The sequence below is a fragment of the Sphingomonas sp. Leaf208 genome (assembly GCF_001421415.1).
Taxonomy (GTDB): Bacteria; Pseudomonadota; Alphaproteobacteria; order Sphingomonadales; family Sphingomonadaceae; genus Sphingomonas.
Genome location: NZ_LMKH01000034.1, coordinates 336,177 through 498,466 on the forward strand (window position 1 = coordinate 336,177; position 162,290 = coordinate 498,466).

At 64.5% G+C, this 162,290-nt stretch carries 140 protein-coding genes, 4 tRNA genes and 1 pseudogene; 84 read left to right on the top strand and 61 right to left on the bottom strand.

What is annotated here, in order from left to right; all coding sequences use genetic code 11:
• Window positions 1-68 precede the first annotated feature (68 nt).
• Complete coding sequence (locus ASE69_RS14340; RefSeq protein ID WP_056488358.1) at window positions 69-383, bottom strand: YdeI/OmpD-associated family protein; 315 nt, start codon at window positions 381-383, stop codon at window positions 69-71.
• 155 nt (window positions 384-538) lie between these two features.
• Complete coding sequence (locus tag ASE69_RS14345) at window positions 539-2,038, bottom strand: M23 family metallopeptidase (RefSeq protein ID WP_056487910.1); 1,500 nt, start codon at window positions 2,036-2,038, stop codon at window positions 539-541.
• Window positions 2,039-2,492: 454 nt separating this feature from the next.
• Here ASE69_RS14345 and ASE69_RS14350 point away from each other — a divergent pair, with 454 nt between their 5' ends.
• The 6 genes from ASE69_RS14350 to ASE69_RS14375 all read left to right on the top strand — a co-directional run bounded on the left by ASE69_RS14350 (window position 2,493) and on the right by ASE69_RS14375 (window position 8,287).
• Entirely contained in the window at window positions 2,493-4,985 is a 2,493-nt protein-coding gene (locus ASE69_RS14350) for a helicase-related protein (RefSeq protein ID WP_056487913.1), read from the top strand.
• Window positions 4,978-5,286: an RNA-binding S4 domain-containing protein gene (locus ASE69_RS14355; RefSeq protein ID WP_056487918.1), complete on the top strand. Its 309-nt coding sequence runs from the start codon at window positions 4,978-4,980 to the stop codon at window positions 5,284-5,286. The genes ASE69_RS14350 and ASE69_RS14355 overlap by 8 nt, the downstream gene beginning before the upstream one ends.
• A 252-nt stretch (window positions 5,287-5,538) precedes the next feature.
• Window positions 5,539-5,880 (top strand): ferredoxin FdxA, encoded by a 342-nt coding sequence (fdxA, locus tag ASE69_RS14360; RefSeq protein ID WP_031393648.1) that lies wholly within the window; start codon window positions 5,539-5,541, stop codon window positions 5,878-5,880.
• A 202-nt stretch (window positions 5,881-6,082) separates the two neighbouring features.
• On the top strand, window positions 6,083-6,616 hold the full coding sequence (locus tag ASE69_RS14365) for a CarD family transcriptional regulator (RefSeq protein ID WP_056487921.1): 534 nt from the start codon (window positions 6,083-6,085) through the stop codon (window positions 6,614-6,616).
• 170 nt (window positions 6,617-6,786) lie between these two features.
• Window positions 6,787-7,518, top strand: a complete 732-nt coding sequence (locus tag ASE69_RS14370; protein ID WP_056487923.1) for a head GIN domain-containing protein — start codon at window positions 6,787-6,789, stop codon at window positions 7,516-7,518.
• Between the two features lie 49 nt (window positions 7,519-7,567).
• Window positions 7,568-8,287, top strand: coding sequence for a GIN domain-containing protein (locus ASE69_RS14375; RefSeq protein ID WP_056487926.1), 720 nt, complete (start codon window positions 7,568-7,570; stop codon window positions 8,285-8,287).
• Between the two features lie 263 nt (window positions 8,288-8,550).
• Here ASE69_RS14375 and ASE69_RS14380 read toward each other — a convergent pair whose 3' ends face one another.
• Together ASE69_RS14380 and mgtE are read right to left on the bottom strand one after the other, a co-directional pair.
• Window positions 8,551-8,955, bottom strand: coding sequence for a DUF1489 family protein (locus tag ASE69_RS14380; RefSeq protein ID WP_056487928.1), 405 nt, complete (start codon window positions 8,953-8,955; stop codon window positions 8,551-8,553).
• Window positions 8,956-8,986: 31 nt separating this feature from the next.
• Entirely contained in the window at window positions 8,987-10,396 is a 1,410-nt protein-coding gene (gene mgtE / locus ASE69_RS14385) for a magnesium transporter (protein WP_056487931.1), read from the bottom strand.
• Between the two features lie 108 nt (window positions 10,397-10,504).
• Here mgtE and ASE69_RS14390 point away from each other — a divergent pair, with 108 nt between their 5' ends.
• Window positions 10,505-10,963: a peptidylprolyl isomerase gene (locus tag ASE69_RS14390; protein WP_056487934.1), complete on the top strand. Its 459-nt coding sequence runs from the start codon at window positions 10,505-10,507 to the stop codon at window positions 10,961-10,963.
• Between the two features lie 121 nt (window positions 10,964-11,084).
• On the opposite strand, the gene ASE69_RS14395 is transcribed toward ASE69_RS14390, so the two are convergent.
• On the bottom strand, window positions 11,085-11,969 hold the full coding sequence (locus tag ASE69_RS14395; RefSeq protein ID WP_056487937.1) for a LysR substrate-binding domain-containing protein: 885 nt from the start codon (window positions 11,967-11,969) through the stop codon (window positions 11,085-11,087).
• Between the two features lie 265 nt (window positions 11,970-12,234).
• On the opposite strand from ASE69_RS14395, the gene ASE69_RS14400 reads away from it, so the two are divergent.
• From ASE69_RS14400 to ASE69_RS14410, 3 genes are all read left to right on the top strand, one after another.
• Window positions 12,235-14,508 (top strand): CDC48 family AAA ATPase, encoded by a 2,274-nt coding sequence (locus ASE69_RS14400; protein ID WP_056487941.1) that lies wholly within the window; start codon window positions 12,235-12,237, stop codon window positions 14,506-14,508.
• Between the two features lie 127 nt (window positions 14,509-14,635).
• Window positions 14,636-15,100: a DUF1348 family protein gene (locus ASE69_RS14405; RefSeq protein ID WP_056487944.1), complete on the top strand. Its 465-nt coding sequence runs from the start codon at window positions 14,636-14,638 to the stop codon at window positions 15,098-15,100.
• A 35-nt stretch (window positions 15,101-15,135) separates the two neighbouring features.
• Window positions 15,136-15,690 carry a TetR/AcrR family transcriptional regulator gene (locus ASE69_RS14410; protein ID WP_235518799.1) on the top strand — a complete coding sequence of 185 codons (555 nt, stop codon included), beginning with the start codon at window positions 15,136-15,138 and terminating at the stop codon, window positions 15,688-15,690.
• A gap of 15 nt (window positions 15,691-15,705) precedes the next feature.
• Here the strand turns inward: ASE69_RS14410 and ASE69_RS14415 are convergent, their stop codons facing one another.
• On the bottom strand, window positions 15,706-17,016 hold the full coding sequence (locus ASE69_RS14415; protein ID WP_056487950.1) for an MFS transporter: 1,311 nt from the start codon (window positions 17,014-17,016) through the stop codon (window positions 15,706-15,708).
• Window positions 17,013-17,336, bottom strand: coding sequence for an antibiotic biosynthesis monooxygenase family protein (locus ASE69_RS14420; protein ID WP_056487953.1), 324 nt, complete (start codon window positions 17,334-17,336; stop codon window positions 17,013-17,015). The genes ASE69_RS14415 and ASE69_RS14420 overlap by 4 nt, the downstream gene beginning before the upstream one ends.
• Window positions 17,337-17,517: 181 nt before the next feature.
• Here ASE69_RS14420 and ASE69_RS14425 point away from each other — a divergent pair, with 181 nt between their 5' ends.
• Window positions 17,518-18,132, top strand: a complete 615-nt coding sequence (locus ASE69_RS14425) for a class I SAM-dependent methyltransferase (RefSeq protein ID WP_056487956.1) — start codon at window positions 17,518-17,520, stop codon at window positions 18,130-18,132.
• A gap of 276 nt (window positions 18,133-18,408) precedes the next feature.
• On the opposite strand, the gene ASE69_RS14430 is transcribed toward ASE69_RS14425, so the two are convergent.
• Window positions 18,409-19,569 (bottom strand): phospholipase D-like domain-containing protein, encoded by a 1,161-nt coding sequence (locus ASE69_RS14430; RefSeq protein WP_056487959.1) that lies wholly within the window; start codon window positions 19,567-19,569, stop codon window positions 18,409-18,411.
• A 118-nt stretch (window positions 19,570-19,687) separates the two neighbouring features.
• On the opposite strand from ASE69_RS14430, the gene rpoZ reads away from it, so the two are divergent.
• Window positions 19,688-20,032 carry a DNA-directed RNA polymerase subunit omega gene (gene rpoZ / locus ASE69_RS14435; RefSeq protein WP_055882033.1) on the top strand — a complete coding sequence of 115 codons (345 nt, stop codon included), beginning with the start codon at window positions 19,688-19,690 and terminating at the stop codon, window positions 20,030-20,032.
• A 411-nt stretch (window positions 20,033-20,443) separates the two neighbouring features.
• Here rpoZ and ASE69_RS14440 read toward each other — a convergent pair whose 3' ends face one another.
• Window positions 20,444-21,115 carry an RlmE family RNA methyltransferase gene (locus ASE69_RS14440; protein WP_056487962.1) on the bottom strand — a complete coding sequence of 224 codons (672 nt, stop codon included), beginning with the start codon at window positions 21,113-21,115 and terminating at the stop codon, window positions 20,444-20,446.
• A complete protein-coding gene (locus ASE69_RS14445) occupies window positions 21,112-22,155 on the bottom strand; it encodes a Ppx/GppA phosphatase family protein (protein WP_056487964.1) in 1,044 nt (347 codons plus the stop codon). Before ASE69_RS14445 ends, ASE69_RS14440 begins: the two co-directional genes overlap by 4 nt.
• Before the next feature lie 185 nt (window positions 22,156-22,340).
• Here ASE69_RS14445 and ASE69_RS14450 point away from each other — a divergent pair.
• Window positions 22,341-22,414 (top strand) — tRNA-Gln (locus tag ASE69_RS14450).
• A 368-nt stretch (window positions 22,415-22,782) separates the two neighbouring features.
• Here the strand turns inward: ASE69_RS14450 and ASE69_RS14455 are convergent.
• From ASE69_RS14455 to ASE69_RS14470, 3 genes are all read right to left on the bottom strand, one after another.
• Window positions 22,783-23,094, bottom strand: a complete 312-nt coding sequence (locus ASE69_RS14455; RefSeq protein ID WP_056487967.1) for a hypothetical protein — start codon at window positions 23,092-23,094, stop codon at window positions 22,783-22,785.
• Complete coding sequence (locus ASE69_RS14460) at window positions 23,091-23,669, bottom strand: hypothetical protein (protein WP_156362341.1); 579 nt, start codon at window positions 23,667-23,669, stop codon at window positions 23,091-23,093. Before ASE69_RS14460 ends, ASE69_RS14455 begins: the two co-directional genes overlap by 4 nt.
• A gap of 633 nt (window positions 23,670-24,302) precedes the next feature.
• Window positions 24,303-24,389, bottom strand: a tRNA-Leu gene (locus ASE69_RS14470).
• A 112-nt stretch (window positions 24,390-24,501) separates the two neighbouring features.
• Between ASE69_RS14470 and ASE69_RS14475 the strand changes: the two genes are divergently transcribed.
• From ASE69_RS14475 to ASE69_RS14510, 8 genes are all read left to right on the top strand, one after another.
• Window positions 24,502-25,455 carry a complex I NDUFA9 subunit family protein gene (locus ASE69_RS14475; protein ID WP_056487977.1) on the top strand — a complete coding sequence of 318 codons (954 nt, stop codon included), beginning with the start codon at window positions 24,502-24,504 and terminating at the stop codon, window positions 25,453-25,455.
• Window positions 25,456-25,513: 58 nt separating this feature from the next.
• Window positions 25,514-26,323 carry an undecaprenyl-diphosphate phosphatase gene (locus ASE69_RS14480; RefSeq protein ID WP_056487979.1) on the top strand — a complete coding sequence of 270 codons (810 nt, stop codon included), beginning with the start codon at window positions 25,514-25,516 and terminating at the stop codon, window positions 26,321-26,323.
• Window positions 26,324-26,474: 151 nt separating this feature from the next.
• Window positions 26,475-27,917: an NAD(P)-dependent oxidoreductase gene (locus ASE69_RS14485; protein ID WP_056487984.1), complete on the top strand. Its 1,443-nt coding sequence runs from the start codon at window positions 26,475-26,477 to the stop codon at window positions 27,915-27,917.
• Window positions 27,914-28,210: a nucleotidyltransferase domain-containing protein gene (locus ASE69_RS14490; protein WP_056487989.1), complete on the top strand. Its 297-nt coding sequence runs from the start codon at window positions 27,914-27,916 to the stop codon at window positions 28,208-28,210. Before ASE69_RS14485 ends, ASE69_RS14490 begins: the two co-directional genes overlap by 4 nt.
• Window positions 28,207-28,680 carry a hypothetical protein gene (locus ASE69_RS14495; protein WP_056487992.1) on the top strand — a complete coding sequence of 158 codons (474 nt, stop codon included), beginning with the start codon at window positions 28,207-28,209 and terminating at the stop codon, window positions 28,678-28,680. The genes ASE69_RS14490 and ASE69_RS14495 overlap by 4 nt, the downstream gene beginning before the upstream one ends.
• Window positions 28,677-33,185, top strand: a complete 4,509-nt coding sequence (gltB, locus tag ASE69_RS14500; protein ID WP_156362342.1) for a glutamate synthase large subunit — start codon at window positions 28,677-28,679, stop codon at window positions 33,183-33,185. The genes ASE69_RS14495 and gltB overlap by 4 nt, the downstream gene beginning before the upstream one ends.
• A gap of 280 nt (window positions 33,186-33,465) precedes the next feature.
• The gene (locus ASE69_RS14505) at window positions 33,466-34,140 is read left to right on the top strand and encodes a glutathione S-transferase family protein (protein WP_056054264.1); all 675 of its coding nucleotides are present in this window, start codon (window positions 33,466-33,468) and stop codon (window positions 34,138-34,140) included.
• On the top strand, window positions 34,127-34,474 hold the full coding sequence (locus ASE69_RS14510) for a tRNA-binding protein (protein ID WP_056487999.1): 348 nt from the start codon (window positions 34,127-34,129) through the stop codon (window positions 34,472-34,474). Before ASE69_RS14505 ends, ASE69_RS14510 begins: the two co-directional genes overlap by 14 nt.
• A 148-nt stretch (window positions 34,475-34,622) precedes the next feature.
• On the opposite strand, the gene ASE69_RS14515 is transcribed toward ASE69_RS14510, so the two are convergent.
• Complete coding sequence (locus ASE69_RS14515; protein ID WP_056488002.1) at window positions 34,623-35,297, bottom strand: OmpA family protein; 675 nt, start codon at window positions 35,295-35,297, stop codon at window positions 34,623-34,625.
• 195 nt (window positions 35,298-35,492) lie between these two features.
• Here ASE69_RS14515 and ASE69_RS14520 point away from each other — a divergent pair, with 195 nt between their 5' ends.
• Window positions 35,493-36,794, top strand: a complete 1,302-nt coding sequence (locus ASE69_RS14520) for a hemolysin family protein (protein WP_056488005.1) — start codon at window positions 35,493-35,495, stop codon at window positions 36,792-36,794.
• A 416-nt stretch (window positions 36,795-37,210) separates the two neighbouring features.
• Here ASE69_RS14520 and ASE69_RS14525 read toward each other — a convergent pair whose 3' ends face one another.
• The 3 genes from ASE69_RS14525 to purD all read right to left on the bottom strand — a co-directional run bounded on the left by ASE69_RS14525 (window position 37,211) and on the right by purD (window position 40,701).
• Window positions 37,211-38,314 carry a VacJ family lipoprotein gene (locus ASE69_RS14525; RefSeq protein ID WP_235518802.1) on the bottom strand — a complete coding sequence of 368 codons (1,104 nt, stop codon included), beginning with the start codon at window positions 38,312-38,314 and terminating at the stop codon, window positions 37,211-37,213.
• A 158-nt stretch (window positions 38,315-38,472) separates the two neighbouring features.
• Complete coding sequence (locus tag ASE69_RS14530; RefSeq protein WP_056488011.1) at window positions 38,473-39,240, bottom strand: hypothetical protein; 768 nt, start codon at window positions 39,238-39,240, stop codon at window positions 38,473-38,475.
• Between the two features lie 198 nt (window positions 39,241-39,438).
• A complete protein-coding gene (gene purD, locus ASE69_RS14535) occupies window positions 39,439-40,701 on the bottom strand; it encodes a phosphoribosylamine--glycine ligase (protein ID WP_056488014.1) in 1,263 nt (420 codons plus the stop codon).
• Between purD and xseA the strand changes: the two genes are divergently transcribed.
• Genes xseA through ASE69_RS14550 form a run of 3 tightly spaced genes read left to right on the top strand, consistent with a single transcriptional unit; the run spans window position 40,700 to window position 43,176 of the window.
• Window positions 40,700-42,124: an exodeoxyribonuclease VII large subunit gene (gene xseA, locus ASE69_RS14540; RefSeq protein ID WP_056488017.1), complete on the top strand. Its 1,425-nt coding sequence runs from the start codon at window positions 40,700-40,702 to the stop codon at window positions 42,122-42,124. The two genes, purD and xseA, sit on opposite strands and share 2 nt — an antisense overlap.
• Window positions 42,125-42,136: 12 nt before the next feature.
• Window positions 42,137-42,337, top strand: coding sequence for a DUF2093 domain-containing protein (locus tag ASE69_RS14545; protein ID WP_055881745.1), 201 nt, complete (start codon window positions 42,137-42,139; stop codon window positions 42,335-42,337).
• Window positions 42,334-43,176 carry a M23 family metallopeptidase gene (locus ASE69_RS14550; RefSeq protein ID WP_056488020.1) on the top strand — a complete coding sequence of 281 codons (843 nt, stop codon included), beginning with the start codon at window positions 42,334-42,336 and terminating at the stop codon, window positions 43,174-43,176. The genes ASE69_RS14545 and ASE69_RS14550 overlap by 4 nt, the downstream gene beginning before the upstream one ends.
• A gap of 11 nt (window positions 43,177-43,187) precedes the next feature.
• On the opposite strand, the gene ASE69_RS14555 is transcribed toward ASE69_RS14550, so the two are convergent.
• The gene (locus tag ASE69_RS14555) at window positions 43,188-43,709 is read right to left on the bottom strand and encodes a hypothetical protein (RefSeq protein ID WP_235518804.1); all 522 of its coding nucleotides are present in this window, start codon (window positions 43,707-43,709) and stop codon (window positions 43,188-43,190) included.
• Between the two features lie 275 nt (window positions 43,710-43,984).
• On the opposite strand from ASE69_RS14555, the gene ASE69_RS14560 reads away from it, so the two are divergent.
• Entirely contained in the window at window positions 43,985-47,080 is a 3,096-nt protein-coding gene (locus ASE69_RS14560) for a TonB-dependent receptor domain-containing protein (protein WP_056488023.1), read from the top strand.
• A gap of 75 nt (window positions 47,081-47,155) precedes the next feature.
• Here ASE69_RS14560 and clpB read toward each other — a convergent pair whose 3' ends face one another.
• On the bottom strand, window positions 47,156-49,735 hold the full coding sequence (gene clpB / locus ASE69_RS14565; protein WP_056488026.1) for an ATP-dependent chaperone ClpB: 2,580 nt from the start codon (window positions 49,733-49,735) through the stop codon (window positions 47,156-47,158).
• A 181-nt stretch (window positions 49,736-49,916) separates the two neighbouring features.
• On the opposite strand from clpB, the gene ASE69_RS14570 reads away from it, so the two are divergent.
• Window positions 49,917-50,330 carry an acyl-CoA thioesterase gene (locus ASE69_RS14570; protein WP_082453153.1) on the top strand — a complete coding sequence of 138 codons (414 nt, stop codon included), beginning with the start codon at window positions 49,917-49,919 and terminating at the stop codon, window positions 50,328-50,330.
• 21 nt (window positions 50,331-50,351) lie between these two features.
• Here ASE69_RS14570 and ASE69_RS21525 read toward each other — a convergent pair whose 3' ends face one another.
• The gene (locus ASE69_RS21525) at window positions 50,352-50,510 is read right to left on the bottom strand and encodes a DUF1674 domain-containing protein (protein ID WP_082453132.1); all 159 of its coding nucleotides are present in this window, start codon (window positions 50,508-50,510) and stop codon (window positions 50,352-50,354) included.
• A 104-nt stretch (window positions 50,511-50,614) separates the two neighbouring features.
• Between ASE69_RS21525 and ASE69_RS14575 the strand changes: the two genes are divergently transcribed.
• The 6 genes from ASE69_RS14575 to ASE69_RS14600 all read left to right on the top strand — a co-directional run bounded on the left by ASE69_RS14575 (window position 50,615) and on the right by ASE69_RS14600 (window position 58,273).
• Complete coding sequence (locus ASE69_RS14575; protein ID WP_056488028.1) at window positions 50,615-51,892, top strand: RsmB/NOP family class I SAM-dependent RNA methyltransferase; 1,278 nt, start codon at window positions 50,615-50,617, stop codon at window positions 51,890-51,892.
• 163 nt (window positions 51,893-52,055) lie between these two features.
• Entirely contained in the window at window positions 52,056-52,712 is a 657-nt protein-coding gene (gene rpe / locus ASE69_RS14580; protein ID WP_056488031.1) for a ribulose-phosphate 3-epimerase, read from the top strand.
• Window positions 52,709-54,445, top strand: a complete 1,737-nt coding sequence (locus tag ASE69_RS14585; RefSeq protein ID WP_056488035.1) for a heparinase II/III domain-containing protein — start codon at window positions 52,709-52,711, stop codon at window positions 54,443-54,445. The genes rpe and ASE69_RS14585 overlap by 4 nt, the downstream gene beginning before the upstream one ends.
• Window positions 54,446-54,676: 231 nt before the next feature.
• Window positions 54,677-56,239 carry a bifunctional phosphoribosylaminoimidazolecarboxamide formyltransferase/IMP cyclohydrolase gene (purH, locus tag ASE69_RS14590; protein WP_056488038.1) on the top strand — a complete coding sequence of 521 codons (1,563 nt, stop codon included), beginning with the start codon at window positions 54,677-54,679 and terminating at the stop codon, window positions 56,237-56,239.
• Window positions 56,240-56,558: 319 nt separating this feature from the next.
• Window positions 56,559-56,897, top strand: coding sequence for a P-II family nitrogen regulator (locus ASE69_RS14595; RefSeq protein WP_056053652.1), 339 nt, complete (start codon window positions 56,559-56,561; stop codon window positions 56,895-56,897).
• Window positions 56,898-56,908: 11 nt separating this feature from the next.
• Window positions 56,909-58,273, top strand: a complete 1,365-nt coding sequence (locus ASE69_RS14600; RefSeq protein ID WP_056488039.1) for an ammonium transporter — start codon at window positions 56,909-56,911, stop codon at window positions 58,271-58,273.
• Window positions 58,274-58,399: 126 nt separating this feature from the next.
• Here the strand turns inward: ASE69_RS14600 and ASE69_RS14605 are convergent, their stop codons facing one another.
• A complete protein-coding gene (locus ASE69_RS14605) occupies window positions 58,400-59,794 on the bottom strand; it encodes a helix-turn-helix domain-containing protein (protein WP_056488042.1) in 1,395 nt (464 codons plus the stop codon).
• 100 nt (window positions 59,795-59,894) lie between these two features.
• On the opposite strand from ASE69_RS14605, the gene ASE69_RS14610 reads away from it, so the two are divergent.
• The 11 genes from ASE69_RS14610 (at window position 59,895) to ASE69_RS14660 (ending at window position 72,484) form a co-directional block, all read left to right on the top strand.
• Complete coding sequence (locus tag ASE69_RS14610; RefSeq protein ID WP_056488045.1) at window positions 59,895-61,421, top strand: acyl-CoA carboxylase subunit beta; 1,527 nt, start codon at window positions 59,895-59,897, stop codon at window positions 61,419-61,421.
• A 59-nt stretch (window positions 61,422-61,480) separates the two neighbouring features.
• Window positions 61,481-61,765: a hypothetical protein gene (locus ASE69_RS14615; RefSeq protein ID WP_056488047.1), complete on the top strand. Its 285-nt coding sequence runs from the start codon at window positions 61,481-61,483 to the stop codon at window positions 61,763-61,765.
• On the top strand, window positions 61,762-61,977 hold the full coding sequence (locus tag ASE69_RS14620; RefSeq protein ID WP_056063944.1) for a hypothetical protein: 216 nt from the start codon (window positions 61,762-61,764) through the stop codon (window positions 61,975-61,977). Before ASE69_RS14615 ends, ASE69_RS14620 begins: the two co-directional genes overlap by 4 nt.
• Window positions 61,974-62,492: a hypothetical protein gene (locus tag ASE69_RS14625; protein ID WP_056488052.1), complete on the top strand. Its 519-nt coding sequence runs from the start codon at window positions 61,974-61,976 to the stop codon at window positions 62,490-62,492. The genes ASE69_RS14620 and ASE69_RS14625 overlap by 4 nt, the downstream gene beginning before the upstream one ends.
• On the top strand, window positions 62,489-62,914 hold the full coding sequence (mce, locus tag ASE69_RS14630; RefSeq protein WP_056488055.1) for a methylmalonyl-CoA epimerase: 426 nt from the start codon (window positions 62,489-62,491) through the stop codon (window positions 62,912-62,914). The genes ASE69_RS14625 and mce overlap by 4 nt, the downstream gene beginning before the upstream one ends.
• 10 nt (window positions 62,915-62,924) lie before the next feature.
• Window positions 62,925-63,710, top strand: a complete 786-nt coding sequence (locus ASE69_RS14635; protein ID WP_056488058.1) for an enoyl-CoA hydratase-related protein — start codon at window positions 62,925-62,927, stop codon at window positions 63,708-63,710.
• Window positions 63,711-63,860: 150 nt separating this feature from the next.
• Complete coding sequence (gene scpA, locus ASE69_RS14640; RefSeq protein ID WP_056488060.1) at window positions 63,861-66,011, top strand: methylmalonyl-CoA mutase; 2,151 nt, start codon at window positions 63,861-63,863, stop codon at window positions 66,009-66,011.
• Between the two features lie 57 nt (window positions 66,012-66,068).
• Window positions 66,069-67,091 carry a biotin synthase BioB gene (bioB, locus tag ASE69_RS14645; RefSeq protein ID WP_056488063.1) on the top strand — a complete coding sequence of 341 codons (1,023 nt, stop codon included), beginning with the start codon at window positions 66,069-66,071 and terminating at the stop codon, window positions 67,089-67,091.
• Window positions 67,082-67,444, top strand: a complete 363-nt coding sequence (locus tag ASE69_RS14650; protein ID WP_056488066.1) for a lysozyme inhibitor LprI family protein — start codon at window positions 67,082-67,084, stop codon at window positions 67,442-67,444. The genes bioB and ASE69_RS14650 overlap by 10 nt, the downstream gene beginning before the upstream one ends.
• A gap of 52 nt (window positions 67,445-67,496) precedes the next feature.
• Window positions 67,497-69,581: an acetyl/propionyl/methylcrotonyl-CoA carboxylase subunit alpha gene (locus ASE69_RS14655; RefSeq protein ID WP_056488068.1), complete on the top strand. Its 2,085-nt coding sequence runs from the start codon at window positions 67,497-67,499 to the stop codon at window positions 69,579-69,581.
• Between the two features lie 509 nt (window positions 69,582-70,090).
• Complete coding sequence (locus tag ASE69_RS14660) at window positions 70,091-72,484, top strand: DUF3772 domain-containing protein (RefSeq protein WP_056488071.1); 2,394 nt, start codon at window positions 70,091-70,093, stop codon at window positions 72,482-72,484.
• Here ASE69_RS14660 and ASE69_RS14665 read toward each other — a convergent pair.
• A complete protein-coding gene (locus ASE69_RS14665; RefSeq protein ID WP_056488074.1) occupies window positions 72,469-73,509 on the bottom strand; it encodes a spore coat protein U domain-containing protein in 1,041 nt (346 codons plus the stop codon). The two genes, ASE69_RS14660 and ASE69_RS14665, sit on opposite strands and share 16 nt — an antisense overlap.
• A gap of 176 nt (window positions 73,510-73,685) precedes the next feature.
• On the opposite strand from ASE69_RS14665, the gene ASE69_RS14670 reads away from it, so the two are divergent.
• Window positions 73,686-74,993 (top strand): sugar porter family MFS transporter, encoded by a 1,308-nt coding sequence (locus tag ASE69_RS14670; protein WP_056488076.1) that lies wholly within the window; start codon window positions 73,686-73,688, stop codon window positions 74,991-74,993.
• A gap of 125 nt (window positions 74,994-75,118) precedes the next feature.
• A complete protein-coding gene (locus ASE69_RS14675) occupies window positions 75,119-77,716 on the top strand; it encodes a TonB-dependent receptor (protein ID WP_235518827.1) in 2,598 nt (865 codons plus the stop codon).
• Between the two features lie 9 nt (window positions 77,717-77,725).
• Here ASE69_RS14675 and ASE69_RS14680 read toward each other — a convergent pair whose 3' ends face one another.
• A complete protein-coding gene (locus tag ASE69_RS14680; RefSeq protein WP_056488082.1) occupies window positions 77,726-79,825 on the bottom strand; it encodes a TonB-dependent siderophore receptor in 2,100 nt (699 codons plus the stop codon).
• Window positions 79,826-79,903: 78 nt separating this feature from the next.
• Between ASE69_RS14680 and ASE69_RS14685 the strand changes: the two genes are divergently transcribed.
• From ASE69_RS14685 to ASE69_RS14710, 6 genes are all read left to right on the top strand, one after another.
• Entirely contained in the window at window positions 79,904-81,124 is a 1,221-nt protein-coding gene (locus ASE69_RS14685; RefSeq protein ID WP_056488085.1) for a DUF1624 domain-containing protein, read from the top strand.
• A 119-nt stretch (window positions 81,125-81,243) separates the two neighbouring features.
• Window positions 81,244-84,075 (top strand): M16 family metallopeptidase, encoded by a 2,832-nt coding sequence (locus ASE69_RS14690; RefSeq protein ID WP_056488095.1) that lies wholly within the window; start codon window positions 81,244-81,246, stop codon window positions 84,073-84,075.
• A 47-nt stretch (window positions 84,076-84,122) separates the two neighbouring features.
• Entirely contained in the window at window positions 84,123-84,422 is a 300-nt protein-coding gene (locus ASE69_RS14695) for a hypothetical protein (RefSeq protein ID WP_056063904.1), read from the top strand.
• Between the two features lie 238 nt (window positions 84,423-84,660).
• Window positions 84,661-86,574 (top strand): CocE/NonD family hydrolase, encoded by a 1,914-nt coding sequence (locus ASE69_RS14700; protein WP_056488098.1) that lies wholly within the window; start codon window positions 84,661-84,663, stop codon window positions 86,572-86,574.
• A 138-nt stretch (window positions 86,575-86,712) separates the two neighbouring features.
• Window positions 86,713-89,223, top strand: a complete 2,511-nt coding sequence (locus tag ASE69_RS14705) for a DegT/DnrJ/EryC1/StrS family aminotransferase (protein ID WP_056488101.1) — start codon at window positions 86,713-86,715, stop codon at window positions 89,221-89,223.
• A 29-nt stretch (window positions 89,224-89,252) separates the two neighbouring features.
• Window positions 89,253-90,341, top strand: coding sequence for a glycosyltransferase family 2 protein (locus ASE69_RS14710; RefSeq protein WP_235518807.1), 1,089 nt, complete (start codon window positions 89,253-89,255; stop codon window positions 90,339-90,341).
• Between the two features lie 19 nt (window positions 90,342-90,360).
• Here the strand turns inward: ASE69_RS14710 and ASE69_RS14715 are convergent, their stop codons facing one another.
• Window positions 90,361-91,065, bottom strand: coding sequence for a murein L,D-transpeptidase catalytic domain family protein (locus tag ASE69_RS14715; RefSeq protein WP_056063892.1), 705 nt, complete (start codon window positions 91,063-91,065; stop codon window positions 90,361-90,363).
• 213 nt (window positions 91,066-91,278) lie between these two features.
• On the opposite strand from ASE69_RS14715, the gene ASE69_RS14720 reads away from it, so the two are divergent.
• Window positions 91,279-91,884: a L,D-transpeptidase family protein gene (locus ASE69_RS14720; protein ID WP_056488371.1), complete on the top strand. Its 606-nt coding sequence runs from the start codon at window positions 91,279-91,281 to the stop codon at window positions 91,882-91,884.
• 183 nt (window positions 91,885-92,067) lie between these two features.
• Here ASE69_RS14720 and ASE69_RS14725 read toward each other — a convergent pair whose 3' ends face one another.
• On the bottom strand, window positions 92,068-92,682 hold the full coding sequence (locus tag ASE69_RS14725; RefSeq protein ID WP_156362354.1) for an HAD family hydrolase: 615 nt from the start codon (window positions 92,680-92,682) through the stop codon (window positions 92,068-92,070).
• A 4-nt stretch (window positions 92,683-92,686) separates the two neighbouring features.
• Window positions 92,687-92,812 (bottom strand): type B 50S ribosomal protein L36, encoded by a 126-nt coding sequence (ykgO, locus tag ASE69_RS14730; RefSeq protein WP_003046794.1) that lies wholly within the window; start codon window positions 92,810-92,812, stop codon window positions 92,687-92,689.
• A gap of 157 nt (window positions 92,813-92,969) precedes the next feature.
• On the opposite strand from ykgO, the gene ASE69_RS14735 reads away from it, so the two are divergent.
• The 5 genes from ASE69_RS14735 to ASE69_RS14755 all read left to right on the top strand — a co-directional run bounded on the left by ASE69_RS14735 (window position 92,970) and on the right by ASE69_RS14755 (window position 97,294).
• The gene (locus ASE69_RS14735; protein ID WP_056488108.1) at window positions 92,970-93,596 is read left to right on the top strand and encodes a DUF4136 domain-containing protein; all 627 of its coding nucleotides are present in this window, start codon (window positions 92,970-92,972) and stop codon (window positions 93,594-93,596) included.
• Window positions 93,593-94,729 carry a M14-type cytosolic carboxypeptidase gene (locus ASE69_RS14740; RefSeq protein ID WP_235518810.1) on the top strand — a complete coding sequence of 379 codons (1,137 nt, stop codon included), beginning with the start codon at window positions 93,593-93,595 and terminating at the stop codon, window positions 94,727-94,729. The genes ASE69_RS14735 and ASE69_RS14740 overlap by 4 nt, the downstream gene beginning before the upstream one ends.
• A 123-nt stretch (window positions 94,730-94,852) precedes the next feature.
• Window positions 94,853-95,539, top strand: coding sequence for a 2,3-diphosphoglycerate-dependent phosphoglycerate mutase (gene gpmA / locus ASE69_RS14745; RefSeq protein ID WP_056488112.1), 687 nt, complete (start codon window positions 94,853-94,855; stop codon window positions 95,537-95,539).
• 220 nt (window positions 95,540-95,759) lie between these two features.
• Window positions 95,760-96,215, top strand: a complete 456-nt coding sequence (purE, locus tag ASE69_RS14750) for a 5-(carboxyamino)imidazole ribonucleotide mutase (protein ID WP_056488378.1) — start codon at window positions 95,760-95,762, stop codon at window positions 96,213-96,215.
• Between the two features lie 11 nt (window positions 96,216-96,226).
• A complete protein-coding gene (locus ASE69_RS14755) occupies window positions 96,227-97,294 on the top strand; it encodes a 5-(carboxyamino)imidazole ribonucleotide synthase (RefSeq protein WP_056488115.1) in 1,068 nt (355 codons plus the stop codon).
• 371 nt (window positions 97,295-97,665) lie between these two features.
• Here ASE69_RS14755 and ASE69_RS14760 read toward each other — a convergent pair.
• The 12 genes from ASE69_RS14760 to hisG form a co-directional block, all read right to left on the bottom strand.
• Window positions 97,666-97,741 (bottom strand) — tRNA-Phe (locus ASE69_RS14760).
• Window positions 97,742-97,794: 53 nt separating this feature from the next.
• Complete coding sequence (locus tag ASE69_RS14765) at window positions 97,795-97,980, bottom strand: DNA gyrase inhibitor YacG (RefSeq protein ID WP_056488116.1); 186 nt, start codon at window positions 97,978-97,980, stop codon at window positions 97,795-97,797.
• The gene (locus tag ASE69_RS14770; RefSeq protein WP_056488118.1) at window positions 97,977-98,936 is read right to left on the bottom strand and encodes a ribonuclease; all 960 of its coding nucleotides are present in this window, start codon (window positions 98,934-98,936) and stop codon (window positions 97,977-97,979) included. Before ASE69_RS14770 ends, ASE69_RS14765 begins: the two co-directional genes overlap by 4 nt.
• Window positions 98,929-99,495 (bottom strand): Maf family protein, encoded by a 567-nt coding sequence (locus tag ASE69_RS14775; RefSeq protein WP_056488120.1) that lies wholly within the window; start codon window positions 99,493-99,495, stop codon window positions 98,929-98,931. The genes ASE69_RS14770 and ASE69_RS14775 overlap by 8 nt, the downstream gene beginning before the upstream one ends.
• Before the next feature lie 48 nt (window positions 99,496-99,543).
• Window positions 99,544-99,762 carry a translation initiation factor IF-1 gene (gene infA / locus ASE69_RS14780; RefSeq protein ID WP_031441079.1) on the bottom strand — a complete coding sequence of 73 codons (219 nt, stop codon included), beginning with the start codon at window positions 99,760-99,762 and terminating at the stop codon, window positions 99,544-99,546.
• A gap of 169 nt (window positions 99,763-99,931) precedes the next feature.
• On the bottom strand, window positions 99,932-101,416 hold the full coding sequence (locus tag ASE69_RS14785) for a site-specific DNA-methyltransferase (RefSeq protein WP_056488123.1): 1,485 nt from the start codon (window positions 101,414-101,416) through the stop codon (window positions 99,932-99,934).
• A gap of 102 nt (window positions 101,417-101,518) precedes the next feature.
• Window positions 101,519-103,474 carry an alpha/beta hydrolase family protein gene (locus tag ASE69_RS14790; protein ID WP_056488126.1) on the bottom strand — a complete coding sequence of 652 codons (1,956 nt, stop codon included), beginning with the start codon at window positions 103,472-103,474 and terminating at the stop codon, window positions 101,519-101,521.
• Between the two features lie 243 nt (window positions 103,475-103,717).
• The gene (locus ASE69_RS14795; protein WP_056488129.1) at window positions 103,718-105,874 is read right to left on the bottom strand and encodes a sodium-translocating pyrophosphatase; all 2,157 of its coding nucleotides are present in this window, start codon (window positions 105,872-105,874) and stop codon (window positions 103,718-103,720) included.
• A gap of 90 nt (window positions 105,875-105,964) precedes the next feature.
• Window positions 105,965-106,858 (bottom strand): thiamine-phosphate kinase, encoded by an 894-nt coding sequence (gene thiL / locus ASE69_RS14800; RefSeq protein ID WP_056488132.1) that lies wholly within the window; start codon window positions 106,856-106,858, stop codon window positions 105,965-105,967.
• 114 nt (window positions 106,859-106,972) lie between these two features.
• Window positions 106,973-107,428, bottom strand: coding sequence for a transcription antitermination factor NusB (gene nusB, locus ASE69_RS14805; protein WP_056488135.1), 456 nt, complete (start codon window positions 107,426-107,428; stop codon window positions 106,973-106,975).
• 203 nt (window positions 107,429-107,631) lie between these two features.
• Window positions 107,632-108,927 carry a histidinol dehydrogenase gene (hisD, locus tag ASE69_RS14810; protein ID WP_056488380.1) on the bottom strand — a complete coding sequence of 432 codons (1,296 nt, stop codon included), beginning with the start codon at window positions 108,925-108,927 and terminating at the stop codon, window positions 107,632-107,634.
• Window positions 108,928-108,971: 44 nt separating this feature from the next.
• Window positions 108,972-109,640 carry an ATP phosphoribosyltransferase gene (hisG, locus tag ASE69_RS14815; protein ID WP_235518812.1) on the bottom strand — a complete coding sequence of 223 codons (669 nt, stop codon included), beginning with the start codon at window positions 109,638-109,640 and terminating at the stop codon, window positions 108,972-108,974.
• Window positions 109,641-109,686: 46 nt separating this feature from the next.
• Between hisG and ASE69_RS14820 the strand changes: the two genes are divergently transcribed.
• Window positions 109,687-110,787 carry a DUF2332 domain-containing protein gene (locus ASE69_RS14820; protein ID WP_056488139.1) on the top strand — a complete coding sequence of 367 codons (1,101 nt, stop codon included), beginning with the start codon at window positions 109,687-109,689 and terminating at the stop codon, window positions 110,785-110,787.
• 61 nt (window positions 110,788-110,848) lie between these two features.
• On the opposite strand, the gene ASE69_RS14825 is transcribed toward ASE69_RS14820, so the two are convergent.
• The 6 genes from ASE69_RS14825 to ASE69_RS14850 all read right to left on the bottom strand — a co-directional run bounded on the left by ASE69_RS14825 (window position 110,849) and on the right by ASE69_RS14850 (window position 115,121).
• Window positions 110,849-111,328: an RcnB family protein gene (locus ASE69_RS14825; protein WP_056488141.1), complete on the bottom strand. Its 480-nt coding sequence runs from the start codon at window positions 111,326-111,328 to the stop codon at window positions 110,849-110,851.
• 277 nt (window positions 111,329-111,605) lie between these two features.
• Entirely contained in the window at window positions 111,606-112,478 is an 873-nt protein-coding gene (locus ASE69_RS14830) for an alpha/beta fold hydrolase (protein WP_056488143.1), read from the bottom strand.
• Between the two features lie 156 nt (window positions 112,479-112,634).
• On the bottom strand, window positions 112,635-113,534 hold the full coding sequence (locus ASE69_RS14835; protein WP_056488146.1) for a pirin family protein: 900 nt from the start codon (window positions 113,532-113,534) through the stop codon (window positions 112,635-112,637).
• 4 nt (window positions 113,535-113,538) lie between these two features.
• Window positions 113,539-113,988, bottom strand: coding sequence for an NUDIX hydrolase (locus tag ASE69_RS14840; protein ID WP_056488149.1), 450 nt, complete (start codon window positions 113,986-113,988; stop codon window positions 113,539-113,541).
• A 138-nt stretch (window positions 113,989-114,126) separates the two neighbouring features.
• The gene (locus ASE69_RS14845) at window positions 114,127-114,834 is read right to left on the bottom strand and encodes a glutathione S-transferase (RefSeq protein ID WP_056488153.1); all 708 of its coding nucleotides are present in this window, start codon (window positions 114,832-114,834) and stop codon (window positions 114,127-114,129) included.
• Window positions 114,834-115,121, bottom strand: a complete 288-nt coding sequence (locus ASE69_RS14850) for a BolA family protein (RefSeq protein ID WP_056488155.1) — start codon at window positions 115,119-115,121, stop codon at window positions 114,834-114,836. The genes ASE69_RS14845 and ASE69_RS14850 overlap by 1 nt, the downstream gene beginning before the upstream one ends.
• Before the next feature lie 123 nt (window positions 115,122-115,244).
• Here ASE69_RS14850 and ASE69_RS14855 point away from each other — a divergent pair, with 123 nt between their 5' ends.
• The 7 genes from ASE69_RS14855 (at window position 115,245) to ASE69_RS14885 (ending at window position 123,679) form a co-directional block, all read left to right on the top strand.
• On the top strand, window positions 115,245-115,769 hold the full coding sequence (locus ASE69_RS14855; RefSeq protein WP_082453155.1) for a J domain-containing protein: 525 nt from the start codon (window positions 115,245-115,247) through the stop codon (window positions 115,767-115,769).
• A gap of 178 nt (window positions 115,770-115,947) precedes the next feature.
• Window positions 115,948-116,952 carry a cobaltochelatase subunit CobS gene (cobS, locus tag ASE69_RS14860; RefSeq protein ID WP_056052421.1) on the top strand — a complete coding sequence of 335 codons (1,005 nt, stop codon included), beginning with the start codon at window positions 115,948-115,950 and terminating at the stop codon, window positions 116,950-116,952.
• 4 nt (window positions 116,953-116,956) lie between these two features.
• On the top strand, window positions 116,957-118,780 hold the full coding sequence (gene cobT, locus ASE69_RS14865) for a cobaltochelatase subunit CobT (RefSeq protein ID WP_056488161.1): 1,824 nt from the start codon (window positions 116,957-116,959) through the stop codon (window positions 118,778-118,780).
• A gap of 7 nt (window positions 118,781-118,787) precedes the next feature.
• Window positions 118,788-119,045 (top strand): ribbon-helix-helix domain-containing protein, encoded by a 258-nt coding sequence (locus tag ASE69_RS14870; RefSeq protein ID WP_235518814.1) that lies wholly within the window; start codon window positions 118,788-118,790, stop codon window positions 119,043-119,045.
• Between the two features lie 71 nt (window positions 119,046-119,116).
• Window positions 119,117-121,630: a TonB-dependent receptor gene (locus tag ASE69_RS14875; protein ID WP_056488164.1), complete on the top strand. Its 2,514-nt coding sequence runs from the start codon at window positions 119,117-119,119 to the stop codon at window positions 121,628-121,630.
• Window positions 121,631-121,688: 58 nt separating this feature from the next.
• Window positions 121,689-122,372, top strand: coding sequence for a Fe2+-dependent dioxygenase (locus tag ASE69_RS14880; RefSeq protein WP_056488167.1), 684 nt, complete (start codon window positions 121,689-121,691; stop codon window positions 122,370-122,372).
• 191 nt (window positions 122,373-122,563) lie between these two features.
• Window positions 122,564-123,679 carry a PepSY-associated TM helix domain-containing protein gene (locus tag ASE69_RS14885; protein WP_056488169.1) on the top strand — a complete coding sequence of 372 codons (1,116 nt, stop codon included), beginning with the start codon at window positions 122,564-122,566 and terminating at the stop codon, window positions 123,677-123,679.
• 163 nt (window positions 123,680-123,842) lie between these two features.
• On the opposite strand, the gene ASE69_RS14890 is transcribed toward ASE69_RS14885, so the two are convergent.
• Together ASE69_RS14890 and ASE69_RS14895 are read right to left on the bottom strand one after the other, a co-directional pair.
• Window positions 123,843-128,459, bottom strand: a complete 4,617-nt coding sequence (locus ASE69_RS14890; protein ID WP_056488172.1) for an NAD-glutamate dehydrogenase — start codon at window positions 128,457-128,459, stop codon at window positions 123,843-123,845.
• Window positions 128,460-128,535: 76 nt separating this feature from the next.
• Window positions 128,536-129,702, bottom strand: a complete 1,167-nt coding sequence (locus ASE69_RS14895) for a hypothetical protein (protein WP_056488175.1) — start codon at window positions 129,700-129,702, stop codon at window positions 128,536-128,538.
• Between the two features lie 134 nt (window positions 129,703-129,836).
• On the opposite strand from ASE69_RS14895, the gene ASE69_RS14900 reads away from it, so the two are divergent.
• A tRNA-Thr gene (locus ASE69_RS14900) sits at window positions 129,837-129,912 on the top strand.
• Between the two features lie 544 nt (window positions 129,913-130,456).
• On the opposite strand, the gene drt3b is transcribed toward ASE69_RS14900, so the two are convergent.
• From drt3b to ASE69_RS14920, 6 genes are all read right to left on the bottom strand, one after another.
• Window positions 130,457-132,466, bottom strand: coding sequence for an antiviral reverse transcriptase Drt3b (gene drt3b / locus ASE69_RS14905; RefSeq protein WP_082453137.1), 2,010 nt, complete (start codon window positions 132,464-132,466; stop codon window positions 130,457-130,459).
• Window positions 132,423-133,658, bottom strand: a complete 1,236-nt coding sequence (gene drt3a / locus ASE69_RS21530; RefSeq protein WP_082453138.1) for an antiviral reverse transcriptase Drt3a — start codon at window positions 133,656-133,658, stop codon at window positions 132,423-132,425. The genes drt3b and drt3a overlap by 44 nt, the downstream gene beginning before the upstream one ends.
• Before the next feature lie 260 nt (window positions 133,659-133,918).
• Window positions 133,919-134,116 (bottom strand): helix-turn-helix domain-containing protein, encoded by a 198-nt coding sequence (locus ASE69_RS14910; RefSeq protein ID WP_056488181.1) that lies wholly within the window; start codon window positions 134,114-134,116, stop codon window positions 133,919-133,921.
• A 63-nt stretch (window positions 134,117-134,179) separates the two neighbouring features.
• On the bottom strand, window positions 134,180-134,962 hold the full coding sequence (locus tag ASE69_RS23505; protein ID WP_414883189.1) for a toll/interleukin-1 receptor domain-containing protein: 783 nt from the start codon (window positions 134,960-134,962) through the stop codon (window positions 134,180-134,182).
• 26 nt (window positions 134,963-134,988) lie between these two features.
• Window positions 134,989-135,231 (bottom strand): hypothetical protein, encoded by a 243-nt coding sequence (locus tag ASE69_RS14915; protein ID WP_056488184.1) that lies wholly within the window; start codon window positions 135,229-135,231, stop codon window positions 134,989-134,991.
• Between the two features lie 10 nt (window positions 135,232-135,241).
• Complete coding sequence (locus tag ASE69_RS14920) at window positions 135,242-135,472, bottom strand: helix-turn-helix domain-containing protein (RefSeq protein WP_056488187.1); 231 nt, start codon at window positions 135,470-135,472, stop codon at window positions 135,242-135,244.
• 109 nt (window positions 135,473-135,581) lie between these two features.
• Here ASE69_RS14920 and ASE69_RS14925 point away from each other — a divergent pair, with 109 nt between their 5' ends.
• The 13 genes and pseudogenes from ASE69_RS14925 (at window position 135,582) to ASE69_RS14975 (ending at window position 145,253) form a co-directional block, all read left to right on the top strand.
• Window positions 135,582-135,956 (top strand): DUF4177 domain-containing protein, encoded by a 375-nt coding sequence (locus ASE69_RS14925; protein ID WP_056488384.1) that lies wholly within the window; start codon window positions 135,582-135,584, stop codon window positions 135,954-135,956.
• Between the two features lie 11 nt (window positions 135,957-135,967).
• Window positions 135,968-136,426, top strand: a complete 459-nt coding sequence (locus tag ASE69_RS14930; RefSeq protein WP_056488190.1) for a hypothetical protein — start codon at window positions 135,968-135,970, stop codon at window positions 136,424-136,426.
• A 235-nt stretch (window positions 136,427-136,661) separates the two neighbouring features.
• Complete coding sequence (locus ASE69_RS14935) at window positions 136,662-137,075, top strand: hypothetical protein (RefSeq protein WP_056488192.1); 414 nt, start codon at window positions 136,662-136,664, stop codon at window positions 137,073-137,075.
• A gap of 18 nt (window positions 137,076-137,093) precedes the next feature.
• On the top strand, window positions 137,094-137,537 hold the full coding sequence (locus tag ASE69_RS14940) for a hypothetical protein (RefSeq protein WP_156362344.1): 444 nt from the start codon (window positions 137,094-137,096) through the stop codon (window positions 137,535-137,537).
• 23 nt (window positions 137,538-137,560) lie between these two features.
• Window positions 137,561-137,863: a hypothetical protein gene (locus ASE69_RS14945; protein ID WP_056488196.1), complete on the top strand. Its 303-nt coding sequence runs from the start codon at window positions 137,561-137,563 to the stop codon at window positions 137,861-137,863.
• A 105-nt stretch (window positions 137,864-137,968) separates the two neighbouring features.
• On the top strand, window positions 137,969-138,565 hold the full coding sequence (locus ASE69_RS14950; RefSeq protein WP_056488200.1) for a hypothetical protein: 597 nt from the start codon (window positions 137,969-137,971) through the stop codon (window positions 138,563-138,565).
• A 304-nt stretch (window positions 138,566-138,869) separates the two neighbouring features.
• Complete coding sequence (locus ASE69_RS14955; protein WP_156362345.1) at window positions 138,870-141,491, top strand: hypothetical protein; 2,622 nt, start codon at window positions 138,870-138,872, stop codon at window positions 141,489-141,491.
• Window positions 141,492-141,879: 388 nt separating this feature from the next.
• Window positions 141,880-142,152, top strand: a pseudogene (locus tag ASE69_RS23510) (Arm DNA-binding domain-containing protein); the annotation flags it as partial.
• Window positions 142,153-142,320: 168 nt separating this feature from the next.
• A complete protein-coding gene (locus ASE69_RS23035; protein ID WP_056488205.1) occupies window positions 142,321-143,040 on the top strand; it encodes a tyrosine-type recombinase/integrase in 720 nt (239 codons plus the stop codon).
• 77 nt (window positions 143,041-143,117) lie between these two features.
• Window positions 143,118-143,435: a hypothetical protein gene (locus tag ASE69_RS14965; protein WP_156362346.1), complete on the top strand. Its 318-nt coding sequence runs from the start codon at window positions 143,118-143,120 to the stop codon at window positions 143,433-143,435.
• A gap of 113 nt (window positions 143,436-143,548) precedes the next feature.
• Window positions 143,549-143,761, top strand: coding sequence for a hypothetical protein (locus tag ASE69_RS14970; protein WP_056488210.1), 213 nt, complete (start codon window positions 143,549-143,551; stop codon window positions 143,759-143,761).
• Between the two features lie 37 nt (window positions 143,762-143,798).
• Window positions 143,799-143,957, top strand: a complete 159-nt coding sequence (locus ASE69_RS23515; protein WP_414883206.1) for a DUF6771 family protein — start codon at window positions 143,799-143,801, stop codon at window positions 143,955-143,957.
• 855 nt (window positions 143,958-144,812) lie between these two features.
• Window positions 144,813-145,253, top strand: coding sequence for a DUF3617 domain-containing protein (locus ASE69_RS14975; RefSeq protein WP_082453140.1), 441 nt, complete (start codon window positions 144,813-144,815; stop codon window positions 145,251-145,253).
• Between the two features lie 265 nt (window positions 145,254-145,518).
• Here the strand turns inward: ASE69_RS14975 and ASE69_RS22160 are convergent, their stop codons facing one another.
• From ASE69_RS22160 to ASE69_RS22165, 3 genes are all read right to left on the bottom strand, one after another.
• On the bottom strand, window positions 145,519-145,668 hold the full coding sequence (locus tag ASE69_RS22160) for a hypothetical protein (protein WP_156362347.1): 150 nt from the start codon (window positions 145,666-145,668) through the stop codon (window positions 145,519-145,521).
• A 142-nt stretch (window positions 145,669-145,810) separates the two neighbouring features.
• The gene (locus ASE69_RS14980; RefSeq protein WP_056488213.1) at window positions 145,811-146,215 is read right to left on the bottom strand and encodes a hypothetical protein; all 405 of its coding nucleotides are present in this window, start codon (window positions 146,213-146,215) and stop codon (window positions 145,811-145,813) included.
• Between the two features lie 1,813 nt (window positions 146,216-148,028).
• Window positions 148,029-148,172 carry a hypothetical protein gene (locus tag ASE69_RS22165; RefSeq protein ID WP_156362348.1) on the bottom strand — a complete coding sequence of 48 codons (144 nt, stop codon included), beginning with the start codon at window positions 148,170-148,172 and terminating at the stop codon, window positions 148,029-148,031.
• Window positions 148,173-148,379: 207 nt separating this feature from the next.
• On the opposite strand from ASE69_RS22165, the gene ASE69_RS14985 reads away from it, so the two are divergent.
• On the top strand, window positions 148,380-148,586 hold the full coding sequence (locus tag ASE69_RS14985) for a DUF6894 family protein (RefSeq protein WP_056488216.1): 207 nt from the start codon (window positions 148,380-148,382) through the stop codon (window positions 148,584-148,586).
• Between the two features lie 1,052 nt (window positions 148,587-149,638).
• Here ASE69_RS14985 and ASE69_RS14995 read toward each other — a convergent pair.
• Window positions 149,639-150,238 carry a hypothetical protein gene (locus ASE69_RS14995; protein ID WP_056488222.1) on the bottom strand — a complete coding sequence of 200 codons (600 nt, stop codon included), beginning with the start codon at window positions 150,236-150,238 and terminating at the stop codon, window positions 149,639-149,641.
• Between the two features lie 229 nt (window positions 150,239-150,467).
• Between ASE69_RS14995 and ASE69_RS15000 the strand changes: the two genes are divergently transcribed.
• Together ASE69_RS15000 and ASE69_RS15005 are read left to right on the top strand one after the other, a co-directional pair.
• Window positions 150,468-150,737 carry a hypothetical protein gene (locus tag ASE69_RS15000; RefSeq protein ID WP_056488224.1) on the top strand — a complete coding sequence of 90 codons (270 nt, stop codon included), beginning with the start codon at window positions 150,468-150,470 and terminating at the stop codon, window positions 150,735-150,737.
• Window positions 150,738-150,965: 228 nt separating this feature from the next.
• Complete coding sequence (locus ASE69_RS15005) at window positions 150,966-151,151, top strand: hypothetical protein (protein WP_056488226.1); 186 nt, start codon at window positions 150,966-150,968, stop codon at window positions 151,149-151,151.
• Window positions 151,152-152,657: 1,506 nt separating this feature from the next.
• On the opposite strand, the gene ASE69_RS15015 is transcribed toward ASE69_RS15005, so the two are convergent.
• From ASE69_RS15015 to ASE69_RS23280, 5 genes are all read right to left on the bottom strand, one after another.
• Window positions 152,658-152,981 carry a Rap1a/Tai family immunity protein gene (locus ASE69_RS15015; protein WP_056488231.1) on the bottom strand — a complete coding sequence of 108 codons (324 nt, stop codon included), beginning with the start codon at window positions 152,979-152,981 and terminating at the stop codon, window positions 152,658-152,660.
• Window positions 152,982-153,069: 88 nt separating this feature from the next.
• On the bottom strand, window positions 153,070-153,858 hold the full coding sequence (locus ASE69_RS15020) for a hypothetical protein (RefSeq protein WP_235518817.1): 789 nt from the start codon (window positions 153,856-153,858) through the stop codon (window positions 153,070-153,072).
• A gap of 21 nt (window positions 153,859-153,879) precedes the next feature.
• Window positions 153,880-154,518 (bottom strand): hypothetical protein, encoded by a 639-nt coding sequence (locus tag ASE69_RS23270; RefSeq protein ID WP_321163581.1) that lies wholly within the window; start codon window positions 154,516-154,518, stop codon window positions 153,880-153,882.
• Window positions 154,519-154,690: 172 nt separating this feature from the next.
• Window positions 154,691-155,116, bottom strand: a complete 426-nt coding sequence (locus tag ASE69_RS23275) for an SOS response-associated peptidase family protein (RefSeq protein WP_321163582.1) — start codon at window positions 155,114-155,116, stop codon at window positions 154,691-154,693.
• 6 nt (window positions 155,117-155,122) lie between these two features.
• Window positions 155,123-155,350 carry a hypothetical protein gene (locus tag ASE69_RS23280; protein ID WP_321163583.1) on the bottom strand — a complete coding sequence of 76 codons (228 nt, stop codon included), beginning with the start codon at window positions 155,348-155,350 and terminating at the stop codon, window positions 155,123-155,125.
• A 1,370-nt stretch (window positions 155,351-156,720) separates the two neighbouring features.
• Here ASE69_RS23280 and ASE69_RS15040 point away from each other — a divergent pair.
• On the top strand, window positions 156,721-161,763 hold the full coding sequence (locus tag ASE69_RS15040; protein WP_082453142.1) for a Calx-beta domain-containing protein: 5,043 nt from the start codon (window positions 156,721-156,723) through the stop codon (window positions 161,761-161,763).
• The last annotated feature ends 527 nt before the right edge of the window (window positions 161,764-162,290 follow it).

The following is a 162,290-nucleotide window of genomic DNA, read 5'->3' on the forward strand; positions in this document are numbered from 1 at the left end:
GGGATCGACAAGCATAACCCGTCACTAGCTGTATTCCGGTAAAAGAGGGGATCTGATCGTGCACGTCATCACATGCCGGTCTTTGTTTTTCGGTCGATCAGGACGGCCTGCTGCCATCGGCTCGGGGCCTTGTCGGTACGGTGAATGCAGCCCGCCCAGCAACAGGGGCGCTTCTTGCCCTCGAACAACTCCTGACCCGTACGCTCTATGCGGCGCTGTCGCGTTTTCGGCTGTTTTGCGTCCTCTATCCAGCAGATGAACTCGTTCCGGCCGAGCGGGGTCAGCGTCTGCCACAGTGCAAAGAGGCTTGGATCGGAGCAGATCGCCGACTGGAGATCGTCGCTGGCGGTATGGACAGTGCCGTGAAGAAAAGAGTTCGCCACGAGTCCTCCAAGCACTATCGGCTAATGTAATGGGCCATTCGCACGAAGAATAGCCGTTCCTCACGTTGTTGACGAGCGCACGGCTCGTAATGAGCAACCAACATAAAACTCCGTCGATGCCGCCGTCGCGCACCGCGTCGACGTTCATCGGATGGTTAGGCGCCGACCCGTATTGCCAGCAGCTGAGCAACCCTTGCCTTGAACGCGCGCAGTTTCTCCCCCGACAACTGCGCCACGCTCGCAAACGAGACCGATCGCGGGTTGATGGCCGCGCCGTTCTTCCACACTTCCCAGTGCAGATGGGGGCCGGTCGACATGCCGGTCGATCCGACATAGCCGATCACCTGGCCCTGCCGGACGCGGGTGCCCGACGATACCGCGATCCGGCTCATATGGCCGTAGCCGCTCGCCATCCCGCCGCCGTGCACCAGTTTGACGAAATTGCCATAGCCGCCGGTCCGCCCCGCGAATGCTACGACGCCGTCGGTCATCGCGTGGATCGGCGATCCGTACGGTGCGCCGATGTCGAGGCCCTTGTGCATGCGCGTGAAGCCCAGCAGAGGGTGGAACCGCATGCCGTAGTTCGACGTGATCCGGCCGGTGACCGGCATGCCAGAAACGGCGCGGCGTTCGGTCTGGCCGTTCGCATCGAACCAACCGCCGCGACTCGACTCCCCGTTTAGACTGGCGTCGACATCGACGTTCATCGCGTCCGGCGCGAACCGCACGAGCTGCACCTTGCGTCGGCCCTGATCGATCCCGGCGAACAGTAGCTCGCCCATCCGGGTCTCGCCGGTTGCGGCACGCTCGCGCTCGACGATCACGTCGAAGCTATCCGCGGAGGTCACGTCGCGGCCGATCGAAAGTCGCGTCGAGATCGCCTTGATGAACGACTCCACGGCCTTTCCGGGAACACCGGCGGCGCGCGCGGATCGGTACAGGCTGGAGCCGACCAGGCCCTGGATCCGCAGCGGGGTCGAGTCGACCGCGATCGGCTTGCGGTTCACGGTCAGCCCGCGCGCACCACGCGTGAGCGACAGCGCCAGATCGAACCGCGCGCGGAAATCGAGCTGCTCCAGCGGCCGCGCGACGGTGCGATCCGGCCGCCGCCCGAGCGTCAGCGCGATCCGCGTGCCCGCCGGAATGGCCTTCGGATCGACCGACTGCGCGACCAGCGCCGCCGCGGCCTCGGCATCGTTTCGGCCGACGCCGGCGCGCATCAGCGCCCGGTCGAACGCATCGCCCTGGCCGAGCGTCGCCGACAGTTCGAGCGTCGGACGCTCGGGCGCATTGGCGAGTGGGGCAACGAGATCGTTCACCGCCATCCGCCGCCCGGTGGTCGCGCCCTGAGCGAGTGGCGCGATTCCCTGCGCGCGCGTTTCCTCCCACTCGGCACCAGCGAGCGGCGCCGGTACCGTACCGATCAGCGGCTTGAACCCCGGCGCCAGCATCACCGTGGCAGCGCACAGCGCGGTACAGGTCGCGAGCCCGCGCCACCAGTCGCGACTGCCGATTCGTGCGCCGAGATCGGGCACCCAGTCGATCCGCGAGGGGGCAGTCTTCGGCGCGATATCCGGTTGCCGATCGAGCGCACGACCAAACACGCGTGCCCCGCCGCCCGCCAGTTCCAGCGCCTGATCCTTCTGCAAATACACGCGTGCCCGCCCCGAAATCGTCCAAATTTTTCGTGCGCCGTTTCATCCTCGGCGCGAGCGTGGGGTTGTGGCGAGGACATGCTAAAGTCAAATTAACCGGGGTGATTGTGGGCCTTGGCGGCGGCGGGGCGTGCTCGGGTCGGGGCGGACGAGATTTGGGGTACGATACCCTGACTTTTGACTGTCCGGTTTGAAGACCGTCCAAACCTTTCTACCACCCCGGCGAAGGCCGGGGCCCAGTTGGGGAACAGGATTAACATAGGGCCGCGCCTCGTCACCTTGGCCTGCCCAACTGGGGCCCGGCCTTCGCCGGGGTGGTGTTGGATATAAGTGAACGCGTCCTCTCCGCTCGCTGGTTCAGCAATCGAGCGCACCCGGCAATTCACCCCGCCAACACCGCGCAATTCCACCCAGGTCATTGCGCCGGCCCACTTTACCCCCGATGTTGCCCGCCATGAGCGACGAAGTCTCCGCTGGCGTGACCGCGGTTCTTGGCCCGACCAACACGGGCAAGACGCACCTCGCGATCGAGCGGATGTGCGCGCATTCGAGCGGCATGATCGGTTTCCCGCTGCGTCTGCTCGCGCGCGAGGTCTACGACCGCGTCGTGGCCATCAAGGGTGCCAACCGCGTGGCGTTGGTCACCGGCGAAGAGAAGATAGTCCCGCCGGACGCGCGCTGGTTCCTCTGCACCGCCGAATCGATGCCCGACCGCGACGTCGCTTTCGTGGGAATCGACGAAGCGCAACTCGGTGCCGATCCTGAGCGCGGCCACGTCTTCACCGACCGGCTGCTGCGTACGCGGGGACGCGAGGAGACGATGATCCTCGGCTCCGAGGCGTTGCGGCCGATGATCAAGAAGCTCGTCCCCGGCGCGGAGATCGTCAACCGGCCGCGCTTCTCGACGCTGACTTATGCGGGCGCGAAGAAGATCAGCCGGTTGCCCAAGCGCTCGGCGATCGTCGCGTTCTCGGCGGAGGAAGTGTACGCGGTCGCCGAAATGCTGCGGCGTCTGCGCGGTGGTGCGGCGGTGGTGATGGGGGCACTCAGCCCCCGCACCCGCAACGCGCAGGTCGCGATGTTCCAGGCGGGCGAGGTTGATTACTTGGTCGCGACCGACGCGATCGGCATGGGGCTCAACATGGACGTCGCGCATGTCGCGTTCGCCAGCCTCAACAAGTTCGACGGCAAGCGCCAGCGTCGCCTGACGGTGGCGGAGATGGCGCAGATCGCCGGGCGTGCGGGGCGGCACCAGCGCGATGGCACGTTCGGGGCGTTGTCCGACGACGGTCCCGGCGCGTTCCTGCCCGAGGAAGTGCTGGCGATCGAGGAGCACCGGTTTCCGCGGCTTGAAAACCTCTATTGGCGGCAGGGCGATCCTGATTTTTCCAGCATTGACGCACTGGTGGCGAGCCTCGAAGCGCGCCCGCCCGCTGGCGTTTTGCGCGCCGCGCCGCAAGCCCTCGACCTCGGCGTCTTGAAGCGGCTGGCCGAGGAGGGCTGGGTGCGCGAACGGGCGCGGCATCCGGCAATGGTCGCGCGGTTGTGGGCGGCGTGTGGCTTGCCTGATTTCCGCAAAGTCGGGCTCGACCCGCATGCGCGGTTCGTGTCACGGGTGTTCGGACATCTGAGCGAGGGGCGGGGGCATATCCCACACCAGTGGTTCGCGGACGAGATCGCGCGCCTCGATACGGTGGCGGGCGACGTGCCGGTGATCGCCGGGCGGATCGCGGCGACGCGGATTTGGGCCTATATCGCGCAACGCGCCGACTGGCTGGCGGAGCCGACGCTGTGGGCCGCGCGTACCGCCGCACTCGAAGAACGTCTGTCGGATGCGTTGCATGCCAGCCTGACGCAGCGGTTCGTCGACAAGCGCACGACCGCGCTGATGCGCCAGATCGGCGCGGATGCGGGCGCGTTGCCGGTGGTGATCGGGCCCGAGGGCGAGGTGATGGTCGAGGATCATCCGATCGGCCGCCTCGACGGGTTTCGCTTTACCGTGGCGGCGGACGCGCGGGCGAGCGACAAGCGGCTGTTGCTCGCGGCGGCTGAAAAGCGTCTTACCGGCGAGCGGTCGCGGCGCGGGCAGTCGCTGGTCGATGCGCCCGACGCCGACATCGCGCTCGACGACGCGGCGCAGATCATCTGGGCGGGTCACCCGGTCGCCAAGCTTGGCGCGGGGCCGTCGTTCGCGCGGCCGAAGCTGATCCTCGATCGGTCGCTCGATTGTCTCGACAAGCCCGCGCGCGATCGGATCGAGGCACGGCTGTCGCTGTGGCTTGCTGGTATGCTGAAGCGGCGGATCGCCGTGCTGGTTCACCTCGCCGAATTGAGCCGTGATCCGAACGCCACGCCGGCGTTGCGCGCAGTGGCCAGCGCGATTGAGGGGGCCGGCGGGATCCTGCCGCGGTTGCCGATGCGACTAGCACTCGACGCGATCGATTCCGACGAGCGCAAGCGGTTGCGCAAGGTCGGCATTACGGTCGGTGCACTCGACCTCTTCGATGCGCGGTTGCTGAAGCCCGAGTCGGCGCGCTGGCGGCGGATTCTCGCGGCGGCTCGCGGGACGACGATCGCCGCCCCGCGAGATGGGGCGACCGTGCTGGCGCGCGGCAGCGAGGGTGCGGTTCTGGAGGCAGGGTTCCGCCCCCTCGGGCTCCAGGCGGTCCGGATCGACCTGATCGAGCGGATCGCGCGGGCCGCGCACGATTCGCGGCAGGGTCGCACGCCGTTCGCGCCCGATCCTGCTCTGGCGACTTCGATCGGCGTCGATGCCGCGTCGCTGGAGCGGTTGATGACTGAACTCGGGTTCAAGGCGCTGGCGGGGGACACGCCGCGCTGGGTCTGGCGCGGTCGTCCACCGGCTCGTGCCGTGACGCCAGCCCCGATAGATCCGTCGCGGCAGAACGCCTTTGCCGGGCTGGCCGCACTGGTCCGCCATGGTTGAAGGCGCGATGCGGATCGATCGGTTCCTCTGGTTCGTGCGGCTTGCGAAGACGCGCAGCGCCGCGCAGGCGATCGCCGAGAAGGGGCATCTCCGCATCGACGGCCGCCCGATCGATCGCGCACATTGCCCGGTGCGGATCGGCAACGTCCTCACTTTCGCCGCCAACGACGAGGTCCGGGTGATCCGTGTCGAAGCGCTCCCCTCGCGCCGCGGCCCCGCCCCCGAAGCTCAGGCGTGCTATCAGGACCTGATCGCTGGGAGGACGCCCGTCGGCACGATCCGCGATCCTGCTTCGGAATAAATTCGATCCTCCCCCGCAAGGGGGAGGTGGCGCCGAAGGTGACGGAGGGGGAGGATACGCAACCGAGGTTTTTCCTTTCCTCCCCCTCCGTCTGGCAAGTGCCAGCCACCTCCCCCTGGCGGGGGAGGATACGAGAGCGACAAAGCCTGATAACGTCTCGCAGAAGGCTTGCTATGATTGACGCGAGGGGCAGGCGCGCATAGTCGCTGGCGCGTTCGTCGCCGGAAAGGAATCCGGCCCAGGAGTTCTGCAATGACCTACGTCGTCACCGATGCCTGCATCCGCTGCAAGTACATGGACTGCGTGGAAGTGTGCCCGGTCGACTGCTTCTACGAAGGCGAGAACATGCTGGTGATCAATCCCAGCGAGTGCATCGATTGCGGCGTGTGCGAGCCCGAATGCCCCGCCGAAGCGATCCTGCCCGACACGGAAAGCGGGCTGGAGCAGTGGCTCGAGCTGAACACGACCTTCTCGGCGCAATGGCCCAACGTCACGCGCAACGACAACCAGACGCCGCCGGACGCCGACGCGATGAAGGGCGTCGAGGGCAAGTTCGACAAGTATTTCTCGCCCGAACCCGGCGCAGGCGACTGATAAGAGGCGGCGAACTCCGAAAAGGGCAAGCCGCCTGCCACGTTCGGCTGGTAATTTTGTTGCAAAGCTGCTAGATGGGTCCGCGACGGGCGCGATGATTCACGTCATCCGCTTGACGTACAGACCTATCCCTCCCCCGATGCAGCAACGACGAGTCCTTCGTCGAGGCGTCGCGGCGAGGCCTGATCCGGAAAGGCCCCAAATGGCTGCCAAGGCACTGTCCTTCGATGTCGGTGATTTCGTCGTTTATCCCAAGCACGGGGTCGGCCGTGTGATCGAGCTCCAGCGCTCGGAAATCGCCGGCACGACACTGGAACTCTACGTCCTCCGGTTCGAGAAGGAGCGCATGACGCTCCGCGTGCCGACCAACAAGGCCGAAAGCGTCGGCATGCGCAAGCTGTCGTCGGACAAGACGATGCGCGAGGCGATGGACACGCTCAAGGGCAAGCCCAAGGTCAAGCGCACCATGTGGTCGCGCCGCGCGCAGGAATATGAGGCGAAGATCAACTCGGGCGACCTCGTGTCGATCGCCGAAGTGGTCCGCGATCTGTTCCGTGCCGACGACCAGCCCGAGCAGAGCTATTCCGAGCGCCAGATCTTCGAAGGCGCGACCAGCCGTCTTGCTCGTGAACTGGCCGCGATGGAAGAGCTCGACGAGCCCAAGGCGCAGGAGAAGATCCTCGACATCCTCCGCGCCGCGGCCGCGATCTACAACAAGGACAAGGTGCCGGCATAACGCTTGGTTCTTTGACGAGACGAAAGGGCGGTCCTGCGGGGCCGCCCTTTTTCGTTCTGCTGCTTCCTTCCTCAAGGTGAATGGCGGTGCAGCGAGCCCGCGCCAGACAAGTTGCCCATTGCGCTGTCCTGCGTTGAGTGTATTGTTCGAATAACACACAGGAGGATGCGATGAACTTTCTTGCGCTCGGACTGATCATTCCTCTCGCGGCCTGCTCGTTCAGCTGGAACGGCGACAATGAGGGCTCAGGGGCTGCGGCGGCTGGTTCGGGGACCACCCGGACCTTCCAGGTTGCCGGTTTCAACGGCATCGACCTTCGGGGCTCGGACGACGTCGACGTCCGCGTCGGTAACGGCTTTTCGGTTCGCGCCGAGGGACCGAGCGAACAACTCGATCGCCTGCGCATCGAGCGCGACGGCGATACGCTCAACATCGGGCGCAAGAACGGCGCAAGCTTGGGCTGGAGCAAGGGCGCGAAGGTGAAGGTGTACGTCACCCTGCCACGGCTCACCGACGCGAGCGTTTCGGGATCGGGCAACATGGCCGTGGACCGTGTCGAGGGCGGCGGGTTCGAAGGCGGAATCGCCGGATCGGGCAATCTCGATATCGCCGCGATCAAGGTCGACGTGGCGAAATTCTCGATCGGCGGATCGGGCACGGCGCGCGCGAGTGGTACGGCGCGCGATCTTAAGGTGGACATCGCAGGCTCGGGCGATGTCGACGGCACCCGGTTTGAGGCGCAATCGGCGACGGTCGAGATCGCCGGTTCGGGAAGCGTGCGCGCGGTGGTGAACGGCGCTGCCAAGGTCGCCATGTTGGGCTCGGGTGACGTCGATCTCGGGCCGAAATCCCGCTGTACGATCTCGAAGATGGGCTCGGGGCGTGTCCGCTGCGGGCGGTAAGCCGCCGCCGGACTTGCGCGAGGGCACATAACCGGCGACTTTCGCGGGCATGAGATATGTGCTCGCCGCGTCGCTGCTCCTGTCCTCGCCGGCATTCGCCCAGTCTTCCGCGACGAGCCGGACGGTCTCGGTCGGCAGCTTCGATCGGGTGCGGGTCGAGGGGCCGTTCGAGGTCCGCGTCACGATCGGCTCGCCACGCGCGACCATCACCGGCCCGCGCGGAGCCGACGACGTGACGGTGCGCGTGGACGGCACCACATTGTCGGTACGCAAGGGGACCGACGGCTGGGGAGAGCAGCCGCGGAGTGGCGGGGCGGGGCCGACCGTCGTGACGCTCTCGACACCCGAGCTGACCTCGGCCAGCGTCGCGGCCGGCGGGCGGCTGACGATTGCGAAGATGCGCGGCATGCGCGTCGACGTGACGGTCAGCGGTAACGGGAGCTTGGCCCTCGCGGCGGCCGATACCGATCAGCTGAACGCGACGCTGATCGGCACCGGTCAAATGACGCTCGCCGGCCGCGCGGCGCGCGCGCGCCTCGTGACGAGCGGGCCGGGCGCGATCGACGCATCGGGGCTGGCGGTTAACGACCTGACCGTCCACCTCGACGGCGTCGGCGAGACGAAGGCGGCGGCGCGCTACACGGCGCAGGTGACGAACAGCGGGCTGGGAACGGTCACGATCACCGGCAACGCGAAATGCCGCGTCGATGCAGCGGCCGGTGGGCCGGTGGTGTGTGGGAAGCCGGCGGCGGGAGTCTCTGCTCCGTAGAAGGGGATGGTGTGCTGCTGCCCTATCCACAGCGACCTCTCCCGGGCGACATCCGCATCTGGATCGAGCCAGTCACTCTATCCGTATCGGCCCTCATACCTTCCGAACATGAATCGTCATTCCTGCGGAGGCGGGAACGCATACTGGCTGACCTCACACTGAGATCGCTATCCTTTGAGAATATGGATCCCCGCCTGCGCGGGGATGACGGTGGAGTTTATCGTCGGGTGGGATGAACCTCGACGAGATCTGGCCTCCACCCCTTAAATGAGCGCCAGCTCCGCCAGTTTCGTCATCAATGCCGGCGGCATCACGTCCAGCCCGGTCGCATCGCCACCCAGGTCGAGCGGCGCATCCGCCCCTTCCAGATACCGCCACCCCTGATGCGCGCGCTTTGGCTGCGCCTGCACCAGCACCAGCTTGGGATCGATGTGGATCGCGACGCGCCCCTCCTCCGCCTCACCGAACCCGAGGATCGGCGAGCGGGCGATCAGCTGGTGCTTCAGGATCCAGAACATCGAACCCTGACCAGCGACCTCCTCATGCCGCTTGGGCAGGTAGCGCGTGGTGAGAAACACCGGCCCTTCCTCGCCGCGCAGTCGGAGCCGCTCGGCGAGGTGGTCGACGCTTTCCGCGCCGAACGCGACTTTGGTGAGGTGGAGCGGCATAGCGTTGGAAATGGGCGTTAATACCGGACGATCAACCGTGCAGACCCCACAAAGACGCAAGCCCGAGGAACGAGAAGAACCCCATCGTGTCGGTCATCGTCGTAACGAACACCGCCGACGATACCGCAGGGTCGATCCGGAACTTGTCGAGCGTCACCGGCACCAGCACGCCGCTTAAGCCCGCGACGATGTTGTTGGTCAGCATCGCCGCCGCGATCACGATCGACAGATTCTGGTTGTGGAAGATCAGATACGTCCCGAGTCCGATCAGCGCGCCCAGCATGACGCCATTCGCCGCCGCGATGCGGAACTCGCGGCCGATCATCCGCGCGGTGTTCGAACTCGTCAGCTGGTTGGTCGCCAGTGCGCGGACCACCACGGCGAGCGTCTGCGTGCCGGCATTGCCGCCCATTCCCGACACGATCGGCATCAGCACCGCGAGCAGCGCGAAGCTCGCGATCGTCCCCTGGAACAGCCCCACGACCGACGACGCGACCATCGCGGTGCCGAGATTGACCACCAGCCACGTGAACCGCGTCCGCACCGTCAGCCGGATCGGCTCGTTGATGTCGCCGTCGCCTGCACCCGCGAGACGCAGCGTATCCTCGCCCGCTTCTTCCGAAATGATGTGAACGATATCATCGACCGTGATCATCCCGACCAGTCGGCCGCCATGATCCACGACTGCCGCCGAGATGAGCGCGTATTTCTGGAAGCGCAGCGCGACCTCCTCCTGGTCCATGTCGACCGGGATCAGCGTCTGCTCGCGCTTCATCACGTCGGCGATCGCGATCCCGCGCGGCGTGCGCAGCATCCATGACAGCTGGCACGTGCCGATCGGCTTGTGCGCCGGATCGACGACGAAGATTTCCCAGAAATCGGTCGTCAGCTCCTCATGGCCGCGCAGATAATCGATCGCGTCGCCGACGGTCCAGTGCTCGGGGACAGCGATCAGCTCGCGCTGCATCAGTCGGCCGGCGGACTCCTCGGCGTAGCTCAGTGCCTCCTCGATCGCCGCGCGATCATCGGGATCGAGCGCGCGCAGCACCGCGCGCTGCTCGTCCTCGTCCATGTCCTCGATGATCGCGACGGCATCGTCGGTATCGAGTTCGGAGGCGAGATCGGCGACCTGGTGCGGCTCGAGCGCATCGATCAGGTCCTCGCGGACGTAATCGTTCATCTCGGCGAACACGTCGCCGTCGAGCAGATCGGTGACCGCACGCGCCAGCGCCGCGCGATCCTGTTGCGGGGTCAGCTCGAACAGATCGGCGATGTCGGCCGGATGCAACGGCTCGACCAGCGTACGCGCCGCCTCGTCGTCGCCGTCCTCGACCGCATCGAGCACGGCCCGCACAAATTCGGGACGCAGATGGTCGTCGCGGTCGAGCTGGTTTTCGGGCTGGGTGTCGGTTTCGACGTCGGGAAGCTCGAGTTCGCTCATGGCTGCCTCCCTTAAAAGATGCGCGGTTGGGCCCTAACGCGGCCGGCGCGCATTTGCCAGTCGGAGTGCGGCTCCCTATCTGCCGCGCATCAATTCAGGAGAACATGAATGGCTGACACCCCCGAAACGCTCACGCTGACCCTCGACGGCGGCGACGTCACGATCAAGCTGCGTCCCGATCTGGCGCCCAAGCACGTCGAGCGGATCGTCGAGCTGGCGAACGAAGGCTTCTACGACGGCGTCCCCTTCCACCGTGTGATCCCGGGCTTCATGGCGCAGGGCGGCGACGGCGGTCGCGGCGACGGCACCGGCGGGTCGAGCAAGCCCAACCTCAAGGCGGAATTCTCGGCCGAGCCGCACGTCCGCGGCGTCTGCTCGATGGCGCGCACCAACCAGCCCGACACGGCGAACTCGCAGTTCTTCATCGTGTTCGACGACGCACGCTTCCTCGACAAGCAGTACACCGTCTGGGGCGAAGTCACCGACGGCATGGACCTGATCGACGCGCTCCCGAAGGGCGAGCCGCCGAAGACGCCGGGTAAGATCGTCAAGGCACGCGCGGCGTAAGCCGAATTCCCCTCCCGCTGGCGGGAGGGGCTAGGGGAGGGCGCGACGTACGTACCGGCGTCCGGTCAGTGAGGCACGCCCCTCCCCCCGACCCCTCCCGCAAGCGGGAGGGGAGTAGCGGTTAGACCTCCGCCACCGTCCGTATTAGCCAGTCATGGAACAGCTTGACCGGCTTGGTCTGCAACGCCCGCGGGCGGCAGACGAACCAGTAGCTGTACGGGCTCTCCACCTCGATATCGAACAGCCGCACCAGTCGCGGATCGTTTGCATCCTCGAAGTGGCTCGCATGCATGAACGCGACGCCGAGCCCTTGCGCGGCAGCCTCCAGCATCAGCGCCCCCGAATCGAAATGATCGATCGCCAGCGGCTCGATATCGTCGAGCCCCGCCGCCGTCCGCCATGCCGTAAACGTATCCGTCATGTCGCGGTGGACCAGCGCCGTCAGCGTCGACAGCTGTTCGGGTCGCGTGACCGGGTCCGCGCGCTCCAGCAGGCTCCGCGCGCCAATCACATAGACCGAGTTCCGATCGAGTCGCCGCGCGTAGAACGCCGGGTCGATCTCGCGCGACAGCGCGATTACCGCGTCGAGCCCATCGCCGAGCCGCGACACCAGATGCGCCGCGGTATCGATATCGAGATGCAGTTCGGGATGCGACGTCCGTAGCTCGCCCAACCGAGGGAACAGCTTCTGCGACGCATAGAGCGGCAGGATTCCGAGACGCAGCCGCAACACTTCGGTCGTGCTGGTCAGCGATTCGACCGCGTCCGACAGCGAGTCGAGCACCGGTGCGATCTGCGCGAGCAGCCGTTCGCCATCCGCATTCAGCACCATCGCCTGATGCCGCCGCGCGAACAGCGGCTTGGCGATGAACCGCTCAAGGCTTTGCACACGCCGGCTGAGCGCAGGTGCGGACAGTGCCAGATCCTCGGCGGCGGCCTTGATCGACCCCAGCCGAGCGACCTGCACGAACGCCTCGATAGCGCCCAATGGCGGCAGCCTGCGCATGATTCCTCTTTCGACTCGACGAGTGTGACAATGACCGCTGGACGCATTCATGCAAGCGATTGCAGTTAGCGCAATCGTAGCTGATCCCTTCGCACTTGCAACACGAACCGTCTCGACGCAAAAAGACCTCGCCTTTCAGGCATCCTCTCCTAAAAACTTTCATGGGCTGGCCTTCATTGGCCGGCCCTTTTTTTGTGTTTTCAACCCCTGACAAGGCTGGAACCGGCCCCCTATCTCGGACGCTACGAGATCGAATGGAGTCGACATGGCCGATAGCGAAATCCCCACGCGCAAAATTCAGGTCGCCAACGCGCGTCCCGAAGACAGTGGCCGCGGCCTGGCGCACCTGCCGCGCGCGCTGATGGCGACGCTCGGCATCGGCGAAGGCGACGTCATCGAGATTCTCGGTAAGCAGAACACACCAGCGCGCGCCGTCGGTCCGTATCCGGAGGACGAGGGTCTCGACATTCTCCGCCTCGATGGCCTCCAGCGCGCCAATGCCGGCGTCGGCTCGGGCGATTACGTCGAGGTGCGCAAGGCCGAATCGAAACCGGCGACCCGCGTCGTCTTCGCGCCGGCGCAGCAGAACCTTCGCCTCCAGGGTTCGACCAACGCGCTCAAGCGCACGTTCCTCGGCAGGCCGATCTGCCAGGGCGATATCGTCGCGACCGCGGGGCATCAGCGCGTCGGCAACATGCCGCCGGGCGTCCAGCAGTTCATGAACGCGCCGGCCTACGCGTTGCGGGAGATCCGCCTCGCGGTGATCGCCGCCAGCCCCAAGGGCGTGGTACACATCGACGAGAATACCGAGATCGAACTCCGCTCCGAGTATGAAGAGCCGCAGGCCGCTCGCCGCGCCGACGTCACCTACGACGATATCGGCGGCATGGCGCAGACGATCGACCAGTTGCGCGAGATGGTCGAACTGCCGCTCCGCTATCCCGAACTCTTCCAGCGTTTGGGTGTCGATCCACCCAAGGGCGTCTTGCTTCATGGCCCTCCCGGTACCGGCAAGACCCGCCTCGCGCGCGCTGTCGCGAATGAATCCGACGCACAGTTCTTCCTGATCAACGGTCCGGAAATCATGGGTTCGGCGTACGGCGAGTCCGAGTCGCGCCTACGCGAAGTGTTCGAGGAAGCCGCGAAGGCAGCGCCTTCGATCGTCTTCATCGACGAGATCGATTCGATCGCGCCGAAGCGTGGCCAGGTGTCGGGCGAGGCGGAAAAGCGTCTCGTCGCGCAGTTGCTGACGCTGATGGACGGCATCGAATCACGTGCGAACCTCGTCGTGATCGCCGCCACCAACCGTCCCGAGGCGATCGACGAAGCACTCCGTCGTCCGGGCAGGTTCGATCGCGAGATCGTCGTCGGCGTGCCGGACGAGCGCGGCCGTCGCGAGATCCTCGGCATCCACACGCGCGGCATGCCGCTCGGCGACCGCGTCGACCTCGACGAGCTGTCGCGCACCACCTACGGCTTCGTGGGTGCCGATCTCGCCGCGCTGACCCGCGAGGCGGCGATCGAGGCGGTCCGCCGGATCATGCCGAAGCTCAACCTCGAGGAGCGGACGATCCCGCCCGAGGTGCTCGACGAATTGTCGGTCACGCGCGAGGATTTTCTGGGGGCGCTCAAGCGCGTCCAGCCCTCGGCCATGCGCGAAGTGATGGTGCAGGCGCCGACCGTGCGGTGGGCCGATGTCGGCGGTCTCGACGACGCGCAGATGCGGCTGAAGGAGGGCGTCGAGCTCCCGCTCAAGAACCCAGACGCGTTCCGCCGTCTCGGTATCCGCCCGGCCAAGGGCTTCCTGCTCTACGGCCCCCCCGGCACCGGCAAGACGTTGCTCGCAAAGGCGGTCGCGCGCGAGGCGGAGGCGAACTTCATCGCCACCAAATCGTCCGACCTGCTGAGCAAATGGTACGGCGAAAGCGAACAGCAGATCGCCCGCCTGTTCCAGCGCGCACGCCAGGTCGCGCCGTGCGTGATCTTCATCGATGAGCTCGATTCACTGGTGCCCGCACGGGGCAGCGGTGCTGGCGAGCCGCAGGTGACCGAGCGTGTCGTCAACACGATTCTCGCGGAGATGGACGGGCTTGAGGAGCTACAATCGGTCGTCGTGATCGGCGCGACCAACCGGCCCAACCTGATCGATCCGGCATTGCTGCGTCCCGGTCGGTTCGACGAACTCGTCTATGTCGGTGTCCCCGACAAGGCCGGCCGTCGCCGCATCCTCGGCATCCAGACCGAGAAGATGCCGCTGGCGTCGGACGTCGATCTCGATCGCCTCGCGGACCGCACCGACCGTTTCACCGGCGCGGATTTGGAGGACGTTGTCCGCCGCGCTGGCCTGGTGGCGTTGCGGAGGTCGATCGATTCGACCGAAGTCACGATGGCCGATTTTGATGGCGCGCTGAAGGAGTCGCGCGCCAGCGTGACGCCAGAGACGGAACGCGAGTACGAACAGATGGCCGCCCGCCTGAAGCAGGACGCGACGGCCATTCAGCCCCTGGGCTTCGCGTTCCCCAGCAAGGCGGAAGACTGATCCTCGCTCCCCACCCGGTTCCCGCCGGGTGGGGAGATAGGCGTATCGAGCTTGCCACCGGGATCATTGTTGCACGCGGCATGGCCATGTTGTACCATTCGGTACAAGTTGATCGATAGGTGCCGCCATGTCCCGACCGCCACTGCCTCCGTTCACGTACGAGACCGCCGCGCACAAGGCGCGCATGGCGGAGGACGCGTGGAACAGTTGCGATCCAGACAAGGTGTCGCTTGCTTACACGCCCGACAGCATCTGGCGGAACCGCGCTGAGTTCCTGACCGGCCGCGACGCGATCGTCGTCTTCCTGACGCGCAAATGGGCAGCGGAACTCGACTATCGCCTTATCAAGGAAGTCTGGGCGCATGACGGCAACAGGATCGCGGTGCGGTTCGCCTATGAATGGCGCAACGACGCCGGCGACTGGTTCCGATCCTATGGCAACGAGAATTGGGAGTTCGACGACGCCGGCCTGATGGCGCGCCGCATCGCCTCGATCAACGACTGCGCGATCGCGGACGGCGACCGCAAGTTCCATTGGCCGCTCGGCCGTCGCCCCGATGACCATCCCTCGCTGAGCGATCTCGGCCTCTGACCGCGAAGCGCGTCCTGACCGATCGTGCCGACGCCTTGCCGGCACTGGCCGAGGCGTTTCGTGAACACGGCTTCGAGGGGGCCAGCCTGGCGACGCTCTCGAAGGCGACAGGACTCGGCAAGGGCAGCCTCTACAACTTCTTTCCCGGCGGGAAGGCGGAGATGATGGACGCCGTCCTCACCGAGATAGACGATTGGTTCGCTACGATGATCTTCGTGCCGCTGGAGCAGGCAAGCGATCCGGCCTCGGCGATCACCGCCATGATCGAGGACGTAACGACGTATTTCCAGTCCGGGGGCAGGGTCTGCCTCGTCGGCTGGCTCGGTCTGGGCGCCTCGGGCGACGTTTTTGCGGTCCGGATCAGCGGGTATTTTTCCCGCTGGATATCGGCCTTGGCGCGCTGCCTCGAAGCGAGCGCTCTTCCATCATCGCTGGCCGTGCGCCTCGCGGAAGACACGGTTGCCGGGATCCAGGGCGCGATCGTCCTGGCGCGCGCGTTGGGTGACGAGACCGCATTCGTGCGGATCGTCCGTCGGCTGGAAGGGATTTTGCTCGACGCGGTGGCATGTCATGGCAGGTCCGATGCGTAATCGGCCTGATCAAGCCTAAACGTCGTTCGCATCACGCAGCGAAACCCAAGCATAGCCGATCATCACCACGCAGGCCGCGCCCGCGACCAGATAGGGCAGCGAGTGCTGCGCTTCGTACAGTCCGACGCCTATCGATGGCCCCAGCACGAAGCTCGCGCCGTTGATCGACGTCACTTTCCCCGCGACCGAGCCTTGTGCGCTTGCACCGACCGCCAGCGAAGAGCCCGCCGTGAACCCCGGTCGCGTGAAGCCGAAGCCAAGGCTTGCCAGCGCGTAGGCAGTCGCGATCGTGTAAAGCGACGTCGCGATCCCGGTCAGCGCGGTGCCGGCCGCCGCCAGCACCAGGCCGGTCAGCACGAGTTGCCGCGGGGTCATGTTCAAGCGCGGGATGATGCCCCATTGCGCAAGCAGTGCGGCGCCTGCGCCCATCATCAGGACTATGCCGGTCGGCTCCAGTGCGAGTGCGGGCGCCAAGTGGAGGCGGTCGATCACGAGGAAGCCGATCGCCTGGCCCGTCATCGCCTGCGCGTGGCCCATCACCAGCCCGGCGATCATCCAGGCCCGGATCCGGGGATCGGTGTAGCCGACATGTTCGACATGCGATCCTGTCGCGGCGGCGACCGAGGCGCCGGTCGGCGCACCGCCGATCGAGGGGTAGGCCGAACTCGCGCCGTGCGTCTCGTGCGGGGCGACGATCTTGTCGTCGGGCAGCATCTGCCGCACCGTGATCCACACCGCCACGCCGAACACGGCGAAGAGGAACGCGGGGCCCGCCAGCCCGATCTCGACTCCGCCGATCGAGCCGAGGATCAGGTACGGCGCGATCGCCGGCCCCAATATCGTGCCGAGCCCGAACGCCGAGGCGAGCAATGTCAGCGCCTTTGTCCGCTCTTCCCGCGTTGTCTCGCCGGCGACGAGTGCCTGTACGGCCGGCGGTGCGGCCGCGCCGAACGTGCCGTAGATGAGCCGGCCGCCGATGAAGCACAGGAACGCGGTCGTGCCGCCGATCCAGGCGTTGATCCCGGCGAGCAGGAACACGCCGCACAAGGTCAGCGACACGCTGAACCCGCCGACGCCGAGCAGGATCATCGCGCGCCGGCCGTGCTTTTCCGACCGGTTCGCCCAGAACGGCGCGGCGATCACCCACAGCAACGCCGACACCGAGAACGCCGCCGCGACCGCGCTGTCGGCCACCCCGAGCGAACGCCCGAGTGCCGGCAGGACCGATTGCAGTGCTGTATTCCCCGCGGCGATCGTCAGCATCACGAGGAACATCAGCGCGAAGCGGCGGTCGATCTTCGGGCCGTCCGTCGATGCACCGGTCATGCTCGTGTCCACTGATAGGCGCGCTCGATCCGCGCGACTTTGACCGAATAGCTGTCGTACCAGAGCGCTCGCCCGCGCTCGCGAATCGCAGTGTGCTCGGGATGGTGGCGCCACGCGATCGCCGCGGCGTCGTCCGCCGAATAGCTGACCGTGATACCCATGCCGCCCGCCTCGCGCGCGCTGTCGACGCCGCGATAGCCAGGCTGAGTTGCGGCTAGCGCGTCCATGGCCACGGCGGCCTCGCCATAGCCGGCGGCGTCCGCGTCGTTACGGATCGACACGAAAATAACCGCAATCTGTCCTGCCCGATCGTCGTTCATGATCCGTGCTTAAGCGATGCCGTACGCTTGGCAAAGTTGCGAGAACCACTTGGCGCAGCACGACTTCCGCTTCGGTTCGTCGCCCGATGCAACCTGCGGCCCTTGAAACGCGTTCGGAATTCGTGCGACGGGAGGGCCAAAGCCTCGCCAGCGTGCGGGACCCCTGACCGTAAGGAACGCGATGCCCAGTTCGACCACCGCCACCCGGCGTGCACGCAGCCGACCAGCCGGCGTGCCGTCCCCGTGGCAGATGTTCTTTTCAGGGTTCCTGAAACACCCGGTGATGGTCGGGTCGATCGTGCCATCGTCGGACAAGCTGATCCGCAAGATGCTCGGTCCGGTGGACTGGGCGAACTGCAAGCTGTTCGTCGAATATGGCCCGGGCGTCGGCACGTTCTGCCGCCCGATCCTCGACCGGATGGCGTCCGACGCCAAGCTGGTGGTGATCGATACGAACCCCGAATTCATCCAGTATCTGCGCCACACGATCACCGACCCACGCTTCTTCGCGGTGCTGGGGTCGGCCGACGAGGTCGAGACGATCGTCGCCGACCACGGCGTCGAAAAGGCGGACTACGTGTTGTCGGGTCTGCCATTCTCGACGCTGCCCCCCGGCGTCGGCCCCGCGATCGCGACCGCGACGCATTCGGTGTTGCGGACCGGCGGTGCGTTTCTGGTCTATCAGTTCTCGCCCAAGGTGAAGGACTTCCTGACGCCGCATTTCGAGTCGATCGACCATGACATGGAGTGGTGGAATGTCCCGCCGGCGCAGTTGTACTGGGCGTGGAAGGACTGACGCAGGCGCGGCAGCGTCCGCACCGATGCGCAAAGCGTAGCTTCAGACCTGGCCGGCGGGTCGGCTAAGATAGCCGAACCCGTCGGACCGCGGCTTTGCCGTCGACGCTGGTGTTACTCCGAGTCAGGTAAACGGAAACCTCGTTCAAATCCTCTCCGTCATCCTGACGGAAGTCAGGACCCAGAGCCAATCAGGATGGCATTCTCGACCCTGGGTCCTGACTTTCGTCAGGATGACGGGAGAGAGTAGAGTAGATGCCCCTCGGCCCCCGACCCCCTATTCGTCGATCCCGAAGTTCAGCCCACGCGACAGGCTCGGGTCCACAACCGCCACGACGAAATACGCCCCGAGCTGTTTGATACGCTGCATCCAACCGGTGTTCGCCTGGTATAATTCTTTGGTCACCTCGACCGACCTTGCCACTTCACCATCGATATACCCGCGGACATGCGCAGCGAACGCCACATCCTCGATCCGCAGCATGAGTTCAAGGTTGATGAACAGGCTGCGCATGTCGAAGTTCGCCGAGCCGATATGGACGGCGTCGTCGATCACGTAGAGCTTCGTGTGCAGCTTGGTCGGCTGGTATTCGAACAGCCGCACGCCCTTGCGCAATAGTCCCGCATAGGTGAAGCGTGCGGCGGCGATCGTCGCGTTATTGTCGGATTTGCTCGCGGTGACGACCCGGACCTCGGCCTGCCGCCGCCCGGCCTTATCGAGCCGACGCAGCAGTGCGGGACTAGGCGTGAAATACCCGGCGATGATGTCGATCCGCCGCCCGCGTCGCATGTCGTCGCGCACCGCGCGAGCCCAGGGCGACAGCTTCCGCGTCGGTCCACCGATCAGCCACCGAGTTGCGCCCTTTGTCTCGCTCCAATGAGATAGCGCAGCGTTCAGATGACGCAGCTTGCCCTTGGGCTCATGGATCCAATCCTTCAGCGCATCGAAATAGCCGGCCAGCCGCCCCGCCGCCGGACCCTCGACGAGCAAGCCCAAATCGCGCCAAGCCTGTTCCGCGGCGGTGCCGAAATAATCGTCCTCGATGTTGAAGCCGCCGATGATGATCCGCGTTTCGTCGGCAAGCGCGAGCTTTTGGTGGTTGCGGAGCAGATAGCGGCGGCCGAACCGTGCGGAGAACCGGCATACCGACACGTTGGCGGCTTCGAGCGGCTCGAAGAAGGCGTGTGGCGCATCGTCGCTACCGAACCCGTCGACGATCAGCGCGACCTCGACCCCGCGCTTGGCGGCGGCGATGAGCGCGGCGTTGACGCGCTTTCCGGACTCGTCGTCGGCGTAGATGTAATAGAGGATGCGCAGGGTTCGCTCGGCGCCGTCGATCAGCGCGAGCACCGCGTCGAGGCGGCGGGGGCCGGTATCGAGCAGCGTCATCTGGTTGCCGTCGACGCTGAAAGTCGGCTGGTCTGCTGGATCTTCCATGGGCAGCCTGATGGACATGGCGGGCATCGGAGGCAAGCCAAGGCGCATTTCTTGACTTTGCAGGCCATCCCCCGTAGGCGACGCATTCTCATTCTATCGTTGTTACGAAGGAAGCCGCATGGCGCGCGTTACCGTCGAGGATTGTGTCGACAAGATCCCCAACCGGTTCGACCTGGTGTTGTTCGCGGCCCAGCGTGCGCGCCAGATCTCGGGGGGCGCCGAACTGACGCTCGACCGCGACCGCGACAAGAACCCGGTCGTCGCGCTGCGCGAGATCGCCGACGAGAACGTCAAGCCGGCGCATCTCAAGGAACAGGTCATCCAGGGCCTGCAGAAGGTTCGCGTCGACGATGACGACGAGGTCGATGCCGTCGGCAGCCTGGCTGCTTCGGCCGAAGCGCTGCGGCTTACCGCTGCTGCGCCGCCACGGAACCAGAATCTCGGGGCGGATTACGAGGGTTGAGGCAGCAGGATTAGCGAAAGCTAATCCGCGGCTTGGCCGAAACCCCGGCCGGCGGGCATAGCCCGGCCGACGACGCGGCTTTGCCGCAGCGTGAAATAGAAAAGCCCGCAGACCCAAGAGGTCCGCGGGCTTTTTCTATATTCCCTCTCCCTAAGGGAGAGGGAAGGGGCCCGCGGCACTTGCCGTGGGAAGGGTGAGGGCACGTGCTTCAGGCAGATCGCCGACCCACGCCCTCTCCTTGTTCTCCCGCGAAGGCGGGAGCCCAGTCTGGATCCCCGCCTTCGCGGGGAAACAAGCGTACTAACGTCGCGCTGAGTACCACCTTAAGACAGGGCGCCACGGCAAAGCCGCGTCGTCAGTCGTTGCTGCGCAACGCTGGCCGGGGTCGGTCCGCGACGCGGATTAGCCACGCTAATCCGCTGACCGACCCTTAAACCCCTGCGCCACCACGAACCACTCCACCGACCCCTTACGGCTAGCCGGCGGCTTGGCATGCTTCACCGTCTTGAAGTTCCGCTTCATCTCCGCAACCAGCTCGGAGTCTGCACCACCTGCGAACACCTTCGACACGAACGTCCCACCCGGCTCCAGCACTTCGCAGGCAAAGTGCAGCGCGGTCTCGACCAGCGCCATCGTCCGCAACGCATCGGTCTGCGGATGCCCGACCGTATTCGCCGCCATGTCCGACAACACCAGGTCCGGCGCGCCACCCAAGGCCTCGATCAACTTGCCAGGCGCGGCATCGTCAAGAAAATCCATCTCGAAGATCGTCACGCCCTCGATCGGATCGACCGGTAGCAGGTCGATGCCGACGACCGTCGCCTTGGGTATTCGCCGGCGGATCACCTGCGCCCAGCCACCCGGCGCGAGGCCGAGATCGACGACGCGCTTCGACCCGCGGATCAGCTCGAACCGCTCGTCGAGCTCGATCAGCTTGTAGGCCGCCCGGCTGCGATAGCCGTCCGCCTTCGCGCGCTTCACATACGGATCGTTCAGCTGCCGCTCGAGCCAGCGCGTCGACTGCGCGGTCCGCTTCCGCGCGGTAAGCACGCGGACATGACCGCCGGAACCACCGCGGCTCATGCCACCGCTCCCGTGGCTTTGCCGGGCTTGGGCGAACCCATCAGTCCGCGCAGGATACCCTCGCGAATGCCGCGGTCGGCGATGCCGAGCCGTTCGGCGGGCCACAAATCCATGATCGTCTCCAGAATGGCACAGCCCGCGACCACCAGGTCGGCGCGCTCGTTGCCGATGCACGGCAGCTTGGCGCGCTCCGTGATCGACATATGGGAAAGGTCGGCGCTGATCTTGCGCATCGCCGAGGCGGGCACGATCAGCCCATCGACAACCGAGCGGTCGTAATGGCTGAGCCCGAGATGCACGCTGCCGAGCGTCGTCACCGTGCCACTGGTGCCGAGCAAACGCGGCCGCTCGATATGCCGGGGTAGGCGGGCTGCAAACCCCGCGAAACTGTCCGCAACGACCTGACGCATCTTCGCATACGCGGCACGACGGCCGCCTTCGCCCTCACCGCCACCGGCATGCTCGGTCAGCGACACCACGCCCCACGGCGCCGAATGCCAGTCGAGCACGGTCGGGATCGGCGTCGAGGTATCGACCAGCACGAGCTCGGTCGAGCCGCCGCCGATATCGAACACGAGCGCGGGATCCTCCCCCGGCTCGATCAGCGCATGGCAGCCGAGCACCGCCAGCCGCGCCTCTTCCTCGGCGGAAATGATGTCGAGATGGATGCCCGTCTCGGCGAGCGCGCGCGCGATGAACGCAGGCCCGTTCGACGCCTGCCGACATGCCTCCGTCGCGACCGATCGCGCCAACGTGACGTTGCGCCGCTGAAGCTTGTCCGAACACACGCGCAAGGCCGCGATCGTCCGCTCGATCGCCGCGTCGCTCAGCTTGCCGGTCGAGGCCAGGCCCTCGCCAAGCCGGACGATTCGCGAGAACGCATCGATCACCGCAAACCCGCCAGCCTGCGGCCGCGCGATCAGCAATCTGCAATTGTTAGTGCCGAGATCCAGCGCGGCAAACGCCTGCGCATCGGCCCACCGCCCACGAGAGGGCCGGGTCGCCGCCGGACGGGCAGGACCATCCTGCCGGAACGGCATTCGGGCGGAAACATCCCCCATCGCCGTAAAACTCGCTATCTATGTCTGCCGCCGCGGGAAAATACCCGCTCGGTGCTTGGAGACGAATGTAGCGCGGCGGCGCGATTACGCAAGCGAAGTGGCGGAACGGCATCATCTTGGCGTTGACAGCTTCGGCGGCCCCCCGTAGAGCCCGCCCTCGCTGATGCCCCGTCGTCTAATGGTAAGACTGCGGTTTCTGATACCGCCTATTGAGGTTCGAATCCTCACGGGGCATCCAGCGCTTCCCGCCTGAGCGGTCGAGGCCATTCCAAAACAAACGACGAGTTCAACGAGCACCTTGGCGCTTGATGATCCCTGCATGCGTCGACCGGCTGCTCGGTCGGGTAAGCGCCGTTTTGCACTCGGTCGAGTAAGGCGACACGGAAGCCGCTTGCCCGAATTCGCCTCGGGACATGAATCCGCCGGTCACGATGCAAGACGCAGTCGCCATGCTCCACGCCGCCTTGGCGCTAAGAATTTTTCCACTGACGCCAAAGCTAGGCGCTAAGATTGGTTGAAACGCTCTAAGCCAGCGTCACCGATAAGGCGGTATCGACTGTTCGACGTCGTTACTTTTACAGGCTTGGGGCGCTGATATCCTCGCGTTCATTCCCTTGCGTCGCGCAGCGCTTCCAACTGAACCAGTCTCACCGGATCGTCGGCTGCGAGCGCCTCTTCGAGATAAAAGTTGTGCGCTATATCCCGCACCACCCGCTGCGCCTCGCCGCTATATTCCTCGGCAATTGCGGCGAAGGCGTCGATCAGTTCGCGTAAAAAATCTTTATCTAAATTTTCGAGCTGGTCCGCTAGCGCTTCCATCATCGTGACGGCCGTATCCAGGTTTAGCTCCTCTTCCTCGGTCAGCTCAAGAAAAACGACATAGTCCGCAATGATGTGTGCGATCTGGGTAACTATCATGGTTTGACGACCCTTACCTTGATGTTGGTGACGTTCATCCTCTTTAGGAGCTTAAGTGCCTTAATCTTCTGCACAGGAGTAGGAACTTCCCATACTCCAATAAGGCGATGTTGTGCCAAGACTTCCGATTGTCGCAAAATCTGGGACCGTGCACGTGGTGCGGTGACTATTTTCCATTTCCGGTCGATCACGTAATCGCCCTGGATTCCGTCGAACTTTACGGGTCGCTTTGAGCTGTCCGGCATCGTTCGTATCAACGTCGGCGCTTGACCGGGGCGCGAGCCAACCGCAGTATCGTTATACGTTTTCCAAGGTTTGTCGGACGTGACAGTCTCCTTCACCCAGCCAATCTGTGGCGGATCGTAGATCGTGCGGGGCCTCGCCATGCGCAGGCTGCGCATCGCCGAAACCTTGGAGAGCACCGCCCCAGGTGCGACCGCCAGCGCAATGTTTCCAGCGACTGATCCCGTGGCGCGACCGATCTCGCGGGCCGAGGCGTTGTCGACCGCGGCTGCCGCGCGCGTAAGCTGGACACGAGCTGGCGTATCTTCGGCAGCGATCGCAGTGTCGATCAAGCCCGCTATCCCGCGGCCGGCGTTGCGAACGGTGGTGACCGGATTTGTCGTCAGCGCAGCACGCACGCCAGTCACCGTTCCCGCGCTGACATCGTAAAGCCCCTGACCGACTCCACCGACGAATTCGGCAACAGGGCTCGACTGACTACTTGGCGGCGTTACCGGAGCGCGCGCGGGCGGTATTCCGACCGACCCGTGCTCTAATGATCTCTAGCCAACTCCCGCTAGCGGTCTCGCCTCCGGCACTTTGGCTTTCGGGTGCGCCGCAGTCCGCGACCCGATTCTTGGAGCGCGACCGACATGGGAGGACGTGCGACCGTTCCCGGCGTAAGTCGTATCGCCGTTGCTCGATCCATCATGGCGTCCCGCGCCTGCGAAGGTAAACTGGCCGTCCGCCAAATCATGCCATGGATTATATTTGAGTTCGAGACCGTCAGGACCCAGCGCCGATGGCACCTTGCCCGTCCGCAACCACCGCGAGAACGCGTTCCGCTCGCTACTGCCTGATGCCTGGACCATACCATCCCCCGCTGTCTTTGCGGTGAGAACATCTGAGCAACATTGTCCTACAAGTCAAGCGCGGCACACAGTGGTGCGCAGCTTGATCGTCTATAAGGCGCGATGCTTATAGTGTGGTGCCCGGAAGAGGACTCGAACCTCCACGACCTTGCGATCGCCAGCACCTGAAGCTGGTGCGTCTACCAATTCCGCCATCCGGGCACGGGGTAGGAGGGCGCCTCTAGGGGAGGGTCGCGATGCTTGTCAACACGCCTCTTGCTGGGGCAAGGGGTTATTCGTGATTGGCAGGCAAAACAAAGTGGACGGACGCGCGATGAACGACAAACTGGTGACGCTGATCGGGGGCGGCGGTTTCGTCGGCCGCTATGTCGCACAGGCGCTGCTGGCGACGGGCGCTCGCGTCCGCATCGCACAGCGCGATCCGCGGCAGGCGTTCTTCCTAAAGCCGCTCGGCGGACTCGGCCAGACGCAGTTCGTCGGTGCCGACGTCACCAAGCCCGAGACGATCGCGCATGCGGTGCATGGCTCGGATGTCGTGGTGAACCTGGTCGGCGTGCTGGCGGGCGATTTCCAGCGCGTCCAGGCGCTGGGCGCGCAGACCGTCGCGCAGGCGGCGGCTAAGGCCGGCGTCGGCGCGCTGGTGCACGTCTCGGCGATCGGCGCGGATCCGGAGTCTGCGTCGGCGTACGGCAAGTCGAAGGGGCAGGGCGAGGCGGCCGTACTCGAGGCGTTCCCCAACGCGACGATCCTGCGGCCCTCGATCGTGTTTGGCCAGGAAGACCAGTTCGTGAACCGCTTTGCCGGCATGATCGCCAAGGCGCCGGTGGTTCCGGTGCTGCGCGCAGGCGCCAAGTTCCAACCCGTGTTCGTCGGCAACGTGGCGGACGCCGTGGTCGCAGCGGCCTCCGATCCCGAGACGTTCGGCGGCAAGACCTTCGAGCTCGGCGGGCCCGACATCATCACGATGAGCAATCTCATCCGCTGGATCGCCAAGACGATCGGTCGCAACCCTTCGATCGTCGAGTTGCCGGACTTTGCCGGGGCGCTGATCGCCAAGGGCGGCTTCCTGCCGGGTGCGCCAATCACCAGGGACCAGTGGACGATGCTGCAAAGCGACAATATCGTCACCGGCACCGATGGCCTCGCGGCGTTCGGGATCGAGGCGACGCCGCTGTCGACGGTCGCGCCGGGCTGGCTGGTACGCTTTCGCAAGGCTGGACGGTTCGGCCGTCGCGCCGAGACGCATGCGGAAGTTCATGTCGCCTGATCCTGCGCGTGCTACCTACCCTTGAGACTGCCCTGACCTACCGCGCCGGAGCTCCCGCTTGACCGAACTTCTCACCGTCATCCTCCTCGGCATCGTCGAGGGGATCACCGAATTCCTGCCCGTCTCCTCGACCGGGCATCTGATCCTCGCGACGCGGTTGCTCGGCTATGACGCGGGGCGCTGGGAGGTGTTCAACGTCGTCATCCAGCTCGGCGCGATCCTGGCGATCGTGGTGCTGTACTGGCGGACGTTCTGGGCAGTCGGCATGGGGCTGTTGAAGCGTGAGCCGAAATCCTGGCTGTTCCTGCGCAACCTGGTGGTCGCGTTTATCCCGGCGGCGGTGATCGGTCTCGCGTTGCACAAGCATATCGAGGCGCTGCTCGGGAACGCGGAGGTCGTCGCGATCGCGCTGATCGTCGGCGGCTTCGCGATCCTCGCGGTCGAGCGGTTCGCGCCGCGCAGCGACATCAGCGGCGTGGCGGACATCCCGCTGAAGACGGTAATTGGTATCGGTTTCCTTCAGTGCCTCGCGATGGTCCCCGGCGTCAGCCGCTCTGGTGCGACGATTCTCGGTGCGTTGGCGCTGGGCGTCGAGCGGCGCACTGCGGCCGAGTTCAGCTTCTTTCTTGCCATCCCGACGATGTTAGGGGCAAGCGCGCTCGAACTGCTGAAGAACCGCGATGCGATCGCGAGCGGCGGCGGTGTGGGGCTTGGTGCGATCGCGATCGGCGCTGCGGTGTCGTTCATCGTCGCGCTGCTGGTCGTGAAGTGGTTCGTCGGCATCGTCACCAAGCACGGGTTCGTGCCTTTTGCCTGGTACCGGGTAGCTGCCGGCTCGGCCGCACTGGTCTGGCTGCTTAGCAAGTAGGCCCACTTCGGCATCAATAAGGCTTGTTGAGAGTTGTTCTTACACAATTTACCTGATTTGACGAATTAATACGTCAGCTATCCTGGCATAATGGGCGATTTTACGGTGACAAGCCTCCGACGGCGCAATAACGCGGCTGTCGGAGGCATGTATGGCGAACGATTCGATGCTAAAGTTTGTCGGGCGGGAGCAATCCTATCCGGCAAAGCGCACCGCGGATGAGCGGCAGGAGGATTTCCGCGAGATCGCGCAGCGATACGCGGTTCAACCCGCCGAGGAGCAGGCCGGGCGCTGCTCGCAGTGCGGCGTGCCCTATTGTTCGGTCCACTGCCCGCTGCACAACCACATTCCCGACTGGCTCAGGCTGACCGCGGAAGGTCGGTTGCGCGAGGCGTATGAACTCAGCAACGCGACCTCGACCATGCCCGAGATCTGCGGCCGGATCTGCCCACAGGACCGGCTCTGCGAAGGCAATTGCGTCATCGAATTCACCGGGCACGGCGCGGTCACGATCGGCTCGGTCGAGAAGTTCATCACCGATACCGCCTGGGAAAATGGCTGGGTCGAGCCGCTGGTTCCCGGCAAGTCGCGCGGCCAGTCGGTTGGCGTGATCGGTGCCGGCCCGGCGGGCCTGACCGCGGCGGAATATCTGCGCGGGCACGGCTATGACGTCCACGTCTACGACCGCTACGATCGCGCGGGCGGGTTGCTCACCTACGGCATCCCCGGCTTCAAGCTCGAAAAGCCGATCGTCATGCGCCGGGTCGAGCGGCTCAAGGCCGCCGGCATCGTCTTCCACGAAGGCTTCGCGGTCGGCGACGATGCGAGCCTCGACGATCTCCGCCAGCGCCACGACGCGATCCTGATCGCGACCGGCGTCTACAAGGCGCGCGCGATGGACCTGCCCGGCGGCGGATCGAACGGCGTGGTCGCCGCGCTCGATTTCCTCGTCGCGTCGAACCGCAAGGGCTTCGGCGACGCCGTCCCCGCGTTCGACGACGGCAGCCTCAATGCCGAGGGCAAGGACGTCGTCGTGATCGGCGGCGGCGACACCGCGATGGACTGCGTCCGCACCGCGATCCGCCAGGGCGCCAAGTCGGTGAAGTGCCTCTACCGCCGCGATCGCGCCAACATGCCCGGCTCGCAGCGCGAAGTCGCCAACGCCGAGGAGGAAGGCGTCGAGTTCGTCTGGCTCTCCGGCCCGCAGAGCTTCGATGGCGGTGACACCGTGTCGAGCGTCAAAGTCCGGAAAATGCGCCTTGGTGCGCCTGATGCGAGCGGCCGCCGCGCACCCGAACCCGATCCCGCCGGCGACTATTCGGTGAACGCGGATCTCGTCATCAAGGCGCTCGGCTTCGACGCCGAGGACCTGCCGACGCTGTTCGCAACGCCGGAACTGGGCGTGAGCCGCTGGGGCACCGTGCTCGTCGACGGCAAGACGCTGATGACCTCGCTCGACGGCGTGTTCGCGGCAGGCGACATCGTCCGCGGCGCAAGCCTCGTCGTCTGGGCAATCCGCGATGGCCGCGATGTGGCGGCAACGATGCACAAGTGGCTGAAGACCAAGGCAGCCAACGCAAAGGTAGCGGCGTGAGGTTGAACCCCGAAGAGGTCGCGGCGATCAAGGAGGCCGCTGTGGAGACGTTCGGCGAAACCGCGGTCGTGCGCCTTTTCGGCAGCCGAGTCGACGACAGCGAGCGCGGCGGCGACATCGATCTCCACATCGAGGTCGATGACGTTGCAGACGAAGGGCGTGCCCGCGGGAAATTCGAGGACAGGCTGTTTCAACGGATCGACCCCCAAAAGGTCGATGTAGTGCTCACCATCCGTGGCGGTACGCCGCGTGGGTTCGAGCGCATCGCCTATCGCGATGGGATCGTGCTGTGACGGAACCCGAAGAGGACATCCTCGAAATGATCTGCGACCGGGTGCGGTCGCTTACCATCGCTCTCGACGAGGACATGCGGTTGCTCGGTACCGTACCGGCCGATCTGACGGCGTTCGGGGCGATGACGGAACACGGCCGCGTCGGATCGCGCGCGCTGCTGAAAACGGTCGAGCAGTTGGAAGACCAGTTGATGCGGCTGTTCCGTACCATTCTCCAAGCACGCGCCGTGGATACGAAGGACCTGTACGCCCGCGACGTTGCCAACCGGATGGAGTCGCTGCGGATCATCGATAGCGCCGACGGCTGGATGACGGTCGTCAAGCTGCGCAATCGTCTGGTCCACGACTATCCGCTGACCAGCGAAGCACGGTTCGCCAAGCTGGTCGAGGCGGTCCAGGCCACCGACATTCTCCGTGCCGCTACCCAGCGCGCGCTCACCTACGTCGACAAGAAGGAATGGTTGGCATGACCAACGAAACCGAACGCGCCCGTCTCGCTGCTGAAGGCATGTACCGCCCCGAATTCGAGGGCGACGCGTGCGGCGTGGGTCTAGTCGCCGCCACCGATGGCCGCGCGTCGCGGCGTGTCGTGCAGTCGGCGGTCGATGCGCTGAAAGCGGTGTGGCACCGTGGTGCGGTCGATGCGGACGGCAAGACCGGTGACGGCGCAGGCCTGCACATCGACCTGCCGCTGCGGTTCTTCGACGATGCGGTCGCAGCCTCGGGCCACAAGGTCCGCCCGAACCGTCTCGCGGTCGGCATGATCTTCCTCCCGCGCACCGATCTCGGCGCGCAGGAGGATTGCCGGACGATCGTCGAGAGCGCGATCATCGAGGCGGGCTACACCATCTACGGTTGGCGGCAGGTGCCGGTCGACGTGTCGGTGATCGGCCAGAAGGCGCAGGCGACGCGCCCCGAGATCGAGCAGATCATGATCGCCGGGCCATTACCCGAGGAGCAGGACGCCGCCGAGTTCGAAAAGACACTGTATCTCGTCCGTCGCCGCATCGAGAAGCGCGTGATCGCGGCGCAGATCCAGGGCTTCTACATCTGCTCGCTGTCGTGCCGCTCGATCATCTACAAGGGGCTGTTCCTCGCCGAATCGCTCTCCGTCTTCTACCCGGACCTGTGCGATCAGCGGTTCGAATCGCGCGTCGCGATCTTCCATCAGCGTTATTCGACCAACACCTTCCCGCAATGGTGGCTGGCGCAACCGTTCCGCTGCCTCGCGCACAACGGCGAGATCAACACGATCCGCGGCAACAAGAACTGGATGTTGTCACACGAGATCCGGATGGCGAGCCTCGCGTTCGGCGACAATTCGGAGGACATCAAGCCGGTGATCCCCGCCGGCGCATCCGACACCGCTGCATTGGACGCGGTGTTCGAGGCGATCTGCCGCTCGGGCCGCGACGCGCCGACCGCCAAGCTGATGCTTGTGCCCGAAGCCGCCAGCCCGGACATGCCGCCCGAGCATACCGCGATGTACCAGTATCTCGCGAGCGTGATGGAGCCGTGGGACGGCCCCGCCGCGCTGGCGATGACCGATGGCCGCTGGGCAGTCGCGGGCATGGACCGCAACGCGCTGCGGCCGCTGCGCTATACGCTGACCTCGGACGGCCTGCTGATCGTCGGCTCCGAGAGCGGCATGGTCGTCGTCCCCGAATCGACGATCGTCGCCAAGGGCCGGCTTGGGCCGGGCGAGATGATCGCGGTCGACCTCGACGAAGGTCGCCTGCTCCAGGATCGCGAAGTGAAGGATCGCATCTCGGGTGAGGCGGACTACGCCGCGATGATCGGCGAATTCCACACGCTCGCCGACCTGCCCTCGGTCGAGGACGCGATCGTCCGCTACGACCGCGCCGAACTAGCCCGTCGCCAGGTCGCCGCCGGCCAGACGATGGAGGACATGGAGCTGATCCTGTCGCCGATGGTCGAATCCGCGAAGGAAGCGATCGGATCGATGGGCGACGACACGCCGCTCGCGGTGATCTCGGACAAGCCGCGCCTCATCAGCCAGTTCTTCCGTCAGAACTTCAGCCAGGTCACCAACCCGCCGATCGATCCGTTGCGCGAGCGCCACGTGATGTCGCTCAAGACGCGGTTCGGTAATCTCGCCAACATCCTCGACGTCCGGGATCAGCGCGAGCGTGTGCTCGTGCTCGATTCGCCGGTGCTGACGGGCGAGCATTGGTCGCGATTGAAGGCGCATTTCGGCAACGCGGTCGCCGAGATCGACTGCACGTTCGAGGTCGGCGGTGGCCCGGAGAAGCTGCGCGCCGCGATCCAGCGCATCCGCAACGAGGCCGAACAGGCCGTACGCCAGGGCAAGAGCGAACTCTTCCTCACCGATGAAGCGATCGGCGAAGACCGTGTCGGCATCGCCGGTGTGCTCGCGGTGGCGGCGGTGCACACACATCTCGTCCGTCGCGGGCTGCGGTCCTACGCGTCGATCAACGTACGCACCTCCGAATGCCTCGACACGCATTATTACGCCGTCCTGATCGGCGTTGGCGCGACCACCGTGAACGCCTATCTCGCCGAAGCCGCCATTGCGGACCGGCAATCGCGCGGCCTGTTCGGCGATCTCGACCTCGCCGAATGCCTCCGCCGCCACCGCGTCGCGGTGGAGGAGGGGCTGCTCAAGATCATGTCGAAGATGGGTATCGCGGTCATCTCGTCCTACCGCGGCGGCTATAATTTCGAGGCGGTCGGCCTGTCACGCAGCTTGGTGAACGACCTGTTCCCCGGCATGCCCGCCAAGATCAGCGGCGAGGGCTATGCCTCGCTTCACGTCAACGCGACCGACCGGCATGAGGCGGCGTTCGATCCGGCGGTCGCGACGCTGCCGATCGGTGGCTTCTATCGCCAGCGGCATACCGGCGAGACGCACGCCTATTCCGCGCAGTTGATGCACCTGCTCCAGACCGCGGTCGCGACCGACAGCTATACGAGCTATCTGCAATTCTCGCGCGGCGTGTCCGACCTGCCGCCGGTGTATCTGCGCGATCTGCTCCAGTTCAACTTCCCCGCGGAGGGCGTCGCGGTCGACCAGGTCGAGGCGATCACCGAGATACGCAAGCGCTTCGTCACCCCCGGCATGTCGCTCGGCGCGCTGAGCCCCGAGGCGCACGAGACGCTGGCGATCGCGATGAACCGGATCGGCGCCAAGGCCGTGTCGGGCGAGGGCGGCGAGGACAAGTCGCGCTTCGTGCCGTACGCGAACGGCGACAATGCCAACTCGTCGATCAAGCAGGTCGCGAGCGGCCGGTTCGGCGTGACGGCGGAATATCTGAACGCGTGCGAGGAGATCGAGGTCAAGGTCGCGCAGGGCGCCAAGCCTGGCGAAGGCGGCCAGCTGCCCGGCTTCAAGGTCACCGAGTTCATCGCCAAGTTGCGCCATGCAACGCCCGGCGTGACGCTGATCTCGCCGCCGCCGCACCACGACATCTATTCGATCGAGGATCTCGCCCAGCTCATCTACGATTTGAAGCAGATCAATCCGCGCGCCCGGGTGTGCGTGAAGCTCGTCTCGTCGGCGGGCATCGGCACGGTCGCGGCGGGCGTGGCGAAGGCGCATGCCGACGTGATCCTGATCGCCGGCCATGTCGGCGGGACGGGCGCGTCGCCGCAGACTTCGATCAAATATGCCGGCACGCCGTGGGAAATGGGCCTGTCGGAGGTCAACCAGGTGCTGACGCTCAACGGCCTGCGCGGTCGCGTGCGGTTGCGCACCGATGGCGGGCTGAAGACCGGGCGCGACATTGTCATCGCGGCGATCCTCGGCGCGGAAGAGTTCGGGATCGGCACGCTGTCGCTGGTGGCGATGGGCTGCATCATGGTGCGGCAATGCCATTCGAACACGTGCCCGGTCGGCATCTGCACGCAGAACGACGCGCTCCGGCAGAAGTTCGTCGGCACGCCCGAGAAGGTGATCAACCTGATGACCTTCATCGCCGAGGAAGTCCGCGACATCCTAGCGCGGCTCGGCGTGAAGAGCCTGGACGACGTGATCGGCCGCACCGAGTTCCTGCGGCAGGTCAGCCGCGGGGCGGAGCATCTCGACGATCTCGATCTGAACCCGATCCTGGCGAAGGTCGATGCCGACGATTCGCAGCGCCGGTTCAGCCTGTCGACGTTCCGCAACGAAGTCCCCGACAGCCTCGACGCGCAGATCATCAAGGATGCGGCGGCGGTGTTCTCGCGCGGCGAGAAGATGCAGCTGACCTATTCGGTGCGCAACACGCACCGCGCGGTGGGGACGCGGCTGTCGAGCGAGATCACGCGGAAGTTCGGGATGTCGACGCTGGCGGATAACCACGTCACTATCCGTTTGCGCGGCTCGGCCGGCCAGTCGCTCGGCGCGTTCCTGTGCAAGGGCATCACCTTGGAAGTGTTCGGCGATTCGAACGACTATGTCGGCAAGGGGCTCTCGGGCGGCACGATCATCGTGCGGCCGGCGGTGAGTTCGCCTTTGGCGTCGCAGGAGAACACGATCATCGGCAACACCGTGCTTTACGGCGCGACCTCGGGCTGGCTGTTCGCGGCAGGGCAGGCGGGCGAGCGTTTCGCAGTCCGCAACTCGGGCGCGATCGTGGTCGTCGAGGGCTGCGGCGCGAACGGGTGCGAGTACATGACCAACGGCATCGCCGTGGTGCTCGGTGCGGTCGGCGCGAACTTCGGTGCGGGGATGACCGGGGGGATGGCGTTCGTCTACGATCCCGATGGCGTATTCGCGAAGCGCGCCAACCCGGAGAACATCACCTGGGACCGCGTGAAGTCGCTCCACTGGGCGGACGTGTTGCTCGACCTCGTTCGCGATCATGCAGACCACACCGACAGCAAATGGTCGAAGGGCCTACTGGAAGATTGGGACCGGGTTGCTCCGCATTTCTGGCAGATCGTGCCGAAGGAAATGCTGACGCGCTTGTCGCACCCATTGGACGACAGCGCGGAACTGGTTGCGGCGGAATAAGCCCAAGCCCTCACACCACCCCGGCGAAGGCCGGGGCCCAGTTGGGGGAGGTCCCTAACGAAGGACGGCGCTTCGTTACCGCGACCTTTCCAACTGGGCCCCGGCCTCCGCCGGGGTGGTACCTCCTGATGAAGTTACCGACTGCCCTCTTGTTCTCCCGCGAAGGCGGGAGCCCAGTCTGGATCCCCGCCTTCGCGGGGAAACACTCTTTGAGCGCAGCGTGCGTTAAACCCAACCCGCGCTAGTGACACAGCCGCCCCCCACCGCCTAAACGGATGGCATGTGGCAGCTTTATCAATTCCCCCTGTGTCCCTTCTCGCGAAAGGTGCGTCTGCTGCTGGGCGAGAAGGGGGTCGGCTACGAACTGGTGCGCGAATCGCCCTGGGATCGCCGCGACGAGTTCATGGACATGAACCCCGCCGGCCAGACACCGGTGATGGTCGATGCGTCGCGCGGTGTCGCACCGCTGATCGATTCGATGGCGATCTGCGAATTCTTCGAGGAAACCGTCGAGAAGGCGGCGATGATCAACGGCACCGCGACCAACCGCGCCGAAATCCGCCGGCTGGTCACGTGGTTCGACACGCATTTCTACCGCGACGTCACCGGACCGCTGCTTCACGAACGCATGGTCAAGCGCCTCGCCCACCGTACCGCACCTGATGCCAAGGGGCTCCGTGAAGCGATGAAGGCCGCGGTCGGGCACCTCGATTATATGGATTACCTGCTCGATCACCGGAACTGGCTCGGCGGCGCGACGATGAGCCTAGCCGATCTTGCGGCTGCCGCGCAGATCTCGGTCACCGATTATCTCGGCGGGATCGACTGGAAGGGCCACGACCAGACCGCACGCTGGTATCGCGGCTTCAAGAGCCGCCCGAGCTTCCGCCCGCTGCTATCCGAACGGATGGAGCTGATCTCACCCCCGGCGCACTACGACAATGTCGATTTCTGATCAGATCACGTTCCCGGACTTCGAGAAGGTCGACATCCACGTCGGCACGATCGTCGAGGCCGAACCCTTCCCCGAAGCGCGCAAGCCCGCGATCAAGCTGCGGATCGATTTTGGTGCGGAGATCGGCGTGAAGCGCTCGTCCGCGCAGATCACTGAGCATTATACGCCGGAGACTCTGATTGGCCGCCAGGTCGCCGCGGTCATCAACTTTCCGCCACGTCAGATCGGCCCGATGATGTCCGAGGTCCTGACGCTCGGATTCCCCGATGCGGACGGGAAGGTCGTGCTGATCTCGCCGACCGGACCAATTCCAAACGGCGGGCGACTGTTCTGAACAATAATCCTCCCCCGCCAGGGGGAGGTGGCTGGCGCTTGCTAGTCGGAGGGGGAGGAACGCGAAACGGCTGTTCCGTGTCCTCCCCCTCCGTCACCTTCGGCGACACCTCCCCCTGGCGGGGGAGGATCAGCAGCACCCCCGCCGCTTACTGGCGCAGGTCGTTCTGCGTGATCGGCACGATCTTCACCTCGACGCGACGGTTCGCAGCGCGCCCGGCATCGGTGTCATTCGACGCGATCGGCTGCGTTTCGCCGTAGCCGCGCGTACCGATGCGCGCAGTCTGCACGCCGTGGCCCGCCAGATAATCCGCGACCGACCGCGCACGACGCTCCGACAGCGTCTGGTTATAGGCGTCGCTGCCGGTCGAATCGGTATGCCCGTACACGTCGATATAGGTCTGGTTGTACTGCGACAGCGTATCCGCGACCTGGTCGAGCGTCCGCTGGAACTGCGGCTGCACGTTGGCGCTGTCATACGCGAAGGTGATGCCCGACGGGATGTTCAGCACGAGATCGTCGCCCTGGCGGATCACCTGCACGTCGGTGCCGGCAGTGCGCGCGCGCAAGTCGCGCTCCTGCTTGTCCATGTACGCGCCGATGCCCGCACCCGCGAGACCACCGATGCCCGCGCCGAGCAGCTTCTCGGTCCGGTCATGTCGTCCACCGACCACGTCGCCGAACAGATAGCCGCCCAGCGCGCCGCCGATACCGCCGAGAGCGGTCTTCGAGATCGTCTGGCGACCCGTCTCGGGATCGGTCGTGCAGCCGCTGGTGGCGATCAGTGCGGCGATCGCAGCACCTGCGAACATCTTGGTTTTCATAGATAATCTCCCTGGGACGTGATGGATGACGGCATTTCGCCCGATACCGCCGATAACCCGGTGTCACGACGATTGTTCCGCCTGCGCACTGAACCGAGCCTGACCATCTTCGCGGCGTAATGTCGAGTATACGCCACCCTGCGCGCAAGGACGGTTGTGCGACGGACCGTTGTCCTGCAAAGAGCGCGTGAGCCAATGGCACCGCTTCCCCCCTTCCCCTGGATCGACGTCGCGATCATCCTCGCGCTCGTCGCGTTGAACGGTGTGTTCGCGATGAGCGAACTCGCGATCGTCTCCGCACGCAAAGCGCGGCTCGAGGCAATGGCGCGCTCGGGCAAGAAGGGCGCGCGCGCCGCCCTCGTGCTCGCCGCCGACCCCGGCAAGTTCCTGTCGACCGTCCAGATCGGCATCACGCTGATCGGCATCCTCGCGGGTGCCTATTCGGGCTCCAGCCTCGGCATGCCGACCGCCGCGCGGTTGCAGGCATGGGGCCTGTCCGCCTCGACCGCGGAGACCGCCGGGTTCGCGATCGTCATCGGCTTGACCACCTACGCGTCGCTGATCATCGGCGAGCTCGTCCCCAAGCAGTTCGCGCTGCGTGCGCCCGAGGCGATCGCCTCGTTCATGGCGCCGGTCATGCGCTGGCTCGCGATCGGCACCGCGCCGATCGTCTGGGTGCTCGATTCGACCAGCGCACTCATATTCCGCGCGCTTCGCTTGAACCGCGAATCGGAAGAGCACGTCACCGCTGAAGAACTCCACATGATCGTCGCCGAGGCGTCAAAGTCGGGCATCATCGAGGAGCATGAGCGCTCGATCATCTCGGGCGTCGTCCGCCTTGCGGATCGCCCGGTGCGCGAAGTGATGACGCCGCGGACCGAGATCGACTGGCTCGACTGCGACTGGGGCCCCGACGAGATCCGCGAGACGCTGCTCGCGTCGCAGCATACCCGCCTGCCGGTCGGCGAAGGCTCGATCGACGCGGTAAAGGGCGTCGTCCAGGCGCGCGATATCGCCGCGGCACTGTTCCGCGGCGAGCCGATCGACCTGCGCGCACTGATGCGGAAAGCGCCCGTCGTGATCGACCAGATCGACGCGATGGACGCGTTGCTGGCGCTCCGTGAGGCCGAGGTGCCGATGGCGCTGATCCACGACGAATACGGCCATTTCGAAGGCATCGTGACGCCAGCCGATCTGCTCGCGGCGATCGCCGGCGAGTTCAAGTCGGACTCGGATCCGGACGATGCGCCTTCTGTGGTGGTGCGCGACGACGGGTCGTTGCTGGTGGCGGGGACGATGGCGGCGGACTCGCTCGCCGACCGCCTTGGCATCGACCTGCCCGAGGACCGCGACTACGCGACCGTCGCGGGGCTCGCGCTGTCGGTGTTCCGCCATCTGCCGGGCGAGGGCGAGAGCTTCGTCGAGCAGGGCTGGAAGTTCGAGATCGTCGACCTCGACGGCCGGCGGATCGACAAGCTGCTGGTGAGCGAAGTCTGAGGGATTGGCTTGGCGCGCGTAAGGTCGAACACAGCGTCTCCGTTCTGCACCACCCCGGCGAAGGCCGGGGCCCAGTTGGCAAGTTCGCAGTGACGAAGCGCTACCTCCGGTTTGCAACGTTCCCCAACTGGGCCCCGGCCTCCGCCGGGGTGGTGATTGGGTAGGGTGGGTAGTCGCTCTTCACTCAGGTACTCGTGCCACACGCGCGAAGACGCGCTGATCCCCACAATCCGTTCGTCCTGAGTAGCCGCTGAGCTTGTCGAAGCGGCGTATCGAAGGACAGGTTGGCGCGCGGAACTCATGCTTCGATACGAGCCCTCGATACGCTCCTGACGGAGCTACTCGGTCTCTACTCAGCACGAACGGAAAGGGCAGGGGGAGGGAAGAAGAGACGAGCCCGTTCGGCTCCGCCTCTTTTACTGACCGGTTTCGGCAGCGGGCTTCGCATCAACCGCCGGCGTCGCGACCACCGGAGCCTCCATCGGCACCTCCGAAACCGGCTTGGCCCCAGGCTCCAGATCGCTCGGCACGAACGGCACCACGCTCGGCGGCGGCCCCGACATCCCCGCCGGATCACCTTCGACGCGCCCGTGGAGGTGGTCGATCTCCGCCTGCCGCCGGTTGAGATAGAACGACCGCGTCGCCGCATACGGATCCGGCGAGTTGTCGTGCAGGTCCTTCAGCGTCTGGTCGAACTCCGACCGGTGATCGAGTGCACCCAGGATACCCGCGGGGATGGCGTACGCCGTGCTGGTGAACGGCTTGCCGAAGGCGACCGGCAGGATCAGGCGATCGACCGCACCGCCCAGCAGATCGCGGATCGTGGTCGGTCCGACCAGCGGCAGGAACAGGAACGGGCCGTTCTTGACGCCGTAATAGCCGAGCGTGTTGGCGAACCCGTTCGACCGCCGCGGTAGGTGGAACGGCTTCTTTTTGGCCATGTCGAGCACGCCGGCCACGCCGATCGTCGTGTTGATCGCGAACCGTCCGACCGTCTCCGCTGCCTTGCCCGGCTTGAACTGGAGCAGGAAGTTCAGGAAGACGATCGGCTCGCGCAGATTGTAGAGGAAATTGTGGATGCCGCGTCGAATGGGGCTCGGCACGGTCTTCTTGTAGGTCCGCGCGACCGGGCCGATCACCGCGTCGTCTACCTTCTGCGTCACCGCGAACGACTCGGCGTTGACCGCGCGCAGCGGATCGCCCGCAGTTTCCTTGCGGCCGGTGACGATGATGTCGTTCGGCGTCCGCTGGGCGGGCGGGGTTCCCAATGGAGCGGGGCCGACCGGCGGAATGTCCTGCGTCGGCAGCCCCTGGGCGAAAATCTCGATCGCTGGAAGCGACGCGGCGAGCGCTAGCGGCGAAACCGCCATCGCCGCGACGGGTTGGAAGTCACCCGCGAACGGCGACACTACCGCGCCCGGCAGCGCCACGCTCGCACCGACGTCCGGCAACGCTATCGGCGCGGCCGTCACGTGAACGGGGGCAGCCGTCAACAGCATTGCGCTCATCGTTACCAGCATGTGCACTCATCGCCCTGTTATCGGCCGCTCTCCTACATCGAGATGCGACGCGCCTGACATGCCCGTCAGCGCGCGTGCAGCATAGAGCCAATCGTCATCCGCGCGTGCGGATCGAGGTTAACCGATCGTGCGGCTATCCTATCCTGCTAGCGCGTAGCTCAGAGCTTGCCGAACACCGCCTCGAAGCCGGCCTTGTCCCCGGCAGCGAGCAACCGCGCCTGCTCGATCCAGCGATCGCGACCCATCCGACCAGTGAAATTGCCAAGCTGCGCGTCGATGCGCTGCGCCTCGCTCTCCGACAGCGCCGCCATCTCGCCGACCGTCGACACGCCCAGCGTGCCAAGCTGCGCAGCGACCTTCGGGCCAAGCCCCTTCAACTGCGTGACGGGACCATCGGCATAGGACGGCGCGGGCGCAGACGGTTCGACCGGCGCCATCGCCTCGGCCGCCGGGCTCGCCTCCATCGGCGATGCGGCGGCGATCGGTTCGTCGTTCAACCGGTCGGAAGTGCTCGCGCTATCGACCTGGGGAGCGAGCGGTACGACCGCCGGTGGGGACGCGATCGGGTTTGGCGTGTGTTCGACCGGCGCCGAGACGGGCTTCGGTTCGGGTGTTGGAGCAGGTGCCACCGGGGCAGGTGCGGGCGTAACGGTCCGCGTTTGCGACTGGGACTGCTCACTACGGCGGTTTTCGTCGTTACGTTCTTCCGCGATAGGCTCAGGGGTAACACCGGCCTCCTTGGCGTGTGCGATCACGTCGCGCGTCGCCTTCGTGCGGCTGCGTTTCGCCCTGATACCCCAGATCAGCCCGATCAGGACCAGGATCGCGACGACGGCGATGATCATGAAGTGGATCGCCGTCAGCGTGGCGATGCCATCGGGCAACAGGCTCAGACCGGAGGTGGAGGTCGCGGAAGTTTCGTTCATTCCCATACCGTAGCGATGCGCGCGAAAGGCGGCGAGACCTAATTGGCAGGGCGGTCACCTCCGATCCTCCCCCGCCAGGGGGAGGTGGCACCGAAGGTGACGGAGGGGGAGGACACGGAACCGAGGTTATCCCTTGCCTCCCCCTCCGTCTGGCAAGCGCCAGCCACCTCACCCTGGCGGGGGAGGATCAGGCGCGCATCACCCGCGCGCGATTTCCCGCCAGCCGATGTCGCTGCGGTAGAAGCCCTCCGCGAAGTCGATCGCCTCGACCGCGCGATACGCGTTCGCCTGCGCCATTGCGACGGTGTCGCCGGTCGCCGTCACCGCAAGAACGCGCCCGCCGGACGCGACCAACCCACCGTCCTCAAGCCGCGTGCCTGCGTGGAACACAGTGCCGCCAGCAGCCCGCGCGGAGTCCAGTCCGACGATCGATCCGCCGGATTTGGGCGTCCCCGGATAGCCCTCCGCCGCCATAACCACTGTCAGCGCGGTTTCGTCGCTGAACTGCGCCGCAGGCATCTCGCCGAGCCGCCCCTCTGCGGTCGCCAGCATCGTCGCCAGCAGGTCACCCTGGAACCGCATCATCAGCACCTGCGTCTCGGGATCGCCGAACCGCGCGTTGTACTCGATGAGCTTGGGCCCCTGCGGCGTCAGCATCAGTCCCGCATATAGCACGCCACTGAAGGGCATGCCCTCCGCCGCCATCGCCGCCACGGTCGGCGCCACGATCTCGTCGATCGCGCGCTTTTCCAGCGCGGGCGTCAGGACGAGGGCAGGGCTGTACGCGCCCATCCCGCCGGTGTTCGGGCCGGTATCGCCTTCGCCGACGCGCTTGTGATCCTGCGCGGAGCCGAACGGCATCAGCGACACGCCGTCGGTCAGCACGAAGAGGCTCGCCTCCTCGCCTTCGAGGAACTCCTCGATCACCGCCTCGGCTTCCCCGTCGGCGAACAGCGCGTCGAGCGCGGCATCGGCTTCGGCAGCGCTGAACGCGATGACCACGCCCTTGCCCGCGGCGAGCCCGTCCGCCTTGATGACGACCGGCAGCGAGAAGGTGCGGGCGAGCGCGATATCCGCCTCTTCGCGGCTCTTCACGCGGACATAGCCCGCGGTCGGGATGCCGGCGCGAAGGCACAGATCCTTGGTGAAGCCCTTCGACCCCTCCAGCTGCGCCGCCGCCTTCGAAGGCCCGAACACGGGGACGTCCGCTGCGCGCAGCGAGTCCGCCAGCCCGTCGACCAGCGGCGCCTCGGGGCCGATCACGACCAGCCCGACCTCATGCTCGCGGACGAACGCCACCACCGCGCTATGATCCGTCGCATCGAGCGGCACGAGCGTCGCAACGCGCGCGATCCCGGGGTTGCCCGGCGCGGCATACAGCGTATCGAGGCCGCGAGATTGCACCAGCTTCCACGCGAGCGCATGTTCGCGACCCCCCGAGCCCAGCAGCAGGACGTTCATGCCCGATCCCTTTTCCGATGAATTGTCCAGCGACATGGGCCGGCTGGTAGCCGAGCCGGTCGCCGGCGACAACGCACTCGCCATGTCGGTCGGCGAACTCGCGTTCAAGCTGAAGCGGATGGTCGAGGGCGAATTCGGCCATGTACGGCTGCGCGGCGAGATATCGGGCTGGAAGCGCGTCGCCTCCGGGCATTGCTACATGTCGTTGAAAGACGACCAGGCGGTGATCGACGGCGTCATCTGGAAGGGCAATGCGTCGAGCCTCGCCTTCGTGCCGCAGGACGGCATCGAGGTGATCGCCACCGGCAAGCTCACCACCTATCCCGGCCGCTCGAAATACCAGATCGTGATCGAGCGGATGGAGCTGGCGGGCGCCGGCGCGCTGATGGCGCTGCTCGAGAAGCTGAAGGCGAAGCTGGCGGGCGAGGGGCTGTTCGACGGCACGCGGAAGAAGCGCCTGCCGTTCATGCCGAAGGTGATCGGCGTCGTCACCTCGGGCACCGGCGCAGTGATCCGCGACATTCTCCACCGCCTCGAGGATCGCTGCCCGACTCACGTCATCGTCTGGCCGGTGAAGGTGCAGGGCGAAGGGTCCGCCGCCGAGATCGCCGCCGCGGTGCGCGGGTTCGACGCGATCGTCCCCGGCGGCCCGGTGCCGCGCCCCGACCTGGTGATCGTCGCGCGCGGCGGTGGCTCGGTCGAGGATTTGTGGTCGTTCAACGAGGAAGTCGTCGTTCGCGCGGTCGCCGCCTGCACGATCCCGATCATCTCCGCCGTCGGCCACGAGACAGACACAACCCTGTGCGACTTCGCCGCCGACCTGCGCGCACCGACGCCGACCGCCGCGGCCGAGATTGCGGTGCCGGTGCTCGCCGACCTGCGCCTGACGATCGACAGCCACCGCAACCGGACCGAACGCTGCGCCCGCCGCCATGTCGAGCGCGGTCGCGAACGCCTCGATGCATTGGCACGGTTGTTGCCGAAGCGCGACCAGTTGCTCGGGCCACAGCGCCAGCGCGCGGACGATTTCGGCCAGCGGCTGGATCGCGGGCTGGAGCGGCGGCTGACCCTCGCGCGCGGCAGTCTCGATCGTTCGGGCGCCGCGCTCCGACCTGCCACTTTGGAGCGCAAACTCGAAGCCAAGCGCGCGCAGCTCGACGCGACGTGGCGGCTCGTCCAGTCGCTCAACCCCGACGCGATCCTCGACCGCGGCTATGCCCGCGTCACCACCCGCCCCGGCGGCGAGACGCTCGCCTCGGCCACGTCGGCGCGCGAGGCGGGGACGCTGACGCTCCACTTCCGCGACGGCGTCGTGGATGCGGTAACGGACACCGGCCTTGAGCGCCCCGCCGCCAAAACCTATGCTGCCCCCAAGGCGAAGGCCGCGCCCGATCCGGCGCCGCGCCAGCCGACCCTGCTGTAGAGAAGACCCGCCATGCTGATGTCCAACTCCGACCGTGCCGCGCGCCTGCACTATATGGCCAACGGTTTCCGCGTGCTCAGCCCCGGCGACCACGTCGCCTGCGCCGCCACCGGCCACCGCATCGCGCTCGAAGACCTGCGCTACTGGAGCGTCGCGCGCCAGGAAGCCTATGCCACCGCCGCCGCCGCCAGCGAAGCGATGGCCCCACGATGATCCGCGCGGCGGTGCTCGTCCTGCTGGCTGCATCCGGTGCCGCCGCCCAGCAAGCACCGCCCTCGAATACCGCGCTCCAGTCCACATTCCGCTGGACCGGCACGCTCAGCCAGGGCGGGCTGATCCTCGGCGCCGCCCCTGCCGGTACGCGCACGCTCAAGCTCAACGGCAAGCCGATCGCGCTATCCCCCGACGGCCGTTTCGTCGTCGGCTTCGACCGCGATGCAGCGCCGCAAGCATCGCTCGTCGCAACACTCGCCGACGGTCGAAGTGTTACGCAAAGCCTCACGATCGCACCGCGCGCATGGCGGATCGAGCGCCTCGACACGCTCCCCAAATTCCCCGCGCCCGACCCGGTCTTCGCCAAACTGCGTCCGCCCGAGCTAGCCCAGATCGTCGCCGCTCGCGCGCGCACCAGCGACGCGCAAGGCTGGCGCCAGGCGTTCGCATGGCCCGCCACCGGTCGCATCTCCGGCCTGTTCGGCGCGCAACGCATCTACAAGGGCGACCCCGGTAGCTATCATTCAGGCACCGACATCGCCAAGCCAACCGGCACGGTCGTCACCGCCCCCGCCGACGGCGTGGTGATCCTCGCGGCGGACCACCCCTTCACGCTCGAGGGAAACCTCCTGATGCTCGACCACGGCATGGGCCTCAACAGCGCGTTCCTCCATCTGTCGCGGATCGACGTGAAGCTCGGTGACCACGTGACGAAAGGCCAGCCAATCGGCGTGTCCGGCATGACCGGCCGCGCCACCGGTCCCCATCTCCACTGGGCATTGCGCTGGAACGACGCCAAGCTCGACCCGATGCTGGTGGCGGGCGTGATGCGACCGTAGGTGACGAGCGCTCAGTTCAGTCGTTTCGCCTTCACACCCGGCTGGCCGCCGACGCTTAGCTTGAAACTCCCTAAGGCACCGCGCTTGATGACGACTTTATCGTTTGCCCGTGGACGCCGCGCGATCGTGTAATCATCCGTCTGGATCCATCGCGCGCCATCGGCCAGTTGGAAACTCCATCGGCCGGCGCCATCCACCGACGCACCGGTGAGAGTCGTCTCGATCTGCGGCAGGTCGTTGCCGTTGCCGAACAAGCCGGTATCGGGCAGCGTTATCCCAAACAGATTTCGGCGCGTTTCGCGAACTTGTTGCTGGTCGATGACGACGACCGCTTGATCGGCTTCCGCGGTATCCAGCGCCGCCACCGAGTGATCGAAGCAGGCCAGCCGCGCCAATGGTTTGGTCACGGTGCGGCATTGCGTGACGGCAACCAGCAGCGGGGACCGCTCCGCCTTGCGCGGCTTGGACGCCGCGGCCGCAGGATACTGCGCCATGATCAACGAGGTTGAAATTGCCAGAATCGTGATCCGCATGAGCGTCCTACCTCGTTAGCGAGAAGCGTCGGAATAGGCAGCGCCGGCCAGAGCGGCAAGTCCATCACGTGCAGCATGCCGTTACGGCATCGTCCCGAAATTGTGGCCATTGGGTAACATAACTGTCGTAATGCGACGAGTAGCGGCGATCCCGTAATTTTCTTTTGGACAAGGCACCTCTGACTTGCGAGATCGTCGTCAGCTGCGGTCGGGCGACCGCACAATAGATCGTATCGGCCGGAAACGTTCGCCGATATAAAAGGGATAGACCAACCATGCGAAACCATATGTTTCGGGACTGCCTGCTCGCATCGACGATGATCGCGGGTGCTGCGATTGCATTGCCCGCCTACGCGCAGACTACCCCGGCACCCGCGCCGCAGGGCGCGACGAGTGACGACGCTGCAGCATCGACCACGCCGGCGCTGTCCAACACGCCGAGCCAGGACCCAGCTGCTGCCGGTACGGCTGGCAGCGGTGACATCGTCGTCACCGGGTCGCGTATTTCGAATCCGAACCTGACGTCGGCCAGCCCGATCACCGTCGTTAACGCAGCCGAGATCAAGCTGCGCGGTTCCAGCCGCATCGAGGACGTGCTGAACAGCCTGCCGCAGGCTTTCGCGTCGCAGAGCTCGTCGGTCTCGAATGGTTCGAACGGCACTGCCACGGCCAACCTGCGCAACCTTGGCGATCAGCGCACGCTGGTGCTGGTGAATGGTCGCCGCCTGATGCCGGGCGATCCCGTCTCGACCAGCTCGGCCGCGGATCTTAACGTGATCCCGGCGTCGCTGATCAAGCGCGTCGACGTGCTGACCGGTGGTGCCTCCTCGGTCTATGGTTCGGACGCTGTCGGCGGCGTGGTCAACTTCGTCCTCGATGATCAGTATGAAGGCGTCAGCCTAGATACGACGGGCGGAATCTATAATCACAACAACCGCAGCAAGCGCTTCCAGGCGCTGTCGGCCGCCAAGGGTTTTCCCGCCCCGAGTGGTCAGGCCTTCGACGGTACGCAATTTGACATCAACCTGAAAGTCGGCGCCGGTACCAGCGACGGCCGCGGCCATGTCGTCGGCTATATGGGGTATCGTAAGATCGGCGCGATCTTGCAGGGTGACCGCGATTATAGCTCGTGCGGGCTGAACGTGCCTGCTGCCGGCAATGAATATGTTTGCGGCGGATCAGGCACTGGCTTCCCCGCCAATTTCACGCTTCAGGCGCGTGATGGCCTGCCGCGCAACCTGACGCTGGACAGCGCTGGTAACTTAATATCCGGTCAGTCGCTCTACAACGCCAATCCGCTGAATTATTATCAGCGTCCGGACAAGCGTTACACCGCCGGCTTCCTTGCCAACTACGAAGTTAGCAGCGCCTTCAAGCCGTATGCCGAATTCATGTTCATGGACGATCGCACCGTGGCGCAGATCGCGCCATCGGGCGACTTCAGCAACACGACCACGCTCAACTGCAACAACCCGTTGCTGTCCGCGGCCCAGGTCGCTTCCTTCTGCCGTGCGACGAACCTGCTGACCGACGCCGGCACAGTGGCAGGGACTACGGGTGTACCGGCGGCGGTATTCCTGAATCCTGACGGCAGCACCTACAATCGCGCTGCCGTCAACATTGGGCGTCGCAACGTCGAAGGTGGCGGACGTCAGGCCGATCTGCGCCACACTTCGTATCGCATCCTGGCCGGTGCGCGGGGCGATATCGGTAAGGGTGTCTCGTATGACTTCTATGGTCAGTTCGGCAGCACCATCTTCAACGAGGTATATCGCAACGAGTTCTCGATCACCAAGACGACCCGCGCGCTCGACGTGATCGCGGGCCCCGGCGGTGTTCCCACCTGCCGGTCGGTCGTTGACGGCTCGGACCCGACGTGCGTTCCGCTCAACATCTTCGGTGCGGCTCGGATCACGCCGGAAGCCCTCGCCTATGTGCAGCAGAGCGGCTTCCAACAGGGCCAGACCAAGGAGAAGATCGTCAGCGGCTCGCTGACCTTCAAGGGCAGCGAATACGGTGTGCAGTCGCCGTTCGCCTCCGAGGGCATCGCGCTGAACGTCGGTGCCGAATATCGCGAAGAGTCGCTGTCGCTCGAGGTGGATCAGGCGTTCCAGACGGGCGATCTCGCCGGCCAGGGCGGCCCTACCCTGCCGATCAGCGGCGGCTACAACGTGAAGGAGGCCTTTGCCGAACTCCAGGTTCCGCTCGTCAGCGATCGCCCATTCTTCCAAGAGCTGACGGTCAACGGTGGTTTCCGCTACTCGGACTACAGCACCGCCGGTTCGGTCACCTCATACAAGGGCGAACTGGTCTGGGCGCCGGTCCGCGACATCCGCTTCCGTGGCGGGTACAACCGCGCGGTGCGTGCGCCTAACGTGCAGGAGCTGTTCGTTGGCCAGTCGGTGCAGATCGACGGCGCTACCGATCCCTGCGCGGGTCCTGCCGTCGGCGGCCTCGTCAACGGCAACACCGCGGCGCAATGTGCCCTCACCGGCGTCACCGCAGCCCAGTTTGGCGGCATCGATGTCAACAGTTCCGATCAGTATAACGGCCTGATCGGCGGCAACCCGAACCTGAAGCCCGAGAAGGCCGACACGTTCACGGCCGGCGTGATCATCCAGCCAACGTTCCTCCCGGGCTTCACCGCATCGGTGGACGCGTTCCGGATCAAGGTGAAGGACATCATCGGTGTCATCGGTGCCGATACCATCATCAACCAGTGTCTTCAGACTGGCGACGCCGCGCTGTGCGGTGCGATCAATCGCGATGCTAACGGGTCGCTCTACCAGACCACCCGCGGCTTTATCGTCGATACCAACGTCAACGCCGGTTCGTTGACGACCCAGGGCATCGATGCGTCGCTCGGCTACACACTGCGGACGACCAATATCGGTACCTTCGCGCTCGCCGCTAACGGTACGTACACCGACAAGTTCGAGTCGGATAAGGCTGGCGCCAAGTTCGATTGCGCGGGTTATTTCGGTGCGCAGTGCGGGTATCCGCAGTCCAAGTGGCGCCACAGTGTGCGTCTGACCTATACCGCGCCGAGCGGCGTGGGCCTCTCCGGCAACTGGCGCTATCTCTCGAAGACGAAGTTCGAGAATACCAGCAGCAATGCCGATCTTGCGAACAGCTTCTTCCCGCTGGATGCGAGCATCAAGGCGCAGAGCTATTTCGACCTGGCTGCCACAGTGCGGGTTGAGGATAAGTTCACCTTCCGGGCCGGCGCGAACAACGTGTTCGACAAGTCGCCTCCGATCCTCAGCTCGACGGCAACGCCGATCGGCTCGTTCGGTAACGGCAACACCTATCCTGGCATCTTCGAAGGCGCGGGTCGCTATCTGTTCGTTGGTCTGACCATCGATATGTAATCGATCCTTCGGGACCGAAATTGGGGCGGCAGATCATCGATCTGCCGCCCCTTTTTTTGTTCGAAGATGAGCGCGTCAGGCGACTTGCAGCACCAGCTTCCCATCGCCTTCGTCGACCTTCACGGTCGAGCCGTCCTTCACCTCGCCGCGCAGGATCATGTCGGCGAGCGGGTCCTGCAGATAGCGCTGGACCGCGCGCTTCAACGGTCGTGCGCCGTAGACCGGATCATACCCCACACGGCCGAGCCACGCCCTCGCGGCATCGGTCAGGTCGAGGATGATCTTGCGGTCGGCGAGCAGCTTGTCGACGCGCGATACCTGAATGTCGACGATCGGCGCCATGTGCGACTGGCCGAGGCGGTGGAACAGGATCACCTCGTCGAGCCGGTTGAGGAACTCCGGGCGGAAGTGCGATCGGACGATCTCCATCACCTGCGGCTCGACCGACGACACGTCGTCGCCCTCCGCCATGTTGGCCAGATACTGGCTGCCGAGGTTCGACGTCAGGATGATCAGCGTGTTGCTGAAATCCACCGTGCGCCCCTGGCCATCGGTGAGCCGCCCGTCGTCGAGCACCTGCAACAGCACGTTGAACACGTCGCCATGCGCCTTCTCGACCTCGTCGAACAGGATCACCTGGTACGGCCGCCTGCGCACCGCCTCGGTCAGCACGCCGCCCTCCTCGTATCCGACATAGCCCGGAGGCGCGCCGATCAGCCGAGCGACCGCGTGCTTCTCCATGAACTCGCTCATGTCGATGCGGACCATCGCGCTCGGATCGTCGAACAGGAACTCCGCCAGCGCCTTGGTCAGCTCGGTCTTGCCGACGCCGGTCGGTCCGAGGAACAGGAACGAGCCCAAAGGCCGGTTAGGATCCTGCAACCCCGCGCGCGCGCGGCGGACCGCGGTGGAAACCGCCTTCACCGCATGCGCCTGGCCGATCACGCGCTTGCCGATCGTCGCTTCCATCGCCAGCAGCTTGTCGCGTTCGCCCTGGAGCATCCGCTCGACCGGGATGCCGGTCCAGCGGCTGACGACGCCGGCGATGTCGTCCGCGGTGACCTCCTCGCGAAGCATCGCGCCCTTGGTCGCCCCTGCCGCCTCGTCGAGCTGGCGCTGCAACCCCGGAATCGTGCCGTAGGAAAGCTCGCCCGCCTTGGCGAGATCGCCCGACCGCTGCGCCTGCTCCAGCTCAAGCCGCGCGGCATCGAGCTGTTCCTTGACCCGCGCCTCGGCGTTGATCTTGTCCTTCTCGCCCTTCCAGCGCGTCGTCAGTTCGGCGGATTGCTCCTCCAGATTGACGAGTTCGCCTTCCAGCGTGTCGAGCCGGTCGACCGACGCGTCGTCGGTCTCGCGCTTCAACGCCTCGCGTTCGATCTTGAGCTGGATGATCCGCCGGTCGAGATTTTCGATCGCCTCGGGCTTCGACTCGACCTCCATGCGGATTCGCGACGCGGCCTCGTCCATCAGGTCGATCGCCTTGTCAGGGAGGAAGCGGTCGGTGATGTAGCGGTTCGACAGCGTCGACGCGGCGACGATCGCGCCATCGGTGATCCGTACGCCGTGATGCAGCTCGTACTTCTCATTCAGCCCGCGCAGGATCGAGATCGTGTCCTCGACGGTCGGTTCGCCGACCATCACCGGCTGGAACCGCCGCTGCAACGCCGGGTCCTTCTCGACGTACTTGCGGTATTCATCGAGCGTGGTCGCGCCGACGCAGTGGAGTTCACCACGCGCGAGGGCGGGTTTCAGCAGGTTGCCCGCGTCCATCGCGCCCTCGGATTTGCCCGCGCCGATCAGCTGGTGCATCTCGTCGATGAACAGGATGATGTCGCCCTCGGCGGCCTTCACCTCGTCGAGCACGCCCTTGAGCCGCTCCTCGAACTCGCCGCGATATTTCGCGCCCGCGATCAGCGAGCCCAGATCGAGCGACATCAGCCGCCGATCCTTAAGCGTATCGGGCACGTCGCCATTGGCGATGCGCAGCGCCAGTCCTTCGGCGATCGCGGTCTTGCCGACGCCGGGTTCGCCGATCAGTGCGGGGTTGTTCTTGGTCCGGCGCGCGAGGATCTGGATCGTGCGACGAATCTCCTCATCGCGGCCGATCACCGGGTCCAGCTTGCCGTCGCGCGCCGCCTGGGTAAGGTCGCGCGCGAACTTCTTCAGCGCGTCGTAGCGATCCTCGGCGCCCGCGGTGTCGGCGGTGCGGCCCTGGCGTATCCCGTTGATCGCGGTGTTCAGCCCCTCGGGCGTTACGCCGCCGGCCTTCAGCGCCTTGCCAGCTGCGGTGTTGAGCGACAGCGCGAGCGCGACCAGCAGCCGCTCGACGGTGACGAAGCTGTCGCCCGCCTTGCTCGCGATCTGCTTGGCCTGATCGAGCACACGCACCGCATCGTTGTCGATCCCCGGCGTGGTCTGCGCGCCCGACCCCGACACGACCGGGATCTTCGCGAGCGCCAGATCGGTTTCCGACGTCGCGCGCTTGGCATCGCCGCCCGCCGCCGCGATCAGCCCGGCGGCCATGCCCTGCTCGTCTTCCAGCAGCGCCTTCAACAGATGCTCGGGCGCGATCCGCTGGTGGTTCATGCGGATCGCGACGGTCTGCGCGGATTGCAGGAAGCCCTTCGCGCGGTCGGTGAATTTGTCGATGTTCATGACGAATTCCTGTGGGAGTGTTTCGGTGTTGGCCGAAAGATGGTGTTGTATTTGGGCAACACAAGAGGCGGGCGCAGGGTGGATGCTAGGGCCCGCGCGAGGCATCCGGAATAGCGTTTATTGTCGGTATCGAAGCGCCGCCGTCATCGCTATGTTCAGGTTCGCATGCTATATGCAGCGCGTGTCCACAGCGCTCCCCCATACCTACGCCATCGGCATCGAGCCGGCCGACATCGACTTCATGGGTCACGTCAACAACGCGAACTATCTGAAGTGGGTACAGGCTGCGGTGATCGACCATTGGCAGGGCCTCGCGCCCGCCGAGGCGGTGGCGGGGCACCTCTGGGTCGCGCTAAAGCACGAGATCACGTACCGCAAGCCGGCGTTCCTCGACGACGACGTCATCGCGACGGTGCTGCTCGAGAAGGTCCAGGGTGCGCGCGCGTTCTACGAGACGATCATCAAGCGCGGCGAAGACGTGCTCGCCGAGGTGAAGTCGAGCTGGTGCTGCCTCGATGCCGAGACGCTGCGCCCGTCGCGGCTGGCGAACAGCGTCGTCGAGCATTTCTTCCCGAAGACCGACCTTAAAGACTGACGTCTCTCGGCCGATCGACTCTCAGAAATCGATCGCCATGCCCTTCAGCTCCCAATCTCCGTACCGCGTAGGATCGCGCGGCTCGGGGTCTTTGTCCGGCACGATCGTCTCGGGTTTCGGGACCGGCGTATTCTTCGCAAGATATTCTGGTGGCTTCAGATGATCGGGGCGCTGGCCCATCGCGGCTCTCCGGATTGCGTGTTGGCGTCGTAACCGCCACATGGGCCCTGTCGCGCCGCTTTGCCACAGCCGCCGTGCGGCAAACCGAACGCGAAGGACCTTATATGCCCGACTATACCCACGCCCCTGAGCCGCTCGGCGTCCCCACCCGCCGCGCCGCGCTCCGCCTGCTCGACGCCGTCCTGCGTCGCGGCGAGTCGCTCGAATCCGCATTGCCGGCAGCAACCCGCGCGATCCACGGCCCCGATCGCGGCCTCGCGCATGCGATCGCCGCCGAGACGTTGCGCCGCCTCCCCGATCTCGACGCGATGATCGATTCGGTCACCAAGACCAACCTGCCCGACGATGCGAAGGCGCGGATGGCGCTGCGGATTGCGCTGGTCCAGGTGCTGATCCTCGGCACCCCCTCGCATGCCGCGATCTCGACCGTGCTGCCGCTGGTCGACGGTGGCCCGCGCAAGCTCGTCCACGGCGTGTTCGGCACGCTGTTCCGTGCCAACATGCTGCTCCCCGAGGTGCCGACGCTCCCGGCGCCGGTCGAACTGCGCTGGGAAGCCGCCTGGGGCGAGGAGATGGTCGACGCCGCCGGCCGCGCGATCGCGCAGGTGCCGCCGCTCGACCTGACGATCGCCGACCCGTCCGAGACCGAAGGCTGGCGTGAGAAGCTTGGCGGCGAGAGTTTCATGCCCGGTCACCTGCGTTTGGGCGACCATGATTCGGTGCCCGACATGGCCGGCTTCGGCGACGGCGCGTGGTGGGTGCAGGACATCGCCGCCTCGCTCCCCGCGCGGTTGCTCGGTAAAGGGGAGGGCCATGTTCTCGATCTCTGCGCGGCGCCCGGCGGCAAGACGCTGCAGCTCGCGAGCGCCGGCTGGACCGTCACCTCGGTCGACAATTCGCAGAGCCGGATCAAGCGCCTCCGCGAGAACCTCTACCGCACGCATCTGAAGGCCGAGGTCGTCAACGCCGACATCCTCGAATGGGCACCGGCCGAGCCCGCCGACGCGATCCTGATCGACGCGCCGTGCAGCGCGACGGGTATCTTCCGCCGCCACCCCGACGTCCTCCACCGCGTCCGCCCCTCGATCATCGCCGAGACCGCGGCGTTGCAGGCACGGATTTTCGCCAGGGCGGCGGACTGGGTGAAGCCCGGCGGCACTTTGGTCTACGCGACCTGCTCGCTCGAACCGTCGGAAGGCGAAGCGCAGCTCGACGCGTTCCTCGCCGCGCGCAGCGACTATACGATCGCCCCGGTAGACCAATCCGAACTTCCCGCTGGCATCACGCCCACGGAAGCGGGCACGATCCGCACCCTCCCGGGCATGCTCGCCGACCAAGGCGGCTGCGACGGCTTCTTCATCACCCGATTGAAGCGCAGCTAACTCTTCCCCCCTCCCTGAAAGGGAGGGGCCGGGGGTGGGTAGGCCTGTTCGAGCCCCAACGGTTCGACCCCGCGGAACCCAACCCACCCCCAACCCCTCCCTTCCAGGGAGGGGCGAAAACCAAGGCCTTCGCACCAACCGAATCCCGCGCTAGGACAAAATCATGCAACCCGTCCGCATCGCCCCCTCGATCCTCTCCGCCGACTTCGCCAAACTCGGCGAGGAAGTCCGCGCCATCGACGCGGCCGGCGCCGACTGGATCCACATCGACGTGATGGACGGTCATTTCGTCCCCAACATCTCGTTCGGCCCCGCGGTCATGAAGTCGGTCCGCGGCGTCACCACCAAGCCGTTCGACGTCCACCTGATGATCTCGCCCGTCGACGCGTATCTCGACGCGTTCGCGGAGGCCGGCGCCGACTGTATCACCGTGCACTACGAGGCCGGCCCGCACATCCACCGCTCGCTCCAGCACATCAAGAGCCTCGGCAAGCGCGCCGGCGTCGTGATCTGCCCCGGTACCCCCGCCAAGATGCTCGACTACCTCATGGACATGGTCGATCTCGTCCTGGTGATGAGCGTCAACCCCGGCTTCGGCGGCCAGAGCTTCATCCCCAGCCAGCTCAAGAAGATCACTGCGATCCGCACGATGATCGAAAAGAGCGGCCGCGCGATCGATCTCGAAGTCGATGGCGGCGTCGACGCGGAGTGGGCGAAACGCTGTATCGAGGCAGGCGCCGACGCGCTGGTCGCCGGCACCTCGGTCTTCCGCGGCGGGCCGTCGCAATACGCCGCCAACATCGCCGCGTTGCGGGGGTGAACGAGCCGCGTGATCTTTTAACCGATCCCGCCCCCGACGGGATCGACGAAGGCCGCCGCCTGATCCGTCTCGGCGGCGACAAGGGGTTGTCGCTCGCCGACCGGCTGGCGGAGCGCTTCCACCGCCTGACGTGGCGCACCCCGCTCCACACGCTGCGTCTCAAGGGCCGCTACCCGCTGAAGCTGATCGCGGTCCCCGAAGACCCCATTCTCGGCGATATTGCGCGCGGCACGCTCTTGCTCGAAGGCGTCCTCTCGTTCCGCGGCGAAGCGCGCGACATCGAGACGCTCGATCTTGCGAAGCCGCTCCCCAAACCCTTCGCCGAATACCTCCACAGTTTCGCGTGGCTACGCGACCTGTCGACCGTCGCAACCCGCGCGCGCGGCGCCCCGATCGCCGAATACCTCATGGGCCTCTGGCTGACCGCGCACGCCGACACGCAAGGCGGGATCGCGTGGCGCCCGGACATGTGGGGCCGCCGCATCCTCGCCTGGACCGCGCACGCGCCGCTGATCCTGTCCTCCTCCGACCAGATATATCGCTCGAAGGTGCTCAACGCGCTCGCCAAGGGCGCACTCCACCTCGATCGCACCGCCGACAAGGCCCCCGCCGGCGCCCCCCGCATCGCCGCCTGGTGCGGAGTCGTTGCGGCGGGCCTGCTGATCCCCGGCGGCGAACCGCGCCAGGCGTTCGGCGAGGCCGGCCTGCTCCGCGCGCTCGGCACCGGCCTGTTCGACGACGGCGGCTCGGTCTCGCGCAGCCCGGCAATGCTGCTCGATTCGATCCAGCTGCTCACGCTGCTCCAGGAAAGCTACGCTGCGCGCAGCGCCGAACTCCCCGAGACGGTCGCGGTCACGCTCACCCGGATGGTCGCGGCGCTGCTCGGTGTCGCCCACGCCGATCGCGGCCTGTCGAGCTGGCAGGGTGGCGGCCCGGCCAGCGAAACGCAGGTCGCCGCTGTCATCGAAGCCAGCGGCGTCCGCACCCGCCCGCTCCGCCAAGCGCGCGACTGGGGCTATCAGCGCCTCGCCGCCGGCACCGCAGTCCTGATCGTCGACGCAGCCCCGCCGCCGATCGCCCGCCTCGTCGAAGGCGGCTGCGCCTCGACGCTCGCGTTCGAATTCTCCGATGGCCCGGCACGCATTGTGGTCAACTGCGGCGGCGCCCGTGCGGGCATCGCCCAACTCCCGCCCGCGATGGTCGAAGGCCTGCGCTCGACTGCCGCGCATTCCACGCTGACGATCGCCGACAGCAACTCGACCGCTATCCTCGCCGACGGTACGCTCGGCCGCGGCGTTGGCGAAGTCGAGCTCAGCCGGCAGGAATCGGATGCCGCCAGCCGGATCGAGGCGAGCCACGACGGCTATGTCCGCCGCTGGGGGTTCCTCCACCGCCGCCAGCTGATGCTCACCGGCGACGGCCGCGAACTCCGCGGTGAGGACGCGCTGTTGCCGCAGGGTCGCAAGCGCCGGGCCGGGTTGTCGCTGTTCGCGATCCGCTTCCATTTGGGGGAGGGCGTGCAGGTCTCTCCCACCGCGGACGGCCTGGGCGCGATCCTCCGCCTCCCCGGCGGTGCGCTCTGGCAATTCCGCTGCCGCGGTGGCGCACTGGTGGTCGAGGACAGCGTCTGGATCGACGCTGACGGCCGCCCGGTCCCGACGCAGCAGCTGATGATCACCGGTGAAGCTGCGGCCGGCGGCGCGAGTGTGAGTTGGGCACTGAAGAAGGCCTGACAGCCAAACCATCGAGATTAACGCGCCACCCCGGCGAAGGCCGGGGCCCAATTGGGAAACGTCGCTAACCGGGGACGGCACTCCGTTATTGTCACCTTTCCACTTGGACCCGGCCTTCGCCGGGGAGGAACTACCTTTGTTGAGCGGCTGGACAGAGCAGAGGAGCCCTGTTCCCGGGCGGCAACCGACGCTAAGGCACCGCCGCACGGCGAACCCCGACGAAAGACCCTCATGACCAGCATCCCGATCAAGCGCGCGCTCCTGTCCGTCTCCGACAAGACCGGGATCGTCGATCTCGGCAAGGCGCTCGCGAGCCACGGCGTAGAACTCGTCTCGACCGGCGGCACCGCGACGGCCCTCCGCGCCGCCGGCCTGGAAGTCCGCGACGTGAGCGAACTCACCGGCTTCCCCGAAATGATGGACGGCCGCGTCAAGACGCTCCACCCGATGGTCCACGGCGGGCTCCTCGCGGTGCGCGACGACGCCGGCCACGCCGCCTCGATGGCCGAGCACCAGATCGGCGCGATCGACCTCGTCATCGTCAACCTCTACCCGTTCGAGGCCACCGTCGCGAAGGGCGCGGACCGCGACACCGTGATTGAGAACATCGACATCGGCGGCCCCAGCATGGTGCGCTCGGCGGCCAAGAACCACGCCTATGTCGCGATCGTCACCGACCCCGCCGACTATGCGCTCGTCTCGGGCGGCACCACCACGCTGGACGATCGCAAGAAACTCGCTGCCAAGGCGTTCGCCACCACCGCCGCCTATGATTCGGCGATTGCGACGTGGTTCGGCACGGTAGATCAGGCCGAGGAATTCCCCGCCACGCTGCCGATCACGCTGAAGCGCGGCGACACGCTCCGCTACGGCGAGAACCCGCACCAGTCCGCCGCCTTCTACACCGCGACCGGTTCAGTCCAAGGCATCGGCCAGGCCCGCCAGCTCCAGGGCAAGGCGCTCAGCTACAACAACCTCAACGACGCCGACGCAGCGCTCGAACTGATCGCCGAATTCCGCGACGCCGCCCCCTCCGTGGTGATCGTCAAGCATGCCAACCCCTGCGGCGTCGCCACCGGCGCCACGCTCGCCGAAGCCTATGCCGCGGCGTTCGCCTGCGACACGGTCTCCGCGTTTGGCGGCATCATCGCCGTCAACCGTCGCCTCGACGCCGAGACCGCGCGCCAGATAACCGGCGTCTTCACCGAAGTCGTTGTCGCCCCCGATGCCGACGAGGAGGCGATCGCGCTGTTCGCGGCCAAGAAGAACCTCCGCCTGCTGCTCACCGGCGACCTCCCCAATCCCGCACGTACGGGCCTCACCGCAAAGTCGATCGCCGGCGGCTGGCTCGTCCAGGGTCGCGACAACGGCACGCCGGGTGAGTTGAAGGTCGTCACCAAGCGCCAGCCGACCAAGCAGGAACTCCTCGATTGCCGCTTCGCCTGGACCGTCGCCAAGCACACCAAGTCCAACGCGATCGTCTACGCCAAGGACGGCAGCACCGCCGGGATCGGCGCGGGCCAGATGAACCGCCTCGAATCCGCGCGCATCGCCGCGTGGAAGGCGAAGGACGCCGCGGAGAAGGCCGGCTGGTCCACCCCGCGCACGATCGGCTCGGCGGTCGCGTCGGATGCGTTCTTCCCGTTCGCCGACGGTCTGCTCGCGGCTGTGGAAGCTGGCGCGACGGCGGTGATCCAGCCCGGCGGTTCGATCCGCGACGCCGACGTCATCGCCGCAGCGGACGAGGCCGGCCTGGCGATGGTCTTCACCGGCATGCGCCACTTCCGGCATTGAGTTGGGTATGGGGCCGGCGGGGGTAAGCAAACCCCGTCGCCTCACCCACTCCGTCACCCACCCACTCCGTCATGCCGGGCTCGTTCCGGCATCCACGGTTCCGCAAACTAAACGCTCGTGAGTACGCGGCGTGGTGGATGCCGGAACAGGCCCGGCATGACGGGGAAATAGGTGCCCGTTTTTCGAGCACCTGCACCGCACTGCACAAGTTTTAACCCCAAAACCCCCGCTGCCCGCCCTTCGAGCACTCCTGACCCCTCCACACCGCAACTGGCACGCACATTGCGAGGCACCTCCCGTAACAAGGGGAAGGGGCGCGATGAAACTCGTCATTGCCATCATCAAGCCGTTCAAGCTCGACGAGGTGCGCGAAGCGCTCACCACGATCGGCGTGGCGGGCATGACGGTCACCGAGGTCAAGGGGTTCGGCCGTCAAAAGGGCCAGACCGAGATCTATCGGGGGGCCGAGTACAGCACCAACATGGTGCCGAAGATCAAGATCGAGGTGGTCTGCGCCGCCAGCCTGTCCGACCGCGTGGTCGAGGCGATCCAGGCATCGGCCAACACCGGCGCGATCGGCGACGGTAAGATCTTCGTGCTCGACGTCGGCCAGGCGGTACGCATCCGCACCGGTGAAACCGACGATTCAGCGCTCTGAGGGGGGACGAGATGAAGCATGATTTGAAGAAGGCCGCCGTCGCGGCTCTAGGGTTCGGCGCGACGATGATCGCCGCCGCACCCGCCTGGGCACAGGCCGCAGCCGCACCGGTGGTCGCGCCCGTCGTTGCTACCGTGAACAAGGGCGACACTGCCTGGATGATGACCTCGACGGTCCTCGTCCTAATGATGATCCTGCCCGGTCTCGCGCTGTTCTACGGCGGCCTCACGCGGTCGAAGAACATGCTGTCGACCATGACTCAGATCGGTGCCGTCGCGGCGCTCGCGATGCTGATCTGGGTGATGTGGGGCTACACGCTGGCGTTCGGTCCCGACGTGACCAACCCGCTGCTCAGCAACTTCATCGGCAGCTTCGACAAGGCGTTCCTGAAGGGCGTTACGCCGGCTTCGCAGGCGGCGACCTTCACGGCTGGCGTCGAGATCCCCGAATATGTCTTCATCTGTTTCCAGATGACCTTCGCCGCGATCACCATTGCGCTGGTCCTGGGGTCGGTCGTCGAGCGCATGAAGTTCTCGGCGGTGATGGTGTTCGGCCTGGTCTGGCTTACCATCGTCTACTTCCCGATCGCACACATGGTGTGGGCATCGAGCGGCTATTTCTTCAAGGCAGGCGCGCTCGATTTCGCCGGCGGCACCGTGGTCCACATCAACGCCGGCGTCTCGGCACTGGTCGCAGCCCTGATCCTCGGCAAGCGTATCGGCTATCCGAAGGAGCCGATGGCGCCGCACTCGCTGGTCATGACCGGCATCGGTACTGGGCTGCTCTGGGTCGGCTGGTTCGGCTTCAACGCCGGCTCGGCACTCGAGGCGAACGGCTCTGCCGCCCTTGCGATGCTCAACACCTTCGTCGCCACCGCGTCGGCTGCGCTGTTCTGGATGCTTGCCGAGAAGCTCTCGGGTCACAAGGGTTCCGCACTCGGCTTCTGCTCGGGCATCGTCGCCGGCCTCGTCGCCGTCACGCCGGCCGCGGGCAACTCCGGCCCGTTCGGCGCCATCGTCCTCGGCGCGATCGCCTCGCTCGTCTGCTTCATGGCAGTGTCGAAGCTCAAGCCGATGCTCGGCTACGACGACTCGCTCGACGCCTTCGGGATCCACGGCATCGGCGGCATGATCGGCGCGATCGGCACTGCAGTGGTCTACGCGCCGTCGCTCGGCGGGCCGGGTGCTGCGGACTATGCGATGGGCGCCAAGCTCTTCGTGCAGCTCCAGGCGGTGATCGTCACGATCATCTGGGCCACGATCGGCACCACGATCGCGATCTACGTCGCCAAGGCCGTCACCGGTCTGCGGGTCTCGCCGGAAGTCGAGCACGAGGGTCTCGACATCGGCGAACACGGCGAGCGCGCTTACAACTAATCGGTAGCGGGCCACACGAGCTCGCACCCACGACGTTCCTCCTGCGGACAACCTTAGCCCGGTGTGGAAACACACCGGGCCTTTTTTATGTCGATCGAAGTGGTACTTCGATCGAGTTTGGAGGGGCTAAACCACTTCGTACGGCACGGCGCCGCGGCGGTCCGGATCGACCCGGATCTCGCTGGCGGCCGGCGGAAACGCGCGCTGGTCGCAGTCGGTGCGCAGGCAGATACGGCATGACGACCCGATCGGCGTGGCGATGCCTCCGGTCCCCAGCGCATCGGCATAGATGAACTCCGACGCGTTCGCCTCCTCGCACCCCAGCGCCACCGCATAGCGCCGCGCCGGTCGCGTGTACGTCTCGGACGGTTTCACCAGCCCCTTCGCCATCGAGACGTAGCGGATGCCGTCGGTCGTCTCGATCAACTGCGTGAGAATCCGGTCCGGGATCGCTACCGCCTCATGCACGATCCACAACGGGCACGCCCCCCCGAACCGCGCGAACTGCAGCCGCGTGGCGGAGTGCCGTTTGGTGATGTTCCCCGCCATGTCGACGCGGCAGAAGAAGAACGGGATGCCCAGCGCGCCCGGTCGCTGCAACGTCGAGAGCCGGTGACACGTCTGCTCAAAACTCGTCCCGAAAATCCGCCGCAGCCGGTCGATATCGTGGCGGACGCTCCGTGCCTCCGTCCGAAAGCGCGTGTACGGCATGACGATAGCCCCCGCCGCATAGTTGGTCAGCCCCGCGGTCAGTAGCGCGCGCGCTATCTCCGAAGCCATCTCCGACGCGGCGACGATCCCGCCGATGACGTCGCCGAACTCGTGCCGCGCGACTTGGTGCGCGAGCGAGAAGAGGGTCGTTTCGCCCGGCTGCGATCCGTCGAGCCGCAGCGTCGCGCCGTCATAGTCGCGAAGCGGTGCGGCGAGCGCTCCCGAGATCGCAACCGACACACCGCGCGCCGCGAGCCGAGCCTCCAGCGCCGCGATCCGGTCCGCGCCCAGCGTCTCGCCGATCTCCTCCGCCCGCCGGTCGAGCGCATCGACATAATTGCCTGCTGCATGAAACCAGTCGCGCACATCCTCCCACGGCAGCAGCCCCGGCGCGCCCGATCCCGCCACGATCCGATCGTCGAGCGCGCGCAACTGCTCCTGCGCGCGGCGATACGCGTCGTGCATCGCAACCAGACGCTGCGCCAGCAACGGCTGATGCTTCACCGCACGCCGCACCGCGGTCTCGTCGAGCGCTGGCGCCTCGACGCTCGTGTCCGACACCGCCTCCAGCGTCGCGATCAGCAGCGCGGTATCGTCCGCCGCGTCGATGCTGCCCCAGTCAGCGGGAAACTCGCGCGCGAGCGTGATCAGCACGCCTTCCGTCACCGGCCGGTCGCCATTCTCGATCTGCGAGAGATAGCTGACGGACAATCCGATCCGCACGGCCATCGCCGCCTGGCTGATTCCAAGAGCGCGGCGCAGGTCGCGCAGGCGGTGTCCGACGAAGAGGCGACGAGCGGGCAAAGTCATATCCCCGCCTAGTTTGCAAACATGCCTCCGACAAGTTTGCAACATTGCATTTGCGCATCGCATCCCGCTCTGTGAAGGCAGTCAGCAGGACGGAGAGACGATGTCATCCACGATCGAAGAGCTTGAACGCCGCCGCGAAGCCGCCAGAGTCGGCGGGGGCCTCAAGCGGATCGCAGCGCAGCACGCCAAGGGTAAGCTCACCGCAAGGGAGCGCCTTGACGTGCTGTTGGACGAGGGATCGTTCGAGGAGCTCGACATGTACGTCGAGCACAATTGCGTCGATTTCGGCATGCAGGACCAGGTGATCCCCGGCGACGGCGTGGTCACAGGCTCGGGCACGATCAACGGCCGCCTCGTCTTCGTCTTCAGCCAGGATTTCACCGTGTTCGGCGGGTCGCTCAGCGAACGTCACGCGCAGAAGATCTGCAAGGTGATGGACAGCGCGATGAAGGTCGGCGCACCGATCATCGGCCTCAACGACAGCGGCGGCGCGCGCATCCAGGAGGGCGTCGCCTCGCTCGGTGGCTATGCCGAGGTATTTCAGCGCAACGCGCTCGCGTCGGGTGTCGTGCCGCAGCTTTCGCTGATCATGGGCCCATGCGCAGGCGGTGCGGTCTACTCCCCCGCGATGACCGACTTCATCTTCATGGTGAAAGATTCGAGCTACATGTTCGTCACCGGCCCCGACGTGGTCAAGACGGTGACCAACGAGGTCGTGACGCAGGAGGCGCTCGGCGGCGCGGTGACGCACACGACCAAGACGTCGGTCGCCGACAATGCGTTCGAGAACGACATCGAAGCGCTGCTTGCGGCACGCGATTTCTTCGACTTCCTGCCGTCGTCCAATCGTGAAGGCGTGCCAGAACGCCCGACCGCGGACGAATGGGACCGGATCGAGGAGAGCCTCGACACGCTGATCCCGGCGTCGGCGAACCAGCCCTACGACATGCACGAGCTGATCCGGAAGACCGTCGACGAAGGCGATTTCTTCGAGACGCAGCCGGCGCACGCGGCCAACATCATCACCGGCTTCGGCCGGATCGAGGGCCGCACGGTCGGCTTCGTCGCGAACCAGCCGATGGTGCTCGCCGGCGTGCTCGACATCAACAGCTCGAAGAAGGCGGCGCGGTTCGTGCGCTTCTGCGATGCGTTCGAGATCCCGATCGTCACCTTCGTCGACGTTCCCGGCTTCCTGCCCGGCACCGCGCAGGAGCATAACGGCATCATCAAGCACGGCGCGAAGCTGCTGTTCGCCTATGCCGAAGCGACCGTGCCCAAGATCACCGTCATCACGCGCAAAGCGTATGGCGGCGCGTACGACGTGATGGCGTCGAAGCACCTGCGCGGCGACCTCAACTATGCATGGCCGACCGCCGAGATCGCGGTGATGGGAGCCAAGGGCGCGGTCGAGATCATCTTCCGCGGCAAGACGCCCGAAGAGATCGCCGAGCGTACCGCGGAATACGAGGCGCGGTTCGCCAACCCGTTCGTCGCCGCGTCGAAGGGCTTCATCGACGAAGTGATCCAGCCCCACTCGACCCGCCGCCGCATCGCGCTCGGCCTACGGAAGCTCCGCGGCAAGGCGCTGGAGAATCCGTGGAAGAAGCATGACAACATCCCGCTGTGACCCAGCGGCTTGTTGCATGATGATAAGCACATTATCATGTCATGCGAAGGAGTCGTGACATGCAGACCGAACGCGTGACGTTTCTGACTACCCCCGACCACAAGGCCGCGCTCGATGCGTTCGCGGCGAACAGCGGCATGTCCGTCGGCCGCGTCGTGCGTGAGGCGACAACGCGGTACATTGCCGCACCGGCGTCGCACGACGAGGAGGCGGCGTTGGCGTTTCTCGCACCGGAGATCGAGGCCGCTGTCGACGACATGAAGGTGTCCATCCAGTCGATGCGTAAGAATATCGCGCGCACCTGCGCTGTGGTCGATGCGGTGCTGGCGGGCGAAAGACCGTGAGTGCGGGCGAAAAGGCATTCGGCGTTTTCAAGACGATCCTGACGCTGAAAGACCAGCTGGATGGCCTCGATCGGGACGTCGCTCAGCTTGGCGGGCGGCTCGCGGGTCTTGCCGGCGCGCATGGCGACCTGCGCGATCGGGTTTCTCGCTTGGAAGGGGTGATCGAGGGCGCTGCAATGGCGGCGGCCCAGCAGCGGAGGATCGAGCAATGATTGCGTTTCTGCTGCTTCAAGCCGCGGCCGTGCCGACTACTGCGGCTACGCCTGCGCCAAATTGGAAGCTCGCCGATCGTACCAATTCGGCAGGCGTGCGCAGCATCTCCACGTCGGTCACCGGCAATGATGGTCTTTCACGGTTCGTCGTGAAGTGCGATGTCGCGGCCGAGCCGATCGTCTCGATCCAGTTCATCCAGCCGCAGCCGCTCGGGCAGGGACCGGACAAGCCTGTCGCGGTGCGCTTCGATGGCGGTCCTGCATTCACCTATAATTGGCAGTTTCCGGGAACCGGCACCTACGTCACCGATCCCGAGGCGATCACCAGGCTGACCACGTTCCTGGTGAAGTCGAAGACGGTACGCGTCGAAACCACCAACGGCGCGAACTTCGCGGTGCAGGCGAACTTCGTCGCGCCCATCAGCGATGCAATGATCCGGCAGGTGCTCGGTGTGTGTGGTTACACGCTCGGTGTCGTTCCCACGCCGCCGCCGCCGCCGAAGGATACGCAATGACATTGGGCCGCCTCAACCATGTCGGGGTAGCGACGCCGTCGATCGCGAAGTCGGTCGAGACGTATCGCCTGCTGCTCGGCGCGACCGCGATCGGCGAGCCGTTCGACCTACCTACGCAGGGCGTGAAGGTGTGCTTCATCGATGCGCCGAACACGCAGATCGAGTTGATCGAGCCGTATGACGACGCGTCGCCGATTGCGGGGTTCCTGCGCAAGAACCCGGCGGGCGGGCAGCATCATGTCTGTTTCGAGGTGGCCGATATCTACGCGGCGGTCGCCGAGCTGAAGGCGAAGGGCGCGACCGTGCTGGGCGAGCCGCGGATCGGTGCGCATGGCACGCCGATCGTGTTCGTGCACCCGAAGGACTTCGGCGGCATGCTGGTCGAGTTGATGGAGACGCCGGGCGATACCGGCGCGCACTAGGAGAGATCTGATGGCCGCGTCCGAGCATATCCTGAGCGAACGGCGCGGCGACGTGCTGGTGCTGACGCTCAACCGCCCCGACCGGCTGAACGCTGCGCCGCCGGCGATGTTCGAGGAATTGCGCGCGGCGTTGGGCGACTTGAACAGTGCGCGCGCTGTTCTGATTGCGGGTGCGGGACGCGCGTTCTGCTCGGGCGCGGATGTCGGCGGCGGGGCGCTTGGTTCGGACAATCCAGGCGAGGCGACGTTCGCGGCACTGACCGGCAGCTACAATCCGACGATGACGGCGCTCGCCGACCTGTCGGTGCCGGTGGTCAGCGCGGTGCGTGGTCCTGCGGCAGGGATCGGCTGCAGCCTCGCGCTCGCCGCCGATTTCTGTGTCGCGAGCGAGACCGCGTATTTCCTCCAGGCGTTCGTCAATATCGGACTGGTGCCGGACGGCGGCGCGTCGTGGATGCTGCCCCGTCTGATCGGCAAGGCGCGCGCGACGGAAATGATGATGCTTGGCGAGCGGGTGCCCGCGGCGAAGGCGCTCGACTGGGGGATGGTGCACAAGGTCGTGGCCGACGACGCGCTCGATGCGGAGGCATTCGCGCTGGCGGAGCGGCTGGCGGCGATGCCGACGGCGGCGCTGGGGTTGATGCGGCGGGCGATTACCAATGCGTACGAGACGGATTACGCGACCGCGATGCAGGCCGAGGCGGCGAACCAGCGCGATGCGCGCGGGTCTGCGGACTCGATGGAAGGCGGCCGGGCTTTCCTCGAAAAGCGCAAACCGGTGTTCACGGGGAAATGACCTCCGCCTCCAACACCACCCAGGCGTTTCTAACCACCACCCCGGCGGAGGCCGGGGCCCAGTTGGGCAACGGTCGATTGGCTGGTGTTGCGCTGCGTTACCTCGACCTTTCCAACTGGGCCCCGGCATCCGCCGGGGTGGTGCAAACTCATGACTGATACGCCCGAATCCAACCCAACCCTCGCCGACTGGCAGGCCGCCGCTGCCAGGGAAGTAAAAGGCGCCGACCTCACCTGGCCGACCCCCGAAGGCATCGACGTCAAGCCGCTCTACACCGCGGACGACGTCACTACCGACCCCGGCCTCCCCGGTTTCGCCCCCTTCACCCGCGGCGTCCGCGCGTCGATGTACGCCGGCCGCCCCTGGACGATCCGCCAGTACGCTGGCTTCTCCACCGCCGAAGCCTCGAACGCGTTCTACCGCCGCAACCTCGCCGCCGGCCAGAAAGGCCTGTCGGTAGCGTTCGATCTCGCCACGCACCGCGGCTATGACAGCGACCATCCCCGCGTTACCGGCGACGTCGGCAAGGCAGGCGTCGCGATCGATTCGGTCGAGGACATGAAGATCCTCTTCGACGGCATCCCGCTCGACAAGATGTCGGTCAGCATGACGATGAACGGCGCGGTGATCCCGATCCTCGCCTTCTTCATCGTCGCCGGCGAGGAGCAAGGCGTCGACCGCAAACTCCTCGACGGGACCATCCAGAACGACATCCTCAAGGAGTTCATGGTCCGCAACACCTACATCTACCCGCCCGAGCCGAGCATGCGGATCATCTCGGACATCTTCGGCTACACCAGCCGCGAGATGCCCAAGTTCAACAGCATCTCGATCAGCGGCTATCACATGCAGGAAGCCGGGGCGACGCAGCTTCACGAGCTCGCCTTCACGATCGCCGACGGCATGGAATACGTGAAATACGGCGTCGCGTCCGGGCTCGACATCGACAAGTTCGCCGGGCGCCTGTCGTTCTTCTTCGCGATTGGCATGAACTTCTTCATGGAGATCGCCAAGCTCCGCGCCGCCCGCGTCCTCTGGCACCGCGCGATGACGCAGCTCGGCGCGCAGGACGAGCGCTCGAAGATGCTGCGCACGCATTGCCAGACCAGCGGCGTCTCGCTCACCGAGCAGGACCCGTACAACAACGTCATGCGCACGACGATCGAGGCGATGGCGGCGATGCTGGGGGGCACGCAGTCGCTCCACACCAACGCGCTCGACGAGGCGATCGCGCTGCCGACCGACTTCTCGGCCCGCATCGCGCGCAACACGCAGATCGTGATCCAGGAAGAGACGGGGATGACCAAGGTCGTCGATCCGCTCGGCGGCAGCTATTACATCGAGAGCCTGACGCAGTCGCTGGTCGACGGGGCGTGGAGCCTGATCGAGCGAATCCAGTCCGAAGGCGGCATGGCGAAGGCAGTCGCGGCGGGCTGGCCCAAGGCGATGATCGAGGAAGCTGCGGCTGGGCGGCAGGCGCGCGTCGATCGCGGCGAGGACGTCATCGTCGGCGTCAACAAGTACAAGCTCGCCGAACAGGACGCGATCGAGATCCTCGACGTGGACAATGTCGCGGTGAGGGCGGGTCAGATCGAACGCATCAACCGCGTGAAGGCAACGCGCGACGAAGCAGCGTGCCGCGCCGCGCTCGATGCTTTGCGGGAAGGCGCGAAAGGCTCCGATAACCTCCTCGCCTTAGCCGTTGACTGCGCCCGCGCGCGCGCCACGCTCGGCGAAATCTCCTCGGCGATGGAGGACGTGTTCGGCCGCTACGGCACGCAGCCGACCCCCGTCTCCGGCATCTACGGCGGCGCCTACGAGGACGACGCCCGCTGGACCCGCCTAACCGACGGCGTCGAGGCGACAGAGCGCCGCATGGGTCGCAAACCCCGCATGCTCGTCGCCAAGATGGGCCAGGACGGCCACGACCGCGGCGCCAACCTCGTCTCGTCGATGTTCGGCGACCTGGGCTTCGAGATCGTCCCCGGCCCGCTGTTCCAGACCCCCGCCGAAGCCGCCGCGCTCGCACTGGAGAAGGACGTCGACATCGTCGGTGCCTCGAGCCTCGCCGCCGGCCACAAGACGCTGATACCCGAGCTCATCGGCTATCTCCGCGAAGCGGGCCGCGCGGATATCAAGGTGATCGCGGGTGGCGTTATCCCCGCACAGGACTATCAGGCGCTGCGCGATGCCGGGGTCCAGGCGATTTTCGGACCCGGCACCAACCTGATCCAGGCCGCCGAGGACGTGTTGAAACTCCTCGGCCACAACATGGCCCCGCAAGAGGAAGCCGCCGAATGACGACCGAAACTCTAGATCTTCTCCCCTCCCGCCTGCGGGAGGGGTCGGGGGAGGGCAGTGCCGCAAACACTGCCGCCGCCGCTTCTGGACAGCCCCTCCCCCGACCCCTCGGAAATCGCCGCGCTGTTCGACCTCCCGTTCGACGAACTCATGTTCCGCGCGCAGACCGTCCACCGCGCACACCACGCGGTCGGCGAGGTCCAGCTCTGCACGCTGCTGTCGATCAAGACCGGCGGCTGCCCCGAGGATTGCGGCTATTGCTCGCAGTCCGCGTCGTCCGACTCCGGCCTGAAGGCGGAAAAGCTGATGGACGTCGACGCAGTCCTCGCCGACGCCGCACAGGCCAAGGCCGCTGGCTCGCAGCGTTTCTGCATGGGCGCCGCATGGCGCAACCCGAAGCCGCGCGACATGCCGAAGGTCGTCGCGATGGTCGAGGGCGTCCGCGCGATGGGGCTCGAGACGTGCATGACGCTCGGCATGCTCGACGCGGACCAGGCCAAGCAGCTCGCCGACGCAGGCCTCGATTACTACAACCACAACATCGACACTTCGCCCGAGAATTACGGCAACGTCATCACCACGCGCACCTTCGGCGATCGGCTGGAGACGCTGGCGAACGTCCGTGACGCGGGGATCTCGGTCTGCTGCGGCGGGATCGTCGGGATGGGCGAGACGCGCAGCGACCGCGTCGGCTTCGTCCACGCACTAGCGACCTTGCCGCGCCACCCCGAGAGCGTCCCCGTCAACGCGCTGGTCCCGGTCAAGGGCACACCGCTCGGCGACATGCTCGCGGGCACGCCGATGGCGCAGATCGACGACATCGAGTTCGTCCGGACGGTCGCGGTCGCGCGGATCACGATGCCGCTGAGCATGGTGCGCCTGTCGGCCGGGCGCGAGAGCATGTCCGAGGCGACCCAGGCGCTGTGCTTCATGGCCGGCGCGAACTCGATCTTCACCGGCGACAAGCTGCTCACCACCGGCAACGCGGGCGACAGCGCCGACGCGACGCTGCTGGCGAAGCTGGGCATGAAACCGATGGTCGGTGCGGAGCCGATGCGGGAGGCCAAGACATGCTGCTGATCGCATTGCTGATGACCGCGGCTGCTCCGATGCAGTCGCAGGCGACGATGAACGCGTCCGCCGGTACGAGCTATGCTCGGGCGGATGCGGCAATGACTGCGCCGCGGAAGCGGACCTACGCCTATATGAAGGGCCGCGACGCGCAGGATGGGTCGCGTGGCGGCGGGGTCGGCTATGCCGCGGCGCTGCTGGAGAGCCAGCGGGCGTGGCTCAAGTTCCGCGATACGCAGTGCGTGATCGAAGGTGGGCAATATGCCGGTGGTTCGGCACAGGGCATGACGATTGCCGGGTGTAGGACCGACCTGACGCAGGCCCGCACGAAGCAGCTCAAGACGATGATTTGGTACCAATAACCAGTCCGCACCCGGACCGCGTCCGGCAAGACGGCACAGATTAGGGCGAGTGATGTTCAAGAAAATCCTGGTCGCCAATCGGGGCGAGATCGCGTGTCGGGTCATGCGGACCGCCAAGGCGATGGGCATCAAGACCGTCGCGGTCTATTCGGACGCCGATGCGCGCGCGCCGCATGTGCTGATGGCTGACGAGTCCGTCCGGCTCGGGCCGGCACCCGCCGCGGAGAGCTATCTCAAGGCCGAGCTCATCCTGCTCGCGGCCAAGGAGACCGGCGCGGACTGCATCCACCCCGGCTACGGCTTCCTCTCCGAACGCGAGAGTTTTGCGCTGGCTTGCGCCGAGGCCGGGATCGCGTTCGTCGGCCCGCCCCCCAACGCGATAGCCGCGATGGGCGACAAGATCGAATCGAAGAAGCTCGCCAAGGCCGCGGGCGTCAACGTCGTGCCGGGCTATCTCGGCGAGATCGACAGCACCGACCACGCGGTCGAGATCGCCGGCGGCATCGGCTATCCGGTGATGATGAAGGCGTCGGCCGGCGGCGGCGGCAAGGGCATGCGGCTGGCGTACAGCGAACAGGACGTCCGCGAGGGCTTCGAGGCGACCAAGCGCGAGGGGCTGGCCAGCTTCGGCGACGACCGCGTGTTCATCGAGAAGTTCATCGAAAGCCCGCGTCACATCGAGATCCAGCTGATCGGCGATCAGCACGGCAACATCGTCTATCTCAACGAACGCGAATGCTCGATCCAGCGGCGGCACCAGAAGGTCGTCGAGGAGGCGCCTTCGCCGTTCGTCACGCCGAAGATGCGCAAGGCGATGGGCGAGCAGGCGGTCGCGCTGGCACAGGCGGTCGGCTATTATTCGGCCGGGACGGTCGAGCTGATCGTGTCGGGCGCGGATACGACGGGGGAGGGGTTCTACTTCCTCGAGATGAACACCCGGCTTCAGGTCGAGCATCCGGTGACGGAAGAGATCACGGGACTGGACCTGGTCGAACTGATGATCCGGGTGGCTGCGGGGGAACCGCTTGGGTTTACGCAGGACGAGGTGAAGCTCAACGGCTGGTCGATCGAGAACCGGGTGTATGCCGAGGACCCGTATCGCGGGTTCCTGCCGTCGATCGGTCGCTTGGTGCGGTATAATCCGCCTCTCCCGTTCGCCCTGAGCGAAGTCGAAGGGTATGCCCCAAGCGAGGGTGCTTCGACTTCGCTCAGCACGAACGGGGAAGGAGACGCAGCCTCCGCGGAACCCCGCGTCCGCGTCGACGACGGCGTCCGCGAGGGCGGCGAGGTCAGCATGTTCTACGACCCGATGATCGCCAAGCTCATCACCTGGGCCCCCACCCGCGACGGCGCAATCGCCGCGCAGATCGCCGCGCTCGATGCGTTCGAGCTGGAGGGGCCGGGCAACAACATCGATTTCCTCTCGGCGATCATGCAGCACCCGCGCTTCCAGTCGGGCGCACTAACCACGGGCTTCATCGCCGAGGAATATCCAGAAGGCTTTCACGGCGCCCCCGCCGACGCCGAACTGCTGAAGACGCTCGCCGCCGTCGCAGCCTTCGCGGCCACCGCCGAAGCCGATCGCGCCCGCCGCATCGATGGCCAACTCGGCAAGCGCCTCCGTCCGCCCGCCGACTGGGTGGTGTCCATCGACAAGATCGACCACGCGGTGACGGTCTCGACCGACGGCATCATGGTCGACGGCGAAGAGCTCGACCTGTCGCTCGAATACACGCCCGGCGATCGCATGGTGGTCGCCGACGGTCACGGGACAGATGGCGACGAACACCTCACGATCCGCATCGCCAAGGCCCGCGCCGGCTTCAAGCTTACCGCGCGAGGGGCGAGCCACGTCGCCCGCGTGCTGCCCGCCCGCGTCGCGCCGTACACCGCGCACCTGATCGAGAAGGTGGCGCCGGATCTGTCGAAGTTCCTCATCTGCCCAATGCCGGGTCTGCTGGTGCGGCTCGACGTCGCGGCGGGCGACAGAGTCGAGGCGGGGCAGGCGCTCGCCGTGGTCGAGGCGATGAAGATGGAGAACATCCTCCGCGCCGAGAAGACGGGGACGGTGAAGTCGGTCGCGGCGAAGACGGGGGATAGCTTGGCGGTGGATCAGGTGATCCTCGAGCTCGACTGAGTTCGCGTCCAGGCCGATCCCAACTGCGGGCATACCCCGTCATGACGGACTCGTTCCGGCATCCACCGTTCCGCACATCCGAGAGACTTGAGTGTGCGGGACGGTGGGCCTCGGCCTCCGCCGGGTTGACGGAGGCGCGCACCTGGTCCTCGTCGGAATTATGGGAAGCGGACCGCACTTCTGTTTCCCCGCGAAGGCGGGGACCCAGTCTGGGCTCCCGCCTTCGCGGGAGAACAAGGAAGCGGGGTGGCGATCGTGTTTTCGACATCGCATCCCGACGGGAACGCCACCCCGGCGGAGGCCGGGGCCCAGTTGGGAGCGACTTGTGGTCGAGGCCGACGCTCCGTTACTGCGACCTTCCAACTGGGCCCCGGCCTTCGCCGGGGTAGCGCATGTAGCGGCAGAGGCACCACTCACAGCAACGCTTACGAAACCAGCGATTGCGTCCCGACCCGGTCCGACCCCACGCCCCCTCCCGTTTCCGACCTCATCGCTGTAAAGCACCCCGGATGACCCTCCTCCGTTACCTCGCCGCGCTCCTCCTTCTAGCCACCGCGCTCCCCGCGATCGCGCAGGACGAGCCCAAGGTCGCGACCGTCGCAGCGAGCCTCACCCAAGCCTCCGCCGAACTCCAGGCGATCGACGACGCGACCCCCGCCGCGCGTGACGACAAGGCGCGCCAAGCTCTCCGCACCCGCGCGCAAACCGTGCAGACCACCGCCGCCGACGCAGTCCGCACGCTCACCCCCGAGATGGCCCTCGTCCAGGCGCGTGTCGCGGAACTTGGTGCCGCCACCCCAGGCGTCGTCGAAGCGCCCGAGATCCGCCAGCAACGCAAGCTCCTCGCGCAGAGCCAGTCGGCGATCGACTCGGCGATCAAGCGCGCGCGCCTCATCGGGATCGAGGCCAAGCAGCAGATCGACGACATCGGCGCGGCCGAGGCGGAGGAACTCGGCCAGCAACTGTCCGAAAACACCGGCTCGCCGCTGTCGCCGACCTTGTGGGCCGCGATCGTCGATCACCTGCCGCGCGACACTGCGCGCATGATGCGGTTCGCCAATGTCGAGATCCGCCAGTTCGGCGCACGGTTCGACATGCGTGCCGGCACCGGCTTGCTGATCGGCATCCTAACCGCGCTGGTCCTGATCGTGCCGCTACGACGCTGGCTGCACGGCGTCGGCCGGCGCTATGCGACCAACCACGCGCCTGGCGGTCGCCTGCGACGCTCGGCCTATGCGCTGTGGCTGGTCGTGATCGGCACCGCGCTGCCTGGGCTTGCCGCATGGGCGATCGTCGCGTCGCTGCGCTGGGCCGGGCTTGTCTCCCCCGCCTGGAGCCGGTTCGGCGCGCTCTTCGTCGGGATCACATGGTTCTGCGCGTTCGTGTCGTCGCTCGGCGGCGCGCTGCTGTTGCGCGGCCAGTCGACCTGGCGCCTGTTGCCGATCGGCGACCCGGCCGCGCAGGCACTCCGCCCGTACACCTGGATGGCCGCCGGACTGATCTTCTTCGGCCAGTTGCTGATCGCGACCAACATGCTGATCGGGATAAGCGCGCCCGCATCGAGCGCGGCCAATGCGGTCGTCGCATTGCTCCACATCGTCCTGCTCGGCGCGATCCTGGTAACGCTCGGCCGTCTCCGCGCCGCCGCGCTGCCCGATCCGACCAAGCCTGCGCGCAACACGCTGCTCGCGATCGTCGCGACATTGGTCTGGCTGGTGCTGCTCGTCACGCTGATCGCCGGGTTGATCGGCTATGTGAACTTCGCGCTGAAGGTCGCGACGTGGCTGCTGTGGGGTGCGATCGTCGGCGCCTCGCTGTACCTGATGATGACCTTCACCGACGATGCGTGCCGGACGCTGCTGTCGAGCGGCAACCGTCTCGGCCGCTCGGCGAACAGCGGGTTCGGGGTCGACAACAAGACCGTCGACCAGATCGGCGTGCTGCTGTCGGCGGTGCTGCGGCTGTTGCTGATCCTGCTCGCGGTCGGCGCGGTGATGGCGCCGTTCGGGGCGGGCGTCGGCTCGGCGTTCGAGCTGTTCGGGACAGTCGCGAACGGCGTGACGATCGGCCAGGTCACGATCTCGCCGGGCGCGGTGCTGCGCTCGATCGCGGTGCTGTTCGTCGCGCTGGCGATCATGCGCGGACTCCAGCATTGGCTGGTGAACAGCTATCTGCCGACCACCGCGATGGATGCCGGCGCGCAGAATTCGGTGATGATGGTCGCGCGTTATGCCGGGATCATCGCCGCGGTGCTGTGGGCGCTCGGCGCGCTCGGGATCGGCATGGAGAAGCTGGCCGTGGTGCTCGGCGCGCTGTCGGTCGGGATCGGTTTCGGCCTGCAGGCGATCACGCAGAACTTCGTCTCGGGGCTGATCCTGCTCGCCGAGCGCCCGGTCAAGATCGGCGACCTCGTCCGGATCGGCAACATGGAGGGCGACGTGAAACGCATCAACGTGCGCTCGACCGAGATCCAGGTCGCCGACCGCTCGACGCTGATCGTCCCGAATTCGGAGCTGATCACCAAGACGATCCAGAACATGACGCTGGCAGCACCCATCGGCCGGATCCAGCTGCAATTCTCGGTGCCGCTCGAGGAGGATCTGGATGCGGTGCGGACGATGCTGTTCGCGGCATTCGCGGAGAAGCACGAGGTGCTCGACGATCCCGAGCCCAAGGTGTTCATCGATTCGATCGACGCCGGCCGCGCCAAGTTCAACTGCTTCGCGTACGTGGCGAGCCCGCGCGACGCCTATCCGATGCGCAGCGAACTGCTGTTCACGCTGCTGCGCCAGTTCCGCGAGGCGGGCATCGAGGTCGGCTCGACCGCGACCAAGATGGAGATCGTCGGTGGCATGCCGACTCCGCCCGTCTCCGAGCAGACCCCTGATCAGAATAGAGCGTAAGGCAAGGACACGGTGAATTTCGATCCAGCCGCCATGGTTCCGCGCGGGCGGATCCGCACGGTGGTGACCGATCGGGGTGCCGTCGTCGGGTCATAGGTCCAGCTGCCGCCGTTGTTCGACGAGAAGTCCACATCGTCCGTGGTGCTCGCCGGGCTGGCATAGGTGACCGCCAGCGAAGATGCGGGCGTGCCTTCCGCCGTCATGACATACGCAGTCGAAGCGGTCCCGTCGCCATCGAGCGCGATCTGTAGCCGGGCGGGCGTAGGCAATGTGAACGCCAGCGTGTTGCCGTCCAGCGCGAACGGATTGGGGTTCTCGATCTGCATCGCCATGCGCAGTTTCGCGCCGGGAATGGCCTTCGGGTTGTTGGTCGTCGCCGAGGCTTCCCATGTCGCGCGTTGCGTGATCGTGACGATGGCGTCGCGCGCCACCGTGATCGTCACGTCGACCGACGCGATCTTGTTGCCGACATCGTTGTCGCCTAACGCGCAGATGCCTGCAACGGCGACACCGTCACAGAATCTCCATGCCCAGCGAACCTGGAAATTGCCCTTGTAGATTCCCGCAGGCGGTGCCGTCGCACTGATCGGCTTGATATAGATCGGCACCGAAGCCTTGCTGGTGCTCAGCAACGACAGCGTCGAGCCCTCGATATACGACTGGCTGGTGTTCGCGACGAACGGCGTGGTGCCGTCCTGGCTCGCGGATAGCGAATAGGTGATCGATCCGCCCGTAGTGGCGGTCAGCGTCAGCGGGGCCGTCGTCAGGAGCGTCGCGCGCAGGTAATCGGCGCCGAGCAACGTCAGGATGCTGACGTTCGTGCATTTGAACGATCCCGTGGTCGCGATGAAGCCCGCCGTCGGCACCGCGGTCGGTGACAGGGTGCCCATATTGGCGGTCGACGGCGTCACGATATCGCACGCAAACGCCGGGGCCGCGGCGACCCCGAGACACAGCAACACCGCGGCGACCAGTCGCTTTACGCCGCGCGCCGACGCCGTTGCCAGACCATGTTCGATACCCACCGCATCCCTCGCACCCGTTTCGATGCTTCAGAGCTATCCCCACATTCGTTAATGCGTTTTGAAGAACCGGAAACGGGTGTTTTCGCGCATCGAAATGGCTTGCGTCGGTCTTGCGAAGGCGCGTAAAACGTTCACAACGCGGTGATGACGATCCTCCTTCCGCGATACCGCGCCTTGTGAGCGCACAGCCCCGCACGATCCTGATCGCGAGCGTCGCTACCGCCGCGCTCGCCGGTCTGTTGTTCGGTTTCGACACCGCGGTGATAGCCGGCGTCACTGGCGCGCTGAAGGCGAAGTTCGCGCTCAGCGAGGCGTGGCTCGGCTTCACCGTCTCGTCGGCACTCTGGGGTACGCTGCTCGGCGCGCTGTTCGTGGGCACGCTCGGCGATCGCTACGGCAGCCGCAACGTGCTGCGTATCCTCGCCTTTCTCTACGTCCTCACCGCGCTTGGCTGCGCGCTGGCGTGGAACTGGCACAGCTTCATCGGCTTCCGCTTCATCAACGGCATCGCGATCGGCGGCTCGTCGGTGCTCGCGCCCGCCTATATCGCCGAACTCGCACCGCCTGCCCAGCGCGGGAAAATGGTCGGCGGGTTCCAGTTCGCCGTCATCCTCGGCATCCTGCTCGCCTATGTCTCGAACGCGGTCATCGGTTCGCTCGATCTCGGCGATGTCGAGTGGCGGTGGAAGCTCGGGATCGTCGCGGCACCGTCGCTGGTGTTCTTCGCGCTGCTGTTCCGTATCCCGAACTCGCCGCGCTGGCTGCTAGCCAAGGGGCGCGATGCAGAAGCGAAGGACGTGCTGGCGCTGGTCGGCATGAGCCCCGACATCGCCCGGCAAGAGCTCGATACGCCGAAGGGCGATGCCAAGCTCTCTTGGACGCGCCATCGCAAGCCGATCACGCTCGCCTTCCTGGTCGCGATGTTCAACCAGTTCAGCGGCATCAACGCGTTCCTCTATTACCTCAACGACATCTTCAAGGCGTCCGGCGGCAGCCTCTCGCCCGATCTCCAGGCGGTGATGATCGGGGTCGCCAACATGGTCTTCACGCTGCTCGGCATGCTGCTGATCGACCGGGTCGGCCGCCGCACGCTGCTGTTGTGGGGCTCGGCCGGCATGACCGCGGCGCTGACCGTCGGCGGACTCGCGTTGCTTGGCGTGCTGCCCAACTGCCTGCTGCTGCCGTCGCTGATCGTCTTCATCATGTTCTTCGCGCCGGGTTCGGGCGCGGTGATCTGGGTCTATATCTCCGAGGTCTTCCCGCAGAACGTCGGTGCGCGCGGATCGAGCATCGGCTCGTCGAGCCATTGGGGCTGGAACGCGGTGATCGCGCAGGTCTTCCCCGTCGCCGCGGCATGGTCGGCAGGCGCCCCGTTCCTGTTCTTCGCGGCGATGATGGCCGTCCAGTTCGTCACCGTGTTCCTCTACTTCCCCGAGACCAAGGGCGTGCCGCTGGAGGAGATGGAAGCGCATATGTCGCGATAACCCGCGCATGTGACGAAAGCGCCGCCGAACCGGCACAATCCTGCGACAATTGCCGCCTAATCGGCATGCTCGATCATCGGGGTGGAACGGGTATGCGCAGTTTGGGTCTGGTTCTGGCAGTGAGCATGCCTGCAATGGTGGCCGCGCAACAGGCACCGTCGCGCCCCGCCGCCGCACCCGCCGCGCAAGCGCCCGAGCAGGACGAGGGCGCCGAATCCGAGGAGATCGTTGTCACCGGTTCGCGCAAACTCCCCGGCGCGGTGATCGGCGACATCCCACCCGACCAGACGCTGGGCCAAGCCGAAATCCGGTCCTACGGCGTCAGCACGGTCTCCGACCTGCTGAACGAACTCAGTCCGCAGACCACCAGCGGTCGTGGCAGTGGCGGCGCGCCCGTCGTGCTGCTCAACGGCCGCCGCATCTCCAGCTTCAGCGAGATCCGCGACATCCCGACCGAGGCGATCCAGCGCGTCGAGATCCTGCCCGAGGAGGTCGCGCTCAAATACGGCTATCGCGCCGATCAGAAGGTCGTGAACTTCGTCCTGCGCCGCCGCTTCCGCGCGGTGACCGCGGAGGCCGCCGACACGCAGGCGACCGAGGGTGGGGGCAATACCCCCAAGGGCTCGCTCGACATGCTCAACATCGCGCGCGATCGCCGGCTCAACCTGCACGTCGAATACACGTCGAGCGAGCCGCTGACCGAATCGCAGCGCGACATCCTCCAGCCTCAGCGCACCGCGAACAGCGGGCTCGGCGCGGATGGCAATGTCGTCGACCAGCGGCCGTTCCGCACGCTCCAGTCCGCGACCAGCACCTTCACCGCGAACAGCGTCTATGCACGCAACATCTTCGGCAACATCGGCGCGACGATCAACGGCCGCCTGGAGTCGACCGACAGCCGCAGCCTCAACGGCCTGCCCGTCGTCGCGCTGACGCCGCTCGGCAGCACCACGTTCGTCAATCGCGCGATCGAAGACGACGGCGTCCTGCCGCTGACCCAGCGGACATCGTCGATCGCCGCGCATCTCGGCACTACGCTGAACGGCGATATCGGGACGTGGCGCTGGAACGTGACGGGCAATTACGACCGCAGCGACACGCAGACCTTCACCGAGACCGGCCTCGATGCGAGTACCTTCAACGCCCGCATCCGCGCCGGAGATCCGACCGCCAACCCGTTCGGCCGCCTGAGCGCGAGCGACTTCGGTGCACTGCCAGGCAACCGCGCCTATGCGACACAGAGCACCGGCGAACTCGATGCGGTCGCTAACGGCACTCTGTTCTCGCTACCTGCGGGGGCAGTCTCGACGACGATCAAGCTCGGTGCCGAAACCGCCGATTTCAAAAGTCGCTCGTACCGCACCGTCAATCTCCTGGGGGTCGATACGCAGGGACGGGTGTCGCGCGACACGGTCAATGGCCAGGTCAATGTCGACGTGCCGCTGACGAGCCGGTCGAAGGACGTGCTGCCGTTCCTCGGCACGCTGTCGGCGAACTTCAATCTTGCCGAGGATCATCTGTCGGACTTCGGCACGCTGCAGACGCTCGGCTACGGTGCGAACTGGTCGCCGATCGAAGGCGTGCGCGTGATCGCCTCGGTGACCGACACCGACGAGGCGCCGACCGCGCAGCAGCTTGGCAACCCGTCGATCACCACGCCCAACGTCCGCGTGTTCGACTATGTGCGCGGCGAAACCGCGACCGTCACGACGATCAGCGGCGGCAATCCCGGGCTGGTCGCGGACAACAACCACGTCAAGAAAATCGGGCTGACCCTGAAGCCCTGGTCCGCCAAGGACCTCTCGATCACCGCCAACTATGTCGAGAGCCGGGTCGACAACCCGATCGCGGCGTTCCCGGCAGCGACCGCGGCGATCGAGGCGGCGTTCCCCGATCGCTTCCAGCGCGACGCGGGTGGCGCTTTGCTGCAGGTCGATCGCCGGCCGATCAATTTCGCGCGCAGCGACCGCTCCGAACTGCGCTGGGGGATCAACTTCTCCGCGCCGCTCAAGTCGAAGATTCAGCGTGAGCTCGAGGCCTATCGTGCGGGCACCGGTCCCAACCCGTTCGAAGGCCTGCAACCGCCCGGCGGCCGTCGTCCCGGTGGTGCAGGCGGCGATGGACCGCGCGGTGAGGGTGCGCGTGCCGGTGGTGGTCCAGGCGCAGGTGGCCCCGGCGGCGGCGGCGGCGGCGGCGGCGGCGGACGTGGCTTCGGCGGACGCGGCGGGCAGGCCGGTGGCCGCATCCAGTTCGCGGTTTACCACACCTGGCACTTCACCGATCGCGTCCTCGTCGCAGACGGCGGCCCGAGTCTGAACCTGCTGAACGGCGACGCGATCGGCAACAGCGGCGGGCAGGCGCGTCATGAGCTGGAGGCGCAGGCGGGGTACACCAACAACGGCCTCGGCGCGCGCATCTCCGCCAACTACGCGACCGGCACGCGCGTCAACGGCGGCACGATCGCCGCCCCCGAGACGCTCAACTTCGGCGGCCTCGCCACCGCCAACGCGCGGCTGTTCGCCGATCTCGGCCAGCGGCTGGAGTGGGTGAAGGCGCACCCATGGCTGCGCGGCATGCGCGTCAGCCTGTCGGTCGACAACGTCTTCAACACCCGCCAGCGCGTCACCGACGCGACCGGCACGGTCCCCAACACCTACCAACCCGACTATCTCGACCCGCTCGGCCGCACCGTCCGGCTGAGCATCCGCAAACTGTTCTTCTAGAGCCGCGGATCACTGGCTCAGGCGGACCGACAGCCGGACCGTCCGCGGCGCCCCCGGGAAGATCCACACCGGGCTGTACGAACTCTGCGCGAACCGAGCGTCGAACAGATTGTCGGCCTCGGCGCGCACCGACAGGCGCCGCGAGACCGCGTATTCGACCGCCGCCTTGGCCTTCACATAGTCCGGCAGGACGAGCCCGCTGGTGTCGATTGCTCCCGCGCGCTTGCCTATGTAGCTGGCGCCAGCGCTGATCGATGGCCCGCGGCCCTCATCGTCGAGGAAGCGCCCGATCGCGAACAGCGTCGCGGCATGTTCGGGCACGTTGAGGACGCGGTCGGTCGCGAAGATGCTGTCGTCGGTCCGCGCGCGCGTCCAGGCATAGTTCGCGACGACCTGCCAGCGCTTCGCGAGGCGCACCGAGGCGTCGAACTCGATCCCCTTGCTCGACAGCTTGCCGACCGGCGCGAGGAAGTTCGGATCGACCGGATCGTTGGTCAGGATGTCGCGCTTGGCGATATCGAAATACGTCACGGCGACGTCGACGCCCGGCAATGCGGCCGTGCCGCCGATCTCGTATCCCTTGCCGCGTTCGGGTGAGAAGCCCTGATTGTCACGCCCCGTACCCGAGTTGAGCAGGAAGCTTTCGCCCCAGTTCGCATGGACCGCAAAGACGTCGCTCAGCGCGTATCGGCCACCCAGCCGGAAGTTCACCGGCTCGTCGACCGTGCGCCCGACCACGCCGGTACGGTTGTTGCGGATCTGCTGGCGATACGCGTCGAAGCGGACGCCACCGGTCAGCGTGAACCGATCCGTCACGTCCCACATGTCCTGCGCATACAGCGTGGCCGACCGCCGCGTTTCATCATTGTCCGTGAACGGCGCCAGCGGCAGCGCCTGCCCGCCGTACACCGGCGCGAACACGTCGATCGCATACGGGTTGGCCGCAGTCGGGTTCCGCCGCAACAGCCCCTCGTGATAGTCGAGCGTATAGCCCTTCACGCCGACGCTGGCGCGGTGCGCGCCGAACCGTCCGGTCAGTTCCAGCCGCGCGGACAGATCATCGACGGTATAGTCGCGCGCGCGCCGCTGTCGCCATAGCGTCTGGCCGCCGACGAGCCGCGACTGGTCGGACGAGAACCCGCGGAGCGATCCCGTCCGCCAGGCCACGCCACCGTTGAGCGAGATACGGTCGTCGAGCCGCGCCTCGCCGGTCAGCTGATGACGCTGGTTGCGAAACCGCGTCGTGCCGTCGCGGGGCTCCCCATAGAAGCGCGACCGCGGCAACGCGTTGGCGTCGCCGCCGATCGCCGGGATGCCGCGATCGAACGGCGCATCGAACCGCGTGATCTCGCCGACATAGGTCAGCCGAAGGCCATCGCGCGGCGCCCAGGTCAGCGAGGGTGCGACGACGCGGCGGCGCAACGGCACGAAATCGCGCCAGCCATCGCTGTCCTCGGTGGCGACGACGATCCGTGCGGCGATCGTGTCGGACAGCGGACTGGTCGCATCGATCTCGACCCGGCGCGTGTCGAACGAGCCATGGGTGAACGTCGCGGTCGCGCTGGGCGTGAAGCGCGGCGTCTTGCTGACGATGTTGACGCGGCCGCCCGGATCGATGTCGCCGAACAGCGCGCCGGCCGGGCCCTTCAACACCTCGATCCGCTCGGTCGTTGCCGGATCGCGCGGCGGCGCGAGGCCCCGATTGGCGAGGAACCCGTCGACATAATATTCGGCGCCGCCGTCGGGTGTGCCGAGGAACCCGCGGATCGCGAAATTGTCGAGAAAGCCGCCGCGGTTGTTCTGGTTGCTGACGCCGCTGACGAGCTCCAGCGCGTCGCCGAGCCGGTACGTCCCCGCCGCGGTGAGCAGGTCGCGCTCGAGCGAGCGGCTGGATTGCGACATGCGTTCGGTGGCGAGGTCCGACGACAAGGTCCGATCCGCCCGCGTGTTGCGCGTGCCGAGAACGACGATCGTCTCGGCCTCGCCATCGACCCGTCGTTCCTCGCGCTCCGGCTCGCGGTCGGTGTCGTCCTGCGCCTCGGCAGTAATGGGGCAGGCAAGCAGCAAAAAAATGCTCGCGAAGGCGATCGATCGTGGACGCGTCGACAAAAAATGTTGCCTTCTCTGTGATGATGTATCATCGCGATTGGCGGAGGTGCTTCGATCTTGTCAACCGTTTTCAGTCCAATGCCCAACGTCGCCGGAACGCCGGCCGCGGCGTCCGATACCCATGTGCAAGCTCCGACGGGCGCGCAGGCCAAGCGGTCGCGGATCGTCTCGGTCGATGCGCTGCGCGGGTTCGTCATGCTGCTGATGCTCGTCGATCACACCCGCGAACTCTTTTATTACCACATGCAGGTGAGCGACCCGATGGCGTTGCCCGCGACGCCGCCGTCCCTGTTCTTCACGCGGCTCACGGCGCATCTTTGCGCGCCCGTCTTCGTGCTGCTGACCGGGCTCGCGGCATCGTTGTACGCGGACTCACGTAACGGAGATACTGGGGGCGGTAGGGCAGCGGCGTCGTCGTTCCTGTTGAAGCGCGGGCTGTTCCTCGTCGCGCTCGAAGTGACGGTGGTCAATTTCGCCTGGTCGTTCGATCCCACCCCCGCGATCGTCTATCTCCAGGTGATCTGGGTGATCGGGCTGGCGATGATCGCCCTGGCGGCGCTGGTCCATCTTCCGCGCATCGCCGTGCTCGTCCTCGGGCTGGCGATCGTGCTGGGCCACAATCTGCTCGATCCGATCACCTTCACGCCCGACCAGCCAGGGTATGTCGCCTGGAGCATGCTGCACGACCGCGGGTTCATCGACCTGCCGTTCGGCGCGCGGGCGCGGACATCCTATCCGTTGCTGCCCTGGATCGGCGTGATCGCGCTCGGCTGGTCGATCGGGCCGTGGTTCGCGCGGCAAGTCGACCGCGATGTTCGTCGTCGCCGCCTGATGGTGACCGGCGCGGCGGCGCTCGCGTTGTTCGCGGTGCTGCGCGCGATCAACGGCTACGGCGAACCGCTGCTGTGGCAGGTTGGCACGACGCCGCTCGCGACGATCATGAGCGTTCTCAACCTCACCAAATATCCGCCGTCCGCGGACTTCATCCTGCTCACGCTCGGCATCGGCATGCTGCTTCTGGCGGCGTTCGAGCGCACATCGGCGCGGTTGAACCGCGTGCTAGTGGTGTTCGGATCGGCGCCGTTGTTCTTCTACATCCTGCACCTCTTCCTGCTCTACGGCGTGAACAGCCTGACCGGCGCGGTGACGGGCGACGCAATCAAGGGGCTGGTCAGCGTTCCGAACGTCGCCTCGATCTGGCTCGTTGCCGCCGCCGCCGCCGTGCCGTGCTGGTTCGCGTGCCGGTGGTTCGGACGGTTCAAACGGACCCATACCGGCTGGTGGTGGCGATACCTGTGAGACGTCCCGGCGTACCAGCGCGGATCGCCTCGAAACTCGACGTATCTATCTGTTGCCCGACGACAAAGCGTGGCTATGCTGCGACGATATCATTCTGAAACACGGGGTAATGTTCGCATATGGCTTTGAAAATGACCGCGCTTGCCGGCGTCGCCGCAATTGCTCTCGTCTCGCCCGCATTCGGTCAGGGCCAGCGCACAGCAACTCCCGCGGCAAAGCCTGCGCCGGTCGCGGACCTCGTGAAGTCGGTCGATATCCCCTACCAGCAGTTCACGCTGAAGAACGGCCTGCGCGTCGTCGTGCACACCGATCGCAAGGCGCCCGTCGTGGCGGTGTCGGTCTGGTATAACGTCGGATCGAAGTTCGAGCCCAAGGGCAAGACCGGCTTCGCGCATCTGTTCGAGCATCTGATGTTCAACGGTTCCGAGAACGCACCCGGTGATTTCTTCGAACCGCTGAAACAGGTCGGCGCGACCGACTTCAACGGCACCACCTATTTCGATCGTACCAATTACTTCGAGACGGTGCCGACCGCGGCACTCGATCGCGCGCTGTTCCTCGAATCCGACCGCATGGGCTATCTCACCGGCGCGATCACGCAGGGTGTGCTCGACGAGCAGCGCGGCGTCGTCCAGAACGAGAAGCGCCAGGGCGACAACCAGCCCTACGGCCTGACCCAGTACAAGATCACCGAGGGGCTGTTCCCCGCGGATCACCCCTACGGCCACACCACGATCGGCTCGATGGCGGATCTCGATGCCGCTTCGCTGCAGACGGTGAAGGACTGGTTCAAGGATCATTACGGCCCGAACAACGCGGTGCTCGTGCTCGCCGGCGACGTCGATACGGCGACCGCCAAGCGGCTCGCGGAGAAGTATTTCGGCGGCATCCCGAAGGGCCCCGAGAGCATCGTCCCGCCCGCGCCGATCCCGACCCTGCCTGCCCCTGTCAGCGAGACGATCAAGGACCGCGTCGCCGCCGTCATGGTCAGCCGCAACTGGGTGGTGCCGGGCCTGAACGACAAGGACGGCACGGCGCTGGACGTCGCGGCGGGCGTGCTCGGCGGCCTCGCCAGCAGCCGGTTCGATACCGCTCTGGTCAAGAAGGAGAAGCTCGTCGTCAGCATCTCCGCCTATAATCGCAGCTTCAGCCAGCTCGGCATGTTCGGCATCCGCGCGATCGTCCGACAGGGCGTCGACCCCGCGCTCGTATCGAAGCGCATCGACGAGATCATGGCGGACTTCATCAGAAACGGGCCGACCGCCGACGAGGTCGGCCGCGTCGCGACGACGACCGCGGCCAGCACGATGGAGGGGTTGGAGTCCGTCGGTGGCTTTGGCGGCAAGGCGGTGACGCTGGCCGAGGGCGCGCTGTATTCGAACGATCCGGGTTTTTACAAGAAACAGCTCCTGCAACTCGCGGCCGAAACGCCCGCGAGCGTGAAAGCCGCTGCAGCCAAGTGGCTGTCGCGCCCGGCCTATTCGCTGACCGTCGTGCCTGGACCGCGCGACGCCTATGCCAACGCGGTCGTGCCGCCCAAGGTCGACGTGCCACCTGCCGCAGACGTGCCGTTCAAGGGCACGCGCGGGCCACTGCCCGGCGTCGGCACCGTCGCTGGTCTCAGCTTCCTGGCGGTCCAGCGTACCCGTCTCGCGAACGGTATCGAGCTGGTCTACGCGCAGCGCACCGCCGTTCCTGTTACGCAGGCGGTGCTCAGCTTCGATGCGGGCGTCGCGGCCGACGTCCCCGGCAAGCTCGGCACGCAGCAGCTGACGCTGTCGATGATGGACGAGGGCACGCCGACGCGTGATTCGGTCGCGCTGGCAGAGGCCAAGGAGCGGCTGGGGGCGGAGATCGGCACGGGTGCGTCGAACGACCGGACCTTCCTGTCGTTGCAGGTGCCGAGCGCCAATCTCGCCCCCGCGGTCGACCTGTTCGCCGACATCGCGCAGAACCCCGCGTTCGCCGATGCCGAGGTCGCGCGCGTCAAGAACCAGCAGCTCGCACAGATCGCGCAGGAACTGACCAGCCCGCAGGGGCTGGCGACGCGCGTGCTGCCGCCGCTGCTCGGGCCGAACTCGCCCTATGCCAAGGCGCAGGGCAGTGGTGATCCGAAGGCGGTGGCGGCGCTGACCCGTGCCGATCTGGTCGCGTTCCAGCAGGCATGGCTACGGCCGGACAAGGCGAAAATCTTCGTCGTCAGCGATCGTCCGCTCGCCGAAGTGAAGGCGGCGCTCGATGCGCGCTTCGGGACGTGGCGGCCGACCGGGGCGGCGGGCGTGAAGGCGTTCCCGGCGACCGTCACGCCGTCCGCGCCGAAGATCGTGCTGATCGACCGGCCGGACAGCCCGCAGTCGCTGATCATCGCGGGCGTGCCGACCGGGCTCAAGGGCACGCAGGACCTCCTGCCGATCGCGACCGCGAACGATGCGCTCGGTGGTAGCTTCCTCGGCCGCGTCAACATGGACCTGCGCGAGAGCAAGCACTGGTCCTACGGCGTCTCGGGTCGCTTCCAGCAGTCGGAGAATGCCGCGCCGTACATCCTGTCGGCACCGGTGCAGGCGGACCAGACCGGCCCGTCGATCGCCGCGCTGCGCAGCGACATCGGCGCGTTCCTCGGCAAGGAGCCGATGACGCAGGCGGAGTTCGATCGGGCGATCAACGGCGCGATCCGCTCGCTGTCGGGTAATTTCGAGACATCGGACGCGGTGCTGGGCGCGATGCAGCAGAACGACCTGCTCAAGCGTCCCGACAATTACTACGCGACGATCACGCAGCGATACCAGGGCCTTAACCTGCCGCAACTCAACACCGCGATCCAGCAGGCGCTCGACCCGAAGAAGACGATCTGGGTCGTGGTCGGCGATGCAAAGACCGTGCGCCCGCAGCTTGACAGCATCGGCCTCCCGGTCGAGGTCATCCCAGCGGCGTCGGTTGCCGGCGCCAAGTAGGTTCAAGAGCCCGGGCGTTGCCGGGCGGTGATTCAGGAGAGAGAGCAATGGCAAACGTCGATGGCAGCTGGGATTGCGTGGTCAAGTCGCCGCTGGGCGACCAGAAGATGACGCTGACCGTGAACAGCGCCGGCAACACCTTCACCGGTGCGGTGTCGGGCGCGATGGGCGGCATGGACGTCACCGGTGACGTCGATGGCGACACGATCACCTGGAAGCAGAGCATGACCGTGCCGATGCCGATGACGCTCGACTGCAAGGCGACCGTCGAGGACGACGTCCTAAAGGGCAGCGTCGCGGCCGGCGCCTTCGGCAGCTTCCCGCTCACCGGCACGCGGACGGCCTGACGGTATAGTTGAAGACCAACGAGCGTGACCCTATGCCCCCTCTAACTCCGTCATCCCAGCGAAAGCTGGGATCTCGTGGAGAGGCCACCGGCATCCGCCAAGCGGAAGACCGCAGCGTTCGCTGGGGTGACGGTCTGCCGCATACGACGGTCTGAGCTACCTTATGAGAGGGGCTCGTCTTTCCACGACGGAAAGGCGGGCCTTTTCTTTTTCAGTCCGGGAGGGAAGGAAGAAGAAAATGAAATCGACGACCCGTTTGTTTTCGGCATGCGCGATCGCCGCGTTGGTTACCGCGACAACCACCCCCGCGACCGCGCAGAACTACGACGAACGCCCCGCCAAGATGGCGCCGCGCGACGTCGGCTACGACTATGTGCGCAAGGTCGTTGAGATCCCAATGCGCGACGGGGTCAAGCTCCACACGGTCATCATCGTGCCGAAGGGCGCGAAGGACGCGGGCATCCTGATGACGCGCACGCCCTACGACGCCGACGGCCAGACCAAGGTCGACAGCGGCACCTATGCCGGCATCCTCGAGCATGGCGACGGCGCGGGCGACGTGATCGCCGCGGCGGGCTATATCCGCGTGATCCAGGACGTCCGCGGCATGCACGCGTCGGAGGGCATCTACATGATGAGCCCCGCGCGCGCCGGGACTGCGCAGAACCCGACCAAGACGGACGATTCGACCGACACCTACGACACGATCGATTGGCTGGTGAAGCACGTCCCCGAATCGAACGGACGCGTCGGGATCAGCGGGATCAGCTATGACGGCTTCCTGCCGCTGATGGCGCTGATCAATCCGCATCCGGCGCTGAAGGTCTCGGTGCCGATGAACCCGATGGTCGATGGCTGGCGCGGCGACGACTGGTTCCACAACGGCGCCTTCCGCGAGGGCATGATGCCCTACGTCCTCGGCCAGGAGGCGACCAAGGATGCCGGCACGCCGTGGATCACCGACACCGCCGACGATTACGACTATTACCTCAAGGGCGGCTCGGCGGGCGCGATCGGCAAGGCGCAGGGGCTTGAGCAGCTCGGCTTCTGGCGCAAGATCACGCAGCACCCCGCCTATGATTCGTTCTGGTCGACACAGGCGATGGACACCGTCCTGGCCAGCCAGCCACTCAAGGTGCCGACATTGATCGTCGGCGGGCTATGGGATCAGGAGGACATCTACGGCGCGCCCGCGGTCTATCGCGCGCTGGAGCCCAAGGACACGGCCAACGACATGGTCTATCTGTCGATGGGCCCCTGGTATCACGGCCAGGAGGTGCGCGACGGCAGCGCACTCGGCGCGATCAAATGGGATGCCGACACCGCCAAATGGTGGCGCTGGCACGTCCTCGCACCGTTCCTCGCGCATTACCTGAAGAGCGACCAACCGGCGATGGACGTCGCGCCGGTGACGATGTTCCAGTCGGGGCGCAACGAGTGGCAGCGGCTCGACAAATGGCCGACCGCGCAGACCGCGGGCACGCCGCTGTACCTCAAGCCCGGCGGTGCGCTCGGCTTCCAGGCCGCAGGCGGCGCGGCGGCTACGGCGGACTATATCTCCGACCCGGCAACACCCGTCAGCTACCGCGTGCGCCCGACCGTCCCGACCTATGCGACCGGATCGACGTGGAAACAGTGGCTGGTCGACGACCAGCGCGCCGTTTCCGGCCGTCCCGACGTGCTGACCTTCACCACCGACGCGCTCACCACGCCGACCACGATCGCGGGCGTGCCGGAGGTGAACCTGACCGCCTCGACCACCGGCACCGACAGCGACTGGGTGGTGAAGCTCATCGACGTGTATCCGGACGTCTATCCCGGCGACAAGGCGATGGCGGGCTATCAACTATCGGTGGCGATGGACATCTTCCGCGGCCGCTATCGTGAGAGCCTGGCCGTGGCCAAGCCGATCGCGGCGAACGTGCCCTTGAAATACAAGTTCGCGCTGCCGACCACCAACCACGTCTTCCTGCCCGGGCACAAGATCATGGTGCAGGTCCAGTCGAGCTGGTTCCCGCTCTACGATCGCAATCCGCAGACCTTCGTCCCGAACATCTTCTTCGCGCAACCCAAGGATTACGTGAAGGCGACGCAGAAGGTGACGGTCGCCGGACCCGACGAAAGTTACATCAGCCTTCCGCTAATACGTTGATTAGTCTTGCATCATCCCGGACACGTGCCGGGATGATGTAAGGAAAACATCGCCCTGCATCCGTCGTAATGTGGCAGCGTAACTGGTTCTTAGGAGGCCGTGGATCATAGGTCTGCGGCACAACAGACCGGATCGCCGATGAAACGCCTCCCCCTGATCGCGCCGAACCCGCCGCGGCTGAGCGAGCACCTAGATGCATTGCGCCGCGTCGAGGCGTCGGGCGTGTTCAGCAACAACGGCCCCGAGGTTCGCGCGTTCGAGGCCGGCGTCACCGATAAGCTCTTCGGCGGCCACGGTGCCAGCCTTGCGGTCGGCAATGCCACGCTCGGGCTGATGCTCGCGATCCGCCATGCGTCGGGCATGCGGACCGGCGGGCTGAATCCCAAGCAGGGCACGCTCGCGCTGATGCCCGCGCTCACCTTCGCCGCGACCGCGCAGGCGGCGGCATGGGCGGGGCTGACGCCGTTGGTATGCGACATCGACGCAAACGACTGGGGGGCGTGCGCGCTCGAGGAAGAACGGCTGCTCCAGCGCCACGGCGAGCGGATCGGCGTGGTCGTGCCGTACGCAACGTTCGGCAACGCAATCGATCTCGACCGGTACGTCCATTTCCAGCGGCGCTATGGCGTCGGCATCGTGATCGATGCGGCCTCCTCGCTCGGCACGCTAGACGATTCGGGGCTCGGCTTCGGCGCACGCGCGCCGTTCGCGGTGGTCCATTCGATGCACGCGACGAAGACGTTCGCGGTCGGCGAGGGCGGCTTGATCCACAGCGGCGACGTCGACCTGATCGCGACGCTGCGCTCGATGGGAAATTTCGGGTTCGAGGGCAGCCGCAACGCGACGCTGCCTGGGATCAACGCCAAGCTGCCTGAAATCACCGCGATCATGGCGCAGACCAAGCTGGCCGAGATCGATGGAATCGCCGACCACCGCGCCGTGCTCGAGGAAACCTACCGCGCCACGCTGCCCGACTTCCAGTTCCAGGCGGTATTGGGCCAGCGTCGCTCGATGCAGTTCATGCCGGTGCTGCTCCCCGAGCACATCGCACACCACCGCGACGCGATCGTCGAGGCGATCGAGGCTGACGGCGTCGGCTGCGGTCGCTATTTCAGCCCGCACCTCGGCGAACAGCCCTGGTTCCAGGCGACCGCGATGATCGAGCCGACTCCGGTCGCCGACAGGATCGCCGGGCGGATGCTGTCGCTGCCGATCACCGATGCGATGTCGGTCGCAGACGCGCGACGTGCCGCGGAAACGCTCGCGAACGCCTGCGCCGCGATCGTCCGGCCGCTCGACCGGCGTGCGTCGGTGCGAGGGGCGGGCGGCAAGATCGCCTCGGTGATCGTGATCGGCGGCGGCCCCGCGGGGACGGCGATGCTGACCTCGGCGACCAAGCGCGGCCTGCTCCCCGATCTCGCCGCGTCCGGGCTGATGGTGATCGAGCGCGGCAACGCGATCGGTGGCGGGCGGCTCGGCCGCTATGCGATCACGTCGGATTCGACCGCGCAGACCTTCCTGACCGCGGTCCGCGACAACGTGCATCCCGAACTCGCCCGGCTGGTCGATCATCCCGCCGGACGTGCGGTCGCGGCGCACGAGGGCGCGCTGGGCGTGCCGCTGACCGAGGTCGGGCCGCTGCTACGCGCGACCGGCGACCGGTTGACCGATATCGTCCGCGCCAATAGCGGCGTCGTGCTGACCGGGCATGAGGCACTAGGTGCGAAACGCGTCGGCGAGGGCCTGTGGAGCGTCCAGGTCCGCCGCCTCGCCGACGGCCATGTCTTCGAGCAACTCGCGCGCAACATCGTCGTCGCGACGGGCGGTCACCAGCCGCTCGACCGGCTTGCCACGCAGCGGGTCGCGGGCGCCGGCCTGATGGAGTTGGCGAGCGGACGCCTGCTCCAGTCCGACGACGTGCTGACGACTGGCGGGTTCGAGAAGGTCGCCGATATCCTGACCGGCAAGCGCGCGCCGAAGATCGCGGTGATCGGCGGTTCGACCAGCGCGCTGACCACGATCGCGCTGCTGCTGAAGAGCCAGCCGCCGCTGCCGCTCGGGGCAGGGGCGATCACGTTGCTGCACCGCAAGCCGCTCCGCCCCTTCTATCATTCGGTCGAGGCCGCGCACGCCGAGGGCTTCACCGATTTCGGCCCCGACGACATCTGCCCGGTGTCGGGGTTCGTCTACCGCCTCGCCGGTTTCCGCCTCGAAGCGCGCGACCTCGTGCTGCGGATGCTCGGTATCGACGGTCGCGTGCCCGATCCCCGCGTGGCGCTGCACCGGATCACGGGCGACGACGATGCGGTCACACGGGCGGCGATCGCCGAAGCGGATCTCGTCATCGCGGCGCTGGGCTATCGACCGATCGCGATGCCGATCGCCGACCGCGACGGCGCGCAGATGCCGCTGGCCGCGCATGACGGAAAGCCGATGGTCGACCGCCACTGCCGGATCGTCGACGATCAGCGCACGCCGATCCCCGGCCTGTACGGGCTAGGCCTGGCCGCCGGCTTCGTGCCCTGGGGTGCTCTCGGTGGCGAATCCAGTTTCTCCGGACAGGCCAATGGCTTATGGCTCTGGCAGAACGACGTGGGGTTGATGATAATCGATCAGGTGATGGCATCGAAGGCACTGGCAGCAGCGTGACGTCGGACGACCGAACGGCTGATCCCGTCGTGAGCCCCGCCGTTAGCCCCGTCGTCAGCGTGGTCATGGCCGCGTATAATGGCGCCGGGTTGATCGAGGAAACGCTCGCCAGCCTGCAAGCGCAGACCTTCACCGATTTCGAGGTGATCGTCGTCGACGACTGCTCGACCGACGACACGCGCGAGGTGGTGCGCGCTTGGCCAGATCCCCGCGTCCGACTGGTCCAGATGGCGAAGAACGGCGGCCCGGTGCTCGCGCGCAACCGCGGGTTTGCGGAAGCACGCGGCCGCTACATCGCCGCGCTCGACCATGACGATATCTGCCGCCCCGATCGCTTCGAGCGGCAAGTGGCGTATCTCGACACGCATCCAAACACCGTCTTGCTGGGCACCGCCGCCGAACTGCTGACCGCCGGCGTGGTCGGTCCGTCCAGCTATGCGCCGACCACCACGCCCGCGCTGGTCGCGTGGCTGACCTGCATCGAGAACCCGCTGGTCTGGTCGTCGACGATGATGCGGACGGAGGTGGCACGACAGCTTGACCCGGTGACCCGGCCGGAGCTCCTGTATGCCGAGGATTTCGACCTGTATCAGCGGATCCAGCATTTCGGCGCGATCGCGCGGCTGGACGAGGCGCTGGTGCTGTACCGCGTCCACCCCGGCGGCGTCTCGAAGCGGTTCGTCGATACGATGGAGGCCGCCTCGGTCCGCGTCCTGACCGAACGCTACGCCCGGCTGTTCGACGATCGCGCGGAGCGGATCGCGCGCCTGATCATGCTGCACAACATGGCCAAGCGCCCGGTGCCCGATCGCGCCGCGCTGGCCACGCTGGGCAGTGCACTGAGCGTGATCCAGGCGGACTTCCTGGCGACGCACGACTGCTCGGCACACGACATCCGCCTGATCCGCTGGGAGACCGCGCGACGCTGGGGCGATATCGGCCGGGCAGGGCTGCGTGCCGGGACGGTCAGCCTGCAGGACGTGCTGGCGGTGCGCCCCGATCATCTCGGGCTCGGCTATGCCGGCGTCGAAGCGCTGTTATGGTCGGGGCTCATCGGCGGCGTACGTCGCGCCCGCCGGAGGATGCAGCAGAGCCGCATGGCCCAGACCGCGGAGTAGCGCGGTCCGGGCCGGTATTTCAGACCTTGGCGGCGTAGATCATCCGACCGGCCCCGAGCCGTGCGAACACCTGGTCCAGATCGCGCTCGCCGACGGCGAAGCACCCCTGGCTGCGACCGAGCATGCCGTGGCTCTCGATCATGTCCTTGTTCGCGTACCATGCCGAATGCACCACGATCGCACGATCGAGCGCATTGTCGTTGGTCGGATCCAGCCCGATCAGGCGCTGCGAGCGGCCATGCTTGCCGACGTAATAGTCGTCGGTGACGAACGCGCCCTCGGACGAGGCATTCGAGCCGAAGCGGTTCGAGAAGCGCTCCAGATACCCGGTATGCGCCGGATCCGAGCCGCTGCCGTGCGCGACCAGCAACGACGTGCTGCGCCCGCTGGCGAGATCGATGAAGTGGAAGCGCGGCTTGCCCGACGGTGCCGCGAAATCGGCGATCGCGATCCGGTCATGATGCTGGATGCGGCTGCCATGACGGCTCAGCGACGCCATTGCCTGACGCAGCAGGTCAGGACGGACCACCTTCGGCGACGTCAGTGCGACCGTCGTGCGCGGTAGCGGTGGCTGCGTCATCGGCTTCAAATCACGTGCGGTCAGCGGACGTCCGAGACGCGTCGTCGCCGACACTGCCCCCGGCACCACTAAAGCCCCCGCCAATACCAAACCATTCTTCAGAAGCGCGCGTCGTTCGCGCACAAGACCTTGCTCGTCGTGCATCGATTTTCCCGAAATTGCCCCGTTTCTTGGAGACCCGTATAGCCGATTTTCCGTGAATATTCTGCAACCATTTCCACCGGTTGTGGGTCCGTTCCCTCGAACTACCCCGGCTTGGGGTCGGTTCGTCGACTCAATCCTCCGACGGCACGTTTCCGAGAATCGCGCGTTGGGCGAAAATATCGGGATTCGAGGACGGACGCGACGATGGGCAAGATGGCGAACGGGATAGCGCGGTCTTTCATGGCAATGGGGCTGACCTTTGCGATCCTCGCGGGCGCAAATCCCGCGCAGGCAGCATCGGCTGCCGCCATCGCCGCGATGCCGATCGAACAGGCCGCGACCGAACTTTCGCCCAACCAGTTCGTCTGGAAGGACAATGGCTCCAGCGAGCCCATCAGCATCGTCGTCAGCCTGATGGAGCAGCGCGCGTTCGTCTATCGCGGGTCGACGATGATCGCGGCGACGACGATCTCCAGCGGCAAGGATGGCAAGGATACGCCGGTCGGCACCTATCCAATCCTGCAGAAGAACGCGGTCCACAAGTCGAGCCTGTACGACGATGCGTCGATGCCGTTCATGCAGCGGCTGACCTGGGACGGCATCGCGATCCACGCAGGCCGCAACCCGGGTTTCCCCGCCTCGCACGGCTGCATCCGCGTCCCGCTCGGTTTCGCGAAGCAATTGTTCGGGGTGACGACGCTGGGGACGACCGTGACGGTGACGGACGATTTCGAGGGCGGCGTGATGCCGGAGGCGCCGGTCGCGGATCAGGAGACGGCGGTGGCGAACCTGCGCCAGTCGATCTCGCTGGAGCAGTGAATTTGTCAGGCAGCCATCTCGGTTGATCGGCTACCCCACCGTCATCCCCGCGGAGGCGGGGACCCATAACCTCAAACGGTCGCGATCATGCCGCCAGGTTTGCCAGTATGGGTTCCCGCCTGCGCGGGAATGACGATTAAATGTTTGATGGGAATAAATGCCGAACACGTCTGCGGGTAACGGCTAAGCCGCGATGGGGAGCCCGAGCTCAACCAATCGCGCGCGAAAATCCGCCGCATCGGTAAACAGCACCGATTCGATCCCCAAAGCCTTCGCGCCCGCCACGTTCGCCGCATTGTCGTCCACGAACACAGCCTCCTCCGCCGCCAACCCGAATCGCTTCAGCGCCAGCCGATAGATCGCCGCATCCGGCTTCACCATCTTCTCCTCGCCCGATACGACCACGTCGCGGAACCGATCGAACAGATGGGCTTCACGCGCGCGAAAGGGTGGCCAGAACTCGTGGCTGAAGTTCGTGATCGCGAACAGCGGTACGCCGGCTGCGTCCAGCTCCTCGACGATCTCCTGCATCCCGGCGATTCGCGCACCGATGCTCTCGTTGAATCGCTGGCCCCAGGCGGCGATCAGATCGGCATGTTGCGGATGCAACGCGGCAAGCTCCGCCGAGGTGTCGGCGAAGTCGCGGCCAGCGTCGTGCTGGAAATGCCAGTCGATCGTCACGACGTCGCGCAGGAACGCGTCGAGCGCCCGATCGTCGTCGATCAGGCGCTCGTACAGGATCCGGGGATCCCAGTCGTAAAGAACACGACCGACGTCGAAAATGACGGCGGTAATCAGGGCTTTAGCCCTGGCGTGCCTTAAAGCGACGGTTGGTCTTGTTGATGACGTAGGTACGGCCACGACGACGGATCACGCGGTTATCGCGGTGACGATCCTTGAGCGACTTCAGGGAATTGCGGATCTTCATGATCGATTCGCTTCTTTTCAAATCTAGGTGTGCGGAAAGACGGGATCGCCTAATGGCGGGGTGTGTCCAAGTCAAGCAACGGACACGCTCCTACCATCCGGGAACCCACTCGGCTGGTCGGAGCGTTACTATAGCGCAACATTCTAAGGAAGTCCCGATGGCGGTTCGTTCGATCCTGGTCCTGGCGCTGGCAAGCGCATCCCTCACCGCGTGTGCGACCGGCCCGTCGCTGCCGCCGACCGAAGTGCTGCGCTATCATCTCGGCGAGCCGATCGACCGCGGCACCATCGCCGTCCAGCCGCTGACCGCCGGTGGCCCGGCCAGCATCGAGTTCAAGACCTATGCCGCCGCCGTGCAGGGTCAGTTGCTCCAGGCCGGCTACAGCGTCCCCGCACCCGGCGCCAAGCCATTGCTGGTCGCCACCGTAGGCTTCACCCGCACCACGCAGGCAGGGCCACCCAAGCAGTCGCCGATCAGCATCGGCATCGGTGGCGGCGGCTTCAGCGGTGGCGGTGGTCGTCGTGGTGGCGGTGGTGGCGTCGGGCTCGGCGGCGGGGTCGGCTTCCCGATCGGTGGCGGCGGCAGCACCGCGATCCTCGTCTCCGAGCTGTCGGTGACGATCAAGCGCACCGCCGACCAGTCGCCCGTCTGGGAAGGCCGCGCACAGTCGTTCGCCGACGCGCGCAAGGCCGACGCGACGACCGATATCCAGGCCGGGAAGCTCGCCCGCGCGCTGTTCATGGGGTTCCCCGGCGAGTCCGGTCGCACTATCCAGGTGAAATGAACGCGCAAACCATGAGCCCCGTCACCGTCAACGCAGTCTTCGATGGCGGCAACATCCGTGTTGTCGCCGTCGAGGGAGACCGAATCGACCTGAAGATCGTCACCGATTTCCAGTCCGATTTCTTCCAGTGGTTCTATTTCCGCGTGGCGGGGGCGGCGGGACGTACGCTGACCTACCGCATCCTCAACGCGGGCAAGTCGGCCTATCCGTTCGGCTGGCCGGGCTACAAGACGCGCGCCAGCACCGATCGGCAGGCGTGGCGGATGATCGAGACGCGCTATGACAATGGCGTGCTCGAATTCGACTTCACCGCCGATACCGATCTTGCCTGGTTCGCCTATTTCGCGCCGTACACGATGGAAATGCACGAGGCTCTGGTGGCGCGCACCGCGCTGTTGCCGGGCGTCGCGCACCGCGAACTTGGCCGGTCGCTCGACGGGCAGGCGATCGATTGCTTCACGATCGGCTCGGGGCCGAAACAGGTCTGGATCTACGGTCGCCAGCATCCCGGCGAATCGATGACCGAATGGTGGATGGAAGGCGCGCTCGAGCGGCTGACCGATTCGGCCGATCCGATCACTGCCGCGCTGTTGGCGAAGGCGACCTTCAACGTCGTCCCCAACATGAACCCGGACGGCACGCGCCGGGGTCATCTGCGCACCAATGCCGTCGGGGTGAACCTCAACCGCGAATGGCACACGCCGACGCCGGAGAAGAGCCCCGAGGTCCTGTGCGTGCGCAACGCGATGGACCTGACCGGCGTCGACGTCGCGATGGACATCCACGGCGACGAGGCGATCCCCGCGAACTTCATCGCCGGATTCGAAGGCATCCCGTCCTGGACCGATGCGCACGGCGAGAAATTCTACGAATACGGCCGTCGGCTCGCGGCGCACACGCCCGATTTCCAGACCGAGAAGGGCTATCCCAAGTCCGCACCGGGCTCGGCCAACCTGTCGATGTCGACCAACCAGCTCGCCGAGCGCTTCGGCGCGGTGTCGATGACGCTGGAGATGCCGTTCAAGGATCACGACGCCAACGCCGATCCCGAATTCGGCTGGTCGCCCGAGCGGTCGAAACAGCTCGCGCATGCGATGCTCGAGACGCTCGCCGGCATGATCGAAGAAATCTGACCTGATAACAACGGCTTGGCACGGTTCAGAGGCTTGGGTCCAAGCGCTGCGAACCGTGCGTTGGTCTAACCTTATCCTAACCTTTGAACCCTTCCGTTCAGTCCCGCCATCCCAGGAGCCCGAATGCCGACCCTAGTCCTGATCCGCCACGGCCAGTCCACCTGGAACCTCGAGAACCGCTTCACCGGCTGGTGGGACGTCGACATGACCGCCAAGGGTGAGGCCGAGGCCAAGGCCGCCGGCGAGCTGATGGCCGCCAAGGGCCTCGACTTCGACCAGACCTTCGTCAGCCTCCAGACCCGTGCGATCAAGACGCTCAACATCGCGCTGGAGGCGATGGGCCGGCTCTGGCTCCCGGTCGAGAAGGACTGGCGCCTCAACGAGCGTCACTATGGCGGCCTAACCGGCCTCGACAAGGCCGAGACCGCGGCCAAGCACGGCGACGCGCAGGTCCATATCTGGCGCCGCAGCTTCGACGTCCCGCCGCCCGTGCTCGACGACGGCAGCGAGTTCGACCTGTCGAAAGACCGGCGTTACGACGGCATCGCGATCCCCAGGACCGAGAGCCTCAAGGACACCATCGCCCGCGTCCTCCCCTACTGGGACGAGCGCATCGCCCCCGCGCTCAAGGACGGCCAGCGCATCCTGATCTCCGCCCACGGCAACTCGCTCCGCGCGCTGGTGAAGCACCTGTCGAACATCCCCGACGACGAGATCACCAGCCTCGAGATCCCGACCGGCCAACCGATCGTCTACGAACTCGACGCCGAGCTGACCGCCACCGACCGCTACTACCTCAGCGAGCGCTGACGCCACCGGCCCTTACTGCTCCCCTCCCTGGAAGGGAGGGCCGGGGGTGGGTCGGCCGCTTGGTGACCACGACGTCCGAAAACCGGCCGACCCACCCCCAACCCCTCCCTTCCAGGGAGGGGAGCAGCATACCCACCAAAACATTGCCCAATCCCCCCCACGTCGCTAGGCACGGCGCTCCTTGAATCAGGGGGCGATCGTGGCTCTAGTCGGCATCATCATGGGCAGCACCTCCGATTGGGAGACGATGCGCCACGCCGCCGAGACGCTCGACGCGCTCGACGTCGCCTACGAGACCAAGGTCGTCTCCGCGCACCGCACCCCGCAACGCCTGTACGACTACGCGACGACCGCCGCCGATCGCGGCCTCAAGGTAGTGATCGCGGGCGCGGGCGGCGCGGCGCACCTCCCCGGCATGGCCGCGTCGATGACGCATCTCCCGGTGCTCGGCGTCCCCGTCGAATCGAAGGCGCTGAAGGGCATGGATAGCCTGCTCTCCATCGTCCAGATGCCCGGCGGCATCCCGGTCGGCACGCTGGCGATCGGCAAGCCCGGTGCGATCAACGCCGGCCTTCTGGCGGCCGCGATCCTCGCAACGTCCGACGATGCACTCGCCGAGCGCCTCAAAGCCTGGCGCGCCGCACAGACCGACGCCGTCGTCACCGACCCCGCCTGAAAGACGCTGACATGACGCCGCTTCCCCCCGGATCGACCATCGGCATCCTCGGCGGAGGCCAGCTCGGCCGCATGCTCGCGACTGCCGCGGCCCAGCTCGGCTATCACACGCACGTCCTCGCGCCCGACCAGGAGAGCGTCGCCGCGCAGTCCGCCTCGACCATGACGCGCGCTGACTATCACAACCGCATCGTCCTCGCCGACTTCGCCGACGCCTGCGACGTCATCACCTACGAGTTCGAGAACATCGCGGTCGAGCCCGTCGAATGGCTCGCAGACCGCGTTCCCGTCCACCCGAGCCCCCGCGCGCTCCGCGTCGCACAGGAGCGGATTGGCGAAAAACGCTTCGTGGAAAGCGTCGGCGGCTGTCCTGCACCGTGGGCCGCGGTCGACAGCCTCGAAAGCCTGCAGGCGGGCCTGGAGACGATCGGCACCCCCGCCATCCTCAAGACCGCCCGCTTCGGCTATGACGGCAAGGGACAGGTCAAGATCGACACGCCCGAAGGCGCGCAAGCCGCCTGGGACACGATCGGCGGTCCCGCAGTGGTCGAAGCCTTCGTGCCGTTCGACCACGAGTTCTCGATCCTGATCGCACGCGGCCTCGATGGCAACATCGCGCGCTACGACCCACCGCTCAACGTCCACCGCGACGCTATCCTCCGCCACTCGGCCGTCCCTGCACCCGCCGCCGTGCTCGTCCAGGCCGACGAAGCCGCCGCGCTGGCCGAACGGATCGCCGCGGAACTCGAATATGTCGGCGTGCTGGCGTGCGAGTTCTTCGTTGGCGCCGATGGTCCGGTGTTCAACGAGATGGCCCCCCGCGTGCATAACTCCGGCCACTGGACAATCGAAGGTGCCGAATGTTCGCAATTCGAAAACCACATCCGCGCGATCTGCGGCCTGCCGCTTGGCGCGACGACGCTGACCGGGCGTAAGGCGACGATGGAGAACCTGATCGGCGACGACGCGGATCGCTGGGCGGAGCTGCTGGCTGAACCAGGCGCCCACCTACACCTGTACGGCAAGGGCAGCGCGCGGCCGGGGCGTAAGATGGGCCACGTCACGCGGATCGTCCGCTAACCCCGCGTCCGTCATGCCGGGCTCGTTCCGGCATCCACCGCTCCGCATTATCGAGAGAATAGGGTTTGCGGACCCGTGGACCCCGGAACACGTCCGGGGTGACGGAGCGTGAATTTCGCTCCCCCCGTTCGTCCTGAGTAGCCGTCGAGTAGTCGCCGCAGGTGACGTATCGAGATGGCGTATCGAAGGACAGGTTGGCGCGCAGAACCCATGCTTCGATACGAGCCCTCGATACGCTCCTTTCGGAGCTACTCGGTCTCTACTCAGCACGAACGGGAGAGGGGAAACTTTGACCGTCGGCAGCGGGTTAAGCGCGCCGGTTCGGCTAGGCTGATCTAGGTACACTCAGCGCGATCGGTATAAGAAGAAAATGGTGCCCGGAGACGGGGTCGAACCGCCGACACTGCGATTTTCAGTCGCATGCTCTACCAACTGAGCTATCCGGGCACGTCCGGTCTGGGACCGGAGAAGCGTCCGACCTTGCGATCGGAAGGGCGCGTTTAGTCGGGGTCTTCGGCGCTGTCCAGCCCCGTTTGCGCAATTGATCGGCCGGGAATGCGATAGCCTTCGCCGAGCCACTGCAGCAGGTCGCGGTCGCGGTGGCGGCTTGAGCAGAACGGCTTGTAGTCGGCGACCGCAGGCTGGTCGCAGATCGGGCATTTGACGGTGGGGGCGGCGGGCGTCATCGGGCACTCTCCAGTTCGTGGACGACGCCCGTACGGCGCGTGAGTTCCGCGAGCCAATCGGCGTGGGCCATGAGGCGTGCATGGACGGCTGCGGGCAGGGTGTGACGGCGTGAGGCAGTCGGCGGCGTGCGTTCGAGCGTGCGGAGCGCCGCGCGGGTCTCCGTACCGACCGGATCGACGCGAAGGAGTTCGGGGATCGACGCGCGGGGTCTTGGCCGGACGATCTGGAGGAAGCCAAACCCGTTCATCGCTGTGCGCTCGAACGGTTGCGGCAGGGACTCGTCGATCGCGGCGGCGACCGCGTTGCGCTGCGCCTTGCCGACGATCGTCGGGAAATCGATCCCGATCGAGCCGCCGATTCCGTGCCGTCGAATCGCCCGCGCCACGGCATGTGCGGCGGCGATCGCGAGCGTATCCAGCGGCGGCGCGCCGTCGACGTCGAACAGCGTCATCGCCGGCGTCGGCGACAGGCGGAGCGCGCCGAGCGGGAACACGATCTCGCCACTCACAGCCTCGTCGAGCAGTTCGGACCAGCCCGCTGCCTCCAGCGCGTCGGGCTCGTGCGCACGCAGGCTACGGACGGGCAGCCCCGTCGCCATCAGTCGCTCGTACAGCGTCGGAGCGGGGCAGGGCAGCAGGTCGCTGGGGACGGCCTTGGCGAGCTTGGCGCGACCAGTTTCGGGGAGGGCTTCGCGGACGATCTCGACGGTAAGGCTGGCGCCCTGTGTGATGCCTGGGGGTAGGTGATTGATCAGTGCCTCGCAGCCGTCGAGCACGACGCGGCCACGACGGCCCGGCAGCAGTTCGACGAGCCGCGCGCGGGCGATGAGGCCGACTTTCAGTCCCTCAGCGTCAAGTTCGATCGCGGCTTCGACAATCTGGTCATCGTCCACCAGCGCGGCGCGCGCCTCGCCGATACCGGCTTCGTAGAGCCATGCAGGCCCCGTATCAGGCAAGCGCGACGCCCGCGGTCTTCAACAGCGCGCGTGTTTCGAACAGGGGCAGGCCGACGACGCCCGAATGGCTGCCCGATAGGAAGCGGACGAACGCCTCGGCGCGGCCCTGGATCGCGTAGCCGCCGGCCTTGCCGAGGCCTTCGCCGCACGCGAGATACTCGTCGATCTCGGCAGGCGAGAGCGGCTTGAACGCGACGATCGTGTCGGCGATCCGTGTCCGCACCTTGCCGGTCGCGTCGATCACGCAGACCGCGGACAAGCAGTGATGACGCCGACCCGACAGCTTGCCGAGCAGGTCGCGCTGGATTTCGATCGTGTCGGCGGGCGGCAGGATGCGGCTGCCCAGCGCGATCGTAGTGTCGCCGGCGAGCACGATCTCACCCTCGGCACGCGCAACGGCGCTGGCCTTCTCGACCGCGAGACGCAACGCATAGGCGCGCGGCGGTTCAGCCTTGCGCGGGTTCTCGTCGATATCGGGGGATTCCACGCGCGACGGCACGACGCCGAGCCGTGCGAGCAGATCGCGGCGGCGGGGCGAGGAAGAGGCCAGGACCAGCATTGGTGCCTCGATGCTTGGGCTACACGCCGTACGAACGGCGCGTGGCGCTTATTTGAAGCGGTAGGTGATGCGACCCTTGGTCAGATCGTACGGCGTGAGTTCGCACAGCACCTCGTCGCCGACCAGCACGCGGATGCGGTTCTTGCGCATCTTGCCGGCGGTGTGACCGAGAATCTCGTGGTCGTTTTCGAGCTGAACCCGGAACATCGCGTTGGGGAGGAGTTCCACCACGCGGCCGCGCATCTCGAGCAGTTCTTCCTTGGCCAAATATAATCTCTGAATTGGGGGAATTTCGGGACGAGCGCCCTTACCGCAAGTTCGCGAAAAAGGAAAGCACGGCCGAAGGCGGACACGGACGTTATGCCCGCACCCGCTTGCGTGTTCCGTATATCGGCCTTCGGCAGCCATTGAACAAGAGCGACAGACTGGGGCGCTATTACAACAGGTTGGGCTGGAGCGCGGTGGCCTCGCGCGCGGCACGCCGGAACGCAGCGCGGTCGACGTTGGGAATGCGCGGGCGCTTGCCTTGGAACAGATCGGCAAGCGTCAGGATCTGGAGCTTCGGAAACGCCTCGTCGACGCCCGCGCGGTAGATGCCGACCGCGGCCGCGCGGCGCTCCATCTCGCGTGTCGGCTTGGCATTCATGATCAGGATGCCGATCGGTGCCTTCTCGCGTGCGATCGTCGCGGCGAGCGTTTCGACCATCGCAGTGTCGGGATTGAGCCCGCCCTTCACCGACACGATCGCGCGGTGCGTCACCATCTTGCCCGACGCCTGATCATGATCGTTGAAGTAGATCAGCCCGTCGATCCCGCCATCCGCGCCCTTCTTCCTGCCGCCGTACGGCAGCGCGTCGACCATCGAGACGGCCCACCACTGGAACTGATATTTGTCGCGCAGCGCGAGATCATAGGCGGAGGCGAGATCCTTGGGTGTGCCCTCGACGGTGAAGGTGACGCCGGGAAACGCGTCCTTCATGCGCTTCTCGATCAGCGAGATGGCGAGATGCGTGACGTCGATCCCGATCCATTGTCGCTTGAGCTTTTCCGCTGCGTGGACCGCGGTGCCGCAGCCGCAAAACGGGTCGAGCACGACGTCGCCTTCGTTCGACGACGCGGCGATGATCCGCTCCAGCAACGCGGACGGTTTCTGCGTCGGATACCCCAGACGCTCCTTCGACGACGCGTTGATGATCGGAATGTCCCACCAGTCGCCCAGCCTGACCCCGTCCGCGAGATAGATACGATAGGGTTCGGCGTCCTTGCGCTTCTGCCAGCGGAACCAGCGGCCGTCGCCGTCCTGGCGATAGTGCGAGTCCTTCTTGCCGGAGGCCTCGCCATACGGAATGCGGATGTCGTTGAAGCGCCGCTGGTCGGTCTTGCCGTAGAACAGCAATGTGTCGTGGAGCCGCTGGAACCGGTTGCTAGCCGCGGTGTAGCGCCGGTAGCACCAGACGATCTCGTTCGCGATCTGGCGCTTGCCGAAGATCGCGTCGAGCAGGAGCTTCAGGTAATGGCTCGCGGTCGGATCGCAGTGGAGATACAGACTGCCGGTCGGCTTCAGCACGCGGTGCAGCTCCAGCAGCCGCACTGCCATCATCGCCAAATAGGCCATCATGTCGTTGTCGCCGAGGAAGCCGCGCATCGCGTTCAGTAGGTCGAACGCCTTGGTGCTACCGCTCCGCGCGACCTGGTCGAAGGCGTCCTCGGCGGTCTCGTTCCATTGCCAGGTGTCCTCGAACGCCTCGATCTGCGCGTTGGAGGACTTGCCGTCGGGCTCCTTGAACAGGATGCCGTAATTGGCGTTCGAATTGAACGGCGGGTCGAGATAGATCAGGTCGACACTCTCGTCGGCGATCTCCTTGCGAAGGACGGCGAGGTTGTCGCCGTAGAAGAGGTGATTCTCGGGACGGTTGCGCATTCGGTGATGATGCGGAGACAAAACTGCGTTCGTCCAAACAAGATGCATCCACAGTTGTCGTATATACTCCGTTATGGAGTTTTGGCGGGCAGTATCCGTGCGTTATGCTGGATTGTACTTCGTCAGGAATGCACCCATTGCCTTCAGAAACTCGAGTCTGTCCTCGCCGCGCGTGAAATGATGATCGCCGAGCGGTTGCTCGATATACTCGAACGACTTGCCCGCCTCCTTGAGTGCCGCTGCCATCATCCGCGATTGCTTCACGGGAACGCGCTTGTCCTCCTTGCCGTGCAGCATCAGGATCGGGATCGAAAAGGTCTGCGCACCGAAACGCGGCGAGACGCTGCGATAATCGGGCGCCTGCTTCTTTAGCCAGTCGCCGCGAGTCTTTCCATACAGGAACTTGCCGTCATAGCGCTGCATCGCCTGCAGATCGGACACGCCTGCATAGGAGATCGCGCACCGATAGAGCGCCGCGTCGCCGGTGCCGTTCCGCTGCGCCGCGCGCATCGCCGTATAGCCACCATAGGATGCCCCCGCCATGCACACACGCTTCGGATCGGCGATGCCCTTCTTTGCAAGATCGACAATCGCATCATCGAGATCGTCCTGCATCTTCAGGCCCCATTGCCCCTCGCCGAGCTTGGCGAAACTGGTGCCATACCCCGATGATCCGCGATAATTGGGCTGGATGACGGCGTAGCCGGTTTCTGCCAGATACTGCGTCCACCAATCCCAATCCTCCGAATCGCGCGCGAACGGGCCACCGTGCGGCAACACGATTAACGGCAGGTTCTTGGGACTGTGCCCGCGGGGGAGGGTCAGCAGCGCCTCGATCTCGACGCCGTCGCGCGCCTTGTACCGGATCGTCGACACCGGCGACAACGTCCGCGCTTTCAAATCGTTGTTTTGCCAGGAATAGCGCTGCATCGATCCGTTCGCGGGGTCGTAGAAATACAGCGCCCCCGCCTGCGACGGCGAGCCGACCTGCACTAGGAACTTCGACCGGGTGCGATCCCACGAGACGATACGCGCGCGTCGCTCGCCGACCGCCTTGTCGACCGCGTCCTGGATTTCCTTCAGCTTGGGGTTCAGCCAGACAATATGGCCGAAGCGATCGGTGACGGTGATGCCGTCGATGTCGTCGCCGGTCGCGTTGTCGATCACGCCATCGACGTCGTAGCTATCCGCACCGTACAGCTTCTTGCCCAGCTTCAGGTCGGGCAGCGACACTTCGAACACCTCGTCCCGACCGCCGGAATCGTCCGTCGCGATGGCCGTGCCGTCGGCGCGAAACGTCACCGGGATGACGATATCCTGCTTGCCGCGGGCCGATGCGATGACCTTGAACGGATCGCGATTGGCGCTGCGATACAGAAGCGAACTCTTGCGGGTGTCGTCGTCGTAGCGATAGCCCATCCGGACGACGCCCGCACCATCGGCATACCAGTCGAAGACGTTCGTCTGGCTGCCGGCAACGGTCTTGGTCTTGCCGGTCGACAGATCTACCTCGGCAACCGCGGGATACCATTGGCTTTCGCTTTCGATCCCGGTCTGGCGCGACAGCAGGACACGCGGCGTGCCGTCGCGCGCCGCCCACAGGATCTCGTCCGCGCGGACGCCCGAATTCTTCCAGTCGATCCGGTTGATCTTGGTCATGTCGGCTTTGACGCCCAGCGTGCGCGTGACGTAGATTTCCTCGCCGTACAGCATGTCCTGCGATCCGATGCCGACCGCGAGCCAGTCGTCACCGACCCAGCGCCACCAATTGATGTCGACCGTCGCCCCGACCTTGATCGCGGCAAGCTTGCCACCGGGAAACAGCGGCGCGACGACCAGCACCTGGACGCCGTCGATCGCCATCTTCGCGGCGATACGCCTGCCGTCGGGCGAGAGCTTCGGATTGGCGATGCCGGGCAGTTTGGCAAAGGTTTCGACCGGCACTCGGTCCGAGAGCGTGGCGTTCGCCTTCGGCGCGGGGGCGGGCAGTGGCGCAGTCTGCGCGACCGCGATCGTCGGTATCATTGCACCGGCCAGCAGGCTCATACGCCACGTCATTATCAGTCCCCCCCGGCCATTCCCCAACGACCGTTTGCGCAGAGTATCGCGTTCGGTAGCCGGCACAAGAGGAGGCTGCAGCAGATCAGTGCAACGCCGAGGTCGATGGGACTGAGCGAGAATTGCGCACGCGGCGCACTGCCTTGTTATCGCGCGGGAATGGATGGCAAACATTGAAGCACCGGGCAGGGAATGGATCGCAGAGCGGCCAGCGTGACTGGCCGATCGGCGATCCTGTTCAGCTCACCCCACTCCGCCGCCGGCGAGAGCCGCGAGCAACAGCAGTGCGACGATGTTGGTGATCTTGATCATTGGGTTCACCGCGGGGCCGGCAGTATCCTTGTACGGATCGCCGACGGTGTCGCCTGTGATGGCAGCCTTATGCGCTTCGGACCCCTTGCCGCCGTGGTGGCCGTCCTCGATGTACTTCTTGGCGTTGTCCCACGCGCCGCCGCCGCTCGTCATCGAGATCGCGACGAACAGCCCGGAGACGATCACGCCCAGCAGCATCGCGCCGAGCGAGGCGAAGCCGGCGGCCTGGCCCGCGACTGCTGTGATGATGAAATACACGGCGAGCGGCGACAGCACCGGCAGCAGCGAAGGGACGATCATCTCGCGGATTGCCGCCTTGGTGACGAGATCAACCGTCCGTGCGTAGTCGGGGCGGCTGGTGCCGAGCATGATGCCGGGGTTGTTGCGGAACTGCTCGCGGACTTCCTCGACGACCGCACCGGCCGCGCGACCGACCGCTGTCATGCCGAATGCGCCAAACAGGTACGGGAGCAGTGCACCAAGCAGCAGTCCGACGATGACGTACGGGTTGGACAGGCTGAAATCGACCGTGACATCGGGGAAGTACGTGGCGAGATCGGTGGTGTACGCGCCGAACAGCACGAGCGCGGCGAGCCCGGCCGAGCCGATCGCATACCCCTTGGTGACCGCCTTGGTGGTGTTGCCGACCGCGTCGAGCGCATCGGTCCTCTGCCGGACGTCGTCGGGCAGCCCGGCCATCTCGGCGATCCCGCCGGCGTTGTCGGTGACAGGGCCATAGGCGTCGAGCGCGACGACCATGCCGGCCTGTGCAAGCATCGCGGTGGCGGCAAACGCGATGCCGATGATCCCCGCCAACTGGTACGCGACGATCACCGCGACGACGATCACCAGCGTCGGCAGCGCGGTGGATTCGAGGCTGATCGCCAACCCCTGGATGACGTTGGTGCCGTGGCCGGTCTCGGATGCCTTGGCGATCGACTGGACCGGGCGGTGATTGGTGCCGGTGTAATATTCGGTGATCCACACGATCAGCCCGGTCACGACGAGCCCGATCATCATCGACCAGAACAGGTCCATGCCGGTGAAGCTCTGCGTCAGCGAAGGTGCCGCCTGCGTGGTGAGATCGTCGGTCGCGGGATCAAGGAAGCCGGCGCCCCCAATCACGCGGTGGAGGTCGCCGAGCACATATTGCGTTGCTAGATAGATGGCGGGAATCGACAGGATCGTCGAGGTGAAGAACCCCTTGTACAGCGCCCCCATGATGCTGCCGCTGCCGAGCCGCACCATGTACGTACCGATGATCGAGGTGACGATGCACACGCCGCCGACGAGCAACGGGAGCGTCATCAGCCGCATCAGCTCGGCGCCGCTCGCCTGGATCAGCAGCGCGATCGAGATCATCGTGACGCCCAGCGTGACGACGTAGGTCTCGAACAGATCGGCGGCCATGCCCGCGCAGTCGCCGACATTGTCGCCGACGTTATCAGCGATGACTGCGGGGTTGCGGGGGTCGTCCTCCGGGATGCCCGCCTCGACCTTGCCGACGAGGTCCGCGCCAACGTCCGCCGCCTTGGTGAAGATGCCGCCGCCCAATCGCGCGAAGATCGAGATCAGCGACGCGCCGAACGCGAGTGTGGTCAATGCCTCGACGATGATCCGGTCGTTGGGCGCGTGGCCCGCGGGGCCGGTGAGGTACCAGAAGAACGCGCTGATCGCGAGCAGGCCGAGCCCCGCCACTAGCATGCCGGTCACCGCGCCCGAACGGAACGCCATCGTCAGCCCGGCCTGCAACGACGTCCGCGCGGCCTCGGCAGTGCGGACGTTGGCGCGGACCGAGATGTTCATGCCGACATAGCCCGCGACGCCCGACAGCACCGCGCCGATGACGAAGCCGATCGTCGAGATATAGCCTAGCGTGACCAGCAGGATCGCCGCGACGATGACGCCGACGATTCCGATCGTGGTGTATTGGCGGCCGAGATAGGCCTTGGCGCCTTCCTGTATGGCGGCAGCGATGTCTTGCATCTTTGCGTTGCCGGGGGAGGCCGCGAGCACCTGTCGACTGGTGACGAAACCATATAGGACGGCGATGACGCCGCAGATCATGGCCAAATAGACGGTCGTCATACGGCGCTATCCCTCTTGTCAGGTCCTCTCCGGTCCCGGCTTTGCCGAGTCCCGTGTAAGGAACTTATCAGTGCAGGGGCATTGCGCAAGTTATCCTCGGGGTGTGTGTTCGAAGCCTAGACTTGGCGGGAGGGGGACGGGTTTGCCGCAGTCGTGAAGCGTAAGCCCCGAGCCGGTCGAGAACCCGCCGATCTGCGTGGCGTCGGTGACGAAATCTTGCGGTGCAGCAAAAAGGAGTTGGTAGTCGTCTCCCGCGGTGGCCGCGGCAAGCCGGTCGCCGGAGAACGCGTGATAGGCGTCGGACAGGGGGATGCGGGCGAGATCGATGCTGACGGCGAGGTTGCTGGCTGACGCCATGCGGGACGCGTCGATGAGCAGCCCGTCGGAGACGTCCATCATTGCATGGACGTGCGGGGCGAGGATGCGGCCGTCGGCGAGCCGTGGCTGCGGGCGCCGGTACGCAGCGAGCAACTCGGCTGGGCCTTGCTTTCCGAGTGCGATCGCGAGACCCGCGCCTGCGTCGCCGATCGTGCCCGTGACGTAAAGCGCGTCGCCGTTGCGTGCGCCATTGCGGGCAGGGGCGGCGGCATCGCTGCCGAACGCGGTAACGGTCAGGACGCGGAGGGTGTTCGGGGGGAGCGTCACGGTATCGCCGCCGATAATGCGCGTGTCGAAGGCCGTCAGGACTTCCGAGAGCCCTTCGAGAAACGCGTGGTCCCACGCATCGTCGCCAAGCGGGTAGTTGAGAAGGATGCCTTCAGGCTTCGCACCCTTCGCCGCGAGATCGGAGAGGTTGGTCGCGACCAGCTTCCACGCGACGTCCTGCGCGGGGTCGGTTGGGAGGAAGTGCACGCCTTCGACCATCGTGTCCGTAGTGACGACGAGCGGACCTGCGTCAAGCAACGCGGTATCGTCGTCGAGACCACGCGCCGCTGCGTGCAGCGGGAGCCGGCGGAGAGCGGCAATAAACTCGGCTTCGGTCACTATCTGCTCCCTCTCCCCTCCGGGGAGAGGGCTGGGTGAGGGGCTGTTCCAGGCGCTGCAATGCTAGGTAGCCCCTCACCCCGACCCTCTCCCCGGAGGGGGAGGGGGAGTCCGTCAGGCCCGCACTTCCTTCGCAATGCCATCAAGCAACCCGTTCACGAACCCCGATTCCCGTTTGTCGTAGAACGCATGCGCCACATCGACATATTCGCTGATCACCGCGGCCACCGGCACATCCTTGCGCGCCAGCAATTCATACGTACCGACTCGGATGATCGCCTTCATCGGCTTGTCGAGCCGCGCGAGCGTCCAGCCCTTGGCCAGCTTGCCCTCGATAAGCACGTCGATCTCGCCGGCGCGCGCGTTCGCGCCGGTCACCAGGTCGTCGAAGAAGTCGACATCGGCCTCGGCATATTCGACGTCTTCGATCGTCGCGCCGAGCCGGTGCTGGTGGAATTCGTTGAGCAGGACGGGCATCGCGGTGCCCTCCATCTCGTGCTGGTACGTGGCCTGGACGGCGGCGAGGCGAGCGGCGGCACGCGCCTTGGTGCGGGGGGCGGTTCGAGTCATAAGCGGTTGCCTGTAGGCGCGGGGGGCGTGTGTGTCAGCCCTTTGCGTTTCGGGCGTGGAGTCGAAGAAAATTGGTTCACGCGGAGACGCGGAGCTGTCGACCTTGCCGCGCAGCGGCCCTGCAATAACCGGCCAAGGAGGAGATCGAAGCGGCTGCGCCGCCCGCAACACCTCCGCGTCTCCGCGCCTCCGCGTGAACCAATCTAGCTGTTGAGCCGCAACCGCAGCGCCACCGATTTTGCGTGAGCCGGCAGTCCCTCGGCATTGGCCAGCGCGACCGTGGCAGGTCCGAGTTCGCGCAAGGCAGCTTCGTCCAGAGCCAGGAAACTGGTGCGCTTCATGAAGTCGAGCACCGACAGTCCGCTGGCAAACCGCGCACGGCGGCCGGTCGGGAGGACGTGGTTCGGCCCAGCAACGTAATCGCCGATCGCTTCCGGCGTGTAGCGGCCGAGGAACACCGAGCCGGCGTGGCGGACGCGGTCGAAGAACGCCTGCGGGTCGGGGATTGCCAGCTGGAGATGCTCGGCAGCGAGACGGTCGACCAGCGGGATCGCATCGGCGAGCGTGTCGACGACGACGATTGCGCCGTTGGTGTCCCACGCAACGCGCGCGACGGCTTCGGTGGCAAGCTCGCGTAGCTGGCGGTCGACGGCTTCGGCCACCTTGTCGGCGAACGCCGCGTCGTCGGTGAACAGAATCGATTGCGTGGTGACGTCGTGCTCGGCCTGGCTGAGCAGGTCGGCCGCGGTCCATTCGGGGTCGTTGAGCGCGTCCGCCACGACGACGATCTCGCTCGGGCCTGCGACCATGTCGATGCCGACGACGCCGTAAACCTGGCGCTTGGCCTCGGCGACCCAGGCATTGCCGGGGCCGGTGATGACGTCGACCGGCTCGATCCGGCCTGCGCCGTACGCGAGCGCTGCGACAGCCTGCGCGCCACCGACGCGCCAGACTTCATCGACGCCCGCGAGATGTGCGGCGGCAAGGACGAGCGGGTTGATCTGACCGTCCGGAGTCGGCGTGACCATCGCGAGGCGGCCGACACCAGCAACCTTGGCGGGGATTGCGTTCATCAACAGCGACGAAGGATAGGCGGCACGGCCACCGGGGACGTAGATGCCAGCGGCGTCAACGGGGAGCCAGCGCGCGCCGAGCCTCACGCCTGCCGAGTCGACCGAGTCGCTGTCGAGCGGGCGCTGTTTCTCGTGATACGCGCGAATGCGAGTGGCGGCGAGCTCGAGCGCGGTGCGCAAGTCTGGATCGAGCGCCTCGAACGCGGCCTTGCAGTCGGCGGCGTCGATCTGCCAGCCCGTGGATTCGAGGTCGTGACGGTCGTGCTTCTGCGTGAGGTCGCGGAGCGCGGTCTCACCGTCGCGGCGGACGGCCGCGATGATTGCGGCGACGTCCTGCGTGACGCCCGCGTCGGACTCGCGGCGGTCTTCGACGAGCGCGGTGAAGCGCGTCGCGAAGTCCGCATCCGAAGTGTTGAGGCGGATCACTTGCCCCCCCTCCCGCATACGGGAAGTGGAGCAGAAGAGCGCGGTCATGCTGCGATCTCCTGCGCTTCGACGGCGCGGCGGAAAGCCTCGACCAACGGCACGACCCGCGCGCGCGTCTTCATCGCGGCGCGGTTGACCACGAGACGGCTGGTGACCTCCATGATCGTCTCGACCTCGACCAGACCGTTTTCCAGCAGCGTGCGGCCGGACGAAACCAGGTCGACGATCCGCGGTGCGAGCCCCAGCGTCGGCGCCAACTCCATGGCACCGTTGAGCTTCACGCACTCCGCCTGCACGCCGCGTGCCGCGAAATGCGCAGCCGTCACATGCGGGTATTTGGTCGCGACGCGGACGTGGCTCCAGCCGCGCGGATCATCCTGCGCCGCCATCTCGGCGGGTTCGGCGACCGACAGCCGGCAATGGCCGATGCCGAGGTCGACCGGCGCGTACAGTTCCGAATAGCCGAACTCGGCGATCACGTCCGACCCGACGATCCCCAACTGAGCCGCCCCGTGCGCGACGAACGTGGCGACGTCGAACGCGCGTACCCGGATCAGCGAGATCGCCGGGTCGTTGGTCGCAAAGCGCAACGCACGCGAATTCTCGTCCGAGAACGAAGCTTCGGGATGCACCCCCGCGCGCGCGAGTAACGGCAGGGCCTCGGCGAGGATGCGTCCCTTGGGGACGGCGATAATGATCTGAGAATCTGGCACGTGCCGGGCTTTACGGGGGGGGCTTGGCGGGTGCAACAACCTGCGCATGGCAAATGAACCGGCTAACCGTGCGGCGTTCGACATCCAGGCGGGCTATTGCATCGCGATGGACGCGCCCATCACGGCTCGCGTCTGCACCGCGCTGGCGGACGCGCTCGATCGAGACAGCGAGACGGGGCGGCGGGTGCTGGACTGGTCGGGCGAGCCGGTCGCGGATGCGCTGGCGTTGCGGTTGGTCGGCGGGCTGCATGCGCTCCACCGCGCGGGTGTCGATCCGGCGCTTTCTGCCGAATTTTCCGGCGCAGAGACCGACCCATCGTGTGTGTCGGCGACGTTGAAGGCAACGCTCGTCGCACAGGATGCGGCGTTGCTGCCGTGGCTCGACGGACCGCCGCAGACCAACGAGGCTGCGCGGTCCGCCGGAATGATGACCGGCATATTGCATCTGGCCGAGCGGTACGGGCCGCGGTTTGAGGTGCTGGAGATCGGATCGAGCGCGGGACTCAATTTGCTGATCGATCGCTATCGGTTCGACCTTGGCGGTGTGAATGTCGGGCCATCGGCGTCGCCTGTGACTATCCACCCCGAATGGCGGGGCGCGCCTCCGCCAGGCGCTCCGGTCGAGATCGAGTCGACACGCGGCGTCGATATCCAGCCGGTGGACGTCGCCGATCCGGTCGCGGCGGCGCGGCTCGAGGCGTATGTCTGGGTCGATGCGGTCGAGCGACAGGCACGGCTTGCGACGGCGATCGCTATGGTGCGCGAGGGCGGCGTCGATCTGGTCGAAGGCGATGCGGCGGACTGGGTTGAGGCGCAATTGGCCGAGCCGCAGCCCAAGGGCGTGACGCGCGTGCTGATGCATTCGGTGGTGTGGCAATATCTGCCGCCGGCGTCTCGCGAACGGATCCGGGTGGCGATGGATACGGCGGGGGCTCGGGCGACGGCAGAGCGGCGGCTCGGCTGGGTGATGATGGAGCCGAACCGCGATCTGCACCGGCATGAAGTCCGCGTGCGCGGCTGGCCGGGCGAGCGGGCGATGGAACTGGTCGCGCTGACGCATGCGCACGGCGCCTGGGTCGAGGGGCTCTCGGCGCCGTACGAGACGCGAGACTACGTCATGCGACGTGGCGCCTACGAGAAGAACTAAGGCGTCGGATACGCGAGCGGCCCGGGATCGCTCCCGGGCCGCCCAAACTTGGTAGAAGGTCTTAGTAGAAGAAGCCGTTGTTGACCTGTGCGACGCGGCCGTTGCGCGTGTCGACCAGGACGACGTCGCGGCCGTAGCGGACCCAGCGCTGATACCCGTAAGCGGGGCGCGACAGGCGATAGGTCTGGTAGTCGTTCACCCAGTAGTTGCGGCCATAATATTCCGGCGCGAACCGGTATCCGACGCTGACAGGGCGATAGCGATAACCGCGCGGACCGGCATAGGCCGGACGGCGGTAGAGGTTGCCGTGCGTACGACGATAGTCGCGCCAATCTTCGCGAGCCTCGCGGCGGTCTTCGCGCAGCTCCTGGCGGGCTTCGCGGACATCGCCGCGGTCGCCGTAGCGGCGTGCACGATCAAGCTCGCGACGGCTCTCGCGGATTTCGCGCTGGTCGCGACGGACTTCGCCATAGCTCTGCGCGGTCGCGAAGGTGGGGACGAGGGTGGCGGCGGCTACGGCCGCAAGGATCATCTTACGCATGATTGCTCTCCTGTATCGACGCCGGATCAACGGCATGAGGAGGGTTTTGCTCCAGCGCCGCTGAACGATCACAGAATGCGCTGGTCAGGTTTCAGACAGGTGGCGAAGGCACGGTCGAATACGGATCAGCGGCAATGTCTTGATCCTCCCCCGCCAGGGGGAGGTGGCTGGCGCTTGCCAGACGGAGGGGGCGGTTAGGGCAACCTCTGTTCCGCGTCCTCCCCCTCCGACGCCCTCGGCGCCACCTCCCCCTTGCGGGGGAGGATTGGAAGAGTGCTCAGACACCCCAGCGGCGCATCGCGGCGATCACAGCGTCGGGCTTCTGCCACGGCACGAAATGCCCCGCATCGATCTTTTCGATCGTCAGGTCGGGCACGTAATCGGCTAGGTCGAGCTGGCTCGGGAGCAGCGCGCTGTCCTGCATTCCCCAGATCACCAGCACCGGCATCCTGGTCGGCGGGAACGGTGCGTCGAGGAACGCGGGACGGGGCGGGGTCTCGTCCATTTCGGGGACGACGATAGCGCTCGCGCGGTACCAGTTGAGCATGCCGGTAATCGCGGCGGGCTGGCTCCATTCGTCAAGATAGGCGGCCTTGTCCTTGGCCATCGCGGCAAGGTCGGCGTGCTTCGAGAAACTCGTGTCGAAGAAGGTTTCGAGGCCGATCGACTCGATATGCTTTTCGAGATCGGGGTTGCGGAAGGCGCGGATATATTGGCTGGCGGCGCGCTGTTCGAGGTCGTCGAACATGGTCCGCTGGAAGACGAGCGGGTGGGGGGCGTTGATGATGACTAGCTTCGCGACGCGCTCGGGGTGGCGCAGCGCCGCCATCCACGCGACCGCGCCGCCCCAGTCGTGGCCGACCAGCGTGAAGCGGTCGATCTTCAGGTGGTCGGCGAGCGCGATCAGGTCGGCGACGATCTTGTCGGGGGTGTAGCTGTCGACGCCCTCGGGTTTCGACGAACGTGCGAAGCCGCGCTGGTCGGGGGCGATGACGTAGTGATCGCGGGCGAGGTCCGGGGCGATGGCGCGCCAGGTGCGGTGCGATTCGGGGAAGCCGTGGAGGAGGATGATTGGCGGGTTCGCCGGGTCTCCGCTGATCGCGACGTCCAGGTCGACTCCGGTGGATAATGGGATGCGTTGTAGTGTCATCGTTCCCCTCCCGCWRGCGGGAGGGGAGCAGAAGGTGTGTTCTCCCCTCCCGTTTACGGGAGGGGTTGGGGTGGGCTCCCGGCCAATTTCAAACGGATCGCTCGTTGATGGCGCGTGCCCACCCCCTACCCCCTCCCGCTTGCGGGAGGGGAGGAGTTACGGATAGCTGACCGTTTTCGGGATCGCGGGGATTTCTATCCATTCCTTTTCGTCGCCGGGTACTTTCGGGAAGTTGCCCGCGTTCCAGTCGCGTTTCGCCTGTTCGATGCGGTCGCGGCTGGAGCTGACGAAGTTCCACCAGACGTGGCGCGGGGTCGTGAACGCATCGCCGCCGCAGAGCATCGCGCGGCCGCCGTGCGCGGACCGCAGCGTTGCCGCGATACCGGGGCGGAGGACGTACAGTACTTGCGGTTCGAGGGGCACGCCTTCCAGCGTCGCCTCGCCCATCGCGAGGTAGATCGCGCGCTCCTCGGCGGCCGCGTCGATCGGCACGCTCGCGCCGGGATCGAGCGCGATATCGGCGTAGATCGTGCCCGAATAGGTCGTCGTCGGCGCGGTCTGGCCCCACAGGCTCCCCATGATGATCCGCGAGCGTGCGCCGTGCGCCTCGATCGTCGGCAGTTGCGCCTTGGTGACGTGCTCGAACGCCGGGTCGATCTCCTCGACGGCCTCGGGCATCGCCAGCCATGTCTGGATACCCGATAGGTTGGGGCCCTCGGCACGCTCGTCGCCGGGCGAGCGTTCGGAATGGACGATGCCGTGGCCCGCGGTCATCAGGTTGACCGCGCCGGGCTCGATTCGCGCCTGCGTGCCGAGCGAATCGCGGTGGTCGAGCGCACCGTCGAACAGATAGGTAACCGTCGACAGGTTGATATGCGGGTGCGGGCGCACGTCGATGCCCTGGCCGATGTCGAGATGCGCCGGGCCCATCTGGTCGAAGAACAGGAACGGGCCGACCATCGTCCGCTCCTTGTTCGGCAGCGTGCGATGGACCTTGAACCCGCCGAGATCGTGCGTCGACGGCAGGATGGTCTGAAGGACGAAATCATCGAGCATGGCGTTATCCCTTGGCAGGTTCCGTGGCGTCGAGAAGCTCGACCAAGTCTGCTGGATAGAGCGTTTCGTGGAAGCCCGCGATGTCGTTTCGGGAAAACCAGCGGTGACCGACGAGCAATTGCTTCTCCTGCTCGGTGAGATTGCCCGCCTTCACGTCGCAGGTGTCGACGTCGATCCGGAAATAGCGTTCGTCGGCGGTGACCTCGAGGCCCTCGAAGGTGCGGAAGTCGACGACGCGGCGCGCGACTTCGGGGCCGCAGTCGATGTCGAGGCCGACTTCTTCCCAGAGTTCGCGGCGAGCGGCGGCGGCGTAGCTCTCGCCGGGATCGACTGCGCCGCCGGGCGTGCACCAGAGCGGGGGGCGATCGGCGGGGGTGAAGCGGAACATCAGGACGCGGTCTTGTCCATCGACGAGAAGGATGCGCGCGGCCGGGCGCGGGGCGCGCTCGCTCATTTATCCTCCCCCGCCAGGGGGAGGTGGCAGTCATAGCCTGACGGAGGGGGAGGACACGGAACGACGGTCATCGCTTCCCGCCCCCTCCGTCTCGCTGCGCGATCCACCTCCCCCTGGCGGGGGAGGATCGATAGTGGGTCATTCTGCATCCAGCTCCGGATAGGCGCGGAAGATGCCGTCGGTGTTGAAGGCGAGGCGACGGTCGCTTTTCAGATACGCCTTGATGCCCGGCAGCGCCGCGACCTGGTCGTGGATGCGGACGAGGTTCGGGTAGTCGGGTTCGAGCGTCTTCATCCGCTTGGGGAACATGTACCGCAGCCCCTCGACGATCTGGAACAGCGAGGTATCGGCATAGGTCCATTTGTGATCGATCAGCCACTCGCCCGGATTGGCCTGCGCCGCATCCTCGAAATGGCCGAGGAATTTTGGCAGGCGCTCCTCGCGGAACTGTTTGGCGGCACGCGCGGCTTCGGGCTTCTGGTCGTCGTAATAGTCCATCATCGCGACCGGATGGTGAACGTTGTGAACCTCCGCGACGAGGTCGGCGATCGTCAGCTGCAACTGATTGAGCCACAGCCGGTCCGCCATGTTCGACGGCGCAAGCCCGTGGCGCTCGCCGAGATACATCAGGATATTGGCGACCTGCGCGATCACCAGGCCGTCGAGTTCGAGATAGGGCGGTGCGAACGGCGTCCGACCGGTGCGGTCGTTGAGATCGGCCATCAGGCCGTCCTCGCCGACTTTACGCGCGCAATCGTCGTATTCGATCTCGGCGCCTTCGAGTGCGAGCCGGACGAACTCGCCGCGCCCCTGGATCGAGGGCCAGTACCAGAGCTTGTAGGACATCAGCTTTCCCCGGGTGCGCGGGCCTTGATGGCGAGCGCGTGGATCTTCGTGCTCAACAGTTCGGCGAGCGCCTGGTTCACGAGGCGCTGGCGAGCGACGCGATTAAGTCCCTCGAACTGCGCAGTTTCCACCTCGACGCGGAAATGCGTCTCGCCGGTGCCGTCGTCACCCATATGGCCGGCATGGAGCCCGCTCTCGTTGACGACGGTCAGCTGCGTCGGGGCGAGCGCGGCGGTGAGGCGGGCGGTGATCTGGTCCTGTACGGAGCCGGTGGCGAGGTCTGTCATCGAACCTATATAGCCCGTTTCGGAAAGCGCGGGGAGCCAGTGAGCGAAGACGGTCAGAACAATCGCAAGGAACGTCCCAGCCCGCGGTTTCACGGTCGCGTGGAAGGGACCGGGCGCGTCTGCATGTGGCGCGACTGTGCCGAACCCGGCGAATTCCGTGCACCCCCGCTCGAAGGACCGAGCGACGGCGGCCCGCCGCAGTTCCGCTGGTTCTGTCTGGAGCACGTCCGCGCGTTCAACTCAGGGTATAATTTCTTCGACGGCATGACCGCGGACGAGATCCACCATGCGCAGCGTCCGATGGCGGGCTGGGAACGCGAGACGCGTGCGTTCGCCCATTTCGGCGGCGATACGCCGCCGAAATGGGCGGACTTCGCCGACCCGATCGACGCGATCGGTGCAAGGTTCGGCGAGCGGATGGCGGCGGCGCGCAAGGACGGCCGCGTGCTGTCCGACGGCGAACGGCGCTCGTTGCGCGTCCTCGGGCTAGGCACGGACACCGACCGGACGGCACTCCGCAAACGCTACAGCGAACTCGTTCGCCGCTATCACCCCGACCGCAACGGCGGCGACCGGGCGCATGAAGCGGAATTGCAGAAGGTGATCGCGGCCTACCAGCACCTGAAGGGGGCCACCGCGTTTGCCTGACGTAACGGGAATGTGATCCATACTTACTCTGATCGATATTTCACGACCCGCCAGCCGGAACCGCACGGCTGGCGAGCGGTTCGTCTAACTCTTCCGGTCAATCGCCCGACCAATCGTACAGCGGCGGTTGAGTAACTGCCCGCGCTTGGCCTAGAGCTACCGGGAACACGAGGCCAACATGACCGATATCCCGAATACCCAGCCAGACAGCCGCGAGACCACGATCCTCGACGCACCCGACCGCATGGTGAAAGTGCGCGAGATGTTCGGGATCGATTCCGACATGGAAGTGCCGGCCTTCTCCGAAGCCGACGAGCGCGTCCCCGATCTCGATCCGGCGTACGTCTTCGATGCCGACACCACGCTCGCCGTGCTGGCGGGGTTCGCGCATAACCGTCGCGTGATGGTCCAGGGCTATCACGGCACCGGCAAGTCGACTCATATCGAGCAGGTCGCGGCGCGCCTGAAATGGCCGTGCATCCGCATCAACCTCGACGCGCACATCAGTCGTATCGACCTGATCGGCCGCGACGCGATCGTCCTCAAGGACGGCCAGCAGATCACGGAATTCCGCGAGGGCCTGCTCCCCTGGGCGTTGCAGACCCCGACCGCGCTGGTGTTCGACGAATATGACGCCGGCCGCCCTGACGTGATGTTCGTGATTCAGCGCGTGCTGGAGACTGAGGGCAAGCTGACTCTGCTCGATCAGAACCGCGTGATCCGCCCGAACCCGTGGTTCCGCCTGTTCGCGACCGCCAACACGGTCGGCCTCGGCGATACGAGCGGGCTGTATCACGGCACGCAGCAGATCAACCAGGGCCAGATGGACCGTTGGAACATCGTCGTCACGCTCAACTATCTGCCCGCCAAGGTCGAGGCGCAGATCGTACTCGCCAAGTCGGGCGAATACGACAAGCCCGAGGGCAAGAAGACCGTCGAGAACATGGTCCGCGTTGCCGACATGACGCGCAAGGGCTTCGTCAACGGCGACATCTCGACCGTGATGAGCCCGCGCACCGTGATCACCTGGGCACAGAACGCTCTGATCTTCGGCGACGTAGGCTTCGCGTTCCGATTGAGCTTCCTCAACAAGTGCGACGAGGCGGAGCGGCCGCTGGTCGCCGAATATTACCAGCGCGTGTTCGGCAAGGACCTGCCCGAGAGCGTGGTGGGCAAGGCCTAAACCTTTGGCCAACGAAACCCCTCTCGATCGCTTCAAGGCGGTTCTTGCCGGCACCGCGCGTGCGATCTCGGAGGAGCCTGAGGTCGAACTCGCCTTCACGGCGGATGCGCCGACTCAGAGTGGCAAGCACATCAAGGTGCCGATGCCCGCTCGCGCCTTGCCGCTCGAGCAGGTCGCCGAGGCGCGTGGGTTTGCGGACGGATTCGCGCTCAGGTTGAAGCATCACGACATCGCGCTGCATAATCGTGCAGCGCCGGTCGAGGCGGTTGCGCGCGCGGTGTTTGATTCGGTCGAAACCGCACGGGTCGAGGCGCTTGGGTCGCGCGGTTATGCGGGGATTACCGAGAACCTTGAACGGGCGCTCGACGTTCGCCTTCGCGCCGATCCGATTACGCGTGCGCGCAATCGTGACGAAGTGCCGCTGTCGACCGCGCTCGGCCTGATGGTACGCGAGCGGCTGACCGGGCAAGAATCTCCCGCGATCGCCGCGCCCGGCCTCGCGCTGGTCCGCGAATGGATCGAGAGCAAGACCGACCTGGACGCGCTAGCCTATGCGCTCGACGACCAAAAAGCGTTCCAGGGCCTGGCGCGGAAAATGCTGCAGGAGCTGGAACTGGTCGAAGGCGATCAGGTCCCCGAGGAGAGCGACGAAGGCGGCTCCGAGGACGAGGGCACCGACGAGCAGCAGCAGGACGATGGCGACGAAGGCGACGACCAGGGCGAAGACGGCCAGGGCGAAGTCGAGGCGCGCGGCAAACAGTCCGAGCAGCAGAACGAGGAAAGCGACGGCCAGGAGCAGAGCGACGAGTCGATGGACGACGTCGACGGCGAGCCCGGCGACGACGGCGAGGAAGGCATGCAGCCGGTCCGCCCGAACCGTCCTTTCGCGGACATGGGCGGCGCGTTCGACTATAAGCCGTGGACGACGCAGTTCGACGAGGTGATCGCCGCGACCGAGCTCTGCGACGCCGACGAACTCGCACGCCTGCGCGGCTATCTCGACCAGCAGCTCGTGCACCTGCAATCGACCGTGTCGAAGCTCGCCAACCGGCTTCAGCGGCGCCTGATGGCGCAGCAGTCGCGGTCTTGGGATTTCGATCAGGAGGAGGGTATCCTCGATGCGGCGCGGCTGGCACGCGTGATCGTCAACCCGACGCTGTCGCTCAGCTACAAGGCCGAGCGGGAGACCGACTTCCGCGATACCGTCGTGACGTTGCTGATCGACAATTCCGGCTCGATGCGCGGCCGCCCGATCTCGATCGCGGCGATCAGCGCGGACATCCTCGCGCGCACGCTGGAGCGCTGCGGCGTGAAGACCGAGATCCTCGGTTTCACGACGCGCGCCTGGAAGGGGGGGCAGAGCCGCGAGACGTGGCTAGCCGCCGGGCGTCCGCCGCAGCCGGGCCGGCTCAACGACATCCGCCACATCGTCTACAAGCGCGCCGACGAGCCGTGGCGCCGCGCGCGCAACTCGCTCGGCCTGATGATGCGCGAGGGGTTGCTGAAGGAGAACATCGACGGCGAGGCGCTGATGTGGGCGCACGCGCGGCTGGTTGCGCGGCCCGAGGAGCGTCGCATCCTGATGGTGATCAGCGACGGCGCTCCGGTCGACGATTCGACGCTCAGCGTGAATTCGGGATCGTATCTGGAACGCCATCTGCGCCAGGTGATCGGCTGGATCGAGAGCAAGTCGCCGGTTGAGCTCGTCGCGATCGGCATTGGCCACGATGTCACCCGCTATTACGCGCGCGCCGTCACGATCATGGACGTCGAACAGCTTGGCGGCACGATCATCGAGCAGTTGGCCTCGCTGTTCGATACCGAATGATCCGTCGGTGACCGCGGGCGGCGGCATTACGGCGCCCGCAGGCGGGTTCCACGGACCCGTCAAACGCTCGATCACGATCGCCGGCCACCAGACGTCGATCAGCCTCGAACCCATCTTCTGGCAAGCGCTGGAGGCCGCTGCGAAGCGTCTTGCGTTGCCCTTGTCCGCGCTTGTCGCAGAGATCGACGCGATACGCATCTTGGCCGACAATCCCCCCAATCTTGCTAGCGCCTTGAGATCATGGCTGTTCTCGGCCGACGCATGAGAATTAGTCGCAATAGCGTTGACAGTGAGAACGACTCTCAATAGCGAACCCGCAACAATAAGGGGTTTCGCATGTCTGGTCTCTCGTCGCGTTCGTCCGCCGCGCCTGCATTTCTCGCGCTTTCGTGCGTAGGGTTCATTGCCAGCGCACCAGCCTATGCCGCCGATAAACCTGTCGATGCCGCCAAGACTCACATGGTCGACGACCAGGAAAAGCAGCTCAACCGCGACGAAATCGTCGTCAATGGCAAGACCGTTCCCGCGACCACGCTGGAGAGCCCGAAGGCGACGCGCAGCCTGCTCGACACGACGCAGACGGTCACGATCATCGGCGACCAGACGATCCGCAAGCAGAACCTGCTCACCTTGCGCGACGTGCTGCAGACGATCCCCGGCATCACCTTCGGTGCGGGCGAAGGCGGCGGCGGATACGGCGACAGCATCAACCTGCGTGGCTATTCCGCCAACAACGACATCACGATCGACGGCGTCCGCGACAGCGCGCAGTATAGCCGCAGCGAGACGTTCAACCTGCAACAGGTCGAGGTCTATAACGGCGCGAACAGCGTGTTCGGTGGCGGTGGATCGGTCGGCGGCACGATCAACCTCGTGACGAAGCGCCCGCAGGCGGAGACGCTGATGGTCGTCTCCGGCGGTGTCGGCACCGACGATTATTACCGCACGACACTCGACTCGAACGTCCGCGTCAGTGACCTCGTCGCGGTCCGGCTGAATGCAGTCGCACACAAGAACGACATTCCTGGTCGCGATGTGGAGAACAACAAGCGTTGGGCGGTTGCGCCATCGCTGATCGTCGGCGTCACCGGCCCGACCAGCCTGACGCTGCAATATCTGCATCAGGAAGACGAGAACATCCCGGTCTACGGCGTGCCGTACTTCCGCAATGCGGTGAACAATGGACCGCTGCCCGGTGCCGACAACTCGGCCTATTACGGCATCCGGAACCTGGACAAGCAGGACATCACCGTCGACCAGGCAACCGCCACGGTCAGCCACAGCTTCTCCGACAAGGTCTCGATCCGCAACCTCAGCCGATGGCAGCGCGTCCAGCAGGACTCGTTGACCAGTGCACCGCAGGCCCCGAACCCGAACGGGTTCTGCCTTTCGACCGGGTTCCAGCCGATCGCCACGTCCAACGTGTCCACGACACCGTTAGCCTGCACGCCCGCGCAGCAGCTTGGATCCTACATCCCAAGCGGCCCGCGCGGGTTCGTGCGGAACCAGGAAAACCAGATCCTCTACAACCAGACCGATTTCCGGGCGGTGTTTGATACCGCCGGGCTTGAGCATACGCTGGTGCTCGGCGCGTCGGTCTCGCAAGAAGATTACACGATCGTCACGGGCAACACGCTGCGTACCGCGGACGGTACGACGGTCGCCCAGCAGCCGATCAATCTCGCCAATCCGAACACCGACTATACCGGGGCGTTCAACTTCATCGAATCGGGCCGGTCGCAGGGTACGACCAGCAACGCCGCCGTGTACGCGTTCGATACGATCAAGATCATTCCGCAGATCGAGGCGAATTTTGGCCTGCGCTACGAACACGCCAAGGGGACCTTCCGTGCGGATACTTTTTCGACGGCGGTAACGATCCCCGCGACTCTCGGCACCTATACCCGCGGCCTGAACCAGACGAGCGACGAAACGCTGTTCTCGTACCGCGGCGGCATCAATTTCAAGCCGATCGAGACGGTCAGCCTGTATGCGTCCTACGGCAATTCCACCACGCCAACCTCGGCGACGGTGCGGCTCGGTTGCGGGACGCTGATCGGGACGCCAGCTATCGGCGGCGCGGGGGCGGGTACGGTCGATCCGTGCGACGTGCAGCCTGAAAAGGCGGTCAACTACGAGATCGGCGCGAAGGCCGACCTGTTCGGGCGCGAGCTGCAGCTGACTGCCGCACTGTTCCGCAACGAACGCACCAACTACCGCGTCGCCACCAACGACCCGATCGTGACGACGCTTGGCGTCACCGATGGCCGGTCGCGCGTCGACGGCATCGCGCTGGGTGCCAGCGGCAGCGTGTCGAAGGCCTGGTCGATCTTCGCCAACTACACCTATCTCGATGGCAAGGTGTTGCAGAGCGTGTCGAACTTCTGTCTCGACAATCCGGGTACGCGAAGCACGACGGTCACCACTCCGACGACGATCACGACGACGATCACCAATCCGTGCGGCAACTCCGCAGCGGTGCTCGATCCGCAGAAGGACCAGCAGCTCACCAACACGCCGAAGCATTCGGGCACCCTGTTCACTACCTACACGCTGCCGTTCGGTCTCCAGCTCGGCTACGGCCTGACCTATCAGGGGGCGTTCGCGCTCAACAACAGCGCGCTGGCCACCCCGCTCGCGCCGACGACCGTGGTGACGCCGGTCTTCCACTCGGCGGATTACCTGACGCATCGCGCGTTCCTGTCGTACACCGTCGGCAACGGCCTGACCGCACAGCTCAACGTGCAGAACTTCACCAACGAGAAATACTACACCGGCATCCGCAACAATGGCTGGGCGACGCCGGGCGAGGCGCGCTCGGTGCGGCTGACGCTGTTCTACAGCCTGTGAGGCTTGGCGGCGATGCGGGCAGTTTGCCGGTATCGCCGCTGCATTCTAGGGTGATGCCATGTTGATCGCGATCCCCGATGTCCTCGATGCTGCCGGCGTCGCCCGTGTCCGCGCGCTAATCGATCAGGCCGAGTGGATCGACGGCAACGCGACGTCGGGGCCACAGAGCGCGCTCGCCAAGCGCAACGAGCAATTGCCCGAGGACTCGGCGGCCGCGCGCGAGGCTGGCGGGATGGTGCTCGATGCGCTGGGGCGGTCGGCGCTGTTCGTCGCGGCCGCGCTACCGCTGAAGGTGTTTCCGCCGCTGTTCAACCGCTACGCCGGCGGACAGGATTTCGGGCTGCATGTCGACAATGCGATCCGGATGAAGCGCGGCACGGACTTCCGCATTCGCAGCGACTTGTCCGCAACGCTCTTCCTTGACGACCCCGCAACCTACGATGGTGGCGAACTGGTGATCGAGGACCAGTTCGGGCCGCAATCGGTCAAGCTGCCGGCCGGGCATATGGTTCTCTACCCCGCTTCCAGCCTGCACCGGGTGACGCCGGTGACGCGCGGGGTCCGTACCGCGTCGTTCTTCTGGTTGCAGTCGATGGTGCGCGACGACGGCGCGCGACGGATCCTGTTCGATCTCGACCAGGGCGTGCAGGCGGTCGCGGCGGCGCAGGGGCAGGGCGATCCGGCGACGGTGCGGCTGACGGGCGTGTACCACAATCTGCTGCGGCGCTGGGCCGACGCCTGACTTCTGCTCCCCTCCCTGAAAGGGAGGGGCAGGGGGTGGGTCGGTTTCCGCATATCCAGACGCCGCGACCAAAGCAGGCCGACCCACCCCCAACCCCTCCCTTCCAGGGAGGGGGGCATGTTGCCTGTGTGGCAAGGGTTGTGGACTTGAACCGGCCCCCCATGCGACGCTGACCGTACAGGGAGTAGATAATGAGCAAGCTGGCGATGCGACGCGCGTGGTTCCAGGTCCACAAGTGGATCGGGCTGGTGCTGGCGATCCTGATCATCCCGCTGTTGCTCAGCGGCGCGGCGCTGGTGTGGCATGACGCACTCGACCGGATCGTCGATCCGGCGCGCTATGCGGTTACGGGCAAGACCGTGGTCGGGCCCGACAGCTATGTCGCGGCGGCGCGCGCTGCGTTGAAGCATGGCGAGCGGATCGCGAATTTGACGATGCCCGACGACGGCGGCCCGGTGATCGTCGCGGCCAGTTCGGCCAGTGCGCCGATCCGGCAAGGGCCTCCCCAGCGGACGATGGTGTATCTCGATCCGCCGACGGCACGCGTGCTGGAGGTGTCGCCGTCGAACGCCGGGCTCGTGCGGTTCTTGCACGTGCTCCACGGGAGCCTGCAACTCCCCGGCGTCGGGCGCTCGATCGTCGGCTGGATCGGCGTGGCGATGATGGTGTCGTGCTTTACCGGGCTGTGGTTGTGGTGGCCGACGGTTGGGAAGTGGACGCGTGGGTTCCGGTTCCGACGGCACCGTGACGTCGAGACCAACCTGCATCACCTGTTCGGCTTCTGGATCGCGCTGCCGTTGTTCGTGTTGTCGCTGACCGGCGCGTGGATCTCGTTCCCGCAGTTTTTCGGAAAGCTCACCGGCGAGACGTCGCGGCCGAGAGGCGGTCCCGATCGCGGTGCGATGATGCGCGCGAAACCGCTGGCGTCGCCCGCGCAGCCACTCGCGGTGGCGATCGGCAAGGCGCGGGGTATCGTCGACAATGCGCCGTTGCGAAGCGTCACGTGGCCGACCGACCTCAGCCCGGACTGGACGGTGACGTTTCAGGGCAGGGGCCAGGGCAGAGGCTCACCGATCGGAGTGAAGGTTGCGGACGACACCGGCGGCGCGACCGCGGCACCGGCGCGGCCTCAGGGCGGCGTGGCGCGGTGGATGCGGCGGATCCACGATGGCACCGACATGGGTGCGCTGTGGCAGATCGTGATCTTTCTGGGCGGGGTATTGCCGGCCGTGCTGGCGGTGACCGGCGTGATCATGTGGGTGCGCGCACGCAAGTGGAAGGCTGAGCTGGCAGCGCGGCGGGCGTAACTCGTCCCTCGCCCCTTCGGGGAGAGGGAAGGAGGAGCCTCTTGGCGACGGGAGGGTGAGGGGGAGTTGGGATTTGCGTCCCGAGCCTCATGCCCCTCACCCTCCCACGCGCAAGAGCGCGCCGGCCCCTCCCTCTCCCCGCAGGGGAGAGGGGTTCTCTGATTTACCGCCCCAGCAGCACCCGCGCCTGCCCGGCGATCTGCGCGAGCATCGCGGCGTTCGGGACGGCCGCATGGCGCGCGCGGTCGATCACCGCCTTGAACTGCGCCACCCGCGCCGCATTCGTCAGCAGCCATTTCTCGACCGCACCCTGCGGATCCTGCGCACCGCACCGCGCGAGGAATTCCAGCCGCAACTGCTGGAAATCGCGTGCCAGCCCGGCGACCAGCAACCGCTCCCAAGGATCGGTCGGACTGATCCGCGCCGCATTCGCCTGCGCCCAGTCGAGCCCCAGCGCCTGCCCGAGATGCGTGAACGCCCGCGTCACCACCGCCTCGTCGAGCGTCATCCGCTCGCCGAGATCGGCCAGCCCGACCGCGCCGTCCATCTCGAACAAGCGGACGACCTTCCGCACCAGATCGCCCGGCGCGCCGACCGCCTCGAGTTGCCCCGCGATGCGGCTGCTCTGCGCGCTTGCCTCTTCGAGCAGCAATGCCGCGGTCTGGCTGTCGAGCTGCGTGATGCCCTTCGCCAGCCGCGCGAGCACGTCGCCCGGCACCGCGCCCGGCGCCGACACGCGCAACAGGTCGGCGATCTGCGAACGGGTCGCCACGGCCACTTCGTCGAACAGCGCGATCCGCGCCGCCTCGGGCATCTCCGCGGTCTCGATTTCCGCCCACAAGACCGGCAGGTCGAACAGGCGTTCGGCGACGACGAACATCGCCGCGATATCGCCCATCGCCGCGCCTTCCTCTTCCGCCAGTTCGAACGGGTAGAGGATGCCCAATCGGTTGACGATCCGGTTGGCGAGCTTGGTCGCGACGATCTCGGGCCGCAGCCGGTGCTCGTCGATCGCCGTCTCGAACCGCGCGCGCATCGCCGCGGGGAAGGCTGCGTGCAGGTCGGGCTTGAGCGCGTCGTCCTTGGCGATGTCGCTATGCTCGATCGCGTCCTGAAGCCCGAGCTTTGCCGTCGCCAGCAGCACCGCCAGCTCAGGCCGCGTAAGTCCCAGGCCGTCCTGACCACGACGCAGCAGAATGTCGTTCGACGCCAGCCCTTCGACCGCACGATCGAGCCTGCCGCCGCCCTCGAAGATCTCGATCACGCGCACATAGCTCGGCACCGCGACCGCACCGTCCGCCTCGGCGATCGACAGCGCCAGCGTCTGGAGGCGGTTGTCCTCCAGCACCAGGTGCGCGACGTCGTCGGTCATGCTGGCGAGCAGCGTGTTGCGGTCCTCGTACTCGAGCCGCCCCTCGATCATCTCGCGGTTGAGCGCGATCTTGATGTTGACCTCGTTATCCGAGCAATCGACGCCCGCCGAATTGTCGATGAAGTCGGTGTTAATCCGCCCGCCGCGCGCCGAGAACGCGATGCGCGCCGCCTGCGTGACGCCCAGGTTCGCGCCTTCGCCGATCGCGATGACGCGCAGGTCCTCGGCATTGACGCGCAGGCGGTCGTTGGCCGGATCGCCGACCGCGACGTTCGCCTCCGATGCGGCCTTCACATAGGTGCCGATGCCGCCGAACCAGAGCAGGTCGGCGGGCGCCTTGAGGATCGCCGAGATCAGCGCGCCCGGCTCCATCTCGCTCGCCGTCACGCCGAGCGCGGCCTGTACCTCAGGCGACAGCTTCACGACCTTAGCGGTGCGCGCGAACACGCCGCCGCCCTTCGAAATCAGGCTCGCGTCGTAGTCCGCCCAGCTCGACCGCGGCAGCGCGAACATCCGGTTGCGCTCGTCCCAGCTGGTCGCCGGATCGGGACCGGGATCGAGGAAGATATGGCGATGATCGAACGCCGCGATCACCTTGAGCGTCTTCGACAGGAGCATGCCGTTGCCGAACACGTCGCCTGACATGTCGCCGCAGCCGACGACGGTGATGCTCTCGTTCTGCACGTCGAGCCCGCGTTCGGCGAAGTGCCGCTGGACGCTCAGCCATGCGCCCTTGGCGGTGATGCCCATCGCCTTGTGGTCGTATCCGACCGAGCCACCGGAGGCGAACGCATCGCCCAGCCAATAGCCGCGTTCGAGCGCGAGCGCGTTCGCCACGTCGCTGAACGTCGCGGTGCCCTTGTCGGCGGCGACCACGAAATACGGGTCCTCGCCATCGAGGATCGTCACGCCGTCCGGATGCACGACCTTGCCCTCGACGATGTTGTCCGTGATCGACAACAAGGTGCGAATGAAGATCCGGTAGCTCTCGGTGCCCTCGGCCAGCCACGCGTCGCGGTTCGACGGGGCGGGGAGCTGCTTCGGATAGAAGCCGCCCTTCGCCCCAGTCGGCACGATCACCGCATTCTTGACGCGCTGGGCCTTCATCAGCCCGAGAATCTCGGTGCGGAAATCGTCGCGACGATCGGACCAGCGCAGGCCACCGCGCGCTACCGGGCCGGCGCGGAGGTGGATGCCTTCGATGCGCGGCGAGTAAACCCACACTTCGCGCCATGGCACGGGGGCGGGCAGGCCAGGAATCAGATGGCTGTCGAGCTTGAACGCGAGCGCTTCCGAGGCGGCAGGCGTGAACGCGTTGGTCCGCAGCGTCGCTGCGATCAGGTTGCGATACGCACGCAGGATACGGTCGTCGTCGATCGCCGTGACGGCATCGAGCCCGGCTTCGATCGCCTGGTCCGCCTCGATCGCGTTGCCCGGGTGCTCCGGATGATGGACCGCGGTGAACCGCGCGATCAACGCGGCGGCGACCTTCGGTGCACGGCGCAGCGCGTCGACGACGGTGGTCAGGCCATACGGAAGCCCCGCCTGGCGCAGATACCGGAACCACGCACGGAACAGCACGATCGCCTCGGGCCGCATGCCGAGTTCGACGATCAGCCGGTTGAACGCATCGTTCTCGGCGGCGCCTTCCAGCACCGCTGCGATCGCGCCTTCGAGTACGGGGGCGTCGCTCTGCTGCGCGGCGTCGTTCGCTTCCAGCACGAAGTCATGCACGAACGGCACGCTGTCGTCGCGCAACCGCGTCGGCAGTTCGCCGATCACGCGGAAGCCGAAATTCTCCAGCACCGGGACCGCGTCCGACAGGGGGAGCGCCCCGCCGAGCTTGTAGATCTTCAACTGCGGATCGGCGCCGGCTTCGCCCGGAACAAGGCGCACGCCACGCGCGTCCGTATCGGCCAGCGCGGCGATCCGCTGGATATCCTCGGCGGCCTCGGCGGGCGTGCTGAGGTTGCGGTAGTTCTGCGGGAACGCCGCCGCCCATTTGAGCGCAAGACGCGCCGCACGCGGTGGCGGCAACGTCTCGACCAAGGCGGCCTCGACGTCCGACACCCAGCCGCGCACCATCCGCTGCAACCGCAACGCGAGCGGTGCGACGTCGGGCATCCGGCCATCGCCGCGCAGATCGAGCGTGTAGCGAATCATCGCGACCTCGCCGTCCTCCAGCGCGATCGACCAGTTGAGCACGCTCGCATTCGCCGCTTCGGCCAGCATGTCGCCGATCGCAACGCGACGACTGGTGGTGACGTCGTCGCGTGGCAGCCAGACGAAGCCGAACAGGTGACGGCCAAGTGCGGATTCGACGAGCACGAGCGCTGGCCTCGGTCGATCCGCGATGCTCATCGCGGTCAGCGCCAGATCCTCCAGCGCATCGGGTGCGAACGCGATCACCAAGTCATGCGGCAGCGCAGTGAACGCATGCGTCAGCGCCTTGCCGGCATGACCACGCGGATCGAACCCGAACTTCGCCTTCATTGCCGCAAGACGCGTGCGCAATACCGGCACGTCGCGCGGCATCGCGGCCAGCGCAGCGCTGGTCCACAGCCCGCTGTAGATCGACAGCCCGGCGACCGTCGCGCCTTCCATCACCGGCACCACGACGAGGTCGAGCGGCACCGCACGGTGCACGGTCGAGATTAGGTTCGACTTCAGCAGCAGCGGCGCGTCGTTGCCCGCCTCGAACCACTTGATCGCGAGCGCGCGCGAGGATCCGGCGAGAATCGGCACGCGGTGTTCGTTGCGCGCGATACCGAGAGCAGCATGACCGCTCCCGTCACGATGCCAGATCTGATGTCCGAGCAGCGTCAGATGCCCGTTGAGAAACCACTGCAACAGCGCGGCGCCTTCGCCCTCGGGCAGCTTGGCGATATCGTCGTCGAGCGCGGCCTGCATCGCGCGCCAGTCGGTCACGGCTGCACGGACGTCGGCCAATACGGCCGTGAGGTCTTCGATCAGCCCGCGACGGTCGCGCGCATCGGCGCGCTCCATCTCCAGGTAAATCATCGATTCGGGACGACCCGCGCTTTGGCCATCCGCGTCGATCGCGTGCAGCCTGCCGTCGGGCGCGCGCGTCGTGCGGACGACGGGGTGGATGATCCGATCGACCGCGATGTCCTGCGCGCCGATCGCCGCCGCAATCGAATCGACCAGGAACGGCATGTCGTCGTTGACGATCGCGAGCCGCATCCGCCGTCGCGTATCGTCCGCGCTGATCGGCTCGATCGCGATCGCCGGCGCACCGTCGTCGCGGTGCGCGGCGGTCGCGGCGACGAACGCCGCGGCCTGAGCGACCTCGCTCGCCCCGAAGTTCCTCAGTTCGCCCGGAAGGGCCCGTTCGGTCAACCGGCCTGCAAGGGTCTCGGTGAGCTTGTTCAACGATTGGTTCGCCATAGGTCAGGGCCTATGCGCCCGCTAATCGCCTATCTCAACCCTTGTGGCGGGTGCGAAGGAATATGCTGCGGCGCACCTAGAATTCAGAGCGCTCAGCCGCTGCGATCGCGGCCAGATCACCGTCGAACCCGGCGAGAAAGCTCGCGAAACCACCTGCCGGCACCTGATGCCGCTGGACGTGTCGCAGCACCGTCGCGAACGTCTCCAACCGCGCTGCCTCGAAATTTGCGCCAAACACAAGCGCGACGATCTGCGTCATCGCGTCCGTCCCACCCGGCATGCAGGCAGCAGAGAGTATCGCGCTGAAATCATCGTCGTCCTGCACGGTCGACACCGCAAGATCATGCGCCCGACCCAGCGTCCGGTGCAGCGCCGCACGACTACGCGCTTCGGCCGCACGGACCTGCGCTGCGCTCTCCCGCGCCATCGCCAGTTGCTCGCCGAGCCTTCCGACAAGCACATAGTCGGCGGGCAAGGGGTCATCCAGCACCAGCTCCTGCAAGGCCGCGGGCTCCGGCTCGGCAGGCATGACATCGAAGCCACCGCTCGGCCCATCCGCCCACACCTGCGCGGTCGTGCCCGAGCCGTGCGGAGTCGCGTGAACGGCAGCATCCAGCTCGGCAGACAGCGTCGCCTGAAGATCCGCGTCCGCGAGTTCCTTCCAGTTGATCACGCCGTAGATGAAATCGATCGTCACGCCCCTCGACGCAGACGGGCCAGACGCGAACGGCATCAGGATCCCGCGATACAGCGTTGTCCGCCCCCTGCTGCTGACGAATTCCGCCTCGAAGCCGATCGGCGCGCGATTGGCAATGATCTGTAGGTAATGATCGGTCAGCCGCGACAGCAGCGACCGGCTCGGGACGTCCGCGATCGTCGCGATCGGCCCCTCGAGCCCGCACTCCTCGCGCAGCGCCCGCCCGAGATACGCGATCTTCGGATCGCCCATGCCCTGACTGAAATCAAGCAGCACGCTGTGCGGCCCGAAATCGGTGATCGTCTCGGGCTCGAGGTTGGCAATCGAAGGATAGGGGCGGTCCTTCAGCAGCGACACCCAATGATTGTAGGCGCGCACGTGCATCCGCCGTTCGTCGCCCCCGAGATCGAACATCACGTCGTTGACGCCAGCATCGGTCGAATCGTGTGCGCTGGCGTCCGCGGTCGCCCGTGACGCATCCCGCGCTAGCGCCACGCTATCCGCGCCCATTGCGCGTCCATCCTGTACGCTGCGCGCCGTCGTCATGCCCAAAGATCCCCGTATCATCGTCGCACTTGTGCACCGCGCTTGGTAAACACAGAGTAAACTCGCAAACCGCTTGTCAGCCCGCAAAACCGCTGGTAGTTGCCGCCCCCTCGACCGGATACATCCGTCATCGGGCCGCTTTAGCTCAGCTGGTAGAGCATCGCATTCGTAATGCGGGGGTCACAGGTTCGAGTCCTGTAAGCGGCACCACCTACTTTATGGCACTTCCAGAAGGTGACATCGACCCTCGCGGTTTACGGGCCGTTCGGATGGCCGCCGTCTGGGTCCTGCTTGGGGCGCTTTGGGTAGGGAAGCCGCCCCGACCTTCGCTATCCCCATTCGAAAGCTGCCCGACCGGGCGTTCTCAGTTTCATCCGCGAAGCCCACCAGGAATAGCGCAACGCGGTGGCTGTTCGGAGGCAGTTGTGCGAGTGCGTACCACCGGCTTTTGATCGCCGTCGTCTACTACCGCCAGTAATGTATCTGAAACGACCGTTTGCGCCCCCGTCGCCCTACACGCGACCAGTCTTTTGTGGGTGCCCGATGCCAAGCGTTCTAATCGCTGGGTTTGGCGATCGACAGCAAAGCTAATGACATTCCACGTCGATTTGAAAGGCTGCTCCCCACATTTGGTGTGTGCACGGTGGCTCATCACCGTCGCCCAGCAGCCCTTACAATTGACGGGCGCCTTCGGACGGGAGAATAGAACGAAACGCTCTCAAGTGAGAAGCAGCCCTACACAAAATCTACCGCCTTAATATATCGCGCTCAACTCCTTTTTTCGAAGGAGGGCTAGAAAGTCAACGCGGTCCCAACGAACGAACCAATGGCGCTTTGCCAGGTCTTCAATCGCCGCTTGGGCTTCCTGTCGAGAAACTCGTGAGAGGCCGCACCGGCCTTGCAAGCGGTTAAACCATCCGGCCCGCTTCTCTATCGATATAAACGGGCAAACGAGCATGTCTAAGACAAGATGCGCGGATTGGGCATCGACTCTCGGCCCTAACTCGTTGCCTACTATGTCCTGCGCTCGCTTAAACAGCTTCGTAACCATGCCACGATGCTTTGACCTTCCGCCAAATAAGAATATAAAAGAGACGATCTCAAAATATTCAAACCGTTCGTATTCACTGCACAGTTGAACTATCAAGTCGTCAACAAGTGGTTCATCCTCTGCGATCTCTTTCATCGGCAGTAGGACATTAAGCACTTCTAGTGGGATCGCAGTGAGGTCTTTATGTCGCTCTTCGCGACCAATCGATCGGACTAGATCAATCGTCCAACGTACAACGCTTTCAGCCAAGAAAGGTAAGCGCTCCGGAAATTTGTCACGAAACAAGCGCGTAGCCGTAACGACAGCTCTCGCAACATAGAGGGACGCGCGGACTGTTGGATTCACTGTGTAGAAGAAATAGATCGTTTCAATCAGTAGCATCTGTACTGCAATGTACCGCTCCTCATCGACGTGCGGACCCTCATACGGTGAGGCGAAACCATCGCAAAGGTCGGTCACGCGCTTACTCGCAGCTGACACCACGTAGTCAGATATTGAGTCGTAGCCGGTTTCATGGACAGAGCAGATGGCTTTGACGCGCTTGATGAAGTCACGAATAAGGGCGTCAGACCGAAGTATCTTCTTTGGGTAGGCCGCTGGCTCGCCAAGGTCATTTGTTCGGTAGCAAATGATCTTATCGAAGAACAAGGAAACCGTATCGTTAGCATCAGATATAATCCGCGACCTCTTCGTAGAGAATGGTCTTTGAATTGTCTCTGTTTTACCCTCATTCACATGAAGATTAAACTTTGAAAGGCATGTCGCAATTGCCCCCGTAACCTTATCCGCATAGGCTGCGGTATGCGTAAATATATAGAAATCATCAACGTATCGACGAAATTCATAATCTTGTTTGTATATGACCTTACGGAACGTGAGTAGATCGATAATCTTTTTGTCTATCTCGGAAAATATAACCTCGGCAAAGATTCGGCTGACCTCAGGGCCAATACATATGCCGTTAGTTTCGTTATAGTTCATTGACTGCATCAGCTTATCGAACTCGTTGGCAAATCCGACAGAACCATTGCTCTCCTTCGCAGCATGAATACTATCAACGGCCCAATATAGCGTATGGGTGTATATGCTGTTAAAGCATTTACTGACATCGACAGATCTGAAGCTTGAAAATCTTTTTTCTAGGTGGAGGTAGTCATTAGAGTCGAAAAACTCATGAGCCCGACTGATCTTGTTGTACACAAAATATGACGCTGGATTTGAGACGGTGGTTGCTAGCGAAACAGTGTCAACTGAGGCAGCCTTATAGCGATTCTTTTCACTAGTTGGACCCTTTACAAAGAATGTGCCGCCTACTTTGCTAGGAGAGCGTAGCGAAGCGTCGCTCTTGGAGCAGAAGTGACAAATCAGCGAGTCGTACTTTGCGTAGAATTTTGCGACATCTTTTTGCGCGAGAGGGTGAAGCAGGCTTAGGCCGCGAGCCGATACAGCGTCCCGTAGCACACTGTATCGATAAGGCTTTGTATAGGCCTTGGCAGGCGTAAATATCGCGTCGATGAACCGTTTCGTGTTCAAATTATCATAGGTATGTGACGAGTTTGTGTAGAATCCATCGTTACTAAATATTATAGGAACCTCTTCGGGTAGGGTGTCGGTGATTACCGCGCGCATGTAATCCGAGCGGCGCACGTTCCCTTTGACGACAACTCGTTTACGCATGGAGCCAGCATCCGGTGAGATGCCGCAAGCGATCATCTTTAAAACTATAAAACCGACTATCGACGAAGCCAGTTTTGAAACCCATTCCTAGGAGAGATATTCTCTGGTCTTGGGTAAGCGTTGGTCTGATTCGGTTGTTTTTGTGAGTTGAGGTCACCGTGTTGATTAAGAATCTATCGAGCAGGTCCAAGGATTTCGCCGTTTCCGGATTGATGAGTGGGTAATTGAACCTGATACCAGCGTAACGAGTTTGCCCAGAAGTTTCATGATGATAGCCGAAATTGCTTGTAAGAATTTTGACGCGGTCAAGTAGGTCTGCAAATGAACCCCCTGAATTAAACGCCAGAAGTGCCTTGCATAGCCGACGTTTGAGACGTCCGACCTTCTTTTTTGACATGTCGACAAGGACATTGCGAGCGGAAGATCGGCCGTCATTCGTGATTTCATCTACTGTTATGTCGTAGCCAAGATATGTAATGCATTGACCGCCCGGCTTCGCTGCATTGTTGCTATACGGTTTGAATCCGAAGCCGTTGGTCTTGCTCCTATTAAACTCTAGTTCCTGCGGTAAAAACGATTTGGCTTCTTGAATGACTTCGTCAAACGGCATTTCCGGTGTCGACACAACAATTATATCGTCCACATACCTACTGTAGAACCTCACATCCTTTATCGCTGCCATATTCCGATCGAAGTCCCGTAACAGGTATTCCGAGAGGGTGGCACTTAGCCCTATCCCCCTTGGCAATCCCGAAATCTGCTTTTCTCTTAGAGCAGAAAAGAAGCACTTCAGTACTGATATAGACTGACGTGAAAACGCGGCATCGCTTTCTAAGCGTAGGAGAATATTGCTCGGATCAATACTTTCGTAAAAAGACCTTATATCAATCTTCGCAACGTTAAAGGGAACGCCTTCGGCGAGCAGATTGACCAGTGATTTCACGATTGATTGGCGATCAGATTGATGAACGCCCGTCACCCGTCGTACATTCTCCGCTACGTGGCGGATCAGCAGGGCTTCGGGTAATGAGGCATGGCGATAGATTGGTTTGCCCCCCAAATCATTCCGTCGGAGTGCGACCGTCTCGAACCCGTGCTCTGCAAGCCGGAGCGCTGCTTTCGTAATTGCTGGGCGATCGGCCTTGGTGGCAGTCCAAACCTTTGATTTGAAATCGCTCTTACGAAATTGTCGACTGATTGTTTTCGAGTGGATCGTGGAGTCGTACATTCGGTCGCCGCTCGGTCATAAACGCCTAAGCTACTGGCACGCCGAACGAAAGCAAGGACCTGCCGCGCAATGTTCGATTTCGATGCGGAGCAGCTAGTGACCCAGTTTATTGACCACTTTGCCGACTCATAACGGAAAACGTAATTCTGCGTCGTTCGACGGGCTCTCCCGATCATCGCGGCACTGAGTAGGGTCAAGAATGAACTCTGGACCCAAGACTGTAAACCTATCTGGTTCGAAGACGCGCAGATTCAGGTATCTTATATGGAAGCCCCACCCACCGGCGTTTCCAGCAACAGCTTCGGCTCGATCCCCAGCGCGTCCGCCAGTCGCCCCAGTGCACGCACAGACGGGTTCCTGATACCGCGTTCGAGATCGCTCACGTAGCTGCGTTCCATACCCGCATCGAGCGCCAGCCGCTCCTGCGACAGACCTTTCAGCTTCCGATGATGGCGCACGTTCGCGCCAAGGAGGGTATCAAATCGTTCTCACTACAATGCGGAGTCCCTCAGTTTGCTGATTTACGCTTTCCGAGATCGGGCGCGAGCCTTGGGTGGCTGTTTGGCCCGAGCTTTGCCCGGTGTAGGTGGTTTACTCACTGGGGGTTTCGGTTTCGTGGCCGATGCAGCAGGGGTGGGGGGTCGTTTCGGTACCGCAGCCGCGAGTTCCCGACGGACAGTTTTGATCACCGCGCCGATGCCCTCGGCGATATTCACGTAGGCAGCGTCGGAGCTTGACCACCGCTCAGGCTCGCGACCGTCGTCAGGTAACAACTTGAAACCGGCGGCGCGGGTATGCTTCCAGCCGCATGGCTTTACGACGACCCCTACTACGCGCAGCAGCTTGCGGGCGCGACGATCCATGGCTCGCCGATACTCGATGTTCCAACAATAGTTACTGTCGAGGTACGCAGGGCTAAACAGTGCTATGAAAATGTGAGCGTTCCGCAGTTCGCGAGCAATTGCAGGATCGAGTTGCGCTCCCGGCTCGATATTTTTGTCATACCAAACGGTAACGTCGTCGCGCTTCCATGGGGCTAGGTGAGTCTCGAGCTTTTCGCGCGCGGCTGCGTCCCTGTGAGAGTAGGAAACAAAGATGCGTATCTCCGGCGGCTTGGCCGGCTTCGCTGGACGATGCGCTGAGATTAACCGCTTACCTTTATCACCCGCTTTTGGAGAGGGAGCGGAGGTCTTTCGAGTACTAACTGCCATTTCATACATATAGCACACGCGGCACATTTGCCGAGGCACTGAACACCCGTCCGGCAAATCGCTCACCCGAGATCTCGAAAGCGAACGCGACATGCTCAACTACCGTGATCGCCGGGTTTTCAAAATACGCGGTAGACTGCGGCGTGTGCGCCCGTATCTCGGGAATACTCGAGCCCCCTGAGGTTCCCCTCCCTCACGTCGTACTTGAACTTCGGGCCAATCGCCTGCGCTTCCGTTCCACCGGGCCAGTCGATCCCAAACAACTGTTTCACCGTGTATTCCCCTGGTGTTGTCTGATTGATCTTCTTCTGGGCTTTGAGGAGCCAATCATTGCCGAGGCCCTGCCCACTTATATCCGCCATTCTTCGCCCCCTATTGACGTTGCTCAACTTCGTTAGTTGCCGACAGCAAAACGGCGGCGGGTACGCCCAGCGCATCCGCTAGCCTACCCAGAGCCCGCACTGACGGATTGCGCGTGCCCCGCTCCAGATCGCTGACGTAGCTGCGCTTCATCCCCGACTCTAGCGACAGCTCCTCCTGCGACATGCCGGCCAGCTTCCGATAGCGGCGTACGTTCGCGCCAAGGAGCTGCACCACATCCATGCGCTGACTTGGCCGCAGACGCATGTCCGCGTCTGTCCACCAGACGTGTCACTTTTACTTGCTTGGTCGACTTAGACCGGGAACCATCCACCTCAACAGGAGAAGCATCATGGAGTACGAGTACAAGGTCATCGACGTGGCAGACGGGGCAATAAGTTCCGTTTTGCTCGGCGAGGGCCGCATCGAGACAGCAGTCCTGCAAGCGTACATCAATGCCATGGCTTCCGAAGGATGGCGCATGGTGTTCATGGAGAAGGTCCAGCAACGCTACATGCTGACCAGCGATCGCGAGACGCTGATGGTCACCTTCGAACGTCGCGTCCCCGAAGATCAACGGGAGGCACGTGCTGCTCGCGTCATCGACGACGTTATCGCGGCAGAGGACGGGGCCAAGCGTACTGGTCGCCGGGCCGCCGCCGGGGCTGTTGGGCTTGGTCTCGGTGCAGCGGCGCTCAGCGCCTTCCTCTCCAACGATGACGATTAAGGAGAAACCTGATGGATATGCAGGAGCGCATTGCTGCGCGCCGTGCGGAGATCGAGCGCAACCGCTACGCAGAGGAGGCGGCGGCGCAGGCGATAGCCGACGGTAAGGACGAGGACGACCGCGTCCGCGAGCGGGCAGCAGAGGCGAGAGCAAAGGCTCGAAAGGCTGCAATTAAGGCCCGTGATGCGGAGCGGGCTGCATCGCCGGCTTCTCGCAAACCGGAAAATAAGGACGCAAATTCGATCATAGCGAAGTCTTCGAACAAGCAGTGGGAAACCGTAGATAAGTTGATCGTCGGCGTGCCGATCGTAGGTGGATTACTGCTGCTGTCGTCACATCCAATCTGGGCCGTAATACTGATCGTACTTGGCGGAATGCTTTACGTTGGTGCAAGAGCCAGTCATCGTGAGGCTACGCCGAAGCCAGATTCTGAACCAGCTGAAGCGGGCCCCAAGCCGAACGCGCTATGACATAAAATCGAACGACGTCTCACTCGGGCAATATTTAAGCCATAGCAAACGTTCTCGCGTTCGACTCCGCGGGGTTCGCAAATAAAGCGATGACATAACGTGAGCGTCACTTAGACGCCCGTTTTACCCTCCCCGGCGGCGCCTCTCGAAGCGCTCGTTTAACGAACACTACGAAAATCACCCCCAGGGCCTCTGCGACCAGTTCGCGGAGGCCTTTTTCATTGGAGTTCACCTCATGCTGTCACTGACCAACCGCGCCGCCGTCGAAGCGGCCATCAACGACGCCACCCGCGACCCCGCCCTGCGCGACCTGCTCGCCCTCCGCGCCCGGCACCTCGAAGACGACACCGAGCCGGACGTCGAACTCGGCGATCTGGCGCACTTCCATGCCGTCGAGCCGGGGGACGGAATGAAAGAGGTAAAGGAGGCCCTGGGCTTCGCCGTCGACATCAACTTCGTGGATGAACGCCGCTTCGGTGATCCCGACTTCGTCCCTTCGTGGGAGTGGATCGAGCACCACGGCGAATGGTTTGAACTGGCGTTCGTGCTGTCCGATTCAGGCTTCGGGCACGTACTTTTCATACCCGATCAGCAAGGCATCGATCAGTGCCTTCTCGACCTGTGCCGGAGCCACCTGACGCCCGCCTAATCGATGCCCCTTACCCAAATGACCGCACCGTCCAAGCAACTCGCTTCGGACGGCATTTTTATGTCTGGAAGGAAAACACCCATGCTGTTTCTAAACGATCGCGCCGCTATGGCACATGCGCTGACGCTCGACCTCGACCCAACCCTCCTTGCTCTGCTGCGCCGCCGCATCGGCGATCTTGGATATCTGATCGACGTGACCGAAATCTTGGTCATCGTCGCGGGCGACGCCGAGTCCGACATCATCCGGCAAGTCGGTTTCACCCCGCTCGTTGAACCCACTGACGAAGTCCGGTTCGATGCGCCTGGCTTCGCCCCCTTCTGGGATCATCTGGTGAATCACGGGGGCTGGTTCGAGCTGTCGATCAGTTTTGGCTCCGCCTTCGCCTACGTCCTCTTCATAAGCGATACCGACGGCGTTCTCCCCGACCTGCTCACTCTCTGCCGCCATTACGCGGCCTGACCTACCTCCAAGGAGAACATATCATGAACACAACTTTAAAACTGCTAACGGCACTTGTGATACTCGCAATCGCTCAGACCCTGACAACCGCCTTGGGCATCGTTCTTTTGATGTTGGCGCTAATGGCCGCGATTACCCATCCGCGTGAGACGCTCGGCTTCGCGTTTTGCTCTGGCATGCTAATGCTCGCGCTCAACGCTCCTGCCGTTTGCGCCGCCGCGCTGGGGGCGATCGGGGTGACTGTCGCAATAATAAATCGAGTAAAGCCGCCGCGGGAGACGCCGCTACCGCTTCCTTACATGGTCACGCTCGGCGATCGAACGTGACGTCGTCATGATTACCTACGCTGCGCAGTCTCGCTGCATGTTTTGAGTTGCGCGGCCTGTCGCTCCACAGCACGGCTAGGACTTCAGGGGGGCCGGGGAACCGAGATGTACAACACGGTGGAGAATCCTAAACTCCTGGAGTGGATGATGCGTACCTTCAAGCTGGCTGAGCAACAGGAGGGTAACGACGACCAGCTTTTTGGACCATACCAGATCAAACGCCGACCTCTTCACGTGCGATACCGTCCAGCCGCAGACGTTTGGGAGATCGTCGAGAATATTGACGACTATTTTGCGGCCTATCCCGCGCGACGAGATGAGGTTGTCCGCTTGGCTGACGAACACCGCGGGGTCATGGGACGGGCCGAATTCGTACGCTTCTTAATTCAAGCTGCCATCACCACGGGCATCAATCGGCGTACGGGCATTATCGAGACAGTGGAGTTAGGGGCGAACAGAGCGGCGGTACAGCGCTCTATCGATACCGGTGCGGACTACTCATCGATTCCTACCGAAATTGACGAGGCGTTCGTCGCCGCGACACTTGACGCGGGCCGGGGAACCCGACGGGGACGCGGGCTCTGGTGGGTGGACAGCGACAAGACCTACCACCTTTACTTATCAGCGAAGGTAGTGCGATCAGAACTCAACTTAACTTCAAAATATTCCCGCCCAACTTATGGCAGCAACTCTGACTTATAATATCGTGTAAATACAATGGATTAGACCCCTGTCGATTAATAGCTAGGCGCAAACACTAACGCGCTCAGCAGAGACGCCTGCGCATCCGGCTAAACGGCCGCTGCGTAGGAAAACCGGAATGTCCGGTGGAAGGCTCGTCAAACAGCATTCGCCCATCTGAGCACAGCTAAGGCCCGCTCGGCAGGGATGCCCGTTACCCGCCTAACATCCAGCAAACCTCCAAACCGCAAAACCTGCTTCTGCGGGCTCAAAACGCGCGTCGTCTCGCGAGAGCACGGCGGGCACACCGTACCAAGGCACACGTATGACAATATCAGCTAACGACATAACTTTTCTGAACGCCCCGCCCCCCGCAAATTTGGGGCGCGAGGCATTGGGGGCGCCTTGCTCCGACAAGGTCGATCTGTCCCAACTCAACTATGGGGCTGAAACCGCACCTGATGTGCTAATATCAGCCATTGATAACTCCAAGGGGGGCGAAGGGGGCACCGTAGACGAGCCCTCTCAGCCCCCTTCGAACGCGGTGTTCCTCAAGATCGTCATGGGTGACGTGGCCGAGGGCGCCGCTGCGGCGGTCTGCTCTAAGCCGGGCGACCCGACCTCAGGAGGTTGGGCGGCCGAAGCGGCCGGCGACGTCGATCGGCAATGCCCTATCGACAGGAACAACTATTTGAACTGCGCGAGCTTCGTTCCCGGCGAGGGCGACGCATTCCAAGCGCGGAAGGAGACGATCAGCGGCTTTCACTTCCTACTGCTCGACGACGTCGGGACGAAGGTCGATCGGGAGAAGCTGGCGAACGCTCTGCCGACGTGGGAGATCGAGACTAGCCCGGGAAACAGCCAGCTCGGCTTCCGTCTAGAACCGCCCATCCGCGATCTTGCCACGGTCAAACACCTTCAGGATGCAGTGATGGCAGCGAGCCTGTGCGATACGGGAGCCGGCGGCGCAAGTCGCTGGGCAAGGCTGCCAAACGCCATCAACGGAAAGGTGAAATACCGGGATGAAGGTGGGCAGCCGTTCCTATGCCGGCTGATCCGGTGGAACCCTGACGCGGCCTACTCCGTCCAAGGTTTAACTGACGCGCTTGGGCTGACGTTGCAGCCGCCGGCTGCGGCTATCCCGAACATGGTTCAGTCCGCTGCCCCAAAAACGATCCAATCGGCGGTGACCGGCAGCGACGTGTTCAAGCCGGCACCGAGCGAGAACCCAGTTGTCACGGCCTTGAAAGAGCGCGGCCTGTACAAGCGGCAGATTGGAGCCGGCAAGCACGACGTGACGTGCCCGTGGGTGAGCGAGCATACGGACGGCATCGACGGCGGCTCGGCATATTTCGAACCGGACGCCGACCGACCGATTGGCGGCTTCTGCTGCCAGCACTCGCACGGCGACCGTTATCGCATCGGTCAGCTGATCGAGTTTCTTGGCGTTCAGTCTGAGCAAGCGCGCGGGAAAGCCCGTATCGACGTCATGCCCGGAGAAATGAATCGGGTGCGCCGCGTCGCTGAATTGACGCTTTCGTTGCGTGGCGGCTATTACCAATCAGGCGGCGCAATCGTTGTTGTGCGGAACGATCCAGCAACGGGCGACGTCACTACCGAACTCCTCGGTGAAGCCGCGTTGACGGCGGCGCTCTCCGATGCGGCGGACTGGTATCGTTACGACGGTCGAGCTCAGAAATCCGTTCGTATCGACCCTCCAGCGCGCAATGTTCAGACGTTGCTGAAAGCGGCGCAATACGATTACCTGCCGGTGCTGAGCAGGCTCGCTCGACAGCCGTTCTTCCGCGACGGCACGGGCGAGTTCGTTTCGAAGCCCGGCTACGATGCCGCATCGCGATGCTACGCCGCGTTCGATGCCGGTAAGTTCGAGACGCGCAACCAAACCGAGGAAGATGCACGGCGGGCGTTGGCGAAGCTTGGGGAGCTGGTCGGTGAGTTTCGTTTTGCGACGGACACGGATCGATCTGCCGCTATCTCAGCCATGCTCACCGGCGCCGTCCGATCGGCGTTGCCCACCGCACCTGCGTTCAACATTACGGCGTCGACGCCGGGGAGCGGCAAGAGTTACCTCGCCGCAACCATCACTCCGTTCGCCGGGCCTGGAGCAGCGCTGAAGCTGCCCTATCCCACGACGAAGGAGGAGGCCGGCAAGGTGATGCTATCCACATTCCTTGGCGCTCCGGCGGCGGTCGTGTTCGACGACATGCAGGGTCCTTGGTTCCCATACGGTCCGATGAACAGTGCGCTCACCAGTGACATGATCGCAGGACGACTTTTGGGGGTTAGCCGCAACGTTTCGGCCAGCACGCGCAGCTTAATCGTTGGCACGGGCAACAACGTTCGGCCACTCGGCGACATGACGCGGCGGGTGCTTACGATCCGACTCCACCACCGCACCGCTACTCCGGCACTCGTGCGATACGACGGGCAGCCTGCGGTCAAGGTTGCCAGACGGCGGGAGGAGTATGTCGCTGCTGCTCTGACGATCGTAGCGGCATGGAAGGGCGCCGGATCGCCAAGAACGGACGTCCCGAACATCGGCAGCTTCGAGCAGTGGAGCGACCTGTGCCGGCAGCCGCTGCTATGGCTCGGTTTGCCAGATCCAGCAGCGAGCATCATCGAGCAGCTACACCACAATCCCGACCAGGACGCTTTCCGTGACCTCCTCAAGGCGTGGCATGCTGAGATCGGCGAGCGGGCGATTATGCTGCGCGACGTGCTATTGGTAGCTGGCGATAAGCCAGACCTACACGAAGCGTTGCTTGAGCTACCGGTGGTCGAACGCGAGGTCGTCAACCGTAGCCGCCTTGGCCAGTACCTCAGTCGCAACGCCAACCGAATCGTCGATGGGCTTGAGTTGCAGGAAGCGCCGTGTTCGCGGCGTAATGCTTGGCGTGTGGTGCGCATCGAGGCCGAAGAGGCCTAATCCGAGCCGCCAACCCTCTGTGCCGGTGCGATCGGCATGGCGGGGCGTGAATAATATCACCTTAGCTCGCGTTCGACGGTGATGTTCAACCGCAGGTGATCCGCGAGCCGAGCTCCGCTCAGGCGTAGTCAAACCTCGGGTCGGCGTAGCTGAAGGTGGCAGAGGGGGCAGCGCCTCCTCCGCCCCCTACGATACCGGGGTGCCGCAAAACACGCGCAGACCGCGCGGACCGCGTCGATAACCGGCCCGGAATCGCAACTGGCCCAACACTGTCCTTCTAAGCCCCGCCGAGCACCAAGCCGGCGGCACGGATGCCGACCTCATCTCGCCGCCGCCGTGCGCTCCCTCGGGCCGCTCTGGCGACGCGCGCCAATCCAAATTAAGGAGAATGTTCGTGAAAGTAAAGCTAGACCATACTGTCGCCTTAACTGCGCAGTGCCCTGATGGTAAAAAGAAGCTAGAGCTATTCGATTCGGCTATTACCGGGTTCACCCTAGAATGTCGGTCAACCGGTGGTAAAACGTACTATCTGCGTTACGATTGGGAAGGGAGACAAAAGCAATATAAGATCGGACGTTACGAGGATATCACGTTTGCGACTGCTAAGAAGATAGCACAACGCCTTCGGTCCGAAGTGACCGTTGGAAAAGATCCATCCGCGGCAAAGGCCGCTGCAAAAATGGTTCCGCTTTACTGCGAGCTATCAGCAATGCATTTAGCTGATGCGGAACTACATCAGCGGTCATACTCAACGACTGAGATGTATGTCCGACGGCACATTATCCCAAAATGGGGGAAGGTCCGACTGACTGACATTGATGGCCGCGCGGTGGCCCACTGGCTTGCAGCGAAGCGCGATGAAGGTCTGGCGCCTGCGACGGTGATCAAGATTAAGGCGATCTTCGGCCGGTCCTTCGAACTCGGCATGCGCTGGGGCATCGCAGGGTGCGACAAGAACCCCGTCCGCGGGGTGCAGAGCAAACCCCTTAACAACGCTCGCGAGCGCTTCCTAACGACCGAGGAGGCCAAGCGCCTGCTCGCGGCGGCGGCGAAATCCCGCAACCCTCAGCTTGCGTCGGTGGTCGGCTTGCTCCTGCTCACCGGCATGCGCGTGTCGGAACTGCTATCGACGCGATGGGAGAACGTGAAGGTTGATCGGCGCAGCCTGTACATACCGACCTCAAAAACGGGGCGGTCGCGGCACGTCCCGCTGGCTCAGGCCGCTGTCGACATAATCGAACGGCTGCCGCGCGCAGAGGGTGCGGTGTTCCTCTTCCCGAGCCCTAAGGACCCCGAGAAGCACCTTACGACGATCAAGCATGGCTGGCAGACCGCGCGGGATACTGCCGACCTACCGGGACTCCGGATCCACGACCTCCGCCATTCGGCGGCATCCTTCATGGTCAACTCCGGGGTCGATCTCTTCGCCGTGGGGAAGGTCCTGGGTCATGCGAACGTCGCCAGCTCTGCCCGGTACTCGCACCTCGCGAATGACACGTTGCTCGCTGCCGTCGAGGCGGGCGCTGCCAAGCAGGCTCAGTCTGCCTAACCTCAACTCCGCTCCGTGCGCTGGCTTCGGCTGGTTCGTGGGGCGGGGTGCTTCTTTATTTTTTTCGGAGTCACACCATGAACAGTCCTATCAACCCCGCCGATAACTTCCCCGTAACCACCCCCTCAGCGGAAATAGATGGCATCGGACGCATGCTAGACGGCTGCGGCACCGACAACCGAAACGACCTGCTCATCATCGCGATCGAGGCTTTACTCGAGAGCGGCAAATACACCGGTCGAGATATCGTCAGCGCGGCGGTTGCCCTCGGCTTTAAGGCTAGCCACGCCGGAGCAATCTTAAATGCGAACCGGGGTGGCAACCCTGCCCGTCATCGGTGGCAGCGCGGCGTTGAGGGGGTCTACTACCTTCACCCAGTGAAGATGGCGGCCTAAGCCCTCTGCATATCCTGCGGGTCGGTTTCGATCGGCTCGCGGGGCAGTAAATACGGCGATCAACTTGCAGCTAGACGTTGACTCGATCGAACGAGTGTTCCACCTTTGTTCTCATGGAACATGCACCCGAGTCGATGCGCAACGGCGCTGAACCGCTGTCTCAGACCCACCATCTGATTGCGGAAATCTTGCCCGAGCTGCGGCCAGCCGAGATGCAGACTGTCTACTTCCAGTGCATGGAGGACGGACCCGAAAGCCTGCTGGCGCCGATTGAGGCTGAGTTCGCGAGACGCGGCCTGTCGCCCCATGCGATGACGTTCAACTGATGGCGAGCTTGATCACCGCCGAACGGATGCGGGCCTGATCGAGCAGGCTCCCGGCTGGGCCCTCGTGGCGCTTCCGGTGCCGCGAGAGCGGTTGCGGACTGATGCACGACGTGAGGTTGCCCACTATGTCTATCGCGCTCTCTACCAGCCTCTGGATGTCGAGACGGGGCAGCTTCCTCTACCGCTACGATCCTGAAGCCGAACGACGCTTCCTTTACCTTAGGTGGTCGAGGATGCCCCGGGACGCTGGTAGAATGAGTGTATCTCGACCCGCGACTGCGTCGACTACGCTGCAACGCGTTCGTGACTGTTCCCCTTATTCGGCATCACCTTCTTATGGCACTTTCACTCGGGAACAGCGGCTGAGGTTGCAAGGCCTTTTCCGGCGGGTAGCGGCTTTGAGCGCTTTGCGTAGAGAAGCCAGTTGCGCAAATTCGACGCTCAGTTCTCTTCGGACGAACGCCCAATGATCGCGGTAGCGAAGAAAGCCAGCGTTTCCTGGAACTAAGCTTCTGTTTCGAGGTTAACCGGGCTTCCGCTGTTGAGTGGATACGAATAATTCGGCGTTGCGCAGCGTGGGTCAAGGATCGATACGATGAATCAGGCAGACCCCAGCATGTTCACCAGCCAGCTTGAGGCTATGATTGCATTTGCGGACGCTCACGAAGAGTTTGTCCTTGGCGCTTGGCTTTCGCAGGCGCTCAGTCGCATTAATGTTATCAACGGGACGTCACAGGGATGCTCTTCCGCTATTGAATAGGATCTAATCGCAACCCTAAACCAGCGAGAGAACATGAATAGCAATGAGGAAGCCGCACAGTTAGACAGCGCAATACTGGAATCTAAATTCCGTGACTCTTGCATAGTGTTCGGATAAGTCCGTTTCGTCTCTGAACCGGCTTCGATGTGCAACGTCGAGGCGTATGAGGCAATTCCTGTCAAGAGGGCGACGGCGGCAATGACGGCGCCGCCCGAGCGAACGGACAGTCGCTTTACGGGTATTCACCGGCTGCCCTCTGGTCGCGCAACACTTGTCGAGCTAAACGGATAAATGCTCATTTACCATTCTCTGACCCTTGTCCTTGCGTCCATGGTCGCCGCAGCGAGTGCGCAAGTTGTCGTTCCAGGTCGTTGGGATGTCACGTCGACCGTCGTTGAACTCTCTGTTCCGGGTGTGCCCGGCTTCCTCGTTCGGATGATGCGCGGCAAGTCGAAGGCAGAGCACAAACGCGTGGCGATGGGGCAGGGTATTGAGCAGCTTTTACTACCTGATCAGAAAGCGCAGTGTCGTGTTGAGAGCCAGCATGTAGCGGATGGTCGCTATGCCCAGATGTTGAGTTGTCCGCAAAAACGCGGCGAGCCGCTGCATATCGTGCGAACGGGAACCTACGATCGCTCTGGCTTCATGGGCGACGCGATTGTAACGGGCGTTACGCCGAAAGGGGCGATGAAGATCGTTTTGAAGCAACGCGCCGCCCGCATCGGTGACTAGGCGCTCGTGCTCGGGAACACCGCAAATGGTCGAGGCGAAGGTGCCACGCGCGCTGCGTCGTCAAAGCACGGGCACTCAAGGACCAGTTGCCCTCAGTCGAACATAGAAAGACCGTCTGGGATAGCGCGCAACGCGGTTGCCCTAACGAGACACCCGTAAAGATGAGCTCCCAGCAGGGTTTGATCTCCGTCGTCGGCAACGGCCAAAGCTTCGCCGATTATGGCAATCAACCGTTCTAGGTGCTGTGCGGTAGTTTCGCCCTCGATCACAGCTTCATGGCCTTGATCATCTCGGCATACAAAGCGGCACAACCTAGGTGCGCGATGCGAGCGGAAATGTCGTCGCAGATTGCTGCTTGCTCCCGCGCTTTCATCTCATTCCGAACAAGGTCGTCGAGGCTATCCGGTTTGTCCACAGCGTGGCTCCCACTAAGCGGGAGCGCTCCAGCGTCTCTCAGTCGCCGCCATGCCGTTGGCGAGTCGCGGCGATATCTGAGAGTATAACGTTACGGCTGCAGATGATATCGACAAGAACGACCTGACCCACGAATCTTCTGGCTAGGACGGCATGCTAATAGCGGGGTGATAGTACATCGCGCTAATTTTTCCCGCCGCGTTCAGAGCCAGGAAGAAATCAATTTTCGCGGTGGCAAAGGTGATGCGGAATAGATAGCCGCCGGGGGGATCGCCGAGATAGGTGACGGACTGCGGGGTGCCCAGCTTGATGATCATATCGCCGCCCTCCGGATGGTCGCGCACGGCCTTTCCGACTTCCGTCGTGAGTATGCTGTAGTCCATTTTGGCGCCCGGCGCGGCGCTCTTCAACAGAGTTTGAACGTGCTTTTCCGCCAAGGTTGCCCCGGCGGTCATCGAAGGCGCCGCTTGTTGGGCCGCGGCAAATTGAATCGCGAAAGTCGGAAGTGCGACAGTGCTCAACGCGGCGGCGGCGAGACGGATTTTCATGAGAAGGCTCCAAATCGAAAGAAGAGGAACGCCATACTGAACCGCGATACAGTTCGACCGCTGATGAAAACGATGTCGGTCTCGATATTCGCCGTTGCCAAACGATAACAGACAAACCGCTGCTGATCGAGAGGAACAATTGGAGGTACGGCAGCAGGCGGCACCCGCTATTTTATGACGTTCCCGCAATCGAACCGCGGCGGCTCAACCTGGAAGGCTGTTCGCTGGGTACCCCGTTTTAGGCACTGTTTTGGGCGCTGTGGGGGTGTGGATCGGCGCCGAAGGCGGGGCCCCGCCTCTGACGGACCCAATCACCTCGGATGTCCTGGGAAGATGGGTTTATGATGGAGTCCCGATGGACGCTAACTGGAGGCCGTGAACCTGATAATGAGAAGTAAGCTCAATGGTTCAAGTAAGACCTGCCGGGTCAAACTCTGATGCCGGTCGAGATCGCTTCTTCTGGATTGAGGCCAAGGCCTAATGCCGCCGCGTATAGCCGGACGGTGTACCCAGACCGTGCGGATTTCGCCCCACCGGCTTCACGAGCGGCGAAGCTGTTCTGGCCCTTGGCGTAATGCAGAGCGCGAGAACGTCGAAAGGCTATCGTTGTACGGGCAGGGAGGCCTTGGTGCTTTCGGCTTGTCGAGAAGGGGCCCTGCTTTCGGCGCTGATTCACATTCTCAGCTGACAAGCAATCGTTTAGCCCCTGGCAGCTGCAGCTTTAACCCAGCGTTGTAAATTCGCTGTGTAAGGCCATCGCCGTGAACAACGCTGAATCGCGTTAGGAATGCATATTAATCGGTTCGTCGCGCCGTTGATTCGCCCTGTCGATGCGTCAAAAATACTTAACTTTTCATTAACCATTTTCCGGTGGTTGTCAGGTTCGTCGTTTCCCAGCGACGCAATGGAGACGGACGTGCCGACTGACGCAAATCTCGAAATGGAATGTGATAGGGTACGGCGTATCGTCGCAGGATTGAACGATGAGCTTTCTCGCCAACTACTCGGCGCATATGCGGCCGATCTAAGGGACGCGCAGCAGAAGCAAAGGCTTGTTGAACGGGAATTGGATCTTCTACGTTCCGTTGGGCGTTCGCCAGCTCGCAGGAGGCGTTAATTCGTCGTTTACCCTTTCCCGGCAAGACAGGGGTGGGGGACACAGTATGCGATACAGAATTTATGAGTTGGGCAGTCGGGGCGAAATTGTATGTGGCGCGGACCTCTCCGCAACGTACGACGAGCAATCAATTAATGAGGCTGCCGAGCACCCAAACCGGTACGGACTTGAGATCTGGCAGGGGAACCGCAAGGTCGCGGTTATAAGTCCGCCCTTGAACCGTTCAGGAGGCTTCTTGGGAACCTCCACGGCCTACACCCTGACGTCGTCCCGTGGCCGAATGTCTCGCGCCCATTCCTGAAGAGCGGCACCTTAAAGCCGTAGTGCCCGCTGACGTCGGCTAGCGGTCTACGGGCGGCCGATGCGGTAAAGGAACCTCCGGACACCTTTCGGTGTTGTCTAAAAACATCGTCTGCTCTTCCAAAATGCTGGCGCAGTACGCAGCCCATTCAGCGCAACGCGTTCTTTGCGTTGCCCGGCAGCTAGCCCGCTAGTTGTTCGCTTCGGTACCGTGGATTGGTCACTCAGAAGCTGGGTTTGCAATGATGTCGGCCACGGCAGCAACCCGGTGCAAGTCATCAACACCATCGCTCAATTCGTCGATGCCACTAAACGATCACAGCACGTATCTTGCAGTTTCGTTGCCCGGGGTAGTGGCTACTTTTCCTTATTTCAGAAATATCTCGTGATCGGTCATCATATCTCAAGGTTTCGTCGCTGAATCTCAGCGAGCAAATGATCGACAAAAGGGTTCCGCTCCTCACTAGCCATCTGCTGGTACGCCTCCAGCAGACTCTGGTCATCGAGGAACTCGATCACGTCGGGATGCAGCGGCGCCATTGTCATGCATCGAGACTATGCGCGCTTCCACGATCCGAGCAAACGATATGTATGGACGAACTCTCACCCTGACTGTGACGTCGGCATCAGGTGGTGCGGCACTGTGCAGCCACGTCGGACGGCTTCACGGATATCTTCACTTGCCGTTTGATCGTCCCGTAACATTCATCAAGGAATGCCGGAAGGAACCCAGATAACACCGATGGTATGCGTTATTTCTTTCACACAGCGGACGGGTCACGCGACCGCGATATGGAGGGCACCGAGCTGCCAGATCATCGTGCGGCACGCATTGAGGCTACCAAGTTCGCCGGCGCCTGCATGAATGATAACCCTAACGAGTTGTGGGAGACCGGCGACTTCCGGATCGAGGTGACCGACGAACGTGACACACTGCTTTTTGCGATTATATAGATCGCCGTGGCCGCCCCGATGACCGGAGAGGTCCGCTAATGCCTCGCAACCCAAGCAAGCGGATCCATGGCCAAGACGTTCGCACGAGCAGGTAGTAACGAGCATTGAATGCCGGGCTTCGCCGGTTGATCTTCGCAAGAAACGCGTCGCTGTCCCATCTGCTTATCAAGAATGGCCGATACTTAGGAACTCGACCCGCTCGGCTTGCTCCGCGAGTTCATTCAACTTGACTGCAGACGCCAAAAGCGAGGCCTTGAGGTTCGCTAGCTGAGTGCCTTCCGCTGCTGCGCGATCATTTGCCGCACGATTGCCTAAATCTTTTCTCAACGCGCTTATGCTCGCGGCCTACTCCTCAGGTCCACTTCTGGACGTGTCGAGGTCAATGTCCTCGCCCGGATTGCCGCCACCTGCGCTCGAACCGCTACCGTGAACTTCCCCGGTCTTGTTATCGATGTACGCCCGCTTGCCCGCCTCGGGTGGGATATCTCGACCGTCAGCCGGTTCGGCTGCGTCAGCCCCAGGTGCACCATCCCGGTTCTGAAGATGTCGTTCGGCAGCATGGTTCGCGCTATCGTACTCATCGCCGGAGTAGCCTTTACCTTGACCGAACCCGTCTGCGGTACGGTCTGCCGACCCCGATTTCACTCGTACATTATCGCTAGGCTTCGGCGTGCTGTCTTCCGTCATGGCAACCTCCAAATCTCGTAGGCGACCAACGCGCGACCGACGGAAAGCTCCACAAAAAGATGAAGGGTTTGTAAGTTGACCGACGCTGCCATCGGCATAGCATCAATTTCGCCCATGAGGGGCAAGGAGACTCGCCACATGCGCACTATGTTGTTCGCTGCCGCCTCGCTGTCGTTGCTTATCGGTGCGCCGTCGATGGCTGCCCCATGCAAGGACGCCAAGGGCCGCTTCGCCAAGTGCCCTAAGGCGCCAACCAAGACTGTCCGGTGCAAAAGCGCGAATGGCAAGTTCGCGAAGTGCGGCACGGCTGGAGCCAAGCCTGTCTGAACAAACCGGCGCGGATCGATATGCCCGCGCCGGTTCTATTACTTCTTTATAGTGACTGGCGCCGCTACCGGGACAACGGCGGCGGGAGCTACGACCATCGGCGCGGCTGCCCCAGAGAATGCAACCGACACATCCTCGTCGATGAATGCAGTGACAGGCGTACCCAGCGGTATGTTCGCGCTGGTTCCAGTCATAAAGAACCCTGCGATCGGGATGACGACGAGCGACCCGACCACGGCTGCGGTTCCCGTGGTGCCCTTATCGTCCAGTTGGCCGGACATCCGGATTTGTCGACCGTTGGCGCGAACGTAGAGCACACGACCGTTGATACGGCCCGACTTGCCCCACATGCCCTTGTTGCGGACCTCAGTGACTTCGCCGGTCGCAGGGCTGCCTGCCGGTATCACCACGTTGCCGTCGATCATGACATTCTCAGCCGTCTCAAGCTGGAAACGTTGCCCAACCTTCAGTTTCTTGCCGAGCGTGGTCAGCGGTTCGCTCATCTTGAGCGGAACCGAGGTGCCAGCGCGTAACGTGCCAGAGGTCGTCGCTGCGGTGGTCACCGGCGCTGTCTGCGCCTGGATCGCAGGCGCAGACATTATAAGCGCGCATGCGAATGCGCCAATTGTAAATTTCATTTAAATAACCCCTCGTGATTCGGCCTCCCCAGGCCGACAGACAAACCGAAGTCTTTCTAGTTTAAGGGGTCAACCTAAACCCGACCGAGTCTGGTTATTTGTATTTAAAAGACGCTTTCCGCCGGCAAGCATAGATCAACTCCGCCGCCGTCACGGAGCACAACGGAACAAATCACTTCCCCAGGATTTCAACCTGACTAGTTCATAACGAACGACAGGGGATCGAGAAATGAAGAAGGCATTAGTTCTCGCGATGGCGGCAGGGCTAGTCTCCCTGTCGGCGTGCAACTCCAGCCCACGTGAACAGGCAGCCGACAACATCGAGTCCAACACGGAAGCCGTCGCAGACAATCTGGAAGATGCTGCAGACAACGTCAGCAACGACGCCGCCGAAGCAAGCCTTGAGAACAAGGCTGACGCCGTCCGTGCGACCGGTCAGAATCAAGCGGACGATATGCGGACGAACGATCCCGACACGAACCTGTCGAACGGCATCTAGTTTCACGAGACAGGACGAGCCGCTCCCAAGCACAGCTCGATCTGGAAGGGCGCCTGAGGAAACTTAGGCGCCCTTTTCGTGTGACCTATTCCGGAAAACGGCTTGCGGGGACCGATCTAACGCAGAGTTTAGGAAAGTCGGCTTTTACTGGTGGTTAGTGTAATACTAGCCCACCCCGCCACCTTGGCACGAGGCTGTTCAGCCAGACGAGACTTATTAGGAAAACGAATGAACGGCTATGTGGAGTTTCAAAGTCCAGAGGGAGAACCGATCGTCGTCAATGCCGATCGCGTAAACTTCGTTCGCCGGTTCAGAGGCGGGAATGATGCCAGCGCCGTAAACTTCGAGAAGGGCAGCTACGTCGTTGTCAGGGGAGGCTTGGCGTCGGTAATGAAAGCGCTTGAGGAGGGATAGCACAGGCGTCCAATGATGACCTTTGAGTAGGTTATAATTGATTCACTTTGGGACTGACGTTGCGCTTGATCCTTGCCCGACGCCCGATCTTCAGTGAGGTGATGCGCAGAGCTAGCCAATCCAAGACGGTCGAGCTCGGCATCCCGCCCGCGGCATCGATGGTGTCACACGGAGCGGGCGGGGTGTTTCACCGAAAATTAGGATGTTTGTTTTAGACAAAGTGATGAAGCCTCCGCTTCCAGTGTTGAGTATCCTTAGCGCCTCGCTTGTTTCAATCACACGGACACGCGGGGCGCTTATTTGACTTGGCGGGCCCCGAAGCTAGCGAGACGTGGATAGTCCTCGAAAGCGGGACCCCGGTCAAGAAAGGCAACCCCCTTTACTCGTTCGGAAAGTATGAGTTTTGAATGGGCCCCGATCGGCGCGTATCAAGCCCCTGACCAATTAATCTTAGGTGGCGTTTCAAGACGTTGCTAAAATCTACCGGGGTCGCACTTTCGACGCTAGACCTAAGTAATTAATGTTTTGCCTTCGCCCAGCATTTGCAGGCCCAAGTTTCGCGCTAATCCGATTCCAAACGCGTTTCGGCAGGAGCCTTGAGCAACGCTCGCAGCTGCCTTTGCAGCGCCATACTGCTCAGATGCGACCTGACATGGTCGAAACCCTCGCGCGACAACTGCAAGCGAATGTCAGTGATAGTGCGCGCTTTACCGCCCCGCGCGATCTCGAATGCTCGTTCTATGATCGCCATACGTGGCATTACCACGAGTAGCGAGCGATGAAGACCGTTTCCTTGCGATAAACAAATGTTACCTTTCTGGCGCCGTTTTGCTGAGTCCGGCGTTAAGCCTATATGACCACCGACCCATTGCGCGCCGCCTACGACGCGGGCTTGAGAAGCGGTCTGGCAAAGGGCTTGCCGAATACGTGCCCGTTTGCTGTGCACGAAGCCATGGACGAGCGGTTCGCTTGGTTAAGCGGGTTTAGCGTAGGTAAAATCGTTCGGGGCGGGAAATCCTGAAAGCAAGACGCCGCACCCAGTCAACATTGTAATTTAGTCCAATTTTTTCGTTAATTACGAAATCACTGCACCCAGAGAACTGGCCGGCTCGTACAATTTTGCGCCGACCTGCGTATCCCCTTTCCTGCCTCCAAGTTTTAAACGCCGTCAGGACTGCGTCGCTCTCCCAACGCCTTGGGCGCTGCCAGACCGCTGCCGCCCTCCTGTCCAGCCATTTTGGACGTCAAATTTTGTGTCCGTTCCTCTGGTGCGGAACGGTCGCATGCGGGCTCACGGCACCGATCGGCCCGCTGCTTCCAGCTGACTACCCTCCCTATTGCCCTGCGCCACGTTGTCTAACGCTCTCGACTTTCCGACTTTTTCCATGGGAACTCACGCGTACTGCCCGTTGCCAAACCGGCAATGCTTGCTTGGAAGGCAGGGGAGCGGTTCGAGCGGCCTGACGCTACCCGCTCGCGAGAGTTACTCGGAGATCGAAGCTTGTGCTACTTTCGCTTGCACGGAAACGCGCGCTGTAGCGCGTCGCGTACCACGAACGACGGTGCGCTCGTCGCCTTCTTGCCCCGGGTCCGCAGATATTTACGCGCGGTCGCCATGACTTCGATGTTGGAAGAGCGCGTCGGCAACGGGCAAATCTGGCGGGCCAGCGACAGCGTGTCGAACGCCGCCAGGATGTAGCCTGTGCAGAATGTTGGCGCGGGGTCGTTGTCACTGCCGCGACACTGTTCGACGAGCTGATTGGTGGTGAGCGCGCTTACGACGACCGGTCGATCTACCGCCGCAGCAAGGAGGGCAAACGTCAACATCATCGTCTTCGTCCCTTTCAACGTCGTCCGGACCGCGATCCACCACTGTTCCTGCGTATCGGCAAAGCACTACAGCCATGCCGGGATACACCTACTCGCTCGCCAGGCCGGTCAGATACGGCAGCAGGCGCACGCGTGGGAACACCTCGTCGAGCGACTTGGTATCGGGCAGGATATAGACCACGCCGCCTTTGCGCTGAAGCAGTGGGCGGAGCTTCTTCGTGTAGAAACCGGTCCCCACATTGATGCAGCCGAAGCTGATCCGGTTGTCGTCAGGCGTCGGAGACAGCAGCCGTTCGACACGATGCTCCGACTTGTGTGTGGTGATCACCGCATGCAGTGCCACCGAATTCGTGTAATCCACCCAGAGCACTCGCTGGCGCCCCAGCGCCTTGCCGAATTTCGCGACGAACCTGCCCGCAGGCGTTGTCCGTTCGGCCGGGCCGATCTCTGCAAGGTTCTTCGCGCCCACTCCGGGAGACGAATCATCGCCTATGCCGACGCCCAGCAGGACAGGCGCATACCCCTGAAATTCGCCCTTGGCACTGAACAGGAACAACGTCGCCGTCGGCTTATCGATCACGACATAGGGTAGCGTCCCGTTGTCGTGGGCAGCCGTCACCCATGCGATCATACGGTTTGCCGCTTCCGATCGCATGGGCTCCGGGTCTTCGGTCACGTCCTCGGCCGGAACGGCCTTCGGGCGTGGTTTCGCTACGACCTTGCGGTCGCGGGTGTGCGACGCGGGGGGCGTTGCGAAACCCGGTTGCGCTGCAAGCACTGCGATCATGAGCGCCGCGGCTATGCCAGTACGCGAGGCGATACGGCACAGCCAGTCTACGGCGGCGATCCTGTTCAGCAGATTTGTCCCTTCAGGCAACCGAAGTACGCGATACTGCGCTTAGCCGCGTGGCTTGCGCTGCCGCTGCTGCATCTGCTGCTCCATGCCATCGACGCGACCGTTGATCTGGTCGATCCGCTGACCGTTCTGCTGTGCTTGACCGGCAGCAGCCTGAGCCTGTGCCAACGCCTGGCCGGACGTGCCCTCGACGGTGCGCAGACGCCCGTCCATGCCGTCGATGCGGGTGTTCACGGTAGCGATCTGCTCCCGGACGAAGCCCTTCGTGGCGCAACCGCCAAGGCCCGTGGCGCCGACCAGAATCAGCGCGACCGTGGTAAATTTAGGAAGATTGGAACGCATATACTCACCTCTCCGAACGTGGATCGCATCTTCCATCCCACGCCCGCGGCGCACGACAATCGATTTTAGTCGAGACGTGCGACTAATACGTCGGGGACCAAACGCTCGGGGCTTGCGTTGGCGAAGGTCCAGAACGAGGAAGCGGCCATGAGCCACGCGAGCAACATTGTTATCTGCGATGGACCCGATAGCCCCCACGCGTTCGACGTCGTACCCCTTCAGCCGCGTAATGGCAGCCTGGATGCCATGTGCCCGGTCTGCAAGGGCCGCGGGCAGTGGAATACCGAGATTGATCTCGTGAGCTTCCGGTGCAAGCGTATGGCGTGCGATCGGTGCCATGGTGCTGGGTGGGTAGAAACTGGAACCGATCCGATCGGCCTGCCTGACATCGAAGTTTCACCGCAAGGGTATCCCCGTTGGACGATCCGCTTCGAACCCAGCGACACGGACGTAGATGTCGACCCGGCCCAGCCTGGTCTGGCTAAAACGTAGGTCAGCGCCCTGATCGTCGCTAGATCAACCTAGGCGCCACCGCGCGTGTCGGGAACACTGGTCCGCGTACCGTCATCCGGTCGGCCGGATATGGCCGCTGCAACGACAGAACGTCGTCATAACTACCGGTCAACCACCGATCATAATCGTCCGGCCGCAGGATCGTGATCATGGCCTTGGGGTGGATCGGCGTCACCAGTTCGTTTGCGTTGCAGGTAACCATCGCGAAGTAGCGCTGTTCACCGACCTGCCGCCAGAAGCCGGCAATGGCGAACACAGGCTGATCGGTCACCCCGAACCACATCTCCCCCTTGATCGGCTTTTTGCCGTCGCCGAGGTCGGTAGGTTCACGCGCCCATTCGCAGAACTCCGTCAGCGGGATCAAGCACCGGTTGGCCGGATCGCTGACGAGGGACCGCCATTGCGGTAGGTGCAGGGTGCGCACGTTCGTCTATGCAACCTTGCGACCAGCCTGCTTTGCTTGCCCCGCCAGAACGTCCCATTCCATCACATCAAGCCCGCGGTGGTCACCTTCGTTCCGCACGACATAGGCTCGACCGAACGGACGCAACTCCTTCGGATCAAACCTGTTGTCCATCGGCTTGTCGGCAAGCCAGTCCGCGCCAAACCGTTCGGTTATGGTTTCCGGTTCGCCGTCAAATCGTGCTCGGTTACACATTAAAGGCTCACTCGACCGACAAGCGCGCCGATCACGAGCACGGTGCCGATGATCGCCCAGCCCTCCCATGTTCGAGGGGCCAACCGATCCCTACTACCTTCGGCTGAAACCATTCGCGCGGGTTATTCGTGATGGTCCCGATACCGCTGAGAATGGTCAAGGTCCATGATTGCCGGGCTACTCGAGCTCAACAAACAACCGTCTTCGTAAAAGGAAAAAGGGCCCATCCGGAGCTACGAGGAACCGGATGGGCTCAGTTCCATCATCCCAACAACCGAGACCAGTCACATCTCAAGTATGCGTTGGTTTGGGCGATGATCGCCGACAGCGAAACGGGGGGCCGTGCTGCCGACGTCTGCTTATCTAGCGCCATAACAGCGGCAGCTCTATTGACCCAAGTTTATACCAATCACCTTATTACAACAGGCGTCTCATGCAACCTAACGGCCCGTCGTCCGGTTGGCGAAGGACGGACCGACCAGTCACTTTCCGGAGACACCTGGCGTCGCGTCAACGCGGAAAACTCGTACCGGTTTCGCGGTAACGGCCCGCCTCGATAGCCAAGAGGATAAGAGGCGGGCCGACCAAGTCACTGCCAAGCAAACCCGGTCAACGTCAACGAAGCACCTTGGGGTTGTTTCCAACCGTCATGACGGCCCGCCTCAAACGTCTTGGGCCGTGAGGCGGGCCGGCCGGGACGGGTGGAGATTAAACCCCCCGGCTCCTGGTTAACGGATCACTCTCCAAATCGTCTCAAACAAGAGGACTTTTCCATGGCGACGGCATCGCAGCCGGAGTGGCTCGCGAGGCCGAACCTGATGATCGCGATCGTGGGCCCCCTCGCTCCTCGACCGACGCAAAGGGGGCTTTGCCGCCGGGTTCGCGCTTCAGCGCCAATTCTGCCCAGCCTCGCCCATGGGCGTTTGTGCATAAATCTGTGGGTAACTCGTGGGCAACTCGTCGGCTACCAGCTGTTTTAACTGCCGGTCCTCAACCTAGAGCTGTTTCAGGCGCCTCAGCTCGCCGACCTCGAGACGTCGTACACCTTATTCCAGCCGTAGAGATTTCTGCATTTCCACCTCCGTGCCCGAAGGCTTCTGAAGGTTAGAAAATCCTCGCTCAAAATAGACTAAAAACAGGGGAGACGTCAGGCCTTGTGACGCTCACCATCACAAAGGCACAATGAGGGGCGGGCGGATGTGCGGCGTCAGGTCTCCTGTTTTCGCGATGCGTCTGAGGCGGTTAAGGTTTTAATAACGAAGCTGTCATGTTCGCAGCATATTGCCTTCATAATCGACAAGCGGACGGCGAGCGCGTGTTCAGAAAGCACCTCTTAGTCAACCGATGTCGTCGCAATAGGAGGGCAGAGCATGGCTAGTTTGGGTGATATCGCGATCGTCGGTTATGGTGCCGACGCGGGGGTCAAGTCGTTCGCCTTCGTATTGTTAGCCGATCTGTCTGGAGAGACGATCATTTTTACCGACAATGGCTGGCGCGCTGCCGGTGGCTTTCGCACGGGTGAGGGGACGGTCAGCTACACAGTGCCTGCCGGTACGCCAATCGGCACGGTCGTGACAATCTCGGGTCTGACCGGTTCGTTTAATCCCTCCACGACGGGCGATTCGATCATCGCCTATGTTGGCGATGCAGCGAACCCGACGTTCCTGTTCGCGATCGATTTCGCCGATACCAACGCGGCCTATGCCGGCGATGCGACCAACACCAATACCAGTGCTGTCCCGACAGGCCTGACCTTTGGCACCGACGCGCTGGCATTTGCAGAGGACAATGCCGCCTATTCGGGGCCGCTCGAAGGCTCCAGGGCGGAAATCGTGGCAGCGATCGCTGATGAGACGAACTGGACGGTGAACGATGCCGCCGGTGTTGCCTATCCTGCAAGCTTCGCGGTCAAGACCGGCGCAGCGGGCCAATTCAGTGTCGCCGACGTCTTGGTGGACGAGGGCAATGACGGCGTGACCGAGATGGTCTTTACCGTCGAACGCATCGGCGGTAGCACCGGCGCAGCCACGGTCGATTATGCCGCGACGTTCGGCACTGCCGATGCTGTCGACGTGGCGAGCGCCCTGCCAACGGGTACCCTGACCTTCGCCGATGGCGAAACCAGCCGAACGCTACGGATCGCGGTGAGCGGCGATACGAAGTTCGAAGCGGACGAGACGATCGCCCTGAGTCTGTCGAACGGAACCGGTGCCGCCATCGCTGACGGTGAAGCGTCCGGCACGATCCGTAACGATGATATCGCGGCTGTGGCGGCGCAGCCGTGGATCAACGAGTTCCACTATGATGATGCCGGCGCGGACGAGGGCGAGTTCATCGAAATCACAGGAGCCGCAGGCCTTAACCTGACGGGCTATTCGATCGTCCTGTACAATGGCAATAACGGCGCGCCCTACAGCACGATAGCTCTGTCGGGGATCATCGCAGACCAACAGAACGGCTTCGGCACGATAAGCGTCTCTGCGACCGGCCTGCAGAATGGGGCACCGGACGGCCTTGCGCTGATCGGTCCGAATGGCGTCGTAGAGTTCCTGAGCTACGAAGGCAGTTTCACTGCGGTCGGCGGCCCTGCCGATGGGCGGATCAGTACTGATGTCGGCGTGATCGAGCCCGGCGATGCCGAGGGCACCTCGATCGGTCGCGTCGGATCGGGCGACGAGGCGTCCGACTTCACCTTCGCGCTGATTACCGACGACACCCCTGGCGTGATCAACGCGGGCCAAAGCTTCGTGGCAGCGGTTCCGCAGCTTTCGGTGACTGACATCAGCTTCTTTGAAGGCAATGCCGATGGCAGGACCGTCCAGTTCACCGTTGTCCGGAACGGTGCCGAAGGCGCGTTCAGCGTCGATTATGCGACCGCCGACGGCACCGCTACCGCTGGTGCCGATTACGTCAGCGCTTTGGGCACGCTGACGTTCGAGGCCGGGCAGGATAGCGCCGTCGTATCGGTCACCGTGCTGGGGGATACGATGGCCGAAGGCGATGAGACCTTTTTCCTCAACCTGACGAACCCGACCGGCGGCGCGCAGCTGAGCGATGCGCAGGGGCAGGCAACTAGCCGCAACGACGATGACCTCCCGCCGTCCGTGTCGATCAGCGACGCCAGCGTGATGGAGGGGGACAGTGGGCAGGTTTTCGCCACCTTCACCGTGACCCGCACCGGCGGTGAAACGCCGTTCTCGGTCGGATACCAGACGGTCAGCAATACCGCGACAGTAGGGATCGACTTCGATGCAGCATTGGGCGTGATCGAATTTGCTGCGGGCCAAACGAGCAGCACAATTACGGTTGCGGTGAACGGCGACGATTCTCCCGAAGCTACTGAAAGCTTCTTCGTATCGCTGTCGAATGCGACGAACGGAGCAACGTTAGAGGACTCGCTGGGCCAGGGTAACATCCTAACCGACGACGTATTCGCAATCCATGACGTCCAAGGTTCTGCTCACTTTAGCGCGCTCCTGGCGTCCGACGGCGTGACCGGCTTCAATACTCAGTCGATGATCACCGTCACCATTCAGGCCGTCGTCACCGCGGCCGACGGCGTCGGCGCACGTCAAGGCTTCTACCTGATGGAGGAGGAAGCCGACTGGGACATCAGCGCGCTGACTTCCGAAGGCATCTTCGTAATGACCCGCGACGATAGCAACAACGGACGCACGCTCGCGTCGGTCGCGCCCGACCTTCGGGCTGGCGACTTGGTCACCGTTACCGCGCACATCATGGAATACCAGGCCTTTGGCAACCTGCCGCGTACGGTGCTGATGGGGATCGAGGGGATCACGGTCGACGCCCGCAATCAGGCGTTGCCAACGCTGGTGCTGGACGGATCGGATGGCCGCACCATCCCGAATTCGATCCTAACCGACGAGGTGCCGAACTATTTCAATACCGGCACCGCCCCTGGTTTTGACCCGGAGAATGACGCGCTCGACTTCTTTGAGACGATCGAGGGCATGCACATCACCCTGCCCGACATGGTGGCGGCGGACGGCTTTGTCTCGACCACCGGCGGCGATCCATATTTTAAGGCCTATTCGACCGTCCATGCCGATGCCGACCAGATCAACAGCCGCGGCGGCTACACAGTCGCAGGCGATCCCGCGCTGTCGCCCCCGAACACGCCGGACGACCCGCAGGACGATACGCATAGCGGCGGCAACTACCTCCATGACGGCGACGTCAATCCGGATATCTTCGAGGTCGATTTCTCCGACTTCGCAACACCGGCTTCTACCGGTCTAGTCGATACGGTGTCGATGGGCGACAAGCTCGGCGATGTCACCGGCATCCTCGAATTCGACTTCACGGATCTCAAGCTGTTCGTGACGGAGCCTGTGACAATTGTGGAAGACACGACGCCGGTTCGGGAGGTCACGTCTATCGTAGCGGACGAGCGGGCACTGACCTTCGCGACGTTCAACGTCGAGAATCTTGACCCCACGGACGGCACTGCGCGCTTCGCTGCGCTGGCGGACGCAATCGCCAACAATCTTGATGCGCCCGACATCCTCTCGATCGAGGAAATACAGGACAACAACGGCGCCGCTGCGGGCGACGGTGCATCCTCTACCGGCACGGATGCGTCGCAGACGTGGCAGTTACTGATCGACGCGGTCAACGCCGCGACGGGCGAACGCTACCAGTGGGTGGACGAGGCGCCCGTGTACAATGCCGAAGGTGGTGAGCCGAGCGGGAACATTCGCGTCGGCTTCCTGTACAATACTAACCGCGTGCAACTCGGCAACCTGGCCGCTGACGCCAGTCTGGCCGAGCGTCGTGCGTTCACCGACCGCATTGGCGACGGCGTTCGCGATGCGAGCGACGCCATCGCCTTCGACGACAGTATGATAGCCGATCAGATCAACACGACGGACTGGACGAACACGCGTAAGTCGCTGCTGGGCGAATTCACATTCAATGGCAACGCGGTCTATGTCACTGCCAACCACCTGCCCTCGAAGGGCGGGTCGGGCCAGTTCTGGCAGATTGATCAGAACATCGAGGCAGGCCAGCCGGAAAACGCCGGCTGGGAGAAGCGCAACGAGATCGCCGACGATATCTGGCACATGCTCAATACCGTACAGTCCGGATCGTTGGGCAACCGCATCATCGCAGGCGGAGACTGGAACGACTTCTACTTTTATCGTCCGCTCGAGGCGGCGACCGGGTACGTCGACGCGAACGGCAATGCCCGAGAAGGCGGCGCGCGATTTGACAACCTGACGGTCACCGAACTGACTGAGGCAGAGCGCTATACCTACGCCTTCGACGGACGCAGTCAGGCGATCGACCACGTATTGGTGGATCAGCAGCTTAGCGCCGTCGCCAGCTACGACGTTGTCCACATCAACACCGGGTATAATAGCCAAGGCGGCGTTAATCCGGCGCTGTCAGATCACGATCCGGCGTTGGCGCAGTTTGACTTCCGCAGCTTTGCCGAGACCTTGAACGGCACCGGTGATGTAGACCTCCTCCAGGGGTTCGGCGGCGATGACCGGCTGTCGGGCAACGCCGGAGATGATGTGATCGAGGGGGGAGCGGGCAACGATCTGCTGACCGGCGGTCTTGGGAGCGACTCGCTAAGCGGCGGCCCAGGTTCTGATACATTCTTCTACGACGCGAAAGGCGCTGGCGGATTTGATCGGATCATTGATTTCGGCAGCGACGATTTCGTGGTGGCCACCGCGGCGTTCCGCGACAACAACCGGGACGGCATTATTTCTGCCGGCCCCAACGGGGTGTTCGACTTGGCAAGCGGCGGTTCGGTGGCGGTCGCTTCGCCAGCGGGCGGCACGGTCCGCTCGCTTGAATATGACGGTGCGTTTGTGCGGGGCGGAACGTCCTATTTCGTTTACAGCAACGTCGGATCGGCGACTGATCCAAACCGGGCGGTGGCGCAGTTTGCGAACGATGTCGTTGGCGGTCCTAACGAGACGCTGAACGGCACGACCGGGAATGATATGCTCGAAGGGCGGGACGGCAACGATCGCCTGTTCGGGCTGGCTGGCAACGACAAGCTGGACGGTGGCGACGGCAACGATTTGCTTATCGGCGGGCAGGGTAGCGACCTCCTGATCGGCGGCGCAGGGTCTGACACGTTCCTATACGAAGCCGCAGGGGCTGGCGGACGTGATCGCATTGCCGATTTTTCGGACAACGATTTCCTCGTCAGCCTAACCGCACTACCGGACGGGAACCGCGACGGCATCATCGCCGCAGGTCGCGGCAACGTGTTCACATTCGGTAACGGTTCGGTCGCACTCGAAAGCGCGGCCGGCGCTGGCGTCCGGTCGCTGGAGTTCGACGGCACGGTAATGCGCGACGGCACTTCGTACTACGTGTACAGTCTCGTTGGTTCGACGTTAGGTTCGGCGGCGGCGCCTGATCAAATCTGACGTGAGAGGTAGCAGAAGGCGCGGGCAAAACGCTTGCGCCTTCTCTACCATGATAAGCGGTCCGAGCATTGCCGGCTTCACGAGAGAGGGTGACCGGCCGCGCTCCAATGCGCATCAGAGCCAGTTGAGAACAGAGCTATCGTCGTGTGGTTATGAAGGTGCAGGGCAATGTCCCAGGCTCGTGTTACCCGCTCTCGATCGCACCAGCGCAGAACGGTAGCTAATACGTGCTTGCAGGTATAGCGCAGGTCGACTTTCGGGATTTTCCCAAGCCAAAGTGCTTTCACCAGGAAGCGACCGATTGAAGGTCTTCGGTCAAACTGGGAAGGGGCTGGGTGCTGCCGCCGGGGCAGGCCGCAATGACTCGTAAGCACATGTAAAATCATAATTATTTGCGATGCGTCAATAGCCTTCGTAATGCGGGGGTCACTGTTGTTGCCCCCTAAAGGCCTGACAGGGCCTCGCAGGTTTGCGCGATGAACTCGCGGGGTGATCGATAGCGCAAAGCGCGGTGCGGATGCGCCTCG

Excerpts from the sequence above, each read along its gene's own strand:
- ASE69_RS23270 (WP_321163581.1), bottom strand. The coding sequence starts at position 154,518 with ATGGCACCGATCGCACGCCATACGCTTGCACCGGAAGCTCACGAGATC.
- ASE69_RS14445 (WP_056487964.1), bottom strand. The coding sequence starts at position 22,155 with ATGCCGTTCCGGCAGGATGGTCCTGCCCGTCCGGCGGCGACCCGGCCC.
- ASE69_RS14920 (WP_056488187.1), bottom strand. The coding sequence starts at position 135,472 with ATGGATGTGGTGCAGCTCCTTGGCGCGAACGTACGCCGCTATCGGAAG.
- ASE69_RS14525 (WP_235518802.1), bottom strand. The coding sequence starts at position 38,314 with ATGCTGGTAACGATGAGCGCAATGCTGTTGACGGCTGCCCCCGTTCAC.
- ASE69_RS14650 (WP_056488066.1), top strand. The coding sequence starts at position 67,082 with ATGCTGCTGATCGCATTGCTGATGACCGCGGCTGCTCCGATGCAGTCG.
- ASE69_RS14635 (WP_056488058.1), top strand. The coding sequence starts at position 62,925 with ATGGCCGCGTCCGAGCATATCCTGAGCGAACGGCGCGGCGACGTGCTG.
- fdxA (WP_031393648.1), top strand. The coding sequence starts at position 5,539 with ATGACCTACGTCGTCACCGATGCCTGCATCCGCTGCAAGTACATGGAC.
- ASE69_RS14735 (WP_056488108.1), top strand. The coding sequence starts at position 92,970 with ATGGCGGTTCGTTCGATCCTGGTCCTGGCGCTGGCAAGCGCATCCCTC.
- ASE69_RS14605 (WP_056488042.1), bottom strand. The coding sequence starts at position 59,794 with ATGACTTTGCCCGCTCGTCGCCTCTTCGTCGGACACCGCCTGCGCGAC.
- ASE69_RS14655 (WP_056488068.1), top strand. The coding sequence starts at position 67,497 with ATGTTCAAGAAAATCCTGGTCGCCAATCGGGGCGAGATCGCGTGTCGG.
- ASE69_RS14950 (WP_056488200.1), top strand. The coding sequence starts at position 137,969 with ATGTACAACACGGTGGAGAATCCTAAACTCCTGGAGTGGATGATGCGT.
- ASE69_RS14415 (WP_056487950.1), bottom strand. The coding sequence starts at position 17,016 with ATGACCGGTGCATCGACGGACGGCCCGAAGATCGACCGCCGCTTCGCG.
- rpe (WP_056488031.1), top strand. The coding sequence starts at position 52,056 with ATGCAACCCGTCCGCATCGCCCCCTCGATCCTCTCCGCCGACTTCGCC.
- ASE69_RS14825 (WP_056488141.1), bottom strand. The coding sequence starts at position 111,328 with ATGCGTAAGATGATCCTTGCGGCCGTAGCCGCCGCCACCCTCGTCCCC.
- ASE69_RS14955 (WP_156362345.1), top strand. The coding sequence starts at position 138,870 with ATGACAATATCAGCTAACGACATAACTTTTCTGAACGCCCCGCCCCCC.
- ASE69_RS14350 (WP_056487913.1), top strand. The coding sequence starts at position 2,493 with ATGAGCGACGAAGTCTCCGCTGGCGTGACCGCGGTTCTTGGCCCGACC.
- ASE69_RS14475 (WP_056487977.1), top strand. The coding sequence starts at position 24,502 with ATGAACGACAAACTGGTGACGCTGATCGGGGGCGGCGGTTTCGTCGGC.
- ASE69_RS14885 (WP_056488169.1), top strand. The coding sequence starts at position 122,564 with ATGAGCAAGCTGGCGATGCGACGCGCGTGGTTCCAGGTCCACAAGTGG.
- ASE69_RS22165 (WP_156362348.1), bottom strand. The coding sequence starts at position 148,172 with ATGGCGCCGCTGCATCCCGACGTGATCGAGTTCCTCGATGACCAGAGT.
- ASE69_RS14600 (WP_056488039.1), top strand. The coding sequence starts at position 56,909 with ATGAAGCATGATTTGAAGAAGGCCGCCGTCGCGGCTCTAGGGTTCGGC.
- cobS (WP_056052421.1), top strand. The coding sequence starts at position 115,948 with ATGACCGATATCCCGAATACCCAGCCAGACAGCCGCGAGACCACGATC.
- ASE69_RS14925 (WP_056488384.1), top strand. The coding sequence starts at position 135,582 with ATGGAGTACGAGTACAAGGTCATCGACGTGGCAGACGGGGCAATAAGT.
- ASE69_RS14380 (WP_056487928.1), bottom strand. The coding sequence starts at position 8,955 with ATGCCGCTCCACCTCACCAAAGTCGCGTTCGGCGCGGAAAGCGTCGAC.
- purD (WP_056488014.1), bottom strand. The coding sequence starts at position 40,701 with ATGAACGTCCTGCTGCTGGGCTCGGGGGGTCGCGAACATGCGCTCGCG.
- ASE69_RS14405 (WP_056487944.1), top strand. The coding sequence starts at position 14,636 with ATGTCCCGACCGCCACTGCCTCCGTTCACGTACGAGACCGCCGCGCAC.
- ASE69_RS14375 (WP_056487926.1), top strand. The coding sequence starts at position 7,568 with ATGAGATATGTGCTCGCCGCGTCGCTGCTCCTGTCCTCGCCGGCATTC.
- ASE69_RS14975 (WP_082453140.1), top strand. The coding sequence starts at position 144,813 with ATGCTCATTTACCATTCTCTGACCCTTGTCCTTGCGTCCATGGTCGCC.
- ASE69_RS14530 (WP_056488011.1), bottom strand. The coding sequence starts at position 39,240 with ATGAACGAAACTTCCGCGACCTCCACCTCCGGTCTGAGCCTGTTGCCC.
- ASE69_RS14995 (WP_056488222.1), bottom strand. The coding sequence starts at position 150,238 with ATGAAATTTACAATTGGCGCATTCGCATGCGCGCTTATAATGTCTGCG.
- ASE69_RS14555 (WP_235518804.1), bottom strand. The coding sequence starts at position 43,709 with ATGCGGATCACGATTCTGGCAATTTCAACCTCGTTGATCATGGCGCAG.
- ASE69_RS14550 (WP_056488020.1), top strand. The coding sequence starts at position 42,334 with ATGATCCGCGCGGCGGTGCTCGTCCTGCTGGCTGCATCCGGTGCCGCC.
- ASE69_RS14390 (WP_056487934.1), top strand. The coding sequence starts at position 10,505 with ATGGCTGACACCCCCGAAACGCTCACGCTGACCCTCGACGGCGGCGAC.
- gpmA (WP_056488112.1), top strand. The coding sequence starts at position 94,853 with ATGCCGACCCTAGTCCTGATCCGCCACGGCCAGTCCACCTGGAACCTC.
- xseA (WP_056488017.1), top strand. The coding sequence starts at position 40,700 with ATGCCCGATCCCTTTTCCGATGAATTGTCCAGCGACATGGGCCGGCTG.
- ASE69_RS14625 (WP_056488052.1), top strand. The coding sequence starts at position 61,974 with ATGATTGCGTTTCTGCTGCTTCAAGCCGCGGCCGTGCCGACTACTGCG.
- ASE69_RS15015 (WP_056488231.1), bottom strand. The coding sequence starts at position 152,981 with ATGATGTTGACGTTTGCCCTCCTTGCTGCGGCGGTAGATCGACCGGTC.
- ykgO (WP_003046794.1), bottom strand. The coding sequence starts at position 92,812 with ATGAAGATCCGCAATTCCCTGAAGTCGCTCAAGGATCGTCACCGCGAT.
- ASE69_RS14940 (WP_156362344.1), top strand. The coding sequence starts at position 137,094 with ATGACCGCACCGTCCAAGCAACTCGCTTCGGACGGCATTTTTATGTCT.
- ASE69_RS14785 (WP_056488123.1), bottom strand. The coding sequence starts at position 101,416 with ATGCGCAACCGTCCCGAGAATCACCTCTTCTACGGCGACAACCTCGCC.
- ASE69_RS14880 (WP_056488167.1), top strand. The coding sequence starts at position 121,689 with ATGTTGATCGCGATCCCCGATGTCCTCGATGCTGCCGGCGTCGCCCGT.
- ASE69_RS14840 (WP_056488149.1), bottom strand. The coding sequence starts at position 113,988 with ATGAGCGAGCGCGCCCCGCGCCCGGCCGCGCGCATCCTTCTCGTCGAT.
- ASE69_RS15040 (WP_082453142.1), top strand. The coding sequence starts at position 156,721 with ATGGCTAGTTTGGGTGATATCGCGATCGTCGGTTATGGTGCCGACGCG.
- ASE69_RS14965 (WP_156362346.1), top strand. The coding sequence starts at position 143,118 with ATGAACAGTCCTATCAACCCCGCCGATAACTTCCCCGTAACCACCCCC.
- ASE69_RS14970 (WP_056488210.1), top strand. The coding sequence starts at position 143,549 with ATGGAACATGCACCCGAGTCGATGCGCAACGGCGCTGAACCGCTGTCT.
- purE (WP_056488378.1), top strand. The coding sequence starts at position 95,760 with ATGGGCAGCACCTCCGATTGGGAGACGATGCGCCACGCCGCCGAGACG.
- ASE69_RS14720 (WP_056488371.1), top strand. The coding sequence starts at position 91,279 with ATGGCGAACGGGATAGCGCGGTCTTTCATGGCAATGGGGCTGACCTTT.
- nusB (WP_056488135.1), bottom strand. The coding sequence starts at position 107,428 with ATGACTCGAACCGCCCCCCGCACCAAGGCGCGTGCCGCCGCTCGCCTC.
- ASE69_RS14595 (WP_056053652.1), top strand. The coding sequence starts at position 56,559 with ATGAAACTCGTCATTGCCATCATCAAGCCGTTCAAGCTCGACGAGGTG.
- ASE69_RS14690 (WP_056488095.1), top strand. The coding sequence starts at position 81,244 with ATGGCTTTGAAAATGACCGCGCTTGCCGGCGTCGCCGCAATTGCTCTC.
- drt3a (WP_082453138.1), bottom strand. The coding sequence starts at position 133,658 with ATGTACGACTCCACGATCCACTCGAAAACAATCAGTCGACAATTTCGT.
- ASE69_RS14355 (WP_056487918.1), top strand. The coding sequence starts at position 4,978 with ATGGTTGAAGGCGCGATGCGGATCGATCGGTTCCTCTGGTTCGTGCGG.
- ASE69_RS14705 (WP_056488101.1), top strand. The coding sequence starts at position 86,713 with ATGAAACGCCTCCCCCTGATCGCGCCGAACCCGCCGCGGCTGAGCGAG.
- ASE69_RS14765 (WP_056488116.1), bottom strand. The coding sequence starts at position 97,980 with ATGACGCCCGCCGCCCCCACCGTCAAATGCCCGATCTGCGACCAGCCT.
- ASE69_RS14685 (WP_056488085.1), top strand. The coding sequence starts at position 79,904 with ATGCCCAACGTCGCCGGAACGCCGGCCGCGGCGTCCGATACCCATGTG.
- ASE69_RS14400 (WP_056487941.1), top strand. The coding sequence starts at position 12,235 with ATGGCCGATAGCGAAATCCCCACGCGCAAAATTCAGGTCGCCAACGCG.
- ASE69_RS14370 (WP_056487923.1), top strand. The coding sequence starts at position 6,787 with ATGAACTTTCTTGCGCTCGGACTGATCATTCCTCTCGCGGCCTGCTCG.
- ASE69_RS15000 (WP_056488224.1), top strand. The coding sequence starts at position 150,468 with ATGAAGAAGGCATTAGTTCTCGCGATGGCGGCAGGGCTAGTCTCCCTG.
- ASE69_RS14675 (WP_235518827.1), top strand. The coding sequence starts at position 75,119 with ATGCCTGCAATGGTGGCCGCGCAACAGGCACCGTCGCGCCCCGCCGCC.
- ASE69_RS14700 (WP_056488098.1), top strand. The coding sequence starts at position 84,661 with ATGAAATCGACGACCCGTTTGTTTTCGGCATGCGCGATCGCCGCGTTG.
- ASE69_RS14980 (WP_056488213.1), bottom strand. The coding sequence starts at position 146,215 with ATGAAAATCCGTCTCGCCGCCGCCGCGTTGAGCACTGTCGCACTTCCG.
- ASE69_RS14835 (WP_056488146.1), bottom strand. The coding sequence starts at position 113,534 with ATGCTCGATGATTTCGTCCTTCAGACCATCCTGCCGTCGACGCACGAT.
- ASE69_RS14935 (WP_056488192.1), top strand. The coding sequence starts at position 136,662 with ATGCTGTCACTGACCAACCGCGCCGCCGTCGAAGCGGCCATCAACGAC.
- drt3b (WP_082453137.1), bottom strand. The coding sequence starts at position 132,466 with ATGATCGCTTGCGGCATCTCACCGGATGCTGGCTCCATGCGTAAACGA.
- ASE69_RS14520 (WP_056488005.1), top strand. The coding sequence starts at position 35,493 with ATGGCACCGCTTCCCCCCTTCCCCTGGATCGACGTCGCGATCATCCTC.
- ASE69_RS14855 (WP_082453155.1), top strand. The coding sequence starts at position 115,245 with ATGTGGCGCGACTGTGCCGAACCCGGCGAATTCCGTGCACCCCCGCTC.
- rpoZ (WP_055882033.1), top strand. The coding sequence starts at position 19,688 with ATGGCGCGCGTTACCGTCGAGGATTGTGTCGACAAGATCCCCAACCGG.
- ASE69_RS14985 (WP_056488216.1), top strand. The coding sequence starts at position 148,380 with ATGCGTTATTTCTTTCACACAGCGGACGGGTCACGCGACCGCGATATG.
- ASE69_RS15005 (WP_056488226.1), top strand. The coding sequence starts at position 150,966 with ATGAACGGCTATGTGGAGTTTCAAAGTCCAGAGGGAGAACCGATCGTC.
- ASE69_RS14820 (WP_056488139.1), top strand. The coding sequence starts at position 109,687 with ATGGCAAATGAACCGGCTAACCGTGCGGCGTTCGACATCCAGGCGGGC.
- ASE69_RS21525 (WP_082453132.1), bottom strand. The coding sequence starts at position 50,510 with ATGGGCCAGCGCCCCGATCATCTGAAGCCACCAGAATATCTTGCGAAG.
- ASE69_RS14395 (WP_056487937.1), bottom strand. The coding sequence starts at position 11,969 with ATGCGCAGGCTGCCGCCATTGGGCGCTATCGAGGCGTTCGTGCAGGTC.
- ASE69_RS14755 (WP_056488115.1), top strand. The coding sequence starts at position 96,227 with ATGACGCCGCTTCCCCCCGGATCGACCATCGGCATCCTCGGCGGAGGC.
- ASE69_RS14505 (WP_056054264.1), top strand. The coding sequence starts at position 33,466 with ATGTGGCAGCTTTATCAATTCCCCCTGTGTCCCTTCTCGCGAAAGGTG.
- ASE69_RS23505 (WP_414883189.1), bottom strand. The coding sequence starts at position 134,962 with ATGTCGCGTTCGCTTTCGAGATCTCGGGTGAGCGATTTGCCGGACGGG.
- ASE69_RS14425 (WP_056487956.1), top strand. The coding sequence starts at position 17,518 with ATGCCCAGTTCGACCACCGCCACCCGGCGTGCACGCAGCCGACCAGCC.
- ASE69_RS14575 (WP_056488028.1), top strand. The coding sequence starts at position 50,615 with ATGCCCGACTATACCCACGCCCCTGAGCCGCTCGGCGTCCCCACCCGC.
- ASE69_RS23280 (WP_321163583.1), bottom strand. The coding sequence starts at position 155,350 with ATGTGTAACCGAGCACGATTTGACGGCGAACCGGAAACCATAACCGAA.
- ASE69_RS14430 (WP_056487959.1), bottom strand. The coding sequence starts at position 19,569 with ATGGAAGATCCAGCAGACCAGCCGACTTTCAGCGTCGACGGCAACCAG.
- ASE69_RS14560 (WP_056488023.1), top strand. The coding sequence starts at position 43,985 with ATGCGAAACCATATGTTTCGGGACTGCCTGCTCGCATCGACGATGATC.
- ASE69_RS14890 (WP_056488172.1), bottom strand. The coding sequence starts at position 128,459 with ATGGCGAACCAATCGTTGAACAAGCTCACCGAGACCCTTGCAGGCCGG.
- ASE69_RS14455 (WP_056487967.1), bottom strand. The coding sequence starts at position 23,094 with ATGATAGTTACCCAGATCGCACACATCATTGCGGACTATGTCGTTTTT.
- ASE69_RS14695 (WP_056063904.1), top strand. The coding sequence starts at position 84,123 with ATGGCAAACGTCGATGGCAGCTGGGATTGCGTGGTCAAGTCGCCGCTG.
- ASE69_RS14485 (WP_056487984.1), top strand. The coding sequence starts at position 26,475 with ATGGCGAACGATTCGATGCTAAAGTTTGTCGGGCGGGAGCAATCCTAT.
- ASE69_RS14545 (WP_055881745.1), top strand. The coding sequence starts at position 42,137 with ATGCTGATGTCCAACTCCGACCGTGCCGCGCGCCTGCACTATATGGCC.
- ASE69_RS14510 (WP_056487999.1), top strand. The coding sequence starts at position 34,127 with ATGTCGATTTCTGATCAGATCACGTTCCCGGACTTCGAGAAGGTCGAC.
- ASE69_RS14365 (WP_056487921.1), top strand. The coding sequence starts at position 6,083 with ATGGCTGCCAAGGCACTGTCCTTCGATGTCGGTGATTTCGTCGTTTAT.
- mgtE (WP_056487931.1), bottom strand. The coding sequence starts at position 10,396 with ATGAGCGAACTCGAGCTTCCCGACGTCGAAACCGACACCCAGCCCGAA.
- ASE69_RS14850 (WP_056488155.1), bottom strand. The coding sequence starts at position 115,121 with ATGACAGACCTCGCCACCGGCTCCGTACAGGACCAGATCACCGCCCGC.
- ASE69_RS14830 (WP_056488143.1), bottom strand. The coding sequence starts at position 112,478 with ATGACACTACAACGCATCCCATTATCCACCGGAGTCGACCTGGACGTC.
- ASE69_RS14740 (WP_235518810.1), top strand. The coding sequence starts at position 93,593 with ATGAACGCGCAAACCATGAGCCCCGTCACCGTCAACGCAGTCTTCGAT.
- ASE69_RS14930 (WP_056488190.1), top strand. The coding sequence starts at position 135,968 with ATGGATATGCAGGAGCGCATTGCTGCGCGCCGTGCGGAGATCGAGCGC.
- ASE69_RS14715 (WP_056063892.1), bottom strand. The coding sequence starts at position 91,065 with ATGCACGACGAGCAAGGTCTTGTGCGCGAACGACGCGCGCTTCTGAAG.
- ASE69_RS14615 (WP_056488047.1), top strand. The coding sequence starts at position 61,481 with ATGCAGACCGAACGCGTGACGTTTCTGACTACCCCCGACCACAAGGCC.
- ASE69_RS14775 (WP_056488120.1), bottom strand. The coding sequence starts at position 99,495 with ATGCTGGTCCTGGCCTCTTCCTCGCCCCGCCGCCGCGATCTGCTCGCA.
- purH (WP_056488038.1), top strand. The coding sequence starts at position 54,677 with ATGACCAGCATCCCGATCAAGCGCGCGCTCCTGTCCGTCTCCGACAAG.
- ASE69_RS14660 (WP_056488071.1), top strand. The coding sequence starts at position 70,091 with ATGACCCTCCTCCGTTACCTCGCCGCGCTCCTCCTTCTAGCCACCGCG.
- ASE69_RS14795 (WP_056488129.1), bottom strand. The coding sequence starts at position 105,874 with ATGACGACCGTCTATTTGGCCATGATCTGCGGCGTCATCGCCGTCCTA.
- ASE69_RS14790 (WP_056488126.1), bottom strand. The coding sequence starts at position 103,474 with ATGACGTGGCGTATGAGCCTGCTGGCCGGTGCAATGATACCGACGATC.
- ASE69_RS14945 (WP_056488196.1), top strand. The coding sequence starts at position 137,561 with ATGAACACAACTTTAAAACTGCTAACGGCACTTGTGATACTCGCAATC.
- ASE69_RS14610 (WP_056488045.1), top strand. The coding sequence starts at position 59,895 with ATGTCATCCACGATCGAAGAGCTTGAACGCCGCCGCGAAGCCGCCAGA.
- ASE69_RS14895 (WP_056488175.1), bottom strand. The coding sequence starts at position 129,702 with ATGACGACGGCGCGCAGCGTACAGGATGGACGCGCAATGGGCGCGGAT.
- ASE69_RS14875 (WP_056488164.1), top strand. The coding sequence starts at position 119,117 with ATGTCTGGTCTCTCGTCGCGTTCGTCCGCCGCGCCTGCATTTCTCGCG.
- mce (WP_056488055.1), top strand. The coding sequence starts at position 62,489 with ATGACATTGGGCCGCCTCAACCATGTCGGGGTAGCGACGCCGTCGATC.
- scpA (WP_056488060.1), top strand. The coding sequence starts at position 63,861 with ATGACTGATACGCCCGAATCCAACCCAACCCTCGCCGACTGGCAGGCC.
- ASE69_RS14515 (WP_056488002.1), bottom strand. The coding sequence starts at position 35,297 with ATGAAAACCAAGATGTTCGCAGGTGCTGCGATCGCCGCACTGATCGCC.
- ASE69_RS14915 (WP_056488184.1), bottom strand. The coding sequence starts at position 135,231 with ATGGCGGATATAAGTGGGCAGGGCCTCGGCAATGATTGGCTCCTCAAA.
- clpB (WP_056488026.1), bottom strand. The coding sequence starts at position 49,735 with ATGAACATCGACAAATTCACCGACCGCGCGAAGGGCTTCCTGCAATCC.
- ASE69_RS14440 (WP_056487962.1), bottom strand. The coding sequence starts at position 21,115 with ATGAGCCGCGGTGGTTCCGGCGGTCATGTCCGCGTGCTTACCGCGCGG.
- ASE69_RS14845 (WP_056488153.1), bottom strand. The coding sequence starts at position 114,834 with ATGTCCTACAAGCTCTGGTACTGGCCCTCGATCCAGGGGCGCGGCGAG.
- ASE69_RS14420 (WP_056487953.1), bottom strand. The coding sequence starts at position 17,336 with ATGAACGACGATCGGGCAGGACAGATTGCGGTTATTTTCGTGTCGATC.
- gltB (WP_156362342.1), top strand. The coding sequence starts at position 28,677 with ATGACCAACGAAACCGAACGCGCCCGTCTCGCTGCTGAAGGCATGTAC.